Source organism: Bacillus sp. COPE52 (genome assembly GCF_003355115.1).
In the GTDB taxonomy this organism is placed as follows: domain Bacteria; phylum Bacillota; class Bacilli; order Bacillales; family Bacillaceae_G; genus Bacillus_A; species Bacillus_A toyonensis.
Genome location: NZ_CP031292.1, coordinates 2618187 through 2848872, shown reverse-complemented (window position 1 = coordinate 2848872; position 230686 = coordinate 2618187). Strand labels below are relative to the sequence as shown.

Genomic DNA, 230686 nt, shown 5'->3' with positions numbered 1-230686 from the left:
TCTAACGATTATTTAAAAGCATAACTGTAAAATATAATCTCTTCAAATAGTAATCGAGGATTATAATTATAGTCGTAAGCACTCAAAAAGATGGCTTCGGTACAATTCCGGAGCCATCTTTTAAGTGCTTAATTTTTAACAATCATTTTATGTTTGAAGATTTACTTTCGTATCTTTTGATTACTACTTTTTTTGGCATGAAACTTGCAATAATCAAAGCTATAAAAGATAAGACTAACATAAACACGTATGCATCACTTGAGCTGAAGATAGAAGATAATTTTGTTACTTGCGTAGCTGTTATATTTCCATTCCCACTAGATAACTGTGATATGTGTGAAGTAGATTGAATTGTATACACCGTGATGATAACTGCTGTCCCAATCGAACCTGCTAATTGGCGAATTGTATTATTTACTGCTGAACCATGTGAACCTAGTTCTATTGGCAAAGCGTTTAAGCCGGCTGTATTTAAAGGCATTGAAATGAAACTTAACCCAATTCGTAAAATAATGGTACGAACCATTAAATACATATAAGTTGTGGAGTCGGTCAAATCAATTACACCCCACATCGAAATAATGACACAGATTAAACCGGTAATAAAGAGTGGTTTCGCTCCATATTTATCAAACATTTTGCCTGTGATAGGTGATAAGAAGGCGTTAATGACAGCTCCAGGTAATAGAAGTAAACCTGATTCAAATGCAGTAAAACCTCGTCCGTTTTGTAAGAAAATTGGTAATAGAATTAAATCTGCATACATAATCATCGTAATGAGTACGTTAATGACGGAAGTAAGAGTGAAAACTTTATATTTAAATACTGATAAATTCAATAATGGATCATTAGACTTTATTTGACGTAAACAGAATAAAGCTGTAACGATGATACCGATAGTAATTGTTATAATAACAACGGGATGATTCCATCCTTTACTTCCTGCACTACTGAATCCGTATATAACACAACCAAAGCCAATCGTTGATAAAATGACACTTACGATATCTAATTTCGCTTTTGTTGTATTTGCAACATTCATTAAATATTTAAGCGCGAGAATAATTACGATGAATATAAATGGAGCTAATCCAATAAATAGCCATCTCCATGATACATATTCAATAATAAAGCCAGATAAAGTTGGAGCGATAGCTGGCGCAAAAATTATAGCGAATCCGATGGTCCCCATAATACTTCCGCGTTTTTCACTAGGGTACAAATATAAAATAATAGTCATCATGAGTGGCATAATAATTCCTGCTCCAACTGCTTGAATCATTCTTCCTGTTAACAAAATGCTAAAATTCATGGCGCATGCACAGAGAACGGTCCCAATAAACAAAGAGAGCATTGAGCTAATAAATAGCTGCCTTGTTGTAAATCGTTTCATTAAAAATGCAGTAATTGGAACTAGAACACCATTTATGAGCATAAAGCCTGTTGATAGCCATTGCACTGTTGCAGCTGTTACATCAAATACCTCCATTAAATTACTCATCGCCACATTTAATAGCGTCTGATTTAACGTTGATAGAAAACAGCCGGAAATGAGGACAACTAATATAATTTTTTTATTTCTTTCTGATATTTCCTTTTGCATTGGTAATCTCCTTCATTGATACCTTGATTTATCGACATTGTGTCGATAAAATTAATGGTAACAAAATACGTTTTCTCTGACCATGAACAGTTTTATTGAAAATGTCCACTACTCGACAGAGAAGATATGTACTGTCGAGAAAGTAAAGAGAAAATCTATAAAGGAGTTTCAAAATGTCTACACTTAAAAAAGAAGACCCTCGTACAGTTCGTTCAAGAGAAATGTTTAAAAATGCTGTTTTTTCTCTTTTATGTGAGAATCCTACTATTTCAAGCTTAACGGTTCAGAAAATCGCAACAAAAGCAGGATTAAATCGAACAACATTTTACTTACATTATCAAGATATTCAAGATTTACTGGACCAAATCACTAGCGAGATTTTAAATGAGCTTTCTAATAAAATTGTTGATTTAATACATGCAAAAGATTTATCAGAAAAACAAAAGCTAACACAATTGCTAGATTATTTATATATCCACCGGAATTTTTTATTTATATTATTTAAAATGAATCAATTTGAGGAGCAATTATTTTTATTTTTAAAGCAATTAATAGAAACGAGAAGAGAGAATACGAAAAATAAATTACCTGATGATTACGTTGCAGTTGATATTAAAACAGCCTCTTTGGTAGGTATTATCATGTGGTGGATAAGGAATGGACTTCACTTTAGTTCAGATTATATAGCAAATCAAATATATTTAATGTATAAAGAATGATATGTTAGAATCAGTCATGTGTATTAATAAACGAAAATCATTATATTTAAGAATTGAAATTAACAGGAGATTGAAAAATAATTGTCTTGCAAGTAAAGGCTTATATATTTCAAATTTATAAAGTAAAAGTTTTATAGCAAGAAGGGGAGCAATTTATGGATTTTCAAAATGAAAAAGTAGCATTACATTTAGAGGTGGTGAGATACCAATTTAAAGATGCAAAAGAGGAGTGTGATAGAAATTGGCTTATAGTAAAAGCGAAACTGTCAGAAGGAAATAAAGTTTTTGAAACGATGGATCCTTTTCTACAAACTTTCGACTTACAGCATATGAAAAAATGGTTTCAATCATTACCGAATCCTACATATACCGAACTAGATTTCATAGAGCCTAATATAGCGTTTGAATTAATGGGGAAAAATGAAGGTGAGTTTCAAATTGTAGTCCGATTATCTCAGGAACTTACCCCTTCATGGTGTAAGGAAGAGGAGTACGAATTTTCTATAAGTATTACGCATGAGGACAGAGAAAAGATTATTCGTTTTATTGAAGAGCAACAAAGAAACTTTCCAAAACGTTAAAAAAAGACTTGATATCCTACTAGAGGGAATCAAGTCTTTTCATTACATACGATTATCATGCCAGAAGTTTAATGGGAAGTGTTCGTTCTCATTATAGGCTTCTAATTCATATCCTTTTTCTTTCAGTCCTTTTATAATTCCAGGTACTGCTTTAACTGATTGTGGGTGAATATCGTGCATAAGGATAACTTCTGTTGGATTTGTAGCACCATGTAGAACGTTTTCTACAATTTTAGCTGATGCAGCATCAACTTGCATTTTGTTGTATCTCCAGTCTAAAGAATCAATTGTCCAATCCCAAACTTTCAACCCGTTTTCCACCACTTTGTTGCGAAGTGCTTCGTTTAATCCTGGCATTGAGCCGTATGATGGACGAGTTAATACGGGTGATTTGCCTAGAACGCCAGCGATTAAGCCTTGATCTTCTTTCATTTCATCTACGTAATGTCCTTCTGTGTAAAGTTTCTTATAGTTATGAGTCATACTGTGCATCCCAACATAGTGGCCTTCAGCATCTTCACGTTTCACAAGATCAGGGAAAGCTTTCACGTTTGAACCAATTAGGAAGAATGTTGCTTTTGCATTTTCTTTCTTTAACATATCTAAAAGCTCAGCTGTGTATTTTCCAGGACCGTCATCAAATGTTAAGTAAGCGACTTTTCTAACTTGCCCATTATAGTGTTTTGGAGCTTCTTTCGGTGCAAGAGATGTTTGAATTTCACTTACAAATTGAACAGACTTTGCTTCATCTTCTGTACTTGCTAGAGCAGTATGTACTGATCCTAAAGCGGCCTCATATGTAAATAATACCCCAGCGCAAATCAACATAGCCCTTTTTACTAAAGTTGTCATTCGAATTCCATTGTGCATAATTTTCCTTCTCTCTATAAAAGATCTACTCTACTATATTAGCAATTATAGGTAGGGAAATGCAAAAAAACTTTTTTACAACTGTAAAAAAGTTTGGTCAAAAATATGCAAGATTTTGTATCAACTGCATGCTTGAAAAATTGGATGCTTTTAAACTTTATTATGAAAATCTTCAAGCATCAAATTTAATTCTTCTAATAATGATGCGGATGCTTTTTTTGGTGAACCTGTATCAAAAGGAGGCTGTGGGTCGTATTCTAACATGAGCTGAACTGCTTTACTCTTTTCATCTCCGAATTCCCAAGCCATCAACTGGAGAGCCATATCCATACCTGCAGATACACCAGCTGCTGTTATGATTTTTTCATGACGAACGACTCTCTCTTCAGTTGGAATAGCTCCGAGAGAACGAAGTAAGTCAAAAGAGCTCCAATGACTAGTGGCTTTAACACCATTTAGTAGGCCAGTAGCACCTAAGATTAAAGAACCTGTACATACAGTTGTAGTCCATTTAGTAGTTTCATGCATTTGGAGAATCCAATTGAGAGTTTCTTCGTCCTCCATAAGTTGTTTAAAGTTAGGCGGGCGACATCCAGGAATAATAAGGATATCAGCTGAATTAACTTCAGTAAAATTATAATCGGCATGTAAATAGCCCATTTTTGAATCTAATTTAATTAAGCCCGTAGTTTTAGCAACAAACTTTATGTTGTTATTGCTTTCTGCTGCAAATACTTCGTACGGACCAATAGCATCTAATGCAGTAATTCCTTCATAGAGCATAATAACGATTTCCATTATAATCTCCCCTTAAGTTATTACAAATGTAATCTAGTAACGATTAAAAAATAATTTATTCAATATTCTTTTTTATCGTTACTTTAAATATACTATACCCCAGATGTGTATTAGTTTATACTACAGTGTCAAACTTGTGACAAAAACTATGAATAGGTTCATTTATTTCGTATAGAGTTACTCTTTCATGTAATGATTGAAAAATTTAACTTCCCAGAAAGAAGAAATATAAAATATAGTACTTAGACTAAATTCTTAAATAGAAGGGGAATAATCGTACTTTCGTATGACTTCATTTTAGTCACAATTATTGATTTAATTATTTTCGTTTTTTATTAAAATATTGGTAAAGAATCAATTACATTTAAAAAGGGAGTGGGAATATGGTTCATTATATTTGCACGACATGTGGAGTTCAGTATCCCGAAAATAAAGAGGCACCTTCTCGTTGTAAAATTTGTAATGAGGAAAGGCAATATATGAATCCAATGGGGCAGTCATGGACAACATTAGAAACAATGCAACATAGCAATTTATACAAAAATGAAATAATAAAAGAAGAAACTGGTTTGTATAGCATTACTACTAAACCTAAGTTTGCAATTGGACAAACAGCATTTTTAATACAAAGTAAAACTCTAAATGTTTTGTGGGATTGTATTAGTTATTTAGATGATAAAACGATACAACGTATATATGATTTAGGTGGTATTCAAGCAATAGCACTTTCTCATCCACATTATTACTCTACACAAGTAAAATGGGCGGAAACATTTCATATACCTATCTATATTCATGAAGATGATAAAGAATGGGTGGTTCACCCGAGTAAGCAAATTAAATTTTGGTCTGGGGAACATTTGATATTATCGGAAGAACTTACATTGCATCGGTTAGGAGGCCATTTTAAAGGTGGAACTGTTATGCACTGGAAAGACGGTAATGAAGGGAAAGGTATTTTGTTATCAGGTGATATTATACAAGTAGTTTCGGATCGAAAATGGGTAAGTTTTATGTATAGTTATCCCAATCTTATCCCATTGCCAGCGAATAAAGTTAGAAAAATGGCAGAGAAAGTAAAAGGAATCCAATTTAGTCGACTGTATAATGCGTTTCATGGTGTTGTGATGGAAGGTGCGAATAGGGCTGTACAAAGATCTGCTGATCGATATATAAAGGCCCTACAAGGAGAATTATTTCATACGTAATAATATATATGGAAGAAATCGTTATTTTATCTCCATATTTGTATAACTAAGTTTATATGAATTTTATACTAAAGTCCTACTATGTATGAACGAATAGGTCTTTCAACTTAAGCAGTTCTCACACTAATGAGGGATATTAAACTAAATATATGTAACTTATAATGGCTACTATAAAGCTTTGGAAAATGAAAAGGAGGAGATTTGCATGAAGAATTGGGTTCAATTTAGAATTGCAAGACCAACAGATAAATTTGAAGAAGTTATAAGTTTTTACGAAACAGGATTAGGGTTAAAACGTATAGGGGAATTTCACAATCATGAAGGATATGACGGGGTTATGTTTGGATTACCGGGTGAAGAGTACCATTTGGAGTTTACTACGCATGTAAATGGAAGCCCATGCCCAGCACCGACAAAAGATAATTTACTAGTTTTTTATATGCCGAATAAAGATGAAATTGAAATAATCGCGAATCGGTTAAGTGAAATGGGCTACCATGAGGTGGAACCGGAAAATCCGTATTGGATAGAGAAAGGTACTACAATAGAGGATCCAGATGGCTGGAGAATTGTGCTTATGAATGCATTTGAATAAAGAAGTTCTTTTCGTATGTAATAGAGTGCAACAAAATGATTTAGACAAAAATCCCTACAACGTTTGTAGGGATTTTTTATAGGAAAATATAGTTAATAGCGTAATTGAAATATAGAAAGTATTTTGACTAAGAACAAATGTTATAAATATGATGTATGACGGAGGTATAAAAGTATGATAGTAAACCATTTTGAAGAGTTTTCTAAAAATGTTGGAAATACCCCTGTCATTAAATTAGAATGCGAAGAAACGAAGAATCTTTCAATCTATGCTAAATGTGAATGGCACAACCCTACAGGATCGATTAAGGATAGAGCAGCACTTGGAATGATCAATAAATATTTACAAGAAGCTAACAAAAAACAACATATTTTAGAGTATAGTGGTGGAAGCTTAGCGAGGTCAATTGGCTATCTTTGTTATTATTTAGGGATTGAATGCACGTTAGTGTTAAGTTCTGCAACTGGTCAATCTCTATTAAATGAACTCGAATATTATGGTGCTAACGTAATCTTAGTTGATAAATGTAAGGGATTTTACGCTGTAATTGAGAAGACAATAGAGATTAGCAAACAAAAACAAGAGTTATACTTTTTGTTCCAACATTATAATAATGCAAATTTATTAAGTCATATAGAAGGAACAGGCCGAGAAATTATTGCACAAATGAACGGAAAACCAATACACGCATGGGTAGCATCCGCTGGTACTGGTGGAACTCTAATTGGGGTCTATAAAGCAGTAAAGAAGTATACAAAAAATGTTGAGCTACATTTAGTAATGCCTGCCGAATTACCATATGGATCTGAACAACCGCCAAATGCTTTAAAGAAATATGCAGGATCAGGTGGATTCGGTCTAGGACGGAAACAACATTTCATAGAAAAGGAAGACAATTTGATAGAAAAGCAATGGACTTATTCATATGAAGAAACCTTGTATGAAATGGCCCGTTTTTATAAGGCTACTGGTATGAAAATAGGAACGTCTGCGGCAGCAAACTTATTAGCTGCAAAACAATTAGGAAAAGAAAAAGGTGCGAATTTTAATGTAGTTACCGTTTTTCCGGATGCAGGTTCTATAGAAGAGTGGTCAGATGTAAAGAGTTTAGCCAAAATATAGCGGAGATAAATTATTGAGAGAACGAACCAAAGGTGGTTCCTTCGTTTATTTCTTATTTTATGGAAATTTGATACCATGAAAAACCTGCATGTTTACAATGTGTAGGTTTTTCATGGTGTGATTGCGTAGTATATTTAAAATTTCACATACCGTATTTTAAAAATAAATATAGGAAAATCAAAAAATAATGTAGAATATATCGTACATACCTATATGAAGTCAACAGAAAACATAAAAGAGGTGGACAAATGCTACTTGAAGAGGTCATGCAGCAACTAGAGAAATATGGAACGGAACAAAATCGAAAAACGTATAAAAATCATGGGGCGAAAGAGCCGCTATTCGGAGTCAGTTTTGCAAATTTAAAATTATTAAAAAAGAAGATAAAAAAAGATCATGATTTAGCAATTTCATTATGGGAAACAAAAAACATGGATGCAATGACTTTAGCAACGTATATTTTAGAACCGAAGAATGTAACATCAGAACAGCTGAATAGTTGGATTAGGGATGTTGATTATTATTGTTTAATGGACGTTCTTATGACAGCTATATGTACGTCGCCAATCGCAATAGAAAGAATGGACGAATGGACGAAATCTGATGATGAATGGATCGGGAGAGCAGGTTGGTCATTATTAGCGAATATCGCAATAAAAAATAAAAAGTTAGACGATAACTTCTTCATGCCGTATTTAGAAGAGATTAAAGTTCATATACATAATGAAAAAAATAGAAAAAGAGAAGCAATGAATAGCGCTTTAATTGCGATAGGGATTCGAAATGAAGCTTTAGAGCAACAAGCAATTGAAATTGCTCGTGAAATTGGAAAAGTAAAAATTGATCACGGTGCAACGTCATGTAAAACACCAGATGCAGAACCATATATAAAAAAGGCTCGAGAAAGAGCAGAAAAAAGAAAGTAAAATAAGCGAAGGAGAAAAGAAAATGAAACCAATTGAAGCGGCACAAAGCATAATTACATCACAATTTCCGAATTGTGATGTAGCTTTACTGGGAGGAAGCGTTGTACGAGGAGAAGCGACAAAAACATCTGACCTTGATATTGTTATAGTCGATCAAAGTTTGTCATCTTGTTATAGAGAATCCTTCTATAGTAATGGATGGCCCGTTGAAGTATTTGTACATAATTTTGTAACGTATAAAACCTTTTTTAAAATGGATTGTGATCGCGGGCGACCTTCTCTACCTCAATTAGTTTCAGAAGGAATTGTATTAAAAGGGGAAAGTGAAATTGTTGAGAAATTAAAAAAAGAAGCGAACGATTTACTAATTAAAGGACCAGATAAATGGACCGAAGAAACGATGAAACAGAAGCGCTATTTTATTTCGGATACTTTGGATGACTTCATTGGTGCATCAAAAAGAGAAGAAGAACTATTCATTGCTAATTTATTAGCGGAATTAATACATGAATATGTATTAAGAGTAAATGGCCAATGGCTTGGAAATTCAAAATGGTTTATTAGAGTTTTAAGAAGATATGATGACCATTATGCAGAACAATTTGTAGCGGCTTTTGATCATTTTTATAAAAACGGTGATAAAAATGTATTAATTAATTTTACAGAAAAGACGTTAGAACTATACGGAGGAAGAGTGTTCGAAGGATTTTCTATTGGCAAATAAAAAGGGGATAGTAAAATGAAAATACCATTCGTTCAATTAAGGGAATTGACACTAGAGGATGTAGAAGATCGATATCAATGGTCATTAGATACAGAAGTGACAAAACACTTAGTCGTACCAGATCAATATCCTCCGTTTACTCGTGAAGATACGAGAAAATGGATTGAAGCATGCATAAGTCGAAAGAATGGTTATGAACAAAGGGCTATCGTTACAGAAAACGATATACACATTGGCTGGGTAGACCTTAAAAATTTTGACAAAACAAATAAAAATGCGGAACTAGGAATTACGATTGGGGATAAAGAGTATTGGGAAAAAGGGTATGGAATAGCATCTCTATATAGTATATTACAACTGGGATTCTTTGATTTCGAATTGGAGAAAGTTTGGCTACGTGTAGATGAGGATAATTTACAAGCTAGAAAGAGTTATGAAAAGGCTGGCTTTGTTTGTGAAGGACTAATGAGAAATGATCGGTTACGTCAAAAGAAGTTCATTCATCGCTATCGTTATAGTATGTTAATAGAAGAATATCAATCTATAATTAGTGGTTTATAAAAATATTATGTAAATTAAAAAGGGGTAGAGATACATGATTCGATTACTTACGAAAGAAGATGCAAAAAAATATTGGGATTTACGTTTACAAGCATTACAAGTAAACCCAGAGGCGTTTATAACAACTTATGAAGAGGCGATTCGTCAGGAAAATCCTATTGAGCGAGTTGAAGGGAATTTAACATCTACTATTAGTTGTACACTTGGCGCGTTTAATGAAGAAAAATTAATTGGTGTAGTCACTTTACTAACGGAAGAGAAAGTAGCATATAAGCATAAAGGCCATATCGTTGCGATGTATGTAGACGCACAAAACAGACGAAACGGGTTGGCACGTGAGCTAATTGCAAATGCAATTCAAAGAGCGCGGGATATACAACTAGAGCAATTGACATTAGGTGTTGTATCTACAAACGAACCAGCAAAAAATTTGTACGAATCAATGGGCTTTAAAACATATGGAATTGAAAAAAGGGCTATAAAGATTAATGGTGCGTACAGTGATGATGAACATATGGTGCTGTTCCTTTAAAGGACGGAGTTTATCATGAAAGATCTTTATTTAGAAAAAAACATGAATCCGCAAGTAGCAATTTTGTATGCAACGGTTCGAGATACATATATACGATTGCAAAATTTAGTAGAAAGTACTGAAGAGAAGGAATTATCTTTTAAAGGGTCTGAAAATAATGAAAATAGCATCGGACAGCTACTTCAGCATTTAGCAGTTGTCGATTTACATTGGGTGTATCACTTAAAGGGAGAAGAAGTTCCACTGCACTAAAAAATAAATATGGGCCTATGTTGAATGAAGTGGGAGAACTGCCAGTTTTAAGAAAACACACGTTACAAGAGTTAATGCAAGATTATGAAGCAGTGCAACAATTGTTTTATCCCGCATTAACGGGCAGCCCGATTGGTTAAACTAATAATCAGTGGGGGATGAACAAAACCCCCACTGATTAAAGTTTCACTTTATGAAGAATGTATGAAACTAACAGAAAATGATTTAACACGGGAAGTTTTTTATGAAAAGGGCGAAAATGCGACAATAAGATGGGGCATATGGCATGTAGCTGATCATAATCGGTATCATCAAGCGCATATTGGTCAGTTAAGAAGATTATATAGAGCTAGATTACATGTAAGTTAAAGTGCGTGAATTTTAATTATATTCATTTTGTTGTATAGTATTAAGAAGAAACTAAACAAGGGGTTTTATAATGAAAGCAATTGCAATAGGGATATTGGCATCATTTTTCTTTGCCTTTACCTTTGTTTTAAACCGGGCGATGGACTTAGAAGGTGGAAGTTGGATTTGGAGTGCATCATTACGGTATTACTTTATGGTACCAATGCTACTACTTATTGTCATGTATAGAGGCAACTTAAAGCAACTCTTTCAATATATGAAAAACAATCCGAAAGAATGGTTGGTATGGAGTATTGTAGGTTTTGGTCTTTTTTATGCACCACTTAGTTTTGCTGGCGCATTTGGACCAGGGTGGCTTGTTGCATCAACATGGCAAATTACGATAGTCGCAGGGATTTTGTTAACACCATTTTTTGCGGTAGACCCATTACATAAAAAACTTCCGATGAAAGAATTAGTAATGTCGGGTATTATTTTATTCGGTGTTGTACTCATGCAAGTAGAACATGCTTCTTCTTTAGGAATTCGTGAAACCATTTTATGTGTAGTTCCTGTTCTCATTGCGGCGTTTGCGTACCCTCTTGGAAATCGAAAAATGATGCAAGTATGTAAAGGGGAATTAGATGTATTCCAGCGAGTTCTCGGGATGACATTAGCAAGTTTACCATTTTGGTTTTTACTATCTGGTTACGAAGTATCAACAGGTGGATTACCGTCAAGTAGTCAAGTTTTTCAATGTTTTATTGTAGCAGTTAGTTCAGGTTTAATCGCGACAGTATTATTTTTCTTTGCGACAGATCTTGTGAAAGATGATCCGCAAAAGCTAGCAACGGTTGAAGCGACACAATCCGGTGAAGTTTTATTTGCTTTAGTAGGAGAGCTTATTTGGCTTTCTGCTCCAATTCCATCATCTTTATCTTGGGTTGGAATGAGTCTCGTTATTGTCGGAATGATACTCCATAGTTATGTGGCGGTCGTTGTGAAAAAAGAAGAAAAAATAACAGCGTAATGAGATTAGCTCTTTTTTATAAAGAGCTAATCTTTTTTCTTAGAAAGGGATGAAGATATGAATTTGCAACGTGTTGAACAAATTGGAAGGGATTCAGTATTAAACGTATTACAGTATGCAGTCGGTCCAAGTGAAACAAGCTTAAAGGAAGCAGTATTATTTTATCAAGGTAAAAAAGGTAGATTATATAAATATGAAGAAAAGGCTTGTATAGGTATTGAAGTAATTGGCGCAACGAAAGCACGAATATGCCATATAGCAGTCGCTCCACAATATCGTCATAAGGGAATTGCATTGCAAATGATAAAGAAAGTAGTAACGATGCATCAGTTGACTTATGTAGAAGCAGAAACAGACAATGAGGCAGTTGAATTTTATCCCGCATTAACGGGCAGTAAGATCCCCACCTCAAAATTCAGCGGAAGCAAAGAAGTTAGGTGGGGGTCGGGCTGCCCATAAAAGCCCGATTGGTGAAGGCTAATAATCAGTGGGGGATGAACAAAACCCCCACTGATTAAAGTTTCACTTTATTTGATAATAAGGAAGTGAAATATGAGCAGTTCAATATGTGATGGAACACTTGAAAAGAAGCGTGCAGTCTCATTAGATTTAGCAAGGGGTACTATGTTGCTGTTAATCGTACTTGCTCATGCACCGCTGTATTTGTACGCTGCATATCCTGGAATTATGCATAGAGTGGAAAGCAGTAGTTTCTTTGATCAAATTGTAAATCTTTTTGGTATATTCATAATTGATAACCGTGCAAGAGCAATGTTTGCCGTATTATTAGGCTACGGTTTAGTTCTAGCATTTGAAGGGCAAATATCAAAAGGGAAAAATGAAATTCAGGCTGTAAAAATAGTAAGAAAACGCTCCTTGTATTTAATACTGTTTGGGATTGTGTTAGCGGTCTTAATTGGAGGGCAAGATATTCTTATGGCCTATGGTTTAGCGGGTATTTTTGTTAGTCCACTATTAAAGTGTAAAATGAAAACATTAATTCGAACGTTTATAATTATCGCTATATTGTATACCATTTTTATTCCAATAATATGGGGACTTAATATGCAATCAATAGGTGATTATGGTTTTTCACCAGATGTTTCGGCAAAAGACACGTATCTTAGTACTACAATGATACGATTACTTTTCTTTCCTATTATACCTGTACTCATCCATTTTATGTTCCCAATTCTTCCTTCTATAATTCTTGGTTTGTGGATTGCTAGATATAAGTTATTAATAAAACCAGAGCAACAGTTAAAAAAATTATATTTTATAACAACTATAGGATTAGCAATTTCTTTAATAGGTGCTTTGCCTTTATCTTTTATAGGGACTATATGGTATCCAACTGTATTTACAGCTGGAATGATAAATGGAATCCATATTTTAACTGGAATTGCTGGAGGATTAGCATATGCAACAGGTTTCGGGATAATAGGGAGTAGATTGAAAAATCCAGGGTACTTTAGCCTTGCATTAATCGCTCTAGGAAAACGTTCATTAACATTTTTTGTTTTAAATGAAGCACTGCTTGTTATATTTTTATCACCAGTAGCATTTGATTTAGGAGGGCATGTAAGTAACGCTTTTGCTGCATTGATAGCAATATGTATTTGGATATTGTCTGTCATAGTAGCTTTAATAATGGAAAAAAATAATCTTAATGGACCATTAGAAATTTTATTGAGACGTTTAGTATATAAAAAATAAATAAAGTGAAAGACGATATAATACAAAATCGTCTTTCACTTTATTTAGGTGTACAGATAGACAATTCGGCTATTATAATATTTCATTTTCATTTAGGGAATAAATAGCATGAAAATATGTAAATATGCATATTGAGTATAGTTTGTAAAAATTGATATTTGCATTATATAATATAGTTAAATGGAAAAATATAGATAAAAGAAATTAGGTGTATAGCACATGAGAATGGAAAAAAATAAATTTTTGAAAGTCGCTGCTTCAATTGGCGTGTCATCTTTTTTATTAACAGGTTGTGGTGACTATGAAGAAGAAAATGTACAACAAGAAAATACCGCTGTTAAAACGGATGGTGGGAAGCAAGGGAGCGAACAAGAACCATTAAATTGTGATGATAAAGCCCCAACTACTGAAAATGTAGAAAAAGATGAGTTATGCAAGGAAAATAATCCATCATTTTCATCGTATCAAGAAAACTCTCACTTACCGATATTACCGTTCGTAGCAGGATATTTATTAGCAAGTAAAACCTCAAATATGAACTATACAGTCAAACCAAATGTAATGAAGAAACCATATACAAACAATGTTCTTTCTTATCGTGAAAAAGATGAACGGAGAACTGGTGGCAGCGGTGGCGGAGGTTATTACGGCGGAACTACTAGCAACAACGATTCTTCAAAGAAAGTGGATTTAAATAAACAACAGCCCAATCCATCAAATAAAGTGACGCCAGATACAAATACATCTAAATCATCTACGACACAAACGCCGAAAGTAAATTCTGGTTCAAGTGGAATTGGGAACGCAAAAGCGCCGGCCGGATCATAAAGAGAAAGGATAATAGAGTCATGTATACAGAACAAGAACAGAAAGAGTATATGAAAATATGGTTTTCACTTGCGGAAGAGGCTGGTAGGAATGGTTTTACGTGGCCGAGTCTATTAGAGAATGAAGAGTGGAATCAGTATATGGCAACAGGGATGTTTCGTATGTCGGTAAACACATATACCGCTATTTCGAAAGCGACAGAAGAAATAATGTATGTGTTATATAGAACGTATCAATATATTGTACATACGACAGAAGATTTTCAAAAACTCGGATTCCCGCCTGAAACGTGGGAGATTGCGAGAATGAAACATACTGGTTTGTTTTCTTATTTTACAAGGCTCGACTTTATCGTAAATGGTGATGTTATTAAATTAATAGAAGTGAATTGTGATACACCAACAGGATATTTAGAACCTTCTGTTGCAAATGAAGTGTTGTGCCGTTATCACGATGTGAATCACCCGAATCATATTGAGGAGCATATTGTACAGGCATGGGAACAAATTAAACATGACTATAATATTGATCCTGAAGAAACGATATATTTTAGTAGCTATGATTGGCACGATGAAGACCATCAAACAGTCCAGTTTTTAAGAAGTTATTGCCTAAATCAGCCCACGGAATATATAGGAATTCAAGATATTGTAGTTACAGATGATGGAATATATACGCCAAATGGCAAGCGAATTCATTATTTATATCGACTGTATCCAATTGAATATTTAGTTACAGATGTTGATAAAAATGGAAAAAGAATTGGTCTGCAGTTTTTAAATCATATAGCGCAAGGAAGAGTGAAAATTATTAATCCACCAGCCGCATTCGTAATGCAAAATAAAAATGTGCTTGCATTAATTTGGAAGCTTTATGAAAAAGCGGTTTTCTTTGAAGAAGAAGAGCGTGTTATTATTAATAAATACTTCTTACCAACATATTTTACAAATAAGCCATTTAAAGAAAGAAATGAATCATTTGTTTCTAAACCTTTATATGGACGTGAAGGTGGGGGCGTATCTATATACGAAAATGATGAACTATTAGCTGAAGATAAAACGGAATATTACTTTGAACAACGGAAAATATATCAGCAATACATAGAAATGCCTGACTATACCATTGATACATGGGATGGTCCGTATACTGGTAAATTATTAATTGGCTCACATTGTATTAGTGGGAGAGCGGCAGGGTTATTTTTACGAGTTGGTGAGAAAATAACGGGAAACTTATCGATGTTTACTGGGGTTACGATTGAAGGATAAAATGAAAAGAAAAGCCCATCATTTTTGATGGGCTTTTTCGTCTATCTATAAAGTGTAAATTGAAATGGTAACTTTTTATTGCTGTGATGTAACACTTTCATCTTTCTTCATTTCAAAGATTTTCTTTCCATCTTCATCTACAATTTTAATAGTATTTCTAAGTTTTGGTGCACCAATATATAAAACGGGATTTTCATCTTGCCCTTTATCTTTTTCAATATGTAATACGATAACAGATGTGTCTTTTTCGTCTTGTACTTCTTTTACTGTAATTTTATCGTTTTTATACTTTTTTCCAAATGCTACATACACCATTCTTTTTCCTTCACTAATACTACCATTTGAGTAATGAATCATAGTTGGATCTTTTTGTGCTTTTTCATATAAATTTAATGGCCCATATCCGCCTTCATTATATCTGGATTTTTCTAATACCCAATACCCCTCATAGTCATTGTTAATAGAAACACATGCATGTAAAGAAATGAGCCCAAATAGTAGAAAAGGAAATAGAATTTTTTTCATTTGTTCACCTTCTTTTATTAATTCAAATGAATATACCATAATTTAACTATTTTTTACGTAATAATACTACCATTTTTTTGTAGTATTGAATACGATCAAGTTAAAAATTAAGAAAAATATGATAATATATTTATATAAAAGTTTAAATTTTAATATACGTGGTTAGTGGGGGAACCGTTATGAAAATGAATGAAATAGTTGAGAGTACACAATTTCCGAATACAATTCAAACAATTACAAACGATTTAAAAGCACTAGGAGTCGAAAAAGGAATGACAATTATTGTTCATTCATCATTAAGTTCTATCGGCTGGATATCTGGCGGAGTGGTTGCAGTAGTAGAAGCTTTAATGAAAGTCGTTACAGAAGAAGGAACAATTATAATGCCAACACAATCTTCGGATTTATCTGATCCGAAACATTGGTCAAGACCGCCTGTACCTGAAGATTGGTGGCAAATTATACGTGATAGCGTCCCAGCATTTGATCCACGTATAACACCAACAAGAGGAATGGGGAAAATAGTTGAATGTTTTCGTACATACCCGAATGTAGTACGAAGTAATCATCCATTAGGAAGTTTTGCTGCATGGGGGAAACATGCAGAGGAAATAACAATGAATCATTCGCTATCGATGAGTTTGGGAGAGGAATCACCATTAAAAAAAATATACGATTTTGATGGGTACATATTATTAATTGGTGTTGGCTATGACTCGAATACGTCTGTTCATTTATCTGAAGTACGTTCTGGTGCATGTGAATTAATAAAAGTAGGAGCACCAATTATAGAAAACGGTGAAAGAGTATGGAAAGAATTTGTTGAAATGGATTACGAATCAGATACGTTTGTAGAAATTGGTGTAGAGTTTGAGCGAAAAGGAACTGTAACAATGGGGAAAATAGGTAATGCAACGAGCCGTCTTATGAAGCAACGTGATATAGTTGACTTTGGAACAGAATGGTTTCTTAAGAAAAATCAGTAAGGGATGGTTACAATGAAGGGGAAAAAGGTATTAATTACAAGCGGTGGTTGTTTAGAAAAATGGGATCAAGTACGCGGACATACGAATATGGCTAAAGGTACGATTGGAAGAATAATCGCAGAAGAACTTATAGCTAAAGGGGCACACGTTATATATTTACACGGTTATTTCGCTGAGAAACCGAACGATGTAAATAGAGGATTAGAATTACATCCATTTGAGGGAATTGTTGATTTGCAAGATAAAATGAAAAGTATCATTACGCATGAAAAAGTCGATGCGGTTATTATGGCAGCGGCTGGATCAGATTGGGTTGTGGAAAAGATTTGTGATCAAGATGGCAATGTTCTTAATATGAATGGGAAAATTTCAAGTGATATAGCACCAATTATACATTTTCAAAAAGCTCCAAAAGTTTTGAAGCAAATAAAACAATGGGATCCGGAAACAGTACTCGTTGGTTTTAAGCTTGAAAGTGATTTAAGTGAAGAAGAACTGTTTGAGAGAGCGAAAAATAGAATGAAAGAAGCAAAGGCGAATGTAATGATAGCAAATTCACCACATTCTTTATATTCGCGCGGGGCTGTACACTATGTAATTGGACAAGATGGTAAAGGAAAGTTATGTAAAGGGAAAGATGAAACAGCGAAAGAAATTGTCAAAAGCTTAGAGATATTATGTAATCGTATTACTGCTTTGTAAAATTAAGTTTTTAGATAAGAATGAATCCGCATAGTATATGGGTAAGCGAAACTTTAATTAGTGGGAATTTTACTTTTACACGAATGTGAAGCATAAACCAATCAAGAGCTATACGCAGAATAATTGGTGAGGAGTGGATTCTATGGAACATTTATTAAAGCAAGCTATTAAACTTAGAAATGAAAAGAAATATGCGCAGTCTAGAGAAATACTTATAGGATTAACAAACTTTACAAAAGATGCAGAAGTACTGTACCAATGTGCATGGATACACGATGTCATGGGATTAGAAACAGAAGCAGTTCCGTATTATGAGCAGGCGATCGCACATGGACTTGATGGTGAATCCCTTTGCGGTGCCTATATCGGTTTAGGGAGTACATATCGTTGCATTGGAGAGTATGAAAAGGCAATTGTGGTACTAGAAGCTGGAGTAAAGAAATTCCCTGAGAACGATCCGATGAGAGTATTTTTATCATTAGCAAAGTATAATGTAAACGAACATGAATCCGCAATGAAATTATTACTTGAAACAGTCGTGAAAGTAGATGAAGTAAAAGAATTTGAACGTGCTATTTCATTTTATAAAGACCACTTAAACGAGGTGTTTAAATAAAGGAGTGAACGTATGAGTGTCACACTATCGCGAAGGCGAAAAGGCATTTGGATTGGACTCGTATCTTGCATTATGTTATCCAACTATTTATTGTATGCCCTTCCCATTGTACCAGCTGCTCCAAAAGAAGTAGTGCTTGGGTCATTATTAGATTGTATGTTTGTAATTCCAGTCATTACGTATTTCTTTATTATTCGAAAAAGATACTCGTTAACGTATATCTTTCCTGTCGTAATAGCTGGATATATATTTGCGAGATTTATAATTCCAAGCGACTATTTACAAGCTTTTTCATTCGTTTCTTATATAGTAGTGACGGGGGAAATTGCATTTGTAGCTTTACAATTGTTCCTTCTATATAAAATCGTGACAATGCTTCCTAAAATAATTAATAAATATAAAGCACATAAAAAAGAGTATTCTTCATTCTCTTATTCAATTGATGCAGCATTTGATGACACTATGAAAAGAAGTAAAGTTATAAATATCATGCTTACTGAGTGTAAGCTAATCTATTATGCGTTATTATCTTGGCGTGCAAAAGTACCAGATGACGAATTTACCTATTCCTACCATAAAAACACCGGTGCTATAGGTGTTTATATCATGATAATTCACGCAACAGCAATTGAAAGTATCGGTTTTCATTATTTACTTCATCAATGGAATCCAGTAATAGCTTGGATTTTACTTATTTTAAACGTATATGCGATGATTTATTTTATAGCTGAAATACAAGCGATACGTAAAAATCCAATTATCATAACAGAAAAACAAGTAATGATTCAAATCGGATTAGGAAAGAAAATCGTTTTGCCATTTACACAAATTGATAATATTACGTTCTACAAGGGGGAATCACTAACAGCAAAAGAAGAGAAAGAGGTATTGGATGCAACTGTTATGGAGTTCATAAAAGAACCTGCTACTTTTGAAATAACGTTAAAAGAGCCAGTAAAAGCGCAGGTGTTATATGGTTTTTCTAAAACAGTAAATCGTGTGCACTTAAATGTTGATGAGGAACGGAAATTTTATAATGCGATTTCTGAAAGGTTAAAACTTATAAGTCATGAATAGTGAAAAACTCCTTCTAAAATAAGAAGGAGTTTTATTGTGTAATTGTAGACAACAATATAAACAACTATATACTTCTTAATTGCTATATAAATGGATATAATTAAGGATAGAAATAGCATAAGGGGAACAAAATAATGAATCAATTACGTACATCAAAAATTGAAATTACAGAAAGAAAAATTCGGTATGATTCGACAATAGTGGATTACGATTGCTTATTGCTGAAAAAACAATCGGAAAGTATCGTGTTATTTCACGAGGTCCAGTATTCATTTACAATGACGGCACACGATACAAAGTTAACTATTCAAAAAGGAAGTTACACAATTGCATACTACTGGGAAGATCGTCCTTACAATTTATACGTATGGAGAGATAAGGAAGGGAATTATGTAGGCGCCTATTTTAATATCGTAAAAAATACACAAATAACAGAAGAAGTAGTTTCCTTCGAAGATTTAATTATCGATATTATGGTACTTCCAAATGGAGAATATTTCATATTAGATGAGGATGAATTACCGGAGCCGATAGAAAACTTTGAAGATGGATTTGTAAAAGAAGCTCTTCATACATTGACGGATACCATTCAAGAGTTGCTTCCTAAAATTATAATAGAAACTGCTACTATCTTTAAAAATAAATAATGTTCATTAAAACCTAGTTGACTTATCGGAAATATTTGTATAATATGTAGTTAATTCTATAACAAGTGGCTGATTGGAGAAACCAAAGGCATTTTATCTATTGATAAAATGCCTTTGGTTTTTTTATTAGTTACATAACAGCATAATCAATTAATCCAAATGATTCATAGTAGGGAGGGTGAACGTGTGACAGTTTCAATTAAAGGGGTATCTAAGAAATTTGCGAAAGCGGTAGGTAGTGTTCAAGTATTAGAGAATATTAATTTTCAATTAGAGAAAGGGGATTTTGTTACAATAATTGGTCCGAGTGGGTGCGGAAAAAGTACATTATTAAAAATTGTTGCAGGTTTAGATAATGATTTTGAAGGGGAAGTTGCTATTGATGGCGAGCGCATCGTAAAACCAAGTAAGAAACAAGGTTTTATTTTTCAAGAACATAGACTTTTTCCATGGTTAACAGTTGAAGAAAATATAGCGGCAGATTTGTCGTTAAAAGATAAGTATGTGAAAGATAAAGTGAGAGAATGGGTTGAAATCGTTCGGTTAGATGGCTTTGAAAAATCGTATCCGAAAGAAATTTCAGGTGGGATGTCACAACGTGTTGCGATAGCAAGAGCTTTGTTAAGAGATCCGAATGTATTATTACTTGATGAACCTTTTGGAGCGCTGGATGCGTTTACTCGAAGTCATTTACAAGAAGTATTGCTAAATATTTGGGAGCAGAAGAAAACAACAATGATATTCGTTACACATGATATAGATGAAGCGATATATCTTTCAAACCGAATCATCATTATGAGTGCAAAACCAGGGGAAATACATAAAGTGATTGAAAATAAGTTGCCTTATCCGCGAAATAAAACTTCACAATCGTTCCAACAACTTCGAACGAAAGTATTACAGCAGTTTGAATATGGAGGATTGATTCAAACAAGTATATAGGAAAAGGGTGATTTTATATGTATAAAAAATTTATAGTTCTTTCTTTTGCTTTAGCTATATCAGTATTTTTATTAGGATGCGAAAAAAGTACAGCAAGTAGTAAGAAAGAAGATGTAACAATACAAATTGGTATACAGCAAGGATTAAGTCCACTATTACTAGCAAAGAAAAAGGGGTGGTTTGAAGAGGAGTTTAAAAAAGAAGGAGTTAAAGTGAAATGGACAGAGTTCCAAAGTGGACCTCCTTATTTTGAAGCAATCGCATCAAACCGATTAGATTTTGGTGAAGTAGGGAATTCTCCAGTCATTTCAGCGCAAGCAGCAGGTATTGGATTTACCGAAATCGCCAATACAAGTTATGTGAGAAAAGGAACTGGAATTCTCGTTCAAAAAGATAGCAAGATTGCGAGTATAAAAGATTTAAAAGGTAAAAAAATTGCAGTAGCAAAAGGAAGTAGTGCCTTTAATTTATTATATCGAGCACTTGATAAAGAAGGTATTGATGCAAAAGATGTAAATGTCATTCAATTACAACCAGATGAAGCGCAGCCTGCATTCGAATCAGGATCAGTAGATGCATGGGCGATTTGGGATCCATTTATTTCGTTACATACGGTAAATAAGGGCGCGAAAGTGATTGCAGATGGTGAAACATTAGATGTCTCTTCACCAGAATTTTTAATTACGAGAACAAAATTTGCGAAAGAACATCCAGAATTAGTTGAGAAATTTCTCAAAGTTTATGAGAAAGCACGTGTATGGCAAGATGCTAACTTAGATGAAGCAATAAAAGTATACACTTCTGTAAAAAAGATAGATGCGGAAATCGTAAAAGAAGTTTTTAATCACGACAAACCAATTTTAGTTCCGGTAACGAAGGAAATAATAGCAGAACAACAAAAGACAGCGAAATTTCAATATAAGCTCGGTTCTATAAAGAAAGAAATTAAGACGGAAAAAGTTGTAGATAATTCTTTCGTAGAAAAAGCGTTGAAAGCGAAGTGAAAAGAGGTTTTGTAAAGTGGAAAATACGAAAGCTGTTATGAAACCAGCGAGTATAATGATTGAGAAAAACAGCGTAAAGAAGGTGCGGAAGTTAAATATAAAAGTTTTAGTAAGGGCGATTACTATACCGGTTATTATATTAATAATTTGGCAGTTGGCTGGCGTATTCGGTCTTGTCTCTAAAACAGTTTTACCAACACCATTAGATATTTTTCTAGCTTTCCAAGAGCTTATTAAAACAGGAGAGTTATTCGGCCATTTAAGTATTAGTGTATTCAGGGCCGCAGCTGGTTTCTTTATTGGCGGGGGCTTAGGGGTTATTTTAGGAACGATTGTTGGATTTTCAACGAGAAGTGAGCAATATTTAGATCCATCTGTGCAAATGTTAAGAACTGTACCTCATTTAGCTGTTGCGCCGCTTTTCGTATTATGGTTCGGTTTTGGTGAAACATCGAAAGTGTTATTAATTGCGGACGGTGCATTTTTTCCTTTATACGTAAATGCGTTTTTAGGGATACGAGGTGTAGACTCAAAGTTATTTGATGTTGCGAGAGTATTAGAGTTTAATAAACGAAAATTAATTACGAAACTAATTTTACCAGCTGCATTGCCTAACCTTTTACTAGGAGCAAGGTTATCGTTAGGTGTTGCATGGGTGAGTTTAGTAGTAGCAGAACTTATGGGATCTACAGAAGGTATCGGTTATATGATTATGGATGCAAGGCAATTTTCAAATACAGATATCGTATTTGTCGGTATTATAATCTTTGCATTCGTCGGGAAGTTTTCTGATTCACTTGTCCGTTTACTAGAAGTGAAGTTTTTAAGGTGGCGAGATAGTTTTAAAGGTGAGACAGGGAATTAATATGTAAATTATTAGGGGTAATTTATATACAGATTTTTAGTTTGCGTTTCAAAATAAATAAGGGGTGTGCAAGAGTATGGAAATATTATGGTTTATTCCGGCTTATGGAGATGGTCGATATTTAGGAACGACAAAACGAGGAAGAGCAGCTGAGTATGGTTATTATAAACAAGTTGCTGAGGCGGCTGATTATTTAGGATATACGGGTGTTTTACTTCCAACTGGTCAAGGATGTGAAGACCCTTGGGTGTTAGCTTCAGCTCTTGCTGCTGAAACAGAAAAACTAAAATTTTTAGTAGCAGTGAGACCAGGATTAATGTCACCTACAGTTGCAGCGAGGATGGCATCTACATTTGATAGAATTTCAGATGGTCGATTACTTATTAATGTAGTAGCTGGAGGAGATCCCGTTGAACTACAAGGAGATGGATTGTATCTTGAACATGACGAAAGGTATGAAGCAGCGGATGAATTTTTAAAAGTTTGGAAATCGACCTTGCAAGGTGAAACGATCTCATTAGAAGGAAAACATATTAAAGTTACAGAAAGTAAAGTCGTGTTCCCGCCAGTCCAAACACCGTATCCTCCTATATATTTCGGAGGGTCATCAGCTGCTGGAAAAGAAGTTGCAGCTGAACATAGTGATGTATATTTAACGTGGGGAGAGCCACCTCAGCAAGTAAAAGAGAAAATAGAGGAAGTAAGAAAACTTGCAGAAGAGAAGGGGCGTACGGTACGATTCGGTATCAGGTTGCACGTAATTGTAAGAGAAACAGAAGAAGAAGCATGGGAAGAGGCAGAACGTTTAATTCAATTTGTAGATAATCAAACGATTGAGCTTGCTCAAAAGACATTTGCAAGATATGATTCAGTTGGCCAAAAACGGATGACATATTTAAATAAAGGAACAAGGGAGTCGTTAGAGATAAGCCCAAACTTATGGGCTGGAATCGGACTTGTAAGAGGTGGTGCAGGCACTGCACTTGTAGGAGATCCGCAAACGGTAGCGGAAAGAATAAAAGAATATGAAGCGTTAGGAATTGATACATTTGTTTTATCGGGATATCCTCATTTAGAAGAGGCATATGAAGTGGCAGAACTGTTATTCCCTTTATTGAAAGATGAGAAGAAACAAGAAAATAAAATTGTTGGTGAAATGATAGCTGATGCATTTGCATTAAAAAAATAATGAGAAAAAACCCGCAAGCGATTCGCATGCGGGTTTTCATCGTAAACTATCAGAAAATATGGTAAAATTAAATAGTAACTTAAGGTACGGTTGGTTGTTCAATTATCACTTCTCCGAATAGGAGGGGGGTGATAATACATGAGTGAAATAGCGTTGCTACTGCAGGGTGGACTGTTTCTCGTTGCATTGTTAACGTTCGTCGTTGTTTTAATAGACAAGCTCAAAAAATAACAACCCACCTAAGCCAATAGAATGTGGGTTGTTTTGTTTGTAAGAAACAAATAGGATAAGTGAACAATCCAATCTGCTAAGTTACGTGGACTAGTGTGTAGCCGCACACTAGTCTTTTTTATTTATATACAATTTATAATTAGTTTATGTGATTGTATTGTTCTTTTCATACTCATTATAACACAGTGTCTTTTCATGAAGAAAGGAGACCGTATGTTCTGATTTTGATTAAATAGTAGATGGTGTTTCTTTAAATAACCCATCCATATACTGTTTTAAAGTTTGGACATAAAATTCTTGCTTATTCACATTATTTACGCCTACAATTGGCGATGCAAGTTCATATCGCTTTTCTGATAAATGAACGACAACATCAAAGATGTCAAACAAACGAATGAAGCAGAATAGGCCGTCTTTATCGCTAAGTAAAATAAAGTAATGGTTTTCACTATTTGTATTTAATGTATTCCATAATGAACTTTTGCTTAAGTCACGAACAATACTCTTTTCTTTTAATTCCATGAAATCGGCATTTGATAGAATATTAGAAATATCAATTGCATCTGGATCTTCAAAGTAGCCATCAATTGTTTGTACAGCGAAAGCGTAAGCCATTTTTAATACGCTCATTTTGTATTTACGGTTATCTAAAAGTAATTCACGTTGAATAGAGCTAGCTACTTTCGTTACACGTTCTTCTTTCCAAATTTCATTATGTAGAGAAATATCGTGCTTTTTACATAGTTTCATAATTAATGCATTGGAATAAAGTATTTCATCACTTACTTCAACAACATCTGTCTCAGCCGCCGCAAGTTCCTCACCATGCTCATTTGTATAGAGAGGGGAGTCGATTTGTTTTTTCATTTGCTCAATCTTAAATTGACTTAATTTATGCCTAATTAAAGGGCGATCAATATTTGTTGTCATTTGTTCATGACAAGTATCACAAATTGAGTTTGTGAAATAATAGCCACATAATATTTCTGGGATGACATATTGTTCACTCAGTTCTTTCGTATCTTTTCTGCAAATGATGCATTGTGTCATTTTTATCACCTTTACCTGCAAATTTGTATGTATTCTCATTGTAGTGTATTTATTGGTATTTTGGAATATTGTAAAGGAAAATATTATGTGAAATTAAAGTTTAATTTGGTACAATAAAGAGAAGTGCTAGTTTAAAGGAGGACGTTTGTTTGAAATCGAAAGTGCACTTTTGGACATTAGAAGTGCTAATGGTTGTAGGAATCATATTTATTTGCACAAAAATATCGTTTCTATTTCAACCGATTGGTATCTTCATATCAACATTGTTTTTCCCAATCTTAATCGCGCTTTTTTTATACTTCATATTTAATCCTGTATTAGTCTTTTTGGAGAATAAAAAAGTACCTAGAAATTTAGCGATTCTACTGTTATATCTTTTTATCATCACATTAACTGCGGTTGGCGTTGGAGTAGTTGTTCCGACGATTTCACAACAGTTAATGGATTTAGTGAAAAATATGCCAGGGTATATAAAAGAGGGAAAAGTATACATACAAGATTTATCACATCACAGATTGTTTGAATGGTTATCTACACAAAATTACGTTTCCATTGAAACAATTGAAAAAAATGCAATTGAATACTTAAAGGATATACCAAATACAATTACGTCGAGTGCAACGGCTTTATTTGGTATCATCACGAACGTTGCGTTAGTTATCTTTACAGTACCGTTCATTTTATTTTACATGTTTAAAGATGGGCATGCCTTTCCAGGAAAAGCGGTTAGCTTATTACCAGAGTCTTACCGTGAAGAAGGACTTCGTATCATAAAGGAAACGAATGAAACGTTATCTGCATATATTCAAGGGCAAGCGCTCGTTTGTATATTTGTTGGTGCTTTTACTTTCATCGGTTATTTAATTATCGATTTACCGTACGCTTTTGTTTTAGGAATTATTGCAGCATTTACAAATATCATTCCTAACTTAGGTCCATTTATCGGTGCGGCACCAGCTGTTATTGTAGGTTTGTTCGTATCTCCGATGCAAGCATTGTACGTAATTATTATTGTTACAATAGTACAACAATTTGAAAGTAATATTATTTCACCACGTATTATGAGTTCGAAATTAAATATTCACCCGTTAACAATTATTATCTTAATTTTAGGGGTAGGTAATTTCGCGGGAATTATCGGAATGATTTTAGCAGTACCAGTTTATGCAGTAACAAAAACAGTTGTTTCAAACTTAGTAAGATTGTTTAAAACGAAACGAAATAATCGAAAATAGTATATGTTGAGGAAGATACACCGCTTTTTAAGTGGTGTATCTTTCGTTTGTTAATCAATATAAAAAAGTGTATTAATGCGATTTAATTATATGCTTTTTATATATCAAATTTAACGGTAAACTTGTGGGATTTAAGGTCTATAAAACTATGTGGAATCCCTCTGAACTATCCAAATCATTTCTTTACACCGTACTATCAACATCATAATCGACTCCTTTCAAGTTAATTCATATAAATTATAGGTGAGTGTAATATTTACTTTTACAATCACGAATTTCATCAATAATTTGTTTATACTGTTGCTCTTGTTTTAATTCATTTTGAGAAATCGTTTCTTTTTGAATCGTAATAGTTAAAAAGAAAAGGTGAAACTTCATATGTGAATTCCTCCTTTCAAATGGGAATTACAAATGACTACAGTAATGACTCTGTCTTTCTTTTACATAATCCATAGCTTGATTAATTTGACGTTCGTGAAGCATTTCAGTTTCAGAAAAATTATGTTTTTGAATGGTAATGGTTAAATAGAATACTTTAAATTTCATTAGATTTTTACCCCTTTAGGATTTATTTAGAACAGACGATTGTAAAAAGAAGATTGAAGCTCTTTTACTTCGTCCATAGTAGTTTGAACGTGTTGATCGTGTAAAACCTCATTTTGTGAAAGCTTACGTTTTTGAATGGTAATGGTTAAAAAGAATGCTTTAAATTTCATGAAGATATTGCTCCTTTAAAATATATTTTTAATACATTTGTGTATAGTATGAAATTTTAATGTCAGTTATTTTATCAGTTGTTTGTTTTACTTGTTGTTTACGAATGATTTCATCTTCAGATAAAGTGTTTTTCTGAAGTGCAGTCGTAAAAAAGAAAACATGAAAAGTCATAAATGAATTCCTCCTTTCGAAAAGGAATTACAGGTGATCACAATAAAGCACTTGGCGCTCCTTAACATCATCCATAGCTTTTTCAATTCGCGCATTATGAAGCAGTTCCGTATTGGAACGTCTATTTCTTTGAATCGTAATACTTAAAAACAATACGCTAATAGTCATTGAATGTTGCTCCTTTCTTTAAAAAATAATGTAAGAGACTAAAAAACCGCACAAAAAAACCACAGGAAGATACAGTTCTCCTACGGCTGGGCGTGAAAAAGCCACAGGAAAGTATACGACCTCCTGTGGCGAATTTATGAATTAAAAGAAATAATATACGATCTTCAATTCTCCATTAGGGTGGTCGAATTCATATTCAATTGTCCGAAAAACAAAGGTGCAGCTAACGCAAAAGTTAATGCATGTAATTGTAATTTTATCATTTTCTTCGACCTCCTTTTAGAATTTTTTTCTTACGTTAGTAATTATATACAATTAATGGATAATTGTAAACCTAAAAATTGAAAATTTTTAATTTTGATTAAAATGCTTATATTTAAAAGGGATTTGAAAAGCAGTATAGTAAGTAACGAAATATCGATAAAAATGGGGGATGCTAAATGAAATATATGCATCGTAATGTGCTCGTTATGCTAACAATTTTTTTATTTATGACGGCTTGTTCTAACGGAGAAAGAATAAAAGATATATCTGATGTTAGGTCAGATGATTTTAAGAAATATACTGGAACGTACGTTGGTAATAATTCAGATGTGGTTGCAATTGTTAAAAATTTACCCGGTGGTGGAACAGTTCAAAGTATAAGTTTAGAAAATGAAAGTATAAAAGTGAACTATGGTGCAAAAGAGCATGAAAATCTGACAGAGGATATGATTGAGACATATTGGTTTAATGGGAAAGATACGATGAAAAAGAACTTTCTCTTTAACGTGATTTATCTTGCAGTTTTAGTACCAAATGCAAAAGGTTACGAGTTTCAAGTAGAAAATAAAATGTTTACGATAAAGAGGGAAGATATACTATCAATCTTGTATGGGAAATTTGATGATTTCCTAAAAGAAAAAGATATATGGGATAAAAATAAAGTTATAAAGTTTTTAAAGGGCAATGAAGAAAAAATTAAAATGCTTGTGAATGATAAAGATTTTAGGCAATCTTTATTTGCTAAATATCCAGTGAAGCAGTTGGAATAATTGTTGAAACTACGAGTTTTTTTAGGGAATCATTCTTAAACGAATGATTCCTTTTTATGTATAAGAAATTTATGGAAAAAACATTTGTAATGTGCTATGGTTAATCACATAAGTAATGAACCTATGAACCTAAGGTGGTGAAATTGTGAAACCTACTCTAGAACAAAATAAGTTAATATACTTACAAATTGCGGAAACTATTGAATCTGATATTTTAAAAGATATATTGCTTGAAGAAGAACAAGTTCCATCGACAAATCAATTTGCAAAGATGTTACAAATAAATCCAGCTACTGCAGCTAAAGGGGTAAATGTATTAGTAGATGAGGGGATTCTATATAAAAAGAGAGGGATCGGGATGTTTGTTGCAAAGGGAGCAAAAGAAGTCGTACTAAAAAAAAGACAAAATATTTTTATGACAGAGTATTTACCTAAAGTGTGGGAAGAAGCAAAAGTACTAGAAATATCAAAAGGCGAATTGATGGATATGATACAAAAAATTACGAAGGAGGGGAAAGAGTAATGTTTGCACTTGAAACGAAAGATTTAACGAAAAAATATAAAAAGAAAATAGCTGTAAATGAAGTAACTATTTCATTGGAAGAGCATAAAATATATGGTTTGCTTGGAAGGAACGGAGCAGGGAAAACGACACTATTAAATTTACTCGCAGGACAAATTATTTCAAGTAATGGAAGTGTTTCAATATTAGGTGAAAATATATTTGAAAATAGTAAAGCGATGCAAAATATTTGTTTCGTTAGAGTGAAAGAAGAAGCTCATTTAAGTTATAAAGTAAGAGAAATTTTTAAGATGTGTAGCATGTTTTATAAAAATTGGGATGGAAAGTACGCTGAAAAGCTTGCTGATAAATTTCAGCTTAATATGACAGAGAAATACCATAAACTATCACATGGCATGCAAACAGTCGTTGGAATAATACAAGGACTAGCAAGTAGAGCACCAATTACTATTTTTGATGAACCAACTACAGGTTTAGACGCAGCGCATCGTGAGTTGTTTTATAGTTTACTATTAGAAGATTATGGTGAGCATCCTCGAACAATTATATTATCAACACATTTAGTAGAAGAAGTAACTCATGTAATTGAGGAGGTAATCATCATAAAAGAAGGAAGATTAGTTGTTCAATCATCAGTGGAAGATTTATTACAACAAGGACATATTATTTCGGGGAAAAAAGATAAAGTGGATGAGTTCTCAATTAATAAAAAAGTTTTAAATCGAGAAGTTTATGGGAACAAAGGCATTACTGTTATATGGGAAGAGCTTTCTAATGAAGATTATTATTCTGTTGAAAAAGAAGGATTAGTAGTTGATAGAATTACATTACAAAAACTATTTATTCATATAACTGGTGGTGAAGTGAAATGACGATGATAATGAAGCAGTTAAAGTTACATATAAAATTTCATTATAAAGCAATTTTAATATTTTGGATTACAGCTTTACTTATAAAAGGAATCACAAGTGTAATGGAGTTAAAAGAAATAAGAGAAGGATTTTTACAACATATATTAAATAATCCTTCGATTGTAATTACATTGTTTATAGTAATAAGTACTTTTATTATACAGGATGATGTGTTTCGTTTAGCAGTTTCATTTGGAGTAACGAGATTACAGTTTTTCATTGGATCAGTTTGCTATATCATATTACAAGCTGCGGTTTTCTCATTCCTTCAAGTGATTATTTTACAAAATACATTGTATAGAACAGTAAATATTAGTTTAGGAGAACACTCAGTTAAACAGTTTATTGTACAACTATTATTGTATGTTACAATAGCAACTTTTTTTCAAGTAGCAGTAGTGATTAAGAAACGTTTTAAGTGGATTGGTCTTATGATAGGCGGAACATTTTTTATATCATTGAATAGTGTACTTTATGCAGAAGTAGGAATACAGGATTTAAATTCTACAACTAATCTATATTTAATAGATATCCCATACTTTATTGTCATTTCAATTGTAATAACTATCGTCTATATCGTGACTAGCGGTATATTTATTCGAAAAGTATCATTTGAGCAAAAAATTTAAAATGTAATTAAGTATATATTTTGGGAGAGTAGGAAAAACAAATGGGAGACACTTCTTCACTAATAACCGTCTTTTTATGCATTGCACTACTAATATTTTGGCGTCGTTATCGTTCTATGCATAAGCCAATAAAAGGAACAGGAAAACGTATTTTATGGCCATTACTATTTTTAACACCAGGTATTTTGTGGTTTTTTGGTCCAGTACATCCAGCTATATTACAAATGACTATAGCAGCGTCCATTGGGGTGATTTTCGCAATCCCACTTATATTTTTAACAAACTATGAGCGAAGAGAAGATGGAAACATTTATACGAAAAAAAGTGCTGCCTTTTTAATTACTTTTATCGGAATTGTTATTTTAAGATATAGTTCAAGACAATATATTGTTGGCTTAGATCCGCAAACAATAGGTTTATTATTTTACGTAGTTGCAGTATCTTATATCATTCCATGGAGAATTGCTTGTTATATAAAATTTAGGAAAGTTTGGCGAGAAAATAATAATCCTGCTATATGAAAACTTCTCATTTGAGAAGTTTTTTATTTTTAGATGTAAGCAAAACAATTTGTTGAAGTACAAGCTGCCATACAATATGATAAATATAAAAAATTGAGGGGAAGTAGGGGATATAAAAATGCGTACCATTTTACTTTTTCTAAACAACATGTCCATCCATGAAATAGAGGACATTAGACTAGAGCATGATCCTTTATTCGGATTAATCCCACCGCATGTTACAATTGTATTTCCGTTTGAAAGTCCTATTTCAAATGATGAGTTGAAATTACATATTTTGAATGTATCAAAAAAGATACATAATATAGAAATTGAATTTGCGAATCAAATAACGAGTGAAGGAGCATATTTGTTTTTACGAGTTGAAAAAGGGAAAGAACAAATAGAAAATCTACGTAATATCCTGTATACAGGACCTTTATTACAGTTTTTGAAAGAAGACATACCGTACATCCCGCATGTAACAGTCGGGAGAAAAGAAAGTGTTGAGCTAGCTGCTGAAGTAGTTAAAAGTATTCCTAGTTTTCATGAGAAATTAAATTGTGTGATTAATAGAATTAGTGTGGAGCGAATTGGAGAGAACGAAGAGTCAATTATTGAATTTGAAGTACCATTGCAAAAAAGCTGACAAAAGTCAGCCTCTTTATTTTGTAGCATGAAGTAAAGCGCCAATCGCACCACTATAACCATCATCTTGTATAAAGATTGGTGTTTTATTTTGATATTTTGTGTAGCTACTAATAATATTTTGAAGGTGTACATTATTACATAGAGTCGAACCAATATAAATAATATGGTCAATGTTTTTTGCTTCGGCGAATTGAAGGCTTAATGCAGTAACGACTTCACCGACAAGTCCTTGTACAGTAGCAATTATATCTGAGCTACTATAATTTGAGTCTGTAATAGCGGCTTTACCAAAATTGCTTGCAGTTAAACTATTATCAATAGGAGAGAGAATACCACCATAAATATCTCCCACCGTAATATCTAGTTCTTTTCTAGAACCTATGTTTGTAAGAGGGATTACATCTTCAAAATGATCAATATTTGTTAATAATTTTGAAAGTCCCATAATAGTACCTCCGCCAACTCCAGTTCCTCCAGCTCGAATATAATGGTCATTATAAACGTAATGGATAGAAGTACCTGTACCGATATTTGTTAAAATAAAGTTGTTTATAGAATGTTTTCCTTCTTTTAATATGTATCGTACACCTGCAAGAGTAGCTTCAAATTCGTTTAGCTCTACTAGTGTATATGCATCTGAAAGTAGTTGTTGTAATAGTTTCGCTTTACCACCTGTAATACATATTTGTTTCATTCTATTATTGCTCTGAAGCCAATCTATAATTTTATCTTGTTCATGTGAATAAAACTTTTCAAAAGCTAATTCCTTTTTTTCATTAATATAAGCAATTTTCGTTAATGTTCCTCCAGCATCGATACCGATAGTTCTTTCCATTTTCCTACTCCTAACTACGTAATATATTTATCTTATAAGCCCAATTGGCGTGGGATAGATATCCCGGGCGGATCAAATAGTGATTAATCTGCTTGATATATTAATAGTTTTTTTATAGTTACAATAGGGTGGCTGTTAACTGTTGCCGTACCTGTACCGAGAACAAACCCTCGACGGTTACGTGTTAGCTCATAATGTAAATCAAGTTTATCACCAGGGTATGCTTTCTCATGGAACTCAACTCCATCTAATGAGGAGAGAAAGCCTAATCCTTCAGAGTCACTTGTATTTACAAATGCACTAAGCTGAGCAAGTGCTTCTACAATTAACATATGAGGCATATGTTTTTGCGTATCATTTATAAACCATTCGTTATTTGTAATGAGTTTGTATCCTGTCACGGATTCACCTTGTTTTATACTTGTTACTTTATCAATCATTAAAAATGGATAACGATGGGGTAGTGTATCTTTAATGTGCATATGAAAGTACCTCCAATAAATAATACCCCTGCTAAAGTTAAGCAGGGGAGTAGTAACTAATTTTTAACTAATTCCTCTATTTTTTCAAGAGAAAAAATGCCGCTATTTCTAATGTTTTCAACAACTTGTTGTAATACCGCTTTATCTTGAACAAGAGCAATACGTACAAAGCCTTCTCCGTGAGGTCCGAATGCATGACCTGGTGTTACAACGACATTTGCACGATCCATTAATGCATAAGCGAATTCTAGAGAAGTCCATCCTTTCGGTATTTCAGCCCATACGAACATACTGCCAGCTGGCTTATCGACATTCCAGCCAAACGTTCGGAACCCATTGACTAAAGTATCTCTACGTTCTTGATAAATGGTGCGGTTTTTCTCGCAAAACTCCGCACCATTTCTTAGTGCTGTAGATGCTGCTTTTTGAATAGGCAAAAATACACCGTAATCTGTATTAGACTTAAATTGCGTAAGCGCTCCGACAATTTCCTCATTTCCAATCATATAACCAATGCGGCTACCTGCTAAACTATAACTTTTTGATAAAGAGTTTATTTCTACGCCAACTTCTTTTGCACCAGGTACAGAGAGGAAGCTAATTGGTTTATTGCCATCGAAATAAAATTCAGCATAAGCAAAATCATGGACAACAATAATATTATGTTTTTTCGCGAATGCGATTACTTCTTTAAAGAAATCTTCATGTGCCATTGCTGGAACTGGATTCCCTGGGAAGTTCAAAATCATCATCTTTGCTTTATCGGCGATCTCTTCAGGGATAACTTGTAAGTTAGGTAAGAAATCATTCTCTTTCTTTAATGGCATGTAGTACGATGTTGCACCAGCCATTTGAATACCTGTTTCATAAGCTGTATATCCTGGATCAGGAACTAATATAATATCTCCTGGATTTGCATAAACCATCGGTAAATGAACGAGTCCATCCTGTGAACCCATTAATAATAAAATCTCTTTTTCAGCATTTAATAAAACGTTATGAGTGTTATTGTAATATTCAGTTACAGCTTCGTGAAATTCTTGAATACCTGTTAATGTGTATCCATAGCTTTCTTTTTCACTTGCTGTATGTACCATTGCTTCTCTTACGAAATCAGCAGGAGGCATATCAGGATTTCCGATACTTAAATCAATCATTTTATGACCTGCTGCAATTTTCTCTTTTTTATAGGCCCCTAATTCACTAAATATAGAAGATTGGAATGCTTTCATTCTAGTTGCTAACGTGTAAGTCATCAAAACCCCTCCTAAAAACAGTGCTTTCTTTCTACGTATTTAATTATTCTGAAAACACATGTTTACATTTTATCACTTTTTTATGAAAATTAAAACGATTGACAAATTTAGAGGAAGGATTAGTCTATTTTGAAAGAGGAAGCTGTATATAGGCTAGAATGGTTAATTGAAATGTCTATTATATCTTTCTACGCGGATTAGGATGACGGGACAAATTGTTGATATAAGTAAGGAACTTAAACTTCTCATAATAAGCACCTCACAGTGAAATTATCTAGATTATTAAGCAATTATACATTCAAATTAAAAGATTAAAAAGAGGGAAATGTTTTTGAGAAAGCTTTCTAAAGTGAAATAACGCAGAAAATATTTCCTGCGTCTCATCTGAAATGTAATCATTTCTTTTTATATGTACATAATTTTTCAGCTGTCAAAAAATATACATTTAATGTATCATCGACAACCTTTAAAGTTTGATCTGATGTAAATGAGTTGCCATAATCAATGTGATATACATTAGAATTTTTGACAAATGAACCTTTATATAAATCTTCTTTTTTATTTGTAGTTTGCATTTCTACTAAATTTTGAACAATTTCCTCTTTATTTTCTTTTTTGACAACTGTTTCAAATTTATAATATACAGGACATTCACCGTTTTTATTGTCAACGACTTCCCAAGAACCGTATATATCATTCTTGTTGCAGCCACTAAGTAAAACGATCAGTATAGGAAATATAAGTAGATATTTTTTCATTTTGTGCTCCTTTCTTATTATGGCTAATAAAAGTGCGAATACGATAGAAATATTGTAATAAATAAAGTTTAAATTTTTTTAAAGAATTACTTAATTTCACATAAAAATTGGGAAAAGCATAGCAAAAATAAAAGACATGAATTTAGCGTATTACTAGTTATTCATGCCTATCAGTATAATTTTGGCTATGCCTTTTTGAGGATAAATGAGGAGGAAAGTAGGATGACTATTCCATTTAAAATATATACACTTGCAATAATAAAGGCTAACGTACCTACGCTAAATCCACTTTTATCGAATAAAGAAGCGAATGCTGTAGTAGTCAAAAAGACAATGGGAGTTAACAATAAGAAAACGAAACCTGCCACAATTCGCCTTTTAAAGCTATGTTGAGAAAGGGAAATGGTTAAAAAGTTTAGGATGCTAAATATAACTATTACAAAAATAAAGATAATAAATAACTGCATGCCATCATACATTTTTGCAACTCCTTTATTTATTATTTATATACTATATTCGAAAGCGAAAGGGGGACTCCTTTAAATCGTTTCACTTAACATATTAAATGGTTTTTTATAAAACAAAAAGGCATGGCCCAGTATAAAACTGAATCCATGCCCAATAATGTTTACGTTATAAATTCGCAGATTGCGAAGGTTGTTTTTCATAATGTTTCTGTTTAGAAAGGGAAATAGAAATAATCAACAACGAAACGACTCCGAAGATGAGAACCATATATTGCAACCCAATCGTATCTAAGAAGAAGCCAGTTCCAAGTAAGACAATTTGGAACATAACTCTCTCAAACATATTACGGAATGAGAAGAGGCGGCCGTGATAGCTTTTTTCTACTTTCGTTTGGAAAATTGTCGACATAATAGGGAAGAAACAGCCGACACTAAAGCCAAACAAACCAAATGATGTAAGAGCCATCCATTTTATATCGCTAAAGAACAATGAAAGGTGTGCAAAAGCGGTACAAACTGCGAAGAAATATAGTAATTTTTCAGGTTTAAAATGATCAGATAAACGTTTAATAACGAAGGCACCTAACATAAATGCAACACCTTCAATTGTATATATGAATCCTTTAATCGTTGGATCATGTTGCATTTCACTAATGTTAATAACCATTAAATTAAAACCAGCAATAAATAATAGTGGGATGATACTTAATATAAGTGCTGTGAAAGCAATAGGAATTCCTTTTAAAATACGAAATACTTCCATAAAACTATTATCTTTTGCAGCCTGTTTACTTGGCACTGTTGATTTTTTATCTTCAAATTGTAGAAAGAAAGTTGAAAGGAACAATAGAGCATATGCAGCCATTGAGAAGGCATACATATATTGTAAACTCATTACAACTAAAAGAATTCCACCTAGTGAAGTACCTGCAATACGAGCGATTGTACCAACATTCATATGTACACCGTTCATTTGTAATAACTCATGTTCACGTACGATGAGTGGAATTACAGATTGTAATGCAGGGAAATAAAATGCGGCTGAAATTTGAAGTGCAACCATAAAGGCGATCATAAAGGCTATACTTTCAAATTGAATAGCGAAAAACATAAAAATAACACTTAAAACCCGACCAAACCCAGCATAAAGAAGAACTTTTTTCTTATCATACTGATCGATGACCCGACCAGCCATTGGACCAACAAGAACACCTGCTAATAGTCCGATAAATAATATAACTGATTTCATAAAATCAGAAGGGACATATTTTTGCATAAATTCTAGGTTGCCAAGAATACCAAGCCATAAACCTAGACCAGCAATAAACTCCCCAATTAAAACGATCCAAACATTTTTATTACGCCACATAATGTAAAACCTCTCCGTCTTTTAAAGTGAAAAACTCGTATATAAAACCTCCTTATTTATGTAGTATTTTTTTACGAACTTTTTTCGAGTCAGAGTCTATATTACGTGTTTCATTAGTGGATTTCAATCTTTTTGATTTGGCGAAAATTGGATTTATGAGTTGATAAAATAAGCATTAAAAATAAAATGAACTTTGAATTAATTACATATAAAAAATAAAAAAAGCAAGAGCGTAATAGTACGTCTCACTTTTCTAAAATACACTTTGTAAATAGAGTTGCTTAATAACTATTATGACCTTGTCCAATTGCTAATGCACTAAAGGTGAGGGGGCCAATAACATCTGCACTTGCAGCACTTGTTAAATTTTCCACAGTTAAAGTGTATTCGTGAATCCCACAGCTTATATTTTTATTAATTGTTTGAAATGTTTCAACGTAATATTGTTCAGAATCTGTAGATCTAATACTTACTTGTGTGTTGAAAATTTCAATGTTGTTACGGAAAACCCTAAACAATATTTGTGATATATCAGTTATACCTTTAACTCCAACTGTAGCAATTAATTCTACTCGATTATCACGTGAATCTTTTATTGGAATTTTTAATTCAATATTTGCTAGAATTGCTTTGTTTGGGGAATCGGGAATTGTAAAAGTAGTTGCATCAGTTTTATTTATTGGCTGAATAGCTTGGTAATCAATGATATGAGTTATGGTTGTCACCTCCTCATATATTAAAATATGAAGGTAATGACGGATTAGATTGGACGTATATTAGAAGATAGTAATAGAATAGGGTTGAATATAGGGGAATAATATAAAAGCACCAAGAGTAGGTGGTGTATTTCTTGATGCCCTTCCTACATTAAGCAGAATATTCTTCTTTACGAACTTCGAAAAATTCATTACGTCGTAAGTAATTATAAATTTTTTCTGAAACCTCTTCTTCTTCAGACACTAAGTAACGATGATCAAACGCATAGAATGATTTTCCTTTAATTAATTTTACGTAATAGATTTTGCACGCCTCCTCTATCGAATGTATTACTTGCTTTATATTATGGTGGCCTATATACCTGTTAATCATACTTTGGGTTTCAAAAGGTAGAAGTAAAAATGTTAGCATGTTGAAATAGCTTACAAATCTGTAATGTTTTTGTCACCTTTTCCGATAGTTAAAAATAACCAATCTCTTCTATACTACAAATAAGTTACATAAAATAAGGAGGGAAAAAGATGGATGAAGTAATTGGAGAAGTTGTAGCAGGTATTTGTGAATTTGTGGTAGAAGTAACGGCAGATGCTATAGGAAATTTAGTTTCTGGAAATGATGAGGAAAAGGAAACATTGTAATAGGTTTTAAAAGTATAAAGGTAACTAAAATATAAAGGCTGATTCCTAAAGGGAAGTCAGCTTTTTTATTTTTTACATTTTATTAACTTTATTTAAATATTCATTTGTTATGATATTATTGAAGCTAATTAAGGGGGTGAAAAAATGAATATGCCGAATTTTGGGACTGATGTATCTGATTTTCGTTTGATTGTGGCGAATGTAGATGAAAGGGAATATCATTTTATTGTTCGGGAACATCCGATTTTAGGGAAAATTATATCGCTATTTGAAAATGGAAAAGAATATGGATTAATAGACAAACAAATCGCTATTAAAGATACATTTATTAAATCGGAGCTTACTAAGTTAGATGGTTTTAATATCGATATACTTCATCATACACCTGGATGGATATGGATTGGCATGAATCAATTTGGTTTACATGCTCGAGAGGCTACTTATAATGAAGTAGAAGTTATTATGAAGTTGAAAGAGGATTTATATTACATAGATATATATGAGGAAATAAAGATGTAATAGATATTTAGTTGGGTTAGGGGATTAGTTCCCATAACCTTTTTTGTTTTAAAGTAATATTCATATCATTTTGACGATGGTCTGTCTGTATTACAAGAGGTGAGCTGAAAAGAGGATTTGAAAATACATAAAGAGAACTTTAATTATTATATGAATCATATATGTTAATAACAATAGAAGGAAGATGATAAAATGAGTAAGGAAGAGCTTATGAAACAACAGTTTGGTAATAATGCAGAAAAGTATGTAAAAAGTAAAATTCATGCTAAAGGACTGGATTTACAATATGTAGTTCAACAAGTTGAACCTCGTCATAATAATCGTCTTCTTGATATTGCTACTGGTGGTGGACATGTTGCAAATTTATTAGCACCATTGTTTAAAGAAGTAGTTGCATTAGATTTAACTGAAAAAATGTTAGAGAATGCGAAAAAATTCATTTTAGGTAATGGGCATGACAATGTATCTTTTATCGTTGGACATGCTGAAAAATTGCCATTTGCTGATAAAGCATTTGATACAATTACATGCAGGATTGCAGCACATCATTTTACAAATCCGACGCGATTTATTTATGAAGTAAATCGAACGTTAGAAGAAGATGGATTATTTATTTTAATAGATAATGTTTCGCCAGAAAATAATGAATATGATACATTTTATAATTTTATAGAAAAAAAGCGTGATCCGAGTCATGAAAGAGCTTTGAAAAAGACAGAATGGATTACTTTATTAGAAAAAAATGGTTTGCAAATGCAGTCATGCTTCACTTTCGATAAAAAGTTTGATTTCGACTGGTGGTGTGACATGCTGGAAGTACCTATGCAAAAGCGTGAAAAATTAACAGAGTGTATGATGAAAACACCAAACGAAATGAAGGAATACTTTCATATTCTATTTGAAAATAATAAAGTAAAGTCATTCTATACTGAAATGGCTATGTTTATTTGTAAAAAAAGTACAACATTAAAAAGATAAATTTCTTGAAGTCTTTTCAAAGTGCGTTATACTTAGTACTGAGAAAATGAGAATTGAGGAATTGCAATAATGATTCGCGTACGTATTGAAGGAACTGAAGAAGAAATGCTTGAATTTATGGAGAAAATGCCGGACATTCCTGGATTTGAAAAAACGCATATGAGAGAACCGAGAAAAGGAAACAATCCAAAATACGATTCAAGTAAGAATGTATTAGCATATTTGTCTTATAAAAAGATTGAAGTCGCCAATAAATAGGCGGCTTTTTTAGTTTGCAGCGTTTCACCGCCTTGTCTTTTTCACATAATAATAATAGTAGATTATGCTGAAGAGAGGTGAGGATTGTTAATAAGAAAATTATCTTTTTTGGAGACTTTGGTATTGACGATGCAGTTGCGTTAATTTATGCAAATAAAACTTGTAAATTAGATATTATAGGAATTGTCGCAGAGTATGGGAATGTATCGCGAGAAATCGTTACAGAGAATGTATATTTTTTAGAAAAATACTATGCTACAGAAGTGAAAATCATCGAAGGTGCTGCTAGACCAATGACAGCTGAAGAGCCTTTATTCTTCCCGGAAATTCATGGGGATCACGGTTTAGGGCCAATTATTCCACCTGAAATGAGAATTTGTAAACGGGAAAATTTTTGTGAATTAATTAAATTAATTGAGCTTTGTCCAGAAGATATAGTTATTGTGGCGACAGGAAGATTAACAACACTTGCAACGTTATTTTTATTATATCCAAATGTAATGAATCGTATTTGTTCTTATTATATTATGGGAGGCGCTTTCTTATTTCCAGGTAATGTTACACCCGTGTCTGAAGCGAATTTTTATGGCGATCCAATTGCGGCGAATATTGTTATGAAGTATGCGCAGAACGCTACTATATATCCGTTAAATGTAACACAGGCTGCGCTTATTACTCCTGAAATGCTTGATATTATTAATAAAGAAGGAACGGGACAGGCGAAACTCATTAAACCAATGATCGATTTTTATTATGAGAACTTTTATAAAAAGGAATACCCGGGTATTACTGGGAGTCCTATTCATGATTTACTGCCGTTTATTTCGTTTATAAATGATGATATTTTCGAATATAAAAAATCAGCAGTTTGGATTAGTACGACGAATGATGTAATGAGAGGACAAAGTGTTGCGGATTTTAGAAAAATAGCTGAGCCAACGACGTTTGATAATAGGCCTGTACAAAAAATTGCGGTTGGTTTTAATTATCCAGTTTTTAAAGAAGAATTTATGAGGACGATATTAAAGCCTGATTGTCCCTAATATGTAAAATGTGAAGTTGTAAAATCATTTGTCCAGTGAGCTTCGTTCTCAAATAATCTAATAGTTGAGCTGTATGAATAACTTATGAAAAATGAAACATAACTAATGGTAAGCAATTGTTTCTGATTATAGTTTGATTGGTGAATTATAAAGGAGGTTATCATATGATTTGGTCTTTAATTGTCGGTGGTATATTAGGTTGGTTTGCAAGCTTAATTACTGGAAGGGATGTACCTGGCGGTGTAATTGGTAATATTATTGCTGGTATTGTCGGTTCTTGGCTTGGTACAGCGTTACTTGGTAAATTTGGACCTATTATAGGTGGATATGCGATTGTTCCAGCCTTAATAGGTGCGATTATTTTGATTTTCATCGTAAGCTTTATATTCCGGGCGATGCGAAAATGAATACAGGGGGCTGTTTACATTTGTAAGCAGTCCCTTTGAATTATATGGCCTAATCTGTTATGCTACTGTTATACAATCAGGAGGTGTCAGCATTGAAATCATATACAGTAAATTTCCATCAAGAAGATAATGCAAAAGCGACAACAGTACATAAATTAAGTGAAGAGGACTTCAATAAAGCAACAGAAAAAGGTACTCGTCATCTATTTGATTTAGATACAAACGTTGGTTTCTTCGTATTCTTTGACGCAGAAGATGCAGAAGGAAATGATCAATACTTAATGTTACAATATGAAGGAGATCACGAAGAGCCAAGTGCTTGCTACGGATTTGATTTGAAATTATACTATCAATTTTTAGCATTATACTTAAATGATCTTGAATTCCAAGGTGAAACAAATGAAGAAGAGGAAGAATATGGTCCAATTCATCATTTAGCGCACTTACTTTATCATATTGTAGAAGATGGTAAGTCAATCGAAGTGTAATATACATATTTGAAGCTGTCCAATATTGGACAGCTTTTTAATTATATAATAAAGGTACATGTATGTTGTATACTAAAAAGTTGAGGGGAAATGGAATTTTCCGAAGGGTTGTTTATTTCTTCCATGTTTCAATCGGAATACATCTGTTATAATGTGCATAATTAAATTCATGGGGGCTAATTCAATGCTTGTAGATGTAAAACATTTTATTAAAGCGGCAAGTTTAACATGTATAACGGCACTGAGTGGAGATAATACATTTGCTCATAATTTTGAAACTGTAAAAAGTACGATTTCTACATACGTAAAGAAAGTAAAACTTACCTCTTAGTTTTGCTTTTAAAGCTTATCTACATATGTTATTTTGGAAAGAATCTGTATTATTTCAGGTTCTTTTTAATTTATACTAAAGTATAGATAAGTTCATCTGCTATTTGAAAATCTTTTTATATAAATGTATTATTATAAAGGTCATAAATTTTAGAAAAGAGGTGAATTTCGTGAAAAGTTTTGGCATGCTAGCAAGCTCTGCTTTGTTTTCTCTGTTTCTGTTATTATTTAATGTTCAATCGTTTTATAATAAATACACAGAAGAAAATACATATTATTGGATAAATGGTGTATTAGCAGTGATATTCCTTATATCGTTTATCATACATATAAAAGATATTATAAAGAAAAATTATACAACTTCATTAAAACAAGAGTAGAGAGAATCATATGTTTACTAATAAGAAATGATGTAATTAAATTTCAAACCTTAAAAATATGAGACCAGCAGGGAAATGTTACGTAGTTTCTGTTGGTTTTTTGCGTTTTTGTGACGTACTTTATTCAAGGTGACAGAAGAAGGATAAAGCATGTAAGAAGAGAAGGTGTATAGTAAGGAAAAACAACACATCTCAACCTGTTTGAAATCAATGTAAGATAAAAATCATGTTATAGAGTGTTTACGAATGGGAGGTAGTAAAATATGAAAGCGCATTTGAGAATATTGTTCACTTTAACATGTGTATTAACATTGATGGCTTGTACGAATAATGAGGAAAAGAAACAGACGAACCCAACATCTGAAAAAAATACGGAACAAAAGAATGAAGGAACTGCACCTCAAAAAGAGAACGAGTCAGCGAATAACCCCAAAAATCAAGATTCAACAAAACCTTCAACAGGGCCAGATTCAAAAAGTCCAACTCTTAACCAAAAATCAATTAACTATGTTAAAGAATTATTTGAACTAGCGAAAGAAGGGAAAGTACCTAATGTTCCATTTGCTGCTCATACAGGAGATATCGAAGAAATAGAAAAAGCATGGGGGAAAGCAGATAAAACAGAACAAGCAGGGAGCGGAATGTACGCAACCTTTACAAATAAAAATGTTGTCTTCGGTTTTAATAAAGGATCACAAGTTTTTGATGTACGTTCATATCAAACAGAACTAAAGTCAATTACATTAAAAGAAATTGAAAAGGCGTTAGGAAAACCAACTTCAGTTAAAGTAAATGGTGAAGATCAAATATATGTATATAAAGTAAACAATCAGTTCGAGTTAAAATTCATCATTCCAAAATCGATCGGTAAGGTATATCATATTTCGGTATTTTCGCCAGAGGATAGTATTAATAAAATGGCAGGATAAAAAATCAAATAATCTCCAGAACACCTCACTTATTTTAAAAGTGAGGTGTATTCAATTGTAAACAAGGTATGTTTCCGACCTTATGATACATACTTTCATATGGCGAAATAATTCAATTATATTTTTGAAAAAAATACAAAGCAAGTAAAAAAACGCTATCTACCTATAGATTTATAGGGAAGGATAACGTTTTTTATAATTCATCTAATAAGAGATATCGATCTATTAAAAAAGTAGCATCCTATAAAACTTGAGGGGTATGTTGCGAATTATCTTTTTGGACATTTCCCTTTATTTTTTTACGTTCTAAATTTTGAACAAAAAGTGCCTGAACAATACCTCCAACTATTAAGAAACATGCACAAATATAAAATAGCATATTACCGTTTAGTTTACTTAATAATACTGCACCAATAACAGGACCGCACGTTCGAGATATATCCCAGTGTATGCCATAAATCGAAAAATACAATCCACGTTTATCTGTAGGAGCGATCTCTGAAACGAATCGCAATAAATGGTTTAAAGCAATACTTTCTCCAATGACTAAAAAGAGTAATGTGAAAAATAGTGACGAGATTGTTGATGAAAGCCCGTAGCCAATTGCGGCTATCGTATAGCAGGCGTAAGAAATAAGGATGATTTTCGTCATGGAAAATCGTTCAGACCATTTTACGAGGAAAATTTGTAGAATGATTTCCAAAATGGCTTTACAAGTTGAAATAAATGCGAGTATGAATACGAAATTTGGAAATACATGTTCTGCGAAAATACGATAATTTGTTTCCGTTTGTGCATAGAAAAAGCTAATAGGAAGTGTAGAAGCCATAAGTCCAAATACAGCGTAATGTTTGTGTACAAATTGTTTTGGAGATGATGCTACTTCAAGTGTTTGTTTTGGCGTTGTAATTGCTGGAGCAGTTTCTGGGAGCTGCGTCCAAACAACTATTGCATATATCATAAGTGTAATACTTTGCATCATAAATAAATATTCAGGGTGAGTAGTATAAAAGATAGCACCAATTAAAGGACCGATTACGGATCCAATTGCTCCCATCGTTTGCAGGAGAGCAAAAATTTCTGCTTGCTGCTTTTGTTTTGTTAAATCGGCAATTTGCGCACGTTGAGCTGGAATGTATAAAGAACGACCAATACCATTAATGACGTATAACAGTGCAAATATAAAAATGGATTGAGCAAAAATAAAACTACCGATTGCAACACCTTGCAGCAATAGGCCGAGTAACATAATTTTTTTTCTCCCATATTTATCAGTAACGCCCCCAGCAATAAGTGTAAAGACAATGTCTGAAAGTGGTTGTAGTCCGAAAATAAGCATAGTCATCATTATATTGCCGTTTAACATCTTATTAACGTATATAATCATAATGAGGGCTAACATTGATTCCGTTGTTCGGGTTAATAATTCACCACACAGTCTAATGATAATAGGTTTATTGTAACGTAGTAAGAGATGGTTCAATTTGATTTCCTCCTTTCTATATTGAAATGATAAGATGAAAGGAGAAATGGAAAAAGGGTAGAAATAAAAGGGAGTATTTTTCACCTTTTAGGGGGATTATGATGTTTATTTTAGATCAATACATTGAATTATGGTTTGCCTATGGGAAAGGGAAACGAGAAGGAGAACAATTAGAGATAACAGTGCAAAATATATCTGAAACTTTATTTTGTACAGAGCGTAATAGTAAATTAATTATAAAAAAATTAGAAGAGTTACATTGGATCGCTTGGTTTCCAGGTCGCGGGAGAGGAAATCGTTCTAAATTAATATTTAAAAAGAATCCGGCACCATTGATTTTAGATAGAGGAAAAGAAATAACGAAAAAAGGGGATGTGAAAAGCGGGATCTCATTTGTGGAACGCTATAGCGCACATTTTCCATCAGTAAAGAGAGAATACCAGTCTTGGGTTGATTCTATATTTGGTCATAAAATTGAAATGACTTCTGAAGGGAGAAAAGATGTACTCCGTTTACAAGTACAAATGAATCTGGACATCGCTTTAGATCCAGTTTACGCTACAATGCGCTCGGAATGTCATATGGTTAAACATATTTTTGATACACTCGTATATATCAATGAAGAAAGAACTGCTATTGAGCCGAGACTTGCTTTTCACTGGGAATATAATGATGAAGAAAAAATATGGACATTTTATTTACGAAAAGGAGTTCACTTTCATAATGGAAAACGCCTTACTGCACATGATGTTATATATTCATTGAATCGATTCATGACAGCTGTAGACAACCCGCACGCATGGATGTTACAGCATGTGGAAAGTTTTCATGCAGTTGGTGAATATGTTTTAGAAATTAAATTACATACGGAAAATATGATGTTTTTACATATGCTAAGTTTAGAACAGTGTTCTATCGTAAGTGAAGATGAAGCAGGAAAATTAATAGGGACAGGACCTTTTCAGTTATACAAAAGTAATGAAGATCTGTTTATACTGGAAGCGCATCATTTATATTTTCGTGAGAGACCTTTTCTAGATCGCGTTGAGTTGTGGAATGTAGAACAAAGTGTAGATACATATGATGTTTTAGTAAAGGCACAGTATAAAGATAAAGAGAAACATAATAAAGAACTGTCTCGACTTGAGTCGAACGTGACTTATGTAACATGCAATCTTACGAAAGAAGGACCAATGCAAGATAAGTTATTTCGGAAAGCGTTATATAAAATCATTCATGGCGATATAATCGTTCAAGAACTCGGTGGAGAACGTGGAGAAGTGGCAAAGGAACTAATATCAGCAAAGGCCAGCATAGTAGAGATAGAGGAAGATATAGAAAGTTTAATGAAAAGAAGTATTTATCAAAATGAAGTGCTACAACTGTATACATTTAAAGGACGAGATCACGTTGAAGATGCAAAATGGATACAAAAAGAGTGTGCGAAATATGGAATTTGTGTAGAGATTAATTTTCTTGAAATAGAAGAACTATTGCAAATAAGTACGATACAAAAACCTGATATCATGCATGATAGCGCAACAATTAGTGAACGAATAGAAGATAGTTTGCTATATATGTTTCTGACAAAAAACAGTTTTATTCATGGGCATAGCAGCATGAACTTTCATGAAATGTTGTCCCCTTATTTTAAACAAGAACAAGTAGAGAAAAGAGTTGCACTGTTACGCGATCTTGAGGACACATTGTTACGTCAAATTCATATTATTCCTTTATATCGTAACAAACAAGAGGTAAGTACACATGAAAAAGTACAAAATATAATGATTAATTCGCAAGGTTGGATTGATTTTTATGAAATATGGTTTAAGTCTTGATATATATAGGTTCTTACGCATTTTTCAGAAGATGTGTCAGAGCCTTTTTTCTATGTGAAACAAGTTTGTTTTACACATTGTTACGCTACTTGTAGTATAATTCCATTTACAACGTAACAGTGTTATGTTACATTGTTGTTAGGAAGGAGTGTTATACAGTTGAGTACAGATTTAATTTCAAAAAAAGATTTATTAGAGCTTACAGGTATTTCATACGGACAGTTATACAGGTGGAAGAGAAAAAATTTAATTCCGGAAGATTGGTTTGTACGAAAGTCAACATTCACTGGTCAAGAGACATTTTTTCCGAAAGAAAAGATTTTAGAGCGTATTGATAAAATCCAAACGATGAAAGAAGATTTATCACTAGATGAATTAGCAAATATGTTTTCACCGAGTGTGACAGAAATCCTTTTAACGAAAGAAGATCTCATCCGTAAAGGGATTACATCAGAACCTGTTTTACAATTTTTTATTGAGCAAACGAACAAAACGACAGACTTTCGATTTGTAGATATTCTTTATGTGTATATGTTAGAAGAGTTACTACAATCAGGAGAAGTTAGTTTAGAAGAAGGAAAAATGGTTCTGCAAGTTTTACGAGAAAATTATGAAGCAATCAAACATAAAAATTGTGATTTAGTTATGATTCGAAAAATAGGGATTTCTACATGTTTCTTAGTATCAAATATTGAGGATTTAATTTTTGAAAAGGGAACGAAGATTATTTTACGAGAAGCGATTATGAAGTATACCGAAGTATTAAAAACTAAACTGTTGTAGTGGAGGAGAAATAATGCGTACAGAAAATTTAATTATAAATGGTTACGGTTCATCCAATGGCGGTGAATTTCATAAAGTACAACTAAATGGAAAAGGCACTGTAAACGGAAATGTTGAATGTGATGAATTTCAATGTAATGGTTATGGTGCAGTAACTGGTGATTTGAACAGTAGCAACGCAAGAATTAGTGGATCAGGTAAAGTCGATGGTACAGTTAATACAGAAACGATGCGAATTGATGGGAAAGCAACAATTACACAAGATGTAAAGGCGAATAGTTTAAAAATTGCAGGAAAAGGTACGATAGGTGGAAACGTTAAGGGTGAAGAATTTAAAATCAACGGTCAAGCGACGATTGATGGGAATTGTGAAGTTGATATTTTTTCTTCAGAAGGACAATTTACAATCGGTGGTTTATTAAGCGCAGATGAGATTAATATAAATATTCACGGTACATGTAGAGCGAAAGAAATTGGCGGCCAAACGATTAAAGTAAGACATAGATTGAGTACATTTAGTAGACTATTTAAATCAGTATTTGGCTTGCAGTTAGAAGCTGAATTGTTAGAAGGTGACAATATCGATATTGATTATGCTCACATAAAAACAGTAAGAGGAAACAATGTAACAGTAGGACCGAACTGTGAGATTGAACTGATTGAATATAGCGGTGTTATTACTGTTGATAAAAGCGCAAATGTAAAAGAAATTAAGCAAGTTTAACGGAGGGGGGAAATCAGTATGGAACATCAACATAGTCTCACAGTAAATGGTTCTGGTAATTCAGCGGGCGGAGATTATAACAAAGTGAAGATTCGCGGTGAAGGGACAATTGCGAATGATATGAGTTGTAATGAGTTTAAAACATATGGCACAAGTGATGTGCGTGGCAATATGAAAGTTAAAAACTATGTCGTGTATGGAGATAGTGAAGTACAAGGAAATGTAGATGCAGCATATGTAAAAGTATATGGTAATACACAAATGCGTGGTGATGCTCATATTGAAAAAACAAAAATTAGAGGTATGATTGATGTTACAGGGAAGTTTTCAGGTGATTTCGTAGATGTGAAAGGTGCTTTAAATGTGAAGGGAGATATTGAAGTAGAAGAATTATCACTAACTGGTGGTCTTGAAAGTGATGGTTTGCTTAATGCTGAACATATTGAAATCTCACTTCGTTATGAAGGAAGTAAAGTAAGAGAAATCGGTGGCAAAAAGATTACAGTGCGTAAGAAATCAAGATTTATTCCTTTTACTAGTCATGCTGGAAACCTCCAAACTTCAATTGTTGAAGGGGATGATATTTATTTAGAACATACAATTGCTGAAGTAGTAAGAGGAAACAACGTTACCATTGGTTCTGGATGTGAAATTAGTGTTGTAGAATATCATACTAGTTTTAATCAAAAAGGTAATGCAGTCGTAAAAGAACATAAACAAATATAAGTAATGCGAGGGAGAGCAAGAGATATGGTTGAGAAGAATAATAAGCTTGGCTTTATTGTGGCGGGCTTATTGCTAGGTATTTTAATGGCATCAATGGATAATACCATTGTCGTAACAGCGATGGGAACGATCGTTGGTGACTTAGGAGGTCTTGAAAACTTTGTATGGGTCGTTTCTGCCTATATGGTCGCAGAAATGGCAGGTATGCCGATTTTCGGTAAACTATCAGATATGTATGGAAGAAAGAGATTCTTTATTTTCGGTTTAATCGTCTTTATGATTGGTTCGGCACTTTGTGGGACTGCTGAAAATATTACACAATTAGGCATTTATCGTGCCATTCAAGGTATTGGCGGCGGGGCATTAGTGCCGATCGCGTTTACTATCGTGTTTGATATTTTCCCACCTGAAAAGCGCGGGAAAATGGGTGGATTATTCGGAGCAGTATTTGGATTATCAAGTATTTTCGGGCCATTACTTGGCGCATATATTACAGATTATATTAGTTGGCACTGGGTATTTTATATTAACTTACCGCTTGGCATTTTAGCACTTATTTTTATTACATTCTTTTATAAAGAATCACGAGTTCATAAAAAACAAAAAATTGATTGGTTCGGCGCAATTACTTTAGTTGGTGCAGTAGTTTCTTTAATGTTTGCACTTGAACTTGGCGGACAAAAATATGATTGGAATTCTAGCTTTATTTTAAGTTTATTTGCTGGATTCGCTATTTTAATAATCGCATTTATTTATATCGAACGAAAAGTAGAAGAGCCAATCATTTCATTTGAGATGTTTAAACAACGTCTGTTTGGAATGAGTACAATTATTGCATTATGTTACGGAGCTGCATTTATGTCAGCAACTGTGTACATTCCGTTATTTATTCAAGGTGTATATGGTGGGACTGCAACAAACTCAGGATTGTTACTTTTACCGATGATGTTAGGGTCAGTCGTAACAGCACAGTTAGGCGGATTTTTAACGACAAAGCTTAGCTACCGAAACATTATGATTATTTCTGCTGTTATTATGCTAATCGGATTATTCTTATTAAGCACGTTAACGCCTGAAACAAGTCGGGCAATATTAACGGTTTACATGATTATTATCGGATTCGGAGTTGGTTTCTCATTCTCGGTACTAAGCATGGCTTCAATTCACAACTTTGGTATGGAACAGCGCGGATCTGCGACTTCAACGAGTAACTTTATTCGTTCATTAGGTATGACACTTGGTATTACAATCTTCGGAATGATCCAAAGAACAGGTTTCCAAGAACAATTAGAAGAAGCATTTAAAGGTATGGGCGGGGGAATGAATTCAAACGCTTTAGGAGATTCAAGAGCCATTTTATCAGAATCGGCTAGAACTCAAATTCCGCCACAAATATTAGATAAAATTATTGACGCTCTTTCTAGTTCAATCGTTCAAACATTCATGTGGGCATTGGTACCAGCTGGTTTAGCATTCGTATTCATTTTCTTTATGGGAAATGAGCGCATGGTGTTGCAGAAAGAACAAAAGAATATAAAGAGTGAAACATCAAAATCTTAATGAAAAAGCTCCTTTCAAATTTGAAAGGAGCTTTTGTCGTATGTACGGTGTTAAATTAGCCTTCGATGATTTCGTATTCTTCGTCTGCTAATAATAAAATTTGTGTTTTCTTACCTTTGTTTTGAACTTCGATTACATCATATGTACCTAAGTCTCTTAGTTTGCTTTGAGAAGCATTAACCATAACTTCCATAGAATCAATTAAGATATCTTCTTCAATGTATGATTCAGGCAATGCCATATCTTCAGTTTCTAATACACATGCGTATAGATTTTGTAAGTTTTCAGCAGTTGGGTTTTGTTCCTCAACATCAATGATGTTTTTTACTGCGTCCATATTTTCTTCTTTTGCTTGATATACTTTAATTTTAGCCATTGTTTTAATCTCCTTTATAACGTAATCGTAGAGGCTACACCTTATTATAACGTTTTTTTCATGAAAGATGAAATTGTTATACGTATTTATAGTAAAAAATATGTGTTATTACTTATAATTGGTGTAATTCCCTTATTAATCTAATGAGTAGTTAACTATCTCCTTACGTTAATATTATATTGTCCAAGCTTTTCTTATCTTCCGCTCATATTATATGTATTAGATAAAAACATATAGGGAAGGGATTGAATGTAAGTGGATTGCGAGCCGAAACGAAATTGTGGGTGTTGTCAAAATAGTATATGTGAATTTTTACAAAGTCTAGAACCTTTTACTCAAGTTGAAAGTATCGTAATAGCTGGAAACGAAATCGATGTATCTTATTTTCTTTCATTTAACAAGAGGAAGGGCATTGTATCATTTGTACAACAAGACAATGAGGTAATATTTGTAGACTGTTCAAAGATTGATGCAATTCGAATAGGAAAAGTGTGTAGTTGTAAATCGAAAGTTAAATATATTGAAGAGGACTTTAGCTTGCTAGGAAATGTTTGCCCGCAATGTTTAACGGAGGGTAGTACAATCTTTTTTGATTTTAACAATCCTGAATTAAATGTGTCTTTCCAAGCAACCACAATTAATCCACCTAGATGTACTGAATTTACAGATGAACTCGGGAATGTAGTAAAGCAAATTACTATAGTAGGTGAGGCAATTGTTTCTAAAGATTTCGTTCAAGTGCCTGAACTGGTAGGTTTTCGACTGCTTTTATCGCATCCAGCTGGAGATCCTTTAAACTACGGATTGTTATTTATTAATTTTCCTGATACGATTTTTATTTTTATATTGGCATCAAGCGGATACCTTTCCATTTCGAACTGCTTAAAAATAGAGAGTGGAACTGGTAATGCTGAAATAGAAGAGCTGAAAAAAATGATAAACGATGATGATAACACGTACAAATCAGTTGTTAAATTGACTAAAGTATATAAAAATGGTGAGACGGAATCCTTTATTTCTAAGAAGGAGTTATAACGTATCTATTGATTAACCCTCTTAAAATACAGGAGGGTTTTTACATATAATGGGAGCGTTATAGTGGCGGGAAAATCACTTTTGTCGTATGTACGGTGTTAGAAGTAAATAGAGTGGTTAGTTGTACTATGATTTGTTATGGATAATCTCCTATAATGCGGTCTTTTGCAGCAAAATATGAAAGAAGCCATTACAGAAAAGCTAGGGGAATAGTATGTAATTGATTTAAATAAAGTGACGGAAGAGCATACAATATTGATAAAGCAATTAAGAAAAGGGCTATTGAAGCAGCCCTTTTCTTAATTATGTACATAGCTGTTGCTATTTTTATTATGTTTACATAGTTATCCAAAATTGAGTAATTTATTTACTAAATTCCTTTTGAGCTCCCATATAGCTTCCTATAATATTTTGATAACTTGGAAGGTGTTTAGCAAGTAAAGCTCCAAAGCCTTCAACATCATTTCGCCAGTCACGCTGTAATTCTGCTGCAACGCTAAACCAGTTCATTAGTTGAACCCCGCCATGAGCCATACGCATAAGAGCGGCGTCACTTTTTGAAAGGCGAGAATAGAAATCAGTCATTTTATAATCCCCCTTAAAAAGCTTATTTATTAATCAATCTTACAGCGATTCAACTGGATTGGTATATGGTTAAAATTTTATCAACAAATAGTTTTCATTTGGATAATAAGATGTATATTTTAAAATTGAAAAAGTGAATTTATATTTTTTGATTTGATGTTATAATGATTTTGTATTTGTGAATAATTTATAATTATATGAAAGTTAAGTCTAATGGGTGTTTGCTTATATGCCGAATAAATGGATGTGTAAAAAGGGTATAAGTTACCTCATGAAAATGTAGAGTTATATTGATTTGTAGAAAGCAGGAATGTAAATGATATATGAAGCGAATATACATACTAGAAGAAAATTAGTTTCCATGTTCGAAGATTTTAATAATGTTATATTACTTTCTTATTTACAAGGACATATGGGAAGAGCCTGGGTAAACGATCTAGAAAATCCGACAGTAGCACAAGTTACAGTAGGGATTTTCACATTTTATACTGGAGATCCAAATGTGAAAGAAACAGAAGAGTTATTACGTAATATTCCTGAAAAAATGTTAGTAATCGTAAATAGTGAAGAATGGAAAAAGCGTTTAGAAATATTTTATGAAAGAAAAATAGATAAGTTTTTACGCTATAAATTCAAACGTAATTCGGAAGTTTTTGACCGTTCAAAATTACAATCTTTTATGTCAACACTTCCAAAAGGATATGAGTTAAGAAGAATAGATGTGCATATTGCAAATGATTCTACACTACATAAGCTTTCTGAAGACTTTACAAGTCAATTTCAATCGGTAGAAGATTATTTAAATCGAGGTATAGGTTATAGCATTTTGTATAACGGAGAAGTTATATGTGGTGCATCCTCGTATAGTATTTACGATAAGGGGATAGAAATTGAAGTTGCGACGGATCTGAACCATAGAAGAAAAGGTTTGGCGACCGTAGTGAGTGCAGCGTTAATATTGGATTGTTTAGAAAAGGGGAAATACCCAAACTGGGATGCAGCGAATACGACATCTGCCAAACTAGCAGAAAAGCTAGGATATGTTTTTGATAAGGCGTATGATACTTATTTTGTGGATAATAGATGAATGATCAGAGATTGTAAGAGTTGTACAAAATAAAGAATTTAGAAAGGGAAAGACAAATGACTGGAATGTTTCGATAGCATTGTTAAAAACTCCTATGGAAATATTAGGGAATAAAATGATTATTTCAATAATAAGGTGATTTTATAATCTATTGAGTACAAAAACCGGCTTTTTTAGCTGGTTTTTATTTTTTATAAAGGGGACAATAGTCGTGATGTTCTGTTTTGTGGATAGTATTAAGTTGGCAGCTGGTTCTTATTAAATGTATTCTTTGTTAGATAGAATAAAAGACTCTTGAAAAATTAATTTTGGAACACCTATTAGCTCTATCATAAAAAAGTCGAGAAATTCTATTTTATATAGGTAGACATCAGTATAGGCTCTATATATTAATTTATGTATTTTTAACTATCAAGAGGAATTGAAGCTTTTACTATGCAATTGATAAAAGTGACTATGATACAAACCCACGCATTAATAGAAAAAGTACATATACAGTAAAGAGAGTTAAAAAACTCTAAATTTTATTATAAAGGAGATTATAAAATATGAGTGAACAATGTCCAATTAATGTACCATGTCAGGTAGTAGGACAAACCCAAACACCATTAAGTGATGCACCTGCAACGCCAATTACTACTCCGGGAGCACCAATTGTAAAAATACCGGTTGTATTAGCAGAAAGAACAATTCAAATTGTTGTAGAATCTGATATTTCATTAGATCCTCCAGCGGTTGAAATTAAACGTATCTTAAAAAATGCATTTTTAACACAATGTAAGTTAGTTCCTGTAGCATTCGAACCAGTACCAGGTACACCTTACCGTCGAGTTACAAGAGCAAAGTTATTTGTACAAGGATATATTCGTAAAAATATTGAATATGCAAATGACGAGTGTAATGGAGTGCTATATGACCGCATTGCTAATGTTCCATTTTCTGGTTTTGCTGATTTAACAGCTGGTGATTTTCTATCACTAGCTATAGTGGCTGCTTCCTCAGATACTACTTCTCACTTTATTAATCCTAAAAATGGTGATCTACCACGTTTAGACAAATACTTCTTCGAAAATACAGTTTTTTATAATGAACAACCGTATTGCGAATTAGTCAGCGCTCAATTTTTTGAATTAGACTTTTCACCTTGTCCAACAGACCTAAACGAACCATTTGATACTCTTCGTGAAAAAATTGTACTAGATCTTACTTTAAAAGTTTTACAAGTACAACAAGTACAAGTATAAAACTAAAAAAGCATTGTCTTTGATAAAAAGACAATGTCTTTTTTATTATTATAAAACATATATAATGATGAAATGGTCGCGTACAAAAAACATATTTTTATGAATTTCATTAGACGGGGGGATGGTGATGAAAAATCCATGGGTTGGTCAGGAAATATGGAACAAAGTTTATAAAGGGAAAAAGCTGAATGTTCAAGATGATGCACGCGAAATAAGAAAAAAGGAAAAAATTGAAGAAACAGAATCAGAGAAAGAAGATAAAGCGATTGAATTAGAGAAAGAAAATAAAGAAACAGAATCAAAAAAGGGAGATAAAGCGATTGAATTAGAGAAAGAAAATAAAGAAACAGAATCAAAAAAGGGAGATAAAGCGATTGAATTAGAGAAAGAAAATAAAGAAACTGAGTCGAAAAAAGAAGAAACAATTGAATTAGAGAAAGAAAGTAAAGAAACTGAGTCGGAAAAAGAAGAAGAAACAATTGAATCAGAGAAAGAAAGTAAAGAAACTGAGTCGAAAAAAGAAGAAGAAACAATTGAATCAGAGAAAGAAAGTAAAAAAACAAAGTCGAAAAAAGAAGAAGAAACAATTGAATCAGAGAAAGAAAGTAAAAAAACAAAGTCAAAAAAAGAAGAAGCAGTTAAATCCGAGAAAAAGAGTAAAGAAACAGAGTCACAGAAAAAACGTCAAGATTCAGAATCAAAAATAGAGACCTTAGTACGTTCAAAAGTAGTAAAAACCCCATTTTCTATTATTTCAGATGTGACTAGTTTTATAAAATTCCCTAATATGAATGTGAAAAATCAAGAAGTATTTGTATTTCGGAATCAAAAAGATGAAAGGGGTCGTGAATTGGATACTAAGTTATTAACTACAGTGCAACATTATCAAGGAGAAGTTAATTGTAATTTAGTTTCTTCAAACCTTTATGAAAAGAGAGTGCTTTTAGAACTTTCTAATCAAAAAATAAAAAGTAATATGGAAGAGAATTGGGTAGGAACATCTTCGTGGATTCCTATACACGGAATAATTTTAGATAAGGAAGATGAAGGAGGAGTAAATAATTATATACCTGCGAAATTCCCAATAGAAATAGGGAAGTATAAAGGTGAAATTAATTTACGAGAAAAAGTGGTATTTAAAGAAAAAGTTATAGAAATAAAAGAGGTGTCACAGGAAATTATTTTAACAAAAAAAGAGTTTTTATTACCAAAAATAATAAGGAAAGGAAATAATCCATCTAAAATTGAAAAAGGGAGCTTACTCGTAGAAGGTTATATTTTTCAATGTATTGAATTTATATCGGAACGAAGTACACCGCATGATAACGCGTATCAGTTAATACAAAACCTTGTATTGGAATTAACTGTGCAATTGTTACAAGAACAGGAAGTTTGGGTGCGGATTAGATAATTAATCATTTCTACATCAATTAGTTAAAAATTTCTTCAGGAAAATGTATTAGAGAAACTTAAAAATAATGCTAGCAAGTTTGTAAATGAGCTTGCTAATAAGCGTTTGGGAAAGATATGAAATACAATTGATGGATCGCTTTAAAAAACTAATTCTTTTAATAGATGAAATGGATAAATCTTTGTTAAAATATGAGGTGTAACACAAAGTGTATCCACCCCCATTATAGAAAACTTACAATTTAAACAGTAATACATGTTTATCATAATGTTTTAAACACCAATTATATTTTTTTAGAATAATTGGATGGACAACTTCTTTCGTAGTATCGACCTCAGTATTGCCATATTTCTTATAAAAGTTTTCTAGTTCCTCAAAAGGAAGACAATACACATTTTGTACGTGTAATTTTTTCGCAGTTTCTACTAAAAATGAAACAAGTTCCCCAGCTAATTGTAGACCTCTAAATTTAGGGAGAATAAAAATCCCACCCATTTCTATAGTATTATCATCTATTTTGACTAGTCGTCCAACACCTGCGTACTCATTGTTGTATGTAATGATTGCAACTTTATCTCGCTTTAAATCGCTCCGTACAAATCCTATTGATTCGTATTGATTATTAATCCATTCTAGATCATTATATGTAGCCAGTTGAATACTCATATGCATCCTCCTTCAGAAAACTTTTACTATTTCCATTATACATAATATATTTTCAGGAAAAAGTGGTTAAAATGGCATGATTTTTATTAACAGTTCAAGTTTTGAAGAATAGTGCATACAATATAAAGTGTTTTCCTTTCTTCATTTAAGTTTTACGTATATAATTTAAAAGTACTATTTTTATTTTATTATTTTATATTTATAACAGAATAGAGGTTTAAAAATGGGTGTTAAAATCATTACGGATAGTGCGGCGGATTTACCGGTAGAATTGCTGCAAGCATATGATATTGATTTAATTCCACTCCGTGTATATGATGAAGCAGAAACAGAGTATTTAGATGGAGTTACATTAGAGTCAGTTACATTATTGCAAAAAATGAGAGAAGGCGCTGTTTATAGAACATCATTGCCTTCACTTGAAACTTTCCAAGAAAAATTTGTTTCTTATGCAAAAGAAGGTAACCCTTGTATATATTTAGCTTTTTCATCTGAACTGTCTGGTACATATCAATCTTCAATTGTCATTAAAGAGGAAGTAAAAGAAACATATGCAGATTTAGATTTGGAGATTATTGATACGAAATGTGCTTCGCTTGGTCAAGGGCTTGTCGTTTTAGAAGCTGCTAAAATGGCGAAAGACGGCGCATCAAAAGAAGATATTTTAAAACGTGTCGCTTTTTTAATGAACCATATGGAACATATCTTCACTGTGGCTGACTTACAGTACCTTGTTAGAGGTGGACGTTTAAGTAAAGTAGCAGGTTTTATCGGCGGTTTATTAAACATTAAGCCGATCTTAAATGTTGAAGAAGGAAAACTTGTACCACTTGAAAAGGTAAGAGGGAAAAAGAAAGTACTTGGCCGAATTGTAGATATTATGGAAAAGCGCGGGAAAGAACTTAAAGGTCAAACAATCGCAATGACTCATGGCGACGACTTAGAAACAGCTGAAGCGTTAAAAGCATTAATTACGGAAAGATTCGGCTGTGAAGTATTTATCGTAAATACAATTGGTGCAGCAATTGGAGCACATACAGGACCTGGCGTTATAACATTATTTTTCTTAAATGAAGTAGAGTAAAGGATTGATCTTTTGATCAATCCTTTTTTATTTTTAATCTGTGATAATTGGGCGATATGGTATTGGTGAAGTGATACTTATATCAATCATCGTGTAAAGAAATAATAAAGTCGGTTAAAAAATGCTAGTCATGCTATTCAACAATCGAGCTATATAACGATACGATTTCTTGTCAAAATTAAAAATATTTGAAATAATTGTTATTAAGTTAAAAGAGGGCGATTACAGAAAAAGGTGATACGACTTTCTCTTACTTAAGAATTGTGGAATATTTAAAAAATCCGATTAAGTATATTCCGAAAGGGTGTGTGTAATATATTATCAACTAATGTTTTTACTTATAAATCTAAGGATGGAAAAACAGTAATAATTAGAGAAGCTAAAGAACAGGATGCAGAAAGAATGCTAAATGCTGCTTCAAAAGCTTTAATAAATGCTCCATACATGCTAAGTACGGTTGAGGGTGTAAAAAAGATGAGTGTTGATGCTATTCAAAAAACGTTAAAAGCTTATCATGAAAATCCAAATTATGTACAGTTTATTGCTGAAGTTGATGGTAAGTTAGTCGGTGCAATCGATTTTAAGAACGGAAACAAAGAAAAAATTAGTCATCAAGGGGCTTTTGCGATGACCATACTACCTGAATATCGAAATTATGGTATTGGAAGAGCCCTTCTAGAAACGTTAATCAATTGGGCTAAAAATAACAGTAAGATTGAAAAAGTTTGTCTTGAGGTAATGGAAGATAATCTAGGTGCAATCCAGTTATATAAGAATCTAGGATTTTTTGAAGAGGGTAGAAAAGCAAAGGGTGTAAAATTGGATGACGGCTATCAAAATTTAATATTAATGGCTTTATTCGTTTAAAATTGAACATTATTCAACAATAGGCGCTATTGTTGAATAAAAATTAGATTTTCAAACGACTTTATTGTTATATTTTTAAGTACAGTGAAGTATCTTATATCGAAAATTATACAACTATATTTTAACCCCGTCCTAAATTTAGAACGGGGTTATGCTTGTTTTAGGTTTAAAAGTAAATAACTTTATTGTCTTTTTTACACATCGTATCATTCATGTGTTTATGCTATTTGTGATTGAGTGGTGAAAGAAACGAATATAAATCTAGTCCTGCTCATCGAAAAAACGAAATATTTAAAGATATTAAAAAATTGTAGTTTCATATATAATTGGGTAGGGAGAAATATCTGTAATTATTTGTAAACATAGGAGGCGGCTATAAAAATGCATGAAATTGCTAGGTGGGATTTAGATCGATTATATTCGTGTGAAGATATTATATTTCCGATATTAGAGTTGAAAGAACAATATATAGTGACAAAGGATGTGGAAATCCTTTCAAAACTTATACAGGCTATTGAAAAGGCAGAATACTATTTGTATTGCCGATCGGCTGAAGAAAGTGTTTCATCTGACAATACTATATTGACTGTGAAAGTAAAGGAACTAAAAAGTGAAGTACAGCAAGTAATACAACAAAGTGAGGTGGAAATTTCTGATAATATTAATACTAGGTTCATAAAAGATGAACTTAATGCGTGGGAAAATATGTACATACAATTAAGAAATAAGATAGAAATAGAGCACAATAATAAACAATTATCATTTGGTCAAGCAAATCATATTGCAATGAATAGTGATAATGAAAAGGAAAGATTAGAAGTATTTGTGCTACTAATAAATGCATTACATAAGGAAAAAGAAGTCTTTGCTACTGTATTAAATCAAATAGGGAGATTGCGTAATACAAAGAGTAATGAAAAAGAAGATAGAGAGATTTTAACACAATCTCTTCATGTGAATGGTATTTCTGAAACTGTATTATTACAAATGTGGAATGCGACAGAAGAAAATCTTGATAAATTAGTTAGTGCTTTAAACATGTATAAAATAGGGAAAGATTCCATTACATGGCATGAACTTATGACAATGAAGGAAAATAATGAGGCTATTATTCCTTTTTCACTAGCAGTACAAAACATATATGATGCATTAAAAGCTATTGATGAAGAATTAGCAGAATTTGCACGTAATGCGATAGAAAGTGGATGGGTAGATGGTGAACCGAGAGAGAATAAACCACCAGGTGGGTTTTGCGTTCCTTTTTTCAGTGAGAAAGAATCCCGTATTTCAATGCGTTATGACGGAAGTATCGATAGTGTAAGGATACTTGTCCACGAACTAGGACATGCTTGGCATTTTTATAATATGAGTTTTGAACAAACTACTTCTTTCTTAGATGATTATTTGCCAATGAGTACGGCTGAATCCGCGTCTATTTTCTTTGAAACAGTACTCATAAACTATTTAATTGAAACAACAAAGTGTATAGATATGAAAAAGTCATTACTTAGCTGGAAAATAAGAAATACTTTTAATTATGTTATGGCCATTCGAGCATCATTTCAATTTGAGAAGAATTTTTATGAAAAATGTAAAGAAGGTCCCATAAGTGCTGACGAAATTGAGAAGTTATCTATATTGGCACAAGAAGAAGTATATGGACATGCTTTAAGTGAATATCAGCCGTTCGTGTGGATGAAATATATTCAATTTTATATTGCGGATGTTCCTTTTTACAATTATCCGTACACATTTGGATATTTAGCAAGTTTTAGTTTAGTAGAAATAGCGAAGCAAAACTCAAGTACATTCCATTTAAAGTATAAAGAATTTCTACGAGAAACAGGAAAAGCTCCAGTAGAAGAGCTGATGAAAAAACATTTTCAAATAGATATAACAAGCTATGAATTTTGGGATAAAGCTTTTATACAAATTTCTAAAGATATTGATGAATATTTGCAGCTTATGTAAGGAGAGGATGACATGTTTCAAGCACTAATTTTCGATATGGACGGAACGTTATTTCAAACAGATAAAATTTTAGAAGTATCGCTAGATGATACTTTTAATCATTTACGGTCACTACAATTATGGGATGCAGTAACGCCAATTGATAAGTATCGTGAAATTATGGGTGTGCCGTTACCGAAAGTTTGGGAGACGTTATTACCAGACCATTCTATTGAAGCGAGAGAACAAACAGACGCATATTTTTTGGAAAGATTAATTGAAAACATAAAGAGCGGAAAAGGTGCTTTATATCCAAATGTAAAAGAAGTATTTATGCACATAAAAGAAAATAATTGTTCAATATACATTGCTAGTAATGGCTTAAAAGAATACTTACAAGCAATCGTATCTTATTATGCTTTGGATCAGTGGGTTACTGAAACATGTAGTATTGAACAAATACAATCGCTAAATAAAAGTGACTTAGTCAAAAATATTTTGAACAAATATGATATAAAAGAAGCAGCCGTAGTTGGAGACCGACTATCTGATATAAATGCAGCGAAAGATAACGGTTTAATTGCGATTGGATGCAATTTTGATTTTGCACAAGAAGATGAACTGGCTCGTGCGGATATAGTAATTGATGATTTAATGGAGTTGAAGGGGATATTGTCTGAAGTGCAGAATACGCATGCTACGAATTGAATAAGGTAACAACCATAAAAATGCTCAGAATAAATGATTCTTGAGCATTTTTGTATATTTTTATATTAAGGGAGGGAATTTACTTGAAAGATATACATATTCAACAAATAGAAAATTTAATGAAATATGAAATTAGTCATCTCGTTCAGGACAGTAAGGAAGGAGGTTTTAACTTCCTAATAAAATTAATAAATGAATATGAAAACAAAATAAATGTATTTAATAAAACTGGAGAATGTTTATATGGTATTTTTCAAGGGGAAAAGTTAATTGGAATAGGAGGGCTAAATGAGGATCCATATACAGAAAATAATAAGATTGGTAGGGTAAGGAGATTTTATATTGCAAAAGAATACCGAAGGAAAGGATTAGGAAGGTTACTGTTAGTGCGAATTTTAAGTGATGCTAAAAAATATTTTAATATCGTTGTCTAAAATACAGATACGGAACAGGGTGACAAATTTTATACTTCGGGTGGATTTGTGAAAGGGAAAAAATATGTAGGAGCGAGCCATTATTTGAACTTATATAAAAGGATGTAGTGAATTATTATTTATCCACTCTGACAGAACTTTCGTTCTATTTTTATGTGGATTGATGATATAATTTATTTGAATCTATTATTAGAATGGGGAATTGGATGATGGGAGAAAATAAAATTATTCATGATTTCAATGAATATTCAATTTGGTTAAATACATTGAAAGGTATGAAAGAAGAATTGTGGGTGGCACCAATATCAGAGGGGAAATGGACTATTGGTGAGATTGTATCTCATATTATGAATTGGGATGAATGTCTTTTAAGTAAGGTCTTACCATCAGTGAGAGAAGGACAGGGAGTGGAGTTCCCTGACTTTAATACATATAATAAAATAGCATCTAGTTATGCCAAATCAGGTATATCTAAGATGAAACTTCTTGAAGAAGCAAAAACAAAAAGAGAGTTACTCGTAAAAGAAATTAGATTATTGCCTGCTGGAAATCTAAAGAAACCTGTAACTGCCAATGGAGTATCACATTGTCCTCATACTGGAACGCCGTATTCTCTTATATATATTATTAAAGAATTTGTAGATCATGATAACCATCATAAAAGACAGGTTATGCATTTTTTAAATGAAAATCAAGTTGTTAACCGATAAAGAAAGATCCCGCAAATGATATTTGTGGGATCTTTCTTAAATTATAATGTAACATTCATTTGTTTCAATAATCTATTTGGATCACCTTTCACATAATAAAAATGCGGATTATTCTCATCATCATATAGCATAATATAAGGTTTTTCATTTTGTGGGAGCAGTATAAGTACTTCGTCTATTGTAGTATGTAACCATTGATTGGCAATAGAAACAGGTTTAGATAAAGGGATTTTTATCATATGTCCATCTTTCGGAACGACATTTAAGTTTTTAAATGGTCCAGTTATTGCTTTAGCGTATTGAACAGCTTCTTTTTCGATTGCTGGATCTAAAGATTGTTTTTGAATGACCATTTCTTTTTTGCAATCAAACACTTCAATTTGTTGATTTGTATTTGCGAGCACATTTGTTGATAATAGGAAGAAAAGAAGAGAAATGACCCCGATTTTTTTTTTCATAATACAACACCTCATCTTTACTATACCCTCAAAAGGTTTAAATATTTTTCTGTCACATACATGTAACAAAGAAGTTGTATGATACAATTGGTTTTTGTTTAAAAGCAATGGAGGATAAATTATGAAAGTATTGATTGCAGATGATGAACAAGATATGTTGAAAATTTTAAAAGCTTATTTTGAAAAAGAAGGTTTCGAAGTTTTATTAGCAAAAGATGGAGAGGAAGCACTTCAAATTTTTTATGATGAGAAAATAGATTTAGCTATTTTAGATTGGATGATGCCGAAACATAGTGGTATTACAGTCTGTCAGGAAATAAAAAAGAATTCAAGTGTAAGAGTGTTAATGCTTACGGCGAAAAGTGAAAGTGAAGATGAATTAGCAGCGCTTCAAAGCGGGGCAGATGAATATGTGAAAAAACCATTTCATCCAGGAGTACTAATTACCCGAGCGAAAAAGCTTGTACAACAGGATGATGTAATTCAAGTGCAAGATGTAAAGATAAATTTCGCCAAAAATAAAGTATATAAAAATGATATAGAATTAGATATTACAAAAACAGAACTAGAATTAATAAAGTGCTTTTTAAATCATAAAGGAATGATTTTAACGCGTAAAAAATTGTTAGATATCGTATGGGGATTTGACTATTTTGGAGAAGAGAGAACGGTTGATACACATGTGAGGAGATTGCGTAAAAAAATCGGAGAGAATATTATAAAGACGCATCGTGGTTTAGGTTATAGTCTGGAGGAACAAAGTGAATAAACTTGGAAAAAAGCTATTTTTCAGCATTTCTTTAACGGTTATTCTTATTTTTATGATCTCTTTATTATTAATTAATTATCTTTTACCGAAATATAATATTTATAAAACACGTGAAAACTTAAATAAATTTACAATGCAAATACAAAATACATCAGTAAAAGATTTAGAAGATGTTGTCCATACAATTGAAAATGAAAGTAATGTTTCAATTGTGTATACGCCAATCAACCAGTCAATAGTTGATATGAACGAAGCACTACACTCAAAACTTATGAGAAAGAAGGTAACATTAAATAAACTGTGGATTACGAAAGACGAAGTCATAAAAGTGAAAACGGAAGGGCAATCGAATAAACTATATGATCAAGGAAAGGTAAAAGCAAGCTTTTTTGCTAAGTATATTGCGAAAGATGATACGATAATTTTAATTGGGACTTCTATTGCAAATTCAAATGAAATTATTAATACGTTAAATACATTTTACTTATACATTTTGTGTTTCTCACTCCTTCTCATTATTTTACTTGTGTGGATACTTTCAAAAACAATCACGACACCATTGAAAGAATTAAGTGATGTCGCAGAAGAAATTTCACGTTTGAAGTTTAAAAGAACGAAAGTGAAAACGAACGATGAAATAGGAGACTTAGCCAATAGTATCAATATTATGAGTGATAAATTGCATGAAGCACATCAAGATTTAACAGATCGTAATGAACATTTAAAACAATTTATGGGTGATATCACTCATGAATTAAAAACACCTATAGCATTAGTAAAAGCATATTCTATGGGAATAAAAGATGGGTTAGATGATGGTACGTACGTAGATACAATTATTAAACAAACTGATCAAATTTCAAATCTAGTTGAAGAGTTATTACGATTTTCTAAACTAGAAAGAGATATATTACAAAAAGAAGAATTCCCTATTGAGCCACTAGTCCAAAGTATAATAGATAAACATAAGATTGAACTGGAATCGAAAGAAATCAATTTGCAAGTGAACAATACTGTTGGTGATACAATCATTTATGCCGATTTAAATAAAATGGGAATGGTGTTTCAAAATTTAATTTCTAATGCGATTAAATATACAACGAATCAAAATGTAAAAATTTATTTAGAAAATAGAAACGATGGTATATATTTTCAAATTCAAAATGGTATTCATGCTGAACAAATTAAAGATATCGATAAAATTTGGGAACCATTTTATGTATTAGAATCTTCTCGTAGTAAAGAAAAATCAGGTACAGGATTAGGACTAGCGATAGTAAAAAGTATTTTAGAAAGACATGGTTTTGAATATGGAGTCTCTACTATAGATGGAGAGATACAATTTGATATTTATATGAAGAAGGGCTAATTAAAAACTAAAAAAACATCGTCTATTTTCAATAGGAGACGATGCTTTTTTATGATTATAAGACAGTATTAAGTGGAACTATATAATTTTGAAAGCTCGTAGGGAGAATGTTCTACAAATTTCTCAAGTTATTGTATAGAATATAAACTGAATTTTCAGTAATTTTGTTGTATAGTAAGAAGAGAAGTATTGGGGAGGGAAGGGCATGGAGAAAAAGAAAATTGCAATTACACTATCAGCTATTTTATCTTTATCAATTACATCAGGAGTTTCTACTATGACTGCGTATGCAGAAAATAAGGAAGCAAACACTAGAAATGAAAATGGCGTTAAGTTAAATGGAAAAGTTTCAGAAGCATTACATTCGAACACGAAAATTGAATTAGAAAATGGGATGACAAAACCTATTTACTCACTTGATGAAGCGATTATTGAAAATTTGTTTGTAGAAACAGAAGTTGATAGTGATCGCGATGGTAAAAAGGATCGTGTATCAGTAAAGGTTATGCGTCCAAAAACTGATCCGAATGTGAAAGTTCCTGTTATTTATGAAATGAGTCCATATCGAGCTGGATTAAAAGATGTTCCTGTATATAATGTAGATGAAGAATTGTATGCGTATGAAGGAAAACCGTATGGAGCGGTTAATCTTGGTTCGTACGGAAACTATTACGTGCCAAGAGGTTATGCAGTTATTTTAGGAGAAAGTATCGGTACTGGAAAATCAGATGGCTGTCCTACGACTGGAGACGAACAGGAAATAATCGGGACGAAGTCTGTCATCGATTGGGTAAATGGGCGTGCGAAAGCATATACAGAAGATGGAAAAGAAGTAAATGCAAATTGGTCTACTGGAAATGTAGGTATGACAGGGGTTTCTTATAATGGTACGTTACCAAATGCTGTTGCGACGACTGGCGTTGAAGGGTTAAAAACAATTATTCCAATCGCAGCGATTAGTAGTTGGTATGATTATTATCGTGCCAATGGCGCAGTCATTGCACCAGGTGGGTATCAAGGGGAAGATACAGATAATATGGCAGAAGCAGTACTAACAAGGGAAAACCCTGAAGTTTGCGGACAAGTTATAAAAGAGCTCACTGATGGACAAGACCGGAAAACTGGTAATTATAATGATTTTTGGGATAAACGTAACTATGTGAAAGATGCTAAAAATGTAAAAGCGAGCGTATTTGTCGTTCACGGTTTAAACGATTGGAACGTAAAAACGAAGCAGTTCGCGCAATGGTGGGATGCGCTTGGAGAAAATGATGTACCTCGTAAAATGTGGTTACATCAAGGTGGACACGGCGGAACATCAAGTAATAACTGGCAGCAAACACAAAATAAATGGTTAGATTATTGGTTGTACGGAATTGAAAATGGAATTATGGATGAACCAATGGCTGATGTACAACGAGAAAATAAAACATGGGAAAGGTTAAAAAATTGGCCAGATCCAGCGGCTGTGCCGTCAAAAATCCGAATGTATTTAAGTAATAAAGCAGTCAATTTGCCATTAAGTATGGGATCTGCTAATAAGGTTTTCTCATTCGTAGATGATGCAAAAATGAAATCAAACCAATTAGTAGCAAACCCGGAATTAGAAGTAGCAAATCGATTAGTGTATACAATGCCGGTGTTGCAAAAAGATATACGAATAAGCGGTACACCGCAAGTTTCATTCAAAGGAAATATTGACCGTTCTGTAGCAAATTTAACAGCTTTACTTGTTGATTACGGTGGAGCAAAGCCTGAAATCGTTACGAGAGGTTGGATGGACCCGCAAAACTTAAATAGTATAAAAAATTCAACAGCGCTTCAACCTGGAAAAGATTATACATTTACATGGGACATGCAGCCAGATGATTATGTATTTAAAGCAGGACATCAAATTGGGATCGTTTTAATTGCTAGTGACTATGATTATACAATTAGACCGAAAGCGGGTACGAAGCTTACAGTAAAATTAAGCGAAGTAATATTACCGATTGTGAAATAAATGATTTTTAATGAAGAGCTTACTATATAGTAAGCTCTTTAAATTTTGGGGTGTAATTGTTTATCAATACGAGGAGGCAATTATGAATTTCTATTAAAAATACTTACAACAAATAAAACAATTGCATTTAGGATTAAAATTCCACTAAAGGTAAGCCCAGCAACACCTCCAGCGAAACCATCTCCAACTTTTTCACCAATTACATGCATAGTCGCGAAGAAAATGATGGGGGAAGAAAGGATGAAAATGCCACTGGCAATTTTCCATATTCGCCTATACTTCTTTGCAATAAAGAAAATTAGAGCATTAAAAGTGATAAGAAGAAAAAGAAATCCAATTAATGAATTCATCATATCATCCTTTCGAAATAAGTCTGAATTTTCGATTTCTATATATTCATTTTGAAGGAAATATTATACAATGTGATTATATTCTATGGAAAGCGAGTGATATAGTATGACAGTCAGCTCTTTCGAATTTTCATTAAAATTAAAGGTACAGGAAGATTAATTGAATTGAAATCTTCCGTACGTATAAAACGGAGGAGAAAATAAATGTTTAGTTTTTATAGTACACTTTGCACAGAACTTTATGATTACACAAAGCCTGTCGGTTATTCTTTACATGGTGATATTGAGTATTACAAAGAACGTTTGAAAAATTGTAAAGGAAGAATTCTTGAAGCAGCTGTAGGATCAGGACGTGTCATTATTCCATTTCTTGAAGCTGGTTTTAACATTGATGGGATAGATTATTCACCTGAAATGCTAGATTCTTGCCGTAAGCGGTGTAAAGAGAGAGGCTTACATCCTAATTTATATGAAGGAAGCTTACAACAATTTTCACTACCACATAAGTATGAGGCGATTATCATTCCTACTGGATCCTTTTGCTTAATTGAAAATCGTGAGGATTCTATAAATGCTTTGAAATGTTTGTATGAACATCTTAATACAGGTGGGCGCTTAATTGTAGATCTTATACTTCCGTATGACTGGAAGGTAGGTGAAATTCACACATCGACTTTTTCTCTGCCAAACGGAGACGGAATTACGTTAGAAAAGAAATCAATTGAAATGGATTGGCTGAACCAAATTGCTGTATCATATTTAAAATATGAAAAGTGGAGTAAAGGACAGTTAGTACAAACAGAACTACAACGTTTTGCAATGCGGTGGTATGGTATAGAAGAGTTTAAACTCCTTTTAGAAAGTATTGGTTTTTCTAACATTACTTGCTCTGCTGACTATGTATATGAAAAAGAGCCGTCAAATGCAGATCAAATGATTACGTTTGAAGCTGTACGAAAAAAATAGTACAGAAACTATTAATAAAAATAAGGCAATCGATACGAAATCGACTGCCTTATTTTCTATTTTGTGTAATTGTTTATAGAGAAAGATAGGAGGGAAATAAATGAAATTCATATTAATATTTGGCCCACAAGCAGTTGGGAAAATGACAGTGGGGCAAGAATTAGCAACATTAACCGGTTTAAAACTTTTTCATAACCATATGACAATTGATTTAGTAAGTCCAATTTTTGATTACAGTACGAAAGAAGCAAAAAGACTAGTAAGTTTATTTCGTAATGAAATATTTGAAGAAGTATCTAAAAGTGATTTATCTGAATGATTTTTACTTATGTATGGGCATTTGACCTCCAATCCGATTGGGATTATATACATCATGTAGTAAGTATTTTTGAATCAAAAGGTGGGACGGTATATTTTGTAGAGCTGGAAGCGGAATTAGATGAAAGATTAGAACGGAATAAAAGTCCGCATAGATTAGAACATAAACCGAAAAAAAGAGATATTGAATGGTCTGAAAATAATTTAAAAGAAACGATGAAAAAGCATAGATTAAACTCTTTTCATGGTGAAATTGAAAAAGAAGAGTATATAAAAATTAATAATACTTACTTGAGTGCAAAAGAAGTAGCGGAAATGATTAAAGAGAAGTTTCGATTGTAAAATTTTTAAATGCTGATACGTTTTCATTGTCCAAGCATTCTCCTACTACCTACATATACTATTTATGTTAAAATCGGTCACTATTTTAAACAGGACTGCTATTTTAATATATACAACTATTCAAGGAAGAGGGGAGAATAAATTTGGAAAACGAAGAACAAGGAAGAATTGAAAATCAAGTGTATTCTAATCGGGTAGTTAGATCAGAATTTGATGAGAATTGGGAAACGTGTATTTCAAAAAGCGGTTATGTAATCTATGTAGCTACAAGTGATCATGCGGAAGTAATAGTACTTCTTGCAGATGGTTCAAGTAAATTATTAATCTTTGGAAAAGGCGGTAAAGTAGTAGTAGGTGGCGGCGGAACGAGTCATTACAGTAAACCACATATTGCAAGAAATATATAAGGTAGAACGTGTTTATTAAAAAGACACTCGAAAACGGTTAGCCACTCATGTTTAGAACATGGGTGGCTAACCGTTTTTATTTGTTTAAGTGATTTTAGAAAAACTTAATTTATTATTAACTTATGCATCATTCATATCATTTCGTCAAATGAATGTCACATAAAGGCTTTATAGTGTGAGTAGGAAGTGAAACATACACAAAGCAGGAGATGAAATGATGAAAAAAGCGTTACAATATATATTCATATTACTTACGTTAGTAACAGTAACGAATGCTCTTTATTCAAAATATGAGAAGTATAAAGAGATTCAAAATAATAAGAAAATAATTGGTGAAGTTGCTAAGAGGTATGATATTCCAGATTGGATTCCACTATCTATCGCAGACCATGAAACAAAATTGAATCGAAAAGCAATAGGGGATAATGGCACATCATTTGGATTATTCCAATTGCATCGGGGCGGATTAGCACCAGCCTCTTTATCTGAAGAAAGTTTAATGGATTCACAAATCAATGCAAAAATAGCAATCACTAATATGGTCAAATCATATGAGCGCGGTGTGAAAAAAGGATTAAAAGATTGGGAGTTATTAAAATATGTCGCTAATACATCAGGATGGCCAGGTAATTTAGGAGAAGACTGGACGGATAAAAACACGAAATATAATATAGGTTTGTAACAATCATATAAGCAATATAAGAAAGTGAATTAAGAAAAGCATTTCCTATTTTGGGAAATGCTTTTTCTATGTTATAGTATAATAGTGTTTTAAAATGATGTTATTTTAGTATACTTCAAATTTTGTTATGTATTATTTTTATATTAAATAATCATTTAAAGTATTTTTTTATATAAGGAGCAATAATTAGAGAAATGAAAAATATAGACTTTATACTAGAAAGTGATGAGACATTAAAACCGTCAGAACGATTAGTACTATTATTATTAGAGAAGCATAGAATGTTATATACAAACGATCTATTGGCATTGTCTAATTTATCATATAAAACATTAACGGATTCATTAACTGCCCTTGTTTTAAAATCATATGTGTTAAAGGAAACAGGTAAGGGGAGAAGACAAAATTGTTATAGATTAGTATGATAAGTCTGCTCATTTTAGAGGGTTTATACGTATTTTTTCAAATGAAAGGTTAAAATACATTTTAACCTTTCAAATGATAAATGTTTATTAGGCAGCTATTTTTTGATATGCGTAACGTGCTCGGTTTTTTAATATATATTTTTATTTCATTATTATAAATCCAATTCAGTTAAGGTAAAAACGATTAAATTATTTAAAGAATTATAAAAATGAAACGTAAAAACAATCCATCTAACAAATGGATTGTTTTTTTATTGGGATAATAAATTATAAAAATAATAGTATTATGTAAACAATTTAAATGGAGAAGTAATGCGCCGTTAGTAATAGAGTTTATCCCGCTATTTGCCGGGAAGTAAAACTCCCACCTCAAAACTCGGCTGGGGCAAAGAAGTTAGGTGGGAGTGGGGCTGGACCGATTGGTGAGGGCTGATAATCAGTGGGGATGAACATAACCCACATTGATTAAAGTATTACTTTATAAAAATAAAAACATCATATATTGATAAAAAGATGTAATTGTAGAATGATTCATATTAATATTAAAAGTAGTTATAGGTTGGCATAAAATTCAACTTGTAGTCTGTAGTAAAATGGAACGATTGAATTAAATAATAATTTATTTTTAATAAAGGTGTGAGATTAATGGATGAAACGCAAGTAATGGTTTATTTCAATCTGTCTGGAGATGAATTTCCAGTAGAGGTTGTTTCTGAAAGATTGCAAGTAAGCCCAACTAAAAGTTATAAAAAAGGGGACATAATTAGAAAAACAAACGAAACTGAAAACATAACAAGAAACTATACATCTTGGCAACTAAGTACAGGATATCAGGAATCATTAGATGTAGGAGATGTAATGGAGCAATTAATTCTAAAACTAAAAGATAAGTCAGCCATTATTAATGAACTAAAAAGAGAATTTGGATTAGAATGTAGATTCACTATTGTAATTAAAATAAATGATAGTCATACACCAGCTTTTCATTTAGATAATCCAGTAATTGATTTTGCTAACAGTATTAAAGCTGATTTTGATATTGATTTATATGCGAATCCTTATGTTGAGGAGATAAAGTAAAGTGCTAAGTAAAAAAACTCTTCTACAATAGTAGAAAAAGAATAACATAAACTACTATTTTATTGCAGCATACATAAAAAATCTCGATGTAAATATGGAAATGTCGTCGAATGCTATCTTTAATTGGTTAATTTGTGAGATATTTTTGTGAAGGAACTTATTTTATAAGAATAGAATTTAGTTTAGTAAGAAAACGTGCCTATGGTAGTGAAAAATATGGGTTAGGAGGACTTGAAATGAGGAAACTCAAAAGAGTAAATGTTCCTAATATACCAGAGCAACTATCACAACCTAGTGACAATCGTACTATAAATAAAAAGAAGTTAAGACGACTTATTTTAATGGTTCTTTTTATTGCAGTGACTACTTTATATGTTCAATATATTTTAACGAAACAGCAAGAGATAATAATGAATAAAAAAGATACGATTACAAATCAAAAGAAACAATTAGTTACATTAAAGAAGGATCAATCGTTTCTAAAGACTAACATTGAGAATTTAACGGATAATGAAGAGGAAATTTTGAAGTTTGCGAGAAAAGAGTACCAATTTTCTAAGTCAAATGAAACGATTTTCGTATTACCAAAGTAATGAAACAGTTAGCGTTGGCTAACTGTTTTTTATTTGTAAATGAAGTACGAAAACAGAAAAGCTAAATTTTTGCATGGTACAAGGAGTTCTAACATAATGTAAGATGTACAGTTGAAGCCATTACATCAATGGAATTCACAATTATCCATAATTATGGAATATGTGTAAAGATAAATGTTGTTAAAATTCTGATAATTTTATATAATATTCATAAGCGGATACATTTTTTAATGAACGTTGAGTTTATCGCTTGTACGACTATTAAGAAACCCGTTATCCTTGTATAAGAAAGGAAGATAGCTGTGTATGCTTCAAATACAATTTATGTCGTAGGGGATGCGAAAGCGCCTCAAAATAATCCCATTACGGAAAAGTTTAAAAGCTATTTTGTAGCTTTTGTACTTGTGAAGGAGACAGGGGAAATTGTAGATGCAGATTGCTCAGCGACAATTGCATTAACATCTCAATTCGTTAAATATTTATTTCTACATAAAAATATTAATGATCCAGCGCTAGTAACAGAAATAAAAGATCGTTATTTCGGTTCATCTCAAAAGGCATTATTAGTAGCGCTAAAAGATGCGCAAAAAAAATATAATCAGATTGCTGCTTTGTCTACTAAATCATAGACAAAATCCAGCCGTAAGGAAGTTCTTGCGGCTGGATTTTTTTATTGGACAACGAAAGGATGAGCGAAATGAAAATTACGGATATAAAGGTGAAGCGTCGTTGTGTAAAGCTTCATACTCCATTTAAAACCGCACTTCGTACCGTAACTGAAATTGAAAGTATTGATGTGTTTATTCATACAGATGAAGGAATTGTTGGAAAAGGAGCTGCGGCCGCAACACCGGTTATTACGGGAGATTTCGCTAGTGGGATTGAGGAAGCTATATTAGGGCCGCTGCGTTCATGTTTAATTGGTCAAGATATAATTCAATTTCAGCAGTTATTACAGCATATCCAAATGAGTTGTATAGGAAATACAAGTGCGAAAGCAGCGGTTGATATCGCTTTATATGATGTGTATTGCCAATATCAAAACGTTCCACTTTACGCATTATTAGGCGGTAAGAAAGAAATCTATACAGATATTACAGTAAGTGTAGATGATCCTATTATTATGGCAAAAGAGGCAAAGCAACATGTAGAAAAAGGATTTCAAACTTTAAAAATTAAAGTTGGTAAATCTGTGCATTTAGATTTAGAGCGTATTGAGGCGATTCGAAATAGCGTACCAAAAAATACAACGTTACGATTAGATGCAAACCAAGGATGGAATCCAAAAGAAGCGGTTTCTATTGTTAAAGAGATGGAAAATCGTAATTTAAATATAGAATTCATTGAACAACCAGTTCACGCGAAAGATTTGGATGGATTAAAGTACGTAAAAGAAAATGTACAAACGCCTATTATGGCTGATGAAAGTATATTTTCAGCAAGTGACGCATTAAAACTCGTGCAAGGAAGCTATGCGGACTTAATCAATATTAAATTAATGAAATGCGGTGGTATACGTGAAGCGTGGCGTATTGCAGATATTGCAGAAGCGGCAGGTGTGAAATGTATGGTTGGCAGCATGATGGAATCTTCACTTTCCGTTAGTGCTGTAGCACACTTAGCTGCTGCACATCCAAATATTTATTATTTCGATCTTGATGCACCGCTATGGTTAATGGAAGAACCGGAAGGAATGACTTACTCCGGCTCAAAGGTAAACCTTCATTCTAAAGTGAATATGTAATCTTAGAAGAAATGACTAGTAACTTACCTTTTAAGGAGGATATATATGAAAAAAGTAGGAACTGCATTATTGACAACTCTATTTATATTTTCATCGTTTACATCGGCAAATGCTGAAGAGAAGAAAGATAGCAAAGCGTTTATAGATGTATCTGCCGCAACGTTATGGACTGCACCTGATTCGTTACGGCCAATTGATGCACCGAGTGCAACAAATCCAGTTGATTTATGGAAGTGGACGAAATCAATGACGCTTGATGAAAAACTATGGTTAACAAATGCAAATAAATTAGAAACGCAAGCACTACTCGGTCAAGAAGTAACGGTTGTTGATAAGAAAGGTGACTGGGTAAAAGTGTTAGTACACGGACAGCCGACACCGCGAAATGAAGAAGGTTATCCGGGATGGATGCCGGAAAAACAATTAACGTATAATCAAGAGTTTGCAGATAAAACAAACGAACCGTTCGTATTAGTAACGAAACCGACCGCAATTTTATATATAAATCCTTCTGAAAAACAAAAAGCACTTGAAGTTAGCTATAATACGCGACTGCCGCTACTAAGTGAAGATACCATTTCATACCGCGTATTGTTGCCAAATGGACAGAAAGCATGGCTACGAAAAAATGATGGAGCGGTTTACCGTTCTCAAGATGATATTCCAACACCGACAGCCGATGATTTAATCAACACAGGGAAAATGTTTTTAGGTTTACCATATATATGGGCTGGTACAAGTGGGTTTGGATTTGATTGCTCTGGATTCACACACACGATTTATAAATCGCACGGTATTACAATACCGCGCGATTCTGGACCGCAATCAAGAGCGGAGGTTGCCGTTAATAAAGAAAACTTACAAAAAGGAGACTTAATCTTCTTTGCGCATGATCAAGGGAAAGGTAGTGTCCATCACGTTGGGATGTATATTGGTGATGGTAATATGATTCACTCACCAAGAGCTGAAAGATCAGTTGAAATAATCCCGTTAAATACACCAGGATATATAGAAGAATACGCGGGTGCTCGCCGTTACTTACCGTAAAAAATAGAGGGGGTTTGGAAATGAAAAAGGTAGTTCGCTACTCGTTAGTTAGTACTCTATTAGTTGCTTCATTTTTAGTTGGTTGCGCAAAAGAAAAAACAGCTACAAAGTCGAAAGATGAGAAAAAAGTATTGCAGCTACTAGAAACGGGTGAAATTCCATCATTACATTCAGGGAAAGTAACAGATGCGGTATCATTTAACGTTTTGAATAACGTAATGGAAGGGCTATTCCGATTATCGAAAAATGATGAAGTAATTGAAGCCGGAGCGCAAAAATATGAGGTTAGTAAGGATGGAAAGACTTATACATTTCATTTACGTGATGCGAAATGGTCTAACGGAGATCCAGTAACGGCTCACGATTACGTATATGCTTGGAAGCAGCTTATTAATCCAGATACAGCTTCTCAATATGCATATATTGCGTATGATGTGAAAAATGCGGAGAAAATAAATAAGAAACAACTAGGATTAGATGAATTAGGAGTAAAAGCAAAGGATGATAAAACATTTGTCGTAGAGCTGGAACATCCTGTACCGTATTTTACGAAACTACTCATTTTGCCATCTTTCTATCCGATTAATGAAAAATATGCGAAAGAGCAAGGTGATAAATACGGATTAGAAGCAAATAAAACGGTATATAATGGACCGTTTACATTATCAGAATGGAAACATGAAGCTAGCTTTACAATGAAGAAAAATGATAAGTATTGGGATAAACAAGAAGTGAAGCTAGATGAAGTAAACTATCAAATTGTTAAAGAAATTTCGACTGCGGTAAATTTATATGAAACAAATAAGGTTGATAGAGCGGTCATTTCTACAGAATTTGTAGATAAATATAAAACGAATAAGGAACTGAAACAATATACAGATCCAGTCATGTATTTCTTCCGTTTCAATGAAAATGTACCGATTCTTAAAAATAAAAATGCGCGTCTGGCACTAAGTACAGTGTTTGATAAGAAGGGCCTTGCGACTTCATTTTTAAATGATGGTTCTGTTGCTGCAAACTACTATGTACCAAAAGGTTTTTTAAAAGGTCCAGACAAGAAAGACTTTAGAAGTACAGCAGGCGAATTTAATAAGACAGACGTAAAACTGGCAAAAGAATATTGGGAAAAGGCAAAGCAAGAAACAGGAACGAATGAAGTAACGCTTGAGTTATTAAACTATGACTTAGAAAACTTTAAAAAAGTAGGCGAATATATTAAAGAACAGCTTGAGAAAAACTTACCTGGGCTTAAAGTAAATGTGAAATTACAACCACATACGCAAAAACTAGCGTTAGAGAAGAAAAAAGAATATGAAATGTCGTTATCACGCTGGTTACCTGATTATCCAGATCCAATGACTTATTTAGAAGTATTCCTTTCAGGAAGTACTGTAAATAATACAGGGTATGCAAATCCAGAATATGATGCGTTAATTAAGAAGATTAAAACTGAATTAGGTAACGATGAAAAAGCACGTTGGAAAGCACTGCAAGATACTGAAAAAATGCTTCTGGATGATGCAGTAATTGCACCGGTATTCCAGCGCGGTCTATCTTACTTACAAAAACCATATGTGAAAGACTTATATGTGCATCAATTCGGTCCAGCTACAAGCTTAAAATGGGCAGATGTACAAAAATAAAGTGATGGAGAAACAGACTTCACGTATGTGGTGGTCTGTTTTTTTTATGTAATACATAATCGGATGAATTATAGACATTTCATTTGTTTTTTCGACGTTTAAAAATAAAATTATTACTAAAATTCCAGTGTGAAATTTATGTAGAATCTTGTATAATTAACGTGTTTCTATGGAAACATTTGCTTGCGCTATTTGTATAGGACTTAATAGAACAAGGAAGGAAATACATACATGTATATAATAGATAAATAGAATGTAACATGTATAGAGAAAAAGGAGAGAAAAGATGACGTGTCAAAAACAAGGGTTACAATTTAATAGTAATGGAATGAGGAATATTTAATGAAGATGAAGCATGCTTTCGGACCAATTATTTTAGCCTGTGTACTTTTTTTCATTGTATTGCTTATTCCGTCTAAAAGTTTAGTATCGCTAATTAGTGATAAAAAGATAGAAGATGCGGCAACGTCCTTACAAAAAGAAAAACTACAAAGTGTTTTCTTACAACAGAAAATGTTAGAGAATTCGCAGTATTTACCGATGTACGGTTCATCTGAATTTTTACGAATGGATGCATACCATCCATCTAACTATTTCAAAGTAAATCCAGCAGGTTTTACACCATTTTTAATTGGAACTGGCGGTACGCAAAGTTTAGCTCATATTTTAAATATGACGTCTACAATGGATGATTTGGAAGGTAAAAAAGTCGTTTTTGTTCTTTCGCCACAATGGTTTACAAAAACGGGTGTATCACAAGGAGATTTTACTAATAATTTCTCCAAACAACAAGCATATCATTTTATTTTTAATGATGACATTAAACCTGAAATGAAGAAGCAGATCGCGAAACGACTATTAGATTATAAAGTTGTTCAAAAAGATGATATATTAAAAAATTCATTAGAAGGTATTGTTTATAATGATACGAAACATAACATAAAAGCAGGTCTAGCCAAACCACTTGCTTATATGTACCGAAACATTTTAGATCATAGAGATTTATTTAATTCTTTATTTAAGATTGAACCGATGAAAGAGAAAACAAATATGGGACTACGTTCAATTTCTTGGGAGAATGCACGTAAACATGCGGAACAAGAAGGGCAAGCGGAGTCTACTACAAATACATTTGGAATTGAAAACCCGTATTACTATAAACATAATTTAAAGAAAAAATTAAAAGGCCTAAAAAATTTTAGAGCAAATGAATCGTATGATGAATCACCAGAATATGATGACTTACAAATTGTTTTAGATCTTTTCAAAGAAAAAAATGTTAAGCCACTCTTTATCTCTGTACCTGTAAATGGACCTTGGTATGATTACGCTGGTTTCCCGAAAGAACGCCGTGAAGTGTATTATACAAAGGTTAGAGAGCAAGTTGAGAAAGCAGGGTATCCAGTAGTCGATTTCTCTAGCCATGAATATGATAAGTATTTCTTAAAAGATACGATTCATCTAGGCTGGAAAGGCTGGATCTATTTTGATGAAGCTGTGCAGAAGTTTTACTCTGAGAAATAACAACTTAGAAACAGGAACGGCTATGAGCTGTTCCTGTTTTTTAATAAAGAGGATTTTGATGTGGGCAATTCGGAAATGCGTGTATATCTTGAATTTGTCTGAAATCATAATGTTTCATCGCGAACTGAGATTGGTAAAGGTATTCATACACATATAATTGGCCATCATGTGCTGAACATAATACCCCAGCAGTTCCTTGCCCATTCATGAAGGAAATGCCGATAGGGCGTCCAATTAAGTATGGTATTTTTTGTTGCCAGTGCATTGGGGAAATCACTCCTTTTTGGGATAATATACGAAAGGAATGCCTAAATTGTTGCTTATCCATGTAAATATGGGGGCTTTTCATACAATTTCTAGAAGGTGTTATTAGGAGTGGGTTATAAATGGCAGACTTGAAGCATAAAGAGGAAATAATACAATTTTTAATACATAATCAAGCCTATAATAAAAACCGCTATAATTCTGAATGAATTTTTAGCGGCTTTCTTATTATCTTAAGCAAGTTTTTTACGTTTTTTTGTCCACTTTTTTATTACGAAATATAAAAGAATAAGTACGACGCCACCGATAGCGAACGATTTCACATACGGTCCAGCAATATCATTAATATTCTCCCAGTTTTCACCTAGTTTTTCACCTAAATAAATAAAAATAATAGACCAAGGGATGATTGCAAGTGCCGTTAATGTAGTGAAACGTAGTAATGGCATTTTTGTAATACCAGCAGGGATTGAAATCGCATGACGCACTACCGGAATGAAGCGAGCTGTGAAAATTACGCCAGTTCCGTAACGATTAAACCAATCTTCGGCAGCATCGATTTGTTTTTTATGAATGAAAATATATTTTCCATAACGTTCTAATATAGGGCGTCCACCGTATCGTCCAATCCAATAAATAAAGATTTGAGCAATAACGCCGCCAATGGTACCAAATACAACTGCACCAATAAATGAGATGCTACCATTGAATACTAAGTATCCTGCATAAGCGAGAACAATTTCACTTGGAATAATCTCGATCATTAGTCCAAGCATAATGCCCCAATAACCTAATCCTTCAAAAAACGTTAATACTGAGTGAATAAAACTACTTAACATTGTTGCACCTTCTAATGTATGGATTTTTGAATATACGCCCTTTTACTTAATTACATAAAAGGTTCACTATGTGTAGATTATACCTTATTTATATAGGGGATTGCTATTTCAATTCTTTTATGTCTCGTATAAGTATTATAGTAAAGGATATAAATTGCGTTTTCATGAAGAAATAATGAAAAGTTCATTAAAAATTTCTCATATATTAATGAAAAAAGACTGAAGATTAAGTATAATTATATAGGCTTTAATTTACAAAATAGGAGGAGAATGTATGCGTGTTGCAGATCCAATTTATGGTCTAATCTCTATTCATGATAGAGATATCCTTCAATTGATAGATACAAAAGCATTTCAAAGGTTGGCATATATTAAACAACAAGGACATACTTATTTTTTACATGAGAACGCAATACATACGAGGGAAGAACATTCGATAGGTGTATATGTACTAGTAAATAAAGTGATCGAACACCTTACTGAGATTGGTGATATACATTTATCGAAATATGAACGAAAGCTAGTATCTACTGTAGCTCTTCTACATGATGTTGGACATGGTCCGTATTCACATTGTTTTCAGCAAATATCAGGTGAAGATCATGGTGAGTGGACGATACGAATCATTCAGGAGGATGAAAAAATACACGCGATTTTAAACCAAACTCCTGGATTATTAGATGATGTAACGAAAGCTTTAACAGAAGATGGAGTTTTTCCAATTATAGATGAACTATTATTTAATTCATTAGGAATGGATCAATTAGATTTTTGGAATAGAGATTTATATTACTCATCGCTTGAATTAGAAGGTTTACAGATAGAAGAATTGATTGCTAACATGCGTTTAATTGACGGTAAACTTGTTATTGAAGAATCGGGAATCCCCTTCATTGAACAATTAATGAAAATGAAAGAAGGGCTTTACAATAATGGCTTTGGCCATCCGTTTGTAGTAGGGAAAGATTTATTGTTGCAATCCATATTTCAAAAGATAAAGGAGAAAAATCTTTCGTTCCATACTCCTGAGCTACAAAATTTCTTTTATAAAAGAAAGAAGATAGAGGACTTTCTTCCATTACAAGATGAAATGATTATAAATGAAATAAAGTGCTTTGCAAAATCAGATGACATAGAAATAGCAGCATTAATCCATCTTTATTTCTCAGCAACTAAAAGTTTGTCATTTGAAAAAGGAAAAGAGGGCGATTATAAAAAGGAAAATAGCACCGCAGTGGTAATAACTGAGAAAAAAGCTTACAGTTCATACGTAGGTGGTATTTATGTGTATAGTGAGGGGCAGCTAGATGACATTTTAGAAAAATCGAATTTTATTCAAGAGATAGTAAAATTGCCTAAAAAAGAATATGCGTATTTTTTTAAATTAGGTGTAGTAATTTGAAATGTAGATGAGGTGAAAATATGGATTGGCATGAACGTTTATTACAAATAGATGATTTATCAATTATATTAGAATGGTATAACAATAAAGAATTACATAATATAGCAGATGTGAAATCATTTAAGCGATATACAATTGAAGAGCTTCGGCAGTATTGGACTGAAAAATTGTCGCGGTCTTATGCGAGCTATCATGTAATAGTAGTAGAAGATGAAGTAATAGGGAGAGTCGGATTAAAAAAGAAGAAATGTGAAGATGCGTACGTGATGGAATACTCTATCCTCATTGGTGTTTCGAATTTATATTCAAAAGGGCTTGGAACGGAGATTACAAAGTATTTTATTAGTAAATCATTTTTAGATCCTGATATAGAAGCTGTTGTATTACAAGTTAGGGAAGATAATAAGAGGGCCATTCGTTGTTATGAGAAAGCTGGATTTAAAAAAGAAAAATCGTATATAGAGAATCAAGTGAAAGTGTATGATATGCACAGAGTTAAGAAAGAAGAAACAATATAGAAAAATACATGCATTTAATTCGGAATATAATGTTAATTTAGGGGGATGAAATACATGAAACATAAAATTGCTGTACTGGCAGATGTACATGGAAATGCAACTGCTTTAAAAGCAGTTATCGAAGATTCTTTGAAAGAAGGTGTGACTGATTATTGGTTTTTAGGCGATTTAATTATGCCTGGTCCTGGATCGAATGATTTATTTGAAATGTTAGATAGTATTAACGTTGATACTTATGTACAAGGAAACTGGGAAGATAGCTTTCTTGACGTTCTTAATAAAAACATTGATATTGATAACGCAACTGATATTTATGTTTCTAGATTAGTTCAGTATCAATGTGAAAACTTGGATAAAAACTATATTAATCATATTAAAAATTTACCATTACATATAACAAAACAGGTTAATGATTTATCAATCAGTATTAGTCATAATCTACAAAATAAAAATTACGGAGGGGATTTATGGCCCACTAATAATCAAGAACAGTTTGATCGGTTATTTGATCGTGATTACGATATTGCGATTTACGCTCATACCCACCATCAATTGTTGCGCTATAGTAGCAATGATCAATTAATTATTAACCCAGGAACAGTTGGACAACCTTTTTACAAGTGGAATAAGCTAAACTCTGACTTACGTGCTCAGTATGCAATTCTTGAAATTGATGAGGCAGGGATTACCGATGTGAGGTTTAAAAAGGTTTTTTACGATGTAGAAAAGGAATATAAAAATGCCACTAATAAACATCTTCCTTATATTGATTTATATCGAGAGCTGTTAGAGACAGGAAGAACTCATACGCATGATATTGAATTATTACAAGAAATTAATGAAAAATATAATTATAAAAATGAAGTACTTAAGTTTATCGAGAAAATCTGATAGGAATTTAATAGAAAGAAATGAACATTGTTGAATGTTAGGTTAGTAATGATTTTTACATAATCAAGAGCTATTGTAGAACGAAACTTAAATGTAAAATGATTTGTGTAGTTTATATTGATTGAAAACAAGCATCCCCCTGTCATATACGTAGGACAGGGGGATGCTTGTTTTTTTATGGTTTTACATCTAGGTTTTGTAAAAATAACGTTGCTGTTACGTAACGTTTCGCTAACATTTGTACATATGCGGTATGTACAGAAAGGGTCGCAATAATAATAGCGTTACGAATTGCTTCGCGTTGTTCGTTATTAATTTGATCGAACTTGCTTGCGATTTTATCAGCTTTTTCTTTTACGATATTTTCAATTGTATGAACGGTATCTGTTGCATTTAATTGTAAGCAATTCCCTTGATTGAGTTCTTCAAATAGAGAAGAGTATGCTACATATAAATGAACAGGATTGATTAAATCATCACTTCGATCGGCTGGGTCATTTACAATAAGGCGTAATAGCTTACGAATGGATTCAAAATCAAGTGCTGTTTTTAAATCTTCGACAATAAATAGTAAGGCTGCTTGTTCAATTGAATATTTTTTCCCTTTTTGAGGAGAGCCAATCATTTCTTTTATATCTCGTTTCACCCAGTTTTGCATCGCAGTTACAGAGAAACTTGTGTTTTCAATCTGATTACCAAGTGCAACAATTTCATTTAAAGAAAAACCAACGTCCGTATCGTCAATCTTAATTAGTTTTTCGAAAATAGGTGAAAGTGCGGTAGTAATAAAAGCAGTTACGCTTTGTCCGCTTTCAATATCTTTTTTATGCGACTTTGCCCAAGCTTCTTGTAAAATACCGAGAGGTTTTTTCGTATTCCATCCTCTAAGTGATAGAAGGAGGGTTGCCATTTCGTTTCGTGTGAGATGAAATGTTTCCATCTTTTCACCTCCAAAATAATAAAAAGTTCTTATGAACTTATAATATGTTTTGTTTCATTTAAAGTCAATTCTGTTTTTGCTTAATTTTTCCTTTGTCATGAAACTGTAAGAAGTAAATAATACTTGCATATTTCGACAAAAGTTCATATAATAAGTTCATAAGAACCTTTAAAATGTTCTTAAAAACAAATCTATCATTCTAAATTTACAAGAAAGATAGATTTCACATATATCTATATAAAAGGAGAATGGATATAATATGTTGAAAAAACTTGTAGCAGTAATGACAGCATTCATGGTTATCTTTGGAGCTAGTAGCTTCATGTTTGTAGATCACGCAGCAGCGAAGAGTTACAAATCTGGTAAAAAATCATTTACACCAAGTTCAGGTCAAAAGTCAAAAGTTGATTTAAACAAAAAAGACTCAAACGTGAATTCTCAAAAAACGAATCCAGATTCAAAAACAAAAGCAGCAAACACAGCGCCAAAAAGTAATAAAGGAAGCTTTATGAAAGGTTTATTACTAGGTGGTCTTGGTGGTTTACTAATGGGTAGCTTATTTGCAAATATGGGAGCTCTTGGTTCTGTATTAGCGTTTATGGTAAATATGTTAGTAATGGCTGGTATCGTAATGTTAGCAGTTCGTGCATTTAAATACTTCAAAGATCAACGTAAGAAAAAGGCAGATGAAGTAGCATGGAAACAATAAAAATTTCTGAGCAAGAGCTTATAAATGCGCTTTGCGTATATATCGCTGAAAAAAGACAAGTGGGTCCAGAAGAAGTATTAGTTGAACTAATGTATGATGATGAGTATGGTTTCTCTGCTGAAGTAGAGGTAAATGGTCGTCAACAAATTTTAATTCAAGCGAACTTAATCGAGGCACTACGCTTATTACTTGACAGAGAATACAATGTCAATTCATTCGCAGCAAGATTACAACTTGAATTAGATGATGAAGAAGGCATTTATGCATTAGCGAAATTTAATAACTCGGATGAGTAGTGAAAAGAGCTGTTGAGAGTAATCTCAGCAGCTCTTTTTAGTATGTGCATATGTGGTGGAATAATCACGCCAAATTTCATTCATCTTTCGTCTACCAGCATCAATCATTGGATTAAACTGAATCGCAGCATGATGGCGTACGGTGTGAACATGTTGGATTGCTTGTTGTAAGTGTTGTTCAACTGAATTTGATTTTATATTAGCTTGTTTTACGATTGAATATCCAGCGACACTCCCTTGCGCCATCGCGATTTTCCCACTTTCAATCCCAGTAATATTTCCGGCTACAAATAAACCTGGAAGAGAGGTTTCCATTGTTTCGGAATGAAGAGGGACGTGTCCACCTAATTCTGGGATGTAATGGAAAGGGCATCCAGCTACAGCAGCAAGCTCAGCAAGCGGATATAAACCTCCAGCGATACAAACGAAATCTGCCTCATATATCTTCTCTGATCCATTCATAATGTTTCCTTTAGAATCAATAGTAGCAACACGAACACCTTCAACTTGATCTGTTCCAATAATTTCAAGTGCAGCTTTCCGAAGATGAAGTGGTGTCCCGTTTATTTTCATTCCGTTATTTGGATAGAAGTTTAAGCTGGCTTTTCGAATCCAATCATATTTCATAAAACGGCTACCTATACGCAAAAAAGCAGAAGGAGCGAGATGAGCTGCATTTAAAAGGGAGTTCAAAACTTCTTCTGGTTCACCAGCTTTTTGGCTTAACTCACTTTTTTCAGGAAGTACGATATGATCCACTTTAATTCCAGCTAATTGCAATTCATTTAAAATGGCGAATGATAAAATGTTAGCACCAATAATGATTCCTTTTTTTCCGACTTGCACGCGATGAACATTTGTCATAACTTGAGCCGCTCCAATTGACATAACTCCTGGAAGTGTCCAGCCAGGAAGGGGGATAGAATACTCCGCAGCGCCAGTAGCAATTAATACGAACGGAGCTTCTAACGTACCGATATTTGTATGTACGAACCAAGAACTATCATCTTTATCTAAATTATAGACGGAAACACCGCACCGAATATCGACTGACAGTGATTCGGCTTCTTCGTAAAGACGTTTTGCTTCTTTAATTCCGTTCCACCATTCTCCAGTAGGCTCTTGATGTAACTGTCCTAACAATCTCCCGCCAGGTTTCATAAATTCATCAATAACAAGTAAGTTAAGTCCAAAACGTGCACAAGAGATGGAAGCTGATAATCCTGCCGGCCCTGCACCAATAATAATTACATCGATCATCGCTTTTTCACCATCTCTCTCACGATATTTGGATGCTGTTTTCCGCTTTCAACAATCATATCGTTTTCTACAACTGTTAAGCATGCGCGTACATTCGTTTGATTATTTACTGTCACACGGCATTCTGAACAATGACCGATATTACAATAAATACCTCGCGGGTTCCCGCTATCTTCATGTACGCGTAGCGTTCGTATTCCATTTGCTAGCAGGGCAGCAGCAATTGTTTCATGCTCATATGCTTCATATTGTTGCCCGTTAAATTGAAAAGTGATGCGCTGACTATTATGTAAACTACCTAAAATAGGGTGATGTGTAATTCTACTCATTTATTATCACCTACCGCTCCAAAGGTAACAGCACGTATTGGTGGTTGATATTTTAACGGTATTTCATTAGGAGTTACGTCAGGATTTGCACTTTCAATCATTCGATCTAACATCATTCTACATGTGCGGCCACCGCAAAATCCCATACCGGCACGTGTTCTTAGTTTTAATTCTCTTGCCGAGCATTTATATTCAGCAATTGTCGATTGAAGTTGTCCGTATGTAACCTCTTCACAACGACAAACAATTAAGTTCTCTTTATTCGTCATATGTATTCCTCCTCTAGTTCGGTTTGCACAAATTATAATGCAAAAACTATGCCAATATAGAGGAGTTAAGAATTATCCCGCATTAACGGGCAGTAAGACCCCACCGCAAAATCCAGCGAAAGTAAAGAAGTTAGGTGGGGGTCGGGCTGTCCGTAAAAGCCTGATTGGTGAGGGCTGATAATCAAGTGGGGATGAACAAAACCACCACTGATTAATGCTTCACTTTATTGTAACCCAAGTTTTTTTAAACGATTATATAAAGTGGCTCGCGTTACCCCAAGTTGTTTCGCACATTCTAATTTATTCCCCTTTAAAATGTGTAAAGCTCTTTCAATGACTTTTTTCTCATGCTCATCCATCTCTTCTTGTAAAGAAAGAATCGTATGATTATTGCTGAGTAATAGGGAATGAGACGTATGATTGTCTATAGTATCATTTGTATGAAATGGTAAATATTCTTGTTTTATAATACCGTCTGTCGCAAATACGACGAGTCTCTCAACTACATTTCGAAGTTCACGAATATTACCAGGCCAATCGTAATGAAGTAGTTCATGCATAATGCTTGAAGGTAAGTCACGAATAGGTCTGTTATAGTTAATTGAAAAATCGTTTAAGAAAGAGTATGTTAATTCAATAATATCTTCTCGTCTTTCTCGCAGCGGTGGAATCTGTAAGCTAACTACATTTAAACGATAGTATAAATCTTCTCGGAAAGTTCCTTTTCGCATTTCTTCTTGTAAATCACGATTTGTAGCAGCGATAATACGGAAATCAATATTTATTTCTTTCTCTCCACCAACTCGGTAATACTTTCTTTCTTGCAATACACGTAAAAGTTTCACTTGCATATCGAGAGGCATTTCACCTATTTCATCAAGGAACAAAGTACCACCTTGAGCGAGCTCTATTTTACCTTTTTTTCCTTTACTATTCGCTCCAGAAAACGCCCCACGTTCATATCCGAATAATTCACTTTCAAATAACGCTTCTGGAATTGCGCCGCAGTTAATTGAAATGAAAGGCGCCTTTGTTGCCTCACTTGCTTCATGTATTGCTTTCGCAAATACTTCTTTTCCGACACCGCTTTCGCCGAGTATTAATACGGTTGATTTCACTGAACAGACCTTTCTAGCTAATTGAATAGTCCTTTGTATAACAGGGCTTTTTCCATTCATCGCGAGGAAAGGATCGGATGTATCTTTATATTTTGCTACTTCTTGCTCTAATCGGTGCATTTCATGTGACATATTAAATAGTTTTTCATTCAATACAACTTGATTTGTCACATCTGTTTCTGAAACGACTGCTCCTATAATTTCATCGTTACAGTAAACTGGGTTTGAATTTATTAATACGAACAAATCAGGACGAGGCTGATGGAATTGAGCGATTATACTTTTTCCGTCATGCAATGATTGCAAGATTTCCAAGTCTTTATAATCAAAAAAACGAGTAATTGGTTGTCCAATAATTTCATTATGATTAACCGAAAAGATTTTTTCAGCACCATCTGTCCACGTACGGACACATTCTTTTTCATCAATGACTGTAACAGAAGAATCAGTCGTTTGAATTACAGTGTTATAAAAAGATTGTAGCTCAGTGTAAGACTTATAAAGAAACGGAATCATTTGCTGAGCCGTTATACAACATATTGGCTCTTCGTTTTTGTTAATGATGACAACGGCTAATGCATGTGAAAGTGCATCAATTAAAGTAGTGAACGAGTCGTCCTCATATATATAGCCGCAACTATATTCTTCTGTAGTAGAAGGGAGGTAATAAAATGTCCCATCTACTTTGTTAATGTGTTTCATGCCACTTGTATAATCGATAGACAAAATTTTCATAAACTCTTTGATTGTTGGAAATGAAAATGTCATAGCGTCCTCCTGATATGTATAAAAATTTAGACAGTGATAAAAAAATAATACACCTATTTACGATAAATTTAAAATATTTTTACAAATAAAATATTATTTATAAAAAGTGTATATATGTAGAGTTGGCACGTCAATTGCATAAAAGAAAATGAGAGATGTAAGTGAAAGGAGGGGTGTTTTGTGAGGCACTGTGACGTTTTAATAATAGGTGGTGGAATTATAGGATGTTCTATTGCATATTACACTTCAAAATACGGAAGAGACGTAACAATCATTGAAAAAGGTGAGTTTGTCAGTGGGACGTCTTCACGGTGTGACGGAAACATTTTGGCGATTGATAAAGACCCAGGGTTTGATAGTCAAATGTCATTAGTAAGTCAAAAATTAGTAACAGATTTAAGTGAGGAGTTGGAGCACTCATTTGAATATAGGGCGCCAGGAAGTATTCTAGTCTGTGAATCAGACGAAGAGATGGAGGCAGCGCAGCAATGGGTGAATCGTCAAAAAGATGCTGGGTTACCGTTTCGAATGCTTGATAGGCAAGATATAAGAGAGGAATCACCATTTTTTGCGGATGATTTATTGGGTGGTTTAGAATGCGCAACTGATTCTACTGTAAATCCATATCTCCTTGCATTTTCACTTCTAGCAGAGTCGGAAAAAATGGGTGCGAAAGCGATTAATCATACAGAAGTAAAAGAAATGAAAAGAGATATAGACGGCTCCTTTATTGTAGAAACGACAAGTGGGATGTTTACTGCGAAGCAAGTTGTGAACGCAGCAGGTGTGTGGGCTCCAAAAATCGGGCAGATGTTAGATGTAAATATTCCAATCGAACCGAGAAAAGGGCATATTATTGTAGCCTCAAGGCAACAACACGTAGGTTGCCGTAAAGTAATGGAATTTGGTTATTTAATTTCTAAATTTGGCGGAAAACGAAAAGTGGATGCTTTAACTGAAAAATATGGGGTAGCTCTTGTATTTGAACCGACAGAAAGCCAAAATTTTTTAATTGGTAGTAGTCGAGAGTTTGTAGGATTTCAAACGAGAATTAACAACGAGGTTATAAAATGCATTGCGAACAGAGCAATTCGTTTTTATCCGAAAATGGCAGATATGATGGTGATTCGTTCATATGCCGGCTTACGTCCGTGGACAGAAGATCATTTGCCAATTATTTCACGAGTGGATCATATTCCAAATTATTATATTGCAGCTGGACATGAAGGTGATGGAATTAGTCTTGCGGCAGTTACTGGGAAAGTGATTGAAGAGTTATTAAATGAAAAAGAAACAATTATTCCAATTGAACCACTTCGTTTGAGTCGTTTTACAGAAAGGGTGTTAAACGGATGAGGTCACAAAGAGTCTTTACGACGATTGATACACATACGGGCGGGAATCCAACGAGGACATTAATTAGCGGACTTCCTAAGTTAATTGGAGAGACGATGGCAGAGAAGATGTTACATATGAAAAAGGAATATGACTGGATTCGCAAATTGTTAATGAATGAGCCGCGTGGTCATGATGTAATGTCTGGAGCATTGTTAACGGATCCGTGTCATACTGAAGCTGATATAGGCGTTATATACATAGAGACAGGTGGATATTTACCGATGTGTGGTCACGATACAATTGGTGTGTGTACAGCTTTAATTGAATCAGGTTTAATTCCAATAGTTGAACCGATTACTTCTTTAAAGCTTGATACACCAGCCGGCTTAGTTGAAGTGGATATTACTGTTCAAAATGGAAAGGCGAAAGAAGTTTCATTCTGTAACATACCAGCTTTTTTACTGAAAAATATTACTGTACAAGTCGAAGGAATTGGAACTGTAGAGGCTGATATTGCGTATGGAGGGAATTTTTATGCCATTATCGATGCGAAGTCAGTAGGTTTAGAGTTAGTACCAGAAAATGCATCCATAATTATTGATAAGGCGATTCATATTCGAAACACAATAAATGAGAGGTTTGAAATTATTCATCCAGAGTATTCGTTTATAAAAGGATTAACACATGTTGAATTTTATACAGATCCTACTCATAAAAGTGCGCATGTGAAAAATACAGTTGTTGTTCCGCCAGGAGGAATTGATCGATCTCCATGTGGTACAGGAACATCAGCGAAGTTAGCTGTATTATACGCTCATAAAAAAATCGACATCGATGAAGAATTTGTTCATGAGAGTATTGTAGGTTCACTATTTAAAGGGTGTGTCATGAATACAACATATGTAGAAAATATTGAAGCGGTAGTAACAAAGATTACCGGCTCAGCTTGGCTTATGGGGATGCATAGATTTTTCTACAATGAAAAGGATCCACTGAAAGAAGGCTTTTTGCTAATTCCGCCGATGGAACATGAAACGGAGGATGTAAAATGAACATTCAAAAAATGTATACAGCAGTAGATGTGCACGTAGCTGGCGAAGCGTTTCGTGTAATAAAGGACGTACCATGCAAATACTACTACAGTTTAAAACATTTAAATGAACAATTTTCAGGCGAATTAGCAGAAGAAATGCAGCTTTTATTAAATGAACCACGTGGTTTTATTGGGTTAAATGGATGTATTGTCGTTCCTTCTATTCATAAGGAAGTGGATGCAGCTGTGTTATTTTTTAATCATGAAGGAACCATTCCTCTTCATTATGGAGGTATTGTCGCAGTAATAACGATGTTACTAGAAAGTGGATATTTAAAAAAGAGAGAGTCTAATCAATACAAAATTGAAACACTATCTGGAATATTTTCAGTCCATGCCTATGTAGTGGATGATGAAGTGATATCGGTGTCGTTTGAAAGTAAACTATGTTATATGGTTGAGAAAGATTTGAAGATTGGTAATATACGTTACTCTCTTATACAGGCTGATAAAGTATATGCAGTTGTAGAAAAGGATACGTATTCACCAGAAATTGGTATTAAAAATATTTCTGAATTAAAGAAATGGGGGGAAGCTACACTTCAAGCGATACAAAAACAGTCGCTTATAAAAAGACTTATTTTAGTAGATTCTTCGCAAACAGAAGAGAAACATATAAAGTCGATTACATTTCATGAAGATAACTTTATTGTCCGTTCTCCGGGCTTTGTTTCTACTATTGTGTCCTATGTACATGCGTTATTTAATAATGAGTATATAACGGATAAACCTTTTAAAAATGAAAGCATATTTAATAGCTTTATAACAGTAGAAAAAGTGAAGAAAGAAGAACTAGGATATATTTTCCGTTTTGAGAGTAGAGGTTTTATTACAGGGATGCAGACGTTTCTATTAGACCCTACTGATCCATTTCCAACAGGTTTTTTATTAAAATAAAATGTTAAAGGGAGAGATAAATATGCAAAAAATTAAAGGGGCATTTCCAGTATTAATAACACCAATGGATGAATTTCAAGAGATTGATTGGAAAGGTGTAAAACAAAACGTAAACTACTTTATTGAGCAAAAGATAGCTGGAATTATTATTAATGGAAGTACAGGGGAGTTTGTTAGTTTATCAAAAGAAGAACGATTTAACATGGTAGAAACAGTATTAAAAGAAGTCGATGGCCGTATTCCAGTCATTGTTGGAACTGCAGCAGAAACGACGAAAGAAACGATTGAATATACGAAACATGCAGAAGCACACGGAGCGGATTGCGCATTAATTATAAACTCTTACTATTGTAAACCGAAGGAAGAGGAAATTTATTTTCATTTTAAAGAAATCTCAAACGCTGTAAATATACCAATTATGTTATACAATAATCCATTTACTTCTGGTGTTGATATGAGTACAGAGTTAATGCTTCGAATTGGAAAAGAGTGTGAAAATGTTACACATATTAAAGAGTCTAGTGGAGATATTCGTAAAGCAAGAGATTTAGTAAGACAAGGCGAAGGTGCTTTTCAAGTTTTCTGCGGATCTGAAGATTTAGTTATGGAGTCTTATCTAGTTGGTGCCTCGGGATGGGTTTCAGTTGCAGGAAATATCGTACCAGGACTCGTTACGAAAATGTATGAGCATTTTCAAAATGGTGAATTAGAAAAAGCATGGGAGATAAACGATGCGATTTTACCTCTTTGTGAATTTCTTGAAGGATCAGGGAAATATGTACAAATTGTTAAACGGTCAATGGAATTACACGGGCAAGTTGGAGGACCTTCTCGTTATCCGAGATTAGGATTAACTGAAGTAGAAGATCAAAAGCTTCAAACGATATTATCCGAAATCGCAGCTCATGCAGCTGTTTAAATAGGGAGGCGTGTATATATGTTAACGACAAACATTGAGCTAAAACCAAAAGTAAAAGCGTTTTTAAATGAAGAGATTAGAATGTTTATTAATGGTGAATTTGTTCCTTCTATTAGCGGGAAGACGTTTGAAACATATAATCCAGCAACAGAGGATGTTCTAGCTGTCGTATGTGAAGCACAAGAAGAAGATATTGATGTCGCAGTAAAAGCTGCGAGATTGGCCTTTGAATCAGGCCCTTGGACAGAAATGACTACTGCTGAAAGAGCACATCTTATATATAAACTAGCGGATTTAATTGAAGAACATAAAGAAGAATTAGCACAGCTAGAAGCATTAGATAATGGAAAACCATATCAAGTAGCACTTGAAGATGATATTGCAGCGACGGTTGAAAACTACCGTTATTATGCAGGTTGGGCTACAAAAATTATCGGACAAACAATTCCGATTTCAAAAGATTACTTAAATTACACACGCCATGAACCAGTTGGTGTTGTAGGTCAAATTATTCCGTGGAATTTTCCGCTCGTTATGTCTTCTTGGAAAATGGGAGCTGCACTTGCAACTGGTTGTACGATTGTATTAAAACCTGCAGAACAAACACCTTTATCGTTGCTATATACAGCAAAACTTTTTAAAGAAGCTGGTTTTCCAAACGGTGTTGTAAACTTTGTACCAGGTTTTGGCCCTGAAGCAGGAGCTGCGATAGTGAATCATCATGATATTAATAAAGTTGCTTTTACAGGATCCACTGTTACGGGAAAATATATTATGCGTCAATCTGCAGAAACAATTAAACATGTAACGTTAGAGCTTGGTGGTAAGTCACCAAATATCATTTTAGAAGATGCTGATTTAGAAGAAGCGATTAATGGTGCATTCCAAGGGATTATGTATAATCATGGCCAAAATTGTAGTGCGGGATCCCGCGTATTCGTTCATCGGAAGCATTATGAAACGGTAGTAGAAGAGTTAGTAAAAAGGGCAAATAATATTAAACTTGGAGCTGGGATGGAAACTGATACAGAAATGGGGCCACTCGTATCTAAAAAACAACAAGAGCGTGTGCTGCATTATATTGAACAAGGAAAGAAGGAAGGTGCTACTGTTGCAGCTGGTGGTGAACGTGCATTTGAAAAAGGCTATTTTGTTCAGCCAACCGTATTCACAAATGTTACTGATGATATGACAATTGTTAAGGAAGAAATCTTTGGACCGGTTGTCGTTGTACTTCCATTCGATTCAACAGAAGAGGTAATCGAAAGGGCAAATCACTCTTCATATGGACTTGCAGCAGGCGTATGGACACAAAATATTAAAACAGGACATCAAGTTGCCAATAAATTAAAGGCAGGAACAGTATGGATTAATGATTATAACTTAGAAAATGCAGCTGCACCATTTGGTGGATATAAGCAATCTGGTATTGGGCGCGAACTAGGTTCCTATGCGCTTGATAATTATACAGAAGTGAAGAGCGTTTGGGTAAATATTAAGTGAAAAACTAGTTTGTGAGAGTCTTGCAGACGATGAATAGTGAGATAAAAGAATGATGAAATAGTATGAGAAGCGGACAACTGGAATGTGGGATAAAGGTTGTCCGTTTTCTTATATGAAAATTACTTTTTCAAAAGAATGATAAGGGGGATTTGGATGGAAAAGTTAGTAGAGTGGTTAGTGGGGCAAGTATGGAGTATAGGTTTAGTTGTTTTCGCATTAGGAGCAGGAGTGTATTTTACCATTGCGACTCGTTTTTTACAGATTCGTTATTTTAAAGAGATGATTAAGCTACTTTTTGAAGGGAAAAGTTCAGAGACTGGAATATCATCCTTCCAAGCATTTTGTTTGGCTCTATCAGGAAGGGTTGGAATAGGTAATATCGCAGGGGTAGCAACAGCAATAGCTTTTGGGGGACCGGGCGCTGTATTTTGGATGTGGGTGATGGCACTTTTAGGAGCCGCTAGCGCATTTGTTGAATCAACATTATCTCAAGTATATAAAAGTAAAGTAGGAAATGAATATCGTGGTGGTACACCATATTTCATTGAGAAAGGTTTAAAAATGAAATGGTTTGCAGTCATTGTAGCGGTAGTTGTAACACTTTCATACGGCGTTTTATTACCAGGTATTCAATCGAGTAGTATCGCTGTTGGATTTGAAAACTCTAACGGTATTAGTAAATATGTAACAGGTATATTTTTAGTTGTGTTACTAGCAGCGATTATTTTTGGGGGAGTAAAAAGAATTGCTGGTGTGTCACAAATGTTAGTACCTTTTATGGCAATTGGCTATGTAATTGTTACATGCATCATTTTAATTGCAAATGTAACGGAAATTCCAAGTATGTTTGCTTTAATTTTCTCAAGTGCATTTGGTGTAAATGAAATGTTTGGCGGGATCGTTGGTGCAGCAATTGCATGGGGTGTAAAGCGAGCGGTGTTTTCAAACGTTGCAGGTGTTGGAGAGGCAACATATAGTTCGGCTGCTGCAGAAGTATCGCATCCTGCAAAACAAGGGTTAGTTCAAGCGTTTTCTGTATATATCGATACAATTGTAGTTTGTACAGCGACAGCGCTTATGATATTAATAACAGGTATGTACAATGTTATACCTGAAGGGAAAAGTGCAATTGTACAAAATATAGGCAATGTAGAAGCAGGTCCTATTTATACACAACAAGCAGTTGAAACTGTTATGACTGGATTTGGTCCAATATTTATTTCAATCGCAATCTTCTTCTTCGCATTTACAACTTTGCTTGCTTATTACTATATCGCAGAAACGACTCTCACTTATTTAGATCGTGGATTGAAATATGGATGGTTAAAACCAGTTTTAAAAATTGGATTTTTAATTATGGTATACATCGGTAGCGTAGAATCAGCTTCACTTTTATGGAATCTTGGAGATTTAGGAATCGGTAGTATGGCATGGTTAAACCTTATTGCAATCCTATTATTAAGCAAAACCGCATTAAAAGTGTTAAAAGATTATGAGGCGCAGAAAAAAGAAGGGAAAGATCCAGTATTTGATCCTAAAAAAGTAGGAATGGAAGGTTTAACGATTTGGGAAGAGCGAAGTAAAGAGGGAGAAAGGAAAAGTTCTAAAGAAAAAATGTCGGTGGATGATGGGCTGAAACTGTAAACGTGTAAATTTAAAAGTTTAATAAACTGAAAATTCTTTCTATTTTTAAAGTGAGTATTTGTATATATCATTCATTTTATCTCATACTAAAGTAAGTGTAAATAAAATGAATGGAGGATATACGATGGAAAATCAACAATTTGGCTCTATAAATGATGTATTACTTCATTACAAAGAAGGTATTGGAAATTTCACACAACAAATTCCTGAAATTGCAGAAACCTATAACGCTTTTACACAAGCGTGTTTTCAGGAGGGTGCATTAACTAAAAGAGAAAAACAGCTTATTGCATTAGGGATTAGTTTAGCAACACAAGACGAATATTGTACGATTTATCATACAAAGGGATGTATTGACCAAGGATGTTCTGATAAAGAAATTTTAGAAGCTTCTGGTGTTTCGACCGCGTTTGCTGGCGGAGCTGCAATGAGTCAAGCAGTAACTTTAGTACAAGAGTGTATGGTGGAATTAAAAAATCAAAGTCATTAAACTAGAAAACCCTCCTTAAAATAATATTTTAAGGAGGGTTTTCTAGTTTATCCTAATTTTTTGAAAAAGTTTCAATTGCTTCATATAGTCGATAGCTTTTGTTTTATTTCTTTGCTTAGAAACATATTGTGCCTCGTTTAAATGTCTATAATAATTTTTAAATATTTCTTCAGAAAGAATTCCATCAGACATGGCTTTTTTAACCGCGCATTGTGGTTCATTTGTATGTGAACAGTTAGAAAATTTACATTTCCTAGAGATATCAACTATATCTTCATATCCAATATTTAAGTTACCTTCATGATTTATTAAGTCAAATCCTATTTTACTAATAAGTAATCCCTCCACTTTTAAATGAGTTTTTTAGAAGCATACTTACAAATTGTATCGTTTTTAAGTTATGATTGTTTTAATATTCTGTATTCTTATAAATTGATTTCTCTACATCAGGGAGAAGGGTGTATATGCTCTTCCCAATTAAAGATTCTAATTCATTCTTAATTGTATAGAATCCTTTCCAATGTAAAGAAGTATGAGAGGTTGTGCCATGACGTAAACCAACAGAAACCAATCTTCTTTCAAGCGTAGTAAAACCATCTGCATCAGCGAGAGCGTCGCAAAGAGTAATTACTTTATTGTATAAGTCATAGTCACTATGTTCATTCAATATTTCAATTAACCGGCTTTTCATATAATCAGGAACAAGGCTCCACTCTGCTGCGATATCTATATGCTCATTTTTGCAAGGAAATGAATGCGTCACACATATAACGGCGTTTCCTGTATACCCTAAATCATTCATATACATGTAACCATCATAGGAATGAATAACAGATTTAGTAAAACCTTTATATCTTCCTATATCATGCAGGAGAGCGGCATTGTATGCTATATCAACATCTAAGTCATACCCGTTTTTTATAAGTTCTACAATTATTTTTTCAGTTGCATTGGCAACATGAATTGAATGTTCGAACCAAGGACCTGGGTTTTGTTCATATGCCCAATCCAGTAATTTTCTTGCGTATTTCCTGTCTAATATATATTTCATATAGTGATCCTTTCTCTAAAAAATCGTATCTTAATCAATTTCATCTTAATATTTAATTATTCCTGCTATAAAAATTGTTAAAATGAAAACAAAAGGGGGAAAAGTAATGCGAAATTTAGTAATTGAAGAAATGAAGCAACTAGAAAATGAGATTGAAGATCTTTCTAAACTTTTGACAACGGTTGTAGATGATGGGGCATCAATTGGTTTTTTACCTCCACTGGAACAAAAAGAAGCAACAAATTATTGGCAAGCGGTATTAGCACCAGAAGTAATATTGTATGTTGCTAAAATAAACAATGAAGTGGCAGGAAGTGTTCAATTACATTTAGTTACAAAGCCTAACGGGACCCATAGAGCTGAGATTTGCAAGTTAATGACTCATCCGAATTTTAGACGTAACGGTATTGGACGTTCACTTATGCAAAAAGCAGAGGAAAGAGCGAAACTAGAAAACAGATCTCTTTTAGTATTAGATACTAGACAAGGAGATCATTCCAATAGATTGTACAAGTCATTAGGCTTTCAAGAATCCGGTAAAATACCGGGGTATGCAATTTCTCCGGATGGTGAGTTAGATGCAACGGTTATTTATTATAAAATGATTTAGTTTTTTCTTTTCATTCTTTAACTTCAAATTGAACGTTCAATTTGAAGTCCAGTTTATATAAGAGTTTAACAGGTTTTTAAGAGGTAGTATTAAAATAGGGATTTTGAAGCCATTTGGTGAATAGTAAATATTAATCTAAAAGATGGAGGTTGCTGTGATGTTGAAACTGTTTCAATATAACTGGCAAGTTCGTGATGATTGGTTTACATGGTGCGAAGACATGTCGGCTGAAGAACTAGTAAAGAAACGGATCGGTGGGTTCGGCAGTATACTACATACCCTATTTCACATTGTAGATGTGGAATATATGTGGATCTTAGGGTTGCGCGGCGAATCAGTCCCTGAGGAACCAGTGTTTGAAGAGTATGCCAGCTTACAAAAAGTGAAAAATCTTTCAGCTCAATACCGCGAGAAAGTGAAGCCGTTTGTGACTTCTTGGACAAATGAAATGGATTCTCGGAAACTTTCAAAAGCTGACTTCAAGGAAGAGCCGATTAACTCAAGAGACGCACCAATTAGGCGCCGAGTCATTGAATGTACACACGGAGAGTTAATACGCCATGTCATTGTCCACGAAATCCATCATATCGGCCAGTTATCTATATGGGCACGTGAGATAGGAAAGGAGCCAGTTTCCGCAAATCTGAGAGGGAGAGGGCTATTTGATAACTAGACTACCTTTGCCAAATTCGTAATTGCACGCTTTAATGGCACAAGGATCAAGTAATAATCAATCTTTTTCAAAACCCACTTTTTCTATTTATTATTTTATCTAGGTTTATAGAGTTAATGTAATCAAACTTTTTTAAGCGCTACACTGTGATATGTAATTGTAAGTAGTTAACAATAAAACGACAAAATAAATAATAGATGTGATAACTGGTAATTAATATACGTGAAGAATTGATATTTTTGTAGCTAAACGTATTTGAGAAAGTTTTTAGAGGGTTCTTTTAGTAATGCTCTTCCACTTATAATGGATGTAGAGAAGATGACTAGGCAACTATAGTTATTTTCGTGTCATTTTTGGGAAGGGGATGAAAGAATGAAAAAGACAAGTTTACAAAAGATGAAAAAGGTTATGTTAAGTGGTGGGATATTACTTACGGGATTATTAACATTTGGATTTTCAGAAAAGGCTTCAGCTCATGGGTATGTAGAATCACCAGCGAGCCGATCTTATTTATGTAAGCAAGGGGTAAATGTAAATTGCGGTCCAGTTCAATATGAACCACAAAGTGTAGAAGGAATAGGCGGCTTTCCGCAATTAGGACCTTCTGATGGACAAATTGCAGGTGCTGGTCATTTTCCTGCTTTAGACGCTCAATCAGTGGATAGGTGGAAGAAAGTTACGTTAAACGGCGGGACGAATACATTCAAGTGGAAACTAACGGCTCCTCATAGTACGAAAGAATGGAAATACTACATTACAAAGAAGGATTGGAATCCAAATATGCCTTTAACAAGGTCTAGTTTAGATGTAGTGCCGTTCTATGTGAAAAATGATGGCGGAGTTAGACCGGGGACAACAGTAACGCATGAAGCAAATGTACCAACTGATCGTAGTGGCTACCATCTTATTTTAGCTGTTTGGGAGATTGCGGACACTGGAAATGCATTTTATCAAGTTATTGATGTGAACCTTGTGAATAATGGTTTAAATTCCAATTTTGCGTTTAACAATGCAGTGCAAGTTCCTACACTATTTTAAATTAAATATACATTTTGATCATCTAATTCATTTTAGATGATCTTTTTTATGAAAAATATAGAGGAAAGTACAATTATTTATAAAAAATTCGGCTTTAAATATTGTCATATTTGCTTCTTTAAGATATCCTTTTCATGAAGAGGTGGAAAACATGGAAAAAGTACTAGTTTTCGGGCATAAAAACCCAGATACAGATGCAATTTGTTCTGCAATTGCTTATGCAGAATTGAAAAAAGAATTAGGAATGAATGCTGAGCCTGTACGTTTAGGCGAAATCAGCGGTGAAACTCAATTTGCGTTAGACTATTTTAAAGTAGAAGGACCGCGTTTTGTTGAGACAGTTGCAAGCGAAGTGGACAACGTTATTTTAGTTGACCATAACGAGCGTCAACAAAGTGCTAACGATATCGAATCTGTTCGTGTGTTAGAAGTAATCGATCATCACCGTATTGCTAACTTTGAAACAAGCGATCCTATTTACTACCGTTGTGAGCCAGTTGGATGTACAGCTACAATCTTAAACAAAATGTACAAAGAAAATGGCGTTATAATTCGTAAAGAAGTTGCAGGTTTAATGTTATCTGCAATCATTTCAGATTCTTTATTATTCAAATCTCCAACTTGCACAGAACAAGACGTAGCAGCAGCTCGTGAATTAGCGGAAATCGCTGGTGTAGATGCAGATAGCTATGGCTTAGAAATGTTAAAAGCTGGTGCTGACTTAAGCGGAAAAACAATGGAGCAATTAATCTCTCTTGATGCTAAAGAATTCCAAATGGCTAACGCGAAAGTTGAAATTGCACAAGTAAACGCTGTTGATACTAACGACGTTCTTGTACACCAAGCGGAACTTGAAAAAGTTATCTCTGCAGTAGTAGAAGAAAAAGGTTTAGACCTATTCTTATTCGTTGTAACTGATATCTTAACTAACGATTCTGTCGGTCTTGCGATCGGTAAAGCAGCAAACGTTGTTGAGAAAGCATACAACGTATCTCTAGAAAACAATACAGCTACATTAAAAGGTGTTGTATCTCGTAAAAAACAAATCGTACCAGTATTAACTGAAGCATTCCAAGCTTAATACTATTCAGTACTGATTAACAAAAAGGACAAGTAGTCGGATGGCTACTTGTCTTTTTTATTTGTTACATAGGATACTGGTATGAAAATAAGGACAGCATTAGCTATCCTTATAACTGTTTATTCCGCATTAACGGACAGTAAGAGCATTACCTCAAAGTTCAGCGAAAGTAAAGAAGTTAGGTGAGGGATCAACTGTCCGTAAGAGCCCGATTGGTGAAGGCCAATAATCCGTGGGGGATGAAGAAAACCCTCACGGATTAAAGTTTCACTTTATTCGTAAGACTTTTTCCTGTTTATATAAAATGTAATAACAGCAGTAATGAGGAAAATGGGTATTGCGTACGCTTGCCCAACAAACAACTTCCAACTAATAGAATTATAGCCTTCAGATGCTGGAACAATCATAACAATAACACAAACGATAAAATAGACGAATAGTGCAGGGATAATATTTTTCATTATTGTTCACCTCCTTTAAAAAAACAATAAAATAAATATATTAATATATTACAATTTATATGATTCGTTTTAAAGATTAAGCTCACAAAATGTTTATGAAGTAGTATTATATTTGTAAAGAGTGCAGTGTACTACGTAGATGTAGAACGAAAAAAATTGGACTATGCTTCTGAAAAGAAGTGAAATATGAGTGGAAATCGATATAAATATGGTAAAATATTCAATTGTGACGTTTGGAATTATTATATAGTATTTTGCGAGGGAAATGTATGAAATAATTGATTTAACATAAGGAAGAAAAGAGGTAAGAAATATAGATGAAAAGATTATGTATAATCCCATGTGGAAAGAAGAAAATCTGGGATAAGTATGTAGATTATGGACCTACTGAGGCGAAGAATGTATATATTAGTCCTTTCGGGAAAGCATGTCAGGCGTACGCAACTGAGTTTTTTGATGATTGGGTTATTTTATCAGCAAAGCATGGATTTTTAAAGCCGAATGATATTGTACAAGAAAACTATGATCTTGCATTTGATTCGAAGAGTGATGAAGTTATTAGTATAGAGCAACTACAAAAACAGATGATTGATAAAGGTTTAATACAGTTTGACGAAATTGTTTTGCTTGCGGGAAAGAAGCATAAAAAAGTAGTCACAAAGTTATATCCAGAAGAAATCATTACATATCCGTTAGAAGGATGTAAAGGGATTGGGTATATGCTGCAGAGGTTGAAGGGGGCTGTGGAAGCGCAGAAAGAAGTATAGCCTTAGAAAAAAGGCGCTGAAAATGATTTGTAATACAAAGTTATATGAATGAAACTATTTATAATACATATAAAATAGACTAGTAAACAAGCCTTTTTATACTTTCAAACATAGAATATGATAAATGCCATTGAAGGGAGAGTCATATTCATGGGAAACAATTGTCGTTGTAGACAGTTCGGGGATTGTAATAGATTTTGGGATGATCTAATGTTTGGAAGATGCAGACGTAGAGATTGTGACGATTGCTGCTGTAGACGTAAACGTCATTGTGATTGTGATTGTGATGATTGCCGTTGCAATCGTAAGCGTGACGATGATGACGATAAATGCCGCAAGTGGTAATTTTTTTGAAAGAGTACTTACTTTAAAGTAAGTACTCTTTTTGTGTATGAACCTTTTATATTCCAACTTGAACTAATTTTTTTTCAATTTCCCATGTATCTCGCTTTTTAATTTTTATAGTTACATTAGTTCCGCCAGATTCTTTATAAAAAATATAGCCATTGTTTGCGTTTACGTATGTTATTGGTTCACTTATGCAATCTCGTGAACAAGATGTATTAACGAGCTCAAGTAAGGATAGTTCGCTCGGGTCGGTTTTACTTTCAGCTATAACGGCATCAATGTTTGTTTTACGATAACCTTGTAAATTCACATGGAAAATCTGTTCAATTTCTCCTGTAATGCTAGTATTCATTACTTCTACTGAATTCTTTTTTTCTTGAAGAAATCCATTTTCATAAAGTAATTTTGTATATCCAAGCCAGGCGATTAAAACTAGTATGATAAACATACTAGACATTTTTAGTGTTCGAAGTCTTTTACTAACAATTGTTTCTGAGTATTTCATTCAGTCTAATCCTCCAATGTTTTTAATTTAAAGTATGCCTGGATACATACATTTAGAAGAGGATGGAAGGCAACAAGTTGTTGATTCAAAAAAGAAAACATCAGAAGTTAGATGCTTTCTTTTTGAATGATTATTGTTATCTGTTCGTTACTTGTTTCATAAGCGGTCTTATTTCTTTAACAGGTGGTTTTTTATCATAGGCATCAACGTAAGAAAAGTAATAATTTAAATTTCTAAGAAGTCCTTTTCCTATTTTAGCGCTTAAAAAGGGGAATACTTGTCCAGTATAATCATCGAGAGATTTACAGTAGTATTTTTCATCTAAATATATACTGTATTTACAAGTGAGTTCTACTAATGAGTTACCTTCATCATCAATTACCTCTTTAGAATCAATAATGTCTATTAATGCAAATTTTTCATTCAAATACACTTTCTTCTTTTTCTCGTGTTTATTTGTGAGTATAAATACGAGACCAATGGCGTTAATCAAACTATTTCCTCCTATAAAAAACGGATATAAATAAAATATATCGATATACGTTAAATGTAAAGAGGAGAGGCGAAATAACATTGAGAGAAAGCTAAATAAGCCGATTTTTTTTTGAAATCGGCTTATGCTTATTTTTATCCCGCATTTGACGAGAAGTAAGAATCACACCTTGAAATTCAGCTTAAGTAGAGAAGTTAGGCGGGAGATAAAATGCTCGTGAAACCCTGATTGGTCTGGGTTAGTAATCGGTGGGGATGTACAAACCCATCACTGGTTAACGTCTCAGTTTATTGAAATACTTGCGGGAATTGTTTTACGATTGCGTTTGTTATCATGTCGGCCATTTCTAATGCTTCTTTTTCAATTTTATCGTAAAGTTTTACTCCTGCTTCATAATCTTTATTTAGGAAGGCAAGCGCTTCTGCTTTCGTTAGTGCTAAATGTTCATAAAACATTTTTCTAAATTCCTCTTTATCTATATATGGATTGATACTGTGAAGAAATTCAATAATTTCATCACCATTAGCGTACCATTTCTTCTCTATAGCGGCAGCTGCATTTTGATCACCAGCTTTTGCGGCTTTCACAAGATCGGCTGCAATTACTAAATGATCTTTAATTAATGCACTATATTTCTTTACTGCATCCTCGCCATAGAAGGGCTCAAGTGATAGTCCCATATGTGTTGCGTTTTGTAGAAGCCGTCCAACAGTAACGTTAACATCTGGTAAATTAAAGACAATACTTATAATAGCCAATCTCGTCCAAGCGACATGTTGTTCCCATAAAGAACGCATATATCCTTTTAAAAAATTCTCGTTTTTACTTATTCGGTAGTTACGTACGGATAAATCATAGTTTACATAAAGGTTATGATAGGGGGAGTAATACGATTGCCAATAAGAATACATAAAAAGTAACACTCCTTTGAACATGTATAACTCAAAGTATGATAAAGATTTATTTTTAGTTACGTGTCCTAGATAATTTTCAGGTAATTTGAAACGGAGAAATTCAATGAATGATATTGTGATATATATAAATAAATTGAATATGAAGTAAAAGAGGCTCTGCAAGGGAAGTTGCAGAGCCTCTAAAGGGTATTGCCGAGATGTCGGACTCGACTACGTAATATTATCATAAAATTCTTTTAAAAAAACCTGGTAAATGTGTCCAAATGAAAATGGAACTTTAATAAAGTCAAAGGGACCTGCTTCCCGCGGCAGGCCCCATTAACTAGATAATGTAGATGAGCAAAAACTCATCTAGAGTACTTTTATAGTAACAAGTAAAATGCGTTTTGTGTATTGAGAAAAAAGAATTGCATAATTACATGTGAACAATTTATATTTTACTTTTTATGATTATCATGAATTGTTGGGATTTAAATCTGGTTATAAAATGGAGAAAAGACTTGGAAGTGAAATTGAAGTGCACAGAAATATGTAATCATGAAAAAGACCTGCTAATATGAGCAGGTCAACTTAAGGGGTTTATCCAACAGATTATTATATATGGTAGCAACTGAATTGTAGTAAGTCTATACGTTTCATATTGAGAAAACTTCTGTGAATGATCTATTTTTTGCGCATATATTAACGTCTAAAAAGTTGAGAAAGAAAATTCAAAAAATTTCTATAAGAAAATAATGGCTGGTACTTATAATATGATTCATATTTCCACGCATCATTATTAGAGAATTGGAGTTGTTTTGTTTTTGCTTTGATGGAACCCATATTACGATGCTTCATATAGTAACCTCCTGCATTTATATGTATACGATTAGTAGTATTCAAGAAAGGGCAATAAAATGAATATTAAAATTGAAATGCTTTCTTCATGTGTAATGGATGTATGTTTTAAATGTTGTGAAACATACAAAACACCGATGCTAATTAATATTAAATACGAGGAGAAATATAGAATAATGAAAAAACAATAAGCATTTATTCATCGCTTTCAAGTCGCATAAGTGATGATATAATAGAAGTAGATGAAAGATAAAGAAAAGCAGGTGAATCTTTTTTGTTTACAAAAGCACAAGAACTTTTAGCGTCTTATTTCGGTTATTCGTCATTCCGAAGAGGGCAAGATGAAACAATTAAAAATGTATTAGAGGGGAAAGATACAGTTTGCATTATGCCTACGGGCGGAGGTAAGTCAATTTGTTATCAAATTCCCGCATTAGTATTCGAAGGAACGACGTTAGTAATATCACCTTTGATTTCACTTATGAAAGACCAAGTAGATACACTAATACAAAACGGTATATCCGCTACGTATATTAATAGTTCTATTTCAATGACAGAAGCTAATCATAGAATTCAATTAGCGAAACAAGGGCATTATAAGTTACTTTATGTCGCTCCTGAGCGTCTTGATTCAATGGAGTTTGTTGATCAACTTATCGATATGAAAATCCCGATGATTGCGATTGATGAGGCGCACTGTATTTCGCAGTGGGGACATGATTTCCGTCCAAGTTATTTACATATACATCGTATACTAGATTATCTCCCAGAAAAACCGCTCGTATTAGCGTTAACAGCGACAGCAACTCCGCAAGTACGTGATGATATTTGCAAAACGCTTGAAATTAATCAAGAAAATACAATTATGACAACTTTTGAGCGTGAGAACTTATCATTTTCTGTCATTAAAGGACAGGATCGTAATGCTTATTTAGCAGATTATATTCGTCAAAATCAAAAGGAATCAGGGATTATATATGCAGCTACTAGAAAAGTAGTTGATCAGTTGTATGAAGATTTAATGAAAGCGGGAGTTTCGGTATCAAAATATCACGCTGGTATGAGTGATCATGATCGAAATGAGCAACAAGAACTCTTTTTACGAGATGAAGTAAGTGTAATGATAGCGACATCTGCATTTGGAATGGGTATTGATAAATCGAATATTCGTTACGTTATTCATTATCAGCTGCCAAAAAATATGGAAAGTTACTATCAAGAAGCAGGACGTGCTGGTCGTGACGGATTAGATAGTGAATGTATTTTGTTATATTCTTCTCAAGATGTGCAAGTACAACGCTTTTTAATTGATCAATCAACAGGAGAATCACGTTTTTCGAATGAACTTGAAAAATTGCAAAATATGACTGATTACTGTCATACAGAACAATGTTTACAATCATTCATTTTGCAATACTTTGGAGAAGAACCGAAAGAAGATTGTGGACGCTGCGGTAATTGTACGGACGACCGTGAGAGCATCGATGTGACGAGAGAATCACAAATGGTTTTATCCTGTATGATTAGAACGAACCAACGATTTGGAAAACAAATGATTGCACAAGTATTAACTGGATCGAAAAATAAGAAAGTTATTGAATTTAATTTTCATACTTTACCAACGTATGGCCTTTTATCAAACCGTAGTGTAAAAGAAGTGAGTGACTTTATAGAGTTTTTAATTTCAGATGAGTTAATTGCAGTTGAACATGGTACGTATCCGACATTAAAAGTAACGGAAAAAGGGAAAGAAGTATTACTTGGTAATGAGAATGTTCTACGAAAAGAACGAGTAGAGACGAGACAAATCGTCCAAGATCATCCTTTATTTGAAGTGTTGCGTGAAGTACGTAAAGAAATCGCACAAGGAGAAGGTGTACCTCCGTTCGTTATTTTCTCTGACCAAACATTAAAAGATATGTGTGCAAAAATGCCGCGAAATGATTCCGAACTGTTAACAGTAAAAGGTATTGGAGAACACAAACTTGTGAAGTATGGCTCGCACTTCTTACAAGCAGTTCAGCATTTTATTGATGAAAATCCAAACTATGCAGAAACAATTAAGACAGAAGTTGTTTCTGAGCGTAAAAAATCAGGAAAAGCTTCAGCGAATTCTCATTTGGAAACGTATGAAATGTATAAACAAGGAATTGACCTAAATGAGATTGCAAAAGAACGTGATCTATCAAGACAAACAATTGAAAACCATTTAATTCGCTCTTTTGAGGATGGGATGGAAGTAGATTGGCAAAGTTTTGTACCAAAAGAGTATGAATCTCTTATAGAAACTGCTGTACAAAATGCAGAAGGTGGTTTGAAATCTATTAAAGAACAGCTTCCAAATGAAGTGAGTTACTTTATGATCCGTGCTTATTTACAAATAAGAAAGTAGAGACATATAAAGGGGATAGGGATTTATGTATCATGTTTTCGTTTATGGCACGTTAAGAAGAGGGCAAACGAATGCTCATTATATGCAAGGTGCAACATGCATCGCAGACGGAGCATGGACGTATGGGGAATTATTTGATACAAACGAAGGATATCCGGCCATGATTTGTTCTAATGAAGTAAAGGTATATGGGGAAGTTTATGAAGTAAATGATGATGTTTTGCATAAGTTAGATGAACTAGAAGAATATACAGGTAATGCAGAGACTGATTTATATGACCGAATAACGCAAACAGTGTATGTTGCTGATACGGAAATACATGCGTATGTGTATATTGCTCAGGATAAAAAGATGTTAAAGAAAGTGATTGATTCTGGGGATTGGCTTTTATATCAAAAAGTATAATAGAAGTAACTATATAAAATTGGAAAGCAGATAATGAAATATTTCATTATCTGCTTTTTATTGTTTCTTTTAATTGAACTTCTCAAATTAATAAAGAATGTTTTAAATATGTTATATCGAATTAAAGCAAAGCAGAGTAGGAATTAATAGTTACTCTTTTATATTTTAGAAAATTCTCACTAGAACTATTGACTTTGCGAATGGATTTTTAATACAATTGTATTTCGACTGAAAAATTAGAACGGACAGGAGGGAATCGTCGAAATGAGCAACATATTTGAAGATGAGTTACAAAAAATGAGGGATACTTTACATACGATGGATGATCAATTAGAACAGCTTGAAAAAATCCCGGTTTATTATGGAGAAGATTTTAAAGAGCAAATTCTTGAAAGCATGAGGGAGTCAAATAGACAGAACTTACGTATCGGTGTGGAAGAGCCGTATTTTGGAAGACTAGACTTTCAAGAGGATGGAAAAGAACAAGTTATGCCGATTTATATCGGTAAAGTAGGTGTTTCAGATAAGGACACGATGAAACCAATTGTTATCGATTGGCGAGCGCCTGTCGCAAGTATGTTTTATTCATTTACCGGTGGAGAAGAACTAGCGTTTTATCAATCACCAGATGGGTTAGTTGAAGGTGATGTGTATTTAAAACGAAACATTTCCATTCGTAAAAGAGAACTTGAACGTGTTGTTGATACATATGTGAAAGGAAATGAAGATGTATCGCATGCCGATGATTTTCTTCTATATCGATTAGGTGAGAATAAAGATAATAAACTAAAGGATATTGTTTCAACGATTCAATCGGAACAAAATGATATTATTCGAGCGGAAAGAAATTTACCATTACTTATTCAAGGGGTTGCAGGGAGCGGAAAGACAACAATCGCTTTACATCGCCTTGCTTTTTTAATTTATGAATACCGTGAACAGTTAGAGGCAGAAAGAATGATTGTATTTGCTCCGAACAGCTTGTTTTTAGATTATATTTCGAGTGTACTGCCTGAATTAGGGGTAGGGAATATTAGTCAAACAACGTTTCCAGATTGGGCATTGCGTACGTTAGATGATTCAGTGAAACTAAAGCAAACAGAAGAGAAATTGAAAGAAGCATTTTCAATTAATCGTGATGAAAGTAAGGTAATGCTCGGTAAATTAAAGGGTACACTGGAATTTAAGGCGTTTATTGAAGAGAGAATGATTCAATTTGAAAATGACTTAGTTCCGACAAACGATTTTGAGGCGTGGGATAAAGCGATTATTCCAGTGGAAGACATTAAAAAATGGATGCAAGTTGAATATAAACATTATCCACTAAAGAAAAGAAGAGAACGTTTAGTAGGCCGCATGAAGCGCTGGATTGAAATTGAACTTAAAAAGTTTGGGGAAACGAACGAGAAAAAATTGCTCAAAAAAGAAGCGACTAAGAGATTGAACACATATATGAAGTTTTGGTCAAAAATGAGTGCTCTTTCACTGTATAGTTCAATATTGAAAAGTAAAGAAATACTCGAAGTTTTACCTGAAGAACTTGTTAAAGAAACAGAAAAGAGTTGTCGTAAAAAAGAAGTGTATGTAGAAGATTTACCTGCCTTAATTTACATCCATCATCGCATAACAGGTATTGAAATCGGTCAGAAGTTTCATCATGTCGTTATTGATGAAGCGCAAGATTTTTCGCCATTTCAAGTGTATGTATTAAAAGAAATTACACTAGGTAATTCTTTCACTATATTAGGTGATTTATCGCAAGCGATTTATGATTACCAAGGAATTGAAGATTGGAACGCATTTAAGGAAGTATTCCAAGAAACAGGTTATTTTGAATTGACTAGAAGTTATCGTTCTACAAAAGAAATTATTGAATTCGCAAATGAAATTATTAAAAATGCAGAAATACCAGTGGGGCTCGCAACACCAGTTTTCCGTAGCGGTGAAGACGTAAAAGTAATCCATGCAGAAGATCAATTCACTGAAGTTTTGAAGACAATAAAGCATTTGCAAAATGAAGATGTGAAAACAATTGCGGTAATAGGTAGAACAGATGATGAATGCCGCGGTATGTATGAGAAATTAACGAATGCAGGATTGACGGTAAATGTCATTGAAGCAAATCAAAGTAAATATGAAGGTGGTATTTCAGTAGTACCTGTATATTTAGCGAAAGGTTTAGAATTTGACGCTGTAATTCTAATGGATGTTGATGAAGAACATTATAAAAATACAAAGCATGATGCGAAGTTACTGTATGTCGCATGTACGAGATCACTGCATGATTTATGGATTTTCCATAGCGGTGAAGCGTCGCCTTTAATTAAAGGATTAAAATAAATGTAAAAAGAGGATTTTCTAGTAGGGTATGAAAATCCTCTTTTTTATATTTAAAAGCTAGATGAATTAACGACCTGAGCGGTTATTTAAATAATATTATAAAGTAAAAAAAGTGCAATGGAGTTATATGCATTAATATGTGCGTTTAAGTATAAATCTTGGTGATGGAAGTGTTTCTTGTTCTGCTTCAAAATACGCAACTTGATTTGTAATTGAGTATAGAATAGAAGGCATTCCCATTCCAACAGCAGCCTCTAATGCGTCCAGCAAAGGGAGTGTTTTTCCATCGATTTTTGTGTCCCATGATATGGCGTAACAAGAATCAACAGCCCCATGTTTTTTTAACAGATCTCCTATATCAATTGGACAAGAATTAGGCTTAGGAATTTCAATCATATATTCTTCACGTAACGTAGTTCTGTAATTATGGCAAAGTCGACCGATCGCATCTTTACGTTTTTTTGAAGAAGAAAGCTCAAATAGTACTCTATTTTGAAGGCGCTTAGTAAAAAATGATTTTACAATGATCTCTTCTAATTTTTTATCCATTAAGATTCTCCAATCAACTAATCATTTGTTGGAAATTTTAGTGTTATTATATCATTACATATATTAAAAAAGGGGAAAAGCTATGATTACAAAAGTAATAACAAAAAGAAAATGGGAAATCGCAAAAACAACTGGAGAAATTCATGAAGAGTCACTTATAAAAGAGGGGTTTATTCATTGTTCATTATTTGAACAAGCTTTAAAGGTTGCAGAAAAACATTTCTTTCATGAAGAAGAGGTTTTATTACTTACAATAAATCCATCCTTGGTAAAAGCAGAAATAAAATATGAACTTGCTTCAAATGGTCAAGAATACCCGCATGTATATGGAGTAATCAATGTTGGGTCGATTGTAGGGGTTATCCCATTTCCTAAAGAAAAAGGAGAGTTTATATTACCAGAGGTACAAAGTTAAGCGTGTTATAAATATATAAGTTAGCTAGAAAAGCACAAATCGTATAGTTTGTGCTTTTTTTATCCGTTTTTTGGTAAATGATGATTGTTTTTGTCACACGAATACTGTACGATACATAGTATAAAACACATACTGTATGACATATAGTAATAAAAATGAGGTGGGTGAATGGATACTTTATTAAATTCATTAATTACTGAGTTAAGAAGAGGGACATTGACATTAGCGGTTTTAAGCCAATTAAGAACGCCGCAGTATGGATATTCACTTGTCCAATTATTGGAGCAATCAGGGATTACAATTGATCAAAGTACTTTATATCCACTACTTCGTCGATTAGAAAAGCAGAAACTAGTTACGAGTAGTTGGGATAAAACGGAGAGTAGACCTCGTAAGTATTATGTTTTAAGTGAATATGGACTAGAGATATTTTTACAATTGAAAAAGGAGTGGATAAAGGATTCGAAAGAACTTTATAACCTATTAAAGGAGGAGGACGAGAATGAGTTTGATTGATATGTACGTCCAAGAAGTGGCGAAGAGATTACCTGAAAAAAATCGTGAAGATATTACGCTTGAGCTACGGTCGACAATAGAGGATATGTTACCAGACGATTATGGCGATTATAATGAGGATGATGTGAAGAGCGTTCTCGAAAAATTGGGAAGTCCGGTTTCATTGGCTAATGGGTATTTGGATAGACCGATGCATTTAATTGGACCACGTTATTTTGATGTATATACGACGTTATTAAAAATGATTATACCAATTGCAGCTGTTATCGCACTCATTGCAATGGTTGCAGAAAATTTTATAGGCTATACTGGTGATCAAGCAGTATTAGATGTTATTTTAAAATTGATAGGTAAAGGCATTGGGGAAATTGTTGAAGTAGGCCTCCATGTGTTTTTCTGGTTGACACTTGTTTTTGCTGTTTTAGAAAGAACTGATAAAGAAAAGGATCCACACCCATTAACAACAAGTTTAAAAAAATGGACGCCAGATGATTTGAAAAATATCTCGTATATCCCGAAGAAAAAGGCAATCTCAAAGTTTGAAGTTTTTGGAGGTTTAATGTGGACAGCAATATGGGCTACCCTTTACTTTTATGCAAACCATCTTGTAGGCGTATATAATGGTACGGAAAACGGACTGAAGTTTATCGCGCCAACGTTTAATCAAGATGTTTTACTTCAATATTGGCCAATTATTTTGGTTATGATCGTTTTTGAAGTAGCTATATCTCTTTATAAGTTAGTACAAGGACAATGGACGAAAAGATTGGCAATCGGAAATGGTATTCTTCAAGTAGTCGGAACGATAGTATTCATTGTAATTGTAGTAAATCCACATATATTTAACGAAGGATTTATTACGTATTTGGCAAATGTGTTTACTATTTCCCTAGAAGGATTTAAAACGAGGTTAGTTGGCGGTGGAATTATCATTTATACGTTGTCCGCTGCGATTAATATATTTGATGGTTTCCGAAAATCAAGTATTCGTATGTGGAAATAAAACAGAAATTTCGGTAAAATAAAATTATTAAAAATATAGTGAAAGAAGATAAGCATTAGGGAAGGAAGAAAACGATGATCAGGGAAGCAACGAAAAGAGATGTAGCATATATTTTAGACATTTATAATGATGCGATACTTTATACAACAGCTGTATATGCGTATAAACCTGTAACCCTTGAAAATAGAATAGAATGGTTTGAACAAAAAAAAGCTGATGGCTATCCAATTTTCGTATACGAACTAGATAATAAAGTAGTGGGATTTGCGACATTCGGCCCATTTAGAGCGTGGCCTGCTTACAAATATTCAATTGAACATTCTGTGTATGTTGATAAGGAATATAGAAAAAATGGCATTGGATCCTCTTTGATGGAAAAATTAATCGCAACCGCAAAAGAAAGAGAATATATGACCTTAATTGCTGGAATCGATGCGGAAAACGAGAAAAGTATAGCCTTGCATCAAAATTATGGATTTGTTCATGCCGGAACAATACAAAAAGCTGGTTATAAGTTTAATAGATGGCTAGATTTAACCTTTTATCAATTGGAGCTTAACGGGCCTGAAAATCCTATAGAAGATTAGAAGTTTTTCGTGAAAATGAATGTTTTAGGTAGCAAGGAGTAATTCATGCTACCTTTTTCTAATTGTCATTACAAATATAACCTGTCAAAAAAGGTTTTTTATATTCCATATTGAATTATTAGAAGGTGATATAACGATGTGAAAAGAGGAATGGAAATGGAAACTGTCATTCAAAAAATGAAAGAGATACAAGTTGGTCATGTAGGAGTAGCTATTTATTCTACAAAAAACGAATGTATAATTACTTCATATAATAGTGAATTATATATTCCATTAGCATCGGCAGCAAAAGTAGTAATTGGATTTGTAGCAGCACAAATGGTGAAGGAAAATAAACGTAATTGGAATGATATACTTCATCACATTAAATTTCATCCACATGAAGATAGTGCACAGTTATATCCGCATCTACAAGGAAGAAGTACTTTAACACTTAGTAAAGCAGTAGAAGTGATGATAGCTTGTCACGACAGTTATATTGCTCACTCGGTTGTAAAGCACTGCGGTGGATGGGATGCTGTGAAAATAAATGCCCAAACGTATTTTTCAAAAATTTATATACAAGAGAATGCTAGAGATGAGAAAAATGTTGGAGAATTAAATCAAGTTCTTTCGCTTTTAGTACATATTTTTCAAGGCTACAAAGTAGAACCAGCAGTATGGGAACCAATTATCAATGGAATGGTAAGACAACAAGGGGGCTATGAAAGTATACCGTATTTTCATTTAGCTCATATGACAGGTGGATTGCTCACGGCTACAATAAATATTGGTATAATGGGAATGTTTAACGAATTCCCATTTCTTTATGTAATTGGGGGAAAAGATTTACCCGAGCGAGTTCATAATATAGAGGTTGATGAAACTATTGCAACAGCTTTGAAATACATTTACAAAGCATATAGTGAAAGCATGCTAGGAGTGAGCGATTGAAACGAAACTTAAAGACTTCAACAATTATTATTTTAATTGTAACGATTATTGCTCTTGAAGTTGGAATCGCACTATATGATCACAATTTATCATTAGATACCATTTACTTTGCAGCGATTCTTATTTGTATTGTATCGCTTTTTGGTACACGTGTTTCTGAAGAGAAAGAACGTACATCGAAACAGAGACGAAGAAAAACGGCTCTAATATTTTGGCCATCTATAATAATGTTAATTATTAGTTTTGCAGTTATAAGTTATGTACGAACAGGCTATGTCTCTGTACCTGGGATAATTGGTTTTTCGTGTTTTGTTACATATGGTGGATTTGTATTCATTAGTATTTTAAAAAGGCGAAATAAAAATTAGATGTAATTTACTAAGTTGAAAGGAAGAAATATATATGAAACACATAGAGAATGGTACTCGTAATGAAGGAGAATACATTAGAAATAAAGTCATTCAATATAATATGTCCATCTTAACAGATGAAGTAAAGCATCCGATGGAACAAGTAAGCCTTGTAGTGAAAGGTGAGGAAGGGAAAATCTTTGGCGGCGTAACAGGAACGATGTATTTTTATCATCTTCATATCGATTTTTTATGGGTTGATGAATCCGTTCGTCATGATGGTTATGGAAGTCAACTGATACATAAAATCGAAGACATTGCGAAGGAAAAAGGATGTAGACTCATATTACTAGATTCATTTAGTTTCCAAGCACCGGAATTTTATAAAAAGCACGGCTACCGAGAATATGGTGTCGTTGAAGATCATCCGAAAGGGTATAGTCAACACTTTTTGGAAAAGAGATTATAATAATATTATGTATACTAGTTGATGGGAGAAAGAATATGTACACGTATAAATTACAACATGAACGACCAATTTGTGCAGAGAAAATAAAGAAGCTTTACGACTCTGTCGGTTGGTGGCCAGAAAGAAAAGAAATCGATATTGAAAAAATGTTAAAGAATAGCATAGCAATTGGGGTATGGAAAGAAAATGAGTTAATTGGGTTTGCTAGAGTCGTTTCAGATGGTGTTTTTCGAGCGTACATAGAAGATGTTGTCGTACATGAAAGTGTAAGAAATAAAGGTATTGGAGAGAATATGCTTACAATGTTACTGGAAGAGATATCTCATATTGATATTGTTAGTCTATTTTGCGGAGAGAAACTCATAAAGTTTTATGGGGAACAGCAATTTAAAGCGACGAAGCAAATTGTGATGCATCGTAAACAAATAGTGAAAGAATAAGAGGTGCCATTTAAAATGAATGCAACGAGAGCATATTGTTTATCAAAAAGAAAAGCGACAGAGGATTCTCCAGATGGCTGGAGTGCAACATGTATGAGACTCAATAATAAAATATTTGCGATAGTGAACCATGAAGAAGGTGAAAAAGCTGCGATTACATTAAAATGTGATCCTGAGCTCGCTTTACGAATAAGAGAAGATTATCCAGACACAATAATTCCAGGGTATCATATGAATAAGAAACATTGGAATACAGTGTATATACATAAGGGAGTAGAACAGGAGCAAATTAATAAAATGATCGATTGGTCGTATGAGTTAGTACTACAATCATTTTCAAAGAAAAAGCAGCAAGAGTTAATAGATTAATATGTATTAGGGGTGGATATAATGAAAGACGCAGTCAAAGATACGTATGATAAATTAGCGAGTACATATAAAGAAAATATAGATTTGGCAAATCCATATAATAGTTATTATGAAAGACCTGCGATGATGGAGATTATTCCAAGGGAACTAGAAGGGAAGAGAATACTAGATGCTGGATGTGCCGCTGGATGGTATACTTCTCAATTCGTAGGAAGAGGGGCTAACGTTACAGCAATTGACATAAGTCCTGAAATGGTAAAAGCCGTAAAAGAAAGTATGGTAGAAAAAGCAACGTTCCTTTGTCACGATTTGCAAGAAACATTGCCATTTGAAAATAATACGTATGATATCATTGTAAGTTCGTTAACTCTTCATTACTTAGAAAATTGGACGCAAGTATTTCAAGAGTTTCAGCGCGTATTGAAGCCGGGTGGAGAACTTATATATTCCGTTCATCATCCTTTTATGGATTTCACAAAGTTTACATGTGAAGATTATTTTGAAAAACAATTATTAGTAGATACTTGGGTTAAACCAAATATTACAATAGAAGTTAGTTTTTTTAGGAGGTCGCTCCAAGACATAATCAATGAAACAACAAACTATTTTGTATTAGAAAAAATAGTGGAACCGAAGCCGATTGAAAAGATGAGAGAAGTAGACAGAAAATCATATCATTATTTAAGTACAAATCCACATTTTCTTATTATGAAAGCAAGTAATAAATAGCTAGTAAAATGATTGTATTTTACTAGCTATTTGCAGTTTTACATGATGAATTAGGAGCTTTTGAAATGAATATAAAACGAAATCAATTACTATATGTAATGTTTACTATAGTTGTTATTATGTTAGGTCTTAGTTCTAAAAAGTTTGCTTTTGCGTTACCTCATTTATTAAATGATTACTTAGGTGATGCTTTATGGGCATTAATGATTTTCGTTGGATTCGGATTTTTGTTTCCTAAAATAGAAACGAAGAAATTAGCTTTTATGAGTTTAATATTTTGTTACGGGATTGAAATTAGCCAATTGTACCATGCACCTTGGATTGATAATATTCGTGCAACGACTATAGGGGGACTCGTTTTAGGTTACGGATTTTTGTGGAGCGATGTAGTTGCTTATACAATTGGTGTTGGGATAGGAATGCTTTGTGAGTTTATGTTACGGAAGAAATAAGTGAATTTTAAAAGGGGTATTTGTATATGGAGGATATATTAGAAATTGCAAAGTTTTGGTTTGAAGATGAAGATATCACAACTATTGAAGTTCAACCAAACGTAACGAAGATTTACTGTAATAATAAAGCGTATATTTTAAAGGAAAAGGGATCGATAAAACATTTTCTAGTTGAACTAAATGTATTAGAACAGCTTGATGAAAAAGGAGTTAAAGTAAAAAAATAGTAAAAATGAGAAATGATGAAAGGTACGTATTTTATAAAGAGAAGTATTATAGTTTGTACGAATATATTGGTGGAAGTGTACTAGAAATAAAAGATACAGAAAAGCTAAAAGAGCTAGGAAGTACAATTGGAGAGAAGGTAGCTAATTTACATCAAGCACTACATTCAGTGAATAGTGCTAACGAGTTAATAAAAAGAGAATTGTATAAAGTGGTATACAAATGGGCCTTACCAATTTTAGAAAAGAATGCATCTGTCCATCGGAATGTCGTTCGAAAAATGGATCAAATACGTACAGTTTTGAAGGAAACGGTTCACCCACTACCAAAACAAATTATTCATCGTGATATGCACTTATCGAATGTGATTTTTCATGACAATGAATTTCAAGGATTTATAGATTTTGAACTTTTAGAAAGCAATGTAAGAGTATTCGATTTATGCTACTGCTGTACAAGTATATTAAGTGAGCTATTTAGTGATGAAACAGGAAGAGGGAAATGGTTACATATTGTCAGCAAAATCTTTGAAGGATATTATAAACAAAGCATTTTAACGAGAGAAGAACTACAATCTATTTGGTATGTCATGCTTTCTATTCAAGTTATCTTTATTACTTATTTTGTTCAGTTACCAAATTTATTAAAGTTGAATGAAGAGATGTTCTTCTGGATTTTTGCAAATAAGGAAGATATTGAAGAATCTATAGTAAGGACCGTATGAATATGAAAAAAATCATATTAATTGGTTCTGGTGGTTCAGGAAAATCTACATTAGCAAAGCAGTTAGGAAATAAACTAAATATTAAGGTGCATCATCTTGATGCATTGTTTTGGAAAGCGAACTGGGAAGGTGTTCCTCGAGAAGAACAAAGAAAAGTTCAAAAAAACTTAATTAAAGAAGAAGAGTGGATTATTGATGGGAATTATGGCGGGACGATGGATTTAAGACTGAATGCAGCGGATACAATTATCTTTCTTGATATTCATAGAACGATGAATGCAGCGGATACAATTATCTTTCTTGATATTCATAGAACGATTTGTGTTTATCGTGCTTTTAAAAGAATTGTACAATATCGAAATAAAACAAGACCGGATATGGGTGCCGGATGTGAAGAAAGACTAGATTTACAATTCTTTAAATGGATATGGGAGTATCCGAATAAGAAAAAACCTGCCATTTTAAAAAGACTAGATCAATTAAGTAAAGGAAAAGAAGTGATTATTTTAAAATCTCCAAATGAAGTGAAACGGTTTTTGAAGAAGTACGATAAGATAAGTAGTTAGATTTTAAAAAGAAGTAATATGGGGGGATACTATTGAATACATTCATTCGCTCGATTGATTCTAATATGATGGAAATTCCAGCAGGAGAGGTAGTATTAAGAGATGATCGAATAAAAAAAGAATGGCAAGTTCAAATAAAACCATTTCTTCTTGCAAAGTATGCTGTAACAATGGAAATATATAATGCCATTACAAATCCTACATTAAATAATGATAAAGATAGTAATAAACCAATTGTAAATATTTCATGGAATGATACAATTGCTTTTTGTAATTTACTTTCTAAACAAGCGGGATTAACAGCGTATTATTCTATTAGTGATGATGGAAAAAAGGTTAGTTGTAATATAGAATCTGACGGCTACCGATTGCCATCTGAGGCAGAGTGGCAATACGCATGTAAAGCAGGTACGACGGGATATACATATGGGGAACTTCAGAAAATAGCGTGGTATAATGAAAATTCAATTGGACAAATTCATGACGTCGGTAAAAAAGAGCCGAATGCATGGGGACTTTATGATATGTTAGGAAACGTTTGGGAATGGTGCTATGACTTGTATGATGAAAAAGTGTACGGATCGTACCGAATTTTTCGTGGTGGTAGTTGGGCTGAAGCAGCTAGAGGCTGCGGCGCGACTTGTCGCCGTCGTAGCCATCCTACATTTCATATAGACGATCTCGGTTTTAGGCTTGCTAGGTCAATTAAGCAGGAAAATGATACATAAAATACCGTGAAGAGTATGGAAAATATCCATACTCTTTACAACATAGAAATTTTAAAATGTAAGGAGTATTTTGAATGGCACGTATTTTATTCATTAACGCTGGATCAGAAGGACATATAAATCCAACATTACAAGTTGTAGAAGAACTGATTTCTCGCGGTGAAGAGGTCGTTTATTTTTCAATAGAGGCTTTCAGGGAGCGTATTGAGAAGACAGGTGCTACTGTACGAACGATAGATGATCAAAAATTTATACAAGCATTTCTTTCCGGTGGTCGAAATTATTTACAGGAAAGAATAAACGGCCTTCTACATACAGCAGATATTGTAATACCTAGTGTTTTAGAGCAAATTGAAGGAGAATATTTTGATTACATGATCCACGATTCTATGTTTGGCTGTGGTCATTTAATTGCCCAAATTCTTAATCTTCCGGCCATAAATTCCTGTACATCTTTTGCGCAGGATGAAAAAGCATTTAAACAAATGTTAGACCATCTTTCTAAAAATATCCCAGTGGAAGTGCAGAATAGAATATATAATGATTTTCAAAACTTAACTAGAGAAATTGCAGGGAAATATGGTGTTGAAATAAATTCACCGTATGAAGTTTTCTGTAATCCAGCACCGCTTACTATTGTGTATACGATTAAGGAGTTCCAACCTTTTGGTAATACGTTTAATGAAACATTTAAATTTGTAGGTCCATCTATTTCTGCACAAGGGGAAAATGAAGATTTTGATTATACTTCAATTGAAGAACAAAGCCTGATTTACATTTCACTAGGTACTGTTTTTAATGAAGCAATTAATTTTTATAAACTTTGTATGAAGGCATTCGAAAATAGTAAACATACAATTGTTATGTCTATTGGTAGTAAAACGAAAATAAGTGATTTAGGTGATATTCCTAAAAACTTCATTGTGAAAAACTATGTACCGCAAACCGAACTACTTACATATACAAAATTATTTATTACACATGGCGGGATGAACAGTACGCATGAAGGACTATATAACGGAGTTCCACTCGTTGTAATTCCGCAAAGTGCAGATCAGCCAGTAATCGCAAAGCGAGTAGAGAGTCTCGGAGCAGGAGTTAAATTGCAAATGCAAGGATTAACTGCGGATAAACTTAGTAAAAGTGTAGAAATAGTATTAAGTAATCCATCATATAAAGAAGCTGCTTTGAATTTGAAGGAGTCTCTCCGAAAATCAGGTGGGTATACGCAAGCAGTTGATGAAGTTTTTAAATTTACTGGCCGGTATTAAAACTATATATGTGAAAGGGTGTCTATATTAAATGATGTAGACACTTTTATGTTATATGAAGCGAGGAATTAATTATATGGAAAGAATGAAAGTATTAAATGTGAATTTTGAAGATATGACAGCTACACCATTTTTTCAAGTGGAGGCAAAAAATAGAATTAGATTCGATATAGAATTATTTGAGGGGAATTTGAGAAAATTAAGAGGACTACTGACTGAACTTTTTAAAAGCCCCGATACAATTGACGTTTCATTTACTTCCGGTTATATAACATATGGTAAAAGTAAGAGAGTAAATGAGAAAACAAAAATTGGAAGGTTCATGAAGATTAAAAATTGGACAGAAACGCAAGTAGACGTTGATGATCTTGAAAGTACAATCATATTTACTACGATTAAAGGTGTCAATGAAGATGAAGTATATAAATATTGCAAGTATGTCGTTAATGGTGGTTAGCAAGCTTATATTTCTTTTTATAACGATACTTATTTGTTGTATATAAGTACAGACGTAATTGAAATTATTTCACCAGATACAAGTTTAATAGAAAAATTAAAAATCCAATACTATGAAGAGTATGACAAGTTTTATGAAACTATTTTGAAACATTAAGGATTATTCGCAATACATAAGTAATTTCACGTACCCAATAGAGACATATATTGAATATGGAAATGGAAGGGTGTTACAAAAAAATATAATCTTACATCGCTATGCATATCAAGTTGATTAACAAATATTTCGAGAAGACTTGGTGCAATCCATCCGCGTATACAAAATGCTTTTATATGGCCTTTTTTTACAAGATTTATAATTGCTATTACGAACTTTTACTTTATAATTTTAAGATGTAGTTTTATGTGTTAATAATAATTTCACTGTTTCTGCACAACTTCTGCACGTGTTTAGGTAATTTCTATGTCATGATATATTCAGTAAGTGAAATATATCACATGGAATGAAATATTTCTTTACTACGGTGTATGCATAACTTATGCATACATCACTACAATATTGTCTCGTGTTATTCTTTTACATCAAAGCCCACATTACACTACGAAGTATAACAAGAAGGGGACATGAACATGAATAATCGAATTTTAAAACATCTACAGAACATGAAAATGAACAAAAAAAGTCTAGGAGCTGTTGCATTAACAGCGGGAATTATCGGCACGACACTTATTCCTCAAAATGCTTACGCGCATGGTTTTGTTGAAAAGCCTGGTAGCCGTTCCGCTTTATGTAGTCCAACTTATGGTGCACTAAATGTAAACTGCGGAAGTGTTATGTATGAACCACAAAGCTTAGAAGCACCAAAAGGATTCCCGCAAGCTGGTCCAGTTGATGGACAAATCGCTTCTGCAGGCGGAAAATTTGGTGGTATTTTGGATCAACAAACAGCGGATCGTTGGTTTAAAAATACAATCACTGGCGGAGAAAATACGTTTACTTGGAAGTTTACAGCGCCACATTTAACAAGCAAATGGCACTACTACATTACTAAAATAGGCTGGAATCCAAATAAAGCACTAACAAGAGCAGACTTTGAGCCAATTGGAACTGTACAACATGATGGTTCCGCAGCTTCAAATAATGTAGCACACAAAATCAATGTACCTACGGATCGTAGTGGCTACCATGTGATTTTAGCTGTATGGGATGTAGCTGATACAGCAAATGCGTTCTATAATGTAATTGATGTAAATCTCATCAATAATGTGAAACCAGACACAGAAGCGCCAAGTATTCCAAATGGAATTCAGACACAAAAAGTAACAGCGAATAGTATAGAACTAACATGGAACACTTCTACGGATAATGTAGGAGTAAAAGGGTATCAAATCTTCCGTAACGGAGAGATGATTGACACCGTACCAGGCACTCATTTTATTGATAAGAAATTACAACCAAGTACAGAATACTCTTATACTGTAAAAGCAATTGACGCAGCTGGCAATGTATCGAAAGAAAGTACAGCGCTTACAGCAAAAACAACAGTTGAGGCTCCTGATACAGAAGCACCAACACAACCAAAAGGATTACATAGTATGGGAACGACAGCGTCAAGTGTGGACCTAATGTGGAGTCCATCTGACGATAATGTTGATGTAGACCATTACGATATTTATAGAGAAATAGAAGGAACAATGAAAAAAATCGCAACATCTAATACGACTTCTTATATGGATAATAATTTACTCGCTAATAAGACTTATAAATATGTAGTGAAAGCTGTTGATGTAGCTGGAAATGAATCCGTACAAAGTGATATATTCACAATTACTACAAAAACTGAAAGCGCTTCATATGGAGAGTGGGATGCAAAGAAAGCGTATAAAAAGGGTGATAGAGTCCTATACGAAGGAAAAGTGTATGAAGCCGTACAAAATCATCAAGGAAATGGGGATCCAAACTGGATTTATGCTTTATCCTTATGGAGAGCAGTGTAAGTTTTACCTCAAAATGAAATAAAAGATAATGGGCTTTGATGCAAAAAAAGGAAGCTTGAGAATTCACTTTTCTGCTTATAAAAAAGACGACGTATTCAGCGTCGTCTTTTTTATAAATTTTACTTTCCTCCATTAAATGATGATAAGTCCCGTAATTAAACAAAAGCGTTAATATAATAAAAAAGGAGAAATGAGAAATGTATAGAAAAATCGTTGAGTATGATTCTAAAATGTTTTTAAAAATGTGGTGAGTGAAAAAAAGAACCCTTTATAAAAGGGGTTCTTCTGGTGAGTGAATCTATTAATTGCAATCTTGATAATATTCATCACATGAATCGTTATTCTCGTTACAGCAAATACAAAATGTTTTTTGGACAAATAAACTAACTATACTAGTAGAACCTTCCTGTTTTGTAAGAGTAAGACTTTGAAAATCTTCAACTTGAAATATTTTTGTTTGAACAGGTTGTAATGTTGTAGTAATTGGGCGGCTAGATTTTCTTGTGAGAATAGTTACTTGAACGGGTGCACTCATGCCGACGACGAATAACTGAATTAATGTTTTATTATGATTGTTTGTAAAATCCTCGAATACAGTTTGTGGAGCAGTGGTTTCAAGGAAAACAGATACAGGTATATTTCCATTTGCATTTTCTGCAGAACCAGCAATTGTATGGGTTTCAATAAAACAGTTATTTTTTTGATCGTCCGAATGTGATTGTTTTTTATAATATTTTTTACCATCTTTATAAAAATAATTTGCCATACTTATGTTACTCTCCTTTCTTTGAGATATCAATATATATTATTAAACAAAAGGAAAAAGTGCTTGTACAAAAGGTTAACATCCGCTATCGTAAATAATTGAAAACGCTATTTGATATGTATATAATTTGAGAATGTTTTAGTTTTTAAGTAAAAATAAAGCACACATTAAAGTGTGCTCCTATGAAAGCTTTAAATTTGTATGACTAAATAGTCACCATACAATAAAATATGCTTATTTAATATAAATGTGTGTCGAATCTATAATAATATATTTCGGCTCACATTGCGTTTTTATTACCGAATTTGTGCAACCGTTAACGCTGCCGAACGAATGTCTACAGTACCAATTACTTCAACGGGTACAATTTGAATTAAATCACCAGGGTTTAAGTTAATGAGAATGACACCACTGGATACATCAACTTCACCAGTGCCAAAAATATTAGAACGGACTGCGGTTCCAGATCCTGCAATAATATTAGTTGATGAGTTTAGTGTCAAGAAAAATCGTGCTGCTTCCGGTGCTACGGGAACATTATCAAGGCTAATTGTTAGTGTATAACTAATTTGATATATACCAGCTATTTGAATTCTAATACCAGTTCCAATACTAATTGTATCATTTATTACGGGAACGGTAATATTAGGATTTGGCCCTGTACTAGGTAATAGTAGTGGGGTGAATAATGTTGCAAATTGAGGTGAAGTAGCATTGAAAGCAAAACCAAGGGCAGGTAGTGTACTAGGGGCTTGTGCACCACAATTAAAGTGCGTGAATTTACGACTAGATGAGAGCATATTTTCACTCCTTTCTTTCATTTAGATAACGTAAGTAATAATCTCACGTTTTGGACAAGCATAATACAATATATGAAAATTTATAGTACAAAGTGCAGAAGTGTTACTATTACGGATAATTTTTAATTTTATATAGAAAAAAAGCAGCTAGCCGAATTAGCAAACTACTTGGTAGGTTTTTAAAGAGAAAACAGGAGAATATTGACGGGATATAGATCTTTATTCAGAGGGTTCAAATACCATTAAAGAAAAAAATATAGCATACCGCATTCCAAATCATGCAATCTAAATAATTGTAAAGATTATATATTATAAAATCTGTATAAATAGTCCTCTTGAAAAATTTTGAAATTGGCTAGCAATACAGGGGTAGGTGTAATAGTACCAATTTTAAATTTTATATAGAAGTCACTATTAGGTACATGAATGTATGACTCTCAATACATGGGGATTAAATTTTTTGTACAAGAATTTCATCTTGCGGGGCGTTGTTTTTAATAACTCGAAAGCGGTAGGAACATTATACTGCCAGCAAATTGAAAGTTTATAGATATGATATTAGAATATCCACCAAAAATAATTCAAAACGAATAAGATACAAAAAAGGTTACTATAAGAATACTTCATGTAAATTCATATAGTAACCTTTCTATTATGATAATACTTTCGTCATAAGTATATGTGGAATGCCATCTTCCATAAATACATTGGAAGAAGTTTGATAGTCTAATTTTTTATAAAATCCTTTAGCTTGTGTTTGCCCGTGTAGTTTCACTTTTGTAGCTTTTTTGCTACGGGCAATTTCTTCTAACGTTTGAATAATTACTTTACCTAATCCGTATGTACGATAATCTTTTAAAATACAAATGCGTTCTAGTTTTCCGGCACCATCAACAAATCGTATGCGACCTGTACCTACAGGAAGCTCATTATAATAAACTAAAATATGTTTACATTCTTCACCGATTTTATCAAAGGTATCGAATTCATCTTCAAGAGGGACACCTTGTTCTTTTACAAATACTTCTTTTCGAATGTGAAAGGCAGTTTCTAAATCTGTAAGTTTTGTTATGAGTTTGGATTGCAAATTGTTCAGTCCTTTCTAGTGTAATCAGTTTTTGTTTTCATAGTATATCATAATAAATAGCTATAAAGAGAAGAAGAAAATAATAAAAAGCCGACTTTAAAAAGTCAGCTTTCATTATAGTTCCTTTATCCCGTTTTTAGTACCGATAATCGCTTTCCTTGTCATATTTATAAACAATCCTGAATCAACTACACCAGTAATCATTTTTAATTGTTCGTGTAAATTAGCAGGATTAGATATATGATTAGGAAATATACAATCGATAATCATGTTATGATTATCGGTAATAAAGGTTTCATTATTTTTTATACGTAACGTTGTTTGACACCCTAAAGATTGAATTTTACTTTCGGTTTGTTTCCATGAAAAAGGGATAATTTCAACAGGCAATGGGAAATTACCTAAACGAGCCACAAGTTTTGATTCATCAGCAATAATAATGAGTTCTTTAGAGGAGGAGGCAACAATTTTCTCACGAAGTAATGCGCCACCGCCGCCTTTTATAAGCTGTAAATCGGAATCAATTTCATCCGCTCCATCAATTGTAAGATCAAGACTTTGTACGTCATTTAAAGAAATCAGCGGGATGTTTAGTTGCTTTGCTAAAGCTTCAGTTTCCTTTGATGTTGGAACAGCTTGAAAGTATAGTCCTTCTTGTACAAGTTGACCTAATTTTTGTATCGTCCAATATACGGTAGATCCTGTGCCTAGTCCAATGTTCATTCCATCTTTTACAAAGTTAGCAGCATATTCGCCAACAAGTTGTTTTAAATTCATCATTTTACTCCGCTGGGCGTGGACCGGCAGCTAATCCTGAATTTTCAACTGTAAGTACCGGACGAACGACTATATCTTTATGTACACGCATTTGACAAGATAATCGTAAATGATCTTCAATCCCTTTTTCTGTCATCGCATTTTTTTCATTCGCACTCGCTTCACAGAAATCACCCGCTATAATTTCTACTCTACAAGTTGTGCAACGTGCATTTCCACCACAACGATGAAGAATGTTTACACCGTTATCTTCAATTGCTAATACTAACTTTGTTCCTTCTTTCACATCAAAAGTGCCAGCACCTTCAATTGTTAATTTTGGCAAATTTGTTCCTCCTCACGTAAAATTGTACATAACATATTTATGACCGCGAATTATTGAACATAAACATTATTTTTTTATAAGTCCCGTAACTTTTTCGTTTCATCAATCGTTTATTAAGTAAGCGCTGAAAAGGAGTGGTTATTTTGTGCACAAAAGTAACGCAATTGTTTAAGAAAGATATCGATATGAATCATTCAAATATAAATTTTTTGATTGAAAATTATGCAGAGTTAAAAAGGTATTGTACGTTTTTAACGAAAAACAGATGGGATGGGGAAGATCTCGCCCAAGAAACAGTTTGTAAAGTTCTTCAAAAATATAGTAATAAAGATATTTGCATGACACTTGTATATAAAATAGCTAGAAATCGTTGGTTAGACCAGATAAAGTCAAAATCAGTTCATGAAAAAATAAGGGAACAAATTACTTTCGAAGAACCACATGAAAAAATTGCAAATTTGCATGAAATGGTAGGGAAAGTATTATCTTCATTAAATGTACAACAATCCACAATTTTATTATTAAAGGATGTTTTTCAATATAGTATCGCTGATATCGCTAAAGTATGTTCTGTATCGGAAGGAGCAGTGAAAGCTTCTTTATTTCGGAGTAGAAATAGGCTGAAAACTGTAAGTGAAGAAGGGCTTGAAATCGTTGAATTCACAGAAGATATTGATATTGTTGTAACGTCTATTCGTGAAGAAAGGCCGGAATTGTTAACTAAGCTTCTTCCAACAATAGATTTTACGAAGTTACCAACTAAACAACCTGTCTTATTACTCAGTGCGAAAAACTCTTCTTCCTACAGTTGTATGCTTTGTGCGGCATAACAATTATTGGAGGGATTTAAAATGAATGCAATTCCATATGTAGTAGAGCAAACGAAATTAGGAGAACGTTCCTATGATATATATTCAAGGTTATTAAAAGACCGAATTATTATTATCGGTTCAGAAATTAATGATCAAGTAGCGAGTAGTGTTGTAGCTCAATTATTATTTCTAGAAGCGGAAGATGCAGAGAAAGATATATATTTATACATTAATAGCCCAGGTGGATCAACGACAGCAGGTTTTGCAATATTAGATACAATGAACTTAATTAAACCAGACGTGCAAACGCTTTGTATGGGATTTGCAGCATCATTTGGTGCGTTGTTACTCTTATCAGGTGCAAAAGGAAAACGATTTGCATTGCCTAACAGTGAAATTATGATTCATCAACCGCTTGGTGGTGCGCAAGGGCAGGCAACTGAAATCGAAATAACAGCAAAAAGAATATTAAAGCTAAAGCATGATATTAATAAAATGATTGCAGAAAAAACAGGGCAACCGATTGAAAGGGTAGCACATGATACAGAAAGAGATTATTTTATGACTGCAGAAGAAGCGAAGGAATATGGGATTGTAGATGATGTTGTTACGAAAAAATAAGATAAAACAGGCTAGAGAATATGCGAATTCTCTAGCCTGTTTTATTAATCTTTTATCCATTCATCAACTAACGATTGATTCTTTTCAATCCATTTTCGTGCTGCTTCTTCTGGATCTTTCGTTTTATTTAGCATGACCATTAACGTACCAAGCTGCTCATCGTTCATTTTCCATTTATCAAAGTATTTCACAATATCCGGATGATCTTTTTCGAAACCTTTACGAACGGAGTAATAAATGTCATCTTTTTCACCATATACTTTCTTAGGGTCTTTTAAATATTTTAAATCAAATTCTGAAAAACCCCAATGAGGATTCCAAAGCGTAACAGCGATTGGTTTCTTTTTCGTATATGCCTTTTTTAATTCACTCATCATCGCAGCTTCTGAAGATTGGACAAGTTTTAGTTTAATATCATATTCCTTCATCGCCTTATTTGTTAAATTCATTAGGCTGCTGCCAGGTTCGATTCCGACAATTTTGTTATCTAGTTCATCTTTATGTGCATTTAAATCCTCGATACTGTTTATGTTTTTCAAATAAGAAGGAACGACAAGGCCAAGCCCTGTACCTTCATACCATTTTGATTTTAAGACAATGTCATTTTTATATCGATCATTTAATGGTTTATCCGTAACAGGCAGCCATACTTCTAAATTTGCATCAACATCACCACGAGCGACACCAGTCCAAATTGCAGCTTTTTCTAAATACATGAGTTCAACTTTGTAGCCTTTTTGTTCTAATAACACTTTCCACATGTTTGCAGTTGCAATATTTTCTTTCCAACTTGTTACACCAAGTTTAATTTTTCCTTTCGAATTTGCATTTGTTGCATTACATGAGGTGAAAATCATAGTAATAAATAATGCAAGGCATATAAGCCATATTTTCTTTCTCATTGAAAACCTCCTAAGAAACGTTTGCCTTTTTAAATAAATGTATAAGTAAGCATTCTTATTATGAACGGAAACGAGAATTTTAAAGAAATCTTATGAATGTCATTTTTATGTAATATTTCTTTGTAAAATCGCAACACTATGTAAATAGATGGGTAGAAAAGGAGTAGTGACATGGATAATACAAAGGTGCGTGTTGAAAACGTAACAAAAGTATTTGGGAAACACCCGCAAAGAGCCCTTTCTTTATTAAAAGAAGGAAAAAGCAAATCCGAAATTTTAAAAGAGACCGGAATGAATGTTGGTGTGAAAAAGGCAACGTTTGAAGTATACACCGGAGAAATTTTCGTTATTATGGGTTTATCCGGTAGCGGGAAATCAACGCTAGTTCGAATGCTAAATCAATTAATCAAACCGACAGCGGGGCATATATACATAGATGGTGAAGACATCGCAACGATGGGAAAAGAAGAGTTACGAAGAGTAAGAAGAACGAAAATGAGTATGGTGTTTCAGAAGTTTGCTCTATTTCCGCATCGTACTGTTTTACAAAATGTTGCATACGGATTAGAAATACAAGGAGTTCCAGTAGAGGAACGAGAGAAAAAAGCGTTAGAGTCACTTAAGTTAGTGGGACTCGATCATCATAAAGACAATTATCCAAGTCAACTTAGTGGTGGGATGCAACAGCGAGTTGGTATTGCGAGAGCACTTACGAATGATCCGGATGTTTTACTTATGGATGAATCATTTAGTGCATTAGATCCGCTTATTCGAAAAGAAATGCAAGATGAATTGTTAGAGCTACAAGATAAAATGGAGAAAACAATAATATTTATTACTCATGATTTAGATGAAGCACTTCGAATTGGAGATCGTATTGCATTAATGAAAGATGGAGAAATTGTTCAAATTGGAACGCCTGAAGAAATTATGATGAGCCCTGCTAATGAATTTGTAGAAAAATTTGTTGCGGATGTGAATTTAGGAAAAGTAATTACGGCGGAGTCTATATTAAAACGACCGGAGACTTTATTAATTGACCGTGGACCTCGTGTGGCACTGCAAATTATGAGAAATGCGGGCGTTTCTACAGTATATGTTGTAAACAAAAAGTATGAGTTTTTAGGTATATTAACCGCAGATGATGCAAGTAAAGCAGTACAAAAACAGTGGCCGATTGCTGATTTATTACTTAACGATATTCCGCACGTTTATTTAGATACTTTACTTGAAGAGACGTATGCAAAAATGGCAGAGATGAAATATCCGTTACCCGTTATTGATGAGAAGAAAAGGTTAAGAGGAATTATTAAACGTGAAAGTGTCATTCAAGCTCTTGCAGGTAACATTGAGGAAGAGGTGAAAGACGATGAATAGTATACCGCGTATTCCATTAGGGGAATGGGTCGACTCGTTTGTTGCAAGTTTATATGAGAACTTTGAAGGTTTGTTCCGAGGATTCTCGTATATTATCGGAGGATTCGTTGATTTACTCACTAATTTTTTAACAATAATACCAGCCATATTGATGATTATTATCCTATGTTTCTTCATTTGGTACACAACGAGAAAATTATCTTTAGTTATTTTTACACTCATCGGATTGTTATTTATTTTAAATATTAACTATTGGGCACAAACGATGCAAACATTAGCACTCGTACTTACGTCTGTTATTATTTCGATTATTGTCGGAATTCCAATCGGTATTTTAGCATCTCAAAATGAGCGTTTCTCAAAGTTTTTAAAACCAACATTAGATTTTATGCAAACAATGCCCGCATTCGTATATCTCATACCAGCGATTACATTTTTCGGAGTAGGTGTAGTACCTGGCATAATTGCATCAGTAATCTTTGCGATGCCACCAACAATCAGATTTACAGACTTAGGAATTAGACAAGTTCCGGAAGATTTAATTGAAGCAGCGAATGCATTTGGATCCACAGCATCACAAAAACTATTTAAAGTACAATTACCACTCGCAACTGGGACGATTATGGCCGGAGTGAATCAAAGTATTATGCTTTCGTTATCGATGGTTGTAACAGCGTCACTTGTAGGAGCACCAGGACTAGGAGTAGATGTGTACCGTTCTGTAACACAAGTTAATATCGGAATGGGATTTGAAGCGGGACTAGCCATTGTTGTCATCGCGATTATATTAGACCGCATTACACAAGGATTTCATCAAAAAAGAAAATAACAAAAAAACACACTTTATTATAAAAAGTGTGTTTTTTTGTTCGAAAAGATTACATACGAACAATAACAGAACCGCCAGCTGGTGCACAAACTTGATTTTTTTCTTGTTCCATTGATTTTATTAATTGATTATTTTCTTCGATTAATGAGATTAATTTTGCTAATTGGCTTTCAAGACTTGCGATGCGCTGCATCATATATTGAGAATCGTGATGCAGCGTATTTCTTACGGGATGGGGGGAGTAAGCATATTGTTGATTTATATTTGGATTCCAATGAGGATACATTTGAATCGTTCCTCCTTCAATGAATAACTGATCTTTCTTATAGTAAATGCCTATGTAGATGTAATGGTGACTTGAAAATTCTTTCATATAAAGAGGATTAAATAGGGGGAATGGAAAAGTAATAAAGTACATTTTTTGGAAATTTTCAAGTGGGATAGAAAATATATTAGGAAATAGCAACATTCATGTAAATATTAAATTGGGAGAAATGATGAGAGGAGATGCTATTTTGGCTAATAATAAAAAAAGAAATAATGCAATGACAATTGGTGTCGCTATAGGCGTTGTAATCGGCGTAGTACCTGGCTTATTTACTGATAATGTAGTAATTGGAATTGCGATTGGGATTGTAATTGGAATGGGGATTGCGGTTTTGAAGAAGGAATGAGGTGCAAATTATTAAAATGAAATAATGTAAAAATTCCTAATTTAAAAGATTGAATTTTCGGAATGAAAAACCTGTTTTTCCTTTTTTTATGATATTATATATAAAAAGGATGGTGATGGATATGTCAATAAACAATCCAGCAGAACAAAACTGCTTCATTTGTGAAAAACATAAAGGAAACATTATAGTTCCAGGTGGCGCTATTTATGAAGACGATCTTATATACGTTGGACATGTCCATTGGGATACAGAAGAAACATATCTCGGTTACGTAATGATTGATATAAAAAGACATGTACCTGGTCTTGCTGAATTAAATGAAGATGAGGCGAAAGCATTTGGACTTATAACAAGTAGAATAAGTAAAGCGCTAACAGAAAACGAAGGTGCAGAACATATTTACACGTTTGTTTCGGGTAATGGTGTACCGCATTTACATATGCATATTATTCCCCGTTATCCGGATACACCAAGAGAATTTTGGTCGCCTACTGAAGTAGCAAATTGGACTGGTGCACCATATGGAGGTTCTGAAGAAATTAAAAAACTATGTGAAAGAATACGAAATTATATGGTAAATGAGTATGTATACAACAAATAATAACCAATATTCATGGGTTGGAAATACGGAAATGTGTTTAGGGGAAATCTCAGTTAAGCAATATGATGACATTGTACTTGGTAAATACGGTGGGAATATAAGTGCCGGAGCAAAAAAGAATGAAGACGGTGCGTTAGTTTGGTCAAATGATGATTGGGAATTTGCAGCTATTTTAGACGGGCATAATAGCGCAGAAAGTGTTGATTTAGTTATACATACAATCGAAAAAGAATATGTAAATATAAAAATAATGATGAATGAACGAATTGAAACAGTTTTTCAATCAGTTGCAAATCATATACTTACAATTTTTCAATCCTCCTCATTTAAAGAAAAGTGCAAAAGAGTTAAAGGTGAAACAGCTTTTTTACTATGTGTAAGAAAAGAAAACTACATATGGTGGCTATCTATTGGAGACTGTCTCGTTTATGTATTTCATGATGAATTACATAAATTAGGGCAATACGCACTAAATCAACGTCATTTTTACGAATGGATTGGCAATGTAAATACATTTGAATTACCTGTACCTTGCTATTCATCAGGAATTCGTGAATTACGTACTGGCAACAATCGAATTGTAATGGTGACAGATGGGGTATTAGAATGTGGGGAACGTCGTTATGAAACGCCATTAAATCTGTATAACGATATGAATGAAAATAAGATAGAGCTTAAAGAAAATGTTCACAATGTTTTAGAACACGTGCATCATCAATTGGGGCGAGATAGTGCAACAATTATTAGTTGGGATGTTGAAAATAAAAAGAATGCTACGTATCCGAGTGATCAGCCGGAGAAAATGAAAGTAAGAAAATAAAAGGAGGGGGGTCCGTCAATTACAAAAATGGCTCTATTAATTTTATAGGTACTATCCATATTCGCTTATGAAAGAATAGCAAGAAAAAAGTTAAACATCCTGAAACAAAAAGGATGAGAAATAGATTGTTGTTGTACAATACATAAAACATGTCTTGATAAAACTACTACTTAAGCATAAAGAAAATGAAAACATTATCGAAACATGGAAAAATTATATAGTCTACTTTATTAAAAATATAATTAATTTAATAGGAGGGAATGCAATGGGCAACTCTACTATTTGGATTATAGTTATTAGTATGATAATTGGAGGATATTTTTTAGAAAAGTTTTTAAGAAGAAAATTAAATATGCCAAAGGGCAATGTTTGGATATATAAGCATGTAAATAGTTTACATGTAAAATTAGAAATAGGTCTTTTTATCGTATATCTTATATTAAGTTTTATTTATCTGTTCAAAGCAGAAAATGCTAATATAGGAATTGTTGTACTTATTTATTTTGGAGCAATTTCCTTATTACGCGTATGGATGGAATGGAAGTATAACAGAGAGACAAAGGAATATATTCTTTCTATAATTGGATTCTTTGCATTTGTTTTTATGGTTTCAATGTTGTTTTATTTTGATCCTCTTTCTACATATTGATATCGTTTGGGTTTTTAATGATGAATATTTAATAAGAGTAGCCACCATTATTTATCTTGATAGTTACTCTTTTTATTTACATCTTCCTAAAACTCCTCAAAACAAGAAATTCCCACAATCTCCAAGGAAGAATCTTCTTCGCAAAAATCATAAATTTCACACTTTTTCCAATTGGATATCGTAAATTAGTACGCTTTGCTTCAGCAATTTCAACGATTTTATTAGCAACATCTATCGGGTTACCAAATGTATCACTACCGCTATTAATATGTTTTTGTATTTTATCCATATATTCTTTGTAAGGAGATGTTGTATCAGATTGGTTTCCAGCTAGTTGTTTACCAACCTCCCATATGTTTGTGTTATAAGAACCTGGTTCAAGTAAAGCAACATCAATTCCGAAAGGTTTTACTTCTAAGCGAAGGGATTCACTCCAGCCTTCTAATGCATATTTTGAAGATACATAAGGAGATAAACCAGGGAATCCAACTTGGCCGCTAATGCTGCTTATATTAATGATTTTTCCACTTTTTTGTTCTCTCATATATGGTAAAACAAGCTGAGTGATTGATATAGCGCCAAAAAGATTCGTTTCAAATTGTTTACGATATTCCTCTACTAGAATTTCTTCTACAAATCCTCCATTTGCATATCCTGCATTGTTTATTAGGAGGTCTACTCTATTAATTTCTTTTAAAAACAATTGGAAGTTATGTATAGAGTTTTGATTTGTTACATCTAATTGTTGAATTTTTATGTTTTGTTGTAAGTTTAGTTTAGTAGCTTGAGATAGTAAGTTTACTTGTTTTTCAAGGTTTCGCATTGTAGCAATGACAATATATTCTTTTTTTGCTAGTTCAAGTGTCGTTAATAGTCCGAATCCACTGGAGGCTCCTGTAATAACCGCGATTTTTTTATTCATTGGTCGCTCGCTTTCTTTTTCTTTTATCATAACGAGTTATAGGAATAAAATCTATTAATGATACATGTTGTTTTAATAAGATTATATGATAAAGTGCTTTAGTTTTTTCATTTATATATGTATTGGAATGATTTAAAAAGGGAATTGTGTAGACTCAGCGTATATAGAGAAGTAAGTATTATATAAGCCAATGAAATGAGGGAAGAAAAATGGTCCATGTGAAAGACGTATTAGCAGATCAGTTGTTAGCAAATGCGAATGATCCTAGTTGGTATATGCCATTTTCAGATGCAGTGAAGGATTTATCTGAGAGAGAAGCTTTCTGGAAACCGAATGAAGAGAGTAATAGTATAGCAGAAATTGTACAACATTTACTGTATTGGAACTCAACGTGGCAAACTAGGTATAAAGAATCAAATGTTAATGCGGTACCCGCTATTGGTGACAATAACAAAAGCTTTATGCTATCAGATAATCAAACATTCGAAGAGTTAAGGGAAAAATTATTAGAGAAATTGTTACAATGGCAAAATCTCATTAATGAAGACAAGGTTGAAAGTGATGTAGTTGGATTTCCTGTATCCGCGAAGTGGTGGGAAGTGCTAGGTAATGTAACTACTCATAATGCGTATCATATTGGTCAAATTATTTACATCCGGAAACTACAAAAAAGTTTTGATAGTGAATAAGGGAATGATTCTCTAGTAAGGTGAACAAAAGTGGACAAAACGAGACAGCTGTCTCGCTTTGTCCACTTTTTTATTTTTAAAAAGAAGAGAAAGTCTATTAAATCAAGGTTAGAATTTGGCACGCTTCTTGCAATATAAAAGATGAACAAGAAAATAGGAGGGCTGGACATGTTAAAAACAACTGAAAGTAAAGGGAATGAAATTACGAAAGAACAAGCTCGCTGGATGTATGAAAAAATGTTAGAGATTCGTAAATTTGAAGATAAGGTACATGAATTGTTCGCGCAAGGTGTTTTACCAGGTTTCGTTCATTTATATGCTGGAGAAGAAGCGGTAGCAGTTGGTGTATGTGCCCACTTAACGGATAGTGACAGTATTACAAGTACACATAGAGGTCACGGACATTGTATTGCAAAAGGGTGTGATTTAAATGGTATGATGGCTGAACTTTTCGGGAAAGCGACAGGATTATGTAAAGGTAAAGGCGGTTCCATGCATATTGCCGATTTAGATAAAGGAATGCTTGGTGCGAATGGCATTGTAGGCGGGGGTTTCCCACTTGCTTGCGGTTCAGCATTAACAGCTAAATATAAAGGAACAAAAGATGTAAGTATTTGCTTCTTCGGTGACGGAGCAAATAATGAAGGAACATTCCATGAAGGGGTTAATTTAGCGGCGATTTGGAAGTTACCAGTTATTTTTATCGCTGAAAATAATGGTTACGGTGAAGCAACTACATTTGAATATGCTTCAAGTTGTGATTCTATTGCTGATCGTGCAAAAGCATATAACATTCCGGGAGTTCAAGTAGATGGAAAAGATTTACTAGCGGTATATAAAGCAGCGGAAGAGGCTGTTGAACGTGCACGTAATGGCGGTGGCCCAACTTTAATTGAATGTATGACATATCGTAATTACGGCCATTTCGAAGGAGAAGCACAAACGTATAAAACTTCAGAAGAAAAAGAAGAACATTTAAATGAAAAAGATGCGATTGTGAATTTTCGTAAGCATTTAATTCATGAAGGTTTATTAACGGAATCTGAACTTGTTGATATGGAAAAAGCAGTAGATGAAGCAGTGCAACGATCAATTGATTTTAGTGAAAATAGTCCATATCCAGAGGATGAAGAATTATTAAAAGATGTATACGTTTCTTACAAATAAGAGGAGGGTGAAAAATAATGACTAGAACAGTAAGTATGTCAACTGCTATCAATGAAGCGATGAAAATATCAATGCACCGTGATGAAAATGTAATTTTAATAGGTGAAGACGTTGCGGGTGGTGCACAGGTTGATCATTTGCAAGATGATGAAGCGTGGGGCGGTGTTCTTGGCGTTACGAAAGGGCTTGTACAAGAATTTGGCCGAAATCGTATTTTAGATACACCAATTTCTGAAGCTGGTTATATGGGAGCTGCGATGGCAGCGGCGGCAACGGGATTACGTCCGATCGCTGAATTAATGTTTAATGATTTTATCGGTAGTTGTCTTGATCAAGTTTTAAACCAAGGTGCAAAATTCCGTTACATGTTTGGTGGAAAAGCAAAAGTACCAGTTACAATTCGTACGATGCATGGTGCTGGATTTAGCGCAGCAGCTCAGCATTCTCAAAGTTTATACGCGTTATTTACGAGCATTCCAGGTATTAAAGTTATCGTTCCGTCCACCCCGTATGATGCAAAAGGCTTATTATTAGCGGCAATTGAAGATGATGATCCAGTAATCTTCTTTGAAGATAAAACACTTTACAATATGAAAGGTGAAGTGCCAGAAGGATATTATACAATTCCTTTAGGAAAAGCAGATATTAAACGGGAAGGCTCTCATATAACGATTGTCGCAATTGGGAAGCAAGTTCATACTGCGCTTGCGTCTGCGGAGCAATTATCGAAAAAAGGACTTGAGGTAGAAATTATTGATCCACGCTCTTTATCACCGCTTGACGAAGATACAATTTTAGCATCTGTTGAAAAAACAAATCGTCTTATCGTTATTGATGAAGCAAACCCAAGATGTAGTATCGCAACAGACATTGCAGCAATTGTAGCGGATAAAGGGTTCGATTTATTAGATGCACCTATTAAACGAATTACAGCACCACATACACCAGTTCCGTTCTCACCACCACTTGAAAAACTATATTTACCAACGCCAGAGAAAGTAATTGAAACGGTATCAGAAATGATTGGGGACCGTTCTTTATTGAATGTGTAATGAAACGATGAGAAGGGAGAGAGAAATATGGCTGTAGAAGTTGTAATGCCGAAATTAGGAATGGCGATGAAAGAAGGTATTATTACGAGTTGGAATATTAAAGCTGGTGATAATGTAGCAAAAGGAGAATTAATTGCTAGTATTAATTCTGAAAAAATCGAAACAGAAATAGAAGCACCCGCTGATGGAACGGTACTGGATATAGCTGTAAGTGAAGATGAAGGAGTTCCACCTGGTACTGTAATATGTTACATCGGAAAACCAAATGAACAGGTATCGGTAAATGAAACCGTAAATGCTACAGAAGAATCAATACCGAAAGTAGAACCTCAAAATGAACAACATCCTGAACCGTACGCGGAAGAAAGATCAAAGAAACAAAGAATAAAAATATCTCCTGTAGCAAAGAAAATGGCAACAGTTGAAAATCTTGAAATTTCCACATTAATAGGAACAGGTCCTGGTGGGAGAATTACAAAGGCAGATGTATTAAAAGTACTTGAAGAAAAAGTTGCTACCCCAGAAACGTTTGTAAAAGAAGAAAGTAAAATAATCCCTATTACCGGTATGCGGAAAGCAATCGCAAATCGGATGCAAGCAAGCCTCCAAAATAGCGCACAATTGACATTAACGATGAAAGTAGATGTTACGGATTTAGTTGCTTTACATAAAGAAATAGCGGAAGTTGTACAAAAACGGTACGATAACAAACTAACCATTACTGATTTCGTTTCTCGTGCTGTTGTATTAGCGCTTCAGGAGCATAAGGAAATGAACAGCACTTATATAGATGATGCAATCCATCAATTTGAACATGTTCATTTAGGTATGGCAGTGGCGTTAGAAAATGGCTTAGTCGTTCCGGCTATTCGCTTTGCAAATAATCTATCTTTAATAGAGTTATCTAAAGAGATTAAAAATGTGGCACAAAAGGCACGAACAGGTAGTTTAAGTAGTGATGGTATGAAAGGAACGACATTTACAATTAGTAATTTAGGAAGCTTTGGTATCGAATATTTTACGCCAGTATTAAATACACCTGAAACTGGTATTTTAGGTGTAGGTGCAATTGAACATGTTCCAGTATATAAAGGAAAGAAAATAAAAAAAGGTAGTATGTTACCTTTAAGTTTAACATTTGATCATAGTGTACTAGACGGTGTACCAGCAGCTGCATTTTTACGCACAATTAAACAATACTTAGAAGAACCGGTAACAATTCTTTTATAAAGAGAAGGTGAGAGAATGAATAAATTAGTAGTTATTGGAGGCGGACCCGCTGGATATGTGGCGGCAATTACCGCAGCTCAAACTGGGAAAGATGTTACTCTTATTGATGAAGATGATCTTGGTGGAACTTGTTTAAATGTCGGGTGCATGCCTACGAAATCTTTGTTAGAAAGTGCTGAAGTATACAATATTGTTAATCATGCGCAACGTTTTGGTGTATTAGTAGACAAACGAAGTATATCAATTGATTGGAATCAAATACAGACGAGAAAATCACAAATTGTTGTGCAGCTCGTACAAGGAATACAATATTTAATGAAGAAAAATAAAATTAAAGTTATAAAGGGGAAAGGGAAATTTGAAACGGATCATCGTCTGCGAGTTACGCAGAGGAATAAGGAAGCGATAGTGGATGGAGAACAATTCATTATAGCGGCAGGTTCAGAACCTACTGAATTACCTTTTGCTCCATTCGACGGGGAATGGATTTTAAATAGTAGTCATGCGATGTCCCTTGAAAACATACCAGCTTCATTACTTATTGTTGGGGGCGGCGTAATAGGTTGCGAATTTGCTAGTATATATAGTCGTCTTGGAACGAAAGTAACGATTGTTGAAATGGCACCGCAATTACTACCTGGTGAAGATGAAGATATCGCAAGCATTTTAAGAGAGAAATTAGAAAATGACGGTGTAGAAATTTTCACAGGAGCTGCTTTAAAGGGATTAAACAATTATAAGAAACAGGCTTCGTTTGAATACGAAGGAAGTATGCACGAAGTAACTCCAGAATTTGTTCTCGTTTCTGTTGGCAGAAAACCTCGTGTACAAGATTTAGGATTAGAAAAAGCAGGAGTTCAATTTTCAAATAAAGGGATTACTGTAAATGAGCATATGCAAACGAACATAGCACATATTTACGCAGCCGGTGATATTATTAGAGGAATACAGCTTGCTCACGTAGCCTTTCATGAAGGAACGACAGCAGCATTACATGCGAGCGGAGAAGATGTGAAAGTAAACTATCATGCTGTACCTCGTTGTATATACACAGCTCCAGAAATAGCTAGCGTCGGTTTAAGTGAAAAAGGTGCAAGAGAACAATATGGTGATATTCTTATCGGAGAATTTCCTTTTACAGCGAACGGAAAAGCTCTTATTTTAGGAGAACAAATGGGGAAAGTAAAAGTCATTGTGGAACCTAAATATCAAGAAATTGTAGGGATTTCTATTATCGGTCCTCGTGCAACTGAACTAATTGGTCAAGGCACCGTAATGATTCATACAGAAGTTACCGCTGATATTATGAGAGGTTATATTGCAGCACATCCAACTTTATCTGAGGCAATTCATGAAGCTTTATTGCAGGCGGTAGGACATGCTGTACATGTTTAAATGAAAATATAATAAGCCACTATTCTCTAAATGAATGAGAGAATAGTGGTTTGAATTTTTACTATTTAATTTCAATAGCTGAAGTTATATCGTTCCAATCAGCAGCTAAATTAGCAGTTTTACCATACCAATCAGCGTGTTTAAATAAAACACCTTTTCCATATCCTTGTGTAGAAGTATGCTCCCAAAGTGTCGTTGAATAACTTGCAGAAGGTGACGCTGTACTTACAGAAGAAATTCTGTCGTTCCAGCTAGATGGTAAGTTTTTAAAGCCGCTGCTCCAGTAAATATATTGGCCACCTTTATCTTTATGTTCATAAAAATCAGTACTACCAGCACCACTACCTAAAGGATTAATTTTATTTTTAAGTACTTTTTTATCCTTTTCAATATAAGCATCCAATGTTTCTCTACTAGTAAAACCATAAGCTAGCCAATCTCCATTTTCATTTTGCTCTGGTAATACCATAGTAATTTGGATGTCTTTCTTATCCTGATCACTTAATTTTGCAAATGAAGTAACATTCTGTTCATCCACTTTTAAATAATCAAATGACTTAATTGTGTTACCTTTTTCTTCAGCACTTGCTACGCCTAGTCCGCCAGTTAATGCAAAACCCGCTACTAATGTTCCTGCTACTAATTTCTTCAACATATAACCATCCCTTTTTGTTTAGATTTTTGTACAGGTGAATCTTGTACAACTAAAATGTATTCTAATTTCTTATTTTTGTAAATATTCTGAAGTTTTAGAAATAATAGGCGGAATATTTACATTTTTACATTTTTTCTTTAGAAAAAATGGTTATTGGAATGATATAATAAGCGGATACATTGCTTTTCTTGGATGATAAAATGTTTTAGGAGAGATGTAATTGAAATATTTCACAAAAGATTGGTATAAAGAAATGCAAATTTCAGGATTTGTGCATTTCATAGAGTCAATAGAAGAATGGAAAGACATAGATCCCGATTATATACAAAGTTTGAAAGACGAAGTAGAAGAAAGGAAAGAAGATTTATTACACTATCTTCCTGAAACACTACATCCATACATTCATAACAACATGTTTGATTCAGTATATCTACCTAATGAATTAAAGAAACTTTTGTTAGAGTGGACAGCAGATTATGAGGCAAGAATGGAACGATTAGATCAATCATACTTAAAACATTTTAATTCCATTAAGAAAAAACTTCCGTCTCATGTCGCTCAGCTACATGAGATGTCACTACATGATAGTGTGATTAAAGTAGTAAAGAGAAAATCAGAAGATACTTTGTCTATCGTATTAGATTGCAGTGGTACTTTTAGTGAATTTGATAAACTTAAAGTGACTTTTATAGGAGTAACAAAGTGTTCTATGCCAGAAAACTTTGAAAGTGCTTGGTGGCTATATCATGAAATAGCTCTTACTGAAGATGGTTTTGAACTAGGTGTTTTATTTGACTATCCATTTAGAGAAGTGACGATTTGTGCAGCAGATGTATTCCTTGAGAAAAAATGATTAAGTTACATGTATATTAACTAATAATAAAGAGAGTTCCTTTAGATGGTATTTACAAGTTCAACAATAAAAAAACAGTCAATAAAGACTGTTTTTTTTATTTTGATGCTAGATTCTCAAGCTTCCAATATGTATTTGTTAATGGAGCAACTTTACTATCAATATACAAATACATGTTATTTAAGTCTTTAGGAGAAGTTTTCATTTCAAATACAACGTCAGTAGTTAAAGAAAATTTGTGTGGAACATTTTTATAGTGCTCGTCATCTATCGGATGAGCTTCACCTTCATATTTCTGACCAGTTTTTTCATCTTGTATGAAATATTTTATTTTCGAAAGATCAATAGTTTGTCCATCGTCTCGAACATTATTAATCATAACACGAGTAGTAAGGCGCCACTCTTTGTCTATTTTTTCAAATTTTGCATTTTCAACTGTTGCTCTATAGTATTCGTTTTTAACTATTTCTCCATAGTGCATTGCATTTTTTTCGAGAGTGCTTTTTTCTTGTTTTGGTGTAGTATTGCTATTACATCCTGTTAATATTCCTGTAAATAATAATGCTGTACAAGTTACTTTAATTAAAGATTTCATAGTAATTCCTTTCTGTATTAAAAAGTAAAACATAGGAATAATTTTACATGAGTAAGGAAATAAATAGAAGTCTTTTAGTAGAATATGCAAATGTGCATTTATTTTATGTAAAGTTAACAAAATAGAAAAAGAGAGAAAACCTGCATAAAGACGGAAGAAAAAGGATTGAAAATATTGTGAAACGGAAGAAACGTGCATATAATTAACATAAAGTTCAAATTTCTGAATCTTCAATAACGGTGGTGATAACATGTTTACTGAAGAACGTCGGGAGAAAATTTTAGAACTACTTAGTACAGATGGAAGAGTAATCGCAAAGGATATTGCGGAAAGATTTGATATGTCTATTGATTCTATAAGAAGAGATTTGTCTATTATGGAAAAGGATGGTTTATTAAAAAGAACGCACGGAGGTGCAATTGAACTTACGCGAGTGAGGAACTTAGCTGCGGAACCAGCTAAACGTTATAGTGATAGCTCAATATATGAGGACACAATTGCAAAGGTTGCGGCATTATATATACAAGAAGGTGATTCAATTTTTATTGGTGGGACTTCCATTCATAATGCTATGCTGAAATATTTACCGGAAGTATCATTTACTGTTATTACGAATTCTATAGAAATAGCGGGTCATCTAAGAGAATATAAGAATATTGATACGTATTTAATTGGCGGAAAAGTAAAACCTTCAGGAAATATTACTGATACACTTGCCTCTGAATTGATAAGTAGATTTTCTATTGATCTTTATTTCTCTACAGGTGGAGGCATTTCATTACAAGGTATTAGCACTGCAACACCTGAAGTTGCTTATTTTAGTAAAAGAGTAAGTGAAATTGCTAGAAGAAATATTTGTTTAGCTCCGCATAATAAACTTGGAATAGATTGTTTTATAAGAGGAGAGTCTCTAAAAGAAATTGACCTTATTATAACTGACGAAAAGGCTAGTAAAGAAACTGTTCAGGACTTTGAGAAACAAGGTAAACAAGTTGTAATAGCGCCATTATATTCATTTGAAAGGAGTTTGACATGATTGTAAAAGAGCAAAAGTTTCATATAAATGGATTAACTTATACAATTCGTTCTGCAGCTGAGAAAGATGCTGACCAGTTATCGAAAATTAGAGTTCAGATTGATGGAGAAACTGAAAATATGGATAGAGATGCTGGAGAGGGATTTATAGATGACCTAGGGTTTCAAAAAATAATAAAAACAGATAGTGAAGAGACGAAGAATCTCTTTTTAGTTGCAGAAGTGCACAATCGAATCGTTGGATTTTCAAGGTGTGAAGGATCAAATTTTAAGAGATTATCTCATAAAGTGGAGTTTGGTGTTTGCATTTTAAAAGAGTTTTGGGGATATAGAATGGGTAAGAGCCTATTACAACAATCTATTAAATGGGCTGACGAAAATGCAGTAAATAAAATATCTTTACAAGTATTAGAGACAAACGAGAAAGCTATTCATCTTTATAAAAAATTAGGTTTTGAAGTAGAAGGCATTTTGAAAAATGACAAAAGACTATCGGATGGAAAGTATTATAATACGGTAGTGATGGGAAGGTTTACTGATACTTTTCATAAAAGAGGTGAAGAAGTATGTTTTACAGAAGGAAGTACTATGTAGTGAAAAATGAATTCATAGAAGTATTTAATGATCATTTCAATAACACAAACTTACCTAATCAATTAAAGCATGGTTCTAGGCTAATAGGACGCTGGATGAAAGATAATAAGAATGGTACGTCTGAAGTATTTGCCATATGGGAATATGATAGTTATGAACAGTATAAAGAAATAGAATCGAAAATTAGAAGTGACGAGATGCATGTTAGAAGAATACATGAATGGTATGAAAACTATGGCGGGAAAGAATATGTTTTACAAGAGTACATAGTAGAGATGAAAAATGAAGAGTTAGTATGTAATGTAAAATAATGGGAGTTAAGACTAATGCAGGTCAGAACGAAATTATATATTAGTTTATCAGCCGCTATTTTATTTGCAATAGCCGTGATTGTTTTCTTTATAAATGGTAATCCACAAAATGGTTTTGGTTATGTATTTTCTTTGCGTCCATTATACAAAATATAGTGCTACTAAAAAAGAATAAAGAAATGCATTAAAATATTCAAATTATTAACATATTTGTGTCGTCTTTCTAGTTGTATTGAAAACGCTTTTATTCAGTTTTATAATAAAAGTATGTTTTATAAAGTGAAACTTTAATCAGTGGAGGTGTTATTCATCCCTCACTAATTATTAGTTAAACCAATCAGGCTTTTACGGGCAGCCTGACCCCCACCTAACTTCTTTGCTCTAGCTGAATTTTGAGGTGGGGGTCTTACTGCCCGTTAATGCGGAATAAATCTCCAAAACAATTAAAAGGGAGATGATACAATGTTAGCTTCACCGTTTTACTTACATACATGGAAAAAGTTTATTGATAAAGGAGTCCTTGATTCGAACCGTATAAACGAAAGAATTTCAGAGTCATGGCATCGATGTAAACAAGCAAATGTGAATCCTCATATGAATAAAGGTCAGAAAATTTTGTCTTCTAATATTTTTCAAGAACAAAAGAAAAAGAGTGAAAATTTCCTTGATATAGCATTACCTCAAATACAAAATATGAGAAAAATCATTGATGAACTACAAATGATGGCATTATTAATCGATCCAGATGGTTATGTTCTATCCTTAAGTGGAAATAAACAAACGTTAAAGCGAGCGAAACATATTAATTTTATTGAAGGTGTAAAATGGACGGAAGCAGCTGTGGGGACAAACGCAATAGGAACAGCATTAGAAATTGAAGAAGCTATTATGATAAGTGGTACTGAACATTACTCCGTGGCATCTCATAGCTGGAGTTGTGCGGCTGCTCCCATTCATAACGATGACTTGAAATTAATTGGTGTTCTAGATTTCTCCTGTCCAATTGAATTTTCGCATCCATATATGCTCGGTATGGTAACTTCAATTGCACATGCGATAGAACGTGAATGTAGCATAAGAGTTCATCAAAATGAATTACACTTAATTCATCGTTTTTTAGATGTCATTGATAGTGATGAACAAGTAGTTATTTGTAATCATCGTGATGTTATCGTTTCTGCGAGTAAGAGCGTTCGGAAACGAGTAACTAATTGGTCAAGAATGAAACTTGAAGATTTAATGCGCTATGGATTGGAAACTAAATTAGAGATACCAGTATATAGTAATGAAAGAATGATCGGGAAATGTATGTATTTAAAGGAAAACAAACAAATGAATACATATTCTGCTTTCACATTTATAAAAGGAATTACTTTTTCAGGAGTTACCGGGACAAGCAAAGCATTTCAACACACACTAGAAGAAATTAAGCTTGTTTCACCGACTGATGCTAGTGTGTATGTATGTGGCGAGACAGGAGTAGGAAAGGAATATGTTGCGAGAGCGATTCATGAAAATAGTCCAAGAAAAGACGGGCCCTTTATAGCTGTTAACTGCGGTTCTTTGCCTAAAGAATTAATGGAAAGTGAATTGTTCGGTTATACTGAAGGTGCGTTTACAGGTGCGCGACGTCAAGGATATAAAGGGAAATTTGAACAAGCGAATGGAGGAACATTGTTTTTAGATGAAGTTGGTGAAGTACCATCAGAGATGCAAGTAGCCTTATTGCGTGTTTTACAAGAACGCACAATAACTCCAATAGGAAGTTCAAAAGAGGTACCAGTAAATATTCGTATTATTACTGCCACACATAAAGATTTACTACGGTTAGTAGAAGAAGGGAAATTCCGTCAAGATTTATATTATCGTTTGCACGTTTATCCGTTATATGTTCCATCGTTACTAGAAAGAAAAGAGGATATTCCATATTTTATACAACACTTTTGCGAACGGAAGAATTGGAATGTTGTATTTCCAAAGAGTATTTGCAATCAATTTTTACAACATACATGGCCCGGAAATATTCGAGAACTAGTAAATGTATTAGAACGCATTTACATTTTGTCGCAAGGACGGGAAATATGCGAAAAACAAGTCGCTTTTTTGATACAAACAATGATGGGAAGTGAAAGACAATCCCAGTTGCAAACAGAAAATAATGAAGAACATACATTAAGTTTCCGTGAAAGAATACAGCATGATAGTATGATTGAAGCGCTTCAAAAGACGAACGGAAATGTTTCGTTAGCCGCAAAACTATTGGATGTACCCCGTAGTACATTTTATAAACGAATGCAAAAATTTAATCTATAAAAGTAGATTTTTGTAATCTGCTTTTTCTTTTTGAGCTCATGTTCTGTCGGAATGTGCGCTTCCCAGGGAAATAATAAAATAGTTAGACGGGAAATTCCCTAAAGGAGGTTAGTATGTGAAGTATATTGAAATTGGTATCGGGAATAGATGGTTCGTTCGAACAGAGACCGAAAATACAGACGGTACTGAATTTGAGGAAAAAGGAATTGTGAGACCTATTTATTTTGAATCATTTTATGTCCGTGTTTGGTTTCGGAAAACGTGTTTTATTTTTGATACGAAAGAGGGCTTTAAGAAAGTAAGGAAAAGTAGAGCTGAGTATAAGTTTATTATTGGAATTGTGAGTAGGTTAAAACAATAAAATAAAACAGGTTGTATTTTTATGATTATAATAATCACATACATACTCGCAATTATTATAATAGGCTATTCTATTTATAGTTAGAATGATGATTTTAAGAAAAAATAGCACACTTTAAATATGTGAAGTGCGCTATTTATATAATCCCGTTGTATACATCTCCGTTAATGTATACACTATTTCTTCTAGTTTTACTTCTTTGTTATTTTGTACAATAGTCCAAAGAAACATTTCATTCATTGCGAACCAACCGCGTGCCACGAGCTCTTTATTTAATTCAGGATGCGCTAATCCACTTTCTTGAGAGTAAGTAATATCCTGCGAAATACTTTTTATAAAGCGTTCGCGAATCTCACCCCATTTTTGACGTATCTCTTTTGATAATCCGATTGCTTCTTCGACAACTTGCAAAATAGCTCGTTCTTCTTCTGCTAATTGTAGGAATGCTCTAACTTGATTTTGAATCAAGTCACGTGCTGCTGCTTTCGTTTGAGGGAAGAAAGAGCGTCCAGCAATATTATAAAAACGATTCATAACATCTTCCATTAACACGATAAGGAGATCATCTTTGTTTTTAAAGTATACATATGCTGTTCCATAACCAGTTTCTGCATGTTTAATAATTTGCGTGATTGTCGTTTTCTGAAATCCATTAGTAATAAAAATAGTGTAACCCGAATGTAATAGTTTCTTTTTTGTTTCTAAGGAGCGGTGTTTTCTTGTTGAAAGAGTAGTGTTTTTCAAAGAATCACCTCTTTATACTGAAATATCTGAAAATATAATTGTATTGTAAAAGAAGATAGTATGTAAAGTCAACTGACATAATATCATTGACGTTATATCAACTAAGGTGATATATTTCAATTAGTTAGAATAAAAAGAAAATTAAGAGAAGGTGACACCATGTATAAAGAACCATTTCAACCAACTTATGAGTATGCGCTTGAGTGTGATAAACATGATGAACTGAAAGATTTTCAAACTGAATTCTATAAAAAAGAAGGAACTATATATTTAGATGGAAACTCATTAGGACTACTTTCGAAAAGAGCAGAAAAATCGTTACTTACTTTACTAGATTCATGGAAAGAGTATGGCATTGATGGCTGGACAGAAGGCGAACATCCATGGTTTTTCCTTTCGGAGAAATTAGGTGAACTGACGGCACCTCTTATTGGAGCTTTACCAGAAGAAACTATTGTAACCGGTTCTACGACTGCGAATATACACCAAGTTATTGCGACGTTTTATGAGCCGAAAGGAATACGTACAAAAATTCTTGCGGATGAATTAACTTTCCCGTCAGATATTTATGCACTTCAAAGTCAAATTCGTTTAAAAGGCTTAGAGCCAGATGAGCATTTAGTAAGAGTGAAAAGCCAAGATGGTCGAACACTTTCTGAAGAAGATATTATTCAGGCAATGGAAGATGATATCGCTTTAATTTTATTACCTTCAGTTTTATATAGAAGTGGTCAAATTCTTGATATGAAACGTTTAACAGCGGAAGCTCATAAACGCGGCATTCATATTGGATTTGATTTATGTCATTCAATTGGTTCTATTCCACATCATTTTAAAGAGTGGGATGTTGATTTCGCTGTATGGTGCAATTATAAATATTTAAATGCAGGGCCGGGTGGTGTTGCAGGCCTTTATGTAAATAGTAAACATTTTAATAGACTGCCAGGATTGTCTGGATGGTTTAGTTCTAGAAAAGATAAACAGTTTGATATGGAGCATACATTAACAGCTGCTGATCATGCAGGTGCTTATCAAATTGGTACACCTCACGTATTAAGTATAGCACCATTAATTGGTTCTCTTGAAATTTTCAAAGATGCTGGTATGGAACGTTTACGTAAGAAATCTTTACATATTACGAGATACATGCTGGATTTAATTGATCATGAATTAAAAGATTTCGGATTTACAATTGGAAACCCGTTAGAGGATGAAAAACGAGGTGGACATATTTATTTAGAGCATGCGGAAGCAGCGCGTATCTGTAAAGCACTAAAGGCAAATGGAGTAATTCCAGATTTCAGAGCACCAAATGGGATAAGACTTGCGCCAGTAGCTTTATACAATACGTATGAAGAAGTATGGAATTCTGTTCAAATTTTAAAGAAAGTTATGAAAGAGGAAGAGTATAAACAATTTGAAAATAAACGAGAGGTTGTGGCATAAGAATGCAAACATCAAAGTGGATTGATATTTCACAGCCATTAAATAATGATATTGCAACTTGGCCAGGAGATACACCGTTCTCGTATGAAGTTTCATGGTCAAAAGAAGAGAGCGGTTCAGTAAACGTCGGAAAGTTAACGATGAGTATTCATACAGGTACTCATATTGATGCGCCTTTTCATTTTGATAATGACGGAAAGAAAGTAATAGATTTAGATGTTCAAGTTTATGTCGGACCTACGCGAATCATTGACGTTTCTAACCTTGAAAGCATCGGAAAAAAAGAATTAGAAAGTTTTCATTTAGAAGGTGTAGAACGACTATTATTACGTACATCTTCACATGGTAAAGCAGAAGAATTCCCAGATGTGATCCCACATTTACGTGCTGATATTGCACCGTTTCTTTCTGATAAGGGAATTCGTTTAATCGGAGTGGATGTACCATCAGTTGATCCGTTAGATGATAAAGAACTAGCAGCACATCATCAATTGTTTAAATATGGAATTCATATTTTAGAGAATGTCGTACTAGATCATGTAGCAGACGGCGATTACGAATTAATTGCATTACCACTTGCATTAACAGATGCAGATGGAAGTCCAGTTCGAGCTGTCATTAGACCAATATAAGTAGAAACATATAAAAGGGGTGTTTGACTAATATGAAAGAAAACGAAAAGGTAATTATGGAAAAAGGGATTCACACGGATTTTAAGGAAAATATGACGTATGGTGAGTATTTACAATTAGATAGTTTACTATCTTCTCAAAAGAGATTATCAGACCATCATGATGAAATGTTATTTATCGTTATTCACCAAGCTAGTGAGCTTTGGATGAAGCTTATTTTACATGAACTAAATGCAGCAATTGAATCGATTAAAAACGATAAATTAGCACCGGCATTTAAAATGTTAGCACGTGTATCAAAAATTCAATCGCAAATTATTCAATCTTGGGATATTCTTGCGACATTAACGCCATCTGAGTATATTGAATTCCGTGATTCACTCGGTCAAGCTTCAGGCTTTCAATCGTATCAATATCGAATGATTGAGTACGCACTTGGTTATAAAACACCACATGCATTAAAGATTTATGAAAAAGATCCAGAATTACACGCTCGTCTTCATAAAGCGCTACACGCACCAAGTTTGTATGATGTTGCGATACAGGCGCTTGTTAAAGAAGGCTTCCCAATTCATAAAGATGTGTTGAATCGTGATATTACGCAGCCTTACGAAGAAGATGCAACTGTAGAAGCGGCTTGGATAGAAGTGTATGCGGACGTGAAGAAATATTGGGATTTATATCAGCTTGCTGAAAAATTAATTGATATCGAAGATTGGCTACAACAATGGCGTTTCCGTCATATGAAAACGGTAGAACGCATTATCGGAAATAAAATGGGAACTGGCGGATCTTCAGGTGTATCTTATTTAAAACGAGTACTTGATCAACAGTTCTTCCCTGAACTTTGGAATGTTCGTACGAAATTATAGGAAAAAGCTTGTCAGCTAATTATGGCTGATAAGCTTATTTTTTTATTTGAGCACAATTATGTTTTAATAAAAGGAACAAGATATAATAAATGAATTAACTATTTTAATGGAGGTAAGATTTTTGGATTTTAAGCAACTACAAAATAAATTTGAAAAGAAAAAAGTGAATACATTTCTTATTTATCAAAAAGGGGAATTAACAACTGAGTATTATAAAACACCCGAATGTGTAAATAACTTATATAAAATAAATTCGATTACAAAAAGTATCGTATCTTTATTAATTGGTATTGCAATTGATAAGGGCTATATAAATGATATACATACACCGATTACAGAGTGGATTGAAAATGTACCTGGGGAAAAACATGATTTAACGCTGTATCACTTATTAACAATGACTACTGGTGAGGATTGGAAAGAGTTTGGGAATGGAGTAGTATTCCCAAATGACTTTGTAGAATCAGAGAACTGGGTACAGTACATATTAGAAAAGCCAATAATTGAAGAACCTGCTACAAAAATGAATTATAATTCAGGTTCTTCACATTTACTTAGCTATATTATTCAAGAAGCTACTGGGATGTCGACAGAGCAGTTTGCGAAAAGATATTTATTTGAGCCATTAGAAATTAGCGAATATGAGTGGCAACAAGATCCGCAAGGTATATATGTCGGCGGCTTCGGTATGAAAATGAAATCTACCGATTTATTAAAATTAGGAAAACTATGTTTGCAAAATGGATATTGGAATGAGAAAGAAATTGTATCAGCGAAATGGTTAGAAGAGTCAAGTAGGGCGCAATTTGAAACATATGAACATGTCGGCGCATATGGATATCACTGGTGGGTATTACATAACGAAAGATTTCACATACCGTATTGTATATATTTCGCTATGGGGTACGGCGGACAATACATCGTTATCATTCCTAAGTTAGAAGTAGTAGCTATTATAAGTAGTCATATGCCAAAACGTGGGCTCGTTCCATTAAAATTATTTATTGAGCATGTACAGGGAAATTCCAATTATATATAAGAAAAGGAGGGAATGTATGAGGGATGAAAAAACTTTATCTTTATTTAGACTATGTTTAAGTCTTCTAGCATGTAGTGCCATTATTACGCAATTCATACTCAGGGCACAATTGAAACCGTTCAATCCAGTTAATTTTTTTAGTTTCTTTACGATTGAAAGTAACATTTTAGTTGTATGTATTCTCCTTTTAAGCAGTATCGGAACAGCTACATTTGGTCGCTCAGAACAATTTAGTATACTTCGAGGTGCGGCAACGGTATACATACTTACGACAGGACTCATTTATTTTTTGCTATTAAGAGGATTAGAAGAGTCACTTCAAACGGCAATACCATGGGTAAATACAGTGCTACATTATATCATGCCGATTGCAATGCTTTTAGATTGGATTTTAAATCCACCTATTAAGAAAATCACTTGGAAACAATCTACAAGTTGGCTCTTATTCCCGTTTTTTTACGTTGTATATAGCTTAATACGTGGCCCAATCGTGAATTGGTATCCATATCCGTTTTTAGATCCAAGAATAGGTGGGTATGGTAAAGTACTTTTATACAGTATAGGGATAGCGGTTGTAATTGGCGCTATTTGTATATTGGTAAGATTTTTAGGGAATCGAAACTTTAGGAAAGAATTTTAGAAATGCAAGGAGCCCCACTGTTTCCGTTTTTAACAGTGGGGTTTCATTTTATCTACTCGTCTTCTGAAACGACAACTTTATAAATTTCTCTGTCTTCGTTTCAAATTCTACATCAACAAAAACACCATATTCTTTTCCATCTTCACGTAGCCACAATTTAAACTTTTCAACAGTTATTTGAACCGTTTTTGGTTTTCTACCTATATGAAGATAATCAACAATCTCTGCTTTCGGATATTGTTCTTTCGTCTTTTCTACAGCAAGTTTACCCCATTTTGCATAAGGCGGTTGTGCATGAACAATCGATGACCCGGTATATATATTTAAACATGTTGTTAATAAAAGAATGACGAATGCGATACGCTTTAACAATTGCTTCATAATGAACTCCTTTTCTCCTTTTTGTATATTGTTTACATATTCTTTCAACGATATAAGTTTGGATTTTTTTGTCTTCTTTACATAAAAGCGAGGCTTTTACAAAACATAACCAAGAAATCATTTCTGTAATTAAGGAGGGAAAATTATGCGCCAAAAAGCTATTTTTAAAATAGCAGTTTTACTTGCGTTCATAGGACTGTCTTTAATGGTCAGTAGTATACAACTAAAGAATGTAGAAGCTTTTTCTAATCAAGTCATTCAAAGAGGAGCATCTGGCGAAGATGTCATTGAACTGCAATCTCGTTTGAAATATAACGGGTTTTATACGGGAAAAGTGGATGGTGTTTTCGGATGGGGTACATACTGGGCACTTCGGAATTTTCAAGAGAAATTCGGATTACCCGTTGATGGTTTAGCTGGAGCTAAAACGAAGCAAATGCTCGTAAAGGCAACAAAGTATGATAAGTCAACTGCTAATAAAGGGACGACAACGAATAAAGGAAATAGTGGTGGCTCTGCACAAGAGAATAAACCATCTCAAAATAAAGGGACAAATGTTCCGAACGGTTATTCTCAAAATGATATTCAGCTTATGGCAAATGCAGTATACGGGGAATCACGTGGTGAACCGTATTTAGGACAAGTTGCAGTAGCTGCTGTTATTTTAAATCGTGTTACAAGTGCGTCATTCCCCAATACTGTTTCAGGTGTAATCTTTGAGCCTAGAGCATTTACAGCGGTAGCAGATGGACAAATATATTTAACGCCAAATGAAACAGCAAAAAAAGCGGTTTTAGATGCGATAAACGGATGGGATCCAACAGGAAATGCTTTATATTATTTCAACCCAGATACTGCGACAAGTAAATGGATTTGGACTCGTCCACAAATTAAAAAAATTGGTAAACATATTTTCTGTAAATAGAGCGGAGGTGGGATAATGTTAAGAGGTATTATCATTGTATTATTAACAGTTGGTGTAGTTGGAACAGGATATTGGGGCTATAAAGAGCACCAAGAGAAAAATGCGGTTTTAATTCGAGCGGAAAATAGTTATCAACGAGCATTCCATGATTTAGCATACGAAGTTGATTTATTACACGATAAAATTGGTACAACACTTGCGATGAATTCACGCTCATCTTTATCACCTGCATTAGCAGATGTATGGCGTTTAACATCTGAAGCTCGTTCAGATGTAGGACAACTCCCGTTAACATTAATGCCGTTTAATAAAACGGAAGAGTTTTTAGCAAATATCGGTGATTTTAGTTACCGTGCAGCCATTCGTGATTTAGAAAAAGAGCCGTTAAATGAACAAGAATATAAAACGTTGCAAACTTTATATTCAAATGCGGGAAATATACAAGATGAACTAAGGAAAGTACAACATCTTGTTTTGAAAAATAATTTACGCTGGATGGATGTTGAAATGGCACTTGCATCAAATCGCGATCCAGCAGATAACACAATTATTGATGGATTAAAAACTGTAGAGAAAAACGTAACATCATACTCTTCTACAAACTTCGGACCGACCTTTACAAGTGCACAAAAAAATAAAAAAGGTGGATTTGAAGCAGAAGGAAAGGCAATTTCTAAAGATGAAGCAGCAAAAATCGCAAAATCATTTTTAAATTTAAAAGGAAATGAAAAAGTCGATGTAGAGAAAAGTGGAAAAGGTGCGAAAGAATCATTCTATAGTGTGAAGATTAAAGACTCTGCAACGAATAATGAGTTTTACATGGATATTACCGGAAAAGGCGGATATCCAATTTGGGTAATGAATAATCGAGAAATTAAAGAACAGAAAATTAGTTTAAACGATGCAGGAAGTAAAGGATTGACGTTTTTAAAGGATCATAAGTTTAATAATATGGAGCTTTATGATAGTTCCCAATATGATACTATCGGCGTGTTTACTTATGTAGTAAATGAGAATGGCGTACGGATCTATCCGGAAGCAATCCAAATGAAAATTGCTTTAGACGACGGATCTATCGTTGGATTTTCTGCAAAAGAATATTTAGCATCACATCAAAAACGAACAATTCCGTCTGCCAAGCTAACTGCAGCAGAAGCAAGGAAGAAAATTAACCCTGATGTGAAAGTGATGGAAGAGCGAAAAGCAGTCGTAGTAAATGATTTGCATAATGAAGTACTTTGCTATGAATTTGTTGGAACGTTAGGGAAAGATACGTATCAAATTTTCATCAATGCGAATAGCGGAGCAGAAGAAAAAGTGAAAAAAATGCAAGCTGTTGAAAAAATTTATGATTAAACCTTAATAGTAAAGTGGTGAAAAGAATGAAAATTCTAATATATGTGTTGATGCTTTGCTTTTTTATAACTGGATGCAGTATTGGAAAAAAAGACAATCCAAATGAAAAGCCAGAACAAAAAAATGTCTCAATGAAAAATGTTAATTATACAAACAAATCAAATAAGCCAAATGAAAAAGCAGCGGATCATTTAGCATCTTTAGCGGCAAGTGTGCCAGGTGTGAATGATGCAACAGCAGTAGTTGTTGGAAAATATGCTATTGTAGGTATTGATGTAAAAGCGAAACTAGACCGAACTCGTGTTGAGTCAATTAAGTACTCTGTTGCAGAAAGTTTAAAAAACGATCCGGATGGTGCGAATGCAGTCGTTGTAGCTGATGTTGATACGTATGAACGGCTGAAACAAATTGGAAAGCAAATTAAAAAAGGGAAAACTGGCGAAGGTATACTGGATGAATTAGCAGCAATTGTTGGCCGCGTGATGCCACAAGTTCCGAATGATATGATTGAAAATAGAGAAACGAATCCAATTAAAGATAATGACAAGCAATTACCAAAAGATGAAGAACAAGAACTAAGAAAAGAACAGAATGACCAATCTAATAATCATTTGAATAAGTAAAATGAGCCTCGTACTAAATTGTACGAGGCTTTTTAAATATAATATTAAATATTCAGTTTATTTTTAAGGAAATATATGGTTTAATTATTGTGGGAGGGACAACTGGTATGATGAAAAAAAGTGCATTTATTTTATGTGGTTTCTGCCTAAGTTTCAGTATGACAGCGTGTGAACAAAAGAAAGAAGTGAAAAAGCAAACAGCGACTTCTTCTACTGTGATGGAAAGTCAGAAGAAAGAATTTATCAATATAAATCATTTCTCAAAAATAGATGAAGGAATGACTTATACAGAAGTGAAAGATTTAATCGGTTTTGAAGGAAATTTACTTATAGAAGAAGGGGTAGAACATTCTACACAAATTAAACAAATTTTTGCTTGGAAGGGGAATAATCCAAATTCATTTGTTGAAATTACATTTTTGGATGGAAAAGTGCATTCTAAATCACAGCAAGGTTTAAGTTAATTTGATAAAAATGGGAGAGTATAGCATGAACATACATACTGGGGAAATACAATTAGTTCCGTATAAGGAGACGTATAAAGAAATTATACAATCATTTACTTTACCAAGTGAACAAGTTCAATTCACATCAGATCCAGGCGAATTATTGAAAAAAGCAAAAAGCGATCGCACAAAAAATGTAATTGTTATTTTAGATTACAACGGGGTACCTGTTGGTCTTTTCGCATTACAAACAGGCGAAAGAGTACAAGAGTTCACAGAGAATGAAGATGATTTACTTTTAACATCATTTTCTATAAATTATAATAAACAAAGAAGAGGATACGCTAAAAAATCATTGGCATTATTACAAGATTTTGTAAAACGTTATTTTCCAATAAAAAATGAAGTTGTACTTGCTGTAAATGAAAAAAATATGCCAGCACAAAAGTTATATGAAAAAGTTGGCTTCGAAGATAGAGGCTTTAGAAGAATGGGACCGATTGGTCAACAAATAATAATGCATTTACCTATAATAAAATAACGGGATAGAAAACTTACTCTTGAACATTCATGTAGTAAGTTTTTTTTATTTTGTGTTATGTTAGTAAAAACGAAAGTAGGTATCCAAAAAAGATAAAGGTTTCAACATATATAGTTGAAAGGTCAATGAATATGCGAGGAGTAATGATATGACAATTTATATTGCGTTACTAAGGGGAATCAATGTAGGTGGACATAAAATAATCAAAATGGCAGATTTAAAACGATTGTTTGAATCAATAGGATTAAAACAAGTGAAAACATATATTCAAAGCGGTAATATCGTGTTTGAATCTGAGGAAGATATAAACGCTCTAAAAGTAAAAATTGAATTTGAAATTAAAAGGGAATTTAATTTTGATGTTCCAGTCATCCTAAAAACAAATGAAGAATTTATAAACACTATAAAATATTCCCCTTATAAGGCGGATGCTTTGTTAGAAGGAGAAAGTATACACGTTGCATTTTTAGCTCATCCATTTTCTGAAGATGAGAGGAAGCAGTTACTTATGTACAAAAGTGAACTTGAAGATTGCTATATAGATGAGAAGGTTGTATATTTGTATTTCAAAAATAGCATTCGGAATTCTAAATTAATGAACCAATTTCAGAAGTTACATAAACCAGCTACAGTCAGGAATTGGCGAACTGTTAATAAATTAAAAGTAATTGTAGAGGGTATGTAAATATAAAAAGATGAGGTTTTCTATATATAGAAAACCTCATCTTTTATTTATATTGTTTTGCAACTATGAGTTCGACAATAGGATAAATAAAGAATGAAGAACAAAGTGCGATAAACAGTGGTAGGTTTTTAACTCCATCTAAATTGGAACCCATAGAAAAACCTTCCGAGAAGAGTAATAGAAGGAACAATACAACTACAAGTACAAAATACGCAATTTTAAAGCTTTTATATGTAATTTGCTGTCCCATTTCATCCTGACTTTCTTCTGATACACCGTGGGGATCTCCCCATGTAATATGATTGATGAGGTAGCTAAGTATTAAAGCGCTTGTAAAAATTGTTCCACCTAAAATTACACCTCCATTGATGTATTTATAAGCTCCGTGTATAAGTACTCCGACTAATGATAAAACAATTGTTATTAAAATGAATTTTTTACGATTCATATTAGAACAACACCCCCACGATTGTAAAAAATTCTTTACATTTATAGTATAAAATTGGAAAAGGTTCATGTCAAATACTTTTTACAAGCAAGGCAAATGTATATAGTATTTTGTTTTAATGATAAATAAAAAATTACATTACATTTGAATGTAAAAGAATAGGCTCGCATATATTTGGAAGGGATGTCAGATTAATTTAGGGGGTAGTTATGTCTATACTTTTAAAAGCTGGTGCAGATGCAGGAAATAACGGTTTGAAGTTAATGGTGAAAGGGCAAGACCCTATTTTTATTCCGAGTATTTATTCTTTATATATAGGTGAGCCTACAGGATTGTTAGATGAGGGAGATGTGTCATTATCTGAATTAGAAAATCATATCGATGTGACCATTAGTTCTCCATCGCTAATGTTAAATAATGTACGGTACATCGTTGGAGAAAAAGTGATTCAAGATCAATTAAAAGGTACTGAAGTGGAGAAGAAATCGAATAAGTCGACGGATGAGCTAATGGTTATTACAATACTATCGGGTTTAGCAGTAAGTGCTATGCGTCAAAGTCCAACTTCTAGTCATATTAACATTCGATATGATTTATCTGTCGCTCTTCCTATGCAGCTTATTACACAAGAAATAGCTGCCGAAAATGCAAAACGTTATATGGGAAATCACAAGGTTGTTTTCCATTATCCGAACGGTCGTGATGTTACTATTAATGTTTCTATTGAGTTTTGTAAATGCCTGCCTGAGGGCGCTTCTGGGACGTGGGGCATTGTATATGATGAAGAAGGAAATGTTGTGAAACATAAAATAGAATGTGAACAAAATCAAGTTTCAGAAATTGATTTTGTTGATAAAACTTTATTGTCTTTTGATATTGGTGCGGGGACAACAGAAGAAGTTGTTTCGTTAGGGGTAAATTTCCGTCCGCAATTAAGTAAAGGATTATCGTACGGTGTAAAAGAAACGTTACTACAAATTATTACGAGATGGAACCGGAAGTATCCAACAAAGACGATTGATAGTATTACAGAATTCAATCAAATTTATTTAAATGATAAACATCCTAGGAATGCATTATTAGTTGAGGAATCACAACCAGCATTATTAGGTTTAGCTGCGCGCGTCGCAACTGATATTATTAATAAAATTGATGATATGAAAGACGATCCATACGTGTTTATTTATGGTGGGGGCGCAGTTATCATTAAAAATAGCTTGAAAATGATTTTAAAACAAAAAGGGCGTTTAACAAATGTTATCTTTGTAGATAATCCACTATTTACAAATGCAAGAGGATTATTAGTCTACACTTGTTCGCCAAAGTATAGAGAACATAAACAAAAAGAGTTAGGGTTTACAAACTTAACGATAAGTTAGTTGGTGGAAACATGCGATCTAGGCGATATAAACGTGGTGATCGAGTGAAAATCAATATTCATAAATCAGTATCACCTGAAATGCTTGCATGGCTTAATAAACAATCAAACCCAACTAATTTCTTTTTCTTTGCAGCACAGCAATTATTTAAACAAGTAGGAGATATTGATGTGTCAAAAACTTTACCAAGTAGCCATGTTTTCTCATTATATATGGAGCCCTCATCCTTATTAAAAGTCGAAGTAAATCCTTTTAAAAACGTACCACTAGAAGCGAATAAATCCACCGAAAGTGTAAAAAAAAAATCATGGGAATCTGTTGATCAATTAGATTGTCCATTTTTTTAAACATAGAAAAATATATGTAAGCCCATCACTATACATATGGATACAGTGATGGGTTTTTGTTAGTGTACCACTAGTCCAATAAATAGAAGGGGCACAATACAAATTTGTGCCCCTTCTATTTATTATTTATCTATATTTTAGATGTATGTTCTGTTACTGCTTGAATAATGTTTTTCCAGTCATCAGGATGATTTTCATGTCCTGCTCCTTCAAGAGTTAAAAGTGCTGAGTTTGGAATTTCATCAATAAGTGCGAGACCATGTTCAAATGGTAGTGCTGTATCGTCAGTTCCGTGAATTACTAATGTGGGTGCTTGTATGGAGCTAAGTACACCTTCATAAGCATCATCACCTTGAAGTAAAGCGTGATTAAACATACTTAATAGATTGTTAGCCCTTTCTATTTCGAGTTTTACTTGTGTATAAACTCTGTTTTCATCAAATGAACGTTTTGAGCCGCACAATAGACGAGAGCCTGTAACTAAATACTCTGTCACAGCGTTTTGATTTGACCAATCTAAATTTGCACCATTTGCGTGATGTATTAAAATTCTTTCATCCATCGGAGGTAAATCGCGAGTGTTGTTATCTGAGCCTATAACACTTGTTGCTAGTAAAGTTAACGTTAAAATTCTTTCAGGATGTTTTACAGCGGCAATTTGAGCAATCATGCCACCTAATGACATACCAAATAAGTGCGCTTTATCAATATGATAGGCATCCAGCACTCCAATTGCATCTTCAGCCATAGTTGTTACCGTATAATTGGAAGTTCCAGGTTCGTATGTAACAGAGCGTCCTACATCACGGTTATCAAAGCGAATGACAAATTTCCCTGTGTTAGCTAACTGTTCACAAAATTCTTCATCCCAATAAACCATTGAACACGTAGCTCCCATAATTAATAAAATTGCTGGATTATTAGGATTTCCAAAGCTTTCTGTACAAATATCAGTCCCGTTTGTTTTAATCATCTTTTCGGTCATAGTGTTATCTCCATTTCTTTTGGATTTAATTATAAACATAGAAAATAAAACTCTGTATGATTCTAAGATGTACACAAAATTGAATTTGGAACTCACATTAATTAATAGCGTAGCATAAATACCACCTCTAAACCTGTTTATTGTCATTCAAAGCAAAAAATTTTGAAAAATAATTGTAAGTTATTAAAATAAACAGCAAGGAGGAGAGGAAATGAAAGCAATTGTTATTGATCAATATGGTAGTGTTGAAGAACTAAAAGAAAGACAAATTTTAAAACCAGTTGTTACATATAACGAGGTATTAATACGCATTCTCGCAACATCTGTTAATCCAGTTGATTGGAAAACTAGAAAAGGAGACTTACAACAACAATTGCAATTTTCATTTCCAATTACTTTAGGGTTAGATGTAGCTGGAGTTATCGAAGAGATTGGAGAAGAGGTAGAAGGTTTCAAAATAGGAGATAAAGTGTTTACGAAACCTGAAAATATAGGGAAGGGATCTTATTCTGAATTCATTGCGGTAAAATCAGATTTAGTAACTTATATGCCTACTAACCTAAGTTTTGAAGAGGCAGCTTCTATTCCACTCGCAGGACTTACTGCTTGGCAAAGTCTTGTAGATTACGCAAAAATAAAAGAAAATGACCGAGTATTTATTCGCGCTGGAGCTGGTGGTGTCGGAAGTTTGGCAATCCAAATTGCAAAATCATTTGGAGCTTTTGTTGCAACTACTGCAAGTAGTAAAAATGAAGAATTTTTAAAGGATTTAGGAGCGGATCTCGTTATTGATTATAAAAAAGATAAATTTGAAGAGCTACAATCAGATTTTGATATTATATTAGATACAATCGGTGGCGAAGTACAAGAAAAAAGTTTTCAAATTATTAAACCTGGCGGTGTTCTAGTTTCGATTGTTCATGAACCAAATTATAAAGTGAAAGGGATAAAATCAGGATTTTTATGGCTAAAACCAAGTGGAAAACAATTAGAAGAGTTATCAAATTTAATTGTACATGGAAAAATCAAACCGATCATAAGTAAAGTTGTGTCACTTAATGAAGAAGGGGTTAGAGAAGCTCATATTTTGAGTGAAGGGCAACATGTTAGAGGTAAGATTGTAATTAAAGTGGAATGATGATAGCCGCTGTATATTGACTTGTAGTGAATAAAGATAAATTGGAGTACTCCATAATTTTATAATACCCCAAAGTACTTTTATTTTGGGGTATTAGCTTTTCTTAGTTTGATGGGCTAGTGAACATACTTTTAAAAATTAAAGTTTCGTATTGTATCATGTAATTTCTCTAATCCAATCGCCATATCTTTTTCATTTAACATGGAATAGCTAATTCTTAATTGGTTATTATTTGTATCGTTATTTAATAGACAAGCTGTTCCAGGTAAAAAAGAGACATCTGCTTCATTTGCTTTTTGTAATAAGTTAAAAGGATCAATTGTATTAGGAAGTGTAATCCATAAATTAAAGCCGCCATTTGGTATTTTAAAGTGTATTTCTTTTAGTGGCGATAATATAGCGATTGTTAAATCGCGTCTAATTTGTAAAGCGGTGCGTAATTTTTCTAAATGATTTTTCATACGTTCTGCACGTAAGAAAGGAAGTAGTGCTTTTTGCGTTAATAACGGGCTACCGATATCCATCGAACCCTTCACAGCATATAACCATTCAAAAATAGGCCCATCGGCTATAAGTGCAGCGATACGTAGTCCAGGTGCTAACGTTTTACTAAAACCTTTTAAATATATTACATGACCATTCGTATCAAAACTTTTGATTGGAGGAGGAACTATAGCATCCTCAAAATATATTTCTCCGAAAGAATCATCTTCAATTATAAAAAACTCATATAACTCCGCTAGTTCTATAAGTTCCAATCTCCGTTCTTTACTCATTACTGTACCTGTTGGGTTTTGAAAAGTAGGATTCACATATAACAAAACAGGATTCTTTCTTTGACAAAGGTCATCTATTAAATCTGAGCGAATGCCGTTTTTATCAAGACTAATAGGTATAATCTGCACTCCTTTGTTGAGAAAAACATCAAGTGCTGCGCCATAACAAGGGCTTTCTACTAATACTATATCTCCAGGTTTTAATAATGTTTGAGCGATCAAATCAATTCCTTGCTGGGCACCACTTGTAATTAATAATTGAGAGGGGTCTGTCACTAATTTCTGATGTTCTTTTAGATAATTAACTATTTCAACTCGAAGTTCATAATCGCCTTGAATAGGTCCATAAGTTGCTAGTAACATCGGATTTTTATCCAGCAATTTGTGCATTTCGTCTGCTAGAAATGGATTTGGTAATAGACGTGGATATAAAATCGCTTGTGAAAAATCATAATATTTTCGGTGTTGATTCATTGCATATTGAGAACGCATAACATTAATAGTTTTCGTTTGTTGCCATTTATAAGGAATAGTTTTGAACTCTTTCTTTACACGTTTATATATATAAGCGCCTTTTCCTTGCTCGATGCGTATATATCCTTTCGTTTCTAGCTGCTTATACGCCTTACGAACAGTCAATAAGCTAATTTGTAAATCTTCGGCCATACAACGTAATGATGGAAGGGAGTCACCATATGAAAGCATGCCACTTTGTACTCTTTCAACAATTTGCATATATATTTGTTGATAATACGGTATGTTGGATTCTTTCCGTATTACAATCTTCATGGCTTCACCTTGTTTCTTTTTTATTTAATTAAAGCGAAAAAAATAAAGAGAATCAACTACAATTTGATGTAACTGTTATAAGCATAGATACACTGTTATACACGAAACCCTCTATACTCATGTTAAGAGTAAAAAGGAGGAAGAAAAATGGTCATTTTTAATTATATTTTAGTATGCATTATTTTCGGCACAACATTTTTAACGATAAAAATCGGAATTGAAGCAGGAGCGCCTCCATTATTTTCAGCAGGAATTCGTTTCTTTTTAGCAGGAGTAATCTTGATGTTTATATTTAAGTTGAAGCGAAAAGAAATTATGCCGCATGTATTTTCAAAACGTATTATGTATGCTGGCTTTTGTTTAACGTTCATGACATTCGCATCTTTGTACTGGGCTGAACAATATATTTCTTCTGGGTTAGCTGCTGTACTTTCTGCAACAGGTCCTATGATGATTTTATTATTACAAGCAAGAAGAAATAAGAAAAAATTGCAAAAGGAGCAATTTTTCGCTTTAATTATTGCGTTAATAGGTGTTGTTTTTGTTTCTTTACCAGGAATACATCAAGAAGTAAGTTTCATATGGAGTATTGCTTGTATTATTTTAGTAGTAGGGGAGTTATTTTACGGAATAGGTTCTATTCGCTCAAAAGAAATACTTTCGGATTTACGAAGTGTATCACCATTTCTTATTAATGGTATTCAAATGTTTTATGGAGGGATTTTGCTACTAATCGTATCATTCATAGTAGAGCAGCCGAATGTAACTGTATTAACCTCATGGAGCGTACAGTGGCCTATTTTATACCTCATATTTATCGGATCAATTGGTGGGCACGGATTATATTACTGGCTTTTATCAAAAACAAATCCTGTATTCCCATCGACGTGGTTATATGTATCACCATTAATAGCAATTATTGTAGGATATATTGTATTAGGAGAACCATTAAATCCTGCAATGGGTATAGGTGCTTGTTTCATATTGATAGGTGTATTTTTGGCCAATCGTTCAACACTACGGACTTATTTCAAACAAGGACGGTTATTAGAGAAGGAAATGTAGTTGGATAATGTAACGGCCCTGTATATTACCGGGCTAGTAAAATCAAAAACACAGCTGGGAAAATAACCAACTGTGTTTTTATAATTAATTCACTTTTTTAATAAACCCTTTGTAATGACGTTTCACAAGTTGACTTTCTAACGTCTTCATCGTTTCTAGTGCTACACCGACGATAATAAGTAAGCTTGTACCACCAATTTGAGCAGAAGGTGGTAACGTAGCAATTTTCGTAAATACGAGTGGTAATATTGAAATTGCACCTAAGAAAATTGCACCGATAAATGTTAAACGGTATAAAATTTTGGTTACATATTGCTCTGTCGCTTTACCAGGACGAATACCAGGAACATAACCGTTTTGCTTTTTCAAATTCTCAGCCATTTGTTCAGGATTTACTTGAATAAATGCGTAGAAGTATGTGAAAGCAACGATAAGACCGACATAAAGCGTCATTCCAATTGGATGTGCAAAATCAAGGTTTGCGACTAACCATTTGGATACGCCTGAATCAGGGAAGAGCTGCGCAATTGTACGCGGCGTCATTAAAAAGGCTGAAGCAAAGATTACTGGAATTACACCAGCACTATTTACTTTAAGTGGTAAATGAGTGTTTTTTGCTCCTTGATATGGATTGTTTCCTGATACAGCTTTAGCGTATTGAATGGGTATTTTACGAACAGCTTGTTGAATGTAAATGACACCAACAACAATCGCTAAAATTACGAGTCCAATTAAAACCATTTTTATTATGTGCATGAATAATTGATCGCCTGCATTTTGAAATTGTTGCAAGTAAATTTGATTAGCAACATTCGGAATTGCCGCAACAAGTCCTGCGAAGATAATCATTGAAATCCCATTACCAACACCATTAGCGGTAATTTGTTCACCTAACCAAAGTAAAAATGCAGTACCTGCTGTTAAAACTGTCGCAATAAATAAGTATGTAGTCCAGCTTTGATCTGTTATTAATTGCCCACCTGCTATATTATTAAAACCATAAGACATCCCAATGGATTGTATGAATGCAAGAATGATTGTAAAGTATCGAGTAAATTGAGCTGACTTCTTACGGCCCATTTCACCTTGCTTTGCCCATTCCGAAAATTTAGGTATAACGTCCATTTGTAGTAATTGTACTATGATGGAAGCTGTAATATATGGTGTAATACCTACAGCGAAGATCGAGAAGTGTTGCAATGCTCCTCCACCAAATACGTTTAGCATACCTAAAACGTTGGCTTGATCTTGTACCTTTAATACCTCTGCGTTAGTATGAGGAACTGGAATAAATGTGCCAATTCGAAAAACAATTAGCATCGCTAGTGTAAAAAGAATTTTGTTTCTTATCTCAGCTACTCTCATGAAATTTGAAATCGTACGAAACATTATGTCGCCTCCTATATTTTTATCAGTTCAAAACTGATTATTATATCCCGATGAAGTAACCACAAACCTCCTTCCGCATTAAATTCATTTGACAAATGGAATTTCATACATTTTGCAGTTTTCACGGATATAAAAATATAAGGTGTTATACGAGCGACCTATTATCTTTTCGTAATCATTCAATACCCATAATATATCGAATAAATTAACAAATGTACATACATACGCATGAAAAATGAATAAATAGGGTGATTTTTTACATTTACTTAATGCTAGATTGATAATTAGGAACGTTTTACGTAGTTGTATCGAAAGGATTCAGTGGAAAGTATTATGGTGTAGCTGTAGCACATGAAAACCTCAAGGATTTTGAGAAAACGCATATATTTCGTCGTGAATTAGAGAAACTATTAAAGCAAGAAAAGATTTGATTGAAATAGTAGTGAAGGAAAATCTTTTTTCTATAGAGAATATTTCTAACGTAGGAATCTAAGTATGTAGGTTCTAATGAAAGGAGAATTCACATGAATACATTTGTAAATGACAAGTTTGATGAAACGAGAAAGCAATTATTTGAGGAAATTACTTTGTTAAGTGATGCTCAATTTAATAGAAAACCAGATCAGGATAAATGGAGTATAGCACAAGTTTGTCATCACTTAGTTTTATTAGACGAGAGAGTTATAACAGTTATTTCGTCAGGATTAAAAAAGATGGATAGTATCCAAAATGAGCGTAAAGAAATTCACGCTATTGTATTAGATAGATCGATAAAATTTATAGCTCCAGAAATGATTGAACCAAGTATAGAAACATTTGAAGTACAGCAAATGATTGATTTGTTAAACAACGCTAGAAAAGAATTGATGCGTTTCCTGCGTACAATAGAAGATGAATCTATATTAGCGAAAAAATCAGTGATGCATCCAGCTCTTGGAGAATTACTTCTAGATCAGTGGATAGAACTGATCTATTTGCATGAACAGCGTCATATAGAACAAATTAAAGAGATAAAATTGCTTTGTGAAGTTGAAAAGTAAAAATCATTATCTTTTTATTGGGCGATTTGGGATAGTATCAAGGGTTCGAGTGATAAAATTCAAATCCTGATTAAAATTATGATGAATGTAGTTGAACGCAACTAATAAGCAGAAGAAAATACGAAACTAGCAGATCTTACTCCTGAAGAGGAAACGAACATTCGAAAAAAAACTGAATCCGATTTGCTGTATAAGTGGAACCCCGTCTTAAATGAAGAGCGGGGTTATTATTTTTGGAAGTGATCTCAGTATTTTCATATAGAAGGAAGTAAATTGGTAATGAAATCCGAAAATGAGTTATATGTCCAAAATTTTGAAAGCACATATACATCTACCGTTGGTTTAGCGCTCTTCACACGTTGGAGGAAGAAGTATTTTGTTAGAAAACGATAACATACTATTCTGTTAGGGGAAATATGCATTTGATTCTCTATATTTTCACAGTAAAACCACCTCCAAAATTATCTTTTGTAGTTGAATTTTTCCGAATAATAAGTTACATTTTTAAAGTTCAAGCAACTTTATGCCAGTACAAAAAGGGGAGAAATATTGTTATTATGCAAAAAATGAAATGGAAGAACTATGTATGCTATTTTATTATTCTTATGCTTCTTGTAACAGCAGTAACAGTCAAACCAGCTATTTCTAAGGCTGAGGAATCTGATGTTAACATTACATTGTTAGGTACTGCAGATATTCATGGTAGATTTATGCCTTGGGATTATGCGCTTGATGGAGCAAATATGAGTGGAAGTTTGACGCAGCTTTATACCGTTATAAAGAAGGTACGTCAAGAAAATCCAAATACCATATTAGTAGATGCCGGGGATACAATTCAAGGAAACTCAGTAGAATTATTCAACGATAAGCCACAATCGCCAATGATGGTAGCGATGAATACAATGGGATATGACGCCTGGGCATTTGGAAATCATGAATTCAACTTTGGATTAGATACATTGAAAAAAGTTAGTGAGCAATATAAAGGAAAGACGTTAGCAGGAAATATTTATAAGGAAAATGGAGAGCGTTTTCTTCCTGCATATACGATTGTTGAAAAAGGTGGAATTAAAGTGGGGATTATTGGTATGAATACACCAATGATTAGTGATTTTGAAAAAGGGACAGATCATTTGGATGGTTTAGTAGTGAAAAATCCAGTAGAAGAGACAAAAAAGGCAATTAAAGAATTAGAAGGTAAAGTAGATGTAATGGTAGGGGTTATGCATATGGGACTAGAAAATGAGAATGGAATCCCAGGTACTGGTGTTCAAGATATTGCGAATGCTTGTCCGGAACTAAGCGCTATTTTTGCGGCTCATATGCATAAACTTGTAAAAAAAGAAGTTGTAAATGGCGTAATTATTACAGAACCAGATAAATATGGAACGCATATTTCACGTATTGACCTTACTTTTACAAAGCAAGATGGAAAGCTTGTTTTAAAAGATAAAACAGCTACCGCTATACCTGTAAAAAATGCTGATGGAACAACAGTATTATCTGATTCTGCACTTGAAGAAACATTAACACCTTTTCATGAGTATGCAAGAGGAGATGCAAATGTTGTAGTTGCTCAATTAAAGGGGAGAAACCTTGTTCCTGAAAATGAAATAAAGGGTATTCCAAGTGTGCAGATTCAAGAGACACCTTTATCAGATTTCTTTCATGAAGTTATGCTCCATTACAGTAAAGCGGATGTAGTAGCCCATCAAATTGATAATGATTCTGCCCGTTTGGATATAGGGCCTATAAAGAAGAAAGATATTGCGTATAATTATCAATATGCTTTGGGAGAAATTACAGTTTACAAGATAACTGGAAAAGATTTAAAAGACTATATGGAATGGGCAGCAGGATATTTTAACTCATCTCGTGCTGGAGATGTGACAGTTAGCTTTGATAAAAACCGTCGCGCGTCTAAATACAGTACGAACGATTTCTTTGGAGGCGTAAAATACGAAATTGACTTAACAAAACCATATGGAAGTAGAATTACAAATTTGCGCTCTATTCGTACAAATAAACCAATCAAAATGAGCGATGTTATGACGCTAGGAATGAATGCGTATAGAATGGAGGCTCTACAGGCAAAAGGGGGAGCTTTAGAGGGACGTAAATTTGAACAAACTTGGTCATCTAAACAAGAGAATGCATTCGGAGAAACAGGTGGAACCATTCGTAACCTTGCTATTACATATTTAAAAGAGGTAAAGAACGGTGTATACACGCCAAAAGTTATGCGTAATTGGAAAATTACTGGTGTAGATACACATTCTTCAGAGCATAAAGCTGTAGTTGATCTTGTAAATAAAGGGATTTTAGAAATCCCAAAAACAGAAGATGGAAAATATACAAATATAGCATCTATAAATACTAAAGATTCAATTACTAAAGAAGAGATTGTAGCACTCTCACAAAAAGCTAATATTAATCCAAATCAGTTTAATCATACAAAGACAAAAGGTGAACTTTATAAAAAACTTAGTAGGATTACTAAAAAATATAAATTATAAGGTTTCTTATAGTAATTGTTATTTTAATAACATTAAACCCACTCTTACAATAGTAAAGAGTGGGTTTTTATGTTGTTATTTAGATGTAACTGTACTTTTATTAGAATAAATATAGGTAATTAATAACTAACCAATTGGATGAGCGCTGCCAAAAAGGACTCTTTTTTTATTCAAATTAATGTACATATGTGTTCCGTTCATTATTTACAATATTGACCACAATTTATGTAATTTTGCATAATATTACATAAATTTTGTATTTTCTCTTTTTTTCGACATGAATAGACAGTATACTTTGTACAAGCTTTCTATTTCAAAAATTATACGAGGTGAAAAAATGAAAAACACAAAGACATTAACTAAGGTAGCATTAACAACAGGATTAGCTTTAACAGCTGTGGCACCATATGGAATAGGTCATGCAGAGGAAACAGATCAACTACAAGTTCAAATTCAGGAAGAATCGTTCCGTTCGGGTGAACTGACACAACCGTCACAAAAGACACCAGAAAATGTAGTAAAGGATGCACTTAAGGAGAAAACAGAGCAAGCTCTGTCCCAAAAACAAGTCAATGGAGAAGCAGGAGTAGATTATAAAGTCCTTCAAAAACGTGGTTCGTATGATGGAACTACACTTGTACGTATGCAGCAAACATATGAAGGAAAAGAAGTATATGGCCATCAATTAACTGCACACGTAGATAATAAAGGGGTTATTAAAAGTGTTTCAGGTGATAGCGCGCAAAATTTAAAACAAGAAGAATTGAAAAAACCTATTAATCTATCAAAAGATGAAGCAAAACAATATATTTTTACGAAGTACGGGAACGATATCAAGTTTATTTCTGAACCAGAAATTAAGGAAGTTATTTTTGTTGATGAAAATAATGGACAAGCTAGCAATGCATACCAAGTTACATTTGAAGCTGCAACACCAAACTATGTTTCTGGAACTTATTTAGTAAATGCGCAAAATGGCGATATGTTAAAAAATATGGTACAAGAATCTAACTTAAAAGCAAGTGAAAAACTAGTTGGAGCCTTAAAGGAAAGTAAAAAAAGCAGTCTTACATCATTAACTGGAACAGGAAAAGATGATTTAGGTATTTCTCGTTCATTTGGTATTTCTAAACAAAGTAATGGCAAATATGCGCTTGCTGATTATACAAGAGGGCAAGGTATTGAAACTTATGATGTGAATTACAAAGATATTACTAAAGAAGAAAGCTATTATCCTGGTACATTAGCAACTAGTACTTCAACAACATTTAACGATCCAAAAGCAGTAAGTGCTCATTACTTAGCAACAAAGGTATTTGATTTTTATAAAGATAAATACAAGCGTAATAGTTTTGATAATAAGGGACAAAAGGTAGTTTCAGTTGTACATGCTTGGGATTCTGAAGATACGAATGATCCGAAAAATTGGCAGAATGCATTAAGTGCTAATAATGGAAGTATGCTTGTATATGGCGATCCTATCGTTAAAGCATATGACGTAGCTGGACATGAATTTACACATGCTGTTACTTCTAGCGAATCTAATCTTGAATATTACGGTGAATCTGGCGCGATTAATGAGGCGCTATCTGATATTATGGGAACATCTATTGAGAAATACGTAAATAACGGAACATTTAACTGGACAATGGGAGAACAAACCGGATCTGTTTTCCGTGATATGGAAAACCCAGCTTCTGTGCCATCTTCACTTGGAGTACCTTATCCAGATGATTACAGTGAATTTAACGATTTTAATGGCTGGGATCAAGGCGGCGTTCATTTTAATTCAAGCATTATTAATAAAGTTGCGTATCTCATTGCAAAAGGCGGAACTCATAACGGAGTAACTGTTAAAGGAATTGGTGAAGATAAAATGTTTGATATTTTCTATTATGCAAATACAGATGAGTTAAACATGACTTCTAATTTCAAAGAATTGAAGTCTGCATGTATTCGAGTGGCAACTAATAAATATGGTGCGAATACAGCTGAAGTTCAAGCAGTTCAAAAAGCATTTGATGCAGCAAAAATTAAGTAATTTAGAAATATAGTTATCATTCGTATATTAATACATTATGAAAAACAGCTAATATCATTTTAAGGATATTAGCTGTTTTATTATGCAGCAATGCATTATTGAACATAAACTTACTAAGCGATAATTAGGCTGTCTATCTTCAATACGTTGCGAAAAATATATAAGGTTAAAAGTATATAAAAACAGAAAATTAATAATATATTGACCTCTTAATAGAAAGTGCTATAGAATGAAAGCGATAACAAACGATTGCTTTAAAATGATTTCCCTGATCTTTTAGTATTTACAAATATATGAAGGCATAAAGAAATCTATTTTTTTAAGTTTTAATGCAAACGTTTTCGTATTAAAAGATCATTGAAATACAGACGTGAAAATAGCCAATATGGGGGTGAAGTACAAGAGATTTCTAAATTAATTTAAGCAGTGTAATTTAGACGCGCATAATAAATCGCTCGTACTATTTAAAGAAAGGGTGTATGTGGTGCAAATGACAAAAAGATTAATTAACAAATCAGTTTTATTCCTTACTATAATCGTTATGTTATCATCTGTTTTCCCTTTTCAGAGTGTGAAGGCAGTTTCAAATTCAAAAACAACTGAAATTATCATTCATTACAAAGAAAAGCTTGGAAATACAAAAGACTGGAATCTTTGGTTATGGGGAAAAAATGCGAATGGTACATCTTATGAATTTACTGGTGAAGATGAATTTGGAAAATACGCTAAGATAAAAATAGACGGTGACTATAATCGTGTAGGATTTATAGTTCGAACAAATGAATGGGAAAAAGATGGTGGGGATCGTTGGATTGAAAATATAAAGGACGGTCGTGCTGAAGTATGGATTCTTTCGGGTGATGAAAAAGTATATAACTCTAAGCCTTCATCGGATCTCTCAATTCAAAAAGCAACTATTGATAGTTTCCATGAAATTACTGTAACGACTAATGTCCCGTTTAATATTAAGGAAAAGAAAATTGAAATTGAAGGCATTAAAATTAAGAATATTAGTCCTTATGATATAAACAGTGGAGATATTACTAATAAGGTTAAAATAATTACGGAACAGAAAATTGATTTAAAACAAACATACAAAGTTAAAATAGAAAACTTAGCTGATACGAATACTGAAATTGGTAAAGTCATTCGTAGCGAGGAATTTGATAATTTATTTTATTATAGTGGTAACGATTTAGGGAATACATATACCGCGCAACATACAAAGTTCCGTTTATGGGCTCCTACTGTAAGCGAAGCGAAGTTAGTTACATATAAAAACTGGAACGATAAAATAGGTGCTGAAATAAACATGCAGCAAAGTGACAAAGGAACTTGGACTGCAGAACTAAAGGGGAACCAAAAAGGGCTCTTTTATACGTATAAAGTCAAAATTGGTGATAAGTGGACTGAAGCAGTTGATCCGTATGTGCGTGCTGCTTCTGTAAATGGGGATAAAGGTGCGGTTGTTAATTTAGAAGAAACAAATCCGAAAAAATGGAAAGCAAACAAAAAGCCAAAATTTAAAAATCCGGAAGATGCTATTATTTATGAGTTACATGTACGCGATCTTTCCATCCAACCTGAAAGTGATATTAAACAGAAAGGGAAGTATTTAGGTGTAACAGAAAAAGGAACAAAAGGGCCAGAAGGTGTAAAAACAGGACTTGATCATATAAAGGATCTAGGTGTTACTCACGTTCAGTTTTTACCGATATTTGATTTTGCTTCTGTAAATGAAGAAACTTTAAATGAACCGCAATACAACTGGGGATATGACCCGAAAAATTTCAACGTTCCAGAGGGCTCCTATTCTACAAATCCTTATGAGCCGACTGTTCGAATAACTGAATTAAAGCAAATGGTTCAAACACTGCATGATAATAATCTTCGTGTGGTGATGGATGTAGTATATAACCATATGTATAGTGCTGCTGAATCTAATTTTCATAAGTTAGTTCCAGGTTATTATTATCGTTACAATGAAGATGGAACATTTGCAAATGGAACTGGAGTAGGAAACGATACTGCTTCAGAACGAAAAATGATGAGGAAATTTATGGTTGATTCTGTAACATACTGGGCAAAAGAATACAATTTAGATGGATTCCGTTTTGATTTAATGGGCATTCATGATTATGAAACGATGAATGAAATACGTAAAGCTGTTAATCAAATTGACCCTTCTATTATTCTGCATGGGGAAGGTTGGGATTTAAATACACCTCTTGCAGCTAAATTGAAAGCAAATCAAAAAAATGCAGAAAAAATGAAAGGGATTGCTCATTTTAACGATAATATACGTGATGGATTGAAAGGTAGTGTATTTGAGGAAAAGGAAAATGGTTTTATAAATGGAAAGGAAAACATGGAAGATCGTATTAAAAAAGGTATTACGGCAGGTATTGACTACGATACAAATTCGTCTACCTATCAAGATCCGGAACAGGTATTAACTTATGTGGAAGCACATGACAATCATACATTATGGGATAAACTTGAGTTAACTAATCCAGGTGACAGTGCAGAAGTGCGAAAACAAATGCACAAATTGTCTTCTTCAATTTTATTAACATCACAAGGAATTCCATTTTTACATGCAGGGCAAGAGTTTATGCGCACGAAATATGGTGATCATAACAGTTACAAATCTCCTGATTCAATTAACCAGATGGATTGGTTACGCCGTGCAGCATATAATAATGAAGTAGATTATATGAAGGGCTTAATAGATTTACGCAAAAAGTACCCAGCTTTTCGAATGACATCTACTGAGCAAATTAAAAAGCATATATCATTTATAGATGCTCCCAAAAATGTTGTGGCTTATTCAATAGATGGAAAGGGCAATGGGAATAAAAATGAAAACTTTATGGTGGCACACAATGCAAATAGAGAGGCTGTTGACATAACGCTTCCATCGAAAGGTCCTTGGAAAGTACTAGCAGATGGTAAGCAGGCAGGTAGTAAAACAATTTATGTTGTCCATAATAATAAAATTAAAGTTCCTGCATTAAGTTCATTCGTTTTAAAAACAGCGAAACCGATTAAATAAAAGCAAGTCATGTGGAAGTATATACTGAATTTAGTACATGTAATAAGGATTGTACATGCAAAAAGCGAAGTGACGATTATGCTCACTTCGCTTTTAAAGTTAAATTAGTATAATTTCACATACTGTAATTATATTACAATTTAATAAAAAAGATAAACAAAAAGAGAAGAACTCACCAGTGTTCTTCTCTTTTTTATATGTAATATTGCATAAACAGGGTAAACAATAATATCTGGTGAATAAGTAGCGCTTTTCCATATGGCGAGTTATTTCATAGTTACTTCCTAAATTCTATATCATTTTCCAATCATGCAAGGTTAAGGGAGATGACAATAGAAAGATTTAAAAATGAGCTCAGTATAAAATAAAACATTATAAGTATAAAATCCTGTACTTAGTAATCTCTTACTTTAAAGCATCACATTGGGAAAGTGTGGGGAGTTCAATTGATTCTGAATAAAATTGATAGTATCAGCTGCAATTTTTTTACGTTTAAGAACAATCCCAGCATGCCCACATGTATAAATATATCGAGTAGGTTTTTCCCAAGATGCCCACAAGTAGTCCGTATCCTCACGGTGCACATATAGATCGTGCTTGCCTGAAATTAATAAAATATTTTCTTTTTTCACTTTTGGTAATGCTTGACTCGGTTCAGTGATTTTCCAATAATCTATTAAATCATTATACGTTACACCATGATGTTCCAAATCTTTTCTAATGAATTTACCTGGATTTGTCTTCCAAATTGAATATGAAAGTCGATTCGCGTAGAAAATGGATGCCAATACATCAATGTCTGATTCAACAAGAGCTGTTAGGTTTGTAATAACCCCACCTAAACTGATTCCTATTAAAATCAAGGGACCATTTTTATTTGCTTTAATCCATTTAATCAAAGTTCGTAAATCAGCTACCGCTTGTCTAGTGGCTTGTACAGTTCGTTCAATATTAGCACTTACCATGTACTCTCCACTGAATAGGGATTGGTTGGGTTTTCTTTCAAAATGATAGGGTAGAGTAAAATAATACATATTCCACTTCAAGTTAGTCATATGGTCGTGAAATATTTTTTTTACACGTTCGTTAGAATCCATTCTCCAACCGTGAACGAAGATGACATGAGGTGCATCTTCGTTTTCATGTAAAAATAATTCCCCAGTTACAGAATCGTTGCGTGAATCACCAGATTGAACCGAGCTTTTATATTTGAACTGTCCAACCATGTATTCCTTTTCTTGCTTTGCATGCTTAATGTTAAAATGAATATTAGATGGTTGTACTTTATAAAAAAATTCTATGTCCTTTATATCTAGTGCGGTGTTAGAAAGAGAAGTATATTGAAACTCTCCACTTCTTTTTTTGTGCAAATCATACAAGGCGTATCGATCAATGAGTTTTGAAAAAATCAAATTAACTTCCTCCAAAATACATATTATTTAAAACATGGACAAAATTTATGTTTTATTTATGCTGTATATTAAATTAAAGATATTCTTTTTACCTAATATTACGTGCTTGAAGTATAAAACCAGGTGATGAATTTGTATATTATAAAACTAATAATATAATAAAACCATAAATAATTTATACTACAATTTAAAAAACAAATTAATATTCTCATTCATATGAGAGAACATTAACTTGCTTATTTACGTATCAAAAGATACACCGTTTGAAGTGATGTAATTTATATGATAAACAATGTGTCAATTTGTATATTTTATACAGTGATAGTTACTATAGTTTTCGAAGCCGATAGTCAATGAACCTTACAATATGCGTCTTTTTGCTATATAAATAACAATATTCATTAAAGAAAAAGTTTTAATCCTTCATGAGAATCTTTAAATCCTAATTTCTTATAAAATTGCAACGCTTCCTGTCGTTCTTTATCTGTTGTTAACTGTACTAAATGACATCCCCGCAATGTAGCACGTTGAATAGCCCATTTAATAAGTTTAGTTCCTATACCTTTACCACGTTTTGATGAGACTGTCCGTACCCCCTCAATAGTAGCTCTCCAACCCCCTTGACGTGCAATGTAAGGCGTAAATGTAATTTGTTGAAGACCAACAATCTCCGTCCCATCACACGCTACAATCAACTCATTATTTGGATCACAATCAATAGCATGAAATGCTCTTATATAACTATCAGGGAGTGGTGTTTCATAGCGCTCTCTTTTATTGCCTAAAACATCATCAGCAAGCATTTTTACAATATCATCTAAATCATCTGCCGTAGCAATCCTAAATGTTATAGTTTCTGTCACTATTAAAAAACCTCCTTAATGTATGCACTTGTTACTTTTATTTTACTTGTTTAAATACAATAGGTTAAATTATAAAATATTATGAGTCTCTATAACTTTTTCTTATAGATAACATAAAAGCCTAACTTATAAAATGATATGTTAGGCTTTTTAACACAATATTATTATTAAAAAATCCGACCAACTCATTAATAGATTTTCATATTTAACAAACACACATATAACCATTCAAATAGGGTGCTTTTAATTTGCTCTATAGAAATTACATAATAAGCATAGATTTTTATGCTCTCATTCAATGAATCTTAACCAATAAGACTACCTCCTTACCAATAGTTCTTGACTAAGTCATTGCATAACTACACATAAACTCCTTATATCTCTAGATAAACTACCGATTAGCTCCATATAGACTCTAGATAACCTATATAGAATATAAGTTATCAAGGAGGTAAGAAAAAAATGAACTTTATGAAAAGAGCAATTCTCAGTATGAAAAAAAGAGTAGGAACATCATTAATTTTGATGGCAGTCTTCCTAATTGTTACAAATTTAGTGTTGGCAGGATTTACAATCCAAAATGCATCAAAAAAAGCTGCGGATGCAGCAAGAAAAAAACTAGGTGCAGATGTTACTTTAAGTCTTGATTTTGACAAATTAGGTCAACAGGCTCAGGAAACTGGAGAGATGCCTAATCCACCGAAGCTCAACACGAAAGAAGCAGATCAATTAGCGAAGTCAAAGTATGTAAAAGACTATAATTACATAAGCAATACATTCGGAATCTCGGATGGACTTAAACTAGTAGGAGCTTCAGAAGGAGAAGAAGAAGGAAAGGGTAAAGCGGGAATGGCGGCTGTACGAGGCGGTTCAAGCTCCGGTACAGAAATAGATATGAATGCTTCCTTTATGATTGAGGGAGTTCGCAAGACTGCATTACAAGAAAGCTTTAAGAACGGAAAAAGTAAAATCATTGATGGGAAACCAATTACAGAACAGATGAAAGATCAGAATGTAGCTTTAATGGAAAAACGATTAGCGGAATTAAACAATTTGAAAGTAGGAGACAAAGTTAAAGTGCAATCAGGGGATAAGAAGGAAACCCTCGAGGTTGAAATTATCGGTATTTACGAAACGAATGAGCAAGCAATGGGTCAACAGGCCCCTCCTATAATGGATCCAGCTAATAAACTATATATGCCGCATTCAACTATGAAAAAATTTGAAGTAGATCAAGGTATAAGTAGCATTCAAGTCGTGTATTTCTTGAAAGACCCACAAAACATTGAAGCATTTAAAAAAGAAGCAAAAAAATCTAAGATTAATTTTAATTACTATAAATTAGATGCACATGATTCATTGTACAAACAAATGATTGGGCCTATCGAAAATATCTCATCTACTTCTCAAATGATTATTTATATTGTATCAATTGCAGGTGCGATTATATTAGGATTAATCATTATGTTATCGATTAAAGGACGTCGTAAAGAAATGGGGATTCTATTGTCCATTGGAGAAAAAAAGTGGAAGCTGATGGCGCAGTTCGTAGTAGAAGTAGTATGTATTGCTATTTTATCTTTTGGATTATCCATAACAACAGGAGCTAAAGTTTCTCAATATATAGGGGATAATTTACTTTCAAGTGAAGTTGCTACAGCAAGCGAAGAAACAAACAACCCGCAAAATGGGACTGTAATGATGTCTGGACCTGGTGGAACTGTACAAAATCAAAAAGAGGATCCGATTGATAAAATTGATGTAAGTATAACAGGAGAAGATGTAGGCAAAATGGGAGGGATAGGACTAGCTATTGCTATATTAGCAACGCTTCTTCCAGCATTATCAATTCTACGTTTAAATCCAAAACAAATTCTTTTAAAAGATGAATAAGGAGGATCGATATGGAAACGATTTTACAATTTAAAAATTTGGATTATTATTATGAAAGTAATGGGAAAAATGTAGCGATACTAGATAATGTTAATTTTTCTTTTCAAAAAGGGCATTTCTACACAATTTTAGGACCATCTGGATCTGGTAAAACCACAACTCTGAGCTTAGGTTGCGGACTGGATGTCCCTAAAAATGGTTATGTCCTGTATAATGGAAAAGATATTCGAAAAATTGGTTTGGATCGATACCGCAATCAACATGTATCTGTAATTTTCCAATCTTATAATTTGATTACCTATATGACTGCTCTTCAAAATGTCCTAACAGCAATGGAAATTACAGGTGTTAAAGTGCAAAATAAAACTGCAAGGGCATTAGAATTATTAGAAAAGGTAGGACTCACAGAAGTAGAAGCGAAACGTAACGTTCTGCAACTAAGTGGCGGGCAACAACAGCGTGTAGCAATTGCTCGAGCATTATCTTGTAATGTTGATTTACTGATTGCGGATGAGCCAACAGGAAACCTCGACGAAGAAACGGCAATGGATATAATAGAACTGTTTCAAGAACTTGCACATAAAGAAAATAAATGTATTATTGTTGTGACGCACTCACAGGAAGTTGCTAAAAAATCTGATCGTGCAGTTTATTTAAGTAAGAAGAAGTTAGTAGTAAATGAAATTTAAAATAAACACTCTAGGTTTTTAATTCACATAATATTAAAAAATATTTCTTCAAATATTAATAATTGATATACAATAAAACCAAGCCATAATCAAAATGGTCTCCCTGTATTGAATGTTAAGATAGTTTGTTGTTCCTTTTTTAACAATATTAAAAAAAGAACTTGTAGAATATTCTACAGGTTCTTTTTGTTATGACCGGTTAACTATATCAATGAGGAATTATATATGAAAAACAGGACATTACCTAGATATATGATCTAAATACCGTCCTGTTTAATTGTTTATCTGTATAGTTATTGAAGAATTAAACCTACAATCATAATGAAACTAAATACTATCATCCAACCAAACGCACAATAGCCGAAAATTCTAATCCATTTAGGTAATTGATTCATGTTAACTTTATTTGTGGGAATTCCTTGCATAGAAAACATCATTTTTTGATCTCTATCCCTATTATTTTGTTGTTCATACATAATATCATCACCCTTCAAGAACAATTGTGTTTATAGTATATCAGTCTGGAGATAATTAAGCACAGAATATTCGACAACTATAGTGAATAAACGTGTATTCCAGTGCTGCATACTAAATTTCAAAAAACTAAAATTGGATTACTCAAAAGCTATATATAAAGTATTTGCTCATTTAAAACATAATCACCCTTTTAACAAGAGATGCTTATTATTTGGTATTGAATAATTTAAATACATTCAATGATACTTCTTAGCGTTTATATACGTAAATGTCTTTCAAACGATATGTACCGTAAAGTAGGAGCAGCTTACATTCATGACTATTATTATTTATTCGTTACTTTTAAAACATCTAACACTATTTTCGTTGCATCTGCAATAAGCTTATCATCGTACTTCGCATCCTCTTTCGCATGATTAGAAAGTATCGCAAGAATAATTGGCTTCTTATTTGGTGGCCAAATGATTGCGATATCATTCCTTGTTCCATAAGATCCAGAGCCAGTCTTATCGGCTACTTCCCATTCTCCTGGAACTCCAGCACGAATTAAGTTGTCCCCCGTAGTATTTCTTTTCATCAAATCTATTAAAAAGTTCCGATTCTCAATTGAAAGTATATCGCCTAGCGCATAAGCTTGAAGACTAGTAGCTAATGCCTTTGGGGTACTAGTGTCACGAGTGTCTCCTGGCTGCACTTCGTTTAATTCTGGTTCAAAACGTTCAGGATTTGTGACAGTATCTCCTATTTCTCTCAGTGATTTTTTGAATTCACTTGGCCCACCTAATTGCTTAAGAATAAGATTTTGTGCAGTATTATCGCTATATCGAATGGAAGCATCCGCAAGTTCTTTCAAAGTCATACCTGTATCTACATATTTTTCAGTAATTGGATTGTAATTCACAAGATCTTTGCTAGTATACTTAATTCTTTGTTCTAAATCTTCTATTGATTTCTTTTGTAACAGTGCTCCAACAGCAAGTGCTTTGTGGGTAGATGCGTATGCAAAACGTTCATCTGAACGATAAGTAACAGTTTGATTCGTACTTGTGTCCAATGCATAAATACCAAGTTTAGCATCATATTCTTTTTCAAGTTTAACAAAAGAATGATTACTTGTATTTTCTTGTTTTGTTTGTTTCGGAGGTTCGGATTGAATATTACTATTGGAACAGCCTATAAGCGTTACACATGAAAGTAATACTACAGGTAGCATCTTTTTATAATGCGAAATGTGAAAAAACTTCTTTGGAACGATCATACATTTTCAACCTCTTTCAAGAATTTATGGATTTTGTATTGGTATTTTACATACCAATACAATTAACAAATGTACAGGATAGGACTCATCTTGTATTTCTTGCATTACAAAAGGAGAGAACTACCAAGAACACCTTTTTATACGTAATAGACAATCTAAGTAACACATTTGTTCCATTTATGAGTACGGTTTTTAATATATCCATTAATTTTATTTATAAAAATCACAAAAACAACAAGCTTCATCACAATATCATTGGAAATATTATCTAAAGACGATGATTTTTCAAATGGCTTTTATCCTAGACGAATTAATGTCATGTTGTGGCTACGCAGATACATTCCTGACCATCTGCACGTTTGGAAGCCTGAAGACCACTTTATCTTTAGTAAACAATAAGATTTACAAAGTGAGAAACAATGAGAGGATTCCTTTTTTTCAACTAAAGGAGAGCTTTAGTTTATGGGACCTTCCTTAGTCTTTCTTTTTAGGGAATACCACATCACCATCAAGCTAAGGAAGGTTGTCTTTAAACCAGAAACTTATTCTATCCAAGGAAATATATTGCATTATATAATAAATACTATACCATTCTTACAAATAGCGGGAGAGACTCTATGAGAAAAGTAATAATTTATTTCGGAATCTTTTTTATGATTGTATTAAGCGGTTGTATCCGATTTGGAAAAGACACCACAAATACGATTTATCTCATTCCTGAAGCGTACGAAGGAGATTTAGTGGTACTATACAATGTACCTGGAGCGGAATTGTTGCCAGAAGAAGATAGTTTTCGTGTAGTTACATTCACCGCAGACGGAACCGCAGTAACATCTACAGCCGATATGAAATATGGTACGGTCAACGATACCTATTACACGGTAAACAAGGAAGGGAAGCGCACAAAACTTGACGAGAACTGCATACGCGCTGGTTCAAATGGAAGCACTACTGAAAACGTTGGTGAAGAAAATGAGCACACTTTCCCATATGCAAAATTTGAAGTTACACAAAGTGCATGCTCACAAAGCTTTTCATCAAATGGAAGAGAAGTACCAGAAAATCAAGAACATCCTGTAGAAAATAAGCTGCGGGACTTACTGGCACGTGTAAAAGAGCAGTATATGAAAGTGAAAAGCTAGATTTTTAAATTTTAAAAAGGGTGAATTGATGAATGATGTTAGGGATAGGATTGATTGTGTTAGGCATTTTAATTGTTAGCATTGTATCTTACCGAGAAATAAAAAAAGCAGGGGGCGTAACCTGGATCGAAATTGTATTCTATCCCTTTGGATTATTAATAGGTGCGCTACTAGACCACTTTGATCTACCAGAGTTTTTAATCCTGTTAGGTTTACTATGTATTGTATTTGGTAGCTGTATGGTCATGGGCGTCAATATTCTATAAAATTGAGAGTTAAGCATCTGAATCAGATGCTTTTTTATTTTATTCTGTAATTCTTATTTTTAATGTCTTGTATGGTGAAGGCTAAGGCTAAGGCACATAAGGATAGCAGTGCAAGTATAAAGCTTAACCAGTTAAATGTACTGTCCATAATAAGTAGTGAGATGAAGATGCTAGAAAAATAAATTAACATCGCAATAAAAAGATATGTATCACGTTTTCAAGACTTTAAAGTTCCCATTCGTTTCGCCTCTACTATCTGACGCTATGTTATAAAAAAGAACCCGCACATCTGCAGATTTTCCTGATGATGATTTCAAAATATGTAACTCAGTCCTAACGATATGATATGTTGAGTTACTAAAAAATCAAATATAAAATTGTAAAAAACTTTTATAAATCTTAATACGTTAGAAATATAGGGACGAATCTTTACGAACTGTTTCCTATGAATACGATTCTATTAATCAATTAAAGAAAGAAACATTGGCAGATGGAACGATCAATGCGTATGGATATGATGGATTCGGAAACCGTACGTGTGATATTGTTGTAATTCTTCTGCAAATGGTAGTAGTTCATCTTGAATCGAGGGATTTATAAGAAAACGTCATCCTTTCTAATTTACCTTGCTTAGAAAAGATAACGCTTTTGAGGGTATTAAAACCTCTTGAGATGATGGAAATGTATCGTGACCCCCGTTTATGAAAAATAAAATTCTTTAAAAATGGAGAGCCGCGACCATAAACCTGCATTATTAATGTAGAATTGTGATGTCGGCTCTTTATTCACTAAAATGGCAAGTTAGTGAATAAATTGATCATATTTATTTAAAGTTTATTTTCGGGAGGAGGTTAAACAATGAGAGCACCATATCAAGTATTGATTTTTCCTTATATAAAAACTGACGATTCCATTCAATATGCCATTTTTAACCGAAGTGATTATGGTTATTGGCAAGGAATAGCTGGTGGTGGAGAAGATGGTGAGACTCCTATTGAATCAGCAAAACGGGAAGCGTTTGAAGAGGCTGGTATTATAAGAGAATGTCCATATATAACATTAGATTCTGTGTCTTCATTACCAGTAGAGGATGTAGTTGGAGGATTCCTTTGGGGAGAAGATGTTTATGTAATAAAAGAATTTTCTTTTGGAGTTAAAGTTCCTACAAAAAATATTTCATTATCTAAGGAACACTTCAATTATAAATGGTTATGCTTTGAGGAAGCAGTAACGCTTTTGAAATGGGATAGCAACAAAACAGCATTGTGGGAATTAAACAAAAGGCTATTAAAACAATTAAATTTTTAGCTAACAAAGACGTTAGTGGAACAAGAATTGAGCAATTTAAAAAAGCCTTGCCATACTTCAAATGCAGCAAGGCTTTTATTTTTCTTAGTGTGGGTTTTTTCTGATTTGCGGTCTGTGCCTCAACATCAATGGTAATAACTATAGGTTTTCTAAAACCAACTAGTGATCAAATCTATTTAAGGATTTTATATATATAATTGTTATGCTAACTCCAAAATCAAATTATAAAATGAACTATCCTAAACTTGAATCAATTTCATAATCTATTTCCACTACAATGATTTCATCATAAGTTTATACTTACTACAAAAACAAATAAACTCGTCCTACTAAGAGGGGAGTTTATTTGTTTTTTGTTTAGATAATGGAATGTTCATACAAAATTGCACACTATGTTCCATATTTTTTATAGAATACTTTATATCTAGCGTTTCAAGAATTTGTTTCACAATATACAGTCCTAAACCGCTTCCTCCAGTATTTCGATTCCTTGATTTTTCAATTCGATAAAACGGTTTGAAAATTTGTTGTATATCTTCTTCTTTAATATTGACACCTGTATTCATAATTTGTATTTTAATTTGACCTTGTTTAGGATCCTTACTTAACTGTATATAAACTTTTTCATTATGTGGTGAATACATAACCGCATTATGGATAATATTTTTACATGCTTTTTCTAAAAGAACATAATCTGTATAAACGGAAAGATCAGAATCAATTTCTTTTATTATTTGGATGTTTTTTTGTGAAGCGAAAAATTCGAGATCTTTTGTAATTGTATTTATTAACTTTGAAAGATTAACTTTTTCTACTTTTAGTTTAAAGGTGTGTTGTTCTAATTTCGATACGCTTAAAATTTCACGAACTAATTGTTCCATACTTTCAATAATTTGATGATTCTTCTTTAAATATTGATCGCGATTTTGATAAGGGCCAATATTGTATATCATTCCTTCTAAGTATCCTTTCATTACAGTAAGAGGGGACTTTAATTCATGTGCTACAATCGCAAAAAACTCTCTGCGTTTTGTTTCTATTTCTCTTTCTTTTTCAATATCATTTTTTAATTGTTCATTTGCTTTTTTTAAATCAAACATAGCTTGTTGCAAGTTAATAGACATGTCATTCAAACTATTAGATAATTCTCCTAACTCATCTGTAGAGCGAACCTCAATTTTTTCGGAGAAATCTAAATTTGCCATCTTTTGTGCACCTTCATTAATATAAATAAGTGGCTTTGTAATAAACCTGGAATAAAAATAAGCACTCCCTATACCAATAACGAGCACAATGATACTAATATAGGGGAGAAAGCGTACTAAAACCTGTGAAGCTTCATCAATCGGTTGAAATGTAGCAAACACTACAAGCGTTAAACTACCATCTTGAAATTGAATTGGTTTCGTAACGTTATATGAATTGCTAAGGGTACTTGCATTCTCGAATCGTGTTGCTTTAGTAACTACTGTTTTTTGCGTACCACTTTGAATAAAAGAAAATGAAGGAGAGTAAATCATTATTCCTTCTTTATTTTGAAGATAAAGCATCGCATTATTTTTTTTGGCGTATTCATCAAAAAGTGGTATCGCATCTTGAAACGTAAGATTTTTAGATTTATCAATGATTTCGTTTATCCCTGTTTGAAGTTGATCTGTTTTATATTGCTCATAAAACGTCGGAAGAAAGAAGTATAAAGTTAAATAAATCAATATTGCAAAGGATAATAAAATGAGAGATGTAGTCATAAAGAGTTTATAAGTAATTTGCTTCATTTTCATGAGTTTCACAATACTATTCATCAATTTTATATCCAATACCCTTTATTGTTTTAATATAAGGGATAGCTAATTTTTTGCGTAGGTTTTTAATATGTGTATCGATTATTCGTGTTTCTCCAAAATAATCGTAACCCCAAACCTTTTCTACGATATTTTCTCTTGTAAGTACTTTTCTCTCATTTTGAAATAGTAGTTGTAGAATTTCAAACTCTTTTGTCGTTAATATAATTTCAACGTCATTTACATATACTCTATATGCATCCACATCAATACGCACTTCTTTAAATATCAAATGATTATTTACATTTTTATCATAACTTCTTCTAAGTACAGCTTCGACTCGTCTAATCAAAACATGAAATGAAAAGGGCTTTGTTATATAATCATCGATCCCAAGGTCGAATCCTTTCATTTGATCTTCTTCTTCTTCTAACGCAGTTAGCATAATAATTGGTACGTTTGACTGACTTCGAATCATTTTAGAAACTTCAAACCCATTAAGATTGGGCATCATGACATCTAGAAGAACTAAATCAAATGATTGCTTATTAAATTGTGTCATACCCTCTAGTCCATCTGAAGCGACTACCACTGTATAATGCTGTGTCATTAAAAATTGTTTAATTAATTCCTGAATTTCTTGATCATCCTCTACCACGAGAATATGATAGTTTTTCATAATATCACCTCTGGTAGTCATTATAGCCGTACTATCTGGAGTTTATGTGGAGATACAATAGGAACTTCATAGGACGTTTAACGTATTAGCTTCATTTTCAAGAATGTGTATTCTCCAAAAAAATATTATTAGCCATATTCCGTTTTATGAAAAAATAATTGTATGCTTGAAAAACTTATCGTATGAAAAGCTGAACGATTTATATTTCCAAAAAACTAATGTATAATATTGGGAATTACATGTGATTTCTTAAACTGTGTGAACATATACTTTCGCTACTTACTAGAAGGGGAAACGGAAATGAATTTCAATATAAAAAAAGCTAGCGAAATTATAGAGTGTACGTCACAAACTTTAGAGTTTTTTTGCTAATTTAGTAAACGCTTAAGGTGTGAACTAAGGATTATTTAAATCATTCGAGAAAGGTTGTGAAATTATTTGATGGGTTATAAAGCGATACTGTTTGATTTAGATGATACATTACTTGATAGGGATACAGCAGTAGAGGCATTATTTTTAATTGTTTTAGAAAAGTGTTATGAAAATGTAGATGGTGCGGCTAAAAGCAACATGTTACAGAAATTCAAAGAATACGATAAAAGAGAATATGGCATAAGTAATAAAACGACGGTTTTAGAATCATTGTTTGATGAATTCACGCCGAGTTATAGATTGCCACGCAATTACATCCAAGATTTTTGGAATAATAATTTCCCTAGATGTTTTTCAATAGACCAAAATACTATTCATTTCTTAAATCAAATAAAGAAGCACTTTAAAGTTGGAATTATAACAAATGGCTCAACTCAGAGGCAAAAAGCTAAAATATTTAACACGAATTTAAATAGGTATTTTGAAACAATCATTATTTCTGAAGAAGTGGGATTTAGTAAACCTGATAAACGTATATTCGAACTAGCATTAAAAAAGCTAGATTTACAGCCGGAAAATACTTTATTTGTTGGGGATGACTTAGAAAAGGATATTGCTGGTCCTCAAAATGCAAATATAAAAGGTGTGTGGTTTAACCCTCAGAAAATCAAGAATACTACCAAAACACAACCATATGCCGAGATTAACACTTTGGATAGTTTGTTAAGTTATGTTACTCCACAATATTTGTATAACAAGTAAAAGCAATTTCATATATATATTCAAAAATATAAAAAAGAGAAACTATCCATTAATTTCATTGACCGTATTAGTAATAAAAAATAGAGGCGATTTTAATAGCTGCGGCTAATTTAATCTATGATTAATACGAAGTTTTGTAAAACAATTTTACTCATACTGTGTAAATTATAAAGGGGTGGGACTATGGAAATAAAAAAAGTAATAATCGATGGAATCAATATTGCGGTCATTAGAAACGATAAGGTATTAATATCGGATGTTCAGTCTGCATTAGATACTATGGCAACAGTTCAATATGAGGTAGATGCGAAACATATTATTATCCATAAATCTTTAATAAGTGAAGATTTCTTTGATCTAAAAACACGGCTTGCGGGCGATATCCTTCAAAAGTTTATAAACTACAAGGTAAAGATTGCTATTGTTGGAGATTTCTCTATGTATACTAGTAAAAGCTTAAAGGATTTTATTTATGAATGTAATAAAGGGAAAGATATTTTTTACTTAGCAACTGAACAACAAGCAATTGAAAAATTGAGTACATTGAAATAATCTAGTCAACCTGCATAATCATGTTCCACTAAAATACCCCTCTTTTTCACGTCGTTATTACTATATGTTATCTATATGATATATAAGAACTAACGTTTGTGATAAACTAAAAGATGGATAAAGGGGGCGTTTACTTGAACAACTTTAATGATATCATTCAAAATTTAAATAACATAGTATATAAACATAATAATTTAATAATCACTAATCTAAAAGAAGAAAGACAAAACTCAGAGTATGCTGGGGCGTTATTTCACTTAAATAACAAAACGATACGTTTTAGAGTATCAAAAATTACTCCTAACAAAATTGGTCAATTTGTTTCTTTTTGGGAGAAAAATGAAAACATGCAAAATCAAGCGTTTTCTTATGACGCTGCTCCTGACTTATTAGTTATCACTTGTATTAACGATCATAAACTAGGACAATTTATTTTCCCAAAAGAGATTCTTCTTGAAGAAAAAATATTAAAAACTCAAAGTCAAAAAGGAAAGATGGCTATGAGAGTTTATCCTATATGGGATAAACCTGTTAGTAATCAAGCTAAAAAGAGCCAAATGTGGCAACTTCAATATTTTATTGATTTAAGTAATATTAATAATGTATCCATAGACAAACTATTACATTTATATTCGTAACATCCCAGAGTAAATAAGAGGCATTTTAATGATGCCTCTTATTTTAATTCTTATATTAGGCAATCTTGTGAATTAGAATTTTTGTACCGGTACAGTTAAACGAAATGTACATTGTTACAGTACCTCATCACATATACAATCAGCATATATTATTTAAACTTATAACTTATTAAGGGGTGCTGAATATGACAAAGTTACAAGACCAACTCTTTACAAGATTAAACCTTGAAAAACGTACTGAAATAAAATTTGAAGAATTAAGTACAATACTCTTTGCATTTGCTCACACAATACCGTTTGAGAATTTAGATGTTATAGCAGGTAATATAAATGCAATTTCTATGAAAAACTTACAAGAGAAAATTTTAACTAGTTCCCGCGGTGGGCTTTGTTATGAATTAAATACTCTTTTTTATTATTTTTTAAAAGATAGTGGTTATGATGTACAACTCGCACTAGGTACTGTATATAAAAATGATATAAACGCTTGGGCACTTGAGGACGGACATATAACAATTATTTTAAATAAAGATAACGTACAGTATTTAATTGATGTAGGTATAGCTTCGTTAGTACCCCTCGTTCCTGTACCTTTTACTGGTGAGTCTGTTTCTTCAAAAAACGGTTCGTACCGGGTAAGACGAAAAGATACGAGTAAAGGCAATTATGTTCTAGAAAGAATAGATGTTGCTGGAGAATGGAAAGTTTGTCATGCTTTTTATACTCATATTATTGACGAGACAGTAGTAAACGATGTTCAAAGAAGAGTGGTAGAAGATGAAAAGTCTATTTTCAATAAAGGATCAATTGCAGTAAAGTTGACGAACGCTGGCCATATCTCTTTAACGAATTCTAGTTTAACTAAAATGATGTATGGAGCAAAAACTAAGCGTGAAATTACAGAAGATCAATATAGAGAGCTTTTATATACTTTATTTACTATTGAGTTGTGATTGTACAAATAGCCTGTTCTTATTCGGAATCGGCTATTTGTATAATTTTTGGTTTAAAAGGTTTTCTTCTAATGTTTTTAATGTTTCTGCAGCCTCTTCATATGAATTAAAAACTGGTTCCTTTCCATCATCCTCTTGTAAAACCAGTTCTTCAAATAAAGATTTTTGTTCTTTTGAAACAGAATAATACTATTTAAAGTTTGATTTTCTAAATAGATATAATACACTAGAACAGTATAAAAAAGTATGTACAATGAATTTCGAATGTAAAGGAAGATTATTATGTCAGTTATCGATAAATTGAAACTTAATAAGTATACGAATATGGTTGTTATTAACGAACCAAGTGATTATGACATTTTCACAGGTAAAGAAACTTCATATTCAAAAGAACACGATGCTATTTTTATTTTTGTTGAAACGCTTGATGAAATGGTGAAACAAACGAATTTTATTATTAGTAATGAAGCATTATTACTTGAAAAAGGTTATATCTTTTTCGCATATCCGAAAAAAGGTAATGCTCGTTACAGTACGTTTATTCACCGCGATGAGATGTTTCCAGCATTAAGCGTTGGAGAAGATGGCTATGTAGGAGAAAGCGAAATTAAATTTGCTCGAATGGTAAGTATGGATGACGTCTTTACTGTTGTAGGCTTAAAGCGTGAAAAGAAAAAAGCGACGAAAACGCCTGCTATGAGTCAATGTGTTGCCGATTATGCAGGTCGAATTAAAGATGTTGAAGCTTTATTAGCTAATCATCCAAATGAACTTAAGTTTTATCAAAGTTTAACTCCTGGATATCAAAAAGATTGGGCACGTAATTTATTTTCAGTGAAACAAGAAAAAACACGTGAAAAACGCCTTGAGAAAATGATTGAAATCCTTTCACAAGGCTATAAAACAATTGAATTATTCCGTAAGCAGAAGAAATAACGATTAGGAAAGTCACAATGGTGAAATAATTAATTGCGATGAGTACATTGAAAAAAGGATTCCTTCTATTATACTTAAGAATGTTCTTATATTTATATAATTAGCAAAGAGAAAAGGTGTTTGAAATGAAATCGTATATTGTAGTTGGATCTGGAATTTTAGGAGCGTCTACTGCTTATCATCTGGCTAAGGCTGGTGCGAATGTTACTATCGTGGATCGCCAACAATTAGGGCAAGCCACTGATGCAGCAGCAGGTATAGTATGTCCATGGCTTTCACAACGTCGTAATAAAGCGTGGTATAAAATCGTTAAAGGCGGTGCGCGTTACTATTCGTCGTTAATTCAACAATTAGAAGAAGACGGTGAAACGGATACAGGATACAACCGTGTAGGTGCAATTAGTTTACATACTGACGAGAAAAAACTAGATCAAATGGAAGAGCGAGCTTATAAACGACGTGAAGATGCACCAGAGATTGGTGAAATTACGCGTTTATCAGCTGAAGAAACGAAAAAATTATTCCCGGCATTATCAGAAGAATATAGTTCTGTTCATATTAGTGGTGCTGCAAGAGTAAACGGAAGATTATTACGCAACGCATTAATAAGCGCTGCGAAAAAACATGGTGCAACTTTTTTAAAAGGCGATGCAGTATTAGTCCGTGAAGGGAATCATATTACGGGTGTTAAAGTAAATGATGAAACAATTTTAGCAGAAAAAGTTATTGTAACTGCAGGTGCATGGGCGAATGAAATATTAAACCCATTAGGAATTAATTTCTTAGTTACGTTCCAAAAAGGACAAATTGTTCACCTGCAAATGGAAAATACAGCAACAGAAAATATGCCAGTTGTTATGCCGCCAAACGATCAATACATTTTAACATTTGATAATGGTCATGTCGTAATTGGTGCGACACATGAAAACGACACTGGTTTTGATCATCGTGTAACAGCAGGTGGTTTACATGAAGTATTCCATAAAGCATTAGCAGTTGCACCTGGTTTAGAAAATGCTACAATGCTTGAAACAAGAGTTGGATTCAGACCATTCACGCCTGGATTCTTACCTGTTATTGGCCCACTACCTAACTTTGAAGGTATTCTCGTTGCGAATGGATTAGGAGCTTCAGGTTTAACGGCTGGTCCATATTTAGGATCTGAATTAGCTAAACTAGCGCTAGGACAACCAATTGAATTAGATTTAAATGATTATGACGTTGCTGGTGCAATTGAATAATAAAAAAGATTAGGAGCGAATCCTAATCTTTTTTATTTATAAATATTTTTTGTAATTATATCACTATCAATTCCAAAACGGGATATTTTGAATAAATGAAACCGTCAAAATAATTGTTGATGCGGAACCGGCCGTTAATAAAGTTACTATTTTTCGTCCATTCTGTTCTTTTGAAGGTTTTATAAGTTCTGTAATCAACACAATCCATATTATTATAGAAACTATAGAAATAATATTTATAGACATATGTAACACACTCCTTCTTGTTTTTACATGGACATTTCTTCTTTTGTAAAATAAAAGCAATAGGATAAGAAAATATGTACAGCGTTACAAATTAGTATTTTCCTGTCAGACCTCCTTTTTTAAATAGAAATACGACTGATAAAATGATAACAACAGCTTTCAAACTGCCCCAATATGGATACACAGCATGATCTGTTAAACTAGCATATTGAAAAATATTCTCTATACCGAAAATCCCAATTATGACCGCTAAAAGGAATGAAGCTGATCCAAACTTCTCATTACGATAGAGGATAAATAAATACACTGCGAAAATTAGTGGTAAGATGATTTGTAGTACGATTGTCATCGTTGGTCCCCCTAGATTGTATATACTTATATTATATACAAAATTGTAATAAAAAGGAATATCGTTTGTTTAATACTAATAGAACTACTCTTATCATATTCTTCTATAAAAAGAAGCAAAAGGGGTGTAAAGTTAATTGACAAAAATTCAAGTTAGTTTACGGCCCATTGTTCATAATATAAATTTACCGACTGTGATGAAAACCACTATACTTCCGGGTGATTCAACTGAAAGACTATTTGTCGCAACTCAATTAGGAGAGATTTTTTACATAGGAGACGGAGCGATAAAGACATTTTTAAATATTCGTAATCGGATTATTAAATTAGGCACATCTGAAGAAGGCGTTTCTAGTAGTGGCTATGATGAGCGAGGGTTACTAGGACTAGCGTTTCATCCACAATTTAATCATAACGGTTTATTTTACCTTCATTATTCAGTAGCTGGAACTCAAGGGGCTGGTGCGCTTTCAGAACAATTTAAACCGAATCCTTGTGACCCTAAATCTTTAAACTTAAAGTGGGTAAATAGAGATGCTCAATATGACCATATTGATGCAATTGAGGAATGGGTTTTACAATCAAACGGTCAACCTGAAAAACGAAGAACATTACTTAATATAAGAAGGCCATTTTTCAATCATAACGGCGTTAATAGTTTAAATTTTTCACCGGAGACTGGAAAACTTGTTTTTACAAATGGAGATGGTGGATCAGGTTATGACCCATTTAATTTAAGCCAAGATGATTTAGAAATAGCAGGTAAAATCATTGAAATCGATGTAAGTAAAAATACAATCATACATAATCCTCCAGTAGTAACGCGCTTTAATGAACTTCCTTTATCTATACAAGAAACCCTTACAGTAATTGCGAAAGGTGTTCGAAATATAACCGGTATTACATTCCAAAGGTTTTATAATCAATATATCAAATATGCTGGAAATGTCGGACAGGATATCGTAGAGTCGATTTTCTCGTTTGTTCATTATAAATCAATTCCGGTTACAGAACTTGTTCAAACGTATTTAATGAGTTCTACTCCTAATCAAGAAGGATTTCTTAATTTTGGTTGGCGAGGATGGGAAGGAGATTTACCAACCTCTTTTATAAGACACTGTTCTGAGAATCCTACTTTGGATGAGAGGATAATGGCTTATTATGATGAAACAATCCAAACATCAGTGAAGCGTATTCAGCCTCTTATTAGTTATTTCCATAAAGACTCTAGACCGGATAAATTTGGAGGAACTTCACTTACAGGAGTTCAGCCATATATGGGGACTGCAATTCCAAATTTAACAGGTAGTGTCGTATTTACTGACCTCGCTAAGAAAGAAGATTCTCGTCCTCCAGTTAAAGGTGTTTTAGCATATACTAGAGCCGGTACAGACGGTAAACATAATGACTTTCATGTTATTGAAACCAATTATGATTTTGGTACGCAAGCAGCTTATTATATGAGTTTAGGAGCAAATTTGGATCAAACTAAATTATATTTAGGTGTTTACGGTTCTATGAAAGTATCTGATTTTAACAAAGGTACTATTTATGAGATTGTTCCTTGATATAATATAAACTCTCAGTCTACATTCTTCAAAATGCACGACCTGTCGTCTCCCTAAAAATACTACTATGAATAAATGACTCCTGGATAGTGAGTCATAACCAGGCAGAAAGTAACACATAAACAAAAAGTGTATGAATAATATAGAAAGTGATTAATGAGGTATCTTTAGGGGGTATTTTGATGAATCGGTTTGTACGTTATTGGTATCGACTGATGATAGAGCATGACGCGAACTTTGTTCATAAAAGAAAGTTGTCCCTTGTAAATAAGTTAGCAATGACAGCTTTAATGAGCGCATTGGCCACCATGTTTCAAGTAGCTGGGAACTTAATTCCTGGTATAGGATTACTCATTAGTCCATTTGCGACGTTACCTATTTTCTTTGCTATTTGTTATTCTATTCGTGAGGGAATACTTTCTTATGTTCTAACTATTTTTCTATTATTTATTATTCAACCAAGCGAACTATTTGTTTTCCCTTTTACTACTGGCTTATTAGGTATAGCGTTAGGAGTATCCTTTTCAAGATTAAGGAGGAGAATATGGGTTGTTTCCTTTTCTGCGATATGCCTACTTATAGGTATTATGATCATTCTCGATATTTTCCGTTTTCCAGTACTTGGCCCTACTGTTCATACAACTTTAGACATAAAAATTATTTTATCAATCTTTGTACTGAGCTTTCTTTACTGCTGGATCTATGCAGGTTTTTGTAGAATAATATTGAATAGAGTATATAAAGTATTGTATTAATCATGTCATATAATAGTTTTAGACGAATATATGTTGTGATGATATATAAATTCAAAAAGAAGCAATTCACATGATAAAGTTATTGTTTAACACCAAAATACATCTACAATATAAGCTGTTCTCGTATATTTTCATAGATTGGAGAATTCATTCATGACTAACGTTGCGATTAGAAGGCCGAATTTGGATGATTTAGAGGAACTTCACTTGTTTTTCCGTATAGTTATTACGGATACATATAAAAATGAAGGATTATCACAATTATTGGATGACATAGAAAATGAAATTAACTCGAAAAAGCAATATTTAAAAGATGATTTTGATAGTAATGGAGAAAATCGTTACTTTTTATTAGCGATAGATACAAATAACGATAAAATGATTGGAACAATTGAAATTGGTCCAGCAAGTACATTGATTACTAGTTGTACAGGCGGTGTACTTAAGGATTTGTATGAAATAGGAACTGTATTTATACTTCCTGAGTATCAAAGAAAGGGTATAGGGAGTTTACTATTACATGCAATGCATCTTACATTACTTAGCAGAGGAATAACAGAATACTGTTTAGATAGTGGATACAAAAAAGCACAAAGTATATGGACAAAGAAGTTTGGAGAACCTAGTTATGTACTGAAGGATTATTGGGGAAAATCAAGTGATCATATGATTTGGAAGAAGAGTTTACATGATACACCTATAATATTTGAATTATAAAATGAAATATGCCTCTGGACATAGCTTTTCTTACGTATGTATGCTATTATTTATCTTTATAATAAAAGAGGACGTGAATGAACTTGATTAAAATTAATATTCCTGAAGCTGATGTTTCAATTACTGAACGTAAACAAGTTATTAAAGGAGACGAGGCAATCATTACTCCAATTAATGGTTTTATCGATTTCCACTTGTTCCCTAGAGATAAAGGCGGCATTTTTATGTTTTACAATATTAATGACGAACTGCTTTTCGTAGGTAAAGCTCGTAAAATTAGACAACGTATTAAAAAACACTTTGAAGACAATGTTTCACCAATTAAAAATCATCGTGACGAAGTATACCGTATTGATGCATGTATCGTAGAAGATCCAACAGAAAGAGAAATTTACGAAACATATATCATTAATGAATACAAAGCAAAATATAACGTTGATAAAGTATTCTATAAATAAGCAACATAAACGAAAAACAATCCTAGCATTTATACTGGGATTGTTTTTTTATTTAGCTTTATTCTTCATTTCTTTCTCCTTTTTTAAAATAATTAGCAGCAATTAAACAGAAAACCCCTATAAATAAAATTATTATTCCGAGCGTTTTATGTTTTCCTTCAAAGAAAGGAATGTCTGAAATAACATTAGTCATACATAATCCTAAAAACACAAGGATAGGTCCCAACCAAAGTAATACATTGCCGAATTTTGTGTGCCTCCACATATTAACCCACCTCGACTCTCTTTACATATATATCCATAATTTAAAAGTAAATTCTTAGAGAAATATAGTTTTTTTCATATCGAAAATTTAACCTTCATATATTGGAACAAGCAAACGAGAAAGGAGACCATCATGAATTGGTTAGAAGCATTTATTTTAGGTATAATTCAAGGGTTAACAGAGTTTTTACCGATTAGTAGTACAGGGCACCTTTATTTAGGACGGCATTTGTTTCAATTAGATGAAGCGGGATTGTTTTTAGATACGACGCTGCATATTGGGACTTTGCTTGCCGTGTTTATTTATTACAAAAAAGAATTTATATATTTAATGAAAAATCCATTTTCAAAGCTTATGTTATTACTTATCGTTGGGACGATACCTGCGGTTGTAATCGGTTTATTATTTAAAGACTTCTTTGAAGATATTTCAAAAACAGGCATTACCATCGGTTGGGAGTTTTTAGTGACAGGTTTCTTTCTATATATGGCCGATAAACAAAAGGATGGTCGTAAAAAAATGGACGACATTACATATAAAGATGCATTTATCATTGGTTCATTTCAAGCGGCTGCTATTTTCCCGGCAATTTCTCGCTCTGGAATGACGATTGTCGCTGCTTTATGGAGAAAACTAGACCGTGAAACAGCAGCATACTTTTCTTTTTTATTATCTACGCCAGCAATAGTCGGAGCAATCATCTTGCAATTTATAGATGTTTTTCAAGGGAAAGCAGAATCTATTTCTAGTACATCATTAATTGTCGGAACGTTATCAGCAGCTTTCTTTGGTTACATAGCAGTTTCATGGATAATTCAATATTTAAAACGTCATTCCTTAAAAGTATTCGCGTATTACGTATGGGGATTAGGTATTTTAATTTTAACGTTGCAATTTACTCATGTATTTTAATTATAATGATAAAGAAGCAATGTAATTAAGGTCCTGTTTCATTTATACACGACAGGATCTCTTTTTATTAAGGGGGAGAATATGTTTAATAAGGCTATTGTTATTGGTGGAAGTATGGCGGGAAAGTTTGCAGCAAAGGCATTATCAACTTCTTTTAAAGAAGTAATCATTTTAGAAGTCGGTGACAAATGGGATGGAAAAGCTTCAAGAAAAAGAGTTCCACAAAGCGATCATCCTCACGTGTTATTAAAAGGTGGAGAAAAAGCAATTGAAGAATTGTTTCCTACTATTACGAATGAATTAATAAAAGCGGGCAGTATTATAAATAACTTTACGCGTGATTTGAAATGGCATCAATTTGGTCTATGGAAACAACCATTCATAGGGGAAGTTCATATGATTCAACAAAGTCGTCCTTTATTAGAATGGCATATTCAAAAACGAATTAATCAAATTTCAAATATTACTATTACATATAAAACATTAGTTAATGGGTTATTAGTAGATGGGAAGCTTAACAAAGTGTGTGGAGTAAAAGTTAAATATTTAGAGACAGGCATGCAAGAAGAAGTTCATGCAGATATTGTAATTGATGCAAGTGGATTTGGCTCAAAAAGTATGGAGTGGCTACGAGAATACGAAATTGAAGTACAAGAAGAGAAAGTTCGTATCGATTTATTTTACGCAACAAAAATGTTCCAACTTAAAGAAAATGAGGAGTTAGACTGTTGTAATATGCTAATGTCTCCGAGTTTCCCTGAAAACCCTTATGGCGTTCTTATTCAAACGATTGAAGATAATCGTTATTTTGTTACTTTCAGTGGATACGCAAATGAGAAAGCACCACAAACAGATGATGAGTTTTATGATTTTGCTGAAAACCTATCAATTTCTAATGTTACAGACTTCCTAAACAAGGCTGAGGGAATTACTGATATAAAGACATACAAAATTCCCTATCAAGTACGCCGGCGATTTGATTTAGTTAACAATGTACCAGAAGGGTTGTTAGTAGTTGGAGATGCACAATGTCGTTTTGATCCTGTTTTCGGTCAAGGTGTTTCAGTTGCTGCTATGGAAGCTCACCAATTGCAATTACTTTTGCAAAGTAGAAAACAGCTCGATAAAACATTTACACAACAATTTTATAAAAAGACAGCTGACATAATAGAAATCCCTTGGGATATGACAACAACGGAAATATCACGTCACCCGCAGCTAAAGAGAGAATTAACTACGAAACAAAAATTTCAGCTATGGTATACGAAACAAATATATCGACTTTCCGCAAGTGATTCTGATGTTTATATTCGGTTAGTACGAGTGATGAATTTAATTCGTAGTCCATTTCACCTTTTTCATCCGAAAGTGCTACTAGCTGTATTACTTAATCGAAAGAAATAGCAGGAATATAATTGATTAAAAAAGAATGTATAACAGTTAGTAAATCAAGAAGGAGAATACGGGATGGAAATATACATAGAGCAACTAAAAAAACAAGATGCTGCGGATTTATTTACATTTGAACTTACGAATAAATCTTTTTTTGAAACGATGGTACCAAATCGTGGTTCGCAATATTTCGATTTTGAATATTTTCAAAAACTATTAGACGATTTATTAATAGAACAGGCAGATGGAAGTTCTTATTTTTATTTAATTCGTAATGAAGAAAAAGAAATTGTAGGACGAATTAACTTAGTAAATATAGATACCGAAACTCGAATCAGTTCGTTAGGTTATCGAGTCGGAGAAAAATTCACTAAAAAAGGAGTTGCAACAGCAGCTGTAAAATTAATTTTAGACGTAGCGAAAAATAATGAAATTAAGGAGGTTCATGCTAAAACAACGACTAATAATCTTGCATCACAAATTGTACTAGAAAAAAGCGGATTTTCTTTTAAAAATGAAGCAGATACAACTTCTGTAGACTTAAACGGAGAACGTGTAAATTTTGTACATTATATTTGCAGAACTACTTCGTGTTCAAAATAATAGGGGGGACTTATTCATGAATGATTTACGATATCCAATTGGCCAATTTACATACAAGCGTCCTATTACTGAGGAAATGATTGATAAATGGATTCAAGAAATTGAGGATGTACCTACTGATTTAGCAAAGGCAATTAAAGATTTAGATCAGAAGCAGTTAGACACACCGTATCGCGTTGGTGGATGGACAGTTCGTCAAGTTGTTCATCACGTTGTTGATAGCCATATGAATAGTTACATACGCTTTAAATTAGCACTAACAGAAAAGAATCCAACTATTAAACCGTATAAAGAAGAAAAATGGGCAGAATTACCAGATTCGAAACTACCTGTAGATGTTTCACTAGTAATGCTAGATTCATTACATAAAAGATGGGTTAACCTTTTATATTCATTAGAACCTACTGATTTAGAAAAGACATTTAATCATCCTGAATCTGGTGAAACAAAGCTGGCTGTTGCAATTGGACTATACGCATGGCACGGTCGTCATCATACAGCTCATATTACTTCATTAAGAAAGCGTCTAGATTGGTAAGATGAATATTATACTAAAAAGAGCAACTGAGAAAGATGCACTGGACATATTTACAATGCAAATTACATCATTTTATCCGTTATTAGAGAAGTATCAAGACTATGAGACGAGTCCAGCAAATGAGCCGATTCAACGAACGATGACAAGAATAAAATACCCAAATGGTGGATTTTATAAAATTATAGTAGATGGTCAGTTTGTTGGGGCAATGTGTATATATCATAAAGAAAAAACAAATCAATTTTGGATAAGTCCTATGTTCATACATCCAGAGTTTCAAGGAAACGGAATTGCTCAAAAAGTATTATTATTAATTGAGGAGATGTTTCCTGAAGCGATGAGTTGGGAACTTGCTACTATTTTAGAAGAAGAGAGAAATTGTTTTTTATATGAAAAGATAGGTTATAAAAGAACAGAAGTTATAAAGAAATTAAATGATAAAGCTACACTTATTTATTACAAAAAAGAAAGGTAAAGCATTAGAAGTACGCTTTACCTTTTTATGTTAATAGAGATTAAATATACAAAAATATTGTATATACTTCCAAAATATTCGGGTTAGTAATTTCATAAATGAATAAAAATACAAAATAACTATTTTGTCGTATATATTACTAACGCTTTTTGAATGCTTAAAATACTATCGTCACCTTTAAATTCTTTTGCAATTGGATCATCCATACTAGACACCCAAATTTTAAGCTCTGCATCTAAATCAAAATGCCCAGCTGTTTCAATGCTAAATTGTGTAATACTTTTATAAGGAATAGAATGATACTCTGTTTTTTTACCTGATATTCCTTGTTTATCTACTAAAATAAGACGACGATTTGTAAATACGATTAAATCGCGAATTAATTTATAAGCATGCTCAACTTTCTCATCGTCTAGCATAATCTTCTCTAAATCACGTTCTACACTTTCTGTACTCGCATTCGATGCATTTCCTAAAATACCGCTAAATAAGCCCATATGAAATTCCTCCTTTAATATATGTGGGATGTGTTACTTATATTGTACCATGCTACTTACTAAGAAATTATGACATTACTTTAGTAGTTTCTGGTTATTGTTGCAATTCAATTATATAACCTCATCTTAAAATCTTGTGCTAATATGTAAGTAAGAAAAAAGGAGTAGAGGGATATAGCATGAAGAATATTGGTTTAGTATTAGAGGGCGGAGGAATGAAAGGTTTATATACTGCAGGAGTACTCGAATATTTCATGGAACAAAACTTATTCTTTCCGTATGTAGTCGGTGTATCTGCTGGAGCGTGTATGGGAGCAACCTATTTGTCACGTCAAAAAGGAAGGAATAAGAAAGTAAATACAGAGCTAGTAGCAGATCACAGATATATATCTTATCGAAATTTAATCCGAAAACGTGAATTATTTGGTATGGATTTTCTATTTGACGAAGTACCAAACAAGATTGTACCTTTTGATTTTCAAACTTTCCTACATTCAAATGAACAGTTTGTAATTGGAACGACCGATTGCGATTCAGGACAGGCTGTTTATTATAATAAAAAGGAACATGGAAATGATATTTTAAAAATCATTCGTGCATCAAGCTCTGTACCGTTTATAGCACCTGCTGTAGAATATGATAATCGAAAATTGTTAGATGGAGGAATTATAGATCCTGTACCAATTTTGAAAGCGCAAAATGATGGTTATGAAAAGAATGTTGTTATTATGACAAAACCAGAAGGATATGAGAAGCAGCGAAATAAATTTTCTGGCCTGGCTAAAATTTTATATAGAAAATATCCGAAAATCGCAGAGACTTTAGTAGAGCATTATCGTTTTTATAATGAGACGATATCTTATATGAATCAAAAAGAACAAAAAGAAAATTTTTATGTTATTCAGCCTAGCGTACAACTTCCTATAAGCGGAATAGAAAGAAATAAGGAAAAGCTTGTTAATCTATATAATCTTGGGTATATCGATGCTCAATATCACTATGAAAACTTATTAAATTGGATAGAGAGATAAAGGAGTGGGTATTTGAAGTTAGGAAAACAAGTTATGTTTAATGAATTGCAAAAAATGCATAGTCCTCTATATAAACCATTTCCGAATTGTGACATTCAAAAAATACGGAAAGATTATAAAAATATGTTCACAGAAGATGATTGTATAAGCGCTGATTTAAATTATTATTGGATGCATACAGCAGGGACTTTGAGTTACGTACTTAATGAAAACGAAAAGGAGATTTCGTTTGAGCAAATAAAGTGGCTGAGAAAATCATTTTTCGAATGGTTTCCGCAATATCGTTCTATAGAAACAGAAATTGTGAAGTATCCCGTTTTGTATAGAGATTTCATGAATTATGAGAAAGCGCGAAAACTATTACTATATTATCTTACTGAATAAAAATTAAAACGTACAAGTTATGCTGCTTGTGCGTTTTTTTTTCATAAAAAATACAATTTTAATACCTTGTTTATATAGGGATTCTAATACGAAGAAAGAAGTACATATAGAATGATGTAAGGGAGGGAGAGGCGCTTAGATACCGTTTTCCTTTAATCCATTATCCATCTGGAAAAATTGAAACATATTCTTTTCATAGTTCAATTTTAAATAACACACGTAAAATTCATATTTATACGCCTCATGATTATTCTCACACTTCACATCTTCAAGAACTTCTCATTGTGTTTGATGGGAATTCTTTCGTTAATAACCTTTCAATCACAAGAACACTTAATTATTTAATATACGAAAAAGAAATCCCATCTTGTATTGCTGTTGCTATAGAACCAGTTGATCGACTAGAAGAGCTAACTTATAACGATAAAATGAATGCATTTTTAACGGAGGAATTACTTTCGTGGATTCACGCTAAGTATCGTGTGCATCAAGAAGCGAAACATACAACAATTGCCGGTTTCAGTCTTGGTGGCTTAGCAGCTTTTTATGCAGCGCTTCAAAATCCACATGTTTTCGGAAACGTGTTGTCAATGTCTGGATCCGTGCATTGGAAAAAGGATGGTTATGAAAATCAAATTCCTTGGACTGAAAATCAAATTTCATCTATAGATTTCAATACGAGTCAACCTCATTTTTACATAGCAGCAGGAGAACTTGAAAACAAACCTCTTTTAACAGCTAATAGACGCCTGTATAAAGCTTTAAAAGAAAAAGGATACCAAATTACTTATGAAGAGTTTCAAGGCGGTCATGACGGTGTTTGGTGGCGAGAAAAGTTATTTGATGGGTTGAAAGCATTAAAACCTACAAAAACGCTACTATAAAATATAAAAGGGAGAAATTTTATGAATCAAGAAGAACTAGATAAAAAACTAAAAAAGCAAGAGATTTTAGTAAAAGATGAGAAAGTTTGGTCCTATACGTATGAGGATCATATTAGTTCTATCGTTAAAGAAGCAGAAAAGAAAGGGTCTTTTGATAATTTGCCAGGTAAAGGGAAACCTCTAAATCTAGATAAAGATCTTTCGTATAATCCTGAAAAACAACTGTATAGAACTTTGAAAAATAATCATGTTTTACCTAGGTGGATTGAGCTTTCAAAGGAAATTGATGATTTAAAAGAAAGGCTAAAAGAAACTACAAATACTGCAGAAGCAGCGGATTTAATTCGAACTATTAATAAAAAGGTTTTAGAACATAATCTACTTTGTCCACCAAGTGCGCAAAAAACGAGGATGAAAACGGACTTTTAACAATTTTCAATGAAGCTATCTCTTACTATATAATTAAGTAAGGCATTTTCAATTCATTATTAAAGGGAGGCAAATGTGATGAAGAATACGTATCAACTTCAAATTCCGAAAGAACTAGAACAGTATCGTAGTATTTTAGAAGAAAGTGTGAAACCGTATGTTAAAGTTTCTGGAACATTAGCAGAGACAACTCTTTTTGAGAGTAAGTTTGGTGGTCATCCGTATTTACCTATAGATCAAGAGTATCCTAAAGACTCAAATGGGCAACCGATGATGCTACTTGCTCAATTAAACTTTGAAGAAATGCCTCATATTGAATATATGCCTCAAAATGGTATGTTACAGTTTTTCGTAAGTGCTGATGATGAGCTTTTTGGAGCAGATTTTGATCATCCAACTGACCAAAAAGACTTTCGAATTATGTATCATTCTACAATTACAGAAGATTTAACTAAGGTTATTACTGATTTCAGTTATTTAAACACTTTAGATTCAGAGGATTTTATCATACCTCAAGCAGCAAAACTAAAGTTTGAATTGAATTATCAACCAGTAACATCTAGAGATTATCGATTTGAAATGATTTTTAACGATAACATTGATTGGGAAGAAATCGTTGATAAAGAAAACAATACAGAATTAGGCGAACTGTATGATGATTTATGCGAAGATCAAGGGCATAAAATTGGTGGTTATCCATTTTTTACACAGACAGATCCAAGAGAATGGCAAGAAAAATACAAACAGCATGATGTGTTATTGCTGCAAATCGATACAGACGACTCATTAAATATTATGTGGGGAGATTCTGGTGTTGCTAATTTCTTTATAAAGAAAGATGATTTGTTAAATCTAGATTTTTCCAATGTTATTTACAATTGGGATTGCTACTAAAAAGATATATATAATCTAATAGCAAGTAAAAAAATCTTCCTGAAGGTGAGGAGGATTTTTTTATGTTACAAATAAACGTTATGTTAACTAGCGTATAGAACAATAAGCGCATTAAAAGTCAAGCGTAAATGATAGAAATAACAACAAATAAAGTAAAGCTGTAAAACGTGTGTAAATAGCAATAAATTGAATAAGTAAAACATAAAATAAAATTATTAATTTATATTTTGTATAGAAATAATTTTTATGCAGAAAAATTTCTTGTCGATTAAAAATGATTTGGATTCGTTAAATCTTAAGCAATTATTGATTAGGATTTGCTGTGATGGATTTATAGCAACATAAACAATAAAAACTGCAAAAATGCGTTTAGATACGATTTTATGTGAATCTCACTGAAAATCTCTGTTTCGTCTCATTAAGTATAGTTTACTTGGTTTTTGATACCTGATATTACTTTGTTTCTATAACTGCCTATAATATATATTATGTCAACTAATAAAAAGTAATAAACTTATTAAATATTAGTATTATTTTTTTATACTCCCCTTTTCTTTGTTTGTACGTGATTGATTAGTTCGTTACTTTTAAATCAGTGCAATTTGTTTGACTTTGCATTTATAATTTATATGTTCTTGAAAATGCTTTTTAATTAAAGAACAAGTTGCTTTGAGAATGATTAATATATGTTTATTTATTAGTTTGCTACAGCAATTGCTTCGATTTCAATTACTAATTCGTCGTGAATTAGTTTGTTAACTTCTACAGCTGAACTTGCTGGTGGATTGCTTGTATTGATATACTGATCACATATTTCTCTATCTATCGCCATTTTTGAAATGACTGTTAGAAAAAATGTTAATTTTATAACCTCATTAAAGTTTAATCCGGAAGATTCAAAAGTAGTCTTTATATTTTCAAATACTTGTCTTATTTGTAAACTTAAATCGTTAATTCCAACTATTCGACCATCAGTATTTATAGCGATTTTTCCAGATATATACGGTCCGTTTGGTGTTGCTAACCTCGACTATATGTGAATATCCAAAAGTGGCTGGCATCGTTTCTGGATTCAAAAATTTCTTTTGCAATAAACAATCTTCTAATATGTTATATCATAAAAGAATTCTTACTTATTAGTATATTATTCTTCTTTTTGCTGAAAAATAGTGTATTTACGCTCTAAATACAATCCTTTATCTTTATAAATCCACTTTGAAAATTTATTAACATTTTCTTTACCACTAAGGTATATGCGATATTGTTTTACTTTGTCAACAAAACTCAATTGGAATTTATTATTCTCAAGTATACCTTTAAAAGAATTCATAAAATTATATGATCCACCAACGAAGCTAACAAAGTATTTATGAGAGTTTACATGTCCATCCCCATCAAAATACCCACGAACAAAATGATGTAAATATTCTTCTGGTACAAAAGGAAATTCGATGTTACATGATTTACACGGCATGATTCCGTGTATGTTCATAATGTCGTCTTTTATTGTTTTACTATTAATGTTTAGCATATATACGCCAGTTTTTTTATTTTGGTAAAGTGGCTGGTTTGTGTTTAGTTCTTTTTTAATATCTTCTAAAATGTCACTTTCTTTTTGTGAGATACTGACACATTGGTTTTCTTTTTGGATTACACCATCTGCTGCTATAAACCCTAAAATATAAGCCATGTTATTTGACCACGTTTTAAAATAATCTTCTATTATGTCATACTTTCTCCTCCAGCTCCCTATAGCGCGCCTAGGAACGTTGTTGTCTGTTAGAACCATACGAATATACCTTGCAGACACATTAGCAAGCATAGCAATTTCTGAGGTACTCTTCCCTTCTGCATACAGCTGGATGATTTCAGATTTTGATAGTTTACATTTTGACTTCTTTTTTCTCTCTATTTGCATCTACATCCTCTCCTTCCTATTGTTCATTAGAGACATATTCTCTTCTATAACATACAATGGAACATATGTTCTCGGATTCTTATAAGAGGAATTTTACTAAATTAAAATAATTTACATTTACTTCATATTAGTTTTATCTGCTGCTGAATAAATTCTATTTTATATATACGAATAATGAATTTGACGAATTTATGAAATGTACTGCATGTAAGATGAAAGGTAAAATGATATAGTTTAAAATACAAATAGCTACAATAACAACATACGTATATTGTTAAACGTAAAAAGGAGAACCAATGAATAAGAAATATACAAATCAAATTCATACTGATATGAGTTTTAAACCGAAAGATATTATAGGTTTAATGACGGATTATTTTAAAATGAAATCAAAGCTGCGTCCTATAAAGGATTTACCTATCGTTTTATCAAATAAAGACGATGAATCTTTAGAGAGTGTTACATGGTTTGGCCATTCTGCGTCTCTTTTAAAAGTAGAAGGTAAAAAGCTGTTATTAGATCCTATGCTTGGTGATGCATCTTCTCCATTTCCTATTTTTAATAGTAAGCGGTATAGTGGTGTGTTTTCTTTAGAACGTGAAGACCTTCAAGAAATTGATGCGATTATCATTTCACATAATCACTATGACCACTTAAATTATAAAAGTATTATGGAGTTAAAAGATCGTACAAAGCATTTTTACGTTCCGACGGGAGTTGCACAATATCTTATTAAATGGGGTGTTTCACCTAGTAAGATTAGTGAGCATAAATGGTGGGATGAAATTACGTTTGATACTATTAAGTTAGTATGCGCTCCTGCAAGACATTTCTCTGGACGAAGTATGACAGATAGAGATCGTTCGTTATGGTGTTCATGGCTTATTCTTGGTCAAGAAACTAAAGTCTTCTTTAGTGGTGATAGCGGATATGCTCCTCACTTTAAAGAAATTGGTGATAAATACGGTCCATTTGATCTTACTTTAATGGAATGCGGGCAATATGATACACGTTGGTCTGCTATTCATATGTTGCCAGAAGAGACGGTACAAGCTCATATTGACGTTAAAGGAGAATTACTACTTCCGATTCATTGGGGTGCTTTTACATTAGCGTTGCATGAATGGAGCGATCCAATTGAACGCGTTACGAAAGAAGCAAAACGTTTAGGAGTTACAGTTGCAACGCCACAAATTGGTGAATCAATTACATTAAAATCTACAAACTATCTTTCATCAACTTGGTGGCGCGAAGTTTAATTGTATATGTAAAAAAGAGCGAACCTTTTTATAAGGGATTCGCTCTTTTTGTAATTAGGTTTCTTTGCATTTAAGCGCACCTATTAGTTAAAAATTATCCGCTCTTTTATGTTAAAAGATTTACTTCTTTAAAAATATTTCTTAAATAATTACATCTGCTTCTTCCTATTAAATTTGCTGTCCAACATAACCAATTCTTCATTCCTATAATCTATTAATTTATGATTAGATAATACAAAATTGTGCTCTAATATGAATTCATTATGAAGTACTTCAGGTAATAATTTAGGTAACATCTCTCCTACACCGTAATTATAGTCGCTTAATATCCAAGACACACTTTTCCAATCTAAAATCCCTTCGGATACTTTTTTAGGTGTATCATATGTAACTTCATTTTGTAGTTCTACCACATAAACATACATGCCACCAGAGTATGAAAAGTCTTCCCACTTAACAATTCCTTTAAATTGAATTTGATTTTGCTTAACATCTATATCAGTCTCTTCTTTTATTTCACGAATTGCACTTGCTAAAGGTGTTTCTCCCGGTTCTATCTTCCCTCCTACCCCGTTCCATAATCCTTTTACAGGGTCATATTCTCTATTTAGCATCAGTATTTCTTCATTTCTTTTTATAAAGCATAAAGTGTGCTTGTGCATAATGTAAGTCCTTCCTTTGTTCCTAATAAGCTCTTACTGGCGATATAAGATGTACTGCGGCAGTTTGCTCTCCTGCTTCGATTAATATCGGTCTCATTGAACCACCAAAACTTAAAGTAACCATTTCTTCTGTTATTGCCCTTAAAGCATCTACCATAAATCGTCCGTCGAAAGATATATTTAATTGTTTTTCACCTTGAATCGCATCTACTTGTTGTGTTTCAGCTATTTTACCAATCTGAGAAGCGTTAGAAGAAATTTTAATTGTGGATTCATTGATGATTTCTAAGTTGACGTTGTTATTTGCCCATTCACTTGCTAATAAGCTCGATCGATCTACACCTTGTAAAATCTTTTTTCTTTCTACGTTAATAACCGTTTGAAATTCATTTGGAATGAGATTAGATATATTAGGATATTTCCCTTCAATGAGTCTTGAATATAACGTAGTTGTTCCGAATGTAAAAATAACGTGACTGTCTGAAAGGTATATGTATACGAATTCCGTATGACTGTTCATTAATTTTAGAAGTTCACTAATGGTTGCGCTTGGTACGATACAATTTGCTTTCGCATCTGAAGAAATTAGCGTTTCACGTATAGCTAGTCTATGCGAGTCAGTAGCAGCGCAAACTAACTTATTATGATCTAACTCTATATGTACTCCGGTGAGAACAGGTCTGGATTCGTTTTTAGCTACTGCAAAGACAGTTTGTTTAAACACTTCAATCAATTGTTCTGTTTCTACTTGTATTTCTGCATGATCCTCTATAAGTGGTACATTCGGAAACTCATTTGCTGGAAGTCCATTTAAGTTTAATGTGATTTCTTCTGATTGTATCGTAATGATTTGTTCATTCTTACTTTTTATTACTATATCACTTGGCATTTTCTTTATAATTTCAATGAAATATTTTGCAGGTACAACAATAGATCCTGCTTGTAATATAGTTGCAATCTGTTCTTCTTCGATTGAATTAGGTATAAATTTTTTAATAAAAACATTCGAGTTACTTGCGATTAAAGTAATTCCAGATTGATCGGCTGTTATTTTGATACCAGATAATATAGGAATTAAAACTTTTGTAGATATAGCTTTACTTACTTCTGAAAGTGCTTGAGTGATATGTTTGTGATTAACGATAAACTCCATGTTTTTCCCCGCCTTAAATGAAATGATTTATTTATAAAGATTGATGAACGATTGTTCCGTTAAAAAAGTAAGGTACTGTTTCTTTCCTTTGTAAAAAATCTAGTAACTGTTCAGGTATACGTAAATACGGTGCTGCTATATGTAATTCCATCCAAGTAATCTCTTCGATTTCTTTTGGACGGGATATATATGTCTCTCCGCCGATTATTTCACCTAAAAAATTAAAGAAAATGGCATGATGGCCTCTCTCCTCGAAAAAGGCTTCGCTTATGGAACAAATCCCCTTTACAGTTATATGTAGCCCTGTTTCTTCTTTTACTTCCCGAATGACTGCCTCTTCTAACGTTTCCCCAAATTTAACTGCGCCACCTGGTAATGTGTAATAAGATCCATTTTTCCCTTTGTTTTTTACCATTAAGATTTTTTCGTTCGTTTTATCGTACAAAAGCGCGTATGTAACATTAACCTTTTTCATATTTACCCCTTTATTAATAAGAATTTTCTGTCTCTATTTCATTTTACCAGATACATACAAATTAAAAAGAACGTATTTTGATATAGATGATTCAAAATACGTTCTTTTCAATTCATTAAATTTTATATATTGAGATTAATTAATTCCATACACTTTATAACCTTTTCTCTAAATAATAATGATTATGTCCTTTTGGATGATCTTCACTCACTCCAATTACTTTAAATCCATGTTTTTTATAAAAATCCGGAGCTTGAAAGCTAAACGTATCTAAGTTGATTAGCCTACATCCTTTTTCAATTGCAAATTCTTCGATAAGTTTTATTAATTTACTTCCGTATCCTTCGTGTCTGCATTCTTCAGAAACCCATAGGAAATCAACATGTACATGGTGCCAAAATGTTATAGCTGTTATACCTCCTACTATTTCCTCTTTTTCATTTTTCACTATAAAACTAACCTTTTCTGAAGGAGCTTTCTCTTCATTTGAAAGATGTTTTTGATTATATTCAATTACTTTTTCTCGTATGTAATTACTATCTTCTTGAACCCATTGTTTTACTATCTTCATTTTACATATCACGCTCCTTTTATTTTATCTATTCCATTTCATGATTGTATTGTCCTGTCTTTACTAAACAATGAAAGGAGCATAGTTAACGTTGTAATGAAAAAGAGCCCTACCATAAGGACTCTTTTTAAAACTAAGCTATTTTTCGATGTAACTGCTTGATTTCTTTTTTCTTCTCTATATTTGGTGGACGAATTAAAATAGAAATAATGAAAGAAATCGCACATAAAACACCTATTGTAATAAAGGTTGGTTGAAATCCACCAAGTAATGCTCCAATGAATGAACCTGCAAGTGCACCAAATCCGAAACCTTGATATACAATCCCGTAATTTGTACTATGATTTTTTAAACCGAAGAAATCTCCGACAATAGCTGGGAATATTGTAATATTACCGCCGAAGCAAAAGGCGACACTTGCTACACAAGCAAAATAAACCCCGTAATTTAATGGAATGAAACTAAGAGTAAAGACGGACACTCCAATAATAATAAATGTTGCAGAGACAATTTTCATTCTACCAATTTTATCTGATAACGTTCCAAGAATGATTCTACCTACTGTATTAAAGACTGCAATCATTGCGACGGCGTTAGCGGCGGTTGCTGCACTAAGTCCAACGAGTTGTACGCCGATATCTTTTACCATACCAATTAAGTACAGACCACCCATACACGATGTGAATAACATGAAAAACAACAGATATACTTGTTTCGTTCTCATCATTTCACGTGGCGTATAGTCATTGTGTAATGTTTCTGTTACCGTATTACTTACAATCGCTTCACGTAAGAAGAACGATCCGATTAATACTAAAAGTAAGACGATAATGCCCCAATACAAAAATGCTTGTGATACACCAAGGCTATCGATAAGATTTCCGTTTATATATCTAAAAATTAAACTGCCCATTCCATATGCTGAAACAGATATTCCAGAAATAAGTCCTTTTCGATTTGGAAACCATTTAATTAAATTAGATAGTGACGTAATATAAGCTGTTCCATCCGCATATCCAACAACAACACCAGCTAATAAATATAGTAATGGTAAGGAAGAAACTTGTGAACTAAGTATTAAACCGAGTCCTAGAACAATTCCTGCAGTAGCGATAAGTTTACGAAGTCCTAATTTTCGCTGCAACTTTGCTGCAAACAAGGTTGAAAATGATAAAGAAAAGCTTGTTATGGAGAAAGTTATCGCAACTGAATTGAGATTCCATCCGAACTTACTTACAAGGGGTTGATTAAATAAACTCCATGTATAAATTGTTCCAAGGCCAATTTGAACAATGATTGTACCTAGAACAATTAATAGCGGATTTATAGAAGTTTGTTTCATACTAACTGTCCCCTTCTTTTACCTTGACATGAATTTTCACAGTTAGTATATCCATTGAAAAATACAAGATACTGTACGGAAAATGGAAATTAAGTTTATGTACACAAAAAGACACTTCATTATGAAGTGTCTTTTCGCAGGTTATATCAGATACATTTAAAGAAAGCTTTGTTAAGATAAGCCATTTTCAAGTGCTTATGTATATATGTTATCAAATATTTTCTTACATGTGATGGGACTTAAGACGTATTTTTTATTCGTCATATAGTCGGATAAGAAATTAATATTCGATTTCATCAAAATCTTTCGGTTGCGGTACAGTTTGCATGTTAGCTGCATCTTTCGGATCGCTAAAAATCGCATTTTGCTCTGTATTTACATCTTTAATATTTTGCTTTTTATCTTTACTCACTTTATCTTTCAAATTCTTTCACTCCTTTTTGTTATAGGAGTAATTATGCCCTATTACAGCTAGTAAATGTATCGGCGACTAAATTGCTAAATTCACGTAAATAATATAAGTAATTATCACCGCCGTAGTTATATCTTTTATTGTACATTTTCGCAACAACTACATTATACTCAGGAATTACTAAAATGGTTGGTCCAGTAATTCCTAATATTTGATACGAACCTTTTGGAACACGTTCACCAAGTTCACTTAATTGTTTTGGTTCATTTTGAACGAACCAAAACAACCCGTTTTGTGGTAGTTCATTATTTTTATAAGCTGGACTCTGCAAGCTAGTAGCAATTTTTATAACTTCTTTTGGAACAACTTGTTTACCATTTATCATGCCTTGATTTAAATGAAGGTTGCCCCAATAAGCAAACTCTCTAGCTGAGACAAACAGATTTTTTTCGGTACCGTCATTTACTGTACCGACCTCACTGATCGCGTCTTCATTTGGATTATTAACAACGTTAACTAAATTTTCATTTTGCTGTATTCTCCATCCTGTTTCTTGGAAATTAGCAGGAGTAAATACACGCTCCTTTAACAATTCAGGAAAACTTTTATTATAAAGCCGATAAATGAGATGCGTCACCATTCTTACATTAATATCTCTATACGCCCAATCTTGTCCAGCTTGAAATTCACGGAAAATTGTCCCGTCATCCGTTTCTCCTAGACCGTGTGAATGAGTTACTAAATGCCTAATCGTTGTTTTATCAAGTAATGTAGGATCAAAGTCTTTAAAATACTTTATCGCTTCATCATCAATAGAGTTTATTTTCCCATCATAAAGCGCATACGCTACCATGAATCCTAAATAACTTTTTCTCGCAGAAGCGACGTTGAACTGTGAAGATGCTGTTACTTTTTTACTAGTAGATGTATTTGAATGATATCCACTATAATGCTCTAGTACAATTTTGTTATCCTTTATAATACATAGCGCTGTAGCAGAACTATCGTTTTTCTTTTTTATACTCTCTACCCAAGAAATCAACTTATCGTATGTATACAAATAAATCCCCCCTAATACTTATAAAAAATCACAACATGAAAGAAAAGTATTACTATAAACACCTTTCTTTCATGTGAAATATTATTGATTTTCTATACTTAAATAATCCACCAGTTCCAGCAATTAAAGCAGCTGAAACATCCTGCGCAACCTACACATCCACCGCAACGTCCTGCACAACCACCGCATCTGCCGCCACATCCACCACAGCGTCCACCACAACCTCCGCAGCCACCGCAACGACGTCCATCGTCTTGAATATAATAGTATGGATATTGATTTTGTTGTTGATCCCAGTAAACTACATTACCAGATTGATAATCATTAAGGTTTAATGATTGTAGTTCTTGTTGAAACTGATTCATTACGAACCCCTCCATTTATAAGTAATTCCGCCCAAATGTAAAAAGTTTATATATTTTTGTAAACCAAATAGAAACAAAGCTACAGACTAAATACGTACATCAACAAAATATGAACTTACACTAGGTGGTGTACCTTGTTTTTTAGCCTATTTTCTTAATATCCTTTCGAAGGACGTATTTACTATACATAGAGTGATTTAAAAATTACTTATCCAACAATTTAGTAGTTCATCATTTAATTTTCTTTCTAGTAATTCTTTAACGGAGGGCATTGGCATGATTTTATAAGTTTTTAAAGATTCTTTACTATAATCTATCCAATGAAATGCTAAATGGGATTCTCTAGACTTTGGTGGTAAATCAATATACAACTCTTTTGAAGATACTTCAAAAATGTGGTTGATTTCATGATGAAGCATTTCTTTATCTTGCCATCGGTTTTCTATAACTCCTAAAAATTGTTTTATACTGCAGTTTACTCCAAGTTCTTCTCGTAGCTCTCTTATTAATGCATGCTCTGCTGATTCCCCGATTTCAACATGGCCACCTGGTAAAAAATAATGATGCCCAATATATTCAGCAACCAATAATTTCTCATCTTTTATCACGACTGCTCGTACAATTTGATGGAATTTACTTTTCAATTGATATTCCTCCTAGTCATTTACTTTATATTTGATTAAAATAGTCATTTAATATCGGTATAATATAAATGATAGGTGTTTCATACGGGTGAATTTCATTAATAATTTCAAGAGCACTTTTTACAAGTACTCGTTTACACTTTATTTCTACTTTACATTCTTGTCCTTTGCATATTTGACCAATTTCCCCGTTAAAAGGTGATGCACTGTCTAATGGTCTCCAGTATCCTTTCACAGAACTGTAGGACAGACAATGGTCATATTTTCCTGTTTTACAAGCACCAATTTTATTTAACGCATCCCTCAACATTTCAACGTATTCTTCAGGGATAAATACTTCAATTTTCACTTCAGTAAATTGCATAATTCATTTCACAACTTTACTACATATAGTTAAACGAATACACGATATACTTCCTCACCATCATAATCATGTCCCAATGGTTGAAAACCGTAATTTTCATATAATTTCTTTGCACATATATTATCTTTATGTACTGTTAATCTTATTTCTTTACACGCCTTAAACGTATTTTTTATTAAATAAATACTTTCTTGTAATGCCGCTTTTCCATAACCATTACCTTGCTGCGATTCATCAATAATAAATCCGTTAATCCAATACATATCCGATGTCTCTATTACAACAGCATGCATAACAAAACCAACCATAAGGTCACCATCGTATATAGCAAATGGTATGTATTCTACATTGTCACCATCTGGTTTTATATATACTTTAGCAAGCGAAACTGCTACGGATGGAACAAATTTCAACTGATTTTCTTTAACTTGTAACTTTAATGCATCTTCCCAATTCTCTCTCGTAACAACCTTTAACTGGACATTCAATATTGTAAGCTCCTTTATAAAGAGGATATATTTTTATATTCAACGTAGTGAAATAATTCCCTTTTTCGACAACAACTTATAACATGATTTTTATAAAATCTTGAATGAATTTTTGTTCATCTATTTCTAGTGCTATACGGGCTCCTTCAGATATAGAGCTAGGGCGAAAATCAGCAAATGTTTGTCCTTTCGTATCTCCGTATGTATCTACATTTACTGTACGATGCACAAATTCAAAAAAACTTGGATTTACTAATCCACTTATTGCAACCACATCATGTAGCAAAGGTCCTTCCATAGATGGATTAAGCTTTTGGTATGCGGATAGATAGTAATCATACATGGGTTTCATTATCATATGAAATGGATTCTTTGTATTAGCTTGAATATAGCTAAATACATTTGGTGTTAACACAGCTTTGTTTGTTACATTTAAAGGGAATATTAATAAATTCTTTGCTTGATGGAAAACAATTTTACTTGCTATAGGATCTCCATACACGTTTGCCTCCGCTAATGGTGTTACATTTCCTACTTCTAAAAAGACGCCACCCATGAAATAGATTCCTTTTACATTCAGCATTAAGTCACTCCATAAATTAAAAGCAATTGCTAACGAGGTAGATCTTCCTACATCGACAATCGTTAAATCTTTTTCGTACTTTACAAGAATCGCAGCGATACTACCAAAATTGTATATTGGAATAGATAATACGCTTTCTGGAACATGGATGGGCCCTAATCCTTCTGCTCCGTGAATTTCAGGGTAGTACGTAGTAATTTCTTCTGTAAGTGGTTTTGTTGCACCACTAATGACAGGAATGTCTTGTCTATTTGCTAACTGTAAAATATACGCTGCATTATGTGCAGCATGTATATGCTCAACATTTCCGTATCCAGTTACAATACCTACAATTTCAATTTCGGGATGCAGTAAACCATACATAATGGCAAATGAGTCATCAATACCTGGGTCTCCGAAAAATAATACTTTTTCCAAGAAATACTCTCCCCTCATAAAAACATAGAGTCATCAATAACTATGTATATGAAAAAAGCAAGTATATCTATGCGAATTTTAGAATGGATAATGTTTTACAAAATATTAAGAAAGGAACTAGCGTATGCTAATTCCTTTCTTAAGTAACCATTCTCAAATTTAATTAATTATCGTATCCTTCATAAATTGCATCATTTATTTGATTTTGTATTTTTTTATCATCAGGTACAGGTTTCCACCAATTTCCTGTAATAAATAACATAGTTAATAAATTATAACTATCACTAAAATAACTTTCTCTCTTATTCTTCATCCAATCCCAACCACTATTTACCCACTTTTGATTATTGCTACTCGTTATACTTGCAGTAATAAACGGTGAAACAAATACAGCAGTTGGATAACTACCAATATTTGATCCGTTTAATTGATAACCATCCACAATTTTTGAAGGATTTCCATTCGTTTTATTTTGAATCCATGAAGAGACTTTATCAGAAATGACTTTACTTCTTTTCTCGCCGTACATCGCATAGTCCATTACAATTCTCAACGGTACCCGACTAGCATTGTAATAATATGCATTTGTATATTCTGACTCATCTAAGAAATCTTTAGGTGCGGGTTGTGGTGGGTTTTTTACAACAAAATCTGAAATAAGCCCTGTATTTGGAGAGTACTTATTACTAAATTGCATATATACATCGTACAAATTATTAATAACAGTAAGCCAAGTTTTATCACCTGTAAATTCATAAAATGCTCTAAGGTGTGACATCATCCAATCAGATGGCCTTGTATCAAGTGAACTTTTAGAATCCCAATCTCCTAAATTTAGTCGGTTATTATTCGTAACATTACTAGCTTTAATACCTTTTGTAATCATGTTTTGTGCTTCTTTCAAATAATTAACTGATCCATTTGATCCCCACTGCTTATGAGCAAGAAGAAGAGAATACGCAATATCTAAATCCCCATCAGTAGCAGAATCAAAATGACCTTGTGCTTTTTTACTATCTGCGACAACCCACCCCATTAAATTAGGATTTTGAGAGCTTTTAAAAGTTCTTGCTGTTTTAAATAAACCGTCATAGATTTTTTGAGCATTCGAATCATAACCAGCCATTAATACTGTAATTATCATCCCATACCCTTGACCTTCTGAAGTTCCAAGTGGCTTAAACCCATCCGCATCACCTGTAATCTCTCCTTTTACGTAATAACCACCAGGTAAAGAAGATAAATCATTTTTCAAATATTTCTTTTTCCAATTATCGTAGTAACTTCTTACAGAAGCATTTAAACTTTCCTGTGTAACATGATTCGGTTTTATAACACCTGCATAATTAACTTGCTGGGGAAATGGTTTCATTTCCTTTGCAGCAGCTACTTGTTGATTAACTATGGGAATAGAATTGTGTATTGAATTGTCCGTTACACTTGCTGAGAAACTAGAATTAGAAAAACTAGCTAGTCCGATTCCTGCAATTGAAATACATATGAAAATTTTTCTTTTTCCATTCATTATGTTGTCAGCTCCTTTTAAAATGTTTACTACATAAAATGTAGCATACAATATTTAACTGAAATACAAAATATTATATTTATCAACATAAGAAAGAAACTATATCAAAAAGTATCATAAAATCATTATCTAATTAAGTTATATCGATTTATTGTTTACTAGATTCCTATGTTTTTCTTTTCTTACTACTCGTATATGAGCAATCAATATCCCAAGTATAGTAATCCCACCTCCAATTACAGAAATAAAAGTCGGTACTTCACCTAACCATACCCAAGCTATAAAGCACGCAGTGACTGGCGTTAAATATAGAGAACTTGTTGCCTCGGAAGCACCAGCACGAGATATAATATACGCTAAGGCAAGATACGGGAGTACTGTTGGAAATAAACCTAAATATATAACACTCACATTCACTTCAAGAGGAGCTGCTAGTATTTCTGTATAAATTCCCGGTAAGAAAATAAGCTTACATACAGTGCTATATAAAATTGTATATATGGTAAATGGCAAAAAGCCGTACTTTTTCAAGTAAGAAGTTTGGAAAACGAAAAATAGGCTTTCTGAAACGGCTGCTAATAATATAAATAATCCTCCACTATTAAATTGAATAGAACCTCCTTGACTAAATGATATGAGAGCAATTCCAATAAAACTAATTACACCACCGATCCAACCATTTAATTTCATTTTTTCATTCAAAAAAACAAAAGCAAGAATTGCCGTTACAATAGGAGTAACTGAAACAATTAAACTTGCCGATCCAGCATTTACAGTTTTTTCACCGTAGTTTAATGCAATGTGATAAATAGTAAACCCTAAAGCACCGAATATAAAAATCGCTGGAATGTCTTTCAAATCAGGTAATCGTAGTTTGTATATAAAGGAAAACACAAGAAGTATGAATGAAGCGATTAACAAGCGTAGTAAAGTAAGATGTTCAGGTGTGTATGATTCAAGCCCCATACGAATTACCGGAAATGCAGTTCCCCATATTAGAATCGTAAAAGCGTGAGCACATATGATTTGGAAATCCCATTTTTTATTAAACATGTTTTCTCTTCCTCTCCAATAAACCAACCATTTTCAAATTGCCAATTATTTCTTTTCATCATATTTAATAGTTGATACAATGTCTTCAACCAGTTATTTATCGAAAAAACCAACCACTTTTCATTTTTAAATAAACGAGGGAGTTTTTTATATGACAATCGATAAAAAGGTGCCTAAATATCGGCAGATAATAGACTATATGAAAGAAAAAATTGAAAACGGAGAATGGCCAATCGGAAGTAAGATTCCTAGCCAGCGGCAGTTAGCAAAGTTATTTCATGTAAATCGGAGTACTGTAATAACTGCGCTAGAAGAGCTTATGGCTGACGGCTTAATTCAAGGGCAAATCGGGGCAGGAACAATTGTTATGAATAATACGTGGTCCTTATTAGCAACGAATCCCCCGCCTAATTGGAGTGAATATGTAAAGGCTGGTATTCATAAACCAAGTAAGGTAATGGTACGTGAAATAAATGAAGCGGAATCAAATAAAACACTTATCCATCTTAGTAAAGGCGAACTTGCCCCGCATCTTTTCCCACTAGAAACAATGCAATCCATTATGAAAAACGTTAGTGAGGAATTAGATTATTTCGGATATGAGGAACAAAAAGGTTTTTTTCCGTTACGTGAAGCAATAAGTAATTACGTAAAATCGTTTGGAATACACGTATCGCCTAATTCTATATTAATCGTCTCCGGTGCATTACAAGCATTACAATTAAAATCAATTGGTCTTTTACATAGAAAATCAACCGTTTTACTCGAACAACCTTCTTACTTATATTCACTTCATGTTTTTCAATCAGCAAATATACACCTATCTGGTATAGCGATGGATCATTACGGGATTTTACCTAGCGATTTATTAACACGTATTAAATATAGTCAAAAGAAAAATATTTTATATTCTATTCCTTGTTTTCAAAATCCAACAGGGATATTAATGTCTGAAAAGCGCCGGAAAGAAATATTAAAAGTATGTGAAAAGGAACAGTTACCTATCATCGAAGACGATATTTACCGTGAGTTATGGATTGATGAACCTCCTCCAGCTCCTTTAAAATCGATAGATAAACATGGACATGTATTATATGTTGGTAGCCTCTCTAAAACACTAACTCCAGGACTTAGAATTGGATGGATTATCGGACCAGAACCTGTTATTGATAGATTATCAGATATAAAAATGCAAACAGACTATGGGTCTAGTTCTTTATCTCAAAGAGTTGCTGCTGAATGGATAAATAAAGGTTTTTATGAAGACCATGTAGCGAACGTAAGAACGCATTTAAAAGAACGAAGAAAAATGATGGTACAAGCTTTACATATGTATTGTGCAGACATAGCAACTTGGGATATTCCTAGTGGTGGATTTTTTATATGGCTAAAGGTTGTACCTAACATTCCGATGAAGAGACTATTTTTAGAGGCACTATCAAAAGGGATTCTTTTAAACCCAGGACGTATTTATGAAGAAGAATCAGATCAATGTATACGTTTATCGTATGGATATGCTTCTCCAGAACAAATAATTACCGGGATAAAATTGTTAAGTGGATTAATCCGTAAGTTAATGATATAACAAAAATCCTCTTTTATTTATAAGAGGATTTTTTGTGTACCTTATTTACCACAAACGCATTTCCTGTCCCAATAAAATAAGTTCTTCATAAGGATCTCCGTCAATTTTTAATACTTGAGCAAAAGCGGGTTCTGTTTTTAAACCGTTCTCTTTTAAGCGAATAATTTCTTCCCTTATATGTGGATGCTGCATTAATAACATGTGCTCTACTATCATATGTCTATATGCATTTTGGTTACGCACTGGATTAGGCTGAGCAAATAATTCAAATTCAAAACCTTCAAATTCAAAATTTACTTTTATCGATTCAGTATTTTTAATTTTTTTCTTTTTTATTTTGAATCCTTCATAAGAGCCATATAAAGATCTCATTTCTTGTTCAAAAACATCAAAGTTATGTACTTCCATTACAATATCTAAGTCAGATTGAAGCGTATCAACTCTTATAGGTATTGTCCCGCAAAGAACGGGACTATACAAAGCTAAATCCTGCATGATGTTTAGTTTATTCAAAACATCATATACCTTTTGTTGCTTGTCATTCCCTGATTGTAAATATGTAATAGATGTAAACATGGGAGTCTCTCCTTCATTTCACGTAATACGTGACTCACTAAATTCAAGAAAATTTGTCCGTTTAAATTTGTTCTAAGAGTACCTTTATTTCAATATATTAAGACGAATAAACAATATGTTTCAACTTTTCTCCTATACTGCAATACTATAAAAATAAAAAAGGAGGAATTATTATGAGCATTTTCAACATTCTTTTATCCATACACATTTTATTTGGAACAATATGCTTAATTACCGGTATTGTAGCGATGGTTGCTCAAAAGAAGAAAGGCAAACATACAGAATGGGGCGAAATATATCATGCATCTTATGTTGTTATCACCCTTACTGCAATCATATTGTCCATAATAAATTGGGATAAAATCGCATATTTATTTTATGTAGCAATTTTCTCTTATTCATTTGCGATTTATGGTTACCTTGCAAGAAAAAAGCGTTGGAAAAATTGGCTTCACCACCATATTAGAGGTATGTTAGGCTCTTATATTGGTGCCGTCACCGCACTTTTAGTAAATATAGGCATCCATATTCCTATTATAAATTTACTTCCGCCAATTTGGTTTTGGTTTTTACCTACTTTAATCGGCATTCCTCTCGTAGTCAGTGTATCAAAAAAATATAAAAAACGTAGTTAAAATTAGTTACATTTTGATTACTTTCTAGTTCATTTTTATTCCATGTTTCCTATGATATAATGGGTTGTATTGTTTTTTACCATCTACATTAAATATAGGAGGATTTTGATGATACTATCACAAGATAAAAACATTAAACTAGCGATACATGGAATTACTTTATTATCTTTCTTGGCCTTTTTCCTCTTTGGTAATACACTTTTCTTTATACCGCTCATACTTTATTTCGTTTTCAAATCACAAAGTATAAAAGAAATGAATCTAGAATCAGCCCTTTTTCAATTTGGAGTATGGCTCGCTGTATTTCTTTGGAACTTCGTAGTAGTCCGTACGCTCATGTTTTCCTTATTACACATTGACTTGAGTACAAATTCCTTGTTTGTTATTTTTGGAACAATTCCACTATATATAATACTTTTAGCTGCTGTAATTTTAGGACCAATTAAAGGGATTTTATATGAATTACAAAATAAAGAGTTTCATTATCCTATTGTTTCACGATGGGTGCATAGAACTAAATAAAAAGAATCCAATAAAGTTATTGGATTCTTTTTATTTTCTCTTTTGCATAGTTATTTAAACTTCGGCCCAATGTATTCAATGATATTACCATCATGAAAACAGCCGTATATCATTTCCTATCGGGTAATTCTTTTTATTTATGATTTTTTAAATCCAATATTGAATGTAAACGATCCGGATAATTAGTAAACATCCCGTCGACTCCCCATGAAAGTAACTTTTTCATATCTTTTTCATTATCTACTGTAAATGGATGAACTTCTAATCCGTGTTTCTTTATTTTCTTTACGTAAGCTGAATCAATATATTTGTAATTCATACCAAGACCAATGCAGTATGTTTTATACTTTTCTATCTCTAATTCATTTAATTGAACTGCCTTTTTATATGATAATAATTGTACTAGTGGGATATTAGCATGTAAACTATGAATCTTTTGCAGACTTTCTTCACTAAAGGATTGAATAATAACTTTATCACTTATTTGGTAGTACTTTACAATTTCTAATAGCTTTTCTTCCATACCCGGATATTCATCTGGTGACTTTGTTTCTATATAATAATTAGCATTATGCCCAAACATTTCTATAATTTCTTTTAACGTTGGAACTTTAGCATTTTCAAATTCTTTCTTTGCAAAATTCGGATATTTTTCATTGAAAAAAGAGCCTACATTTAGTTGCTTCATTTCTTCTAATGTATGTTCTTTTACTAACCCTTTACCGTTTGTTGTACGGTTTACGGTTTCATCATGCATAGCTAGTAAATGTCCGTCTTTTGTCATTTTGAGATCAATTTCTATATAATCCCCCTTCAATTGTTGGCCTAATTTATATGCTGCTATTGTATGTTCTGGTGCATACGCAGAAGCGCCTCTATGTGCGATATTTTTTATATGATTTGATTGATTAATAGCTTTAGTGTATTTATGTTCGTTTATTTGCCGAAAAATAAAGATACTTATTACTATGAAAAAACAAATGATTGTAATTAGAGATATTTTTTTCATAACGGTATGTTAACTCCTATATTTAAAACAATTTGACTTGTATGATTTACTCAAATAAATGTCGATTTCCAAAAACTGTCATTCGTCCTACAGCTTGAAAGCCCGACTTTTTATAAATATTGATTCCATCAGGTGAAGCTTGTAAAACGCAATAAGTATTTTTTAATTGCTTGGCTTCTTGCAGTAAGAAGTTAAACATAGTAGAACCGAATCCTCGTCCTCTCATCTCTTCTTGAGTTGCTATGTCATAAATACCAATACTATCTTTTGTACAGACCAGCGAACCAACAGTTACAACTTCATCTTTATACATGCCTAAGTATAGCTTCATATTTTCACTATTCCATAAATCGAAAGAAGAAATTTGATTATAGAATGATTGTACATGTATACCTTCCTCTGATGTACCGAATAGATCAGCTAGCGTTTCTCCAAATCTTTGTATTTGTCCGAGCGAAGATGCTTGTTGAATTGTAAAGCCTACTGGCGTGTCTATTGTTGGAGAAATTGTTTTTAAGTCTGCAACCATCGCAATACTATGTTCTGCTTCTTTTAAACCAAGTTTTAATAACTCGCTCTTAATAGTCTGCCCTTGTTCTTCATCCCAAAGCCAAACACACATTGGAAACTTCTTTTGATTATAGTATTCTACCTCCTTATTTAATTGCTTAGCTCTATCTGTTACATTATTGTTAAGTAAAGTAATGATATTAAATGTATCTGCAGGTAAACCACAGTCGACAGCAATGTAATCCTTCGTTTCTTTTACATTCATTCCTTGCACAAGTCTAGCAATATATGAGATTTTAAATGTAAAATTATCTAATAGTAACTGTTTATAATTCATAAATTGTGCTCCTTTCATAAAAATTAGTATCCGAACTCTTTGATTTTAAATATAACACATAAGTTATTTACCTTTTTCTATAAAAATATCTCTTTAATTTATGCGGGATAGCTGAAAAGAATTAAAAATGATATAACGTTGTCGGAATGAAAAAAGTGGTATATAATAAACATTAACATTACTAGTAATTATTTTAGGTATTCCTAGAATAAAGGAGCGATACATATGAAAATTACTATTTATTTCGGAAGTCATGAAGATCAAGATGTACGTACTATGGACTGTCATTTAGATGTAGAAGATACAGAAGAGATTGTTTCTGTATCATAATATAAATAAACGGGATAAACCCTATTCCCTACAGCGTTTAAGACACCTTTTACAGGTGTCTTTTTTGTTGTTTTTTTCATCAAAAACCCTTTACTTTAGAGTGTTTTAATAGTAAAATATACATATACGAACAAATGTTCTTTTACTTTAATTGTACATGAAGGGATGGTTTTTACAATGGCTCAAGCAAAGCGCAGAGGAAGAAAAAAGCAAACACCTATTATTTCAAATACAGGCTTTATCGGCTCTGTCTTTATTGATACATTGGAGTTACAAAAGAAATCCTATTATTTCGCTCGTAAAAAACTTCAAATTGTTCATCATGTACTTGATGGTCTATCTGGAGCAATGAGCGCATTATTTAAAGAACATAATATCACTGCATATATGTCATGTGTGTATTTACATAACCAAAAGAAAATCGGCTTTGTTCTTTCAACAAAACCTTTTGAACAAAGTGATGGTGTGTCTTATTTTATAAATTATTTGATCGAAAAGAATTTTTATGGTAACGAAGATGTAGAATACCAAGAAGTATTTAATACAGGTTTTATCGGTGTAGTATTCGCTGATTTATCTAGCATAGATCGCTTTAATTTTGAGTTTGAAATGGGTATGTTAACAAAGTTAATGAAAGATATGATTATTCCCGTTAAAGAACTCTTTTTACGCCATAATGTACCAGCTTATATCTCCACTTCTCATTTAGATGAGCAAAACAAATTAGGTTTCGTACTTTCTGTAAAACCATATGATGAACGTGCAGAAGCAGATTTATACTTTGAAATGTATTTAAAAGAGCGTGGATTATTTATTGGTGATGAAGAAGATGATATTGATAAGATTGTTATTAGAAAGACAGCTGAATTACGATAAAAAAGCGTAGGGGCATCATCCTGCGCTTTTTTATCTGTAACAATATCAAATAGTTACGTTAAACACTATAATCTTTGGAATGAATTTCTAAATTCAATTTATATGAATATACTTTATTTAAAATAAGAAATACTATCCCTCCTGCAATTGGAAGCGTGTAGGCCGGAATATAATTTAATAATAGACCTGATAATGTCAGTGCTATCGGCTGCATCATTTTACCTATACTTAATCCAATACTGAGCACTCTTCCCCTATATTCATCAGGAACTTCTTTTTGCATGAAATAAATTAAAGGAATATCAATTAACGCTATTATTAGCCCGAAAGAGAACATAACAACACAATACGTAATAACGCATACAAAATCATTTGCTTCAAAACTTTTGAATAAAACTGGAATTCCTGAAATAATCATAAAAACTGCCAACATTGAACTTAGCTTTTTCAAAAGATAAGAGTAAGAAAAACGATTAGTTATCTTTTTCACTAAAATTGCACCAATTATCATCCCTACTGGAAAAGTTCCTTGAATGATACCAAATTGCTTCGAACTAAGATTGAGAACTGTGTTAATAATGTATGGTAATGGAACAGTTACAGAAAATCCTAAGAAGAAATTAAGCGAAATTAAAATATGAAACGTATTCTTTAAGCTCTCCCTCTCCATTAAGTAAAAGTATCCCTCTTTTATATCTTTAATAAAATTAATTTCTCTTATTGAACATTCTTCCTTTATATCGTGCCCGAACAATTTAAAGTGAATAAACAGTATGGATATGCCAGAAAGGATAAATGAAATACCGTTTATCATTATAAAAAGTTTTATGTCTACAACAGCAAAAACGATACCACCTAACATAGGACCGAGAATTAAAGATACAGAATCGATAATTTTACTTATAGAATTAATACTCATTAACCTCTCTTTAGAGACGATATTCGGTTTTGCGGATTCTAATCCTATTCCAAAAAACGTTGTAAATACTGTTAAAAGAAAAGTAGTAGTATAAATGATGAATAAGTTTAATCCATAATTACTGCTCAATATATAAACAGTAATTAATAAGCCTCCACTTAGTAAATCCATACAAACGACCAGTTTCTTTTTATCAACTTTATCTGCGATTACACCTGCAAATGGATTCATAACAATCATTGGAATCGTTCCTAAAATAAGCGTAATTGCGAAATTCCATGCTGATCCGGTTATTTGTAACACATATAATCCTAATGCGAAACTATAAATAGAGCTACCAAATATTGATACTGTTTTCCCAAATGAATAGAGATAAATATTTCTTAGTTCTTGAGTACTTTGCTCATTTTGTGAATGTATTCGTAAACATCCCATAACTCTTTCCTCCCGTTTAACTTTGTATTACATACAGTGTAAGTTCTCGGGTCAACCCAATATCAATATGCTATTATTAAAAAGTTTTAAAAGAAAAATAAAAGAAGATGGGGTTAACCCCATCTTCTTCCGAAAAATGAATATGTATAAATTTCTTCTCCTTGAACGAAGAAATTTTCGTATTTCCCGCCTCTTTCCAAATAATTAGAAGTTCTTTCATCAATGGTTTGAAACTGTAGTTTTTGAATTTCTCCCTTAACTTTTGAAGAGGTAAAATTCTCTCGTAATTTAATTGATATATGACTATGTATGCTGAAATTTTTAAATAAAATATATGAGCTTAGCATATAACACTCTGGCTTAAAAAGTGGATTTAATTCATGCAACAAAAAGTTTTTATGCTCAAAACTATAATTACTTGTACCAGACTGATCAATGACAATATCAGCAGAATAATTCTGAATAGGTATGTTTAAAAAGTCGGCACAGATAAATAGAATGTTTCTTTTCGGGTTTCTTCTTTCAATTACATCTTTTAAAAATAAAAGTTTATTCAAATCTCGATCAACAGCAATATATAGACAATTTCCTGGTAGTTCCTCATAAATATTTCGTAAAAAGAACCCAATACCAGATCCTAAATCAAGTAGTATTTTTTCATTTAAATCTAGTTGCATTAGTTTCTTTTTCGCCCATTCTCCTCCTCTTTGAACATTTTCCAAAAAAGCAGTATCAGTTTCATGGATATAATCCGAAATAGAATCTTCAAGTGATGTCTTTTCATATGCTTTATATGAGTTTCCAGCTGTTAAAACCCCTGAAATAATCGCGTATTCTTCACCACAATTACAAATTAACTTTCCCTCAACAATTTGATTCTTATTGATAATGCCATCTTCAAGAATCAAATTTCCGTTACACTTAAAACACTTAAATACATTAAGTACGTTTAAATCTATCCCTAAAATTGAATTCGAAATTTTAGTTTTTATAGATAAATTATTTAACGCTTCCTTTAATTTATCTTTTTGTTCCTCTAAATTTTTTATTTCCTGTTCAATCTTTTCATATTTCAATTTAAATAAAGATTGATAAAAAGTATTTTTTTCGTAATCTATAGATTTCCCTAAATTTTTATAAAGAAAAAGATCTTTAATTTCATTTAAGCTAAATCCTAGCCTTTTGTACTCTAAAATAAGTTCCATATCTTTTTGACAATACTCATCAAAAAAATAGTGCCCACCTTTCTTTTCAGGAATAATGAGACCGAGGTCTATATAATGTCTAATCGTATCTACACTTACAGTATTTACTTCTGCAAACTTACTGATTTTCATACTATCACTACCATTTATATATTTGTTTATACATACTTCTTTATTATTTTAAAAAACCCTTTCATCTCCCTATACAAAATTATTTATGGTATGAAAAAGATGCAATTCGCTAATAAAGAAGTGTGTCAATGCACTAATCAATCCGTTTTTACCAGCACCCCTTGCCATCATCCAAAAATGCTGATCAAAATAAACATCCTCATATTCATCAAACAAAAACACAAATGTTATTAAAAATTTTTGAAAGGAATTTAATTTAAAATGCCACTTTTCTATGAAAGTTACACATTTATGAATTAAATCCATATCGAAATGTAAATCATTACGGGTTAATATATCTTGCTTTAAATAATTAATAAGCATGATGCGTTCTTTATTTAATAATACGGTTCCTGTTTCATATAGTTCTATATATTCACTTACACACTTATGAACAATCATATTAAATCACTTGCCGAATACTTCTTAATTTCTTTTTTATTATTTCCCTCTGGCAACAAATCCGTTAATTGTTTAATGACCCTTTGATATGATTGATCACGGGTATTATATAACCGGGCAACAGGTCGTTCTCTTTCATACGGCTCTGTTTTATCAGATTGTGAGAACATTTCATAGTCACCATTCTCAGATATATCCATCCACATCTCATTCAATAAAACTCGTAATCTCGCTGCTTGAATAATTAACCCTTCTACCACTTTCAACTTACTAGGTGGGATGTCTTTAAATAGTCTTTTTAAACGATTTTTTTCTTTGTTAACTAGCACCTCACGCTCATCAATGTCCGCCATAATATCACCTCGATTCAATCATATTTTCATATTGGGTAGGGGTCCTATACGAAACAGCTCAAAAATCTGAAAAAACGACCCCCTCCTCCGGTGCCCCTAAGACGAATTTTTCATGAAATATTTTAAGGGGGGGTATTTTTGTTGTATTTTCACCATTTCTCATCATGTTCCCATTTATTTTGTTTCTTTTCGTAAACTCTTCCATGCTCTTTGTTATGGCAATTCACACAGACTGTTTCAAGGTTGTCTATATCTAATGCAAGATCAGGATGATGCTCAAGCTCTTTAATATGATGGACAACGAGTTGAATCTTCTTACGCTTTGCGCTTTCGCTGTACTCATTGGTATCTGTTTGAACTCGACCATTTCGTTTACACTCTCGACACTCATAGTTGTCACGTTTTTTTACTTGTTCACGTAAGCTCTTCCACTCACTACTGTCATAGAACTTACGCTTCTGTTGTTTGGTTTTGTATTGTTTCATTCTTCTCCACCGACTGCTTTTCTGCTGATAAGCTATCAATCAATTTATTTAGTACACTTAATATCGCATCTCCATATTCTGTTGCTATTGCATTAAATGTTACTTCTCCGAATAACTCCTATACTTGTTTTAAGTTTATATGTTTTACAAATTCTTATTCACCTATCACCATGATGATTGTAATCTTTCCTCTTCAAAATAAAATAAGACGCTAAACCAATTATGGAAGCGCCCCGCATCTACCATTCCAATCACTATATCCTTATAATAATCGAATATAAAACACTAGATTGTAGCTCTTTTTGCATAATCAGTGTCTTCAGCAGTAACTTTAATTTAAGGATTAACTCCTATCCCATCTGGAGCAAAGAATCCAGAAATTGTAGAAATAATAGTATTTGACAAACCATCTATCACAGATACTTTATTATCACCTGTTGATACATATATTCGATTTGTTAATGGATTGACTCCCACCCCAACTTGAGAAGCAGTTCCAGCAATGGTAGTAATCACAGTATTCGTTGATCCATCTATCACTGAAATATTGTTATTTACAATACTAGGTAAATATATAAGATTAGTTGATGGATTGACTCCTACTGTCCTTGCCTCGTTGCCTACTCCAACTGTAGTGATTACACTATTTGTCGTTCCATCTATCACCGAAACAGTACCGGAAGTGCTTGAAACATAAATTCGATTTGTTAATGGATTAACTCCTACTGCAAAAGCACCGACTGCAACAGAAATATTGGTAATCACCGTGTTCATTAATCCATCTATCACCGATACAGTATTATTGCCTAGATTGGCAACATAAATTCGATTCGTTAATGGATTGACTCCTATTCTTATTGGAAACGATTGCACCGCAAGAGGAATAGTTGCAATTACAGTATTTGTTGATCCTCTAATGACAGAAACATTGTCACTAAAAAAATTGGATATATATATAAGATTAGTTGATGGATTGACCCCTACTCCACCAGGAGCATCCCCAACCGGAATAGTTGCAATTACAGTATTTGTCGTTCCATCTATCACCGAAACTGTATCACTAGTTATATTCGATACATAAATGCGATTAGTTGATGAATTGACTCCAACATCATTAGGATTCGTTCCAACTGTAATGGCAGTAATCACAGTATTTGTTTCTCCATCTATCACTGAAACAGTACCATCCCCCTGATTTGCTACATAAATACGATTTATAGATGTTGAACCTGTTGCTCCAGTTGGACCTGTTGTTCCGGTTGGACCTGTTGCTCCAGTTGGACCTGTTGCTCCGGTTGGACCTGTTGCTCCAGTTGGACCTGTTGCTCCGGTCGGACCTGTTGCTCCAGTCAGACCTGTTGCTCCAGTCAAACCGGTTACTCCGGTTGAACCGGTTACTCCGGTTGGACCTGTTGCTCCAGTTGGACCTGTTGCTCCAGTTGGGCCTGTTACTCCGGTTGGACCTGTTGCTCCAGTTGGGCCTGTTACTCCGGTCAGACCTGTTGCTCCGGTCGAACCGGTTGCTCCAGTTGGGCCTGTTACTCCGGTTGGACCTGTTGCTCCGGTTGAATCGGTTACTCCGGTTGGACCTGTTGCTCCAGTTGGGCCTGTTACTCCGGTTGGACCTGTTGCTCCAGTTGGGCCTGTTACTCCGGTCAGACCTGTTGCTCCGGTTGAACCGGTTGCTCCAGTTGGGCCTGTTACTCCGGTTGGACCTGTTGCTCCGGTTGAATCGGTTACTCCGGTTGGACCTGTTGCTCCAGTTGGGCCTGTTACTCCGGTTGGACCTGTTGCTCCAGTTGGGCCTGTTACTCCGGTCAGACCTGTTGCTCCGGT

General features: G+C 33.2%; 259 protein-coding genes and 9 pseudogenes. 179 read left to right on the top strand and 89 right to left on the bottom strand.

The window, feature by feature from the left end:
* Positions 1–142 precede the first annotated feature (142 nt).
* Entirely contained in the window at positions 143–1603 is a 1461-nt protein-coding gene (locus DPQ31_RS14295; RefSeq protein ID WP_208732059.1) for a DHA2 family efflux MFS transporter permease subunit, read from the bottom strand.
* A gap of 173 nt (positions 1604–1776) precedes the next feature.
* On the opposite strand from DPQ31_RS14295, the gene DPQ31_RS14290 reads away from it, so the two are divergent.
* Together DPQ31_RS14290 and DPQ31_RS14285 are read left to right on the top strand one after the other, a co-directional pair.
* On the top strand, positions 1777–2322 hold the full coding sequence (locus tag DPQ31_RS14290; protein ID WP_085450296.1) for a TetR/AcrR family transcriptional regulator: 546 nt from the start codon (positions 1777–1779) through the stop codon (positions 2320–2322).
* Between the two features lie 155 nt (positions 2323–2477).
* Complete coding sequence (locus DPQ31_RS14285) at positions 2478–2903, top strand: WapI family immunity protein (protein WP_000347502.1); 426 nt, start codon at positions 2478–2480, stop codon at positions 2901–2903.
* A gap of 42 nt (positions 2904–2945) precedes the next feature.
* On the opposite strand, the gene DPQ31_RS14280 is transcribed toward DPQ31_RS14285, so the two are convergent.
* Complete coding sequence (locus tag DPQ31_RS14280; protein WP_000551438.1) at positions 2946–3773, bottom strand: peptidoglycan-N-acetylglucosamine deacetylase; 828 nt, start codon at positions 3771–3773, stop codon at positions 2946–2948.
* 150 nt (positions 3774–3923) lie between these two features.
* A complete protein-coding gene (locus DPQ31_RS14275; RefSeq protein WP_098711957.1) occupies positions 3924–4571 on the bottom strand; it encodes a DJ-1/PfpI family protein in 648 nt (215 codons plus the stop codon).
* Positions 4572–4954: 383 nt separating this feature from the next.
* On the opposite strand from DPQ31_RS14275, the gene DPQ31_RS14270 reads away from it, so the two are divergent.
* From DPQ31_RS14270 to DPQ31_RS14210, 13 genes and pseudogenes are all read left to right on the top strand, one after another.
* Complete coding sequence (locus DPQ31_RS14270) at positions 4955–5779, top strand: MBL fold metallo-hydrolase (protein WP_199633512.1); 825 nt, start codon at positions 4955–4957, stop codon at positions 5777–5779.
* A gap of 205 nt (positions 5780–5984) precedes the next feature.
* Positions 5985–6374, top strand: a complete 390-nt coding sequence (locus tag DPQ31_RS14265; protein ID WP_000800673.1) for a VOC family protein — start codon at positions 5985–5987, stop codon at positions 6372–6374.
* A 174-nt stretch (positions 6375–6548) separates the two neighbouring features.
* Entirely contained in the window at positions 6549–7496 is a 948-nt protein-coding gene (locus tag DPQ31_RS14260) for a PLP-dependent cysteine synthase family protein (RefSeq protein ID WP_098711958.1), read from the top strand.
* A 248-nt stretch (positions 7497–7744) separates the two neighbouring features.
* Positions 7745–8422, top strand: coding sequence for a DNA alkylation repair protein (locus DPQ31_RS14255; RefSeq protein ID WP_000923467.1), 678 nt, complete (start codon positions 7745–7747; stop codon positions 8420–8422).
* Positions 8423–8444: 22 nt separating this feature from the next.
* Complete coding sequence (locus DPQ31_RS14250; protein ID WP_000802436.1) at positions 8445–9146, top strand: nucleotidyltransferase domain-containing protein; 702 nt, start codon at positions 8445–8447, stop codon at positions 9144–9146.
* A gap of 15 nt (positions 9147–9161) precedes the next feature.
* Entirely contained in the window at positions 9162–9707 is a 546-nt protein-coding gene (locus DPQ31_RS14245) for a GNAT family N-acetyltransferase (protein ID WP_098711959.1), read from the top strand.
* 34 nt (positions 9708–9741) lie between these two features.
* Entirely contained in the window at positions 9742–10239 is a 498-nt protein-coding gene (locus DPQ31_RS14240; protein ID WP_000620331.1) for a GNAT family N-acetyltransferase, read from the top strand.
* Between the two features lie 15 nt (positions 10240–10254).
* A pseudogene (locus DPQ31_RS14235) lies at positions 10255–10860 on the top strand (DinB family protein).
* 70 nt (positions 10861–10930) lie between these two features.
* Positions 10931–11869 carry a DMT family transporter gene (locus DPQ31_RS14230; protein WP_000643649.1) on the top strand — a complete coding sequence of 313 codons (939 nt, stop codon included), beginning with the start codon at positions 10931–10933 and terminating at the stop codon, positions 11867–11869.
* Between the two features lie 57 nt (positions 11870–11926).
* A complete protein-coding gene (locus DPQ31_RS14225; RefSeq protein ID WP_098854925.1) occupies positions 11927–12328 on the top strand; it encodes a GNAT family N-acetyltransferase in 402 nt (133 codons plus the stop codon).
* A 93-nt stretch (positions 12329–12421) separates the two neighbouring features.
* Entirely contained in the window at positions 12422–13585 is a 1164-nt protein-coding gene (locus DPQ31_RS14220) for a DUF418 domain-containing protein (RefSeq protein ID WP_098711961.1), read from the top strand.
* 219 nt (positions 13586–13804) lie between these two features.
* Positions 13805–14413: a hypothetical protein gene (locus DPQ31_RS14215; protein WP_001242217.1), complete on the top strand. Its 609-nt coding sequence runs from the start codon at positions 13805–13807 to the stop codon at positions 14411–14413.
* Between the two features lie 20 nt (positions 14414–14433).
* Positions 14434–15681: a glutathionylspermidine synthase family protein gene (locus DPQ31_RS14210; protein WP_000287859.1), complete on the top strand. Its 1248-nt coding sequence runs from the start codon at positions 14434–14436 to the stop codon at positions 15679–15681.
* Between the two features lie 75 nt (positions 15682–15756).
* Here the strand turns inward: DPQ31_RS14210 and DPQ31_RS14205 are convergent, their stop codons facing one another.
* Positions 15757–16206: a hypothetical protein gene (locus tag DPQ31_RS14205; RefSeq protein ID WP_000721816.1), complete on the bottom strand. Its 450-nt coding sequence runs from the start codon at positions 16204–16206 to the stop codon at positions 15757–15759.
* Positions 16207–16391: 185 nt separating this feature from the next.
* Between DPQ31_RS14205 and DPQ31_RS14200 the strand changes: the two genes are divergently transcribed.
* The 10 genes from DPQ31_RS14200 to DPQ31_RS29130 all read left to right on the top strand — a co-directional run bounded on the left by DPQ31_RS14200 (position 16392) and on the right by DPQ31_RS29130 (position 24465).
* Positions 16392–17192, top strand: coding sequence for an AAC(3) family N-acetyltransferase (locus DPQ31_RS14200; protein WP_131202461.1), 801 nt, complete (start codon positions 16392–16394; stop codon positions 17190–17192).
* 12 nt (positions 17193–17204) lie between these two features.
* Positions 17205–17894, top strand: a complete 690-nt coding sequence (locus tag DPQ31_RS14195; RefSeq protein ID WP_000676697.1) for a phosphopantothenoylcysteine decarboxylase domain-containing protein — start codon at positions 17205–17207, stop codon at positions 17892–17894.
* A 142-nt stretch (positions 17895–18036) separates the two neighbouring features.
* Positions 18037–18510 (top strand): tetratricopeptide repeat protein, encoded by a 474-nt coding sequence (locus DPQ31_RS14190; RefSeq protein ID WP_141555946.1) that lies wholly within the window; start codon positions 18037–18039, stop codon positions 18508–18510.
* 12 nt (positions 18511–18522) lie between these two features.
* Positions 18523–19587: a hypothetical protein gene (locus DPQ31_RS14185; RefSeq protein WP_000117462.1), complete on the top strand. Its 1065-nt coding sequence runs from the start codon at positions 18523–18525 to the stop codon at positions 19585–19587.
* 134 nt (positions 19588–19721) lie between these two features.
* Entirely contained in the window at positions 19722–20234 is a 513-nt protein-coding gene (locus DPQ31_RS14180) for a ribonuclease FAU-1 family protein (RefSeq protein ID WP_001072802.1), read from the top strand.
* 186 nt (positions 20235–20420) lie between these two features.
* Complete coding sequence (locus DPQ31_RS14175; RefSeq protein ID WP_002093657.1) at positions 20421–21176, top strand: ABC transporter ATP-binding protein; 756 nt, start codon at positions 20421–20423, stop codon at positions 21174–21176.
* Positions 21177–21193: 17 nt separating this feature from the next.
* A complete protein-coding gene (locus tag DPQ31_RS14170) occupies positions 21194–22180 on the top strand; it encodes an aliphatic sulfonate ABC transporter substrate-binding protein (RefSeq protein ID WP_087969943.1) in 987 nt (328 codons plus the stop codon).
* Positions 22181–22196: 16 nt separating this feature from the next.
* Positions 22197–23045, top strand: a complete 849-nt coding sequence (locus tag DPQ31_RS14165; protein ID WP_087969942.1) for an ABC transporter permease — start codon at positions 22197–22199, stop codon at positions 23043–23045.
* A gap of 76 nt (positions 23046–23121) precedes the next feature.
* Positions 23122–24234 carry an FMNH2-dependent alkanesulfonate monooxygenase gene (ssuD, locus tag DPQ31_RS14160; protein ID WP_087969941.1) on the top strand — a complete coding sequence of 371 codons (1113 nt, stop codon included), beginning with the start codon at positions 23122–23124 and terminating at the stop codon, positions 24232–24234.
* Between the two features lie 138 nt (positions 24235–24372).
* On the top strand, positions 24373–24465 hold the full coding sequence (locus DPQ31_RS29130) for a putative holin-like toxin (RefSeq protein ID WP_001289320.1): 93 nt from the start codon (positions 24373–24375) through the stop codon (positions 24463–24465).
* Positions 24466–24693: 228 nt separating this feature from the next.
* On the opposite strand, the gene DPQ31_RS14155 is transcribed toward DPQ31_RS29130, so the two are convergent.
* Positions 24694–25515 carry an HNH endonuclease gene (locus DPQ31_RS14155; protein ID WP_000189689.1) on the bottom strand — a complete coding sequence of 274 codons (822 nt, stop codon included), beginning with the start codon at positions 25513–25515 and terminating at the stop codon, positions 24694–24696.
* A 149-nt stretch (positions 25516–25664) separates the two neighbouring features.
* Here DPQ31_RS14155 and DPQ31_RS14150 point away from each other — a divergent pair, with 149 nt between their 5' ends.
* Positions 25665–26750 carry an AI-2E family transporter gene (locus DPQ31_RS14150; protein WP_000837897.1) on the top strand — a complete coding sequence of 362 codons (1086 nt, stop codon included), beginning with the start codon at positions 25665–25667 and terminating at the stop codon, positions 26748–26750.
* 237 nt (positions 26751–26987) lie between these two features.
* Here the strand turns inward: DPQ31_RS14150 and DPQ31_RS14145 are convergent, their stop codons facing one another.
* The 5 genes from DPQ31_RS14145 to DPQ31_RS14125 are packed head-to-tail and all read right to left on the bottom strand — an operon-like array spanning position 26988 to position 27806.
* Entirely contained in the window at positions 26988–27128 is a 141-nt protein-coding gene (locus DPQ31_RS14145; RefSeq protein WP_000668494.1) for a YrzI family small protein, read from the bottom strand.
* A 27-nt stretch (positions 27129–27155) separates the two neighbouring features.
* On the bottom strand, positions 27156–27296 hold the full coding sequence (locus tag DPQ31_RS14140; protein WP_000669820.1) for a YrzI family small protein: 141 nt from the start codon (positions 27294–27296) through the stop codon (positions 27156–27158).
* Between the two features lie 26 nt (positions 27297–27322).
* Complete coding sequence (locus tag DPQ31_RS14135; RefSeq protein ID WP_000668979.1) at positions 27323–27466, bottom strand: YrzI family small protein; 144 nt, start codon at positions 27464–27466, stop codon at positions 27323–27325.
* 28 nt (positions 27467–27494) lie between these two features.
* The gene (locus DPQ31_RS14130) at positions 27495–27638 is read right to left on the bottom strand and encodes a YrzI family small protein (protein ID WP_000142746.1); all 144 of its coding nucleotides are present in this window, start codon (positions 27636–27638) and stop codon (positions 27495–27497) included.
* A gap of 27 nt (positions 27639–27665) precedes the next feature.
* On the bottom strand, positions 27666–27806 hold the full coding sequence (locus DPQ31_RS14125) for a YrzI family small protein (RefSeq protein WP_098711963.1): 141 nt from the start codon (positions 27804–27806) through the stop codon (positions 27666–27668).
* Positions 27807–28246: 440 nt separating this feature from the next.
* Here DPQ31_RS14125 and DPQ31_RS14120 point away from each other — a divergent pair, with 440 nt between their 5' ends.
* From DPQ31_RS14120 to DPQ31_RS14095, 6 genes are all read left to right on the top strand, one after another.
* Positions 28247–28840, top strand: a complete 594-nt coding sequence (locus DPQ31_RS14120) for a DUF4825 domain-containing protein (protein WP_098711965.1) — start codon at positions 28247–28249, stop codon at positions 28838–28840.
* A 145-nt stretch (positions 28841–28985) separates the two neighbouring features.
* Complete coding sequence (locus tag DPQ31_RS14115; RefSeq protein WP_087969939.1) at positions 28986–29363, top strand: GntR family transcriptional regulator; 378 nt, start codon at positions 28986–28988, stop codon at positions 29361–29363.
* Complete coding sequence (locus tag DPQ31_RS14110) at positions 29363–30235, top strand: ABC transporter ATP-binding protein (protein ID WP_199632141.1); 873 nt, start codon at positions 29363–29365, stop codon at positions 30233–30235. Before DPQ31_RS14115 ends, DPQ31_RS14110 begins: the two co-directional genes overlap by 1 nt.
* The gene (locus DPQ31_RS14105) at positions 30232–30903 is read left to right on the top strand and encodes a DUF4052 family protein (protein WP_098711967.1); all 672 of its coding nucleotides are present in this window, start codon (positions 30232–30234) and stop codon (positions 30901–30903) included. Before DPQ31_RS14110 ends, DPQ31_RS14105 begins: the two co-directional genes overlap by 4 nt.
* Before the next feature lie 41 nt (positions 30904–30944).
* Positions 30945–31424: a CcdC family protein gene (locus DPQ31_RS14100; RefSeq protein ID WP_098146158.1), complete on the top strand. Its 480-nt coding sequence runs from the start codon at positions 30945–30947 to the stop codon at positions 31422–31424.
* A gap of 118 nt (positions 31425–31542) precedes the next feature.
* Positions 31543–32052, top strand: coding sequence for a 2'-5' RNA ligase family protein (locus tag DPQ31_RS14095; protein WP_098711968.1), 510 nt, complete (start codon positions 31543–31545; stop codon positions 32050–32052).
* A gap of 15 nt (positions 32053–32067) precedes the next feature.
* Here the strand turns inward: DPQ31_RS14095 and coaW are convergent, their stop codons facing one another.
* From coaW to DPQ31_RS14055, 8 genes are all read right to left on the bottom strand, one after another.
* Positions 32068–32889 (bottom strand): type II pantothenate kinase, encoded by an 822-nt coding sequence (gene coaW / locus DPQ31_RS14090; RefSeq protein WP_098711969.1) that lies wholly within the window; start codon positions 32887–32889, stop codon positions 32068–32070.
* A gap of 83 nt (positions 32890–32972) precedes the next feature.
* Positions 32973–33371 carry a 3-hydroxyacyl-ACP dehydratase FabZ family protein gene (locus tag DPQ31_RS14085; protein ID WP_000547668.1) on the bottom strand — a complete coding sequence of 133 codons (399 nt, stop codon included), beginning with the start codon at positions 33369–33371 and terminating at the stop codon, positions 32973–32975.
* 56 nt (positions 33372–33427) lie between these two features.
* Positions 33428–34627: an LL-diaminopimelate aminotransferase gene (locus tag DPQ31_RS14080; RefSeq protein ID WP_141499473.1), complete on the bottom strand. Its 1200-nt coding sequence runs from the start codon at positions 34625–34627 to the stop codon at positions 33428–33430.
* Positions 34628–35022: 395 nt separating this feature from the next.
* The gene (locus DPQ31_RS14075; RefSeq protein WP_000760384.1) at positions 35023–35385 is read right to left on the bottom strand and encodes a hypothetical protein; all 363 of its coding nucleotides are present in this window, start codon (positions 35383–35385) and stop codon (positions 35023–35025) included.
* Between the two features lie 185 nt (positions 35386–35570).
* Positions 35571–35864, bottom strand: a complete 294-nt coding sequence (locus tag DPQ31_RS14070) for a hypothetical protein (protein ID WP_087951064.1) — start codon at positions 35862–35864, stop codon at positions 35571–35573.
* 154 nt (positions 35865–36018) lie between these two features.
* A complete protein-coding gene (locus DPQ31_RS14065) occupies positions 36019–37221 on the bottom strand; it encodes an MFS transporter (RefSeq protein WP_199633497.1) in 1203 nt (400 codons plus the stop codon).
* A gap of 281 nt (positions 37222–37502) precedes the next feature.
* Entirely contained in the window at positions 37503–37937 is a 435-nt protein-coding gene (locus DPQ31_RS14060) for a hypothetical protein (RefSeq protein WP_033657360.1), read from the bottom strand.
* Between the two features lie 151 nt (positions 37938–38088).
* Positions 38089–38241, bottom strand: coding sequence for a YqbF domain-containing protein (locus DPQ31_RS14055; protein WP_079996667.1), 153 nt, complete (start codon positions 38239–38241; stop codon positions 38089–38091).
* 485 nt (positions 38242–38726) lie between these two features.
* Here DPQ31_RS14055 and DPQ31_RS14050 point away from each other — a divergent pair, with 485 nt between their 5' ends.
* From DPQ31_RS14050 to DPQ31_RS14010, 9 genes are all read left to right on the top strand, one after another.
* Positions 38727–39095, top strand: a complete 369-nt coding sequence (locus tag DPQ31_RS14050) for a hypothetical protein (RefSeq protein ID WP_033657361.1) — start codon at positions 38727–38729, stop codon at positions 39093–39095.
* 192 nt (positions 39096–39287) lie between these two features.
* Positions 39288–40073 (top strand): class I SAM-dependent methyltransferase, encoded by a 786-nt coding sequence (locus DPQ31_RS14045; protein ID WP_098711971.1) that lies wholly within the window; start codon positions 39288–39290, stop codon positions 40071–40073.
* Between the two features lie 69 nt (positions 40074–40142).
* A complete protein-coding gene (locus DPQ31_RS14040; RefSeq protein WP_000621879.1) occupies positions 40143–40331 on the top strand; it encodes a DUF3970 family protein in 189 nt (62 codons plus the stop codon).
* Between the two features lie 77 nt (positions 40332–40408).
* A complete protein-coding gene (locus DPQ31_RS14035; RefSeq protein ID WP_098711972.1) occupies positions 40409–41374 on the top strand; it encodes a nucleoside hydrolase in 966 nt (321 codons plus the stop codon).
* 164 nt (positions 41375–41538) lie between these two features.
* On the top strand, positions 41539–41781 hold the full coding sequence (locus tag DPQ31_RS14030) for a GlsB/YeaQ/YmgE family stress response membrane protein (RefSeq protein ID WP_000638302.1): 243 nt from the start codon (positions 41539–41541) through the stop codon (positions 41779–41781).
* Between the two features lie 92 nt (positions 41782–41873).
* Positions 41874–42269, top strand: coding sequence for a hypothetical protein (locus DPQ31_RS14025; protein ID WP_000844593.1), 396 nt, complete (start codon positions 41874–41876; stop codon positions 42267–42269).
* A 184-nt stretch (positions 42270–42453) separates the two neighbouring features.
* Entirely contained in the window at positions 42454–42600 is a 147-nt protein-coding gene (locus DPQ31_RS14020; RefSeq protein ID WP_098711973.1) for a chorismate mutase, read from the top strand.
* A 169-nt stretch (positions 42601–42769) separates the two neighbouring features.
* Entirely contained in the window at positions 42770–42979 is a 210-nt protein-coding gene (locus DPQ31_RS14015; protein WP_000834516.1) for a hypothetical protein, read from the top strand.
* Positions 42980–43242: 263 nt separating this feature from the next.
* Positions 43243–43908, top strand: a complete 666-nt coding sequence (locus tag DPQ31_RS14010) for a YjgB family protein (RefSeq protein ID WP_098106678.1) — start codon at positions 43243–43245, stop codon at positions 43906–43908.
* Between the two features lie 241 nt (positions 43909–44149).
* On the opposite strand, the gene DPQ31_RS14005 is transcribed toward DPQ31_RS14010, so the two are convergent.
* Entirely contained in the window at positions 44150–45391 is a 1242-nt protein-coding gene (locus DPQ31_RS14005; RefSeq protein ID WP_098912152.1) for an MDR family MFS transporter, read from the bottom strand.
* Between the two features lie 101 nt (positions 45392–45492).
* On the opposite strand from DPQ31_RS14005, the gene DPQ31_RS14000 reads away from it, so the two are divergent.
* The 5 genes from DPQ31_RS14000 to DPQ31_RS13980 all read left to right on the top strand — a co-directional run bounded on the left by DPQ31_RS14000 (position 45493) and on the right by DPQ31_RS13980 (position 51022).
* On the top strand, positions 45493–47229 hold the full coding sequence (locus DPQ31_RS14000; RefSeq protein ID WP_208732058.1) for an ABC transporter substrate-binding protein: 1737 nt from the start codon (positions 45493–45495) through the stop codon (positions 47227–47229).
* 159 nt (positions 47230–47388) lie between these two features.
* Positions 47389–48012, top strand: a complete 624-nt coding sequence (locus tag DPQ31_RS13995; protein ID WP_098711977.1) for a YhbD family protein — start codon at positions 47389–47391, stop codon at positions 48010–48012.
* 13 nt (positions 48013–48025) lie between these two features.
* Positions 48026–48736, top strand: a complete 711-nt coding sequence (locus DPQ31_RS13990; RefSeq protein ID WP_001258574.1) for a polymer-forming cytoskeletal protein — start codon at positions 48026–48028, stop codon at positions 48734–48736.
* A gap of 18 nt (positions 48737–48754) precedes the next feature.
* Positions 48755–49462: a cytoplasmic protein gene (locus DPQ31_RS13985; protein ID WP_208732057.1), complete on the top strand. Its 708-nt coding sequence runs from the start codon at positions 48755–48757 to the stop codon at positions 49460–49462.
* A gap of 24 nt (positions 49463–49486) precedes the next feature.
* Positions 49487–51022, top strand: a complete 1536-nt coding sequence (locus DPQ31_RS13980) for an MDR family MFS transporter (protein WP_106080553.1) — start codon at positions 49487–49489, stop codon at positions 51020–51022.
* 55 nt (positions 51023–51077) lie between these two features.
* On the opposite strand, the gene DPQ31_RS13975 is transcribed toward DPQ31_RS13980, so the two are convergent.
* Positions 51078–51398: a hypothetical protein gene (locus DPQ31_RS13975; RefSeq protein WP_001062729.1), complete on the bottom strand. Its 321-nt coding sequence runs from the start codon at positions 51396–51398 to the stop codon at positions 51078–51080.
* A gap of 255 nt (positions 51399–51653) precedes the next feature.
* On the opposite strand from DPQ31_RS13975, the gene DPQ31_RS13970 reads away from it, so the two are divergent.
* Complete coding sequence (locus DPQ31_RS13970) at positions 51654–52433, top strand: BC_2878 family exosporium-associated protein (protein WP_098711980.1); 780 nt, start codon at positions 51654–51656, stop codon at positions 52431–52433.
* A gap of 363 nt (positions 52434–52796) precedes the next feature.
* Here the strand turns inward: DPQ31_RS13970 and DPQ31_RS13965 are convergent.
* Positions 52797–52994 (bottom strand): annotated as a pseudogene (locus DPQ31_RS13965) (isochorismatase hydrolase); the annotation flags it as partial.
* A gap of 340 nt (positions 52995–53334) precedes the next feature.
* Between DPQ31_RS13965 and DPQ31_RS13960 the strand changes: the two are divergent.
* The 3 genes from DPQ31_RS13960 (at position 53335) to DPQ31_RS13950 (ending at position 56760) form a co-directional block, all read left to right on the top strand.
* A complete protein-coding gene (locus DPQ31_RS13960) occupies positions 53335–54105 on the top strand; it encodes a GNAT family N-acetyltransferase (RefSeq protein WP_098711981.1) in 771 nt (256 codons plus the stop codon).
* Positions 54106–54653: 548 nt separating this feature from the next.
* Complete coding sequence (locus DPQ31_RS13955; RefSeq protein WP_001294998.1) at positions 54654–55349, top strand: CsxC family protein; 696 nt, start codon at positions 54654–54656, stop codon at positions 55347–55349.
* A 127-nt stretch (positions 55350–55476) separates the two neighbouring features.
* Positions 55477–56760 (top strand): BC_2427 family protein, encoded by a 1284-nt coding sequence (locus DPQ31_RS13950; protein WP_208732056.1) that lies wholly within the window; start codon positions 55477–55479, stop codon positions 56758–56760.
* Positions 56761–56994: 234 nt separating this feature from the next.
* Here the strand turns inward: DPQ31_RS13950 and DPQ31_RS13945 are convergent, their stop codons facing one another.
* Entirely contained in the window at positions 56995–57426 is a 432-nt protein-coding gene (locus tag DPQ31_RS13945) for a GNAT family N-acetyltransferase (RefSeq protein WP_208732055.1), read from the bottom strand.
* Positions 57427–57649: 223 nt separating this feature from the next.
* Here DPQ31_RS13945 and DPQ31_RS13940 point away from each other — a divergent pair, with 223 nt between their 5' ends.
* From DPQ31_RS13940 to DPQ31_RS13915, 6 genes and pseudogenes are all read left to right on the top strand, one after another.
* The gene (locus DPQ31_RS13940) at positions 57650–58510 is read left to right on the top strand and encodes a DegV family protein (RefSeq protein ID WP_097957346.1); all 861 of its coding nucleotides are present in this window, start codon (positions 57650–57652) and stop codon (positions 58508–58510) included.
* Between the two features lie 306 nt (positions 58511–58816).
* Positions 58817–59377, top strand: coding sequence for a GNAT family N-acetyltransferase (locus DPQ31_RS13935; protein ID WP_015000610.1), 561 nt, complete (start codon positions 58817–58819; stop codon positions 59375–59377).
* A gap of 381 nt (positions 59378–59758) precedes the next feature.
* Positions 59759–61348 carry a M3 family metallopeptidase gene (locus tag DPQ31_RS13930; RefSeq protein WP_208732054.1) on the top strand — a complete coding sequence of 530 codons (1590 nt, stop codon included), beginning with the start codon at positions 59759–59761 and terminating at the stop codon, positions 61346–61348.
* 12 nt (positions 61349–61360) lie between these two features.
* Positions 61361–62035 carry an HAD family hydrolase gene (locus DPQ31_RS13925; protein WP_098711356.1) on the top strand — a complete coding sequence of 225 codons (675 nt, stop codon included), beginning with the start codon at positions 61361–61363 and terminating at the stop codon, positions 62033–62035.
* Between the two features lie 83 nt (positions 62036–62118).
* Positions 62119–62577, top strand: a pseudogene (locus DPQ31_RS13920) (GNAT family N-acetyltransferase).
* 101 nt (positions 62578–62678) lie between these two features.
* Complete coding sequence (locus DPQ31_RS13915; RefSeq protein WP_098711355.1) at positions 62679–63179, top strand: DinB family protein; 501 nt, start codon at positions 62679–62681, stop codon at positions 63177–63179.
* 41 nt (positions 63180–63220) lie between these two features.
* On the opposite strand, the gene DPQ31_RS13910 is transcribed toward DPQ31_RS13915, so the two are convergent.
* Positions 63221–63637 (bottom strand): hypothetical protein, encoded by a 417-nt coding sequence (locus DPQ31_RS13910; protein ID WP_087969918.1) that lies wholly within the window; start codon positions 63635–63637, stop codon positions 63221–63223.
* Between the two features lie 121 nt (positions 63638–63758).
* Between DPQ31_RS13910 and DPQ31_RS13905 the strand changes: the two genes are divergently transcribed.
* From DPQ31_RS13905 to DPQ31_RS13895, 3 genes are all read left to right on the top strand, one after another.
* Positions 63759–64406, top strand: coding sequence for a response regulator transcription factor (locus DPQ31_RS13905; RefSeq protein ID WP_000865955.1), 648 nt, complete (start codon positions 63759–63761; stop codon positions 64404–64406).
* The gene (locus tag DPQ31_RS13900; RefSeq protein ID WP_208732053.1) at positions 64399–65775 is read left to right on the top strand and encodes a HAMP domain-containing sensor histidine kinase; all 1377 of its coding nucleotides are present in this window, start codon (positions 64399–64401) and stop codon (positions 65773–65775) included. The genes DPQ31_RS13905 and DPQ31_RS13900 overlap by 8 nt, the downstream gene beginning before the upstream one ends.
* A 205-nt stretch (positions 65776–65980) precedes the next feature.
* The gene (locus DPQ31_RS13895) at positions 65981–67777 is read left to right on the top strand and encodes a Xaa-Pro dipeptidyl-peptidase (RefSeq protein ID WP_208732052.1); all 1797 of its coding nucleotides are present in this window, start codon (positions 65981–65983) and stop codon (positions 67775–67777) included.
* Positions 67778–67857: 80 nt separating this feature from the next.
* On the opposite strand, the gene DPQ31_RS13890 is transcribed toward DPQ31_RS13895, so the two are convergent.
* On the bottom strand, positions 67858–68127 hold the full coding sequence (locus DPQ31_RS13890; RefSeq protein WP_001086639.1) for a hypothetical protein: 270 nt from the start codon (positions 68125–68127) through the stop codon (positions 67858–67860).
* Between the two features lie 204 nt (positions 68128–68331).
* Here DPQ31_RS13890 and DPQ31_RS13885 point away from each other — a divergent pair, with 204 nt between their 5' ends.
* From DPQ31_RS13885 to dltD, 12 genes and pseudogenes are all read left to right on the top strand, one after another.
* On the top strand, positions 68332–69093 hold the full coding sequence (locus tag DPQ31_RS13885; RefSeq protein ID WP_098911889.1) for a class I SAM-dependent methyltransferase: 762 nt from the start codon (positions 68332–68334) through the stop codon (positions 69091–69093).
* Positions 69094–69193: 100 nt separating this feature from the next.
* Positions 69194–69753: pseudogene (locus DPQ31_RS13880) on the top strand (AAA family ATPase).
* A 143-nt stretch (positions 69754–69896) separates the two neighbouring features.
* Entirely contained in the window at positions 69897–70160 is a 264-nt protein-coding gene (locus DPQ31_RS13875) for a hypothetical protein (protein WP_000426647.1), read from the top strand.
* Between the two features lie 214 nt (positions 70161–70374).
* The gene (locus DPQ31_RS13870; protein WP_098711352.1) at positions 70375–70842 is read left to right on the top strand and encodes a lysozyme family protein; all 468 of its coding nucleotides are present in this window, start codon (positions 70375–70377) and stop codon (positions 70840–70842) included.
* 194 nt (positions 70843–71036) lie between these two features.
* Entirely contained in the window at positions 71037–71267 is a 231-nt protein-coding gene (locus DPQ31_RS13865; protein WP_000789036.1) for a hypothetical protein, read from the top strand.
* A 645-nt stretch (positions 71268–71912) separates the two neighbouring features.
* Complete coding sequence (locus DPQ31_RS13860; protein ID WP_000344619.1) at positions 71913–72347, top strand: DUF4279 domain-containing protein; 435 nt, start codon at positions 71913–71915, stop codon at positions 72345–72347.
* Between the two features lie 236 nt (positions 72348–72583).
* Positions 72584–72940 carry an FtsB family cell division protein gene (locus DPQ31_RS13855; RefSeq protein ID WP_087969910.1) on the top strand — a complete coding sequence of 119 codons (357 nt, stop codon included), beginning with the start codon at positions 72584–72586 and terminating at the stop codon, positions 72938–72940.
* Between the two features lie 302 nt (positions 72941–73242).
* Positions 73243–73569 carry a DUF3870 domain-containing protein gene (locus tag DPQ31_RS13850; protein WP_087969909.1) on the top strand — a complete coding sequence of 109 codons (327 nt, stop codon included), beginning with the start codon at positions 73243–73245 and terminating at the stop codon, positions 73567–73569.
* A 68-nt stretch (positions 73570–73637) separates the two neighbouring features.
* A complete protein-coding gene (locus DPQ31_RS13845; RefSeq protein ID WP_000704543.1) occupies positions 73638–74684 on the top strand; it encodes a dipeptide epimerase in 1047 nt (348 codons plus the stop codon).
* A 45-nt stretch (positions 74685–74729) separates the two neighbouring features.
* On the top strand, positions 74730–75731 hold the full coding sequence (locus DPQ31_RS13840; RefSeq protein WP_208732051.1) for a C40 family peptidase: 1002 nt from the start codon (positions 74730–74732) through the stop codon (positions 75729–75731).
* A 20-nt stretch (positions 75732–75751) separates the two neighbouring features.
* Positions 75752–77374 carry a peptide ABC transporter substrate-binding protein gene (locus DPQ31_RS13835; protein WP_087969907.1) on the top strand — a complete coding sequence of 541 codons (1623 nt, stop codon included), beginning with the start codon at positions 75752–75754 and terminating at the stop codon, positions 77372–77374.
* 342 nt (positions 77375–77716) lie between these two features.
* Positions 77717–78898 (top strand): D-alanyl-lipoteichoic acid biosynthesis protein DltD, encoded by a 1182-nt coding sequence (dltD, locus tag DPQ31_RS13830; RefSeq protein WP_000782332.1) that lies wholly within the window; start codon positions 77717–77719, stop codon positions 78896–78898.
* Between the two features lie 40 nt (positions 78899–78938).
* Here the strand turns inward: dltD and DPQ31_RS13825 are convergent, their stop codons facing one another.
* Positions 78939–79163, bottom strand: a complete 225-nt coding sequence (locus DPQ31_RS13825) for a hypothetical protein (protein WP_199632163.1) — start codon at positions 79161–79163, stop codon at positions 78939–78941.
* 232 nt (positions 79164–79395) lie between these two features.
* Complete coding sequence (locus DPQ31_RS13820) at positions 79396–80001, bottom strand: undecaprenyl phosphate transporter UptA (RefSeq protein WP_000952907.1); 606 nt, start codon at positions 79999–80001, stop codon at positions 79396–79398.
* A gap of 274 nt (positions 80002–80275) precedes the next feature.
* Between DPQ31_RS13820 and DPQ31_RS13815 the strand changes: the two genes are divergently transcribed.
* From DPQ31_RS13815 to DPQ31_RS13805, 3 genes are read left to right on the top strand one after another with little or no spacing between them, the layout of a single operon-like run.
* Positions 80276–81403 carry an HD domain-containing protein gene (locus DPQ31_RS13815; protein WP_208732050.1) on the top strand — a complete coding sequence of 376 codons (1128 nt, stop codon included), beginning with the start codon at positions 80276–80278 and terminating at the stop codon, positions 81401–81403.
* Between the two features lie 20 nt (positions 81404–81423).
* A complete protein-coding gene (locus DPQ31_RS13810; protein WP_208732049.1) occupies positions 81424–81921 on the top strand; it encodes a GNAT family N-acetyltransferase in 498 nt (165 codons plus the stop codon).
* Between the two features lie 54 nt (positions 81922–81975).
* Positions 81976–82812: a metallophosphoesterase family protein gene (locus DPQ31_RS13805; protein WP_087969903.1), complete on the top strand. Its 837-nt coding sequence runs from the start codon at positions 81976–81978 to the stop codon at positions 82810–82812.
* Between the two features lie 175 nt (positions 82813–82987).
* Here DPQ31_RS13805 and DPQ31_RS13800 read toward each other — a convergent pair whose 3' ends face one another.
* Positions 82988–83752: a DUF1836 domain-containing protein gene (locus DPQ31_RS13800; RefSeq protein ID WP_000447231.1), complete on the bottom strand. Its 765-nt coding sequence runs from the start codon at positions 83750–83752 to the stop codon at positions 82988–82990.
* A gap of 259 nt (positions 83753–84011) precedes the next feature.
* Between DPQ31_RS13800 and DPQ31_RS13795 the strand changes: the two genes are divergently transcribed.
* Positions 84012–84461, top strand: coding sequence for a hypothetical protein (locus DPQ31_RS13795; RefSeq protein ID WP_000914475.1), 450 nt, complete (start codon positions 84012–84014; stop codon positions 84459–84461).
* Positions 84449–84757, top strand: a complete 309-nt coding sequence (locus tag DPQ31_RS13790) for a YxcD family protein (RefSeq protein WP_000447764.1) — start codon at positions 84449–84451, stop codon at positions 84755–84757. The genes DPQ31_RS13795 and DPQ31_RS13790 overlap by 13 nt, the downstream gene beginning before the upstream one ends.
* 24 nt (positions 84758–84781) lie before the next feature.
* Here the strand turns inward: DPQ31_RS13790 and DPQ31_RS13785 are convergent, their stop codons facing one another.
* The 4 genes from DPQ31_RS13785 to DPQ31_RS13770 all read right to left on the bottom strand — a co-directional run bounded on the left by DPQ31_RS13785 (position 84782) and on the right by DPQ31_RS13770 (position 88501).
* A complete protein-coding gene (locus tag DPQ31_RS13785) occupies positions 84782–86017 on the bottom strand; it encodes an NAD(P)/FAD-dependent oxidoreductase (RefSeq protein WP_208732048.1) in 1236 nt (411 codons plus the stop codon).
* A complete protein-coding gene (locus tag DPQ31_RS13780; protein WP_000087053.1) occupies positions 86014–86346 on the bottom strand; it encodes a (2Fe-2S)-binding protein in 333 nt (110 codons plus the stop codon). The genes DPQ31_RS13785 and DPQ31_RS13780 overlap by 4 nt, the downstream gene beginning before the upstream one ends.
* Complete coding sequence (locus DPQ31_RS13775; protein WP_000182286.1) at positions 86343–86615, bottom strand: (2Fe-2S)-binding protein; 273 nt, start codon at positions 86613–86615, stop codon at positions 86343–86345. Before DPQ31_RS13775 ends, DPQ31_RS13780 begins: the two co-directional genes overlap by 4 nt.
* Positions 86616–86839: 224 nt before the next feature.
* Positions 86840–88501 (bottom strand): sigma-54 interaction domain-containing protein, encoded by a 1662-nt coding sequence (locus DPQ31_RS13770; RefSeq protein ID WP_087969901.1) that lies wholly within the window; start codon positions 88499–88501, stop codon positions 86840–86842.
* Between the two features lie 180 nt (positions 88502–88681).
* On the opposite strand from DPQ31_RS13770, the gene DPQ31_RS13765 reads away from it, so the two are divergent.
* The 7 genes from DPQ31_RS13765 to DPQ31_RS13735 all read left to right on the top strand — a co-directional run bounded on the left by DPQ31_RS13765 (position 88682) and on the right by DPQ31_RS13735 (position 96385).
* Complete coding sequence (locus DPQ31_RS13765) at positions 88682–89857, top strand: NAD(P)/FAD-dependent oxidoreductase (protein WP_208732047.1); 1176 nt, start codon at positions 88682–88684, stop codon at positions 89855–89857.
* Entirely contained in the window at positions 89854–90891 is a 1038-nt protein-coding gene (locus tag DPQ31_RS13760) for a proline racemase family protein (RefSeq protein ID WP_208732046.1), read from the top strand. The genes DPQ31_RS13765 and DPQ31_RS13760 overlap by 4 nt, the downstream gene beginning before the upstream one ends.
* Positions 90888–91829, top strand: a complete 942-nt coding sequence (locus DPQ31_RS13755) for a proline racemase family protein (protein WP_208732045.1) — start codon at positions 90888–90890, stop codon at positions 91827–91829. The genes DPQ31_RS13760 and DPQ31_RS13755 overlap by 4 nt, the downstream gene beginning before the upstream one ends.
* Positions 91830–91851: 22 nt before the next feature.
* A complete protein-coding gene (gene dapA / locus DPQ31_RS13750) occupies positions 91852–92748 on the top strand; it encodes a 4-hydroxy-tetrahydrodipicolinate synthase (RefSeq protein WP_098711346.1) in 897 nt (298 codons plus the stop codon).
* 18 nt (positions 92749–92766) lie between these two features.
* The gene (locus tag DPQ31_RS13745; RefSeq protein ID WP_098711345.1) at positions 92767–94251 is read left to right on the top strand and encodes an aldehyde dehydrogenase family protein; all 1485 of its coding nucleotides are present in this window, start codon (positions 92767–92769) and stop codon (positions 94249–94251) included.
* 153 nt (positions 94252–94404) lie between these two features.
* On the top strand, positions 94405–95895 hold the full coding sequence (locus tag DPQ31_RS13740) for an alanine/glycine:cation symporter family protein (RefSeq protein WP_000413790.1): 1491 nt from the start codon (positions 94405–94407) through the stop codon (positions 95893–95895).
* 124 nt (positions 95896–96019) lie between these two features.
* Complete coding sequence (locus DPQ31_RS13735) at positions 96020–96385, top strand: carboxymuconolactone decarboxylase family protein (protein ID WP_315969885.1); 366 nt, start codon at positions 96020–96022, stop codon at positions 96383–96385.
* 42 nt (positions 96386–96427) lie between these two features.
* On the opposite strand, the gene DPQ31_RS13730 is transcribed toward DPQ31_RS13735, so the two are convergent.
* Entirely contained in the window at positions 96428–96733 is a 306-nt protein-coding gene (locus tag DPQ31_RS13730) for a ribosome small subunit-dependent GTPase A (protein ID WP_208732043.1), read from the bottom strand.
* A 61-nt stretch (positions 96734–96794) separates the two neighbouring features.
* Positions 96795–97436 carry an HD domain-containing protein gene (locus DPQ31_RS13725; RefSeq protein WP_000874099.1) on the bottom strand — a complete coding sequence of 214 codons (642 nt, stop codon included), beginning with the start codon at positions 97434–97436 and terminating at the stop codon, positions 96795–96797.
* 106 nt (positions 97437–97542) lie between these two features.
* Between DPQ31_RS13725 and DPQ31_RS13720 the strand changes: the two genes are divergently transcribed.
* The 4 genes from DPQ31_RS13720 (at position 97543) to ppaC (ending at position 100838) form a co-directional block, all read left to right on the top strand.
* On the top strand, positions 97543–98046 hold the full coding sequence (locus DPQ31_RS13720) for a GNAT family N-acetyltransferase (protein WP_208732042.1): 504 nt from the start codon (positions 97543–97545) through the stop codon (positions 98044–98046).
* Positions 98047–98203: 157 nt separating this feature from the next.
* Entirely contained in the window at positions 98204–98719 is a 516-nt protein-coding gene (locus tag DPQ31_RS13715) for a DinB family protein (RefSeq protein ID WP_208732041.1), read from the top strand.
* 372 nt (positions 98720–99091) lie between these two features.
* Positions 99092–99757 (top strand): lytic polysaccharide monooxygenase, encoded by a 666-nt coding sequence (locus tag DPQ31_RS13710; RefSeq protein ID WP_000753785.1) that lies wholly within the window; start codon positions 99092–99094, stop codon positions 99755–99757.
* A gap of 151 nt (positions 99758–99908) precedes the next feature.
* Positions 99909–100838 (top strand): manganese-dependent inorganic pyrophosphatase, encoded by a 930-nt coding sequence (gene ppaC / locus DPQ31_RS13705; RefSeq protein WP_097957313.1) that lies wholly within the window; start codon positions 99909–99911, stop codon positions 100836–100838.
* Positions 100839–101110: 272 nt separating this feature from the next.
* Here ppaC and DPQ31_RS13700 read toward each other — a convergent pair whose 3' ends face one another.
* Complete coding sequence (locus DPQ31_RS13700; protein WP_000789481.1) at positions 101111–101299, bottom strand: DUF4017 family protein; 189 nt, start codon at positions 101297–101299, stop codon at positions 101111–101113.
* A 317-nt stretch (positions 101300–101616) separates the two neighbouring features.
* Between DPQ31_RS13700 and DPQ31_RS13695 the strand changes: the two genes are divergently transcribed.
* Positions 101617–102066 (top strand): DUF6884 domain-containing protein, encoded by a 450-nt coding sequence (locus tag DPQ31_RS13695; protein WP_097952465.1) that lies wholly within the window; start codon positions 101617–101619, stop codon positions 102064–102066.
* A gap of 150 nt (positions 102067–102216) precedes the next feature.
* Complete coding sequence (locus DPQ31_RS13690) at positions 102217–102411, top strand: hypothetical protein (RefSeq protein ID WP_261797517.1); 195 nt, start codon at positions 102217–102219, stop codon at positions 102409–102411.
* Positions 102412–102466: 55 nt separating this feature from the next.
* Here DPQ31_RS13690 and DPQ31_RS13685 read toward each other — a convergent pair whose 3' ends face one another.
* From DPQ31_RS13685 to DPQ31_RS13675, 3 genes are all read right to left on the bottom strand, one after another.
* A complete protein-coding gene (locus tag DPQ31_RS13685) occupies positions 102467–102919 on the bottom strand; it encodes a hypothetical protein (RefSeq protein ID WP_098711341.1) in 453 nt (150 codons plus the stop codon).
* A 136-nt stretch (positions 102920–103055) separates the two neighbouring features.
* Positions 103056–103412 carry a hypothetical protein gene (locus DPQ31_RS13680; RefSeq protein WP_000606238.1) on the bottom strand — a complete coding sequence of 119 codons (357 nt, stop codon included), beginning with the start codon at positions 103410–103412 and terminating at the stop codon, positions 103056–103058.
* A gap of 287 nt (positions 103413–103699) precedes the next feature.
* Positions 103700–104323, bottom strand: a complete 624-nt coding sequence (locus DPQ31_RS13675) for an acetylglutamate kinase (protein WP_140158513.1) — start codon at positions 104321–104323, stop codon at positions 103700–103702.
* 1114 nt (positions 104324–105437) lie between these two features.
* On the opposite strand from DPQ31_RS13675, the gene recQ reads away from it, so the two are divergent.
* From recQ to DPQ31_RS13660, 3 genes are all read left to right on the top strand, one after another.
* Complete coding sequence (gene recQ, locus DPQ31_RS13670; protein ID WP_098711340.1) at positions 105438–107555, top strand: DNA helicase RecQ; 2118 nt, start codon at positions 105438–105440, stop codon at positions 107553–107555.
* A 25-nt stretch (positions 107556–107580) separates the two neighbouring features.
* The gene (locus tag DPQ31_RS13665; RefSeq protein WP_000274911.1) at positions 107581–107961 is read left to right on the top strand and encodes a gamma-glutamylcyclotransferase family protein; all 381 of its coding nucleotides are present in this window, start codon (positions 107581–107583) and stop codon (positions 107959–107961) included.
* A gap of 264 nt (positions 107962–108225) precedes the next feature.
* Entirely contained in the window at positions 108226–110301 is a 2076-nt protein-coding gene (locus tag DPQ31_RS13660) for a HelD family protein (RefSeq protein WP_098711339.1), read from the top strand.
* Positions 110302–110433: 132 nt separating this feature from the next.
* On the opposite strand, the gene DPQ31_RS13655 is transcribed toward DPQ31_RS13660, so the two are convergent.
* Complete coding sequence (locus tag DPQ31_RS13655; RefSeq protein WP_098711338.1) at positions 110434–110850, bottom strand: hypothetical protein; 417 nt, start codon at positions 110848–110850, stop codon at positions 110434–110436.
* Between the two features lie 82 nt (positions 110851–110932).
* Here DPQ31_RS13655 and DPQ31_RS13650 point away from each other — a divergent pair, with 82 nt between their 5' ends.
* The 17 genes and pseudogenes from DPQ31_RS13650 to DPQ31_RS13570 all read left to right on the top strand — a co-directional run bounded on the left by DPQ31_RS13650 (position 110933) and on the right by DPQ31_RS13570 (position 123081).
* Positions 110933–111265: a DUF952 domain-containing protein gene (locus tag DPQ31_RS13650; protein WP_098711337.1), complete on the top strand. Its 333-nt coding sequence runs from the start codon at positions 110933–110935 to the stop codon at positions 111263–111265.
* 168 nt (positions 111266–111433) lie between these two features.
* The gene (locus tag DPQ31_RS13645) at positions 111434–111781 is read left to right on the top strand and encodes a PadR family transcriptional regulator (RefSeq protein ID WP_000380297.1); all 348 of its coding nucleotides are present in this window, start codon (positions 111434–111436) and stop codon (positions 111779–111781) included.
* Positions 111768–112784 carry an HAAS signaling domain-containing protein gene (locus DPQ31_RS13640; protein WP_208732039.1) on the top strand — a complete coding sequence of 339 codons (1017 nt, stop codon included), beginning with the start codon at positions 111768–111770 and terminating at the stop codon, positions 112782–112784. The genes DPQ31_RS13645 and DPQ31_RS13640 overlap by 14 nt, the downstream gene beginning before the upstream one ends.
* Before the next feature lie 74 nt (positions 112785–112858).
* Positions 112859–113371, top strand: a complete 513-nt coding sequence (locus DPQ31_RS13635; protein ID WP_098711335.1) for a GNAT family N-acetyltransferase — start codon at positions 112859–112861, stop codon at positions 113369–113371.
* A 156-nt stretch (positions 113372–113527) separates the two neighbouring features.
* Positions 113528–114304, top strand: a complete 777-nt coding sequence (locus DPQ31_RS13630; RefSeq protein ID WP_208732098.1) for a serine hydrolase — start codon at positions 113528–113530, stop codon at positions 114302–114304.
* Complete coding sequence (locus DPQ31_RS13625) at positions 114301–114672, top strand: hypothetical protein (protein ID WP_000828017.1); 372 nt, start codon at positions 114301–114303, stop codon at positions 114670–114672. Before DPQ31_RS13630 ends, DPQ31_RS13625 begins: the two co-directional genes overlap by 4 nt.
* Positions 114673–114706: 34 nt before the next feature.
* Positions 114707–115123 carry a GNAT family N-acetyltransferase gene (locus tag DPQ31_RS13620; protein ID WP_208732038.1) on the top strand — a complete coding sequence of 139 codons (417 nt, stop codon included), beginning with the start codon at positions 114707–114709 and terminating at the stop codon, positions 115121–115123.
* Between the two features lie 35 nt (positions 115124–115158).
* Positions 115159–115563: a GNAT family N-acetyltransferase gene (locus tag DPQ31_RS13615; protein ID WP_087969248.1), complete on the top strand. Its 405-nt coding sequence runs from the start codon at positions 115159–115161 to the stop codon at positions 115561–115563.
* A gap of 15 nt (positions 115564–115578) precedes the next feature.
* A complete protein-coding gene (locus tag DPQ31_RS13610) occupies positions 115579–115932 on the top strand; it encodes an MmcQ/YjbR family DNA-binding protein (protein ID WP_097957303.1) in 354 nt (117 codons plus the stop codon).
* 21 nt (positions 115933–115953) lie between these two features.
* Complete coding sequence (locus tag DPQ31_RS13605; RefSeq protein ID WP_087969250.1) at positions 115954–116661, top strand: class I SAM-dependent methyltransferase; 708 nt, start codon at positions 115954–115956, stop codon at positions 116659–116661.
* 65 nt (positions 116662–116726) lie between these two features.
* Positions 116727–117113, top strand: coding sequence for a ribosomal maturation YjgA family protein (locus DPQ31_RS13600; protein WP_098711333.1), 387 nt, complete (start codon positions 116727–116729; stop codon positions 117111–117113).
* Positions 117114–117139: 26 nt separating this feature from the next.
* Positions 117140–118062: pseudogene (locus tag DPQ31_RS13595) on the top strand (phosphotransferase enzyme family protein).
* Positions 118063–118064: 2 nt separating this feature from the next.
* Positions 118065–118628, top strand: coding sequence for a DNA topology modulation protein (locus tag DPQ31_RS13590; RefSeq protein ID WP_208732037.1), 564 nt, complete (start codon positions 118065–118067; stop codon positions 118626–118628).
* Between the two features lie 32 nt (positions 118629–118660).
* Positions 118661–119356, top strand: a complete 696-nt coding sequence (locus DPQ31_RS13585; protein WP_106080550.1) for a formylglycine-generating enzyme family protein — start codon at positions 118661–118663, stop codon at positions 119354–119356.
* A 74-nt stretch (positions 119357–119430) separates the two neighbouring features.
* On the top strand, positions 119431–120627 hold the full coding sequence (locus DPQ31_RS13580; protein ID WP_098911904.1) for a macrolide family glycosyltransferase: 1197 nt from the start codon (positions 119431–119433) through the stop codon (positions 120625–120627).
* A 76-nt stretch (positions 120628–120703) separates the two neighbouring features.
* Positions 120704–121240, top strand: a pseudogene (locus DPQ31_RS13575) (phosphatase).
* A 473-nt stretch (positions 121241–121713) separates the two neighbouring features.
* Positions 121714–123081 (top strand): lytic polysaccharide monooxygenase, encoded by a 1368-nt coding sequence (locus DPQ31_RS13570; protein WP_208732036.1) that lies wholly within the window; start codon positions 121714–121716, stop codon positions 123079–123081.
* Positions 123082–123382: 301 nt separating this feature from the next.
* Here DPQ31_RS13570 and DPQ31_RS13565 read toward each other — a convergent pair whose 3' ends face one another.
* From DPQ31_RS13565 to DPQ31_RS13545, 5 genes are all read right to left on the bottom strand, one after another.
* Positions 123383–123847, bottom strand: a complete 465-nt coding sequence (locus DPQ31_RS13565; protein WP_000024959.1) for a hypothetical protein — start codon at positions 123845–123847, stop codon at positions 123383–123385.
* A gap of 296 nt (positions 123848–124143) precedes the next feature.
* Positions 124144–124647, bottom strand: a complete 504-nt coding sequence (gene exsF, locus DPQ31_RS13560) for an exosporium protein ExsF (RefSeq protein WP_000953228.1) — start codon at positions 124645–124647, stop codon at positions 124144–124146.
* 652 nt (positions 124648–125299) lie between these two features.
* Positions 125300–125734 (bottom strand): GNAT family N-acetyltransferase, encoded by a 435-nt coding sequence (locus DPQ31_RS13555; RefSeq protein WP_098711330.1) that lies wholly within the window; start codon positions 125732–125734, stop codon positions 125300–125302.
* 114 nt (positions 125735–125848) lie between these two features.
* On the bottom strand, positions 125849–126511 hold the full coding sequence (gene rpiA, locus DPQ31_RS13550; protein ID WP_098711329.1) for a ribose-5-phosphate isomerase RpiA: 663 nt from the start codon (positions 126509–126511) through the stop codon (positions 125849–125851).
* 4 nt (positions 126512–126515) lie between these two features.
* The gene (locus tag DPQ31_RS13545; RefSeq protein ID WP_001125383.1) at positions 126516–126836 is read right to left on the bottom strand and encodes a 2Fe-2S iron-sulfur cluster-binding protein; all 321 of its coding nucleotides are present in this window, start codon (positions 126834–126836) and stop codon (positions 126516–126518) included.
* A gap of 143 nt (positions 126837–126979) precedes the next feature.
* Between DPQ31_RS13545 and DPQ31_RS13540 the strand changes: the two genes are divergently transcribed.
* Both DPQ31_RS13540 and clpP read left to right on the top strand, forming a co-directional pair.
* Entirely contained in the window at positions 126980–127666 is a 687-nt protein-coding gene (locus DPQ31_RS13540) for an RNA polymerase subunit sigma-70 (RefSeq protein ID WP_098711328.1), read from the top strand.
* Positions 127667–127687: 21 nt separating this feature from the next.
* Positions 127688–128269 carry an ATP-dependent Clp endopeptidase proteolytic subunit ClpP gene (gene clpP / locus DPQ31_RS13535; RefSeq protein WP_000991620.1) on the top strand — a complete coding sequence of 194 codons (582 nt, stop codon included), beginning with the start codon at positions 127688–127690 and terminating at the stop codon, positions 128267–128269.
* 44 nt (positions 128270–128313) lie between these two features.
* Here clpP and DPQ31_RS13530 read toward each other — a convergent pair whose 3' ends face one another.
* Positions 128314–129171: a glycine betaine ABC transporter substrate-binding protein gene (locus DPQ31_RS13530; protein WP_001227651.1), complete on the bottom strand. Its 858-nt coding sequence runs from the start codon at positions 129169–129171 to the stop codon at positions 128314–128316.
* 171 nt (positions 129172–129342) lie between these two features.
* Between DPQ31_RS13530 and DPQ31_RS13525 the strand changes: the two genes are divergently transcribed.
* Together DPQ31_RS13525 and DPQ31_RS13520 are read left to right on the top strand one after the other, a co-directional pair.
* Positions 129343–130548, top strand: coding sequence for a quaternary amine ABC transporter ATP-binding protein (locus tag DPQ31_RS13525; RefSeq protein WP_000370617.1), 1206 nt, complete (start codon positions 129343–129345; stop codon positions 130546–130548).
* Positions 130541–131377 carry an ABC transporter permease gene (locus DPQ31_RS13520; RefSeq protein ID WP_001084771.1) on the top strand — a complete coding sequence of 279 codons (837 nt, stop codon included), beginning with the start codon at positions 130541–130543 and terminating at the stop codon, positions 131375–131377. The genes DPQ31_RS13525 and DPQ31_RS13520 overlap by 8 nt, the downstream gene beginning before the upstream one ends.
* A 49-nt stretch (positions 131378–131426) precedes the next feature.
* Here the strand turns inward: DPQ31_RS13520 and DPQ31_RS13515 are convergent, their stop codons facing one another.
* A complete protein-coding gene (locus tag DPQ31_RS13515; protein ID WP_000283217.1) occupies positions 131427–131663 on the bottom strand; it encodes a hypothetical protein in 237 nt (78 codons plus the stop codon).
* A gap of 211 nt (positions 131664–131874) precedes the next feature.
* Between DPQ31_RS13515 and DPQ31_RS13510 the strand changes: the two genes are divergently transcribed.
* The 4 genes from DPQ31_RS13510 (at position 131875) to DPQ31_RS13495 (ending at position 134121) form a co-directional block, all read left to right on the top strand.
* On the top strand, positions 131875–132051 hold the full coding sequence (locus DPQ31_RS13510; RefSeq protein ID WP_001213777.1) for a glycine zipper domain-containing protein: 177 nt from the start codon (positions 131875–131877) through the stop codon (positions 132049–132051).
* A gap of 115 nt (positions 132052–132166) precedes the next feature.
* Complete coding sequence (locus DPQ31_RS13505; RefSeq protein WP_208732035.1) at positions 132167–132652, top strand: HIT family protein; 486 nt, start codon at positions 132167–132169, stop codon at positions 132650–132652.
* Entirely contained in the window at positions 132630–133472 is an 843-nt protein-coding gene (locus DPQ31_RS13500; protein ID WP_098711327.1) for a PP2C family serine/threonine-protein phosphatase, read from the top strand. The genes DPQ31_RS13505 and DPQ31_RS13500 overlap by 23 nt, the downstream gene beginning before the upstream one ends.
* 265 nt (positions 133473–133737) lie before the next feature.
* Entirely contained in the window at positions 133738–134121 is a 384-nt protein-coding gene (locus tag DPQ31_RS13495) for a DUF4181 domain-containing protein (RefSeq protein WP_000528453.1), read from the top strand.
* Positions 134122–134197: 76 nt separating this feature from the next.
* On the opposite strand, the gene DPQ31_RS13490 is transcribed toward DPQ31_RS13495, so the two are convergent.
* Positions 134198–135043, bottom strand: coding sequence for an oxidoreductase (locus DPQ31_RS13490; RefSeq protein ID WP_222615863.1), 846 nt, complete (start codon positions 135041–135043; stop codon positions 134198–134200).
* A 209-nt stretch (positions 135044–135252) separates the two neighbouring features.
* Here DPQ31_RS13490 and DPQ31_RS13485 point away from each other — a divergent pair, with 209 nt between their 5' ends.
* The 5 genes from DPQ31_RS13485 (at position 135253) to lpdA (ending at position 140576) form a co-directional block, all read left to right on the top strand.
* Positions 135253–135732, top strand: a complete 480-nt coding sequence (locus tag DPQ31_RS13485) for a DinB family protein (protein ID WP_000233795.1) — start codon at positions 135253–135255, stop codon at positions 135730–135732.
* 168 nt (positions 135733–135900) lie between these two features.
* On the top strand, positions 135901–136899 hold the full coding sequence (gene acoA / locus DPQ31_RS13480; protein WP_070173311.1) for an acetoin:2,6-dichlorophenolindophenol oxidoreductase subunit alpha: 999 nt from the start codon (positions 135901–135903) through the stop codon (positions 136897–136899).
* Between the two features lie 17 nt (positions 136900–136916).
* Positions 136917–137951 (top strand): acetoin:2,6-dichlorophenolindophenol oxidoreductase subunit beta, encoded by a 1035-nt coding sequence (acoB, locus tag DPQ31_RS13475; RefSeq protein ID WP_208732033.1) that lies wholly within the window; start codon positions 136917–136919, stop codon positions 137949–137951.
* 27 nt (positions 137952–137978) lie between these two features.
* On the top strand, positions 137979–139181 hold the full coding sequence (locus DPQ31_RS13470; protein ID WP_097958968.1) for a dihydrolipoamide acetyltransferase family protein: 1203 nt from the start codon (positions 137979–137981) through the stop codon (positions 139179–139181).
* Between the two features lie 15 nt (positions 139182–139196).
* Positions 139197–140576, top strand: coding sequence for a dihydrolipoyl dehydrogenase (lpdA, locus tag DPQ31_RS13465; RefSeq protein WP_098711325.1), 1380 nt, complete (start codon positions 139197–139199; stop codon positions 140574–140576).
* 61 nt (positions 140577–140637) lie between these two features.
* Here the strand turns inward: lpdA and DPQ31_RS13460 are convergent, their stop codons facing one another.
* Positions 140638–141231: a hypothetical protein gene (locus DPQ31_RS13460; protein WP_000914451.1), complete on the bottom strand. Its 594-nt coding sequence runs from the start codon at positions 141229–141231 to the stop codon at positions 140638–140640.
* A gap of 220 nt (positions 141232–141451) precedes the next feature.
* Here DPQ31_RS13460 and DPQ31_RS13455 point away from each other — a divergent pair, with 220 nt between their 5' ends.
* Positions 141452–142084: a DUF4085 family protein gene (locus tag DPQ31_RS13455; protein ID WP_098711324.1), complete on the top strand. Its 633-nt coding sequence runs from the start codon at positions 141452–141454 to the stop codon at positions 142082–142084.
* Positions 142085–142181: 97 nt separating this feature from the next.
* Here the strand turns inward: DPQ31_RS13455 and DPQ31_RS13450 are convergent, their stop codons facing one another.
* The gene (locus DPQ31_RS13450) at positions 142182–142679 is read right to left on the bottom strand and encodes a hypothetical protein (protein WP_087969368.1); all 498 of its coding nucleotides are present in this window, start codon (positions 142677–142679) and stop codon (positions 142182–142184) included.
* 250 nt (positions 142680–142929) lie between these two features.
* Between DPQ31_RS13450 and DPQ31_RS13445 the strand changes: the two genes are divergently transcribed.
* The 6 genes from DPQ31_RS13445 to DPQ31_RS13420 all read left to right on the top strand — a co-directional run bounded on the left by DPQ31_RS13445 (position 142930) and on the right by DPQ31_RS13420 (position 147293).
* Positions 142930–143715 carry a DeoR/GlpR family DNA-binding transcription regulator gene (locus DPQ31_RS13445; protein ID WP_000493647.1) on the top strand — a complete coding sequence of 262 codons (786 nt, stop codon included), beginning with the start codon at positions 142930–142932 and terminating at the stop codon, positions 143713–143715.
* Entirely contained in the window at positions 143712–144308 is a 597-nt protein-coding gene (locus tag DPQ31_RS13440; protein WP_097958963.1) for a GNAT family N-acetyltransferase, read from the top strand. Before DPQ31_RS13445 ends, DPQ31_RS13440 begins: the two co-directional genes overlap by 4 nt.
* Positions 144281–144619, top strand: a complete 339-nt coding sequence (locus DPQ31_RS13435; protein WP_097958961.1) for an NIPSNAP family protein — start codon at positions 144281–144283, stop codon at positions 144617–144619. The genes DPQ31_RS13440 and DPQ31_RS13435 overlap by 28 nt, the downstream gene beginning before the upstream one ends.
* A gap of 15 nt (positions 144620–144634) precedes the next feature.
* Positions 144635–144775 carry a hypothetical protein gene (locus tag DPQ31_RS13430; protein WP_208732130.1) on the top strand — a complete coding sequence of 47 codons (141 nt, stop codon included), beginning with the start codon at positions 144635–144637 and terminating at the stop codon, positions 144773–144775.
* A 306-nt stretch (positions 144776–145081) separates the two neighbouring features.
* Positions 145082–146932, top strand: coding sequence for a sigma-54-dependent Fis family transcriptional regulator (locus tag DPQ31_RS13425; protein ID WP_208732032.1), 1851 nt, complete (start codon positions 145082–145084; stop codon positions 146930–146932).
* Between the two features lie 115 nt (positions 146933–147047).
* Positions 147048–147293, top strand: coding sequence for a DUF3977 family protein (locus DPQ31_RS13420; protein ID WP_000873854.1), 246 nt, complete (start codon positions 147048–147050; stop codon positions 147291–147293).
* A 132-nt stretch (positions 147294–147425) separates the two neighbouring features.
* Here the strand turns inward: DPQ31_RS13420 and DPQ31_RS13415 are convergent, their stop codons facing one another.
* Positions 147426–148037 (bottom strand): TetR/AcrR family transcriptional regulator, encoded by a 612-nt coding sequence (locus DPQ31_RS13415; protein WP_000799616.1) that lies wholly within the window; start codon positions 148035–148037, stop codon positions 147426–147428.
* A gap of 159 nt (positions 148038–148196) precedes the next feature.
* On the opposite strand from DPQ31_RS13415, the gene kynU reads away from it, so the two are divergent.
* The 5 genes from kynU to DPQ31_RS13390 all read left to right on the top strand — a co-directional run bounded on the left by kynU (position 148197) and on the right by DPQ31_RS13390 (position 152666).
* Entirely contained in the window at positions 148197–149483 is a 1287-nt protein-coding gene (gene kynU / locus DPQ31_RS13410) for a kynureninase (RefSeq protein WP_199631637.1), read from the top strand.
* Between the two features lie 2 nt (positions 149484–149485).
* Positions 149486–150115 (top strand): arylformamidase, encoded by a 630-nt coding sequence (gene kynB, locus DPQ31_RS13405; RefSeq protein WP_001194976.1) that lies wholly within the window; start codon positions 149486–149488, stop codon positions 150113–150115.
* Positions 150116–150147: 32 nt separating this feature from the next.
* The gene (gene kynA / locus DPQ31_RS13400; protein ID WP_000661947.1) at positions 150148–150987 is read left to right on the top strand and encodes a tryptophan 2,3-dioxygenase; all 840 of its coding nucleotides are present in this window, start codon (positions 150148–150150) and stop codon (positions 150985–150987) included.
* Between the two features lie 121 nt (positions 150988–151108).
* Positions 151109–152026, top strand: coding sequence for a serine hydrolase domain-containing protein (locus tag DPQ31_RS13395; RefSeq protein ID WP_208732031.1), 918 nt, complete (start codon positions 151109–151111; stop codon positions 152024–152026).
* Positions 152027–152042: 16 nt separating this feature from the next.
* A complete protein-coding gene (locus tag DPQ31_RS13390; protein WP_208732030.1) occupies positions 152043–152666 on the top strand; it encodes a Pr6Pr family membrane protein in 624 nt (207 codons plus the stop codon).
* A gap of 48 nt (positions 152667–152714) precedes the next feature.
* Here the strand turns inward: DPQ31_RS13390 and DPQ31_RS13385 are convergent, their stop codons facing one another.
* A complete protein-coding gene (locus DPQ31_RS13385; RefSeq protein WP_000811610.1) occupies positions 152715–153047 on the bottom strand; it encodes a YqzG/YhdC family protein in 333 nt (110 codons plus the stop codon).
* A gap of 145 nt (positions 153048–153192) precedes the next feature.
* On the opposite strand from DPQ31_RS13385, the gene sleB reads away from it, so the two are divergent.
* From sleB to DPQ31_RS13355, 6 genes are all read left to right on the top strand, one after another.
* Positions 153193–153972, top strand: coding sequence for a spore cortex-lytic enzyme (sleB, locus tag DPQ31_RS13380; RefSeq protein WP_001249051.1), 780 nt, complete (start codon positions 153193–153195; stop codon positions 153970–153972).
* Between the two features lie 15 nt (positions 153973–153987).
* Positions 153988–155328 (top strand): germination protein YpeB, encoded by a 1341-nt coding sequence (gene ypeB, locus DPQ31_RS13375; protein WP_000943731.1) that lies wholly within the window; start codon positions 153988–153990, stop codon positions 155326–155328.
* A gap of 26 nt (positions 155329–155354) precedes the next feature.
* Positions 155355–155951, top strand: coding sequence for a YhcN/YlaJ family sporulation lipoprotein (locus tag DPQ31_RS13370; protein ID WP_000698005.1), 597 nt, complete (start codon positions 155355–155357; stop codon positions 155949–155951).
* A 107-nt stretch (positions 155952–156058) separates the two neighbouring features.
* Positions 156059–156415 (top strand): hypothetical protein, encoded by a 357-nt coding sequence (locus tag DPQ31_RS13365; protein WP_000976449.1) that lies wholly within the window; start codon positions 156059–156061, stop codon positions 156413–156415.
* A 25-nt stretch (positions 156416–156440) separates the two neighbouring features.
* Complete coding sequence (locus DPQ31_RS13360; RefSeq protein WP_098711318.1) at positions 156441–156938, top strand: GNAT family N-acetyltransferase; 498 nt, start codon at positions 156441–156443, stop codon at positions 156936–156938.
* Between the two features lie 148 nt (positions 156939–157086).
* Positions 157087–157623, top strand: coding sequence for a DUF1697 domain-containing protein (locus DPQ31_RS13355; RefSeq protein WP_098711317.1), 537 nt, complete (start codon positions 157087–157089; stop codon positions 157621–157623).
* 43 nt (positions 157624–157666) lie between these two features.
* Here DPQ31_RS13355 and DPQ31_RS13350 read toward each other — a convergent pair whose 3' ends face one another.
* The gene (locus tag DPQ31_RS13350; RefSeq protein WP_001080326.1) at positions 157667–158071 is read right to left on the bottom strand and encodes a DUF2178 domain-containing protein; all 405 of its coding nucleotides are present in this window, start codon (positions 158069–158071) and stop codon (positions 157667–157669) included.
* A 209-nt stretch (positions 158072–158280) separates the two neighbouring features.
* Here DPQ31_RS13350 and DPQ31_RS13345 point away from each other — a divergent pair, with 209 nt between their 5' ends.
* Together DPQ31_RS13345 and DPQ31_RS13340 are read left to right on the top strand one after the other, a co-directional pair.
* Positions 158281–159450 carry a ParM/StbA family protein gene (locus tag DPQ31_RS13345; RefSeq protein WP_000025613.1) on the top strand — a complete coding sequence of 390 codons (1170 nt, stop codon included), beginning with the start codon at positions 158281–158283 and terminating at the stop codon, positions 159448–159450.
* Between the two features lie 11 nt (positions 159451–159461).
* Positions 159462–159797, top strand: a complete 336-nt coding sequence (locus tag DPQ31_RS13340; RefSeq protein ID WP_001257766.1) for a hypothetical protein — start codon at positions 159462–159464, stop codon at positions 159795–159797.
* 130 nt (positions 159798–159927) lie between these two features.
* On the opposite strand, the gene DPQ31_RS13335 is transcribed toward DPQ31_RS13340, so the two are convergent.
* Complete coding sequence (locus tag DPQ31_RS13335; RefSeq protein WP_000136872.1) at positions 159928–160782, bottom strand: BCA family alpha/beta fold macrolide esterase; 855 nt, start codon at positions 160780–160782, stop codon at positions 159928–159930.
* A gap of 211 nt (positions 160783–160993) precedes the next feature.
* Between DPQ31_RS13335 and DPQ31_RS13330 the strand changes: the two genes are divergently transcribed.
* Positions 160994–161920 (top strand): NADP-dependent oxidoreductase, encoded by a 927-nt coding sequence (locus DPQ31_RS13330; protein WP_199631640.1) that lies wholly within the window; start codon positions 160994–160996, stop codon positions 161918–161920.
* Between the two features lie 131 nt (positions 161921–162051).
* Here the strand turns inward: DPQ31_RS13330 and DPQ31_RS13325 are convergent, their stop codons facing one another.
* Entirely contained in the window at positions 162052–163485 is a 1434-nt protein-coding gene (locus tag DPQ31_RS13325) for a MocR-like pyridoxine biosynthesis transcription factor PdxR (RefSeq protein WP_000706565.1), read from the bottom strand.
* Positions 163486–163632: 147 nt separating this feature from the next.
* Between DPQ31_RS13325 and DPQ31_RS13320 the strand changes: the two genes are divergently transcribed.
* Positions 163633–164550: a DMT family transporter gene (locus tag DPQ31_RS13320; protein WP_098711315.1), complete on the top strand. Its 918-nt coding sequence runs from the start codon at positions 163633–163635 to the stop codon at positions 164548–164550.
* A gap of 84 nt (positions 164551–164634) precedes the next feature.
* Here DPQ31_RS13320 and secY read toward each other — a convergent pair whose 3' ends face one another.
* A complete protein-coding gene (gene secY, locus DPQ31_RS13315) occupies positions 164635–165939 on the bottom strand; it encodes a preprotein translocase subunit SecY (RefSeq protein ID WP_000490108.1) in 1305 nt (434 codons plus the stop codon).
* Between the two features lie 524 nt (positions 165940–166463).
* Here secY and DPQ31_RS13310 point away from each other — a divergent pair.
* The 4 genes from DPQ31_RS13310 to pulA all read left to right on the top strand — a co-directional run bounded on the left by DPQ31_RS13310 (position 166464) and on the right by pulA (position 174591).
* Positions 166464–166979 carry a DinB family protein gene (locus tag DPQ31_RS13310; protein ID WP_001091625.1) on the top strand — a complete coding sequence of 172 codons (516 nt, stop codon included), beginning with the start codon at positions 166464–166466 and terminating at the stop codon, positions 166977–166979.
* A 557-nt stretch (positions 166980–167536) separates the two neighbouring features.
* Positions 167537–169495, top strand: a complete 1959-nt coding sequence (locus tag DPQ31_RS13305) for a bifunctional metallophosphatase/5'-nucleotidase (protein WP_098711362.1) — start codon at positions 167537–167539, stop codon at positions 169493–169495.
* Between the two features lie 337 nt (positions 169496–169832).
* Positions 169833–171536, top strand: a complete 1704-nt coding sequence (locus DPQ31_RS13300; RefSeq protein WP_097958944.1) for a M4 family metallopeptidase — start codon at positions 169833–169835, stop codon at positions 171534–171536.
* Between the two features lie 484 nt (positions 171537–172020).
* A complete protein-coding gene (gene pulA, locus DPQ31_RS13295) occupies positions 172021–174591 on the top strand; it encodes a type I pullulanase (protein ID WP_208732029.1) in 2571 nt (856 codons plus the stop codon).
* 410 nt (positions 174592–175001) lie between these two features.
* On the opposite strand, the gene DPQ31_RS13290 is transcribed toward pulA, so the two are convergent.
* Positions 175002–176003, bottom strand: a complete 1002-nt coding sequence (locus tag DPQ31_RS13290; RefSeq protein WP_208732028.1) for an alpha/beta hydrolase — start codon at positions 176001–176003, stop codon at positions 175002–175004.
* A gap of 401 nt (positions 176004–176404) precedes the next feature.
* On the bottom strand, positions 176405–176866 hold the full coding sequence (locus tag DPQ31_RS13285) for a GNAT family N-acetyltransferase (protein WP_000140903.1): 462 nt from the start codon (positions 176864–176866) through the stop codon (positions 176405–176407).
* Between the two features lie 462 nt (positions 176867–177328).
* Here DPQ31_RS13285 and DPQ31_RS13280 point away from each other — a divergent pair, with 462 nt between their 5' ends.
* Both DPQ31_RS13280 and DPQ31_RS13275 read left to right on the top strand, forming a co-directional pair.
* Positions 177329–178759 (top strand): ABC transporter permease, encoded by a 1431-nt coding sequence (locus DPQ31_RS13280; protein ID WP_199631643.1) that lies wholly within the window; start codon positions 177329–177331, stop codon positions 178757–178759.
* 11 nt (positions 178760–178770) lie between these two features.
* Positions 178771–179448, top strand: a complete 678-nt coding sequence (locus tag DPQ31_RS13275; RefSeq protein WP_000447845.1) for an ABC transporter ATP-binding protein — start codon at positions 178771–178773, stop codon at positions 179446–179448.
* A gap of 293 nt (positions 179449–179741) precedes the next feature.
* Here the strand turns inward: DPQ31_RS13275 and DPQ31_RS13270 are convergent, their stop codons facing one another.
* Positions 179742–179924: a hypothetical protein gene (locus tag DPQ31_RS13270; RefSeq protein ID WP_000273228.1), complete on the bottom strand. Its 183-nt coding sequence runs from the start codon at positions 179922–179924 to the stop codon at positions 179742–179744.
* A 326-nt stretch (positions 179925–180250) separates the two neighbouring features.
* On the bottom strand, positions 180251–181183 hold the full coding sequence (gene bla / locus DPQ31_RS13265; RefSeq protein WP_097958649.1) for a class A beta-lactamase: 933 nt from the start codon (positions 181181–181183) through the stop codon (positions 180251–180253).
* A 617-nt stretch (positions 181184–181800) separates the two neighbouring features.
* On the opposite strand from bla, the gene DPQ31_RS13260 reads away from it, so the two are divergent.
* From DPQ31_RS13260 to DPQ31_RS13245, 4 genes are all read left to right on the top strand, one after another.
* Positions 181801–182325, top strand: coding sequence for a DUF6843 domain-containing protein (locus DPQ31_RS13260; protein WP_097958647.1), 525 nt, complete (start codon positions 181801–181803; stop codon positions 182323–182325).
* Between the two features lie 32 nt (positions 182326–182357).
* On the top strand, positions 182358–182591 hold the full coding sequence (locus DPQ31_RS13255; RefSeq protein ID WP_000979111.1) for a hypothetical protein: 234 nt from the start codon (positions 182358–182360) through the stop codon (positions 182589–182591).
* A gap of 459 nt (positions 182592–183050) precedes the next feature.
* Positions 183051–183191: an RHS repeat domain-containing protein gene (locus DPQ31_RS13250; protein WP_079996474.1), complete on the top strand. Its 141-nt coding sequence runs from the start codon at positions 183051–183053 to the stop codon at positions 183189–183191.
* A gap of 258 nt (positions 183192–183449) precedes the next feature.
* The gene (locus tag DPQ31_RS13245; protein WP_001202610.1) at positions 183450–183899 is read left to right on the top strand and encodes an NUDIX hydrolase; all 450 of its coding nucleotides are present in this window, start codon (positions 183450–183452) and stop codon (positions 183897–183899) included.
* A gap of 329 nt (positions 183900–184228) precedes the next feature.
* Here DPQ31_RS13245 and DPQ31_RS13240 read toward each other — a convergent pair whose 3' ends face one another.
* A complete protein-coding gene (locus DPQ31_RS13240; RefSeq protein WP_097952574.1) occupies positions 184229–185701 on the bottom strand; it encodes a sensor histidine kinase in 1473 nt (490 codons plus the stop codon).
* Positions 185694–186359, bottom strand: coding sequence for a response regulator transcription factor (locus tag DPQ31_RS13235; RefSeq protein WP_000800728.1), 666 nt, complete (start codon positions 186357–186359; stop codon positions 185694–185696). The genes DPQ31_RS13240 and DPQ31_RS13235 overlap by 8 nt, the downstream gene beginning before the upstream one ends.
* Positions 186360–186800: 441 nt before the next feature.
* On the opposite strand from DPQ31_RS13235, the gene DPQ31_RS13230 reads away from it, so the two are divergent.
* The 6 genes from DPQ31_RS13230 (at position 186801) to DPQ31_RS13205 (ending at position 191813) form a co-directional block, all read left to right on the top strand.
* Entirely contained in the window at positions 186801–187493 is a 693-nt protein-coding gene (locus tag DPQ31_RS13230; protein WP_208732097.1) for an HAD family hydrolase, read from the top strand.
* Between the two features lie 183 nt (positions 187494–187676).
* Complete coding sequence (locus DPQ31_RS13225; RefSeq protein ID WP_097958643.1) at positions 187677–188045, top strand: DUF4180 domain-containing protein; 369 nt, start codon at positions 187677–187679, stop codon at positions 188043–188045.
* Between the two features lie 134 nt (positions 188046–188179).
* Complete coding sequence (locus DPQ31_RS13220; protein ID WP_208732027.1) at positions 188180–188683, top strand: MepB family protein; 504 nt, start codon at positions 188180–188182, stop codon at positions 188681–188683.
* Between the two features lie 185 nt (positions 188684–188868).
* Entirely contained in the window at positions 188869–189636 is a 768-nt protein-coding gene (locus DPQ31_RS13215; protein ID WP_000164015.1) for an arylamine N-acetyltransferase family protein, read from the top strand.
* Between the two features lie 282 nt (positions 189637–189918).
* On the top strand, positions 189919–190572 hold the full coding sequence (locus DPQ31_RS13210) for a YdeI/OmpD-associated family protein (protein ID WP_208732026.1): 654 nt from the start codon (positions 189919–189921) through the stop codon (positions 190570–190572).
* Between the two features lie 125 nt (positions 190573–190697).
* On the top strand, positions 190698–191813 hold the full coding sequence (locus DPQ31_RS13205) for an NAD(P)/FAD-dependent oxidoreductase (protein ID WP_033663300.1): 1116 nt from the start codon (positions 190698–190700) through the stop codon (positions 191811–191813).
* 66 nt (positions 191814–191879) lie between these two features.
* Here the strand turns inward: DPQ31_RS13205 and DPQ31_RS13200 are convergent, their stop codons facing one another.
* The gene (locus DPQ31_RS13200; protein ID WP_140158463.1) at positions 191880–192059 is read right to left on the bottom strand and encodes a hypothetical protein; all 180 of its coding nucleotides are present in this window, start codon (positions 192057–192059) and stop codon (positions 191880–191882) included.
* A gap of 91 nt (positions 192060–192150) precedes the next feature.
* Positions 192151–192408, bottom strand: coding sequence for a hypothetical protein (locus tag DPQ31_RS13195; RefSeq protein ID WP_208732025.1), 258 nt, complete (start codon positions 192406–192408; stop codon positions 192151–192153).
* A 136-nt stretch (positions 192409–192544) separates the two neighbouring features.
* Between DPQ31_RS13195 and DPQ31_RS13190 the strand changes: the two genes are divergently transcribed.
* The 4 genes from DPQ31_RS13190 to DPQ31_RS13175 all read left to right on the top strand — a co-directional run bounded on the left by DPQ31_RS13190 (position 192545) and on the right by DPQ31_RS13175 (position 195905).
* Positions 192545–193975, top strand: coding sequence for a PQQ-dependent sugar dehydrogenase (locus DPQ31_RS13190; RefSeq protein WP_199631648.1), 1431 nt, complete (start codon positions 192545–192547; stop codon positions 193973–193975).
* 182 nt (positions 193976–194157) lie between these two features.
* Positions 194158–194730, top strand: a complete 573-nt coding sequence (locus DPQ31_RS13185; RefSeq protein WP_208732024.1) for a YybS family protein — start codon at positions 194158–194160, stop codon at positions 194728–194730.
* 153 nt (positions 194731–194883) lie between these two features.
* Positions 194884–195447: a GNAT family N-acetyltransferase gene (locus DPQ31_RS13180; RefSeq protein WP_000185950.1), complete on the top strand. Its 564-nt coding sequence runs from the start codon at positions 194884–194886 to the stop codon at positions 195445–195447.
* Between the two features lie 77 nt (positions 195448–195524).
* Positions 195525–195905 (top strand): nucleotide excision repair endonuclease, encoded by a 381-nt coding sequence (locus DPQ31_RS13175; protein ID WP_001048938.1) that lies wholly within the window; start codon positions 195525–195527, stop codon positions 195903–195905.
* A 58-nt stretch (positions 195906–195963) separates the two neighbouring features.
* On the opposite strand, the gene DPQ31_RS13170 is transcribed toward DPQ31_RS13175, so the two are convergent.
* Positions 195964–196170, bottom strand: coding sequence for a hypothetical protein (locus DPQ31_RS13170; protein WP_208732023.1), 207 nt, complete (start codon positions 196168–196170; stop codon positions 195964–195966).
* A gap of 132 nt (positions 196171–196302) precedes the next feature.
* On the opposite strand from DPQ31_RS13170, the gene DPQ31_RS13165 reads away from it, so the two are divergent.
* From DPQ31_RS13165 to DPQ31_RS13145, 5 genes are all read left to right on the top strand, one after another.
* A complete protein-coding gene (locus DPQ31_RS13165) occupies positions 196303–197082 on the top strand; it encodes an undecaprenyl-diphosphate phosphatase (protein WP_199631649.1) in 780 nt (259 codons plus the stop codon).
* 81 nt (positions 197083–197163) lie between these two features.
* A complete protein-coding gene (locus DPQ31_RS13160; RefSeq protein ID WP_208732022.1) occupies positions 197164–198486 on the top strand; it encodes an NAD(P)/FAD-dependent oxidoreductase in 1323 nt (440 codons plus the stop codon).
* A 63-nt stretch (positions 198487–198549) separates the two neighbouring features.
* On the top strand, positions 198550–199077 hold the full coding sequence (locus tag DPQ31_RS13155; protein ID WP_208732021.1) for a GNAT family N-acetyltransferase: 528 nt from the start codon (positions 198550–198552) through the stop codon (positions 199075–199077).
* 16 nt (positions 199078–199093) lie between these two features.
* Positions 199094–199615 carry a YfiT family bacillithiol transferase gene (locus DPQ31_RS13150; RefSeq protein ID WP_000999060.1) on the top strand — a complete coding sequence of 174 codons (522 nt, stop codon included), beginning with the start codon at positions 199094–199096 and terminating at the stop codon, positions 199613–199615.
* Position 199616: 1 nt separating this feature from the next.
* On the top strand, positions 199617–200090 hold the full coding sequence (locus DPQ31_RS13145) for a GNAT family N-acetyltransferase (RefSeq protein ID WP_001021459.1): 474 nt from the start codon (positions 199617–199619) through the stop codon (positions 200088–200090).
* A 119-nt stretch (positions 200091–200209) separates the two neighbouring features.
* Here the strand turns inward: DPQ31_RS13145 and DPQ31_RS13140 are convergent, their stop codons facing one another.
* Complete coding sequence (locus DPQ31_RS13140) at positions 200210–200587, bottom strand: PH domain-containing protein (protein WP_000522466.1); 378 nt, start codon at positions 200585–200587, stop codon at positions 200210–200212.
* A gap of 179 nt (positions 200588–200766) precedes the next feature.
* On the opposite strand from DPQ31_RS13140, the gene DPQ31_RS13135 reads away from it, so the two are divergent.
* The 5 genes and pseudogenes from DPQ31_RS13135 to DPQ31_RS13120 all read left to right on the top strand — a co-directional run bounded on the left by DPQ31_RS13135 (position 200767) and on the right by DPQ31_RS13120 (position 204209).
* On the top strand, positions 200767–201618 hold the full coding sequence (locus DPQ31_RS13135; RefSeq protein WP_208732020.1) for a patatin-like phospholipase family protein: 852 nt from the start codon (positions 200767–200769) through the stop codon (positions 201616–201618).
* A 12-nt stretch (positions 201619–201630) separates the two neighbouring features.
* A complete protein-coding gene (locus DPQ31_RS13130; protein ID WP_000765930.1) occupies positions 201631–202002 on the top strand; it encodes a YxiJ-like family protein in 372 nt (123 codons plus the stop codon).
* Between the two features lie 143 nt (positions 202003–202145).
* A pseudogene (locus tag DPQ31_RS29350) lies at positions 202146–202886 on the top strand (alpha/beta hydrolase); the annotation flags it as partial.
* Between the two features lie 21 nt (positions 202887–202907).
* A complete protein-coding gene (locus tag DPQ31_RS29345; protein ID WP_001070918.1) occupies positions 202908–203315 on the top strand; it encodes a DnaJ family domain-containing protein in 408 nt (135 codons plus the stop codon).
* A gap of 78 nt (positions 203316–203393) precedes the next feature.
* On the top strand, positions 203394–204209 hold the full coding sequence (locus tag DPQ31_RS13120) for a YwqG family protein (protein ID WP_097958633.1): 816 nt from the start codon (positions 203394–203396) through the stop codon (positions 204207–204209).
* 697 nt (positions 204210–204906) lie between these two features.
* Here DPQ31_RS13120 and DPQ31_RS13115 read toward each other — a convergent pair.
* Together DPQ31_RS13115 and DPQ31_RS13110 are read right to left on the bottom strand one after the other, a co-directional pair.
* Positions 204907–205300, bottom strand: a pseudogene (locus tag DPQ31_RS13115) (RidA family protein).
* A gap of 53 nt (positions 205301–205353) precedes the next feature.
* Positions 205354–206127, bottom strand: coding sequence for an LAGLIDADG family homing endonuclease (locus DPQ31_RS13110; protein WP_199633459.1), 774 nt, complete (start codon positions 206125–206127; stop codon positions 205354–205356).
* Positions 206128–206423: 296 nt separating this feature from the next.
* Between DPQ31_RS13110 and DPQ31_RS13105 the strand changes: the two genes are divergently transcribed.
* Positions 206424–207386: an MBL fold metallo-hydrolase gene (locus tag DPQ31_RS13105; RefSeq protein ID WP_098001112.1), complete on the top strand. Its 963-nt coding sequence runs from the start codon at positions 206424–206426 to the stop codon at positions 207384–207386.
* 149 nt (positions 207387–207535) lie between these two features.
* Here DPQ31_RS13105 and DPQ31_RS13100 read toward each other — a convergent pair whose 3' ends face one another.
* The 14 genes from DPQ31_RS13100 to DPQ31_RS13035 all read right to left on the bottom strand — a co-directional run bounded on the left by DPQ31_RS13100 (position 207536) and on the right by DPQ31_RS13035 (position 218500).
* Positions 207536–208048, bottom strand: coding sequence for an NUDIX hydrolase (locus DPQ31_RS13100; protein WP_097958630.1), 513 nt, complete (start codon positions 208046–208048; stop codon positions 207536–207538).
* 22 nt (positions 208049–208070) lie between these two features.
* Positions 208071–209201, bottom strand: a complete 1131-nt coding sequence (gene dnaN / locus DPQ31_RS13095; RefSeq protein ID WP_208732019.1) for a DNA polymerase III subunit beta — start codon at positions 209199–209201, stop codon at positions 208071–208073.
* Positions 209202–209232: 31 nt separating this feature from the next.
* Positions 209233–209676 (bottom strand): NUDIX hydrolase, encoded by a 444-nt coding sequence (locus DPQ31_RS13090; RefSeq protein WP_000757632.1) that lies wholly within the window; start codon positions 209674–209676, stop codon positions 209233–209235.
* 154 nt (positions 209677–209830) lie between these two features.
* Complete coding sequence (locus DPQ31_RS13085) at positions 209831–210247, bottom strand: GNAT family N-acetyltransferase (RefSeq protein ID WP_000706730.1); 417 nt, start codon at positions 210245–210247, stop codon at positions 209831–209833.
* A gap of 133 nt (positions 210248–210380) precedes the next feature.
* A complete protein-coding gene (locus DPQ31_RS13080; protein ID WP_097958627.1) occupies positions 210381–211589 on the bottom strand; it encodes an L-lactate MFS transporter in 1209 nt (402 codons plus the stop codon).
* Between the two features lie 280 nt (positions 211590–211869).
* Positions 211870–212013 carry a hypothetical protein gene (locus DPQ31_RS13075; protein WP_000653682.1) on the bottom strand — a complete coding sequence of 48 codons (144 nt, stop codon included), beginning with the start codon at positions 212011–212013 and terminating at the stop codon, positions 211870–211872.
* A 31-nt stretch (positions 212014–212044) separates the two neighbouring features.
* A complete protein-coding gene (locus tag DPQ31_RS13070; protein ID WP_199633456.1) occupies positions 212045–213061 on the bottom strand; it encodes a serine hydrolase domain-containing protein in 1017 nt (338 codons plus the stop codon).
* Positions 213062–213159: 98 nt separating this feature from the next.
* Entirely contained in the window at positions 213160–213426 is a 267-nt protein-coding gene (locus DPQ31_RS13065) for a heterocycloanthracin/sonorensin family bacteriocin (protein WP_001071378.1), read from the bottom strand.
* A gap of 197 nt (positions 213427–213623) precedes the next feature.
* The gene (locus DPQ31_RS13060; protein WP_097958624.1) at positions 213624–214070 is read right to left on the bottom strand and encodes an NUDIX domain-containing protein; all 447 of its coding nucleotides are present in this window, start codon (positions 214068–214070) and stop codon (positions 213624–213626) included.
* A gap of 25 nt (positions 214071–214095) precedes the next feature.
* A complete protein-coding gene (cutA, locus tag DPQ31_RS13055; protein WP_087969309.1) occupies positions 214096–214434 on the bottom strand; it encodes a divalent cation tolerance protein CutA in 339 nt (112 codons plus the stop codon).
* A 29-nt stretch (positions 214435–214463) separates the two neighbouring features.
* Positions 214464–214922 carry a GNAT family N-acetyltransferase gene (locus DPQ31_RS13050; protein WP_208732018.1) on the bottom strand — a complete coding sequence of 153 codons (459 nt, stop codon included), beginning with the start codon at positions 214920–214922 and terminating at the stop codon, positions 214464–214466.
* Positions 214923–214998: 76 nt separating this feature from the next.
* Positions 214999–215922 carry a nucleoside hydrolase gene (locus tag DPQ31_RS13045; RefSeq protein WP_199633455.1) on the bottom strand — a complete coding sequence of 308 codons (924 nt, stop codon included), beginning with the start codon at positions 215920–215922 and terminating at the stop codon, positions 214999–215001.
* 163 nt (positions 215923–216085) lie between these two features.
* The gene (locus DPQ31_RS13040; RefSeq protein ID WP_208732017.1) at positions 216086–217447 is read right to left on the bottom strand and encodes a family 8 glycosyl hydrolase; all 1362 of its coding nucleotides are present in this window, start codon (positions 217445–217447) and stop codon (positions 216086–216088) included.
* Positions 217448–217585: 138 nt separating this feature from the next.
* Entirely contained in the window at positions 217586–218500 is a 915-nt protein-coding gene (locus tag DPQ31_RS13035) for a DMT family transporter (protein ID WP_208732016.1), read from the bottom strand.
* Between the two features lie 151 nt (positions 218501–218651).
* On the opposite strand from DPQ31_RS13035, the gene DPQ31_RS13030 reads away from it, so the two are divergent.
* The gene (locus DPQ31_RS13030; RefSeq protein ID WP_208732015.1) at positions 218652–220085 is read left to right on the top strand and encodes a MocR-like pyridoxine biosynthesis transcription factor PdxR; all 1434 of its coding nucleotides are present in this window, start codon (positions 218652–218654) and stop codon (positions 220083–220085) included.
* A 45-nt stretch (positions 220086–220130) separates the two neighbouring features.
* Here the strand turns inward: DPQ31_RS13030 and DPQ31_RS13025 are convergent, their stop codons facing one another.
* Entirely contained in the window at positions 220131–220661 is a 531-nt protein-coding gene (locus tag DPQ31_RS13025) for a DUF4269 domain-containing protein (RefSeq protein WP_199631660.1), read from the bottom strand.
* Between the two features lie 173 nt (positions 220662–220834).
* On the opposite strand from DPQ31_RS13025, the gene DPQ31_RS13020 reads away from it, so the two are divergent.
* Both DPQ31_RS13020 and DPQ31_RS13015 read left to right on the top strand, forming a co-directional pair.
* Positions 220835–221296 carry a DUF2306 domain-containing protein gene (locus DPQ31_RS13020; protein WP_000021723.1) on the top strand — a complete coding sequence of 154 codons (462 nt, stop codon included), beginning with the start codon at positions 220835–220837 and terminating at the stop codon, positions 221294–221296.
* A 108-nt stretch (positions 221297–221404) separates the two neighbouring features.
* Positions 221405–221818: a magnetosome magnetite crystal formation protein family gene (locus tag DPQ31_RS13015; RefSeq protein ID WP_000603895.1), complete on the top strand. Its 414-nt coding sequence runs from the start codon at positions 221405–221407 to the stop codon at positions 221816–221818.
* 133 nt (positions 221819–221951) lie between these two features.
* On the opposite strand, the gene DPQ31_RS13010 is transcribed toward DPQ31_RS13015, so the two are convergent.
* Together DPQ31_RS13010 and DPQ31_RS13005 are read right to left on the bottom strand one after the other, a co-directional pair.
* Positions 221952–222827 carry a glycerophosphodiester phosphodiesterase gene (locus DPQ31_RS13010; RefSeq protein ID WP_097958615.1) on the bottom strand — a complete coding sequence of 292 codons (876 nt, stop codon included), beginning with the start codon at positions 222825–222827 and terminating at the stop codon, positions 221952–221954.
* A 46-nt stretch (positions 222828–222873) separates the two neighbouring features.
* Positions 222874–223674 (bottom strand): GNAT family N-acetyltransferase, encoded by an 801-nt coding sequence (locus DPQ31_RS13005; protein ID WP_097958614.1) that lies wholly within the window; start codon positions 223672–223674, stop codon positions 222874–222876.
* A 495-nt stretch (positions 223675–224169) separates the two neighbouring features.
* On the opposite strand from DPQ31_RS13005, the gene DPQ31_RS13000 reads away from it, so the two are divergent.
* A complete protein-coding gene (locus DPQ31_RS13000; RefSeq protein WP_199631662.1) occupies positions 224170–224880 on the top strand; it encodes a hypothetical protein in 711 nt (236 codons plus the stop codon).
* 58 nt (positions 224881–224938) lie between these two features.
* Here the strand turns inward: DPQ31_RS13000 and DPQ31_RS12995 are convergent, their stop codons facing one another.
* The 6 genes and pseudogenes from DPQ31_RS12995 to DPQ31_RS29695 form a co-directional block, all read right to left on the bottom strand.
* Positions 224939–226234 carry an MFS transporter gene (locus DPQ31_RS12995; protein WP_199631663.1) on the bottom strand — a complete coding sequence of 432 codons (1296 nt, stop codon included), beginning with the start codon at positions 226232–226234 and terminating at the stop codon, positions 224939–224941.
* A gap of 113 nt (positions 226235–226347) precedes the next feature.
* Positions 226348–227571, bottom strand: a complete 1224-nt coding sequence (locus DPQ31_RS12990) for a methyltransferase domain-containing protein (RefSeq protein WP_208732014.1) — start codon at positions 227569–227571, stop codon at positions 226348–226350.
* Positions 227572–227670: 99 nt separating this feature from the next.
* Positions 227671–228012: pseudogene (locus tag DPQ31_RS12985) on the bottom strand (terminase large subunit); the annotation flags it as partial.
* The gene (locus DPQ31_RS12980) at positions 228009–228365 is read right to left on the bottom strand and encodes a hypothetical protein (protein ID WP_000763336.1); all 357 of its coding nucleotides are present in this window, start codon (positions 228363–228365) and stop codon (positions 228009–228011) included. The pseudogene DPQ31_RS12985 and the gene DPQ31_RS12980, both read right to left, overlap by 4 nt.
* Before the next feature lie 149 nt (positions 228366–228514).
* The gene (locus DPQ31_RS12975) at positions 228515–228850 is read right to left on the bottom strand and encodes an HNH endonuclease (RefSeq protein ID WP_208732013.1); all 336 of its coding nucleotides are present in this window, start codon (positions 228848–228850) and stop codon (positions 228515–228517) included.
* Positions 228851–229186: 336 nt separating this feature from the next.
* On the bottom strand, positions 229187–230686 hold a 1500-nt coding region (locus tag DPQ31_RS29695; RefSeq protein ID WP_208732012.1), incomplete at its 5' end, for a YVTN family beta-propeller repeat-containing protein.

Coding starts and splice junctions, on each gene's coding strand:
- DPQ31_RS14295 (WP_208732059.1), bottom strand. CDS start 1,603: ATGCAAAAGGAAATATCAGAAAGAAATAAAAAAATTATATTAGTTGTC.
- DPQ31_RS14290 (WP_085450296.1), top strand. CDS start 1,777: ATGTCTACACTTAAAAAAGAAGACCCTCGTACAGTTCGTTCAAGAGAA.
- DPQ31_RS14285 (WP_000347502.1), top strand. CDS start 2,478: ATGGATTTTCAAAATGAAAAAGTAGCATTACATTTAGAGGTGGTGAGA.
- DPQ31_RS14280 (WP_000551438.1), bottom strand. CDS start 3,773: ATGCACAATGGAATTCGAATGACAACTTTAGTAAAAAGGGCTATGTTG.
- DPQ31_RS14275 (WP_098711957.1), bottom strand. CDS start 4,571: ATGGAAATCGTTATTATGCTCTATGAAGGAATTACTGCATTAGATGCT.
- DPQ31_RS14270 (WP_199633512.1), top strand. CDS start 4,955: ATGGTTCATTATATTTGCACGACATGTGGAGTTCAGTATCCCGAAAAT.
- DPQ31_RS14265 (WP_000800673.1), top strand. CDS start 5,985: ATGAAGAATTGGGTTCAATTTAGAATTGCAAGACCAACAGATAAATTT.
- DPQ31_RS14260 (WP_098711958.1), top strand. CDS start 6,549: ATGATAGTAAACCATTTTGAAGAGTTTTCTAAAAATGTTGGAAATACC.
- DPQ31_RS14255 (WP_000923467.1), top strand. CDS start 7,745: ATGCTACTTGAAGAGGTCATGCAGCAACTAGAGAAATATGGAACGGAA.
- DPQ31_RS14250 (WP_000802436.1), top strand. CDS start 8,445: ATGAAACCAATTGAAGCGGCACAAAGCATAATTACATCACAATTTCCG.
- DPQ31_RS14245 (WP_098711959.1), top strand. CDS start 9,162: ATGAAAATACCATTCGTTCAATTAAGGGAATTGACACTAGAGGATGTA.
- DPQ31_RS14240 (WP_000620331.1), top strand. CDS start 9,742: ATGATTCGATTACTTACGAAAGAAGATGCAAAAAAATATTGGGATTTA.
- DPQ31_RS14230 (WP_000643649.1), top strand. CDS start 10,931: ATGAAAGCAATTGCAATAGGGATATTGGCATCATTTTTCTTTGCCTTT.
- DPQ31_RS14225 (WP_098854925.1), top strand. CDS start 11,927: ATGAATTTGCAACGTGTTGAACAAATTGGAAGGGATTCAGTATTAAAC.
- DPQ31_RS14220 (WP_098711961.1), top strand. CDS start 12,422: ATGAGCAGTTCAATATGTGATGGAACACTTGAAAAGAAGCGTGCAGTC.
- DPQ31_RS14215 (WP_001242217.1), top strand. CDS start 13,805: ATGAGAATGGAAAAAAATAAATTTTTGAAAGTCGCTGCTTCAATTGGC.
- DPQ31_RS14210 (WP_000287859.1), top strand. CDS start 14,434: ATGTATACAGAACAAGAACAGAAAGAGTATATGAAAATATGGTTTTCA.
- DPQ31_RS14205 (WP_000721816.1), bottom strand. CDS start 16,206: ATGAAAAAAATTCTATTTCCTTTTCTACTATTTGGGCTCATTTCTTTA.
- DPQ31_RS14200 (WP_131202461.1), top strand. CDS start 16,392: ATGAATGAAATAGTTGAGAGTACACAATTTCCGAATACAATTCAAACA.
- DPQ31_RS14195 (WP_000676697.1), top strand. CDS start 17,205: ATGAAGGGGAAAAAGGTATTAATTACAAGCGGTGGTTGTTTAGAAAAA.
- DPQ31_RS14190 (WP_141555946.1), top strand. CDS start 18,037: ATGGAACATTTATTAAAGCAAGCTATTAAACTTAGAAATGAAAAGAAA.
- DPQ31_RS14185 (WP_000117462.1), top strand. CDS start 18,523: ATGAGTGTCACACTATCGCGAAGGCGAAAAGGCATTTGGATTGGACTC.
- DPQ31_RS14180 (WP_001072802.1), top strand. CDS start 19,722: ATGAATCAATTACGTACATCAAAAATTGAAATTACAGAAAGAAAAATT.
- DPQ31_RS14170 (WP_087969943.1), top strand. CDS start 21,194: ATGTATAAAAAATTTATAGTTCTTTCTTTTGCTTTAGCTATATCAGTA.
- ssuD (WP_087969941.1), top strand. CDS start 23,122: ATGGAAATATTATGGTTTATTCCGGCTTATGGAGATGGTCGATATTTA.
- DPQ31_RS29130 (WP_001289320.1), top strand. CDS start 24,373: ATGAGTGAAATAGCGTTGCTACTGCAGGGTGGACTGTTTCTCGTTGCA.
- DPQ31_RS14155 (WP_000189689.1), bottom strand. CDS start 25,515: ATGACACAATGCATCATTTGCAGAAAAGATACGAAAGAACTGAGTGAA.
- DPQ31_RS14145 (WP_000668494.1), bottom strand. CDS start 27,128: ATGAAGTTTCACCTTTTCTTTTTAACTATTACGATTCAAAAAGAAACG.
- DPQ31_RS14140 (WP_000669820.1), bottom strand. CDS start 27,296: ATGAAATTTAAAGTATTCTATTTAACCATTACCATTCAAAAACATAAT.
- DPQ31_RS14135 (WP_000668979.1), bottom strand. CDS start 27,466: ATGAAATTTAAAGCATTCTTTTTAACCATTACCATTCAAAAACGTAAG.
- DPQ31_RS14130 (WP_000142746.1), bottom strand. CDS start 27,638: ATGACTTTTCATGTTTTCTTTTTTACGACTGCACTTCAGAAAAACACT.
- DPQ31_RS14125 (WP_098711963.1), bottom strand. CDS start 27,806: ATGACTATTAGCGTATTGTTTTTAAGTATTACGATTCAAAGAAATAGA.
- DPQ31_RS14120 (WP_098711965.1), top strand. CDS start 28,247: ATGAAATATATGCATCGTAATGTGCTCGTTATGCTAACAATTTTTTTA.
- DPQ31_RS14110 (WP_199632141.1), top strand. CDS start 29,363: ATGTTTGCACTTGAAACGAAAGATTTAACGAAAAAATATAAAAAGAAA.
- DPQ31_RS14105 (WP_098711967.1), top strand. CDS start 30,232: ATGACGATGATAATGAAGCAGTTAAAGTTACATATAAAATTTCATTAT.
- DPQ31_RS14100 (WP_098146158.1), top strand. CDS start 30,945: ATGGGAGACACTTCTTCACTAATAACCGTCTTTTTATGCATTGCACTA.
- DPQ31_RS14095 (WP_098711968.1), top strand. CDS start 31,543: ATGCGTACCATTTTACTTTTTCTAAACAACATGTCCATCCATGAAATA.
- coaW (WP_098711969.1), bottom strand. CDS start 32,889: ATGGAAAGAACTATCGGTATCGATGCTGGAGGAACATTAACGAAAATT.
- DPQ31_RS14085 (WP_000547668.1), bottom strand. CDS start 33,371: ATGCACATTAAAGATACACTACCCCATCGTTATCCATTTTTAATGATT.
- DPQ31_RS14080 (WP_141499473.1), bottom strand. CDS start 34,627: ATGACTTACACGTTAGCAACTAGAATGAAAGCATTCCAATCTTCTATA.
- DPQ31_RS14075 (WP_000760384.1), bottom strand. CDS start 35,385: ATGAAAAAATATCTACTTATATTTCCTATACTGATCGTTTTACTTAGT.
- DPQ31_RS14070 (WP_087951064.1), bottom strand. CDS start 35,864: ATGTATGATGGCATGCAGTTATTTATTATCTTTATTTTTGTAATAGTT.
- DPQ31_RS14065 (WP_199633497.1), bottom strand. CDS start 37,221: ATGTGGCGTAATAAAAATGTTTGGATCGTTTTAATTGGGGAGTTTATT.
- DPQ31_RS14050 (WP_033657361.1), top strand. CDS start 38,727: ATGCCGAATTTTGGGACTGATGTATCTGATTTTCGTTTGATTGTGGCG.
- DPQ31_RS14045 (WP_098711971.1), top strand. CDS start 39,288: ATGAGTAAGGAAGAGCTTATGAAACAACAGTTTGGTAATAATGCAGAA.
- DPQ31_RS14040 (WP_000621879.1), top strand. CDS start 40,143: ATGATTCGCGTACGTATTGAAGGAACTGAAGAAGAAATGCTTGAATTT.
- DPQ31_RS14030 (WP_000638302.1), top strand. CDS start 41,539: ATGATTTGGTCTTTAATTGTCGGTGGTATATTAGGTTGGTTTGCAAGC.
- DPQ31_RS14020 (WP_098711973.1), top strand. CDS start 42,454: ATGCTTGTAGATGTAAAACATTTTATTAAAGCGGCAAGTTTAACATGT.
- DPQ31_RS14010 (WP_098106678.1), top strand. CDS start 43,243: ATGAAAGCGCATTTGAGAATATTGTTCACTTTAACATGTGTATTAACA.
- DPQ31_RS14000 (WP_208732058.1), top strand. CDS start 45,493: ATGTTTATTTTAGATCAATACATTGAATTATGGTTTGCCTATGGGAAA.
- DPQ31_RS13990 (WP_001258574.1), top strand. CDS start 48,026: ATGCGTACAGAAAATTTAATTATAAATGGTTACGGTTCATCCAATGGC.
- DPQ31_RS13985 (WP_208732057.1), top strand. CDS start 48,755: ATGGAACATCAACATAGTCTCACAGTAAATGGTTCTGGTAATTCAGCG.
- DPQ31_RS13980 (WP_106080553.1), top strand. CDS start 49,487: ATGGTTGAGAAGAATAATAAGCTTGGCTTTATTGTGGCGGGCTTATTG.
- DPQ31_RS13975 (WP_001062729.1), bottom strand. CDS start 51,398: ATGGCTAAAATTAAAGTATATCAAGCAAAAGAAGAAAATATGGACGCA.
- DPQ31_RS13960 (WP_098711981.1), top strand. CDS start 53,335: ATGATATATGAAGCGAATATACATACTAGAAGAAAATTAGTTTCCATG.
- DPQ31_RS13955 (WP_001294998.1), top strand. CDS start 54,654: ATGAGTGAACAATGTCCAATTAATGTACCATGTCAGGTAGTAGGACAA.
- DPQ31_RS13950 (WP_208732056.1), top strand. CDS start 55,477: ATGAAAAATCCATGGGTTGGTCAGGAAATATGGAACAAAGTTTATAAA.
- DPQ31_RS13945 (WP_208732055.1), bottom strand. CDS start 57,426: ATGAGTATTCAACTGGCTACATATAATGATCTAGAATGGATTAATAAT.
- DPQ31_RS13940 (WP_097957346.1), top strand. CDS start 57,650: ATGGGTGTTAAAATCATTACGGATAGTGCGGCGGATTTACCGGTAGAA.
- DPQ31_RS13930 (WP_208732054.1), top strand. CDS start 59,759: ATGCATGAAATTGCTAGGTGGGATTTAGATCGATTATATTCGTGTGAA.
- DPQ31_RS13925 (WP_098711356.1), top strand. CDS start 61,361: ATGTTTCAAGCACTAATTTTCGATATGGACGGAACGTTATTTCAAACA.
- DPQ31_RS13915 (WP_098711355.1), top strand. CDS start 62,679: ATGGGAGAAAATAAAATTATTCATGATTTCAATGAATATTCAATTTGG.
- DPQ31_RS13910 (WP_087969918.1), bottom strand. CDS start 63,637: ATGAAAAAAAAAATCGGGGTCATTTCTCTTCTTTTCTTCCTATTATCA.
- DPQ31_RS13905 (WP_000865955.1), top strand. CDS start 63,759: ATGAAAGTATTGATTGCAGATGATGAACAAGATATGTTGAAAATTTTA.
- DPQ31_RS13895 (WP_208732052.1), top strand. CDS start 65,981: ATGGAGAAAAAGAAAATTGCAATTACACTATCAGCTATTTTATCTTTA.
- DPQ31_RS13890 (WP_001086639.1), bottom strand. CDS start 68,127: ATGAATTCATTAATTGGATTTCTTTTTCTTCTTATCACTTTTAATGCT.
- DPQ31_RS13885 (WP_098911889.1), top strand. CDS start 68,332: ATGTTTAGTTTTTATAGTACACTTTGCACAGAACTTTATGATTACACA.
- DPQ31_RS13870 (WP_098711352.1), top strand. CDS start 70,375: ATGATGAAAAAAGCGTTACAATATATATTCATATTACTTACGTTAGTA.
- DPQ31_RS13865 (WP_000789036.1), top strand. CDS start 71,037: ATGAAAAATATAGACTTTATACTAGAAAGTGATGAGACATTAAAACCG.
- DPQ31_RS13860 (WP_000344619.1), top strand. CDS start 71,913: ATGGATGAAACGCAAGTAATGGTTTATTTCAATCTGTCTGGAGATGAA.
- DPQ31_RS13855 (WP_087969910.1), top strand. CDS start 72,584: ATGAGGAAACTCAAAAGAGTAAATGTTCCTAATATACCAGAGCAACTA.
- DPQ31_RS13845 (WP_000704543.1), top strand. CDS start 73,638: ATGAAAATTACGGATATAAAGGTGAAGCGTCGTTGTGTAAAGCTTCAT.
- DPQ31_RS13840 (WP_208732051.1), top strand. CDS start 74,730: ATGAAAAAAGTAGGAACTGCATTATTGACAACTCTATTTATATTTTCA.
- DPQ31_RS13835 (WP_087969907.1), top strand. CDS start 75,752: ATGAAAAAGGTAGTTCGCTACTCGTTAGTTAGTACTCTATTAGTTGCT.
- dltD (WP_000782332.1), top strand. CDS start 77,717: ATGAAGATGAAGCATGCTTTCGGACCAATTATTTTAGCCTGTGTACTT.
- DPQ31_RS13825 (WP_199632163.1), bottom strand. CDS start 79,163: ATGCACTGGCAACAAAAAATACCATACTTAATTGGACGCCCTATCGGC.
- DPQ31_RS13820 (WP_000952907.1), bottom strand. CDS start 80,001: ATGTTAAGTAGTTTTATTCACTCAGTATTAACGTTTTTTGAAGGATTA.
- DPQ31_RS13815 (WP_208732050.1), top strand. CDS start 80,276: ATGCGTGTTGCAGATCCAATTTATGGTCTAATCTCTATTCATGATAGA.
- DPQ31_RS13810 (WP_208732049.1), top strand. CDS start 81,424: ATGGATTGGCATGAACGTTTATTACAAATAGATGATTTATCAATTATA.
- DPQ31_RS13805 (WP_087969903.1), top strand. CDS start 81,976: ATGAAACATAAAATTGCTGTACTGGCAGATGTACATGGAAATGCAACT.
- DPQ31_RS13800 (WP_000447231.1), bottom strand. CDS start 83,752: ATGGAAACATTTCATCTCACACGAAACGAAATGGCAACCCTCCTTCTA.
- DPQ31_RS13795 (WP_000914475.1), top strand. CDS start 84,012: ATGTTGAAAAAACTTGTAGCAGTAATGACAGCATTCATGGTTATCTTT.
- DPQ31_RS13790 (WP_000447764.1), top strand. CDS start 84,449: ATGGAAACAATAAAAATTTCTGAGCAAGAGCTTATAAATGCGCTTTGC.
- DPQ31_RS13785 (WP_208732048.1), bottom strand. CDS start 86,017: ATGATCGATGTAATTATTATTGGTGCAGGGCCGGCAGGATTATCAGCT.
- DPQ31_RS13780 (WP_000087053.1), bottom strand. CDS start 86,346: ATGAGTAGAATTACACATCACCCTATTTTAGGTAGTTTACATAATAGT.
- DPQ31_RS13775 (WP_000182286.1), bottom strand. CDS start 86,615: ATGACGAATAAAGAGAACTTAATTGTTTGTCGTTGTGAAGAGGTTACA.
- DPQ31_RS13770 (WP_087969901.1), bottom strand. CDS start 88,501: ATGACATTTTCATTTCCAACAATCAAAGAGTTTATGAAAATTTTGTCT.
- DPQ31_RS13760 (WP_208732046.1), top strand. CDS start 89,854: ATGAGGTCACAAAGAGTCTTTACGACGATTGATACACATACGGGCGGG.
- DPQ31_RS13755 (WP_208732045.1), top strand. CDS start 90,888: ATGAACATTCAAAAAATGTATACAGCAGTAGATGTGCACGTAGCTGGC.
- dapA (WP_098711346.1), top strand. CDS start 91,852: ATGCAAAAAATTAAAGGGGCATTTCCAGTATTAATAACACCAATGGAT.
- DPQ31_RS13745 (WP_098711345.1), top strand. CDS start 92,767: ATGTTAACGACAAACATTGAGCTAAAACCAAAAGTAAAAGCGTTTTTA.
- DPQ31_RS13740 (WP_000413790.1), top strand. CDS start 94,405: ATGGAAAAGTTAGTAGAGTGGTTAGTGGGGCAAGTATGGAGTATAGGT.
- DPQ31_RS13735 (WP_315969885.1), top strand. CDS start 96,020: ATGGAAAATCAACAATTTGGCTCTATAAATGATGTATTACTTCATTAC.
- DPQ31_RS13725 (WP_000874099.1), bottom strand. CDS start 97,436: ATGAAATATATATTAGACAGGAAATACGCAAGAAAATTACTGGATTGG.
- DPQ31_RS13720 (WP_208732042.1), top strand. CDS start 97,543: ATGCGAAATTTAGTAATTGAAGAAATGAAGCAACTAGAAAATGAGATT.
- DPQ31_RS13715 (WP_208732041.1), top strand. CDS start 98,204: ATGTTGAAACTGTTTCAATATAACTGGCAAGTTCGTGATGATTGGTTT.
- DPQ31_RS13710 (WP_000753785.1), top strand. CDS start 99,092: ATGAAAAAGACAAGTTTACAAAAGATGAAAAAGGTTATGTTAAGTGGT.
- ppaC (WP_097957313.1), top strand. CDS start 99,909: ATGGAAAAAGTACTAGTTTTCGGGCATAAAAACCCAGATACAGATGCA.
- DPQ31_RS13700 (WP_000789481.1), bottom strand. CDS start 101,299: ATGAAAAATATTATCCCTGCACTATTCGTCTATTTTATCGTTTGTGTT.
- DPQ31_RS13695 (WP_097952465.1), top strand. CDS start 101,617: ATGAAAAGATTATGTATAATCCCATGTGGAAAGAAGAAAATCTGGGAT.
- DPQ31_RS13690 (WP_261797517.1), top strand. CDS start 102,217: ATGGGAAACAATTGTCGTTGTAGACAGTTCGGGGATTGTAATAGATTT.
- DPQ31_RS13685 (WP_098711341.1), bottom strand. CDS start 102,919: ATGAAATACTCAGAAACAATTGTTAGTAAAAGACTTCGAACACTAAAA.
- DPQ31_RS13675 (WP_140158513.1), bottom strand. CDS start 104,323: ATGTATTCTTATTGGCAATCGTATTACTCCCCCTATCATAACCTTTAT.
- DPQ31_RS13665 (WP_000274911.1), top strand. CDS start 107,581: ATGTATCATGTTTTCGTTTATGGCACGTTAAGAAGAGGGCAAACGAAT.
- DPQ31_RS13660 (WP_098711339.1), top strand. CDS start 108,226: ATGAGCAACATATTTGAAGATGAGTTACAAAAAATGAGGGATACTTTA.
- DPQ31_RS13655 (WP_098711338.1), bottom strand. CDS start 110,850: ATGGATAAAAAATTAGAAGAGATCATTGTAAAATCATTTTTTACTAAG.
- DPQ31_RS13650 (WP_098711337.1), top strand. CDS start 110,933: ATGATTACAAAAGTAATAACAAAAAGAAAATGGGAAATCGCAAAAACA.
- DPQ31_RS13645 (WP_000380297.1), top strand. CDS start 111,434: ATGGATACTTTATTAAATTCATTAATTACTGAGTTAAGAAGAGGGACA.
- DPQ31_RS13640 (WP_208732039.1), top strand. CDS start 111,768: ATGAGTTTGATTGATATGTACGTCCAAGAAGTGGCGAAGAGATTACCT.
- DPQ31_RS13635 (WP_098711335.1), top strand. CDS start 112,859: ATGATCAGGGAAGCAACGAAAAGAGATGTAGCATATATTTTAGACATT.
- DPQ31_RS13630 (WP_208732098.1), top strand. CDS start 113,528: ATGGAAACTGTCATTCAAAAAATGAAAGAGATACAAGTTGGTCATGTA.
- DPQ31_RS13620 (WP_208732038.1), top strand. CDS start 114,707: ATGAAACACATAGAGAATGGTACTCGTAATGAAGGAGAATACATTAGA.
- DPQ31_RS13615 (WP_087969248.1), top strand. CDS start 115,159: ATGTACACGTATAAATTACAACATGAACGACCAATTTGTGCAGAGAAA.
- DPQ31_RS13610 (WP_097957303.1), top strand. CDS start 115,579: ATGAATGCAACGAGAGCATATTGTTTATCAAAAAGAAAAGCGACAGAG.
- DPQ31_RS13605 (WP_087969250.1), top strand. CDS start 115,954: ATGAAAGACGCAGTCAAAGATACGTATGATAAATTAGCGAGTACATAT.
- DPQ31_RS13600 (WP_098711333.1), top strand. CDS start 116,727: ATGAATATAAAACGAAATCAATTACTATATGTAATGTTTACTATAGTT.
- DPQ31_RS13590 (WP_208732037.1), top strand. CDS start 118,065: ATGAAAAAAATCATATTAATTGGTTCTGGTGGTTCAGGAAAATCTACA.
- DPQ31_RS13580 (WP_098911904.1), top strand. CDS start 119,431: ATGGCACGTATTTTATTCATTAACGCTGGATCAGAAGGACATATAAAT.
- DPQ31_RS13570 (WP_208732036.1), top strand. CDS start 121,714: ATGAATAATCGAATTTTAAAACATCTACAGAACATGAAAATGAACAAA.
- DPQ31_RS13565 (WP_000024959.1), bottom strand. CDS start 123,847: ATGGCAAATTATTTTTATAAAGATGGTAAAAAATATTATAAAAAACAA.
- exsF (WP_000953228.1), bottom strand. CDS start 124,647: ATGCTCTCATCTAGTCGTAAATTCACGCACTTTAATTGTGGTGCACAA.
- rpiA (WP_098711329.1), bottom strand. CDS start 126,511: ATGAATTTAAAACAACTTGTTGGCGAATATGCTGCTAACTTTGTAAAA.
- clpP (WP_000991620.1), top strand. CDS start 127,688: ATGAATGCAATTCCATATGTAGTAGAGCAAACGAAATTAGGAGAACGT.
- DPQ31_RS13530 (WP_001227651.1), bottom strand. CDS start 129,171: ATGAGAAAGAAAATATGGCTTATATGCCTTGCATTATTTATTACTATG.
- DPQ31_RS13525 (WP_000370617.1), top strand. CDS start 129,343: ATGGATAATACAAAGGTGCGTGTTGAAAACGTAACAAAAGTATTTGGG.
- DPQ31_RS13520 (WP_001084771.1), top strand. CDS start 130,541: ATGAATAGTATACCGCGTATTCCATTAGGGGAATGGGTCGACTCGTTT.
- DPQ31_RS13515 (WP_000283217.1), bottom strand. CDS start 131,663: ATGTATCCTCATTGGAATCCAAATATAAATCAACAATATGCTTACTCC.
- DPQ31_RS13510 (WP_001213777.1), top strand. CDS start 131,875: ATGAGAGGAGATGCTATTTTGGCTAATAATAAAAAAAGAAATAATGCA.
- DPQ31_RS13505 (WP_208732035.1), top strand. CDS start 132,167: ATGGATATGTCAATAAACAATCCAGCAGAACAAAACTGCTTCATTTGT.
- DPQ31_RS13500 (WP_098711327.1), top strand. CDS start 132,630: ATGAGTATGTATACAACAAATAATAACCAATATTCATGGGTTGGAAAT.
- DPQ31_RS13495 (WP_000528453.1), top strand. CDS start 133,738: ATGGGCAACTCTACTATTTGGATTATAGTTATTAGTATGATAATTGGA.
- DPQ31_RS13490 (WP_222615863.1), bottom strand. CDS start 135,043: ATGAATAAAAAAATCGCGGTTATTACAGGAGCCTCCAGTGGATTCGGA.
- DPQ31_RS13485 (WP_000233795.1), top strand. CDS start 135,253: ATGGTCCATGTGAAAGACGTATTAGCAGATCAGTTGTTAGCAAATGCG.
- acoA (WP_070173311.1), top strand. CDS start 135,901: ATGTTAAAAACAACTGAAAGTAAAGGGAATGAAATTACGAAAGAACAA.
- acoB (WP_208732033.1), top strand. CDS start 136,917: ATGACTAGAACAGTAAGTATGTCAACTGCTATCAATGAAGCGATGAAA.
- DPQ31_RS13470 (WP_097958968.1), top strand. CDS start 137,979: ATGGCTGTAGAAGTTGTAATGCCGAAATTAGGAATGGCGATGAAAGAA.
- lpdA (WP_098711325.1), top strand. CDS start 139,197: ATGAATAAATTAGTAGTTATTGGAGGCGGACCCGCTGGATATGTGGCG.
- DPQ31_RS13460 (WP_000914451.1), bottom strand. CDS start 141,231: ATGTTGAAGAAATTAGTAGCAGGAACATTAGTAGCGGGTTTTGCATTA.
- DPQ31_RS13450 (WP_087969368.1), bottom strand. CDS start 142,679: ATGAAATCTTTAATTAAAGTAACTTGTACAGCATTATTATTTACAGGA.
- DPQ31_RS13445 (WP_000493647.1), top strand. CDS start 142,930: ATGTTTACTGAAGAACGTCGGGAGAAAATTTTAGAACTACTTAGTACA.
- DPQ31_RS13440 (WP_097958963.1), top strand. CDS start 143,712: ATGATTGTAAAAGAGCAAAAGTTTCATATAAATGGATTAACTTATACA.
- DPQ31_RS13435 (WP_097958961.1), top strand. CDS start 144,281: ATGTTTTACAGAAGGAAGTACTATGTAGTGAAAAATGAATTCATAGAA.
- DPQ31_RS13430 (WP_208732130.1), top strand. CDS start 144,635: ATGCAGGTCAGAACGAAATTATATATTAGTTTATCAGCCGCTATTTTA.
- DPQ31_RS13425 (WP_208732032.1), top strand. CDS start 145,082: ATGTTAGCTTCACCGTTTTACTTACATACATGGAAAAAGTTTATTGAT.
- kynU (WP_199631637.1), top strand. CDS start 148,197: ATGTATAAAGAACCATTTCAACCAACTTATGAGTATGCGCTTGAGTGT.
- kynB (WP_001194976.1), top strand. CDS start 149,486: ATGCAAACATCAAAGTGGATTGATATTTCACAGCCATTAAATAATGAT.
- kynA (WP_000661947.1), top strand. CDS start 150,148: ATGAAAGAAAACGAAAAGGTAATTATGGAAAAAGGGATTCACACGGAT.
- DPQ31_RS13390 (WP_208732030.1), top strand. CDS start 152,043: ATGAGGGATGAAAAAACTTTATCTTTATTTAGACTATGTTTAAGTCTT.
- DPQ31_RS13385 (WP_000811610.1), bottom strand. CDS start 153,047: ATGAAGCAATTGTTAAAGCGTATCGCATTCGTCATTCTTTTATTAACA.
- sleB (WP_001249051.1), top strand. CDS start 153,193: ATGCGCCAAAAAGCTATTTTTAAAATAGCAGTTTTACTTGCGTTCATA.
- ypeB (WP_000943731.1), top strand. CDS start 153,988: ATGTTAAGAGGTATTATCATTGTATTATTAACAGTTGGTGTAGTTGGA.
- DPQ31_RS13370 (WP_000698005.1), top strand. CDS start 155,355: ATGAAAATTCTAATATATGTGTTGATGCTTTGCTTTTTTATAACTGGA.
- DPQ31_RS13365 (WP_000976449.1), top strand. CDS start 156,059: ATGATGAAAAAAAGTGCATTTATTTTATGTGGTTTCTGCCTAAGTTTC.
- DPQ31_RS13360 (WP_098711318.1), top strand. CDS start 156,441: ATGAACATACATACTGGGGAAATACAATTAGTTCCGTATAAGGAGACG.
- DPQ31_RS13355 (WP_098711317.1), top strand. CDS start 157,087: ATGACAATTTATATTGCGTTACTAAGGGGAATCAATGTAGGTGGACAT.
- DPQ31_RS13350 (WP_001080326.1), bottom strand. CDS start 158,071: ATGAATCGTAAAAAATTCATTTTAATAACAATTGTTTTATCATTAGTC.
- DPQ31_RS13345 (WP_000025613.1), top strand. CDS start 158,281: ATGTCTATACTTTTAAAAGCTGGTGCAGATGCAGGAAATAACGGTTTG.
- DPQ31_RS13340 (WP_001257766.1), top strand. CDS start 159,462: ATGCGATCTAGGCGATATAAACGTGGTGATCGAGTGAAAATCAATATT.
- DPQ31_RS13335 (WP_000136872.1), bottom strand. CDS start 160,782: ATGACCGAAAAGATGATTAAAACAAACGGGACTGATATTTGTACAGAA.
- DPQ31_RS13330 (WP_199631640.1), top strand. CDS start 160,994: ATGAAAGCAATTGTTATTGATCAATATGGTAGTGTTGAAGAACTAAAA.
- DPQ31_RS13325 (WP_000706565.1), bottom strand. CDS start 163,485: ATGAAGATTGTAATACGGAAAGAATCCAACATACCGTATTATCAACAA.
- DPQ31_RS13320 (WP_098711315.1), top strand. CDS start 163,633: ATGGTCATTTTTAATTATATTTTAGTATGCATTATTTTCGGCACAACA.
- secY (WP_000490108.1), bottom strand. CDS start 165,939: ATGTTTCGTACGATTTCAAATTTCATGAGAGTAGCTGAGATAAGAAAC.
- DPQ31_RS13310 (WP_001091625.1), top strand. CDS start 166,464: ATGAATACATTTGTAAATGACAAGTTTGATGAAACGAGAAAGCAATTA.
- DPQ31_RS13305 (WP_098711362.1), top strand. CDS start 167,537: ATGCAAAAAATGAAATGGAAGAACTATGTATGCTATTTTATTATTCTT.
- DPQ31_RS13300 (WP_097958944.1), top strand. CDS start 169,833: ATGAAAAACACAAAGACATTAACTAAGGTAGCATTAACAACAGGATTA.
- DPQ31_RS13280 (WP_199631643.1), top strand. CDS start 177,329: ATGAACTTTATGAAAAGAGCAATTCTCAGTATGAAAAAAAGAGTAGGA.
- DPQ31_RS13275 (WP_000447845.1), top strand. CDS start 178,771: ATGGAAACGATTTTACAATTTAAAAATTTGGATTATTATTATGAAAGT.
- DPQ31_RS13270 (WP_000273228.1), bottom strand. CDS start 179,924: ATGTATGAACAACAAAATAATAGGGATAGAGATCAAAAAATGATGTTT.
- bla (WP_097958649.1), bottom strand. CDS start 181,183: ATGATCGTTCCAAAGAAGTTTTTTCACATTTCGCATTATAAAAAGATG.
- DPQ31_RS13260 (WP_097958647.1), top strand. CDS start 181,801: ATGAGAAAAGTAATAATTTATTTCGGAATCTTTTTTATGATTGTATTA.
- DPQ31_RS13255 (WP_000979111.1), top strand. CDS start 182,358: ATGATGTTAGGGATAGGATTGATTGTGTTAGGCATTTTAATTGTTAGC.
- DPQ31_RS13245 (WP_001202610.1), top strand. CDS start 183,450: ATGAGAGCACCATATCAAGTATTGATTTTTCCTTATATAAAAACTGAC.
- DPQ31_RS13240 (WP_097952574.1), bottom strand. CDS start 185,701: ATGAATAGTATTGTGAAACTCATGAAAATGAAGCAAATTACTTATAAA.
- DPQ31_RS13235 (WP_000800728.1), bottom strand. CDS start 186,359: ATGAAAAACTATCATATTCTCGTGGTAGAGGATGATCAAGAAATTCAG.
- DPQ31_RS13230 (WP_208732097.1), top strand. CDS start 186,801: ATGGGTTATAAAGCGATACTGTTTGATTTAGATGATACATTACTTGAT.
- DPQ31_RS13225 (WP_097958643.1), top strand. CDS start 187,677: ATGGAAATAAAAAAAGTAATAATCGATGGAATCAATATTGCGGTCATT.
- DPQ31_RS13215 (WP_000164015.1), top strand. CDS start 188,869: ATGACAAAGTTACAAGACCAACTCTTTACAAGATTAAACCTTGAAAAA.
- DPQ31_RS13210 (WP_208732026.1), top strand. CDS start 189,919: ATGTCAGTTATCGATAAATTGAAACTTAATAAGTATACGAATATGGTT.
- DPQ31_RS13205 (WP_033663300.1), top strand. CDS start 190,698: ATGAAATCGTATATTGTAGTTGGATCTGGAATTTTAGGAGCGTCTACT.
- DPQ31_RS13200 (WP_140158463.1), bottom strand. CDS start 192,059: ATGTCTATAAATATTATTTCTATAGTTTCTATAATAATATGGATTGTG.
- DPQ31_RS13195 (WP_208732025.1), bottom strand. CDS start 192,408: ATGACAATCGTACTACAAATCATCTTACCACTAATTTTCGCAGTGTAT.
- DPQ31_RS13185 (WP_208732024.1), top strand. CDS start 194,158: ATGAATCGGTTTGTACGTTATTGGTATCGACTGATGATAGAGCATGAC.
- DPQ31_RS13180 (WP_000185950.1), top strand. CDS start 194,884: ATGACTAACGTTGCGATTAGAAGGCCGAATTTGGATGATTTAGAGGAA.
- DPQ31_RS13175 (WP_001048938.1), top strand. CDS start 195,525: ATGAACTTGATTAAAATTAATATTCCTGAAGCTGATGTTTCAATTACT.
- DPQ31_RS13170 (WP_208732023.1), bottom strand. CDS start 196,170: ATGTGGAGGCACACAAAATTCGGCAATGTATTACTTTGGTTGGGACCT.
- DPQ31_RS13165 (WP_199631649.1), top strand. CDS start 196,303: ATGAATTGGTTAGAAGCATTTATTTTAGGTATAATTCAAGGGTTAACA.
- DPQ31_RS13160 (WP_208732022.1), top strand. CDS start 197,164: ATGTTTAATAAGGCTATTGTTATTGGTGGAAGTATGGCGGGAAAGTTT.
- DPQ31_RS13155 (WP_208732021.1), top strand. CDS start 198,550: ATGGAAATATACATAGAGCAACTAAAAAAACAAGATGCTGCGGATTTA.
- DPQ31_RS13150 (WP_000999060.1), top strand. CDS start 199,094: ATGAATGATTTACGATATCCAATTGGCCAATTTACATACAAGCGTCCT.
- DPQ31_RS13145 (WP_001021459.1), top strand. CDS start 199,617: ATGAATATTATACTAAAAAGAGCAACTGAGAAAGATGCACTGGACATA.
- DPQ31_RS13140 (WP_000522466.1), bottom strand. CDS start 200,587: ATGGGCTTATTTAGCGGTATTTTAGGAAATGCATCGAATGCGAGTACA.
- DPQ31_RS13135 (WP_208732020.1), top strand. CDS start 200,767: ATGAAGAATATTGGTTTAGTATTAGAGGGCGGAGGAATGAAAGGTTTA.
- DPQ31_RS29345 (WP_001070918.1), top strand. CDS start 202,908: ATGAATCAAGAAGAACTAGATAAAAAACTAAAAAAGCAAGAGATTTTA.
- DPQ31_RS13120 (WP_097958633.1), top strand. CDS start 203,394: ATGAAGAATACGTATCAACTTCAAATTCCGAAAGAACTAGAACAGTAT.
- DPQ31_RS13110 (WP_199633459.1), bottom strand. CDS start 206,127: ATGCAAATAGAGAGAAAAAAGAAGTCAAAATGTAAACTATCAAAATCT.
- DPQ31_RS13105 (WP_098001112.1), top strand. CDS start 206,424: ATGAATAAGAAATATACAAATCAAATTCATACTGATATGAGTTTTAAA.
- DPQ31_RS13100 (WP_097958630.1), bottom strand. CDS start 208,048: ATGCACAAGCACACTTTATGCTTTATAAAAAGAAATGAAGAAATACTG.
- dnaN (WP_208732019.1), bottom strand. CDS start 209,201: ATGGAGTTTATCGTTAATCACAAACATATCACTCAAGCACTTTCAGAA.
- DPQ31_RS13090 (WP_000757632.1), bottom strand. CDS start 209,676: ATGAAAAAGGTTAATGTTACATACGCGCTTTTGTACGATAAAACGAAC.
- DPQ31_RS13085 (WP_000706730.1), bottom strand. CDS start 210,247: ATGAAGATAGTAAAACAATGGGTTCAAGAAGATAGTAATTACATACGA.
- DPQ31_RS13080 (WP_097958627.1), bottom strand. CDS start 211,589: ATGAAACAAACTTCTATAAATCCGCTATTAATTGTTCTAGGTACAATC.
- DPQ31_RS13065 (WP_001071378.1), bottom strand. CDS start 213,426: ATGAATCAGTTTCAACAAGAACTACAATCATTAAACCTTAATGATTAT.
- cutA (WP_087969309.1), bottom strand. CDS start 214,434: ATGCAATTTACTGAAGTGAAAATTGAAGTATTTATCCCTGAAGAATAC.
- DPQ31_RS13040 (WP_208732017.1), bottom strand. CDS start 217,447: ATGAATGGAAAAAGAAAAATTTTCATATGTATTTCAATTGCAGGAATC.
- DPQ31_RS13035 (WP_208732016.1), bottom strand. CDS start 218,500: ATGTTTAATAAAAAATGGGATTTCCAAATCATATGTGCTCACGCTTTT.
- DPQ31_RS13030 (WP_208732015.1), top strand. CDS start 218,652: ATGACAATCGATAAAAAGGTGCCTAAATATCGGCAGATAATAGACTAT.
- DPQ31_RS13025 (WP_199631660.1), bottom strand. CDS start 220,661: ATGTTTACATCTATTACATATTTACAATCAGGGAATGACAAGCAACAA.
- DPQ31_RS13020 (WP_000021723.1), top strand. CDS start 220,835: ATGAGCATTTTCAACATTCTTTTATCCATACACATTTTATTTGGAACA.
- DPQ31_RS13015 (WP_000603895.1), top strand. CDS start 221,405: ATGATACTATCACAAGATAAAAACATTAAACTAGCGATACATGGAATT.
- DPQ31_RS13010 (WP_097958615.1), bottom strand. CDS start 222,827: ATGAAAAAAATATCTCTAATTACAATCATTTGTTTTTTCATAGTAATA.
- DPQ31_RS13005 (WP_097958614.1), bottom strand. CDS start 223,674: ATGAATTATAAACAGTTACTATTAGATAATTTTACATTTAAAATCTCA.
- DPQ31_RS13000 (WP_199631662.1), top strand. CDS start 224,170: ATGGTTTTTACAATGGCTCAAGCAAAGCGCAGAGGAAGAAAAAAGCAA.
- DPQ31_RS12995 (WP_199631663.1), bottom strand. CDS start 226,234: ATGGGATGTTTACGAATACATTCACAAAATGAGCAAAGTACTCAAGAA.
- DPQ31_RS12990 (WP_208732014.1), bottom strand. CDS start 227,571: ATGAAAATCAGTAAGTTTGCAGAAGTAAATACTGTAAGTGTAGATACG.
- DPQ31_RS12980 (WP_000763336.1), bottom strand. CDS start 228,365: ATGGCGGACATTGATGAGCGTGAGGTGCTAGTTAACAAAGAAAAAAAT.
- DPQ31_RS12975 (WP_208732013.1), bottom strand. CDS start 228,850: ATGAAACAATACAAAACCAAACAACAGAAGCGTAAGTTCTATGACAGT.